Source organism: Lawsonibacter celer, assembly GCF_014281125.1.
Taxonomy (GTDB): Bacteria; Bacillota; Clostridia; order Oscillospirales; family Oscillospiraceae; genus Lawsonibacter_B; species Lawsonibacter_B celer.
Genome location: NZ_JACOEA010000002.1, coordinates 115,344 through 342,389, shown reverse-complemented (window position 1 = coordinate 342,389; position 227,046 = coordinate 115,344). Strand labels below are relative to the sequence as shown.

Sequence of the window (227,046 nt, the reverse complement as noted above, 5' to 3'; positions counted from 1 at the left end):
ACCTCGCTGACAGAACAGGCGATATCTCAGATGGAAGTTACCTTGAGTCGCACTCCGGAGCTAAGTGCTAAGTATGAACTTGAGAGTTTCATGCTTTTGATGAAAACCGGCAGTGTTACTTTGCAGGAGGATTTCAGCCATGCCTGTCAGTTCTTGCAGGAACACGGAATCGCTCTCGCCAACGGGACGTCCTATATGTTCGCGACGCCGGATGAATTGATCATATGGCTTCTGCGCCATGTGATGGAGAAAGACAAATACATCAAGAAATGTGAATTCTGCGGACGTTACTTTGTCCCGAAACGAAACACAAAAAAATACTGCTCCGATGCCTGCGCCAGCAAACAGAGAGAAGAGGACAGTTTTTTGGAGTCCCTGAGTTTCGGACACTGTACAAACGTATCGTTGCAAACCTGACCGACAAGGATGCCCGCATGAAAAAACTGCAGTTGCCTTATGTTAGTACCGCCGATCCCGATACATGGGTTAAACCCAAAGACGTCTTGAAGGAGTTTTACAGCGAGAATGCGGAGTATATGAACACACTGCGTGATGTGTACAGAGAGGTAAATGTAAAAGAACCCGATGGGTTTGCCCTTATTCGTTGGAATACTGCGAAAAACTATTATCTGAACTTTCTACAAAAGCAGTATGACTATGCCACCAGTCTGGAACTTGACCGGGATGCATATTTCAGGCCGGATTAAACACAAAAGTAGAGGCAGGATTCCTATTGCGAATACTGCCCCAGACATAGCAAGAGCACCCTGCATCAACGAAATCGTTCGTTGATGCAGGGTGCTCTTTTTCGTACATATTCAGTTCCGTACTCAGGTTCCACGCCAGACGGAAACCGGCGATAAAACTATACAAGGACAGCTCCTCGGCAATCTGGTCTTTGCAGTCAGTAATCTGCAGGGCCAGTTTTCTCTCTGTCTTATCCAGCTTTTATATGGTACTCCAGCATATTAAAAAATGGAGCAGCCGGCAAGGCTGCTCCATACATAGGGTTATCCGTTCATGATCCAATCGGCGTCGTAGCCGAATTCAAGGGCAATGAGTTTTGCCAGGGAGGGCGAGATCGTCTTGTTCCTGTCGCTGCCCCGTCTGCTGTTACCGGTCAGAATGTAGAGATAGTTTTCAGAAACTCCGATGCGCTTGGCAAACTCCCGCTTGGACAGTTTCTGTTCCTCAATAATCTGATTTAAGCGGTCTGCAAGTGTCATAGCAAGCCTCCTTGTTCCTGTTGCTTCATCAGTGCGGCATAGCGGAGCATTTGCTTTCGTGACGATACGCCCAGCTTGCCCAGAATGTTATGGTTGTGGAATTTCAGAGTGCCTTGCTTGATGCCGGCCAGCTCCAGAATCTCATTTGCCGTTTTCCCTTCCAGATACCATTCAAAGATTTCACGCTCCGCCTTGGTCAGCATCTGTACACCGTCCAGGAACGCCTGATAGTCATCGGGGTCGATCTCGGTCTTTCTGGAATAGGAAAGGCGGTCAAGCTCCTGCTTGGCAGCCGACAAATCTTCCTGTGCCTTGTCGTACTCGGCCTGTGCCTTCTGATATGCCACTTGAGCCTGCTCAAATTTGAACTGTAAGCGAATGTTTTCGCTCTGCACGGTATGCTTTTCCTGCGTCAGTGCATCCAGCGACGCCTCATGCTTTCGATCCTGCTCCGCCAGGAATACAAACAGGTCGTTGATCTCCGGGATGGGAGACTGCGCCTGGGCCCGTTTGTCCGACTTAATCTGTTCCAGGCCTTTCAAAATCGGGGAAAGGTATCTCCGACTGAAAAAGATGCAGCAGCTTACGGCAAAGAACAGCAAAAGCGACCAGAGGACAATGTTTTGCAGGGCTGTTTTCGTGACCTCTCTGTCGTAATCCGACTTGAGCATCATCACCGCTATGGCATAGGGAGCATTGTTGGGCGTGAGCGCAAGACTGCGGGATACGCCCACATAAGAGATACCGTCGCCGGTAAAACAGGTCAGCCCATCGTCTGCGTCTGCTGCGCGCAAGATTCCTGCCGGAGCGCGGTAGTATCCGCTGGATACGCCGCAGCTCAAACCTGCCGCTGCGTCTAACGATGCTTCTTCTCGGGTCAGCAGGCAGGTCAAATGCCTGATCTTGGTAGGCTGGGCGTGGTAGGTCATGAAATAGCTTTCACTGACCTCATAGCCACACACGCCGTAGAAGGTTCCGTCTGTTCCGATGATGGGAACCACCATCAGCATGGCTCTCTCTGAGGTTCCCGGCAGCGTGAAGCAATCCGTCAGATAATAGGCATCCTCCGGCCGAGCAGAACCAAGGGTGCGGATCTCACTGTAATTGGGGAACAGGTCTGTCCGAAACTCCAGCCGCCATTTCCGATGGGGCATGACGCCGTGCCGTTTGCCTGTGTCCGAAAGCCCACGGTAAAGCAGGATGCTTTCGTCGGAGTTTTGATAGCCAGTTTGCTGAAGATACAGACCGGCGCGGGAGCATTCAGCATTGGCTACGGAGCTGTTGACCGTTACATCCAGCATTACAAAAATGCCGGAGCAGTTTTCCTGAAGCATCTTTTGACGCAGGTTCTCGATCAATTCTTCCTGGATACCGGCGATCTCGGCCTCTGCGTCGTTTAATTGGTCAAAGGAAAGACCATGTTCGGCAAGATATTCCTCCAGAAACTCGGTCGTGCTTTCAGAGAGGTGGATACCGGCAGCGGCAAGCATATCAAAATGGGTGGAAACATCCTTTTCAAAGACTTCCAGCTGAATATCCAGCGCTTCATAAGTGTTTTTACCGGCGCTGTCGAAGCGACCGAACAGGAACAGGCCGGTCACCAGCGCCAGCAAAAGCAGCGTTGCCAGAAGGAACATATATCCGAACAGCTTTCGTTTTAATGACCATTCGGAATAGCGAAATGCAGAGAAAATGCCCATGACATCACCTCTGCTTTACTGAATCGAGCAGAAGAAATCCCAGGTTTCTTTTGCCAGCGCATCAACGCTCTCGCCATTGGCGCTGCGCTCCCGCAGCGCAGGCATCATCTGCCGCAGCCCGCCGTACAGTGCGTCAATTTTATCATAGTATCCGCTAAACGTGGGGCGTACCACGGGGGTATAGCCTTCCCGCATGGTCTTGATGGCGTCAAACAGACTGGCGTATCCCGCATCCGGAAAATCATAGTTCTCAATCGCGGCAAAGGCATCGTTGTTCACGGGCATATATCCCGTTTCCGCAACAAAGGCCAGATTGCGCTCACCCTCGGTCAGCCAGCGCACAAAAACAGCGGCGGCTTCGCCCTTCTGCTCGGTGGTCTGATATGCGCAAAGACCCACGCCGGTCATGGGCATAAACTGTTCGCCTTCGCCGGTCCTGGGCAGGGGCAGCACCTTCAGATTCATCGGCTCCGAGGTGTTGTCGGGATAGGTGACGGTATCGTTGTAATAAATGATCGCAGCGGTGGAGCCGATGCCGGACAGGGTTTCACCGGTCATGACCTGGGTGTTGGAATACTGATCCGAAATGGCGATATGCCCCTGCACCAGCGGCTGGGCAAATTTCGTCCAGGAGCGCTGGATGGCCGGACTTTCGGTGTTGTACCAGCCGTTCTCGGTGTACTCCAGATCATCGCCACTGGCCATGACATCAAATTCGATATGGCGGATCAGGTAGTCAAAGGCGCAGAAAGGCTTGCCGTCAGACCAGTCATAATACCTGGCGGCGGCATCAAAGAAGCCTTCCCAGGTGGAAAGGGTGTCATAGGTCACTCCGGTATCGGCGGAAAACCGCTCAAACTGGGAGCCGTTCAAAAACAGTGCGTAAGTGGACTTGGACACAGGAAAGACCATCAGCTTTCCGTCCATCGTTCCGTCATTCAGAAATTCCGGTACATAGCTCGCCAGCTCGTCCTTGCTGAAATATGTATTCCAGTCCAGCAGATTGTCGGCTCCCAGTTCAGCTACGGTGCTGGAGTTGCCGGAGAACAGATCGGGCATTTCCGGTGCGCCGGGTTTTCCGGACATTGCCTCCTGCAGCTGCGCTGTGATCTTGGAGCTGCTGGACACATTGGTGACGGTCACGATGATGCCCTTCTCCTGACCCACCGTGGAATTGAATTCCTCCACCAGCCGGTTCATCGGGGAGTCGGCCTGTTCGCCATAGACATGCCACAGAGTCAGCGTGACCGGTTCCTTCGGGTCAAGCGCCGTCTTTTCAGCGCAGCCGGTCAGACCGCACAGAGTGAGCAGTGCAGCAAGCAAAAGTGTGAGAGATCGTTTCATGGATTTGTTCCTCCTTCGTTGGGTTGCATGGCTCTCTCCCCGAAAACCAATGAAAATCAAGAAAATTTTCAAATTTTTTTGCTCCCATCCCTACCTTTTGGGGGTTTGGGTAGGGGACAAAATCGGGGAAATCCGTATAATGATAGCCGCAAGGGAACATCAAGGAGGGTATAAGCCTTGCCGTTCACAAAAACAAGAATGGGGTACCCCTTTATTTGGGAAACAAAGTTTCCCAAATAAAGTCCTCTGTCGACGCGCCAACGAACACAGAGGCCGCCCTTATTTATTTATATTATAGCGTCTGCTATTGACTTAGTCAATACTGCCTGTCGCAGACAGGGCATCGTTTGAAACCACGATTTGCGAGAAAGGAGGCTAAGCCTTGAAAGGAAAACCCACAGCGAGTTACAAGCTCATTGCAGACGCGGGGGGCAACCGCTTTCAGTTTTTCTGCGATCTGTCCGGCGCGCTTGCCTGCACCACGGAGCCGGTCCGCGCCGATACGCCGGAGGAGGCGCTGATGCTCGCCTGGAAGCGTGAGGGCAGGCAGCACTTCAACCACTGCCACAAATGCGGCAGGTGGGTATCGGATGTGATGTATAACGCCGATGTGATGGAATGTGTGGATTGCGCCCCCTGGGAGAATGTCCCCAAGTTCTGTCCGCAATGCGGCAAGAGGCTTTCTTCACCGGAGCGGTTCTGCTCCAAGTGTGGGGCAAAGCTTCTTTACGAAGGGAGTGAGTTCGATGACTGACAGAATACAGGCGCTCCGTCTGGAGGGAATGAAACGCTTTGGCTTCGGCCCCGATGTGATGAAGCAGACCAAGGTCTGCCGTGTGTGCGGCGGCACAGCGGATGCAGCGCAGCGCTATTGCAGCGACTGCGGCGCAGAGTTGCCCCGCGAAACGCTCTTTGACCTGTATAAATCCCACCACCTTTCCTGCACGAAATGCGGCACGGTGGTAGCCAGCACCTCGGCCTATTGCCCGGAGTGCGGAACGCGGCTGGCACGGCGGACTCCCCGTCCCCTGCGAAGGGAGGTCGGATAGGCCGATGAGAAGAAAGAACTTCCCAACCGGCATAAAAGTGCCTTCTGAACAGAAGTGATTGAAGAAAACTCTATGGAAAACAAGGAGGGAAACATTTATGAAGAAGAAAACCAACAGGCTGCTCAGTATCCTGCTCTGCTGCGTGATGCTGATCGGTCTGCTGCCGACTGTGGCGTTGGCATGGACGGCGCCGACCCTTTCAGGGGATGGTGGCGGCACGTGGAACATCCAGCTCTCTGCTGAAGGTGTGCTGTCGTGGAACGAGCAGCAAAGTGCCACGAGTTACACCATTGAGGTGGACGAAACCGCAATGGGCGTGACCGTGACCAAAATTGAAAATATCAACGGCACCTCGTACAATCTGATCAATCGCTTCAAAGAATTGAAGATTGAAAACGGTACTTACTATTTCCAGATCAAGGCAAACGGTCCGGATACAACTTCGAACACGATCAGCTTTAAGTATGTTTCGCCGCAAGAAAAGTTGTCCGCACCGCAGAATTTGCGTTGGGATGGAACCGTAGCTAAATGGGACAGTGTTGCCAATGCAACCGGATATGAAGTAAAACTTTATAGTGACAGCGGTTCTCTTCAGTTAAGTAAAACGACATCTGAAACACAGTATGATTGGAGTACGAACGTTTACAACGATGGTTTCTGGTTTGAGGTTGTGGCAACAGCTGACAACTACCGTAACAGTAATGCTGCCGAAGGTCCGAAGTACGGCACTTATTCTTGGACAGCACCGACTCTTACTGGCGGTAAAGCAGAGTGGAACGTTACGCTCTCTGACGATGGTATGCTCAGATGGAACGATATGGGCAGCGCGAGTTACGACATTGAGGTGGATGAAACCGCAATGGGTGGTACCGTGACCAATATTTATAGCATCAACACAAACACATATAATTTGATCAATCGCTTCAAAACTCTGAAGCTCGAAAATGGAACTTACTATTTCACTATCAAGGCAAACGATTCGGACACAAATTCGGGAACGATCAGCTTTAGATATGTTTCGCCGGAGTCCAAGCTGTCTGCCCCGCAGAATTTGCGTTGGGAAGGAACCGTAGCCAAGTGGGACAGCGTTGCCAATGCAACCGAATATAAAGTTATACTTTATACTTCCAGCGGATCTGTTCAGTTAAGTAAAACTACAACTGAAACACAGTATGATTGGACTACCGAAGCTGCGGACGGTCGATGGTTTGAGGTTATTGCGACAGCAGCGGATTACCGTGACAGCAACGCTGCCGAAGGTCCGAAATATGTTGTGGTGACCTACAGCATTGGCGCTTATCCTTATGATGCAACCGTTGACGCAACCCAAGCTGGCGGTCAGGTATATCTGACTACTGATGAAGGTACCGATGGTTGGTCAAGCGATGGATATATCAAAACAGCCACCGAAGGTACTACTGTAACATTAAATGCCAATCCGGCAACCGGCTACAAGTTTGTGGAATGGAGACAAGGAACCAGCGGAGCAACGATTTCTACTGAAGCAAACTATCAGTTTACTGCAAGCGAAAACAAGTATTTGTATGCTGTCTTTGAAACAATATCATCGACATCATATAATATTGAGTTAGCAATTTTTGATAGTACATACACAACGACTGACGGAGGAACAGTATCTATTCAAACAAATCAAGGCTCTTCCGTTGCAGGTCAAAGCGCGACAAAGAGTGCAACTGAAAATACTGCTGTAACAATAACTGCGGTGCCGAAACAGGGATATGAGTTTGTTGCATGGAAAGTGTCTTCCCCGTATGTTAGTACTGCATTCTCTACAGAAGCGACTTACACATTTACTGTGACAGAGAGCGTTGTTGATACTAACGAAAATCCCCCGCTTCTGTTTTTGTATGCTGTATTCCAGGAAACACAACCGCAAGCAACAACTTATTTAATCAACTGTGTTGCTCACAATCTTTCGAGTAACGAGATAGGCGGAAAGGTATTTCTCGAAACCGATAAAGGTGGTACCGGTTATGCCGCTTCGCAGCAACAATACGCAACCGAAAACACAACCGTAAGACTCATTGCAGTTGCAGAGCCTGGCTATCAGTTTGTCGCCTGGAGAAAGAGTACTCCGACTGATGCGAATGCCACCGTTTCTACCAACACAGAGTATCAGTTTACCGCTACCGAAGCAGTATGGATGTATGCTGTTTTCGAGTACACCCCTGACTGCACGGTCGAGTGTGTTCCTTTTGATATCACCGGCGGAATAAATAACGGACAAAATAATGTGGGCGGAACGGTTTCCATTCAGACCGACAAAGGTACTGCCAGCGGTACAATTACGCAGTCGCTCAAGGCAACCAGAAATTCTTCCGTAACCGTTAATGCAGTTGCAGCTTCCGGCTATGAATTCCTTGGCTGGAAAAAGGCATCCCCTTACGTTCAGGATTTCGTCGCCACAACAGCGTCTTATACCTTTAATATCAACGAAGAGCTGTATTTGTACGCTGTGTTCCAGAAGATACCCCCTGTGGTGGGCGGCTATATCGACTTTTTGACCACGGACAACAACGTCTGCTTTGCCGAAACCGATGAATCCGGCTTTATGCGCGTGAATCTTTTCGGCAACGGCAAAGCAATGAAGCTGCCTTTGGTATACCGCACCGACAATCTTGATCTTAAGTTTGACGGCTGGTACACCGCGAAAGTGGGCGGTGAAAAGGTCACCGAGGATACCGTATTCAACGGCTATACCATCCTCTATGACCGCTGGACTGCAGCGAATATCGCAAATGAGAAAATTATCACTGCCATTGAAATCCCCAACTCCGCTCTGGTCAACGGATATACGGAAATCGAATACATCAACGCTTCTTCTGCCGTGAATATGGACGGTGTTGTCAACAGCAAGGTTTATGCTGTCTATAATGGCTTGAACGCATACGGCAGTCAGGTCACCGGAGCGGAAACCATCGATACCTCCAAGGACTATTCCGTTGTGACCACGGTCAAGCTGCAGGATGGCTATTACTTCGCTCCCAACATCAGCCTGACTGCACAGCACGGCGTCAGAGCAGGTGTTACATATCGTGCGATCGTTGATGGCGTCGGCGTAACCACGAATACCTGGAATAACCTTGCTACCACCGTGGATATCTGCATCAACTTCCCCGCAGGCGGCAACAATGTCGGTTTTACCACCGAGCCGGTGGGCGGCACTGTGAACGAAAATGAGCCGTACAACTTTACCTGGGGAGTTTCCGGTCAGCCGACTGCTGCGGAACTCCAGGTGAAAAGTGGCAATGACTGGGCAACGGCTGATACCTTGACCGTTGGCAACACAACTGGCACAATTGCTGCACAAACCGGTACGAAGACTTACCGTATCCTCGTGACCTACGGAAACAGCGGATCTATTTACTGTAATGAATTTACCGTGACTTGGCTGGCTGCTGTGCAAAACACTTTCTCGATGTCTCCTGCCAGCGGCACCGTCAAGAATGGCACCGACTATTACTATACTTGGGCGTGTGTTCAGACACCGGCTACTGCCAACCTGGAACGCAAGAACGGTGATAATTGGGATGAATTGGGATCTGCCACAGACAGAAAAATCACATGGAACGACAGCTATGCCAACAGCACTCAGACATTCCGCATTAAGGCAACTATGGCCGGTGGCAGTGCTTTCTACAGCAATGAATTTACCGTGACCTACAAGGCCACCCCGCTGTTTACAGTACAGCCGGCTGACGGCAAAGTGGCGATTAACGCAACCTACACCGTGAACTATGCCTTTGATAAGGGCGATGCACAAAACGATGGCGACAAGGTGCTGCAAAAATACAATGGGAATGATTGGGATAATATCAGCACCTCCGAAGTCTATTTTACTCAGGCTGTAGTTCCCGCACAGGATGCTGAAACAACGGGTACTTATCGCATCGGTATCCAGGAGGACGGAAACTGGACATACAGCGAATCCTTTACCGTTCAGTGGGTCGATGATTACACCTTCGAGATGGACAAGGACAGCCTCGCTTGGGGCAGTGTTGCAAAGACTGATGGCTACAACGAGTACGCCAAGACCATCAAAATCATGTACACCGGCACCAAGACAGGTACACTGAAATATGATACCCCTACAAACTTTTATGTGCAACACTGGCATGGAGCTAACTATGACACCCTTACCTTTACCCCCAAGACTGACATCACTGCCGGTACTCACAATGAATCCGTTAATGTTTGGGTAAGCAGCAATGGCAGCGATGTGCTTGAACAAAAGACCGCCAGCCTCTCCATCACCATTGAGGCTCCGACCTATACCGTGAGCTTCGATAAAAACGGCGGCAGCGGCTCGATGGCTTCTGTTTACAATGTTTCCGGCAGCTATGAACTTCCGACCTGCGCCTTTACCGCCCCCGCCAACAAGGAGTTTAAGGCTTGGCAGGTAAACGGCGGAGCAGAAAGGAACCCCGGTGAAAGTATTACCGTGACCGGCAACATCGTTCTGACCGCTCTTTGGAAAGACCTCCCCGTTGTTTCCGGCTATACCATCACCTTTGCTGCTGGTGAAGGCACAGGTACGATGAATTCCGTCGCAGGCGCCAGCGGTACTTACCATTTGCCTGCTTGTACTTTTACAGCACCTTCCGGCAAGCAGTTTAAGGCTTGGCAGGTAAACGGGCAGGAACTGCAGCCTGGCCAAACCATCACTGTTTCTGCCAATACGACCGTGACTGCCCTTTGGCAGAATATTCCCGCCAGCTACCACACGGTCAATTTCTCTTCTGCGAATGTCTGCGGTGTGTCCGGCAGCTACAGCACAACGCAGTATGTGGCGCAGGGGCAGGCTATGACCGACATCATCGTTACGGCAAATGACGGTTATTATTTCCCCGATCCTCTCCAGGTGTCGGGCGCAGGAAGCGGCGTTACCGTAACGAGAGACAGCTATACCCAGGTAACGATTTCCGGCACACCGACCAGCGGTGTCAGCATCATGTTCGGCCCGAATGCCAAAACAAAAGAAGCTACGCCTAACACCGTTACTTTCGAGGCTACCGGCGCCGATACCGGCAATCTGTGCAACCTGGAAAACGGCGTGACCTATTCCGTTACCGGTGCGGCTACTGCTGAATTTACGGCATCCGGCACAACCCACGAGTTGACCAATGTTGTGCCTGGAACACTGAATATCGTAAAGAAAGCAACCGACACCAACACCAAGCTCGACTCCGATGCACATCCCTACCCCGTGGACAAGAATAACAGCGTTCCCAACCTGTACAGCACGAATTGTTCTGATTCCAACAATAACAACGGCTCTATTTTGAATGTAACTTCCGAGATGGAATGGCAAAAATCCGGAGCTAATAGTTGGACTACTGGCAACGGAAGTAATGTCACCGGCCTGACCCCCGGAACCTATTATGTCCGTTACAAGGCAAGCAGCATCAATCTGGCCGGCATTCCCCAAACCATCAACATTGCTGCTTACGGCGTAGCGCAACTGACCGGCACTGTCGAAATTACCGGCGATGCCAAGTTCGACGCACAGTTGACTGCGGATACCTCCGGCATTACCAACAACACCGGTACCCTGTCCTATCAGTGGAAGCGTGGCAACACTGAGATTGGCACAAACAGCGCGACCTATACAATTGTTGAGGCCGATATTAACAGTACCATCACCGTGACTGTGACCAGCAGCGTCCAGACTGGCAGCGTCACCAGCGCCGCCACTGCGACCATTGAAAAGGCCGACGGCCCCGCTGCTCCCAGCGTGACCCCCGTCGCCTGCACAAACGGCAGCAACAACGATGGTAAGATCACCGGTGTCACGACGGCGATGGAGTATTCCACTACTTCCAACTTTAACTCCAAGACCACCTGCACCGGTACAGAGATCACCAACCTCGCCAATGGCACCTACTATGTCCGTGTGGCTGAAACCGCTACCCAAAAGGCCGGCGCAGCGGCGACCGTGAATGTTCCCGCCTACAGCGCAGTACCTACTTACGGAATTGACCTCGATGTTAACAATACATATAGCTTTGATGCGGTGACTGTTGGTTATGCCGCGATTGCAGCCAAAACTGTGACAGTAAGCAACACCGGCAACAGCGCAACCGGCCCTCTGACCGTGGTGCTCTCCGGCACCGATGCCGCCAGCTTCACGCTGAGCACGGCTAACATTGCCGACATTGCAGTGGGCGGCAACGCTACCTTTACCGTTGTACCCAACACCGGTCTTTCCGCCAAGACCTACACGGCAACCGTGACCGTCAGCGGCGGCAACAGCATCAATGCCAGCTTTGATGTGAGCTTCACCGTCAATCCCGCCGGCGGCGGTTATACCCCTGCCACTTATAGCGTTACCGTAGATAAGACAGATAACGGCTCTATTTCCGTCAGTCCGAAGTCTGCAAGCAAGGGCACGACCGTGACCATTACAGTCAAACCCGATACAGGTTATGAGCTGGATACCCTGAAGGTCGTTGACAAGAACGGCGACAAGGTGAAGCTCACTGAGAAAGATGGAAAGTACACCTTCACCATGCCCGCCTCCAAGGTTACCGTCACCGGCACCTTTGTCGAGATCGAGCAGCCCATGGTCAATCCGTTCATTGATGTGAAGGAAAGCGACTACTTCTACAATGCTGTCATGTGGGCGGTTAAGTCTGGTGTTACCAAGGGAACCAGCGCCACCACGTTCAGCCCGAATGCACCCTGCACCCGTGCGCAGATGGTCACGTTCCTGTGGCGAGCCTCCGGTTCTCCCAAGCCGGTTACAGATGTCTGCCCCTTCACCGATGTGAATATGGACAGCTACTACGGAAAGGCCGTTCTGTGGGCCGTGGAAACGGGCATTACCAACGGCACCTCCGAAACCACGTTCAGCCCCGAAGCGGATTGCACCCGTGCGCAGATGGCTGCGTTCCTCTGCCGCATGGCAGGAGGCAAGGCTGCAAGCAGCGCAATTGGCTTTACTGACGTCAGCGCTGATGCCTATTACGCCAAATCTGTCCAGTGGGCCGTGGAGAACGGTATCACGCTTGGCACCGGCGACGGCACCACCTTCAGCCCCAACGAAATCTGCACTCGTGCGCAGATGGTGACCTTCCTGTACCGCTTCTTTGTAAAGTAACATAGCGTTTTAGTCAGCTGAAATTTAATATCATTAATCTATTTCATCGCTCATTTCATCAATCACCTTGTGTTGATAAATGAGCGATGAAGTGTTATACTGACCATGAGGTGATGGCCATGCGTAACAAAAAACCGCCGTTTGAGGTCACAACGGCAATTCTGGATGAAGTTGCTGAGATTGCCGAGCTGGTCGGTCATGTGAATGCGTCGCTGGGCTTGTCTACAAACCCGACGCTGCGCCGCACCAACCGTATCCGGACGATTTATTCTTCTCTGGCCATTGAGCAGAATACGTTAAGTCTGGAACAAGTCACCGCCGTTCTCAGCGGTAAGCGGGTCATAGCGCCGCCCAAGGATATTGCAGAAGTCAAAAACGCCTATGAGATCTACGAAATGATGGATTCACTGGATCCGTTTTCTGTGGATGATCTGCTGAACGCCCACGGAGTAATGACCAGAGGTCTGGTGGAAGAGTCTGGCTGTTTCCGCTCTCGTTCTGTGGGCGTGGTGGACAAGCAGGGCAATGTTCTGCATTTCGGCACGTTGCCCGATTATGTACCGGGATTGGTTATGGAACTGCTGGACTGGGTACGTGACAGCGAGTTTCATATGCTCATCAAGAGCTGCGTGTTCCACTATGAGCTGGAACTCATTCACCCCTTCGCAGACGGCAACGGACGTATTGGGCGCCTGTGGCATACCCTGTTGCTGACCCAGTGGAAGCCGATGTTCACCTGGCTCCCGGTGGAGTCCATCATTCATGACCGCCAGGACGAATATTACCAGGCCATCAACCGCTCCAACAACGAAGCCGAGTCCACCGCTTTTATCGAGTTTATGCTTTCTGCCATTAAGGAGGCTCTAATTGAGGCTGTGCAGACTGGCAGCGTAGAAAGTATGAGTACAGAGGAACAGCGTTGGTATCAAATCGAGCGCTTCTTGAAAAAGAACGGAACTATCACTAATGCCGATGTACGGGAGATGTTCGGGGTGTCGTCGGCTACCGCAAATCGCATCCTCTCAAAGATGGTAGAAGAAGGAATAATTCGGAAGATTCGCATAGGCAAGTCCTGGGGATATGAGCCCAAGTGACACCCTTCACTGAGGTTACATTACCTTTAGGTTCTCGTGGAGCGATCCGTTGGGGTTCGAGTCCCCATACCCGCACCAGAATGAATGACCCTACCCAATCTGAACAAGTGCTTGTCATTGTTCGGGCTGGGTAGGGTCGTTTTATGCCTGAAACACTTACATTACAAGGATTTTAGGTTCTTTTATATACAACACCTTTTGTCAGATGTCAGATGCAAACAGGTAAAAATTGAAGTAGAAAACGTATAATTGGTAGGTACACACAGGTATATAAATAGATTTCTCCCAGCTTGAAACAAGTGGCATCGTTAACCCAAACTTGATTGGGCCTATCTATCTGGAACTGCTGACGGATGATATTTCGCGGCTACTCTGCACAAAAGCGCATCGTATTCTTTGATGATGAAGGTACTTCAATCTGCTGTTTGTGCTATACAAAATGAACAGATCCTGCATAGCTTTCCCAAATTGCGGAAAACTAACCCCAGCCAAATGGAAGGGGTGATGTGCTTGTTCAAGCACGAAAAGCAACTATTTCATCCAGTAGAAGTGGAGCGGCCCAATCCGCAGTATGCGGCACTGCTGCAGGAGCAGCTCGGCGGCGGCAACGGCGAGCTAAAAGCCGCCATGCAGTATATGTCCCAGAGTTTCCGCATCAAAAACCCCAAAATCAAGGACCTGTTCATGGATATCGCGGCGGAGGAGCTGAGCCACATGGAGATGGTGGCTCAGACCATCAATTTGCTCAACGGTCATGACGTGGAGGCAGACAAGGTCCAGGCAGGCGAGATCGAAACACACGTTCTGCTGGGTTTGAATCCCGGTCTCATCAACGCCTCCGGCTATTCTTGGACGGCAGACTATGTCACTGTCACCGGAGATCTCTGCGCGGATCTGCTGAGCAATATCGCGTCTGAGCAGCGGGCCAAGGTGGTGTATGAATATCTCTACCGCCAGATTGAGGACAAAAAGGTACGGGAGACCATCGACTTCCTGCTCAACCGTGAGGAGGCACACAACCAGATGTTCCGGGATGCTTTTAATGAGGTGCAGGACAGCGGCTCCAATCAAGACTTCGGTACGACCAAGGCGGCAAAGATGTATTTCTCCCTGTCCAGCCCTGGGCCCAATGCATTCGCGGGAAATGAAGTAACCGCACCCAAGTTTGCAAAATAAAAGCGGGCACGAGCTGTCTGGTCAACAGCTCTTCGGCTTTGTCAAATCCCTTTTCCCTAAACCCTTGCGCCGCAGGGCTTTAATGGGTGCATCTTTTTTGTCAGCACAGACCAGCTCGCCGCAAGCGGCATATCGCTTTCGGCGAGTTTTTCTATTTCATAGCAAAACACATTGTGTGCCCATTCTGCCGAGCCCTATTTCCAGATTGAATCTGCTTCGTTGGGCCACTCCATCAACCGCTTATTTTCGTGTTTTTTTGTATGAGAGCGGTGGGAAAAGGTAAAATAAAAGCAACTTTTTAATGGGAGGGCTACAAAATGGAGCGCTTAATGACAGAGGAGCTGCTGTTGGAATTTACCTCATATTTGCTGCAGGAGGAATGCAGCGCCGGGACCATACAGAAATATCGGCGGGATCTGCTGGCGTTTATGGTGTGGCTGGAGGGACACGCGGTCACACGGGAGCGGGTAAAGGAGTGGAAGGATTCCCTGCTGAAGCGGGGGTATGCGGCGGTAACGGTCAACTCCATGCTGGCCGCGGTCCATCGGCTTTTTGCCCTTAGGGGCTGGACAGACTGCAGGGTAAAGTATTTAAAAGTGCAGAGGCGGCTGTTTCGGGACAAGGGCCGGGAGCTGAGCCGGGAGGAATACAACCGTCTGGTTGCTGCCGCGCAGGGCCGTGGACAGGAGCGTTTGGCTCTGCTGATTGAGACCATGGGGGCTACAGGTATCCGGGTGAGCGAAGTTCCGTATATCACGGTGGAAGCGGTCCGGCGGGGCCGAGCGGAAATCGCGTTAAAGGGTAAAATACGCGTCATTCTACTGTCCAGCAAACTCTGCCGTAAGCTGGCCAAATATGCCGGCAAACAAAAAATCGCCTCCGGTGAGATTTTTCTCACGGGAAGCGGAACCGGTTTAAGCCGCCGCCAGATCTGGGCGGAGATGAAACGGCTATGCAAACATGCGGGAGTGGAGGCCAGAAAGGTATTTCCCCATAATCTGCGGCATCTATTTGCCACAACCTATTATCGGGTCTATAAAGACATCGCCCGGCTGGCTGATATATTGGGACACTCCTCCATTGAAACTACCCGAATTTATTTACTGAGCACTGGTGTGGAGCACGCACGCCAACTAGAACAGCTGAGGCTTGTGAGCTGATAGGCAAAATTAACATTTTGACGCAAAAGCCCATCGTACAAGACGGATTTAGCTACATATTTTCAAAAAGCATACCACAAAATTTAACAAAACACAAGAAACTCCCACGTTGAGGGCACAAAAATCCAGGCCGCGAAAAAACACTTTTTTGCGGCTTTCATTTCTGCGCCCTTCATGCTCCAATCCGGCACATAAATAGTGCCCCTCTTCCTATCTTTTGTTCTCTCTATGGCAGGACACGTTTAAGGCTGTATGCGAAATGTTAATTTCGTTTCCAGCCTCCAGGACGGCTGTACCAGGACAGGAAGAGGGTGTTTCTGTGAAAAGGTCCCTATATGACTATTGCAGGGAATGCGGTATGGAACACCTGCTGGAACAGTGGGACGCGGCGCGCAATGCACCTTACACGCCTGAAATGGTGAGCTATGGCTCCCGTCTAAAAGTGTGGTGGCGCTGCGAGCAGGGCCATGAGTGGCAGTCGCTGGTCAAGTCTCGAACGGACGGCTGCAATTGTCCGGTGTGCACAAACCGAATGCTGCTGACCGGGGAAAACGACCTGGCCTCCCGGTTCCCGGAGGTGGCGGTCCAATGGGACACAGAGAAAAACGACGGTTTAACTCCGGAACAGGTGACACTGTTCAGCAATCGGGTGGTTTGGTGGCGGTGCGGAAGGGGACATTCCTATCGGGCGGCCGTGGGGGCCCGCACCAACAGTGGCAGCAGCTGTCCCTACTGCGCTGGAAAAAAGGTGCTGGCCGGCTTTAACGATTTGCGGACACTGGAGCCGCAGGTGGCCGCCCAGTGGCATCCCACCCTCAACGGCGCACTGACCGCCGAGATGGTGACGCCCAACAGCCATAAGCGGGTTTGGTGGCTGTGTGCGCAGGGGCATGCCTGGAAGGCGGTCGTCTATTCCCGTGCCGGAGCCAATAAGTGCGGCTGCCCGGTGTGCGCAGGAAAACATAGAGCGGCCCGCTCAGGCGGCTACATACAGCCCTGAATGGAAGAAATGACGTCCCGCGCCTGAGGCGCACGGTGGAAAAGGCCCCGCCTTCCGGCGGGGCCTTTTCCCTCAATACAGCACCCGTGTGATGGTGCCGCCCCCCAGAAGCGTGTCTCCATGATAGACCGCCGCCGTCTGGCCGGGGGTAACAGCCCGCTGGGGCGCGTCAAATTCCAGACGGACGCCGCCGTCCGGCAGCGGGGTCACGGAGACGGGCTGCTCCACCTGGCGGTAGCGGATCTTCGCATTTGCCCGGGCGACAGCCCCAGGAGGTGCGGCAATCCAGTTCCAGTCCTCCGCCAGCAGGGCGGAGGCGTACAAGTCGCGTTCCGCGCCCACAATAACGGTATTCTCCGCCGGGCAGAGGGCGCATACATAGACCGGCTCCGGCATAGCCAGACCCAGACCCCGCCGCTGGCCAATAGTATAGGCCGCCGTGCCCCTGTGCGCGCCCAGAACACGGCCGGTCCGGTCCAAAATGGGCCCGGGCCGGCAGGGCTGCCCGGTATAGCGCTCCAGAAAGGCCACATAGTCCCCGCCGGGCACAAAGCAGAGGTCCTGACTGTCCCGTTTGCGGGCGTTGCAGAGCCCTTGCTCCGCCGCGATGGCGCGCACCTGGTCCTTGTGCAGGCCGCCCAGGGGAAAGAGCGTGTGGGCCAGTTGGTCCTGTGTCAGGCTGCAGAGCACGTAACTCTGGTCCCGGCTGCCGTCCGACCCCTTGCACAGTGACCAGCGGCCGTCCATCCAGCGGATGCGCGCGTAATGTCCGGTGGCCACCCCGTCACACCCCAGGGCACGGGCACGGCGGAGCAGGCGGTCAAATTTCAGATAGCGGTTGCAGTCAATGCAGGGGTTAGGCGTACCGCCCCGCTGATAGGTGTCCGCAAATTTGCGGATGACCTTTTCCTCAAATTCCTGGGAGAAGTCAAAGACATGGTAGGGGATTCCCAGGCGGTAGGCTACGCTGCGCGCGTCCTCGATGTCTTCCAGGCTGCAGCAGGTGCGGCCCCCGGAGGGAGACACGGCGGACACCGGAAGGAGCTTCATCGTGGCGCCCACGCACTCATAGCCCTGCTGCTGCAGCAGCCAGGCCGCCACGCTAGAATCCACGCCGCCGCTCATGGCCACCAGAATCCGTTTCAAGACAGCACCCCCTCTCCGGCCCCGGCCTGGGCAACGGCAGCTGCGGCCGCATCTGCGATGGCGTCTGCTTCCTCCGGCGTATTGTCCGCGCACAGGGAGAAGCGCAGCGCGCCCCGGGCGAGGGCCTCCGGGATACCCATGCTGCGCAGCACGTGGCTGGGCTCCAGCGCCCCGGCGGAGCAGGCCGCCCCGGCGGAGGCGCAGACTCCCATTCGGTCCAGAAGCAGGAGCAGGGTCTCCCGGTCCGCCGCTTCAAAGCAGACATGGACAATACCGGACACACGGGCCGCGCCGGCGGCGGTGAGGTGCGCCCCCGGAATACGCGCCAGCCCGGCGGCCAGCCGGTCCCGTAGGGACGATACATAGGCGCGGCGGGCCTCCGCGCCAGTGCAGGCCTCCTCCAGGGCGGCGGCCATGCCCATAATGCCGGACACATGCTCCGTCCCGGCCCGGCAGCCACGCTCCTGCCCGCCGCCGCGGATCAGGGGAACCGGAGTCAGGCCGTTGCGGCATACAAGCGCACCCACGCCCTTTGGGCCGTGAAACTTATGGGCGGAAAGGCTGAGCAGATCGGCCTTTACCCGCTCCAGCGGGAGCTCGCCCACGGCCTGTACCGCGTCGGTGTGGAATAGCGCTCCGCGTGCCCGGCACAGTTCGGCCAGCTCCTCCACAGGCTGAAGGGTGCCGACCTCGTTGTTGGCCGCCATGACGCTGACCAGGCCGGTATCTTCCCGTAATGCGGCGGCCGCCTGGTCAATCGAGATGCGCCCCTGCCCGTCCGGAGGCAGGAGGGTGAGTTCGATCTCTCCCAGGCACGCCAGATGCTCCAGCGGCCGAAGCACCGCGGGGTGCTCAAAGGCTGCGGCCAACACATGCCGCCTGCCCCGCGCCGCCCCCCAGGCGGCGCCTGTGAGGACGGCCTGATTGTCCGCCTCGCTGCCGCTGGAGGTAAAGTATACCTCTCTGGGGCTGCAGCCCAGGCGGAAGGCGATCTGATCCCGTGCCCGGGCCACCGCCCGGGCCGCCGTGTCCCCGGCGGTATGGATGCTGCCGGGATTGCCCCAGTGCTGCGTCAGCCAGGGCAGCATGGCCTCCAGCGCCCTGGGGTGAAGCGCCGTGGAGGCGGCGTTGTCCGCGTAGATCATCATGGACTCCTTTCTCGCCTGACGCTCATACGTAAGCGCCCAGGCCGCCGCATCGGAACACGCGGCGGCCTGGGCGCTGTATGCGCGGCATCAATCCGGTCAGTCGGCAAACAGGGGGGTGGAGAGGTAGCGGTCCCCGGTGTCGGGCAGCAGGACCACAATGGTCTTGCCCTTGTTTTCCGGGCGCTTGGCCAGTTCAATGGCGGCCCATACCGCGGCGCCGGAGGAGATGCCCACCAGCACGCCTTCCTTCCGGCCTACCAGCCTGCCGGTGGCAAAGGCGTCGTCGTTTTCCACGGCAATGATCTCATCATACACCTTGGTGTCGAGCACATCCGGGACAAAGCCCGCGCCGATGCCCTGAATCTTGTGGGAACCGGCGGTGCCCTTGCTCAGGACCGGGGAAGCGGCCGGCTCCACCGCGACCACCTTGACCTCGGGATTGCGGGCCTTCAGATACTCACCCACGCCGGTGACTGTGCCGCCGGTACCCACGCCGGCGACGAAAAGGTCCACCTTCCCGTCGGTATCCACCCAGATTTCCGGGCCGGTGGTGGCCTTGTGGGCAGCGGGGTTGGCCGGGTTGACAAACTGGCCGGGGATAAAGCTGTTCGGAATTTCCTTCGCCAGCTCGTCAGCCTTGGCGATGGCCCCCTTCATACCCTTGGCGCCCTCTGTGAGCACCAGCTCCGCACCGTAGGCCTTCATCAGCTGCCGGCGCTCCACGCTCATGGTCTCAGGCATGACAATTATGATGCGGTAGCCACGGGCCGCGGCCACGGAAGCCAGACCAATACCGGTGTTGCCGGAGGTTGGCTCAATGATGACCGAGTCGGGCTTCAGCAAACCCTTGGCCTCGGCGTCGTCGATCATGGCCTTTGCAATGCGGTCCTTGACCGAGCCGGCGGGATTGAAGTACTCCAATTTGCCCAGAATTCTGGCCTCCAGGCCCAGCTCCTTTTCGATGTGGGTCAGCTCCAGCAGGGGGGTCTTGCCGATCAGCTGGTCAGCGGATGTATAAATATTGCTCATGTTCATTACCTCCAAAATAGCATGTGTTTGTAGTGGGAAAGCGGCGTTTATCCTGCCTGGCGACAGTGCCAGCACAAACACAGCCGGCATGGAATGCGGATCCGGCTGACGGCCGGGAAAGCCTTACTCATTTTAATTACCAACTTTCTAAGTAGGTTTATTGGAATTATAGTACGGCTGCCAAGCTTTGTCAATAGGGGGAAGAAAAATTTTTTGCTTCTCCATTGTATTCCTATTTACCTTGTTATATAATGGGTTTAATAAAAATGGAGGACACCGGCTATGATGATTTCAACCAAGGGCCGCTATGCCCTGCGGGTGATGATCGACCTGGCGGAACACCAGTCGGAGGGCTATCTTCCCCTGAAGGAGATTGCTCAGCGGCAGGAGATTTCGGAAAAATATCTGGAGAGCATTCTGAAGACGCTGGTCCGGAGCAAGCTGCTCTCCGGCCTGCGGGGGAAGGGCGGCGGCTACCGCCTGACCCGTGCGCCGGAGCAGTATACCGTAGGGTCCATCCTGCGCCTGACCGAGGGGAGCCTGGCACCGGTAGCCTGTCTGGAGCAGGATCCGGTGGACTGCCCCCGTATGGCCAGCTGCCGCACCCTGCCTATGTGGCGGAAGTTGGACCAGATGATCCGTGAATTTTTTGACGGCATTACCCTGGCGGACCTGATGGCTCCGGACCAGGCGGGGAACGACTATATCATTTGAGGCATGGTCCCCTGCGCAGAATACCCCCACCCGGCTTTCCGGGCGGGGGTGGTTCTCTATTGGGCCCGGCCTGCCAGGGCCAGAAAATAGCGGTGGACGGAAAGATCGGCACTGAGCTCCGGATGGAAAGAGGTCGCCAGGAGGTTTCCCTGCCGGGCGGCCACAATATGGCCGTCCACCTGGGCGAGTACCTGGACCGCCGGCCCGGCGGAGGCAATATAGGGGGCGCGGATGAAGGTCATAGGGAGCGTGCCGATCCCCAGGACGGGGGCCTGGGTATAAAAGCTGCCCAGCTGTCTGCCGTAGGCATTGCGCTTGACCGCGATGTCCATGGCGGCAAAGCAGGGCGTACCGCCCTCCACGGTCCTGGCCAGCAGGATCAGCCCGGCGCAGGTCCCGAATACCGGCAGTCCCTCGGCCATCCGCACCCGCAGGGGTTCAAAAAGGTCCAGATCCCGCAGAAGCTTCCCCATTACGGTGCTTTCTCCGCCGGGAAGAATCAGCGCGTCAAAGGGGCGGTCCAAGTCCTGGGGGCGGCGGATCTCAAAGTGATCTGTGCCCAGCCGGTCCAGTGCGGCGGCGTGTTCGGCGAAGGCCCCCTGGAGGGCCAGAATGGCGACAATCATTTCATTTGCCCCGCTCCGCCATGAGCAGGGCGATCTCATTTTCGTTGATGCCCACCATGGCCTCACCTAAATCAGCGGACAGCTCCGCAATGCGTTTGGCATCGGTGTAGTTGGCAACCGCCTGGACAATGGCTGCGGCCCGCTTCGCGGGATTGCCGGATTTGAAGATGCCTGAGCCTACAAACACGCCCTCGGCCCCCAGCTGCATCATCAACGCCGCGTCTGCCGGGGTGGCCACGCCGCCTGCGGCGAAATTGACCACTGGCAGGCGGCCATGCTCGTGGACACAGCGCAGCAGACTCACCGGGACCTGGAGCTGTTTGGCCGCCTCATACAGCTCATCCTCCCGCAGATTCTGGACCCGGCGGATTTCCGCATTCATGGCCCGCATGTGGCGCACCGCCTGCACCACGTCACCGGTGCCGGGCTCGCCTTTGGTGCGGATCATGGAGGCACCCTCGGCAATCCGGCGCAGGGCTTCCCCCAGGTCCCGGGCGCCGCATACGAAGGGGACCCGGAACTTGGTCTTGTCAATATGGTATATGTCGTCAGCCGGGGAGAGCACCTCGCTCTCGTCGATGTAGTCAATCTCAATGGCCTCCAGAATCTGAGCCTCCACAAAGTGGCCGATGCGGCACTTGGCCATAACGGGGATGGAGACCGCCTCCTGAATGCCCCGGATCATCTTTGGGTCGCTCATGCGCGAAACGCCTCCGGCGGCCCGGATGTCTGCCGGGATCCGCTCCAGCGCCATCACCGCACAGGCGCCTGCCGCCTCGGCGATTTCAGCCTGTTCCGGCGTGGTGACATCCATAATTACACCGCCCTTGAGCATTTGGGCCAACTCCTTGTTGAGCTCATATCTGCTCTTTTCCATTTCCGTTCACTCCCATTCATATTCGGATGATGAAGCCAGTATAGCAAGTTCTGGAATTATTAAAATACCCAGATTTAAAAATTTTGATAGGATCAGAATGGGGCAAAGGGGGCCCGGCGCAGAGGGAACTGCGCCGGGCCCCTGCTTTATAACGGGGCTTATTCCCACGACAGGTTGACCCGCACGTCGTCCAGAGCGGGAGCCTGGTCAATGAGGCCCTGGGAGAGCATCCAGTCGATGTTCTCCTGCCAGCAGTCGTCGGACTGGCTGAGGAAAGCGGCCTCCTCCGTCTCCATCAGGGGGAGAAGCGTGGCCATGCTCTGGCGCTCCACCGTCTCCGAGAGGGGAAAGTTTTCCTCGTTTTGGTTGCTGAGCAGAATGGACAGGGCCTCCTCCGGGTCGGCCTTCATGTCGGCAAAGCCTTTGGCGGACGCCCGCAGGAAGGCGGCGAGGGTGTCGCTGTCCCGTTCAATGGCGTCGTCGCCGGCCAGGAACACCCCCTCGTAATAGGTGGGCACGCCGTAGTCGTCCAGGTCGAACCAGGCCACGTCGAAGCCCTCCTCCTCCATCTGGGGCACCTCGTGGTTGACCAGGCAGCCGATGGTGGCATCCACATTGCCGGTGGTCATGGAGCTCATCAGGTCAAAGCCCACGTCGATCATGGTCACGTCGGAGTAATCAGCCCCCACGTAGGCCATGATGCTGCGGATCAGAGCCTCGGACAGCTCGGTGCCCGCGTAGCCCACGGTCTTGCCCACCAGATCCTCCGGGGAGCGGATCTCCTTCTCCGCCAGAGAGAGGACGATGTTCAGCGGGGCCTGTACCACGGCGCCGATGGATTTCACCGGCACGTTCTGCTGGGCCCTGGCCTGAATCACGTCCTGCTGATAGTAGAGGCCGATGTCCGCCTGCCCGGCGGCCACCAGGGAGATGGCGTCGTTGGCGTTGGACGGGAAGCGGATGTTGACCTTCAGCCCCTCCTCCTCGTAATAGCCCTTTTCCATGGCCACGTACAGGAAGGCGTGGAGGGCGTTGGGGTACCAGTCCAGCACCACGTCCAGCTCCTTGAGGGCGGCGGGAGACGATCCCCCGGCGGGGGCGCCGGAGACCTGGGGCTGACCGGTCCCGCCGCAGCCGGAGAGCAGCAGTACCCCGCACAGCGCAAGGGCAAAAATTCTTTTCATAGCGAAACTCCTTTTTTATTCAGTCTCTCCCCGCCACTTGACCAGGCGGGTCTCCGCCGCGCCCAGAAGGGCTACGGCCAGCATGGCCACGGCGGAGAGCAGGACGATGGGGGCGAACACCCCCGCCCCGTCCAGCTGGGTCATCATGCGGCGGGAAAAGTAGCCCAGGCCGCTCTGGGCCCCCAGCCACTCCCCGATGGCCGCGCCGATGACGCTCATGGGTACCGCCATCTTCACGGCGGAGAAGAAGTAGGGGAGGGCGCAGGGTACCTTTACCAGACGGAACACCTCCCACCGGGTGGCGCCGTAGGTAAAGAGCAGCTCGGCCATCTCGGTCTTGGCCGAGCGCAGTCCGTCGTACACCGTGATGGTGATGGGGAAAAAGGTGATGAGCACGCATACCAGCACCTTGCTCCAGATGCCATAGCCGAACCACAGCACAAACAGGGGCGCGATGGCCGTGGTGGGGATGGTCTGGGAGGCCACTACCACCGGGTATACCGTTTTGCGCAGCAGGGGGCTGGCATCCATCCCGGCCGCCAGGGCCAGGCCCAGGGCGATGGAGATGGCAAGGCCGATGCCGGTGACCGCCATGGTGGCGGGCAGATGGACGGTGAAGAGGGGCCCCCGAAGCTGCCACAGCTTCTGGAGGATCTGCACCGGCGTGGGCAGGATATAGGCGGCGTTCACCTTCATGGCCCCCAGCTGCCACAGCATGAGCAGCCCCAACAGAAAGAGCAGGGCCGGCAGGTTGCCCCGATTGGCCTTCTTCACGGCGTCACCTGCTTTCTCAGAATGGCGATCAGCTGTTCCTTCAGCTCCGCCAGCTCCGGGCGGGCCAGGCATTCCCGGCTGCGGGGATAGGCGGCGGGCACCTCCACGGGGGTAAGGGTGTGGATGGGGGTGGACTCCACTACCAGCACCCGGTCGGAGAGAAACACGGCCTCCTCCACGTCATGGGTGATAAACAAAATGGTCTTTTTATGCCGTTGCCACTGGGCAAGCAGCCACTCCTGCATGGCGATGCGGGTGAGGAAGTCCAGAGCGGAGAAGGGCTCGTCCAGCAGCAGTAGGTCGCTGCCGGTGAGAAGGGTGCGGGCAAAGGCTGCCCGCTGGCGCATGCCGCCGGAGAGCTCCTCCGGCCGCTTGTCCCCGCATCCGGCCAGGCCCACGTCGGACAGGGCGGCCTCCACCTGCTCCCGCACCTGGGCTCGGCTCAGGCCGCCCCGCAGCTCCAGGGGCAGGGCCAGGTTCTGTCCCACCGTGCGCCAGGGGAAGAGCAGGTCCCTCTGGGGCATGTAGCCGCAGTACTGCTTCAGTTGGCCGATGGGCGTTCCGCCCACGGTGATTTCTCCCGCCTTGGGCTGGAGCAGGCCATTGGTCAGGCGGAAAATGGTGCTCTTGCCGCAGCCGCTCACCCCAACGATGCAGTGGAAGGAGCCGGGCTCCACGGAAAAGCTCAGATCGTCGATGATGTCAAAGTCCTCCGAGGGATAGCGGTAGGACACGTGTTCAAAGCGCAGCACCGCTCATTCCTCCCCGGCCCAGGCCATATCCCAGAAGAGCGCCTCATACCGGCTGCACGCCACAAAGATATCCTCCAGCCGGGCGGCCTGCTCCGGCGGACAGCCCTCGGTCAGCGCGTCCAGCCGGTCCATCAGGGCTGCGTTGGTGCGCACATAGTCCTCCGAGGTGTAGCCGGCCACCCACTCCCCGTACAGGGGGTGGTCGATGGCAGCGGGGTTCTGTGCCAGAAGCTGCCCGGCGATTTCCGCGTAGCTCCAGGAGCAGGCCAGGATGGCAGCCAGGATCTCCAGAGGGCCGCCGGCGTGGGCGGCGGCAAGCATATAGCTGGTGTAGGAGCGGTTGGGCAGGGCGGGCCGCGCCGCAGCCACCTGGGCCTCGGTAATACCCAACCGTGCCATGTAGGCGCGGTGGATATCCATCTCCCCGTCCAGGATCTGGGTCACATTGTCCGCAAAGAAGCGCATCAGCTCCGGCGTGTTCGCCTTCACCACCCCCAAGGCGAATACCTGGGCGTACTCCCACAAGTACAGGTAGTCCTGGAGCAGGAAAAAGCGAAACTTCTCCACCGGCAGGGAGCCGTCCCCCAGACCTGTGACAAAGGGGTGGGTGTGGTAGCCCGCCCACACCGGGCGGGCCGCCTCATACAGGCGTGCGGTCAGCTTCATAGGCTCTGACTCCAGTCCTCAACCGTCTCATCGCACAGAGTGGTCAGCTCCGCCCACTGAGCTGCATAGGCCTTTTCATACACGCCCACCGTGTAGAAGCCGGCGGCTTTGGCGGTTTGGGCGGCAAAGAGGGCGTCCTCAAACACGGCACACTGGGTCGGGGCGGCCCCCAGCTGTTTCGCGGCCTGGAGGTACACATCGGGGAATTCCTTGCTTTTGCCGATGCTCTCACAGCTGGAGAAGGCGTCAAAGAGCTCCTCGATACCCAGGCGGCCCAAGCAGGCGCGCACCAGATGCAGGGAGGTGGCGGAGGCCACGGCCAGCCGCACTCCCACGGCTCGCAGGGCGCGCAGGTACTCCGCCACACCCGGCTTAAGGGGAATGTCATTGCGATAGTGGTCTGCCATAATCTGGTTAAACTCGTCTACAATGCGCTCCGCCGGGCCGGGGACGCCGAAGTGCTCCATAAAGTAAAGGGCACTCTCCGCCAGGGTGGCCCCCTTCATCCGCTGGAAGAGCTCCTCCTCCGGCGGCTGGACCCCGTGGGTGCGCAGATAATCCGCCCCCAGGTTGTTCCAGTAGTCCATAGAGTCGGTGAGGGTGCCGTCCATGTCGAAAATGCAGTACTTCTTATCCATAAAGAACCTCCTGTGTTAAGCGCCGCAGCCAGGCCGCGGCAGCGCCGGGATCGCTCTGGGCAAAGAGGGCGGACACAACCGCCACCCCGTCGATTCCGCTGCCCGCCAGCCGGGGCAGGTTGTCCGCGCGGATGCCGCCAATGGCCACCACCGGTATATCCACCGCATCGCAGATGGCCCGCAGCTGGGGCACCGTGATGTTTTGGGCGTCCTTCTTGGTGGAGGTGCCGAACACCGCGCCCACGCCGATGTAGTCGGCTCCGGCGGCCTGGGCGGCCACGGCCTTTTCCACGGTGTTGGCCGAGATGCCCAGAATCTTGTCCGGGCCGATCAGGGCGCGGATGTCCCGGCCCCTGATGTCCGACTGGCCCACGTGGACGCCATCGGCTCCGCAGGCCAGGGCGGCCTCCACGTCGTCGTCCACCACGAAGGGCACGCCGTACCGCCCGGCCAGGGCCTTCAATTCCCTGGCCTCGGCCAGCAGAGCCTCCCCGTGGAGCTCCTTTTCCCGCAGCTGCAGGAAGGTGGCCCCGTTTTTCAGCACATCCTCGCATACCGCCGCCAGGGTGCGCTCCCCCAGCCAGGCGCGGTCGGTGACCGCGTAGAGCAGCAGGGCCTTTTTTACATCAAAGCTCGTCATAGCGCGCCTCTCTTTCCAGTTCCTCCGCCGTGAGCAGGCTCACCGCGTCAATCAGATCGTTGCGGAAGGTGGCGTTCCCGGTACCGTTGGCCATCCGCCGCTCGTCCGCCCGCTCCCCGCACACGCCCATGGCTGCCGTTGCGGCCAGCGCTGCCTCCAGGGGCTGGGCCGGGCTCCCGCCGCAGAAGGCCCCGATAAGGGCGGTGAGCATACAGCCGCTGCCCGTAATGCGGGACATCTCCGGACAGCCGTTTCGCACCACAAAGGTCCGTGCCCCGTCGGTCACCAGGTCCAGGGGACCGGAGACCACCACCGCCGCCCCGGTGCTGCGGGCCAGGCCCCTGGCCAGGTCTGCAGCCTCGTCCAGCCCGGCTTCGGTGACCAGGTCGCCGGCCGCCGCGTCTACCCCGCAGCCCGCGCCCACCCCCAGGGCCAGGGCGCGGATCTCCGAGGCGTTGCCCCGGATGACCGAAAAGCGCACCCCCTCCAGCAGGCGGGCGCTCTCCCGCCGCCGCAGGGCGGAGGCCCCGGCGGCCACCGGGTCCAGCACCGCGGGGACGCCCAAGGCATTGGCCCGCTTTCCGGCCAGGAGCATGGCGTCCACATCCGCCACAGCCCCCATGTTGCACACCAGGGCGGCCGCCGCGCCGGTGATCTCCTCCACCTCCCGCAGGTCGTGGGCCATGGTGGGGGAGCCCCCGGCGGCCAGGATGATGTTGGCGCAGTCGTTCACTGTGACAAAATTCGTGATGGTGTGCACCAGGGGGGCGCGCCGGCGCACCGCGTTCAGACAGGTTCCCAGCATGGGCACTCCCTCAGCGGTCCAGGCCGCTCTGCATCCGATCCAGCACGCCGGAGCGCTTGAGCACGTAGAGCACGCCCACCGCCAGCAGGGCCCCCAGAATGGAGGAGGGCGCGTAGAAGGGGATGTAGTAGAAGGGGGAGTGCTGGGGCAGGCCGTAAAACAGCCGCATCAGGGGGTAGGCCGCCATGGCGCTGATGAAGCCGGTGCCGATGACCTCGCCCACCACGGCGCCCCACAGGCGCTTGTTGGTCTTGCGGTAGAGCAGGCCGGAGAGAAAGGCGCCAAACACGGCCCCCACCACCGCCTGGATGGTTCGGCCTGTGGCCATACGCATCAGGCCGGTGAGCAGGGCTGCGGCAAAGCCGTACCACGGCCCCACAAATACGGCGGCCAGCACGTTGATAAAGTGCTGGAAGGGGGCCATGGACGGAAAGTAGACAAAGGTACTCAGCACAAAGCCTAGACAGGCGAACATGGCGGTGAGCACCAGCTTGCGCACGTTGAGCCGCGTATGGACTGCGGCGGCGGTATGTTCTTGTTTCATACAAATTCCTCCTGTTCCGCAAGACGGTATTTTCCCACCTTGTCCTCCATGCTCCAGGCCCCGTTGGGGTCGTAGCTGATCTTTACATAGCCCATGACGCTGGGCGCGCCCGCTCGGACGCACACCTGGACACAGTTTTTTACAATGTCCATGAGCTGGTCGTAGTCCCCCTCCATCACGGTTTCGAAGGGGCCCACCTCATAGCGCACGCCGCTGGAGCGGATGTAGGCGATCACCGCGTCCACGGCGACGCGCTTCTCCTCCCGGGCGGTGACATTGGGCAGGATCTGGATGGCAACGCTGGCGTTCATCTTACCAGTTCCCCCCTTCCGGGATGGCAAAGCAGTGGTTGAGGGGGCCGCTGCCCCGGCCCAGATCCAGCCAGGCCTCCATGCAGCGGGTGATATAGGCCTTGGCGCCGGCCACCGCCTCCTCCAGGGTGCGGCCCAGGGCCAGATTGCAGGCGATGGCGGAGGACAGGGTGCAGCCGGAGCCGTGGTTGTTGGGGTTGTCGACCCGCTCCGCATGGTACCATCGGCATACGCCGCCCCGCCAGAGCAGGTCGTCGGCGCACCCCTCCAGGTGCCCGCCCTTGATCAGCACGCCGCCCGGCAGGCGGGTGCCGATGGCCGCGGCGGCCCGCTCCATCTCCTCCGGCGTGTCCACCGCAAAGCCGCACAGGGCGGATGCCTCGGACAGGTTGGGGGTGATGACCTCCGCCAGAGGGAAGAGCTCGCAGGCCAGGGCCTCTGCCGCGCTGTCCTGCATCAGGCGGCTGCCGCTGGTGGCCACCATCACTGGGTCTACCACGATATGCTCCGCCCCGCACCGGCGCAGCTTGGCGGCGATGGCGCGGATGATGTCCACGTTGGATACCATGCCGATCTTGACCGCGTCCGGCCGGATGTCCTCAAAGATGCGGTCCAGCTGCTCGGCCACAAAGTCCGGCGGGGCCTCCAGCACGCCGGACACACCGGTGGTGTTCTGGGCCGTCAGGGCGGTGATGGCGCTCATACCGTAGACACCGTGGGCGGTCATGGTCTTTAAATCCGCCTGGATGCCCGCGCCGCCGCTGCAGTCTGAGCCCGCGATGGTCAATACCTTTTTCAACTGGTTTCCTCCTTTTTCCCGTGCGCCTGCCGTCCTTTACCAAAAAGCCGTCCGGTACCCGATCAGGGTACCGGACGGCTGCTTCCTTGGTTCGTTCGGTGACTCCCTACACTGGCATGATCCAACAGGTTCAAAGGGTCAGGGGCGTAAGCCCCAATCTCAGCCGCCAAGCGGCCCCCCTGTCACGGTAATTCAATTGTGTGCCTGCGTTCAGGCTGACCTCACTTTAGCACAGTTCTCCATAAAAGGCAATCCCTTTTTTAGTTTTTCCGGGGTGGCCAGCCGCTTGCCCATGGGCGGATTTTGTGCTAAACTGAAACGACAATGGATGGAAAGGAGGCGTAGGACTTGGCAAGGCCCAAGCTGATCGTGGTGCTGGGCACCACCGCCTGCGGCAAGAGCGGGCTGGGGGTGGAGCTGGCGCGCCGCTTTAATGGGGAGGTTGTCTCCGCCGACTCCCGGCAGGTGTACCAGGGCCTGGACCTGGGCACCGGAAAGGTGACCGAGGAGGAGATGATGGGGATTCCCCACCACCTGCTGGACGTGGCTCAGCCCAACGACATCTACTCCGTGGCTGACTTCCAGAAGGCCGCCTACGCCGCCATTGACGACATCCTTGCCCGGGGGAGGAACCCGTTCCTGGTGGGGGGTACCGGGCTGTATGTGCGCGCAGTGACCGAGGGCTTTGTCTTTTCCAACGCCCGGCCCGACCCAGTGCTGCGCGCCCGGCTGGAGGGGCTGGACACGGCGGCGCTGTATGCCCTCTGGCGGGAAAAGACCGGGGGAGAGCTGACCGGCGGGGAGGAAAACAACCGCCACCGGCTACTGCGCGCCCTGGAAAAGCTGGAGGCGGGCGCGTCGGAGGTCCCGCCCCGGCCCCGGTACGACTGTCTGCTGCTGGGCATGACCTATCCCCGGGAAGAGCTGTGCCGCCGCATTGACGAGCGGCTGGATAGGCGCATTGAGGACGGCATGATCCAGGAGGTGGCCCGCCTGCGGGAGAGCGGGGCCAGCGACGACTTCCTGGAGCGCCTGGGGCTGGAGTACCGCTATATTCTATGGTATCTGACCGGAAAACTGGGGAGCATGGACCAGCTGAAGGACGAGCTGGGCCGTGCCATCAAGCGCTTTGCCAAGCGCCAGATGGTGTGGTTTAAAAAAGACCGGGATGTGCTCTGGCTGGATACGGCCGGGGACCCGCTGGCCCAGGCTGCGGCGGCGGTCACGCAGTTTCTTGGGCCGGAGCAGGGCTGAAATCTTCAGAAAATCTTTACGAAATCCTAATGAAAGCTCCATGGAGTCCAACGGAATGTTCCGGTATACTGGATACCGGAACAAAACGGTAAGGAGCGATTTCATGTGGAATTTCAAATATAAGGATGCCTACCAGTCCTGCGTCTGGGATATTCTGGACGATCCTGCCGTCCAGTCCATGCGCCTGCTGCCCCAGCACGCGGCTGGGGTGAGCTGTTACCACCACAGCGTGCTGGTCAGCTATGTCAGCTTCCGGCTGTGCGCCATGCTGGGACTGGATGCCCGGGCGGCGGCCCGGGGCGGCCTGCTGCACGACCTGTATTTATACAACTGGCGGGACAAGTCCGCCCATCCGGATTTTTTCCACACGTTGCGCCACCCGGCGGTGGCCCTGTGCAACGCCCGCCGGCGTTTTTTTCTCACGAAAAAGGAGGCGGACATTATCGCCTCCCACATGTTTCCCCTGACCATCACACATGTGTACCACAGCCTGGAGGCGGCGGTGGTGAGCACGGTGGACAAGTTCTGTGCTGTGGCTGAGCTGCTGCGACTGATCCCCCTGCTGACCCCGGCGGAGCAGAGCCATATTTTTGTGCTGGCAAAGCCGCTGCGCACCCGGGCCAGAGCCAGCTGAGAAAGGAGCCGCGCCATGCGCCCCGCGGAATTTTTGCAGTTTCTCCACACGGCGGAAAAACTCAAGTGTAATACCCGCCACTCCTGGACCTCCACCGGCCGGCACGAGACGGTGGCCGGGCACGCCTGGCGGCTGAGCCTGATGGCCCTGCTGCTGGGGGAGGAGCTGCCCGGCGTGGACATGGACCGGGTGCTGCGTATGGCCCTGGTCCACGACCTGGGAGAGGCGGTCACCGGCGATGTGCCCTCCTTTGAAAAGACCGCGGAAGACGAGGCGGAGGAGCGGCAGGCCGCGGCCGTGCTGTTCGCCCGGCTGCCGGAGCCCCAGCGGGGCGAGCTGGCCGGACTGATCGCGGAGTTTGAGGCGCAGTCCACGCCGGAGGCCAAGGCCTGCCGGGCACTGGACAAGCTGGAGGCGGTCATTCAGCACAACGAGGCTCCGCTGGACAGCTGGCTGGAGCTGGAGTACGATCTTCAGCGGTCGTACGGCCTGGAGGAGGCCGCGCCCTTCCCGTTTCTGAGAGACCTGCGCGCCCTGGCCCTCCGGGATACGGAGGAAAAAATAAAGACAAAGGACGGCGCATGACAACGCGCCGTCCTTTGTCGCTTTAGACTGTCTCCATCCGCCGGGCCAGCTCCTCAAGCGCGCCGGAGAGCAGCGCGCTCACTGGCTGCTCAGCCACGCCTACCACGATGTTCTCGCAGCGGTTGAGGGGGATAAGAATCCGCTCCGCCCGGGCCTGTCCCACCGCCACTGCCATGGCCGGGGTGATCTCCCCCAGCATGGCGTCGGCAATCACGATGCCGATGGGCCCCAGAATCACGTCCGCCGTGCGGCAGGCCACCAGGACCGGGTTCTCCCCGGTGACGGCGCGGGTAGGGCCTGCCTTGAGCATTTCCGCCGTGGCGGTGCTGTTGGTGCCCACGGCGGTGACGTCCGCTTGCGGGAAGCGTTCCCGGATGGCCTTTACCAGCTGCCGGCCAATCCGGCCGCCCTGTCCGTCGATGACTAAAATGTTCATGTGCGCCGTCCCTCCCTTTTGGCTTTATTTTAGCACAGGGGAGAGGCAACGGCAAACTTTTTCCGCTTATTCGAAAGGGGCCAGCTCCCAGCGGACAAAATAGCCCTGTGGGTGCTTGCAGACCGGGCAGAGGGCGGGGGCCATGGTGGCGTCGATGATCTGCCCGCAGTTGAGGCACATCCACTTGACCTCCACATCCGAGAAAAAGAGTTTGTCCGCCTCCAGCAGATCCGCGAATTTGCCGAAGCGGTCGCCGTGGGTCTTCTCAATATTGGAGATCATGGTGAAGATGTGGGCGACCTCCGCAAAGCCCTCCTCGTGGGCGATTTTGGCAAAGCCCTTGTAATCGTGGTCCCACTCCTGGTACTCGTTATGCTGGGCGGAGCGCAGGTGCTGGAGCACGTCCGGGTACAGCTCCACCGGGTAGGTCCCGTCCACCTTCAGGTTTTGGCCGGACACCTGCTGAAGCAGGCTGTAGAACACCTTGGCATGGGCTTGCTCCTGGTTGGCCGTGAAGGTAAAAACACCCTCGATGACCTGAAGGTTCTTCTTTTTCGCCAGACCGGCGGCAAAGGTATAGCGGTTGCGGGCCTGGCTCTCCCCGGCAAACGCCCGCATCAGGTTGAGCCTGGTCTCGCTGGTTTCAAAGGCTACAGACATGGTTTTCCCCTCCTGTAATCATGGATAAGAAAAGTATGCCCGCAGGGCAGAACTGCCATACGGAAAATTTTGCGGCACAGGACGGGTCTCCCCCCCTCTCAGCGCTGGGGGGGGGGGGGGAGACCCGTATCCCCAAGTCCCGCGTTTTGGACGAGGCGATTGAGAATCTGCTGAAAAAGTATGAAAAAAGACTGGCTGATTGAGCATCAGCCAGTCTTTTGTTCTTCTTTTTAAAACTCCGCGTTGCCCACAGTCCTGGGATGGGGCAGGACATCGCGGATGTTGGAGATGCCGGTGAGGTACATCACCATCCGCTCGAAGCCCAGGCCGTACCCGGCGTGCTTGCACCCGCCGTAGCGCCGCAGGTCGCAGTACCACCAGTAGTCCTCGGGCTTCATGCCCAGCTCGCGGATGCGGCCCTCCAGCACGTCCAGCCGCTCCTCGCGCTGGGAGCCGCCGATGATCTCACCGATGCCGGGCACCAGGCAGTCGGCGGCGGCCACGGTTTTGCCGTCGTCGTTCAGGCGCATGTAGAAGGCCTTGATCTCCTTGGGGTAGTCGGTGACGAACACGGGGCGCTTGAAAATCTGCTCGGTGAGATAGCGCTCGTGCTCGGTCTGCAGGTCACAGCCCCAGTCCACCTTGAAGTCAAACTTGTCGTTGACCTTCCTGAGCAGTTCCACCGCCTCGGTATAGCTCACCCGGCCGAAATCGGAGGAGGCCACATGCTCCAGCCGCTCCCTCAGGCCTTTGTCCACAAAGGAATTGAAGAACGCGATCTCGTCCGGGCATTTTTCCAGCACCGTGGTGATGATGTGCTTAATCATGGCCTCAGCCACGTCCATGTCTCCCTGCAGATCACAAAAGGCCATCTCCGGCTCGATCATCCAGAACTCAGCGGCGTGGCGCTGGGTGTTGGAGTTCTCGGCACGGAAGGTGGGGCCGAAGGTGTATACGTCTCCAAAGGCCATGGCGAAGTTCTCCGCGTTCAGCTGACCGGAGACGGTGAGATTGGCCGGCTTGCCGAAAAAATCCTGGCTGTAGTCCACAGTGCCGTCCTCCAGCCGGGGCGGATTGTCCAGGTCCAGAGTGGTCACCTTGAACATTTCGCCCGCGCCCTCGCAGTCGGAGGCGGTGATGATGGGGGTGTGTACGTAGACAAAGCCCCGCTCCTGGAAGAACTGGTGGATGGCGTAGGCGGCCACGCTGCGCACCCGGAAGGCTGCGGAAAACAGATTAGTGCGGGGACGCAGATGCTGGATGGTGCGCAGGAATTCCACGCTGTGGCGCTTTTTCTGCAGCGGGTAGTCGGGCGTGGAGGGACCCTCTACTGTGATGGAGGCCGCCTTGAGCTCCAGCGGCTGCTTGGCGTCGGGGGTGAGCACCACCGTGCCGGTGACGGTCAGGGCCGCGCCCACATTCTGTCCGGCGATTTCCTTATAGTTGTCCAGGACGTTGGCGTCCATGACCACCTGGAGGTTTTTAAAACAGGAGCCGTCGTTGAGTTCCAGAAAGCCGAAGGTTTTCATATCCCGGATGGTACGCGCCCACCCGCTGACAGCCGCCTCTTTGCCGCCGAAGGCCTCCTGGTCGGCAAAAATCTGCGCGATTTTGGTACGTTTCAAAATGAATCCCCCTTGATTCGATTTGCAGTATCTTTTAGTATATCCGCTTTCGCCTGATTTTGCAACTGTCGGAGCGAAATTAGGGGGAATCGGGAGGGCGTTTGGAGCGCCGCCTGCTCAGTGTACCCACAAGATTTCCTACCAGCGAGGCGCTGAAAACGATTCCACAGTGGAATAATGCGCTGCTGTTATACAAAATGAAAACCATTGGCAGGTAGCAGGCCGCGCACAGCGCAGCATAGAGGGGGCATACCCCCTGCCGCCGCCCCAGGGACAGCCCGGAGAAAAAACCACCCGCGGGCAGCAATAGAAAGGGCAGCAGCACTCCGGTGAGCACGGGCACGTCGGCTGGGTCTAAGACGCGCAGAACGGCGGGCAGGGCGCAGCACAGCAGCAGGGCGAAGGGGAGATAGGGCAGCGTCTCCCTCCACTTCAGTGGCGAGGGGCCGGGGGAGAGGCCCAGGGCCCGGCGGAGCCGGCGCACCTCGCTGTACCAGCCCACCCAGCGGCCCAGCCAGATGAGGGCATAGAGCAGGGCGAAGGGGACAAGAAAGAAGGGTAACTCAGCGGCCCCAAAATTCAGGAGAGCCCAGGCCGACAGGGTGAGGGCCATCAGGGCGCAGTGGAGTGAGGAGCGCCGCAGCAGGGAGGCGCCATCGTCCGCAAAGGGCAGGGTGGCCACGGCGGTCTCCGCCCCAAAGGCAAACCAGAGGACGGCCCCCAGCACGGCCCCCAGGGCCTCGGGCACGCGGCTGCTGTAGCAGAAGGTAAAGGCAAACTCCAAAGAGCCGCCGAAGAGGGCGCCCGGCTGGGTCAGGAAAGATAAAAGCAGGTATCCGGCCACCCCCAGGGATCCTCCGATCAGGATGCGGGAGCGCCGCCCTGTCCCTGAAGTCATGGAAATCTCCCCCCTCCTTTAAAGCCCTAAGGCCTCTTTGATCTTCTTTACATACCGGCGGGAGGCGTAGCACACCGTACCATCCGTCAGTTTCAGCCGGATGGTGCCCGTGAGGGAGAGATCCAGGGCCGCGACCTTCCGCAGGTTGACGATCTCTGAGTTGGAAATGCGCACAAACGTATGGCGGTCCAGCTTGCCCTCCAGCTCGTACAGCCGCTCCTTCAGGTCCAGCACACCGCCGGCGGTCTGAACCCGCACCCCTTTGTTCTCCCCGTAGCAGCGGAGAATGGCCTCCGCCTCCAGGGGGACGGCGGAATTTCCCTGCCAGCCGGTGAGGACGCCGCCTCCCTCCAGCCGGGCGGCCAGAGCCCGCACCTCATCGGTGAGGGCGGGGGCGGTGATCACCGCGGACACCTGCGTGCAGTCCGGGTCAATGCGCACCTCGACCTTCATCCGTTCCCCACCCCCCTTACCCCTACTATAGCGCAAAAAGGGGCCGTCTGTCCACGGCTTTGGAACAGACGGTCCCTATCGCGGGATATTTGGTTTCAGGAAATGGCCTCGGCGCCCACCTCGTAGGTCCAGGTCCCGTCAGAGGCCTGACGGGCAGTACAGTCCAGGAAAAAATAGGCCCCCAGGCCGCTGGCCCATTTTTCCGCCTCAAATCCGTCCTCCGCCGAGCCGGAGATGGTGAAGAGACAGCCGTTTTCCTTCCAGGTCAGCTGCTCTGCGTCGATATAGCCCTCCTCCGCCAACTCCTCCCAGGTGGCCTCCAGGGGAACGATGCCGTGCAGCTCTCCAAAGCGCCAGGCCACGGCGGATTTCTCCGCTTCGCTCAGGTCGGTCACGCCGGATAGGTCCACGCCCAGCTGGGTGAGGCCTGTGTTCAGGCCAGGATCCACCGCCCACAGGTCCTCCAGAACCTGGAGATAGAGGCCGCAGCGGTCGTCCCGCTCCGTATCGGTATGCTCCACCTTGGCCAGCCCGCCGAACTGGGCGGGATAGCTCTCCAGGGTCATCTCAAAGTACACGTTGATCAGATCCCCGTCCAGAATGGGGGCGTCCAGGTCCAAATCCCCGGCACCCAGAGAGTAGACCGCGCCCGGGCCGCCGTCGTTTTCCGCCAGGAGCATACAGCAGCTGTCATAGTGATCCACCACCCGGTAGGTGGCAAACCAGGGCGGCTCATGCACAGGTCCGACGAGAGGCGAGGAGGTAGCCGCGGGGGTCTCCGGCGGCGCGGCCGCTCCATTGGGCTCGGCGCAGCCGGCCAGAAGCAGGGCCAGGGCGGACAGCAGACAGAGTATGCGCAGCTTCATAAAAATCCCTCCTTTGCTCTTTTGGACGCAAAGGAGGGATTTTTGTTCCGCAGGAGGGGAAATTTATCCCGCCAGGGGCAGGGTGATGGTAAAGACGGAGCCCTTGCCTACCTCGCTCTCCAGCTTCAGGCTGCCGCCGTAGAGGCGGACGATGTGCTTGACAATGGCAAGACCCAGGCCTGTGCCGCCATTTTTGCGGGCCCGGCCCTTATCCACCCGGTAGAAGCGCTCGAACACACGGGCCTGGGCCTCCTCCGGGATGCCGATGCCCGTGTCGGCTACGGTAATCACCGCCTGGCCGCCCGCGGGAGAGATGGTTACATCCACCCGGCCGCCGGGCTCGTTGTATTTGATGCCGTTTTCCATCAGATTGAGCAGCAGCTCCTTCAGACGGCTGAGGGGCAGGGGCACCACGGCCTCCTCACCGGTGACGGAGAGGGTGATTCCCGCGTTTTTCGCCGGAATGGCCAGCAGCTCGGCCGTCTCCTTGGCGGCGGACAGGGCGTCGGAGCGGTCACCGCTCTGCTCAATGGCCACGGACTCCAGCTCGGAGATCTTGAGGATGTCATTGATCAGGTCGATCAGCCGGTCCACCTCTACCCCGATCATGGTGATAAAGCGCTTCTGATCCTCCGGGTCGGCCACCATGCCGCTGGAGAGCATGTCGGTAAAGCCCTTGATGCTGGTCAGCGGGGTCTTCAGCTCGTGGGAGACATTGGCGGTAAACTCCGCCCGGATGCCCTCCGCCTTTTTCAGCTCAGTCACGTCGTTGATGAGGATGGAGGTGCCCACCCGCTGACTCTCGTACTGGCGGCCGGTGACCGGGGTGATGAACATGCGTAGGCTATGGGCCTGCTCGGTCAGCGCGTCCACGTCCAGCACCACGGCCGCGTGCTTTTCCTGGGACTCGGCAATGGCGTCCCGCAGGCGGCGGGAGCGGGTGAGCAGCAGCGCGCCGTTTTCCTCCCCCTCCGGGATGCCGAACAGGGAGCGGGCGGCCCGGTTGACGGCCAGCACCTTGCCCTCCTCGTCCAGCAGGAGGAGCCCCTCGTCCATGCAGTCCAGGATCAGCCCCACCTTGTCCCGCTCGGCGGTGATGGAACTGATGTAGCCGCCCAGGCGCTCCATGAGCTTATCAATATAGCGCAGGATGGGGCGCAGCTCGTCGTCCGCCTGGTACTCCTCCAGCGCGGGCTGACGGGTACCGTCCAGAACGCCCTGAAGGGCGTTGCCAACGGCGTTGAGCGGCTCCAGCACCTTGTTGGCCGTCCGGCGGGCCAGCACCAGCGTGAGGAGAACCCCGGCGATGGAGGCCAGCAGAAAGCCCAGGACGCTGTTCAGAGCCAGGGAGTTAATGGAGGACAGGGGCATGGCCGCCCGGCCCACCATGCCGTCGGCAAAGCGCTTGGACACATAGAGCATGTCGGTGTCCAGCGTGTCGGAGTGGCGGGTGGCCTCACCCCAGCCGGCGGCGCGGGCCAGCTCCACCTCGGGACGGCTGCCGTGGTCGTCAAGGGTGGAGGCGTCAGCGTCGGTGTCCGCAAGCACGGTGCCGTCAGTATCCACAATGGTCAGACGCTTTTCCGGAGCCGCCTGGATGAACTGCTCCACCACGCCCTGGGGGTCGGTAATCGCGCTCTGGGCGTCCATGAGGATGAGCAGTTCCTGCAGGGTCTCCCGGGCGGCCTCGATTTCGCGGCCGCGGAACAGCAGAATCCCCACAATGTTGGAGATGAGCAGGGCACACACCACGGTGAGCAGCGTGGCCCCAATAATACGTTTCTTCATAATGACTCTCCTAAACAGAGAAACTTGTAAACCGCGCCGCATTTCCGCCGTAGGCGGCGGCCACAACCCCTCCGGCTGTGCCGGAGAGAGGGGGGTATCGAGTTTAGTGTGCCGCAAAGCGGCGCGCTGAACTCGTATCTAGGGTCGAAGCTGCCGAGGGCAGCTTCGACCAAAAGTAAGCGCAACCACCTCTTACAGCGGAACGAAGTTCACCCTTGGACATTCTCACGGCATCTTATACCCCACACCCCGCACGGTTGAGACCACGTCCTCTCCCAGCTTTTGGCGCAGAGCCTTGACGTGCATATCCACGGTACGGGTTTCACCGGTGTAGTCATAGTCCCATACGGACTGGAGAATCTCGTCACGGGTGAGGGCCACGCCCCGGCGGGTGGCCAGCAGGCGCAGCAGCTCGAACTCCTTGAAGGTCAAATCCACCAGCTGGCCGTCCTTGCGGACCTCCCGGGCCGCCGGGTCGATCTCCAGATGGCCGCAGACAATCGCCTGATCCCCCTGCCGCTTGGTGCGGCGGAGCACTGCCTTTACCCGGGCCTGAAGCTCCATGATGCCGAAGGGCTTGACCACATAGTCGTCGGCGCCGTTTTCCAGACCGGAGACCCGGTCCATCTCAGCGGTGCGGGCGGTCAGCATAATGGCCGGTATGTCCTGCGTATCCGGCCGGCTCCGCAGGGTGCGCAGGATTTCCAATCCATCCATGCCGGGCAGCATGATATCCAGGATGTACAGCGCGGGTCCGGCCAGGCCCTTTTCCTTGTCGAACATGGCCTCGCCGGACTCATAGGCGCGCACCGCGTAGCCCACGGATTGAAAATAATAGCGGAGCATTTCACGGATGCTCTCGTCATCCTCCACCACGACGATGGCTTTGGACATGGAATCACTTCCTTTTTTGGTCGATTCAGCCAACCAGTTCCCCGGTGACGCAGAAGATGGCCCACTGGGCAATATTGACCGCGTGGTCCGCGATGCGCTCCAGATACTTGGCGATGATAATCAGGTCAATGGCGTGGTCCGCCACCTCCCGGTTGGATACGATGAGCTCCACCAGCTCGCCCTTGATGGTGAGGAACAGGTGGTCCACTTCATCGTCCAGGGCGGCCACCGCCTTGGCGGCGTCGGCGTCCCGGTTGACGTAGGCGAAGATGGAGCGCTTCACCATGATCGCGGCCTTCTGGCTCATGGTCCGGATGTCGGCCAGGGTGCGGGTCTTCTGCTGTGGGGTGAGCAGCAGGGAGATTTCCGCGATGTTGGCACATTGGTCGCCGATGCGCTGCAGGTCGGTCACCATTTTCAGCGCGGCGGAGATGGTGCGCAGATCCCGGGCCACCGGCTGCTGCTGCAGAAGCAGGCGCAGACAGCGGTTTTCAATGTCCCGTTCCATCTGGTCCATGCTCTTGGTCATCTCAATGGCGGTCTTGGCCGCTTCGTCGTCGCTGGAGGAGAGGGATTGGGTCACCACGTCGATGGCGTCCTCAGCGGCGGCGGCCATGTTGATCATTTCAAAGTTGAGCTCCTGGAGCTCGCTGTCAAAGGTTTTTCTCATTTCATCAGACCTCCCGTCGTCAGGGCGGGCCGCAGATTGTGCAGCGCGCCGGGGGCGGCACGGCTTACACATTGCCCCGCTCATTTTTACATCAAATTTGCGATCAACCGAACCTTCCGGTGATATAGTCCTCCGTGCGCTTGTCCCTGGGGACGGAGAAGAGCTGGGTGGTGTCGCCGAACTCGATCAGGTCGCCCAGCAGGAAGAAGGCGCATTTGTCGCTGACGCGGGTGGCCTGCTGCATGTTGTGGGTGACGATGACGATGGTGTACTGCTGCTTCAGATCCGCGATCAGGTCCTCGATTTTGGAGGTGGAGATGGGGTCCAGGGCGGAAGTGGCCTCGTCCATGAGCAGAATATCCGGCTCCACCGCCAGGGCGCGGGCGATACAGATGCGCTGCTGCTGGCCGCCGGAGAGAGAGAGGGCGGACTTCTTCAGCCGGTCCTTGACCTCGTCCCAGATGGCGGCGCCCTGCAGGGACTTTTCCACAATATCGTCCAGCTTGCTCTTGCTGCGCACGCCATGGGTGCGGGGGCCGTAGGCCACGTTGTCATAGATGCTCATGGGGAAGGGGTTGGGTTTCTGGAACACCATGCCGATCTGCTTGCGCAGCCAGGTCACATCCACGGAGGAGTCGTAAATCTCCTGCCCCCGGTATTGGATGGAGCCCGTGATCTTTACGTTGGGAATCAGGTCGTTCATGCGGTCCAGAGATTTGAGAAAGGTGGACTTGCCGCAGCCGGAGGGGCCAATCAGGGCGGTCACCTGGCGCTCCGGAATGTCAATATTCACATTTTTCAGAGCGTGATGGGCGCCGTAGTACAGGTTCATATCCCGGGTGGAGAGAATAATGGTATCGTCCATAGGAAAAGCTCCTTTTGTCTTGTCTATATAGGATCGCAACGACCGTCAGCGCTTCTTCAGCCGGCTGCCCACCACCTTGGCGGTCAGGTTGATGATCAGTGTGAGAATCATTAGAATCGCGGCGATGGCAAAGGCTACGTCAAATTCCGCGCGCTCCTTGGCATATACATACAGGGCCACGGTCAGAGAGGCGCCGGAGCTCTGGGTCAAGCCCTGCCCGGTGAGGGCCAGGCTCTCCCCCAGATTTCCGGTCCAGGTAAAAAAGCGGTTGAGGGACATGCCCATGCCGGCGGTGAACAGCAGGGCGGCGGATTCGCCCACGATGCGGCCGATGGACAGGATGCAGCCGGAGACAATACCGTCAATGGAGGAGGGGAGCACCACGGTGCGGATCATCCGCCATTTGCCGGCGCCCAGGCCCAGAGCGGCCTCCCGATAGGACTGGGGCACGGTTTTCAGAGACTCCTGGGTGGTGCGCACGATTGTGGGCAGGGTCATGATTACCAGCGTCAGGGAGCCCGCCAGAAGAGAGGATTTGAGAGAGAGAAACTGACAGAAGAAAAGCATGCCCACCAGGCCGAAGATGATCGAGGGGATACCGGTCAGTGTCTCGGTGGCAAACTCAATGGCGGCTACCAGCCGGCGGTTGCGGGCGTACTCGGTGAGGTACACTGCGGCCCCCACTCCCAGGGGCAGGATGATGATCAGGGTCACCACCACAATATAGACGGTGTTGAGAATATTGGGCAGGATGCCGATGGTGTCCTTAATATAGCTGGACTCCGTGCTGAGAAATGTCCAGGTGATGTGGGGCAGACCCTTGACAAAAATGTAGCCGATGATAAAGACCAGCAGGACGCAGGTCAGCGCGGCACAGAAATAGAGCAGAAAGCGCAGCGTTCGGTCATATACTTTCCGTCTCCCGGACAGCGGTTTCATTTCCATCAGTATATCACCCCTTTTTCTTTTTGAGAAGAGAATTCAAAACCACGTTGATCAGCATGATAAAGAGGAAAAGGACCAGGGCGATGGAGAAGAGCGCTTGGCGCTGCAAGCCGGAGGCATAGGCCATCTCGCTGGCCACCGCGGTGGTGAGAAAGCGGACGGAGGCAAACAGACTGGGCATATTCGCCACGTTTCCTGCCACCATGATGACGGCCATGGCCTCGCCGATGGCCCGGCCGATGCCAAGTACGATGGAGGCGGCAATACCGCTGGAGGCCGCCGGGACGCTCACCCGGAATACGGTCTCAATATGGGTGGCGCCCAGGCCCAGGCTGGCCTCCTCATACTCGGAGGGGACCGCCTTCAGCGCCGTCTCGGAGACGCTGATGATGGAGGGGAGGATCATCACCGCCAGCACAAGGATGGCGCAGAACAGGCTGGCCCCGTCGGGCAGGTGGAACGCCTCGCGCACCGCGGGTACCAGCACCATCATGCCGATCAGGCCGTAGACCACGGAGGGAATGCCGGCCAGCAGGTCCACCGCCGTGCGTACCACGGCCGCCGGCTTGGAGGGGGCGATCTTGGCCAGAAAGACGGCTGTCATAAAGCCCACCGGCACGCCCAGAAGGATGGCCCCGGCGGTGCCGTAGATGGAGGTGAGGATAAAGGGCAGGATACCAAAGGAGGGCTCGGAAGCGGTAGAGGCCCACTTGGTCCCGAACAGGAACTCCACCAGACCAATCTCGCGGATCGCGGGCAGACCGGAAATGATCAGATAGACGGTGATGAACAGGACGAAGACGACCGTGATGAAGCCGCACAGGAAAAAGAGCATGTTCATAAACAGTTCCAACGGTCGGAGCTTTTGTTTCATGGCAGATAACCGGCCTTTCGTAAATGGTATAATCATGCCGAATGCCCCCTCGTGATCGAGGGGGCGCTTCGGAAAGAGAGGGACTTTTTTACTTGGCCACGGGCACCGCGCCGGCGCCAGCGATCAGGTCGGAGGCGTCTGTGGAGGTGGCGAACTCGACGAACGCCTGAGCGGCATCGGAGAGAGGCGTGCCCTCGCTGGTGATGAAGTTGAAGTTACGCTGAACTGCGTAGCTGCCGTCCAGAACGGTCTCCTCAGTGGGAGCCACGCCGCCCACGGTGACGGCCTTCACGGTCTCATCCACAGCGGACAGGGAGGCGTAACCGATGGCGTTGGGGTTGGAGGCCACGGCGGCAATCACCTCGCCGGTGGAGGTATATTCGTTCTGATACTTGCAGGCGTCCTTGGTGCCGGTGATGGACTCGAAGCCGTCGCGGGTGCCGGAGCCACCCTCACGGCCCATAAAGACGACCTGGCCGTCATTGCCGCCAACCTCGGACCAGTTGGTGATCTCACTGGTAGCCAGCTTGGCAATCTGCTCCACGCTCAGGTCGGCCACGGGGTTCTCGGGGTTGATGATAATGGCGATGCCGTCCTTGGCGACGGTAATCTGGGTGACGCCGGTCTCGGTGTCCTTCAGATCACGGCTGGCCAGACCGATGTCGGCGGTGCCGTCCTGGGCGGAGGTGATGCCGGCGCCGGAACCGCTGCCGGTGTACTGGACCTGAATGTTGGGCTGGACTTCCTTAAAAGCCTCGATGAGGGAGCCCATCACCTTCTCCATGGAGGTGGAGCCGTTGGTTACGACCGTGCCGGACAGAGTGGCCGGCTTGCTCTCCTGAACGGGAGCGCTGGAGCCGGGGTTGCTGCTGGGGGAGGGGGTGTCGGCAGTGCCGGAGTTGCTGCTGCCGCAGCCGGCCAGCATGCCCACGCACAGAGCGGCGGAGAGCAGCAAGGTAAGGGTACGTTTCTTCATTCTCTTCAATCTCCATTCATGATTTGTCATAAAAATTGTTCTTTTGGGAACACTAACAAGTATATCTGCCATTTGTAAAGTTGTCCCTCAGAGAAATGTAAAGTGTGTGTAAAGGGACGGACGAAGATAGGTTGCCCAGTTTACAAATAAAAAAGCCGCCTGCAGAACTCTGCAGGCGGCTTTTTTATTTGTAAAGCAGAGACGGCTGTGGGCCGGACGGCTACAGCGCCAGCCAGCGCTTCAAATCCCACAGGTCGGGGGCGATGTGGACAAAGGGGAATGGAGCAAAGTCGGCGGCGGGAGTGGTCCCGTTGAGCACCGCGCAGAAGGGGACGCCGGCCTTTTGGGCGGCTCCGGCGTCCAGTACCGTGTCGCCGCAGTAGAGCGCCTGTCCCGGCGCCAGGTCCAGTGTACGCAGGGCGGCAAGGAGGCCCTCCGGGTCCGGCTTGGGCCGGGCGACCAGGTCGCCGCCGGTCACCAGATCCAGTAGCGGCGCGATGCCGCAGTGCTCCACCACGCCCAACAGAGTGTCGGTGCGCTTGGTGCTCACCACGCCGGTGTGCAGACCGGCGGCCCTCAGGGCGGAGAGCAGCTCCACCGCGCCTGGAAAGAGACGGGTGCCGGTGATCTGACGGGGATTGGCCTGCTGCCGGTACAGTGCGCCGAACTGCGCCCGGCGCCCCAGGTCGGTGTCGCCGGTGAGAAGGGTGTACTCATCCTCCAGCTTGTGACCGATGGTGCGGCGCACCGCCTCCCGGCCGGGACGGGGAAGGCCCAGCTGGTCAAACGCATACCAGAAGCCCTCCACGATCACGTCGGTCGCGTCGCCCAGTGTATAGTCAAAATCAAAAAGCACCGCTTGAAGATCCATATGCTTCGTCCAATCTTCGAATGATTTTCGCGGGGTTTCCGCCTACCACGCAGCGGTCCGGCACATTCCGGGTCACTACCGCGCCGGAGGCCACCACCACGTCGCTGCCGATTACAACGCCTGGATTGATGACCGCGTGCCCTCCGATCCAGACGTCGTGCCCAATGGTGACGGGCCTGCCGTATTCCAGTCCCCGCCGCCGCTCCATGCCGTGGAGGGGGTGGGCGGCGGTATAAATGCCCGCATGAGGGCCGATGAGACAGTGGTCTCCGATGGTGACCGGGCACACGTCCAGAATAACCACCCCTGCGTTGGCGTAAAAATGGTCCCCCACCGAAATGTTGCGGCCATAATCACAGTGAAAACCGGCCTCTGCATAAAAATCCTCCCCTGTGTGGCCGAAGAGCTCCGCCAGCAGGGGAGAGGCCTGGCCGCCCTGCCGATTGAAGGCCAGCAGGGTCTGCCGGGCGTGAGAGGCCAAACGCCGCAGCTCCGGGTCCGACGGGTCATAGGGCTGCCCGGAAATCATCTTTTCCCATTCACTCATACTGTTTTCGGCCCGTGGTGCTGGGAATGTTCAGCTCGTCCCGGTACTTGGCCACCGTCCGGCGGGAGAGGGTGCAGCCCTGGGTGCTCATCAGTTCACACAGCTTCTGGTCGGACAGTGGCTTGCGCTTGTCCTCCTCCGTAATCAGTTTTTTCAGCAGGGCCTTGGCCGCATCCGGCGAGGAGACGTCTCCCGCCTGGCGGTCGGCGCCTAGGCTGCGGGAGAAGAAATAGCTCAGGGGATATACACCCATGGAGCACTGAATATACTTGTCCTTTACTGCGCGGCTTACGGTGGATTCGTGGACGCCCAGCCGGTCGGCCACATCGGCCAGGGAGAGGGGCACCAGATGGCCCGGCCCCTTGCGGAAAAATGCCTCCTGGAACTCTAGAACACATTCGGCGCAGGCCATCAGGGTGGAGCGGCGCTGCTCAATGGAGCGCACCACCCACTTGGCCTGACGCATCTTGCCGGTCAAATAGTCCCGGAGCTGATCGTCCTCCTGCTCCTCCTTCATCAGCTTGGTATAGTAGCCGCTCAGATGGAGTGTGGGAAAGAAATAGTCGTTGGTGAGCAGTTCAAAGTGGTCGGGAAAGCTCACCACAATAATGTCCGGATTGATATAGGTCAGGTTTTCACGGGCGGCAAAGCCGGTGCCGGGACGGGGGTTGAGCGAGCGGATCAGATCGCAGGCGTCCCGCACCTCCTCCGGCGTCACCTTGAGCTCACGGGCGATCAGGCCGTACCTGCTCTTGGAAAGCGGGTCCAGATATCCGTCCACGATCTGCAGGGCAAGGCGGTTGGTGGGGATACGGCGCACCAGCTGCAGGCGCAGGCACTCGCCCAGATTTCGGGCCCCGACGCCCGCGGGCTCCAGCGACTGCACCACGTCCAGCGCCCGCTCCATCAGCGCCTCGGACTCGTCCAGCGCCTTGGCCAGTGTGGGAATGTCCTCGTCCAGCCAGCCGTTCTGGTTCAGACTCTCCACCAGAAAAGCGGCCGCGTCCATCACTTCGGGCTCCAATTCCAATACCCTCAGCTGAGATAGGACATAATAATAGAGGCTTTCCTCCTGGTCCTCCGCCGTTCCATAGTTGCGCAGGGGGTCGTCCTCTTCCTCAGTATCCTGTTGGTGGTAGTAGCGGTTCTGTGGGTCGGTGGACTCCAGCCACTCCAGCTTGCGCTTGAGAGTGGAGAACTCATCCTGCTTGTCATAGCGCTCCGCGGGCTCCAGGACCGGATTTTCCTGTACCACTTCCTCAATGTACTCCAACAGCTCCTGAGAGCCCATCTGCAGAATCTCCATCGACTGCATCATCTGTGGAGACAGCGTCTGGGTCTGCTTTTGCGAAATATTCAGTTCCACGGTAAAAACCTCCTCCCTGCAAAGCCTCAAATTCATCGCAAAAGAGTATACCATGGAACTGCCTTTTGTTCAAGTTTTCATGGGCACTGCGGGTGTAGAAAAACGCCGGGTGTTTTTGACAAAGACGTAAAATGACTGGGGCTCTAAGGCTCCCCGTTTAGAAGAGTGCTGGCTCCATAGCGCAGGCAGCGCCTGAGCCGCCGTTCCCCTCGCTTGATGTTGCGGGAGACCGTGGACTTGTCCACGCCAAGGCGCTCCCCGATCTCCCGCATGTTCAGCCGCTCTCCATAGTAGAGCAGCAGCGCCTGGCGTTGCTTGGGGGTCACGTCCTCCCGCAGGGCCCGGGCCAGATTGCGCTTCACCTGGGCGATCTGGGCGCTGTTGTCCTCGGCCATGGTGCGGGCATAGACCGCCATGGACGCGGCGTACTCCGTCCCTCTTTTATAGCGTGTATTTGACATTACGCCAATATCCCCTCTCATAGTAGTGTTCCGTCAGGGCCGCCAGCTCCCGCGCCTCCCGCTGCATGGCCTGCAGCAGACGGATGCGGTCGGCCAGCTGCAGCCGCTCATTTTCATCCCAGCTGCGCTCCTGCCGGGCGCGCAGCTGGGCGACGCGTTCCCTCAGTGCGGCGGCTTGGGCGTGGTATTGTACCGATAGCTCCAGTAGGGTCATAGTTCCGATCCGATTCCTCCTTGGTTTTTCTCCTCAGCTCCGCCCGGCAGGCGGGACACACTGCACCGTCCTCGCCGGGATAGAGCTCTGCCCGGCACCTGAGGCACCAGGCGGCGGGCGGCAGGCTCTGCATGTCCCGTAGCGCCTGCGTCCAGATGCGCGGGGTCCTCATACCGTCCTCTCGCTGCCTTTCAAAAATGTAATTGCAAATATCAAATTAGCTCTTGACAATGCACCTGCCTTCTGTTAAACTAACATCTGCTGTGGACGAGCTAGTGTGCTGGTGTAGCTCAGTTGGTAGAGCAGCTGATTTGTAATCAGCAGGTCGGGGGTTCGAGTCCGTCCACCAGCTCCATCTGTCCAATCAAACCCGCTTGGCTGGGCTTCGATTTGGTTGGAGAAACTGAATATGGAGGAGTTCCCGAGTGGCCAAAGGGGGCAGACTGTAAATCTGTTGCGATTCGCTTCGGTGGTTCGAATCCACCCTCCTCCACCAAAAATGTCTCGCCTGATGGCGGGGCATTTTTATTTTTGCAACTTCACCGAATGGAGATAAAAATGGACCGATCGCTGCAAAAATAGAACTTATGTTCTGGTTAGAATAATAACACCAATTGGAGATAGAAGTCAACTAAAAATGAAAAATTTATATTGCAGTTGGTGATAAACTGTGATAGAATCGTCCCAAAAACAGGACAGGAGGGGATCAGGGATGAGGCAGGAGAGCACCTTTGGCGCTCGCTTGCGGGGGCTGATGAAGGAGCACGGCTGGAGCTATGAGCAATTGGGCGCGCGGCTGGGGATGAATCCGCAGACCCTCAACCGCTACGTACTGGGGCAGCGGGAGCCCAAGGCGGGCGCGGCCGTGGCCATGGCCCTGGCGCTGAAGGTGGATCCCATGTGGCTGCAGGGCTTTGACGTACCCCGCCGCCCCCTGCCCCGGGAGGCCATGGCGGCCGGTCGGGAGCGGCTGGTACCGATTTTGGGGGAGATCCGGGCGGGCCTGCCCGCCTTGGCGGTGGAGCAGATTGAGGGCTACGCCGCCGCCGATGCGGCGGAAGCGGAAGACTGCTTTTATCTGCGGGTACGGGGGGACAGCATGGTCAACGCGGGTATCCGCAGTGGGGACCTGGTGCTCCTGCGGCGGCAGGAGACGGCGGAAAACGGCCAGATCGTGGCCTGCCTGGTGGACGGAGAGGAGGCCACGCTCAAGCGCTTCCGGGCGCAGAAGGGTATGGTGATCCTTCAGCCGGAGAATCCCAATTACGAGCCCAAGATCGTGCCTATGGAGGACTTTCAGACCGGCGCGGCCCGTATCGTGGGCGTGGCGGTCCGACTGGTGCGGGAGCTGTAAGGCGCAAGAAGGCGGAGAGGCTTTGCCTCTCCGCCTTTCCGTTGTCCAGAACGCGCTTACTTGTCTTTGAATTCAATCTTATAAGTCTCGAGGTCGTACACATTGGCCAAAAAGCCGGTCAGAATGGTCTCTGCGTTGCTGCGGGCGTTGTCCAGCAGGCCGTTGACCACCGCGGAGGTCTCGGCGTCCTCCCGCAGCTGCTTCAGAGCCTCGTTGTTTTCCTCTATGGAGATCTGCCGAAAAATGCTCTCGCTCTCCAGATAAAGCTCGAAGGAATCCAGATCGATCTCGCTGCTCAGGATACGGACCTCCGGCAGCCGGACGGTGACGGTGGCGCCCTCTACGGACCAGTCGATGTCGCTGAAGTCCAGGCCGGCCTTAATGATCACCGCATAGCTGTAGATGTACTTGCTCTGGGTAAAGGGGATGGAGTGGCCAAAGAGCTTACGGTCGCCCTCGATGACGCTTACCTCTTTGCTGTAGGCCGCTTGGGTGGCCAGCTCCCCGATGTCCTCAAAGCCCAGCTTGACGGTATCGCTCTTGGTGAAAAATCCTGTTTTTCAGGTAATTACCGCAGCGATGGCTATTACCGCGACCACAATCAGCGGGAGAAGCCACTTGAGTGGGATCAGCCTCAGGATCGCTGGTTTTTAGCCTCTTTGTTCATAGATATCCTCCGTTCATTTCAATAATCTGACACAGCCAGTGCCATAACAGGGTATGCAAATTTCGCGGACTTTGGAGACAATTGTCCAAAATTATCTAACTATAGTATGGCATGGAGCATACTTTTTGTAAAGTGAGATTGGAAGGAAAGGTAGGGGGCGGCGCAGCCTGCAAGGCTGCGCCGCCCCCGTATCCCGCCCGCTCTACTCATCCCGTTCCGCGCGGTATTCCTCCAGGTCCAGCGTGTCCTGGATCTCCAGTCCCCGTTCCCCGGCCAGACCTTCGATGTGGTGGGTGAACTCATGGGCCAGGGTAGTGTACAGTTCCTCCTCCCAGACCGCGTCCGTCCAGTCCTCCTGCTGGGCCAGGGCGGCGAAGGAGCCGTAGTAGAGGTTGATGTACCGGCCCATCATGTCGTTGCGGTACTCCCCCAGGATGTACATCTCCCTGGGGGGAAAGTCCGGATCGGGCAGGGCCTCCGGCAGCAGGGAGATGCCGCCGTTCAGGTCCCGGTAAAACTCCGGCGGGAACCGCTCCGCCATCTGGTCCAGCAGGTCGCCGGCCTGGTCAAAGGTGAGCATAAGTAAGCCTCATTTCTTTCGTAAGGTGTCCACAATGGCGCACAGGATGCCCCCGATCGGGAAAACCACCCAGGCGATGTGCCACAGGTCCAAGAGAAAGCCGGCCAGCAGGAAGAGGGCGGTGGCGGCGAGCATGATCGCGCCACCCCAGTCCCGCCCTTTGTCCGGCCCGGCCGCCCGGGCGTACTCCTCCAGGTCGTACTTGCTGTGCAGGACACCCAGAAGCACCAGGGTCCCCACGCAGAAGGCCAGGATGACAAAGAACAGGGCTGCGGCCCATACGACCGCCCGGTCGGCCGGGCCAAGCGCCGTCAGCGTGACAAGCAGGGCCGCGTCGGCCAAAAGGCCGGCCACCGCCCCGGCGATTCCGGTGCGGAAAAGCCGCTGAAACTGGGCCCGCTCCTTCGGGTCGCAGCAGTCCGGGATCTCAGGATAGCTGCGCTGAAAATCCCCGTGGGAGATACCGCCGGAGACAAAGAGAAAGACCGCCGCCCCCAGACAGGCGAACAGGGGCAGCGTGATCAGAACGCTCTCCCCGATCAGTTGGTAGCACACGAAAACAAAGGCCACGCCCAGCAGTACCAGGGACACCCCACCGGCCATCATGCAGGCGAAGCGGTTCATGTGCCGGACATAGGCGTCGTAGAGGACCGGCCCCTCCGACTCGGGGCCGCTGGCCACAGTGCCGGGCACGTCAGCTCCGGCGCGGGACTCCCGCGCCGGAGCCTCCCGCATCAGCTGGTCCAGGGTGCAGCCCAGCAGATCGGCCAGGGCCAGCAGCTTGTCTGCCTCGGGCATGGTCTGGCCGCTCTCCCATTTGGAGACCGCCTGGCGGCTGACGTTCAGCGCCTCGGCCAGGGACTCCTGGGTGTACCCCGCCCTCCGGCGGAGCAGGGACAGGTTTTCAGGAAAATAAGACATATCTTCGCCCTCCGTTTCATCTGTCCCCATTGTGCCGTTTCCCAGGCCAAACCGCCACCAACCGGGCGTTTCCAGAGACGTTTTTTGCGCAACCTCAGGTTGCATTGCCTGAATTTACGGCTTTTTCATGGTCAGCGAAATCCGTTTCTTCCTTTCATCCACTTCCAGTACCCAGACGGTGACGACGTCCCCCACGGCGCACACCTCGGAGGGGTGCCTGACCCGGCGCTGGGAGAGCTGGGAGATGTGGACGAGTCCATCCTGGTGCACCCCGATGTCCACAAACACGCCGAAGTCGATGACGTTGCGCACCGTGCCGGTGAGCTCCATGCCGGGCTTTAGATCCTTCATCTCCAGCACGTCGGTGCGCAGGATGGGGCGGGGCAGCTCGTCCCGGGGGTCCCGGCCGGGTTTCATCAGCTCGGCGGCGATGTCCCGCAGGGTGGGCGCGCCCACACCGCAGGCCAGGGCGACTGTTTCCTCGCCCTGAGCGGAGAGCTTGTCCTGCAAACCGGACAGGCCCCCCGAGGTCACATCGGCCAGGGTGTAGCCGGTCAGCTCCAGCAGCTTGGCCGCGGCGTCGTAGCTCTCCGGGTGCACGCCGGTGTTGTCCAGCACACTGCGGCTCTCGGGCACCCGCAGGAAGCCTGCGCACTGCTCAAAGGCCTTGGGACCCAGTTTGGGCACCTTCAGAATCTGCCTGCGGGTGGTGAAGGCTCCGTTCTCCTCTCGGTATTTGACGATATTTTTGGCCGTAGTGCCGTTCAGCCCCGCCACCCGCTGGAGCAGGGGGGCGGAGGCGGTGTTCACGTCTACCCCCACGGCATTGACGCAGTCCTCCACCACGCCGGAGAGGGCCTCGTCCAGCCGGGCCTGGGGCATGTCGTGCTGGTATTGGCCCACGCCGATGGCCTTGGGGTCGATCTTCACCAGCTCGGCCAGCGGGTCCTGCAGCCTTCTGGCGATGGACACGGCGCTTCTCAGGTTCACGTCGTACTCCGGGAATTCCTCGGCGGCCAGCTTGGAGGCCGAATACACGCTGGCCCCCGCCTCGTTGACGATCACATAGCTCACGCCGCCGCCCACCTTTTTAATCAGCTCCACGGTCATCTGCTCGGTCTCCCGGCTGGCGGTGCCGTTGCCGATGGCGATATGGGCCACGGAGTGCTTTCGGATGAGCCGGGCGAGCACGTCGATGGCCTCCTGTTTCTTCCGCTCGTTGAAGGTGGGGTAGACCACCGCCGTGTCCAGCACCTTGCCGGTGGCGTCCACCACCGCCACCTTGCAGCCGTTGCGGTAGCCCGGGTCCAGCCCCATGGTCACGAAGCCCTTCACCGGGGGTTGCATCAGCAGGGGCTTGAGATTGAGGGCAAAATTGCGAATGGCCCCCTCGTCGGCCTCCTCGGTGAGCAGGCTGCGGATCTCCCGCTCCATGCTGGGGGAGATGAGCCGGTCGTAGGCATCCTCCGCCGCAGAACGGACAAAGGCCATGGAGGGCGCGCCGGGGACCAGCACCGCCCGGCGGATGGGGATAAGGGCGGCCTCCCGGTCCATCTCTACCGAGACCTTTAAAATCTCCTCCCGCTCCCCCCGGTTGATGGCCAGCACCTGATGGCCCAGCGCCCGGTTCACCGGGGCGCGGAAGTCGTAATAGAGCCGGTAGACGCTGTCCTCAGGCTCCTTGGCCGCGGCCCTGGAGACCAGTGCCGCCTTCTGGACGTACAGGGCCCGCAGGCGCTTGCGGATATCCGCGTCGTCGCTGATGCGCTCGGCAATGATGTCCGAGGCCCCGGCCAGGGCGTCCGCGGTGGTCTCCACCCCCTTTTCAGGGTCCACGAAGGCCTCCGCGGCCTCCTCCGGGGCAGGGCAGTCCCGCTCCTGGGCGAAGAGCAGGTCGGCCAGGGGCTCCAGCCCCTTCTCCCGGGCGATGGTGGCCCGGGTGCGGCGCTTCTGCCTGTAAGGGCGGTAGAGGTCCTCCACCTCGGCCAGGGTGGCGGCGCCGTCAATGGCGGCGGCGAGCGCCTCGGTCAGCTTGCCCTGGCCCTCGATGGCGGCCTTGACCTCCCCCCGGCGCTGGTCCAGATTGCGCAGGTACTGCAGCCGGTCGGCCAGGGTGCGCAGGGTGCTGTCGTCCATGGCGCCGTGGAGCTCCTTGCGGTAGCGGGCGATAAAGGGGATGGTGTTCCCCTCGTCAATGAGCTGGATGACGTTTTCAATCTGTCCCGCGGGCCGGTTCAGCTCCCGGGCGAGAATCTGTATAATGGGTTCCATGGTGAATCTCCTTGCTTTGTTGTTGTAACTGATATTTTACGTGAAAGGGCCGGGAAAGTCCAGAAAAACGATTGCAGGGCGGTGCGACGTCCGGTAAAATAAAAGGAGAAACGGGCCGAGCGGAGAAAGGAGAAGCGCTATGCCAACCATGGAGGAACTCAACGCCCAGCTGCGCGCGCTGGAGGAGCAGGAGGCACGCCGGTGCAAGGTGGAGTCCATGCTCCGGGATCTTCAGGCTCAGCACCGCGAGCGGGAGGCGCTGGAGCAGGAGACGGCTGCGTTCCTGGAGAAGGAGCAGGCCGATGTGGACGCTCTGGAGGGCTTCAGCCTGAAGGGGCTGCTGCTGAATCTGAGTGGGAAGAAGGAAGATCGGCTGGAGCAGGAGCGGCGGGAGGTCGTGGCCGCCCGGCTCCGCCACGATCAGGCTGTCCGGGACCTGGACTGGCTGAACCGGGAACATCTGCGCCTGACCGGCGAGCGGGAGACGCTGCGGGATATCCCCGCCCAATTGGAACGGGTCCGGGCGGAAAAGCGGGCGCTGCTCATCGCCCAGGGCGGGGAGACCGGCCGCCGGCTGGAGGAGTTGGAGGAGCAGCTGGCCGCCCTGCGCGCCCGGCTGCGGGAGACAGAGGAGGCACTCCGCGCCGGCCGGGAGGCCCGCATTGCCCTGGAGCAGGTGCTGGGCGAGCTGAAGAGCGCCCGGGATATGGGGGTCTGGGACATGGTGGGCGGCGGGCTGTTCGTGACCATGGCAAAGCACGACCACATCAACGCCGCCCGGGACGGCATCAACCATGCCCAGCGCTCCCTCTCCCGCTTTCGGTCCGAGCTGGCCGACGTGGCGCTGCCCGGCTGCCCCCAGGTGGAGATTGGGGAATTCGCCACCTTTGCGGATTATTTTTTTGACGGACTCTTTGCCGACTGGGTGGTGCAGTCGGGCATCCGGGACGCCCAGGACAATGTAGACCAGGTGTACCGGCGGGTGCTGGAAGCCATGGCCCGGCTGGAGGAGATCCGGCGGACCACCGGGGCGCAGATCGGCGCGCTGGAGCAGGAACGGGATGGCTTTGCCGCCCGCAGCTGACGGGCGGCGGGCGTACAGAAGCAGAAAATGACCCACAGGCGTCTGCCTGTGGGTCATTTCGTTTCCGGAGGGAAAAGGGACTCCAGCGGGACGTCCAGAACCGCGGCAAAGGCGCGCAGCTCATAGTCTGTCATCAGGCGGGCCCCGGACTCAATCCGGCTGACCACGTCCTGCTCCATAGTCACGCCTTCTGTCTGCATTTTAATGGCCAGCGTGACCTGGGACATGTGCCTGCACAGGCGGAGCATCCGGATCTGTCCGCCGCAGATGTTTTTCTGTCCATTGAAATCGAATTTCTTCAAAAATTCCGCCGCCTTTTATGCGAATGCACGGTGATTTATTTGGCATTAGCATAAAAACAGGATATGATTATGGTAATAATCCATACCTAAAATTTGTTTAAACAATTGTTGTGGACAAAGCCCCAAATCAATTGTATAATAAAGGAAAAGAAACTGTGCAAATTGCTAAAACAGGAGGAAGCCGTATGAAACGACCAATCGCCATGCTGTTAGCGCTGCTGCTTACCGTCAGCTGTCTGAGCCCGGCCCTGGCCGCCGGGGAGGCGGAGGCGGAGCAGAGTCTGTACGAGCAGTTTGGGCCCTGGTGCGACTGGACCCAGACGCAGACCGACGCCGCGTCGTCCTGGAGCGATGAGGAGTGGGAGGAGTACTGGGGCGAATACCAGTGGGCCGTGAGCCTGCTCTATGACCAGTACTGGAGCGATTATGACACCTGGTATTATGAATACCGCGCCGATGAGGACGAAGATGAGTGGGCGGACTATCTCCGCCAGGAGAAAATCGAGATGGGCATGCCCTATCCGGACGGCATCAACCTCGCGCTCAACGGGGCGTACATGGACCTGGGCACAACCCCGCCCCGGGCGGTCAGCGGCCGCACCATGGTGCCGGTGCGCGCCTTCCTGGAGGGGATGGGCGCCGCCGTGAACTATGATCGGGGAAAAATCACCGCAGTGCTGGAAAACGGGGACAGCCTGATCCTGCACCTGGACAGCACCCAGCTGGAGACGGTGCGCGGGGACAAAATCGAGTACATTGAGATGGATGTGGCCCCCTTTGCGCAGGCGGGGCGCACCTACATTCCCGCTCGTTTTGCCGCGGAGGCACTGGGACTGGATGTATACTGGGATGATACTTATGAAGTGGTACATCTGACGGACTGGGCCGCCCTGGAGGCCGAGCTGGACGGGCAGTTTACCAGCCTGAACGCTATTCTGGCCGCCGGTCAGGCGGCGGTGGACCGCACCAAAACCTATGCCACCACGGAGAAGCTGACCCTCTCCGGGACCCTGTATGGGGAGAAGCAGCACGATACCGCCTCCATTGCGCTGGATGTGCAGGGCCTGCAGAACAGCGGCGGCCTCAGCGCAGACGTAAAGCTGAGGGTGGATCTGGGCGACCTGGAGGAGACGATTTTCTCCGCCCTTCCCCAGGAGGCGCTGGAGTATGTGGATCTGCTGAACGACAGCCGTTACAGCCTGATCTTCCATGCGGAGAGCGGAACGTTCTACGCCAAGGGCGATACCCTGGGACAGGTGCTGGGGACCCAACTGCCGGATGGCGCCTGGGTGGGGCAGACCCTGGATGCGGGCACGGCTCAGGTCCTCCGGCAGGCGCTGAGCGGAGCGCTGGAACTGCCCACCGTGGGCCGGATGATTGTCCAGACGACCCGGAACGGTTACTACTATTACCGACAGAGCCCGTGGGAGGTGGCGATGGACAGCGCCAAGCCTCTCCTGCTGGTATGCTCCGATGAGAACTTTACCAAGACCGGCTCAGGCGACAACGCCACCTATACCGCCAAGCTGGATATGGCCGCCCTGGCCAAGCGGGCGGCAGAGTTGGGGCTGCTGGACGACTTGACGATCGGCGACCTGCTGACCGGAGAGCGCAAGCTCCCCACGGTGGATTTGACCATGACCGCCAGGGTGAGCGCTGGAAAACTGACCAGTATCTCCTGCAAGGGCAGCGTGAAGATTCCCGGTTCCTTCCCGGTAGAGATCACCATGGATGTATCCGGCACGCCCCTGAGCATGAAGGGCTCCTTCGCCTTTAAGGGTGCCTATGTGGGTAAAATTGAGATGAGCATGGGGTCCACCGCCTCCGTGACCACCCGGACGGTCCCCACCGCGCCCCCCGACGGGGCCACGGTGCTGGACTATGAGGTGGCGATGGGCTGGCGTGAGCCCGGTGTGAGCGCCCAGTTCGGCGCGGCGCGCTATGTGCAGTGTGCCATGGACGCCTATTTTAAGGGGGCCTGTGAGCCGGACTATCTGAAGGCCCTAGGTATCACCGAGGCAGAGCTCCAGACCCGCCGCCAGGCCTTCCTGGAGGAACAGGCGGAGTGGCTGGGCTACAGCCTGGAGATCTATGAAATGGACGACGCCCTGCGCCAGGAGCTGGCGGGTCTGCTGCAGGAGACGTATGCCAAGGCCTCCTATCTGGTAGGCCAGGGAGAGGAGGAGAGCGGCGGATTTCTGGTGGATGTGGAGATCGTCCCCACCGACGCGCTGCTGTACGTGGTAGAACAGCTAGATGCCAGGGCGGAGGAGCTCAACGCCGCTTATCCGGATGAGATGACGGATGCGGAATGGGCGGCCTATGAGGCGGAGTGGAACCAGCTGATAGTCAGCCTCTTCCGGGAGGGCCTGGCCCAGGCGCAGCCTGTGGAGCCGGAGAACAGCCAGGTCTTTGTGGCGCGCAACGCGGACGGAACCCTGAGCCTGGACAGTGGCCAGCTGTCTTGGTTGAGCATGTCGATGCTTGCCAATTACTATTGACAAAAAAGAATACCGGGCTTGGGCAGCGTCGTCTTTTTAAGATGGCGCTGCCCTTCGTTTCCATGCCGGCTGTACTAAGAAGGGACTGTGCCGCAAGATACATAAAAATTTTTTTATGTATCTTGTTGACAGGTTTATCGAACACGCGTATAATGATTATATCAAATAATTTTGATATGGAGTAGCCTATGAACAGCGAGCTGAAAAAAGCGGGAAGGATATTTAAAGCTCTGTGTGATCCAAACAGACTGGCCATTCTGGAGTTGCTGCGCAGCGGTGAAAAATGTGCGTGTGTTTTGCTGGAATGCCTGGAGCTGACCCAGCCGGGGCTGTCCTATCATATGAAGATCCTCTGTGAATCGGGTATTGTGGCAAGCCGGCAGGAGGGGAAGTGGACCCACTACCGCTTGGATGCCCGGGGACGGGAGGAGGCCATAGCCCTGCTGAGAAAGCTTACCACACCGGATATGGAGCGGGGCGGCGGGTGTGTCTGCCGTGTACCGGAGGAGGCCATCTGAACGGATGGCTTCTCTTTTGCAAAACACATCAAAATATTTTGATCTTATTTGGCCCGTGAGGTGAGCCTTTCTATGTGGGACTTTATTCAAAAGCAGGTTTTGGGGATGGAATGGCTGAACGGGGCGATTGGCGCTGGCCTGGCCCGGCTGGGGCTGGATACAGCCTCACGATGGGGTGGGAGCGTTCAGTTTTTCCTCTACGACGTGGTCAAAATTACGGTGCTGCTGTGTACCCTTATATTCGGGATCTCCTATATTCAGAGTTACTTTCCGCCGGAACGGAGCAAACGGATTTTGAGTCGTTTCCGTGGCGTCTGGGCGAATATCATCGGCGCTCTGCTGGGAACGGTGACGCCGTTCTGCTCCTGCTCGTCCATCCCACTGTTTATCGGCTTCACGAGCGCCGGGCTGCCGTTGGGCGTGACCTTCTCTTTTCTGATCTCCTCTCCTATGGTGGACTTGGGCAGTTTGATACTGCTGATAAGCATGTTCGGTACAAAGGTGGCTGTGGCATATGTGTTGATGGGCCTTGTTGTCGCCGTATTGGGCGGGGCGCTGATTGAGAAGCTCCATATGGAGCGGTATGTGGAGGACTTTGTCAGGAATGCCAGCGGCGCGGCTGTGGATTCCTCCGGGCAGACGCCCAAAGAGCGGCTCGTCTATGCCAGAGACCAAGTGGCGGCCACCTTCCGAAAGGTCTTTCCCTACATCCTGATCGGTGTGGGGATCGGCGCGATCATTCACAACTGGATTCCAGAGGACTGGGTGCAGATGGTCCTGGGGAGCCGCAACCCTCTTGGCGTAATCTTGGCTGCGCTGATCGGCGCCCCGATGTATGCCGATATTTTTGGGACGATTCCGGTGGCGCAGGCCCTGCTGGCAAAGGGCGCGCTTTTGGGGAGCGTGCTGGCCTTTATGATGGCAGTGACAACCTTGAGCCTGCCCTCTCTCATCATGCTGAAAAAGGTGGTGAGGCCAAAACTGCTGGGGTTGTTCATCGGGATCTGTATGGTCGGTATTATTCTGGTCGGGTATTTCTTTAACGCCATTCAGGATATATTAATTTAAAAATGGGGAGGAAGCTTTTATGGGACTGTTTCAGAGAAAAAAAGAGAGCGTTGGGCCCGCGCCCTGTGCATGCCGGAAGGGGCGGGCCGACTGCGGGACTGAGAGACGGACCGGCGGCACGCTGACGGTCAAAGTGCTTGGGATGGGATGCGCATCGTGCCAGGAGCAGTTCGAACAGGCGAAGAGAGCCGTGAAAGACATGGGGCTTGCAGCGCAGGTGGAATATATTACCGATCTGCAGAAAATCATGGCCTACAGCGCCATGTCCATGCCTGCAATTGTGGTCAACGAAAAGGTGGTCTCCACAGGCAAGGTGCTGAAAGCCCGGGAGGTAGAGCGGCTTTTGGCACAAATGGAGGGATGATCGTGGGTAAGCCGAGCGTAGCCTTTATCTGTGTCCACAACTCCTGCAGGAGTCAGATTGCAGAGGCCTTGGGCAGGAGCCTTGCAGCGGATGCATTTGACAGCTGCTCCGCCGGAACACAGCCCACCCAGCAGATCAATCCGGATGCCGTACGACTGATAAAGGAGCGCTATGGAATTGACATGGAGGCCACCCAGCGCAGTAAGCCTCTAACCGAGCTGCCGCAGGTCGATGTGGTGGTGACGATGGGGTGTAATGTTCAGTGTCCCAGCCTGCCCTGCAAGCGTCGGGAGGATTGGGGGCTGGACGACCCCACAGGCAGGGGAGACGCGGCGTTTCTGCGTGTTATTTCAACCATTGAAGAGAGAATCTTAAGGTTAAAGAAAGAATTTGAACAGAATAAAATGACAGCAGGGACGATTCTTTGAATCGTCCCTGCTGTATGCAGCGCCCGTTCCGGGCGGCTTCTTTGGGCCGGAATTTTCCTGTCATGGAATATTATCTGCGTCCACCAGGACGTTGTCTGTGCCGTGTTCTTCAAATTCGGCGATATAGGCGTCGATACGGGAGGCCAGCTCGTCGTAATTGCTCTCATCAATCGGGACGTCTTCCATGTCCCGACGGGCCAGATCCTCCGCCAGAATGTCAAAAAACACGTTGTTTTCGTATTCCATAATGGCCTCGTGAATTCCGCCCTCGGCAAAGGCGCGGGAGGGCACCACTTCGCCCTGCCAGACCTCCGCCAGCACGCCCATGCCCTCCTGGCGGGCCTTGTCAAACAGCAGACTCTCCACCTCGTCATAGTCCCGAAAGCGGTCGTCGCCCCGGGTGGAGTTCAAGATCCAGTTGCCGATATAGGCCATATCCAGCAGGCGGCGAAATTGCTTGGCCGTCAATTCCAGCTTCATACACGAAACCTCCTCGCTGAAAGACGTTGGGGCAGACACCCCTGCTCCATATTATAATCGACTGCGCCAAAATGTCAAACACAGCGCGCAGGGAAAATATGAAACTGCCTCTTGTGTTCCGCAGGGAATTCGAATATGATAGTAGGGCCAATTGATTATTTGTTTGGGAGGAATCGTCTTGGATCAGCGATCCATCGGCGTCTTTGACTCCGGCCTGGGCGGCCTGACTGCCGTGCGGGAGCTGTGCCGCCTGCTGCCGGAGGAGGATATTGTCTATTTCGGAGACACCGGGCGGGTGCCCTATGGCAGCCGGTCCCGGGAGACCATTATCAAGTATGCCCGGCAGGACGTGGCCTTTCTGCGGCAGTTTGATCTCAAGGCCATTGTGATTGCCTGCGGCACCGTGTCCACCACGGCGCTGGACCTGCTGGCGGCGGAGAACCCCATCCCAGTGCTGGGGGTGGTGGAGCCTGCCGCCCGCGCCGCGGCGGAGGCCACCCGCAGCGGAAGGATCGGGCTCATCGGCACCCAGGCCTCCATCCGCAGCGGCGCGTATGAGCGCCATATTGCCGCCTGCCGCCCGCGGGCGCAGGTGATCGCGCAGCCCTGTCCCCTGTTTGTGCCCCTGGTGGAGAACGGCCGCATCCGGCCGGGGGATGTGGTCATTGAGACGGTGGCGGCGGAGTATCTCTCCCCGCTGAAGCGGGCTGGGGTGGACACCCTGGTGCTGGGGTGCACTCACTACCCGCTGCTGGAGCCGGTCATCGCCAATTACATGGGCCCGGAGGTAAGGCTGGTGAGCGCCGGCGCCGAGGGCGCCCGGGCGGCGGCCCTCCGGCTGGAGGAGGGGGACGCCCTGGCCGGAAGAGCGGCTGGCCGCTGCCATTTTTTTGTCAGCGACCGGGTGGACGACTTCTCACGCCTGGCCTCCCTGTTCCTCCAGCGGGATGTGACCGAAGATGTGGAGCAGGTGGACATCAGCCGTTACTGAAGCGGGGCTTTACATTGCGGAGGGTTGCGGGTATAATAGAGCGGCTTAAACCTGACCGCAGAAAGGGATGCCGGCAAGGCCGCATCCGGCGGGGCCGTAAATTAAAGAGGTTAACCATGGAAAACAATGTGATTATTTCGATTAAAGGGGTACAGTCCTATCCGGATACCCAGAGCGAGACCATCGAACTGGTGACCGAAGGGCGGCTGGAGGCGGACGGCGACGCGGGCTATACCCTCAGCTACCAGGAGAGTGAGCTGACCGGCCTGGAGGGTACGCTGACCACCTTTCAGATCGAGCAGGGGCGGATCACCCTCATGCGGGTGGGGGAGTACAACTCCCAGATGGTATTCGAGGAGGGGCGCCGTCACCTGTCCATGTACAACACGCCCTACGGGGCGCTGTCCATCGGGGTCAACACTCAGAAGATGCGCTCCGCCATCGCCGCCGCCGGGGGAGAGATCGAGATCTCCTACGCGCTGGAGATCGACCACGCCGTGGCGGGGGAAAACCTGTTCCAGATTAAGGTGCGGGAAAAGGGACGGGGACTCAAGCAGTAATTCCAAAGGAAAAGGTGATAGATACATGTCCAATCTGATTCAGGCGGCCAAGGACCAGGTGGCCGAGCTCACCCAGGCCGCCTATGAAAAGGCCGCCGCCTCGGGGGCGCTCCCGGCGGGGGTGGCTGTGACCGGCCGGGTGGAGATCCCGAAAGACACCAGCCATGGGGATTACGCCTCCTCGTTTGCCATGGCGGGGGCCAAGGCCCTGGGCCGAAAGCCCCGGGACGTGGCCCAGGCGATTGTGGATCACCTGGATCTGGCGGGCACCTGGTTTGACAAGGTGGAGATCGCCGGCCCCGGCTTCCTGAACTTCACCATGGGCCCCAAGTGGTATGGGGACGTGCTCTCCGACATTGAGGCCGAGGGCCCCGCCTACGGACAGGGGTGTGAGGGCAGGGGGGAGAAGGTCATGGTGGAGTTCGTCTCCGCCAACCCCACCGGCCCCATGCACATGGGCAACGCCCGGGGCGGTGTGCTGGGGGACTCCCTGGCCAACGTGCTTAAGCGGGACGGCTTTGACACGTGGAAAGAGTTCTACGTCAACGACGCGGGCAATCAGATCCACAAATTTGCCGAGTCCATTCATGCCCGCTACATGCAGATTCTGCTGGGGGAGGAAAATTTCGACTTTCCCGAGAGCGGCTACCATGGGGACGACATCAGGGAGCTGGCCCAGGCCTTCTACGAGGCCCACGGGGATTCCTACAGGGACAGGCCGGAGGCGGACTGGCTGGAGGCCATGAGCCGCTTCGGCCTGGAGCGGAACATCCCCAAGATGCAGGCCGACCTGCGCCGGTATAAAATCGAATATGACCAGTGGTTTTACGAGTCCGCCCTCCATGACAGCGGCTATGTGGCCGAGACCGTGGAGCTGTTGGCCGGAAAGGGCTGGACCTACGAGAAGGACGGGGCCCTGTGGCTGAACACCACACAGCTGCTGAAGAAAAAGTATCTGGCCGAGGGCAAGACCCAGGAGCAGGTGGACAAGCTGGACCTGAAGGACGACGTGCTCCGCCGGGCCAACGGCTTTTACACCTACTTTGCCGCCGACATCGCCTATCACCGCAATAAGCTGGAGGTGCGGGGCTTTGACAAGGCCATCGACGTGTGGGGCGCCGACCACCACGGCCATGTGGCCCGGCTGCAGGCCGCCTTGGACGGCCTGGGGCTGGATGGCTCCCACCGGCTGATTGTGGTGCTCATGCAGCTGGTCAATCTGATGCAGGACGGCAAGCCCGTGCGCATGTCCAAGCGCTCTGGCAAGGCCATCGCCCTGCACGACCTGCTGGACGAGGTGAGCGTGGACGCCGCCCGCTACTTCTTCAACTCCCGCTCCGCCACTAGCCCGGTGGACTTCGACCTGGACCTGGCCGTGCGGCAGGACAGTGAGAACCCGGTGTACTATGTGCAGTACGCCCACGCCCGCATCTGCAGCCTGGTCTCCCGGATGGAGGAGGAGGGCGTGAAGGTGGCGCAGGCGGGGAGCGTTCAGCCGGAGCTGTACACCCAGCCGGAGGAGCTGGCCCTGATCAAGTCCCTGGCTCAGTACCCCGAGGAGATTCACTTGGCCGCCCGGGACTACGACCCATCCCGCATCAACCGCTATCTCACCGACCTGGCCGGGGATTTCCACCGGTTCTACAACACCTGCCGGTGTATGGTGGACGACAGGCAGCTGCAGAGCGCCAGACTTAAGCTGGCGGACACAGTGCGCGCCGTGCTGGCCAACGGGCTGGATCTGATCGGCGTGTCCGCCCCAGAGAAAATGTAAAAAGTTTGTACAAAAACAGGCGGGACCCGGCTTTGCGCTGCGGTCCCGCTTGCTTTTTTTCGCAGAACCGTGATATACTAACCAACGATTCAAAGATTGGGAGGAATACGGTTAAGATGGACGCCATTCCCTTATCCCAGCCTGTGCTGCTGGACGGCGGTACAGGCGCTGAGCTGCTGCGGCGGGGCATGCCCGCCGGGGCGTGTACGGAGCGGTGGATTGTGGAGCACCCGCAGGTGCTGGTGCAGCTGCAGAAGGAATATGTGGCGGCGGGCAGTCAGGTGCTCCTGGCCCCCACCTTTGGGGCGAACCGGGCCCGGCTGGAGCCTTTCGGTCTGGCTGACCGGGTGGAGGAGTACAATGGGCGGCTGGCAGCACTTTCCCGCCAAGCAGCGGGGGAGGGCATTCTGGTGGCCGGCGATCTATCCCCCACGGGGCTGCCGACGGCGCCCTTTGGCGAGGGCGTATTTGAAACGCTTCTGGACGTCTACACTGAACAGGCGGCCGCGCTGGAGCGGGCGGGGGTGGACCTGTTTGTGATTGAGACCATGGTCTCAATGGCGGAGGCGCGGGCCGCGCTTCTGGCGGTGAAGCGTGTCTCCCGCAGCCCGGTGTGGGTGAGCTTTACCTGCGACGAGGAGGGGCGCACGCCCACGGGGACTGATGTGCTGGCCGCCCTGATCGTGATGCAGGGCATGGGGGCGGACGCCTTCGGCCTTAACTGCTCCTATGGGCCGGAGGCTATGCTGGAGCAGCTGGAGCGGCTGACGCCCTACGCCGCCGTGCCCCTGATCGCCAAGCCCAACGCCGGCCTGCCGGGGGAGGGGCTGTGTTCGCCCCAGGCGCTGGCGGCGTATGTGCCGGCCTTTGCCCGGGCGGGGGTGCGCCTGTTCGGCGGCTGCTGCGGCACTACCCCGGCCCATGTGGCCGCCCTGCGGAGCGCCCTGGCGGAGACGGAGATTTCCCCGTTTGTTCCGGCGGAGCACGATCCGGACGTCATCCCCTGCGCCAGCGAGCGGGAGGCCCGCTTTATCACCCCCGATGTGGATGTGGGGGAGACCATTCCATGCACGCCCAATCTGCTGGAGGAGATCCTGGAGGCCGAGGAGGAGCGGCCCCAGGGGGCGCTGAAGATCTCCATCCTGCGGGAGGACGACCTGGATCTGTTTGCCGAGAACCAATATGCGGTGCAGGACGCGCTCTGCCTGTGGACGGACGTGCCCGAGCTTCTGGAGCGGGCGCTGCGCCTCTATCAGGGCCGCGCGTTCTGGGACGGCACCGCGGGGGAGATCGAAGCGGAGTTTTTGGCGGAGATGAGCCGAAGATATGGTTTGATCCTGCTGTAGGAAGGCAGAAGATCGGAACGGGCGGGCGGCGCGTGGGGCGCCGCCCGCTCGTTTTCAACCGCTTTGGTCCGCAGGAACTTGACGGCCCGCCCTGTTTGGCGGTAGAATAAACTTCAGATTTTATCCTGCAATGGGGAGGGAATCGGCTGTGAGTACGGCACAGGCAAAGAGGAGGGTGATACCGCCCGTTCTGGATACGCTTCTGCTGCTGAGCATCGGCGTGTTTTACCTGCTGCGCGCGTTGACGGGCTGGACGCTGCTGTGGCCCCGGGCCATTGTCTCCGGGGTGCTCCTGGTGCTTTTCCTGCCGCGCATCTCCTCTTCCTTCCGCATTCCCGCGTGGATTTTTACCCTCTGCGGCGCCGTCCTGCTGATCTGGAAGCGGGCCCCGGCACAGGTATGGGCCGAGGGGCTGAATTCCATGCTTCAGACAGTGGCCATCATCGTGGTGATGCAGACCCTGTCCATCGCCATCGGCACGGGCAATTACAGCCGGGCGATTTCGGACGCGCTGCGCCGGTACGCCCGGAACCAGGGGGTGCTCTACTTCCTGGTGGAGCTGTTTGCCCACCTGCTGTGCAGCATTCTCAACATCGGCGAGGTCATCGTGCTGCTCAGCTCCTTTGATCAGAAGCTGACCGACCAGATCGACGACTATCCCCATTTTGTCTCCAGCGCCATTTCCCGGGGGCACAGCACGGCGTTTCTGTGGGCCCCCGGCTCCCTGACCGTGTTGATGACGCTGCAGATTTTCGATATGGAGTGGTCCCAATATATGCTGCCGGCCATTGGTCTGGCCGTGCTGGGAATGGCCATCGGCGGCGCGACCCAGTATCCCCGCCTGCGTACATACCCCATGGCCAAAGACAAGCAGGCGCCCGCGCCCGGCTCCTTCCGCAAGATTGCGGTGCTGGCGCTGGTTATCCTGGTGATCGTGTGCAGCGTATCCTTCCTGGAGCCGCTGCTGCCCAACGTGAGCGGAGGAGAGCGGCTCATTCTGGCCGTGGCGGTGGTCTCGGCGGTCTGGCTGCTCAGCCAGTGCCGCATCCCCAATCTGGGGGGAGAGGTAAAGAAATTTGCCGTGGATACCCTGCCGGACTCGGGCAGCCTGAGCGCCTTTTTCATCTCCATGGGGCTTTTTTCCCACGCCCTGCAGTACGTGGGCCTGGACGCCGTGCTGAACAGGGCCGCTGCACCGCTGAACGCCCTGCCGGTCCCCCTGCTGCTGGCGGTAATCCCCCTGATGATTGTGGCCTTTTCCCTCATCGGCGTACACCCCATGGTCTCCTTGGCCGTGCTGGGGCCCCTGCTGATGCAGCTGGTGGGCGGCGCGACGGCGCTGCAGCTCTCTCTGGCCACCGCGCTGGGCTGCTGTCTGTCCTATATGGTCTCCCCCTTTGCGGGGCTGGTCCTGCTACTCTCCCATCTGCTCCATCTCCCGCCCCGGGAGATTGCCCTGCGGCAGAACTTCCGCTTCTCCATGCTCTATTATGCGGTGGCTACCGTGGCCATTTGTCTGTTTTAGGCCGGCACACCCGCACGCAAAGCGCGGGGAAGCCGAGGCATGCAGCCTGGGGTTGAATGGACCGGCCGCTGGGGGTTATACTGAAGAAAAAAGCGGCCCGGCTGGAGGCTGGGCCAAAGGAGAAGAACGCCGCCAATGCTGAGAGTTTCCGATTTTGAGGCCCGCTACCGCGGGCATATTCCGGCTCCACAGGACATTCCCGGCCGCTATGCGGTGCTGGTGCCTCTGGTAGAAAGGGCGGGGGAGCCCCATCTGCTCTTTGAAGTGCGTGCGGACACCATGCGCCGCCAGCCGGGGGAGGTATGCTTTCCGGGCGGGCGTGTGGAGGCCGGGGAGACGGCAGAGCAGTGCGTCCTGCGGGAGACGGAGGAGGAGCTGGCGATCCCGCCCGCCGCGGTAGAGCTGATCGCGCCCCTGGACTATCTGGTCCACCAAGGAAAATTTATTATGCAGCCCATTCTGGGACGGGTGGATCCGGCGGCGGCCGCCGCCCTGAAGCCCGGCCCGGATGAGGTGAAGGAGACCTTCCTGGTCCCGGTGGAGTTTTTCCGGGAACATCCGCCGATGGAGTATACTTATGATATGGTGCCGGAGGTGCCGGAGGATTTTCCCTATGAGCTTATTGGTTTCCCCCAGGGCTACCGCTGGCGCAGGGGGAGGGGCGACGTGCCCATCTACCGGTGGGAGGGACATGCCATCTGGGGCCTGACCGGGCGCATTGTCCGCCACCTGATGCAGGGAATGGAGTGCCTGTGAGGCGGGCGGAGCAGTTGGGGCCCTTCCGCTATGTCCAGTCGGAGGACTGCTTTCCCCTGGGGCAGGACACGCTGCTGCTGGCCGGGTTTGCCTCCCTGCGGCCCTGCTGGCGGGTATGCGATTTGGGCTGCGGCGCGGGGGCGCTGCCCCTGCTGCTGCTGGGACGGGAGCCCTCCCTGCGCGTGACCGGGATAGAGCTGGAGGCGGCGGACGCGGAGCTGGCCCGGAGGAATCTGGCGGAGAACGGGCTGGCGGGAGAGATCATGACCGGCGACCTGCGCCGGGCGAAGGAGTATGTCCCCGCCGGAAGCTTTGACCTGGCAGTATCCAACCCACCCTACTTCCCGGTGGCGGCAGGCGCCTCCGGCGGCAGGGCCCGGGCGGAGGAGTGCTGTACGATGGCGCAGCTGTGCGCGACCGCCGGCTGGATGGTGAAAAACGGCGGCCGCTTCGCCCTGGTGCACCGGCCGGAGCGCCTGGCTGAGCTGTTGGCGGAGCTGCGGGCGCATGGGTTGGAGCCCAAACGGATGCAGCTGGTGCAGCACGGTCCGGAGCGGCCGCCCTCCGCCGTCCTGCTGGAGGCCGTGCGTCTGGGGCGGCCGGGCCTGGCCGTTTTGCCCACAAAAATCATGGGAGGTTCCTGACTATGGCCGGAACACTGTACCTGGTCCCCACGCCCATCGGCAACCTGGGGGACATCTCCCGCCGTATGGCGGATACGCTGGCGGCGGTGGATTTTATTGCCGCGGAGGATACCCGGGTATCGTTAAAGCTGCTCAATTACCTGGGGATCAAAAAGCCCATGCTCTCCTATTACCGCCACAATACCCAAAACGGCGGACAGGCGGTGCTCAGCCGCCTGCTGGCGGGGGAGAGCGGTGCCCTGGTCACGGACGCGGGAACCCCGGCGGTGAGCGACCCGGGGGAGGAGCTGGTTGCCCTGTGCGCCGAAAACGGGGTGGCGGTGGTGGCAATTCCCGGGCCCTGCGCTCTGGTCACGGCATTGTCGGTGTCCGGCCTGCCCACTGGGCGGTTTACCTTTGAGGGATTTCTGGCCATGAATAAGAAAAACCGCCGCGACCACCTGGAGCGGCTGCGCGGGGAAGAGCGGACCATGATCTTCTATGAGGCGCCCCACAAGCTGGCGGCCACCCTGCGGGATCTGGAGGCGGCCTTTGGACCGGAGCGGCGGATCTCCCTGTGCCGGGAGCTGACCAAGCTTCACGAGGAGGTGCGGCGGACCACCATGGGCCAGGCGGCGCAGTGGTACGAAGCCAACCCGCCAAAGGGGGAGTTTGTGCTGGTAGTGGAGGGAACCTGTGCGCAGGAAGCGGACGGAATCAGCCTGGAGCAGGGGCTGGAGCAGGTGGCTGTACTCAGGCAGGCGGGAGCCACCCTCCGGGATGCGGTCCGGCAGGTGGCCAGGGAGAGCGGCCTTCCAAAGAACGAGCTCTATGACCTGGCAGTGGGGAAATAGCTGTTTCCTGATTTTCTATTTTCTGTAAAAATAATATTTTTTCTATTAAAACAAGATTTTTCCTGAAAAAGACGCTTTTGAAGTGCGTAAAGAAAAAAGCCCGCCACCGGATGATCGGTGGCGGGCTTTCCGTTTCGTCGAAAAAGTACTTACTTCAGCTGGAGTTCCTTGATACAGTTGGGACAGACATTCTTGCCCTTAAAGTTGATGACATCCTTGGCATCATCACAGAAAATGCAGGCGGGCTGGTACTTTTTCAGTACAATAGAGGTCCCGTCCACATAAATCTCAAGAGAATCTTTCTCTGCAATGTCTAGGGTGCGGCGTAGCTCGATGGGGAGCACAATGCGGCCCAGCTCGTCCACTTTACGTACGATACCCGTTGATTTCATGAAAATACTTCCTTTCCCCGTGGATTACCATGTTTTTCCGAGTTTATCTAGAAACTGACATTATTATAACATGGAGAATGAGGTTGTCAATAAAGAATTGGAAATTATTTTACAGAAATTGCATATAAAATTGTGAAAATACAGGCAAAAAGTAAAAAAATGGTAAATAAGAGAGAGCGCAAAACAACATAGTTTTCGGCCCTGGTGCGTATATCTGACACAGAGAAAAGGGGGACGTGCATATGGCGATGGCGGTCATCTGGACCGGGATGGTAGTGGTATCAATTGTCTGCGCTCTGGCGACAGGGCGGGGGCCGGACGTTGCCGCGGCGGCGATGGAGGGAGCCGGCGCGGCAGTGGAGCTGTGCCTGTCCATGGCGGGGGTGCTTTGCCTGTGGATGGGGGTCATGGAGATTATGAAGCGCTCCGGTCTGTCCGGCGGCCTGTCTCGGCTGCTGCGGCCGATTCTGCGGCGGCTGTACCCGTCGTTTGCCCGGGACCGGGAGGTCATGGACAGCATTTCCGCCAATGTGTCCGCCAATCTGTTGGGTCTGGGCAATGCAGCCACACCTCTGGGGATTCAGGCTGCAAGGCAGATGAGTCGCCGCACACCGGGAGTTGCCTCCGACGCACTGTGTATGCTGGTGGTGTGCAACACAGCCTCAATTCAACTGATTCCGACAACCGTGGCCAGCGTCCGCCTGGCCGCAGGATGCGCCGCGCCGTTCGATATCCTGCCGGCGGTATGGCTGGCTTCGGCCCTGTCGGTATGCGCCGGAATCGCGGCAGTGAAAGTACTGGGAAGGGTGTGGAGATAGATGGATCTGGCCTTTACCATGCTGGTCCCCGTTCTGATCGCCGGAACGGCGCTTTACGGTATGTTCCGCAGGGTGGATGTGTATGACGCCCTGGTGGCCGGCGCGGGGGAGGGGCTGGGGGTGCTGATTAAGATCGTGCCCGCCCTGGTGGGATTGCTTACCGCCGTGTACATGCTGCGTGCCTCAGGCGCCTTGGATCTGGCGGCACAGGCGCTTGCACCGGTGCTCACCCGGCTGGGAATCCCGCCGGAAACCGTGGGGCTCATGCTGGTGCGCCCCGTCAGCGGCAGCGCCGCGCTGGGGGTGGGAGCGGAGCTGATTTCCACCTATGGGCCGGACTCCCTGATCGGACGCACCGCGGCGGTGATGCTGGGCTCCACCGAGACGACGTTTTATACCATTGCCGTCTATTTCGGCGCGGCGGGCATCGTCAAGACCCGCTATGCCGTGCCGGCCGCCTTATGCGCGGACCTGGCCGGTTTTGTTGCCGCGGCATGGGCGGTACGGGTCATTTTTTATTGAAAAAAGCCGCACGGCTCTTGCCGCGCGGCTTTTAATCGGCTTATTTTTTCGGCACGGCGGGGGGAGTGTCCAGACGGCGGCGGACATCCTGCCGCAGCAGGGTATAGAGTACCGACGCCAGGGGAACGCTGAGGATAACGCCGGGCAGACCCAGCAGCCCGCCGCCCACGGTGACGGCCGCCAGCACCCAGATGCCGGGCAGACCAATGGAGGTCCCTACCACCCGGGGATAAATCACGTTGCCCTCCACCTGCTGCAGGATGACCAGGAAAATGAGAAAGGTCAGCGCCTTGAGCGGGGACACCATCACCAGCAGCAGGGCGGAGACGATTGCCCCCACATAGGCGCCCGCTACGGGGATGAGCGCGGATACGCCCACAATGACGCCGATGAGAGGGGCATAATCGGCCTGGATAAAGAGCATCCCGCCGGTGCACAGACCGCCCAGGATACAGGCCTCAATCAGCTGGCCGGTGACAAAATTGGCAAAGGTATCGGCGGTGAGATGGATGACGTTCAGAAGCGGCCGGGAGAACCGGGCGGGCACATAAGCCCGCAGCAGGCGGCCGCACTGGCGCAGCAGCGTTTCGCTGCCGGAGAGCATGTAGATGGAGAACACCAGGGCCAGAACGCCTGTGACCACAATTGAAATAATGCTCCCGGCCAGCTCCACCAGGTGAGGACCCAGGGTGGAGAGCAGATCCAGCACGCTGTTAAAGAGCTTCTGCAGGCCGCTGTTCAGGCCGGACAGGTCCAGCTCGCTGAGGTTGAGGTATTCCAGCAGCTGGTTGGCCCAGGTCTGCAGATTGCTCACATAGCCGCCCAGGCTGCCTACAAAGGTCTGGATGCTGGCGATCAGCCGGGGCATCACAAAGGAAAAGAGAGCGATGACGGCAAAAATCAGCATCAGATAAGCGGTGAGCACCGCCAACGGCTTGGCCGCGCCGCTGGCCCTGGTATGGGCCAGCCCCCGGGAGTAAAGCCGCTGAAAAAAGCGGCAGGGGCGATGAAGCACAAAGGCCAGGGCAAACCCAATGATGAGAGGCTGGAAAATGTCCAGCAACATGCGCACGCCGCCGCTCACCACGTCCAATCGGGCCAGCACCATCACCAACACCACTGCATAGGTGATGATCAGCAGGATACTCTTGAAGAGCTTTTTATCCATAAATGCCTCCGCAGCGCTGTCAGAATTCCAGAAAAGGGGATTGGGACCACTATAGCATTTTCCGGCCACGGCCGTCAACGGAAACCGGCGCTTTTCACAAAATTTTAATCTTCCCCAGAATTTGCTTGACAGAATGGAAAAGGACTCTTATAATCATAGTAAACATATAGGAATTAAGTATTTTAAAAGGAATTACCGAAAGGAGCCTGAGCGTATGTCTCGATTTGTCTATGCGGACCACGCGGCAACCACCGCCCTGTCCGATACCGCTTTGAACGCCATGCTTCCCTATTTAAAAGAGGAGTATGGAAATCCATCCAGCCTGTATCGCTTTGCCGGACGGGCGAAAGCCGCCCTGGAGCAGGCCCGCGCCGACGTGGCCGCCTGCCTGAATGCAAAGCCGGAGGAGATCTACTTTACCTCCGGCGGCACGGAGTCGGACAACTGGGCCCTGCGGGGCGTGGCCGAGCTGCGGGGGAAGAAGGGGAAGCACATCATTACCTCTGCCATCGAACACCACGCCGTCCTCCATACCGCGCAGTATCTGGAGAAGCAGGGCTTTGAGGTGACCTACCTGCCGGTGGACGCCCAGGGACGGGTCAGTCCGGCGGACGTGGAGGCCGCCCTGCGCCCCGACACCATTCTCGTCAGCATTATGGCGGCCAACAATGAGATCGGCACCATTCAGCCCATTGGGGAAATCGGAGCAATTGCCCGCCGGGCGGGGGTGCTGTTTCACACCGACGCGGTGCAGGCCGTGGGCCATATCCCGGTGGACGTAGAGGCGTGGAATGTGGATCTGCTCTCCCTGTCCGGGCATAAGTTTCACGGCCCAAAGGGCGTGGGTGTGCTCTATATGCGCAAGCCCCTGCGCCTGCCGCCCCTGATTCACGGCGGCGGCCAGGAGAAGGGCCGCCGCTCCGGTACGGAGAATGTGGCGGGAGCGGTGGGGCTGGCCGCCGCGCTGAAGGAGGCGGCTGCCGGACTGGAGACGGAGGCGCCGCGCCTGTGCGCCCTGAGGGACCGGCTCATTGACGGCCTGCTGCAGATCCCAAAGTCCCGCCTGACCGGTCCGCGGGACGGCCGGCTGCCCGGCTCGGCCTCCTTTGTATTTGAATGCATTGAGGGGGAATCCATTCTCCTGCGGCTGGACAATGCGGGCATCTGTTCCTCCTCCGGGTCCGCCTGTTCGTCCGCCTCCCTGGACCCTTCTCATGTGCTGCTGGCCATCGGCCTGCCCCATGAGATCGCCCACGGCTCGGTGCGCCTGACCCTGGGGCGGGAGAATACCGATGCGGACGTGGACTATCTGCTGGAGACCGTCCCCAAAGTGGTGGCGGGGCTGCGGGAGATGTCCCCCCTCTGGGAGGGCTGAAGCACCGGAAGCAACTCTGCGCTGTGCAGACGCTTACTCTAATTTATGGATAAGGATGTGACGATATGTACTCAGAAAAGGTAATGGACCATTTCTCCAATCCGCGCAACATGGGAGAGGTGCCCGATGCCAACGCGGTGGGTCAGGTGGGCAACCCCAAGTGCGGGGATATTATGAAGATGACCATGAAGATTGAAAACGGCGTCATCCAGGATGTGAAATTCAAGACCTTCGGCTGCGGCGCAGCCGTGGCCACCTCCTCCATGGCCACTGAGCTGGTAAAGGGCAAGACCATTGAGGAGGCCCTGCAGCTGACCAATGCGGCCGTAGCCGAGGCGCTGGACGGACTGCCCCCCCAGAAGCTCCACTGCTCCGTGCTGGCCGAGGAGGCGATCAAGGCCGCTCTGTCCGACTACTACACCCGTCAGGGCATTGATCCGGTGCCCATTGTGGGCGCGGGCTGCGACGGCTGCTGTGACAGCTGCTGTAGCCACCATTGAGCCCTGCGCACCCGTGCCCCCTCCTGCCCGGACAGGAGGGGGCATTTTCTGCCCAAAACCGGCCCTATACTTGACAGGAGGCCCGATTCGTCATACAATTTAATGAATCATCAGAGCCTTTTCCCTGCAAAAGTTGTGTGTGGAAGCAAAGGAGAACGGAATTGTGATCGAATTAAAAAACCTGTCTAAGACCTTTCAGACGGCGGACGGGGACTTCCAGGCGCTGGAAAACATCAGTCTGACTGTGCGGGATGGGGACATCTTCGGCATTGTGGGCATGAGCGGCGCGGGTAAATCCACCCTGGTGCGCTGCATCAACCTGCTGGAGCGGCCGACCTCGGGCCAGGTGCTCATCGACGGCCTGGTGGAGGGGGAGGCCGGGCCCATGGATCTGTGCCGGATGACCCCGGCTCAGCTGCGCCAGGCGCGCCGGTCCATCAGCATGATCTTTCAGCAGTTCAACCTGCTGATGCAGCGCACCTGCCTGAAAAACATCTGCTTCCCCATGGAAATTGCCGGTGTGCCGGCGGACCAGGCCAGAAAGCGGGCTCTGGAGCTGCTGGAGCTTGTGGGCCTGCCCGACAAGGCCAGCGCCTATCCGGCCCAGCTCTCCGGCGGGCAGAAGCAGCGCATCGCCATTGCTCGGGCCCTGGCCTCCGACCCCAAGGTACTTCTGTGCGACGAGGCCACCTCCGCCCTGGACCCCACCACCACCCGCTCCATTCTGCGGCTGATCCAGGATATCAACCGGCGCCTGGGCATCACGGTGGTGGTCATTACTCATGAGATGGCCGTGGTGGAGGAGATCTGCTCCCACGTGGCTATTCTGGACCACGGGCGGCTGATGGAGAGCGGCACAGTGCAGGAGGTATTCTCCAATCCCAAGACCGAGGAGGGCCGCAAGCTGGTGAATCCGGACGGGGCGCGTGTGGCCCGGATGTTCCCCAGCAGCCGCATCATCCGGGTGGTGTTCAACGGCGGCTCAGCCTACGAACCGCTGGTGGCCAGCCTGGCCATCGACTGCGGGGTGAAGGCCAATATCCTGGGCGCGGACACCAAGAATATCGACGGCAAGGCCTTCGGCTACATCCTGCTGGGCCTGCCCGAGGACCCGGAGCAGGCGGCCCGGGCCATGAGCTATATCAGAAGCCAAAAGGACGTAATGGTGGAGGAGGGAATGGACGAACATGGATAAATTCTGGACAGACCTGGGAGAGGCACTCTCCAATGAGGCCCTCTGGGCGGAGTTTCGCAGCGGCATCTGGGACACCCTCTACTCCACCGTGCTGGCCACCCTGTTCGCCTGTATTCTGGGCCTGGTGCTGGGCGTGCTGCTGGTGGCGGGGGAGGAGGACGGCGTGCGTCCCCTGCCCGGTCCGGTCATGAGCGTGCTCAATTTTGTGATCAACATCCTGCGCTCAGTGCCCTTCCTGATCCTTATGCTCATGGTGCTTCCCCTGAGCAAACTGCTATTGGGCACCCGCATCGGCACCATCGCCTCCATTCCGCCCCTGATCATCGCCGCCGCCCCCTTTGTGGCCCGGCTGGTGGAGACCTCCCTGCGGGAAGTGGACAAGGGGATCATCGAGGCCGCCCAGTCCATGGGCTGCTCCCCCTTCCAGATCATCTGGAAGGTGATCCTGCCCGAGAGCCTGCCCTCCCTGACGGGCAGCTTTACCACCGCCTTCATCACCATCCTGGGCTACGGCGCCATGGCGGGCGCTATCGGCGGTGGCGGCCTGGGCAAGATCGCCATCAACTACGGCTACAATAAGTACAACTACGCGGTTATGCTCATCGCGGTAATCTTCATCGTCATCCTGGTGCAGATTTTCCAGGCGCTGGGCACCTCCCTGGCCACCCGGTCGGACCACCGCATCACCAACAAGGCCGGCCGCAGGAAGCTCCGCCGGAACGTCAGCCGGCAGATCAACCGGGACAAGCGCAGCCCCGGCGGTATGTGATAGTTTGGAGGGATTGGGAAAGTTTTTTCTTTTCCAGTCCCTCTTTTTTATGCAGAATATGCGGTTGACAGATGTGCGATCCGGTTGTAAACTAAATGCAACCAAAGCGGAACTGAATCACGCCCTACAAACGCGAGGAAGAGAAGAGTAGGCCGGAAGATACGTCACAGAGAGCCCGGTATGGTGGGAACGGGCACGGAAGGTCCGGCGGAACATGGTCTCGGAGCGGCGCACCGACTACGGAAGCGATTTCGTACAGGCTGCGACGGGAGCGCCCGTCAGCGCGCAGGAGTATGGCTGTACTCCATAAGGCCCCTGCTGTGAGGCAGAGGGTGAAGCAAGGTGGTACCACGAAGCCCCAAAGGCTCTCGTCCTTGAAGTGTATTTCAAGGGCGTTTTTTTGTGCTCTGATTTGGGCAACACTACCTCTTTTGAGGAACAATGAAAAGGAGAAATGAACCATGAAGAAGCTTGTATCCCTGCTCCTGTCCGGCGCCCTGGCCTTCGGCCTGCTGGCCGGCTGCGGAAACAGCGGCTCCGGCACGGCGGACACCCCTGCACCTAGCACCCCCTCCGGAAGCGAGACCCCAGCCCCTGCCACCGGCACCCCCTCCGGCGAGACCGTCACCCTGAAGGTAGGCGCCTCCCCCACGCCCCACGCCGAGATCCTGGCCGTGGTGAAGGACCTGCTGGCAGAGCAGGGCATCCAGCTGGAGGTGGTGGAGTTTACCGACTACATCCAGCCCAATCTGGCTGTGGAGGAGGGCGAAATTGACGCCAACTACTTCCAGCACATCACCTATATGAACAACTTCAACGCGGAGAACGGCACCCATCTGGTCAGCGTGGCCGATGTGCACTACGAGCCTTTCGGCATCTATGCCGGCAAGACCGCCAGCCTGGCCGAACTCCAGGACGGCGCCACGATTGGGGTGCCCAACGACCCCACCAACGGCGGCCGCGCCCTGCTGCTCCTCCAGGAGCAGGGCCTCATCACCCTGAAGGAGGACGTGGGGCTGGAGCCCACCAAGCTGGACATTGCGGAGAATCCCCACAACTATGACATCCAGGAGCTGGAGGCCGCTCAGCTGCCCCGCTCCCTGGACAGCCTGGACCTGGCGGTCATCAACGGCAACTACGCCATTCAGGCCGGCCTGAAGGTGTCCGACGCTCTGGCCATCGAATCCGCCGAGGGCACCGCCGGCACCGCCTATGTCAACGTGCTGGCGGTCAAGGAGGGCCGGGAGGACGATCCCGCCATCCAGGCCCTGGCCGCGGCCCTGTGCAGTCAGGAGGTCAAGGAGTTCATCGGCCAGACCTACGGCGGCGCGGTGGTGGCCGTATTCTGAGCACAGCAAAAAGCAAAGGCGCGGTCCATATGGACCGCGCCTTTGCTTTTCCGGAATCGTAAGAAGTGGTTCAGAATATCGTAAGGGTTTGGACGGCTTGTCTTAAAAAACCCCTGCTATGCTTTGTTTATGATAAAACAAAGCAATTTGGGAGGCGTTTTTATGACAAAGCTCACGCTGGCGGTACTGTTCGGCGGCCGCTCCACCGAATACCCGGTTTCCCTTCAGTCTGCTCATGCGGTACTCACCCACCTGGACCCGGAAAAATATCAGGCCGTGCCCCTGGGCATCACCCGGGATGGCCGCTGGCTGCGCTATACCGGCTCCGTGGACGCCCTGCTGGACGACACCTGGCATCTGGATGAGCGGCACACGACGCCTGCCCTGATCTCACCCGACCGGGGGCTCCATGGGCTGATGATGATTGCCCCCGCCGGCGTGACGACCATCCGGCTGGACGCGGCCTTCCCCGTGCTCCACGGCAGGAACGGGGAGGACGGCACGGTACAGGGCCTGCTGGAGCTGGCGGGCATCCCGGTGGTGGGCTGCGGCGTGCTCTCCTCCGCCCTCTGCATGGATAAGGATGTGGCCCACCAGCTGGCCGCCCGCGCCGGGGTGGAGGTGCCGCGCTCCGCCGTATTCCGGGCCGGGGAGGACCTGGCCGTGCTGCCCGAGCGGGCGGGGCGCCTGGGCTGGCCCCTGTTTGTCAAGCCCGCCCGGGCGGGCTCCTCCTTCGGCATCAGCCGGGTGGAGCGGCCGGAGGACCTGGAGGGGGCGGTCATGGCCGCGCTGGAGCACGACGGGAAAGTGGTGCTGGAGGAGGCGGTGCCCGGGTTTGAGGTGGGCTGTGCCGTGCTGGGCACCTGTCCCCCCACCACGGGGCGGGTGGACGAGATCGAGCTGGCGGGGGGCTTTTTCGACTACACGGAGAAATACCACCTGGTCACCTCCGTCATCCACATGCCCGCCCGCATCTCCCCAGAGCAGGAGGCCCGGGTGCAGCACACCGCCCTGCGGGTTTACCAGGCCCTGGAGTGTACCGGCTTTGCCCGGGTGGACCTGTTCCTGACGCCGGAGGGGCGGCTGGTATTCAATGAGGTAAACACCATCCCCGGCTTTACCGCACATAGCCGCTACCCCAGTATGATGGAGGCCGTGGGACTACCCTTTCCCCAGCTGCTGGACACCCTGATTGGACTGGCGGTGGAGCTATGAGGGGGGTCTGGTCCATTCCGGTGAGCACGCTGCTTCTGGTGAATGAGGCACATCCCCTGGCAGAGGAGCCGCCCGCAGAGGAGCTCCTGCCCGTGGACAGCCGCTTTCCGGAGGTGAAGCTCCATGTCCGGGCCAAGGTGATGCTGGACCAGCTGCTCACCGCCGCCGGGGGGCGCGGCGCGGTGCTGCCGGTGAGCGGCTATCGCCCCCGGCGGGAGCAGGAAATGATCTGGGCGGACGCCCTGGCGGAGCACGGCACGGCCTTCACTCAGACCTATGTGGCCCGCCCCGGCTGCAGTGAACATCAGACCGGGCTGGCCGTGGACCTGGGGGAGAATGTGCCGGACGTGGACTTCCTGTGTCCCTCCTTTCCCGAGACCGGCGCATGCGGGCGGCTGCGCCGGCTGGCGGCGGGTTACGGCTTTGTGCTGCGCTATCCCAGGGGAAAGGAGAAGGTGACGGGCATCGGGTATGAGCCATGGCACTTCCGCTATGTGGGCTGGCCCCACGCCCGGCTGATGGAGGAGCGGGGGCTGGTGCTGGAGGAATATCTGGACTGGCTGCGCTCATTTCCGGAGCAGGGCCCTCACCTGAATTACCGGGCGGCCGGGCGGAACTTTGAGGTGTATCATGTTCCCGCCGCTCGCCTGGAGGGGCTGGAGGCCCGTCTGCCCTCCCACATCCCCTGTCAGTGCTCCCAGACCAATGGCGAGGGCGTTGTGCTTACCCTGTGGAGGGACGCCGGATGAGCCCCGCCTGCCGCCGCACCGGCGGGTTTGACTGGTTCCGCCTCCCGGCGGCCCTCCTGGTGGCCGCGGTCCACACAGGGCCGCTGCTCTCCCTGAGCACCGAGGCCAACGACCTGCTCACCGACGTGCTGGCCCGGCTGGCGGTTCCCTTCTTTTTTGCTGTGACCGGCTATTTTCTCCTGCCGCGGCGGACGGAGCGGGGGGTGTTGGCGCGCTTTCTGAAGAAAACAGCGCTGCTCTACGGCCTTTCCACCCTGCTCTACCTGCCCGTGCTGGCCTACAGCGGGTATTTCCAGCCGGAGGGGCTGCCGGGGCGGCTGGCCCGCGATCTGATCTTTGACGGGACGTTTTACCACCTGTGGTACTTTCCCGCCGTGCTCCTGGGCGCTTTGCTGTGCCCCCTCTTCCTGGGGAAGCTGGGCGCGCGGGGGGCGGCGGTGCTCTGCGGGGTCCTCTACGGCCTGGGCCTGCTGGGAGACAGCTACTATGCCCTGACGGCTGCCCTCCCACCACTGAGGGCGGCGTATGACGTGCTGTTCCACTGCTTTACCTATACTCGCAACGGGCTGTTTTTCGCCCCGCTCTTTCTGCTGTTGGGGGGCGCTTTGGCCCGGCGGGAGGAGGGGCGGAGCGCGGGCCGGCTGGGGCTGGCACTGCTGCTGTCCCTGGCCGCGCTGACGGTCGAGGGGCTTGTGATACGGCGCTATGCCCTGGCCCGCTTTGACGCGCTGTACCTCTCCCTGCCCGTGTGCGTCTGGTTTCTGCTGCGCTGGCTGCGGGCGCTGGACCTGCCGGAGCGGCCGAAGCTGCGTCCCTTTACAGGGGCGTTTTATATCCTGCATCCCCTGTGCATCGTGCTGGTGCGCGGCGGGGCGAAGATCCTGGGCCTCACGGGACTCCTGGTGGAGAACAGTCTTATGCACTATGCCGCCGTGGTGCTTCTGGCGGCTCTGCTCTCCCTGCCTTTTGCGGTCCTGCCCCGGCGGCATCGCTCCATGCGTCACCGGGACGGCGCCAGGGCCTGGATCGAGCTGGATACGGCCGCCCTGCGGCACAATCTGGACCAGCTGGGCAGCCTGCTCCCCCAGGGCTGTGCGCTGATGGCGGTGGTCAAGGCCAACGCCTATGGCCACGGCGACCTGGAGGTGGCGCGCATCTGCCGGCAGGCCGGGGTGGAGGACTTCGCCGTGGCCACGGCGGAGGAGGGCGTGCGCCTGCGCCAAAGCGGCGTGAGGGGCCTCATCCTGGTGCTGGGGTACTCAGGGGCGGAGGCCGCCCCGCTGCTGGCCCGCTTTCGGCTGACCCAGACGGTGGTAAGCGGGGAGCACGCCCGCCTGCTGGACCGGACCGGCTTTCCCATCCAGGTCCACTGCAAGGTGGACACGGGCATGCACCGGCTGGGCGTTTCCTGGGCGGACCGGGAGGAGCTGCAGCGGATCTACACGACCCGGAACCTCAGAGTGACCGGCATGTTCACCCACTTGGCGGCGGCGGAGCGGCTGACGCCGGAGGACCAGGCCCGCACACGGGAACAGGTGCGCCGCTTTTATGCCGCGGCCGGAGTGGTGCAGGATATGGGACTCTCTCCCGGCGCGCTGCACATTCAAAGCAGCTACGGCCTGCTCAACTACGGGCAGCTCCCCTGCGCCTATGTGCGGGCCGGGATCGCCCTTTACGGCGTGCTGAGCGCCCCCGGGGAGCATACGGCGCTCACGCCCCGGCTGCACCCGGTGCTCTCCCTGCGGGCACGGGTGGTCCAGGTGCGCACCCTGGAGTCCGGAGTGTGTGCCGGCTATGACGGGAGCTTTACGGCCGAGGGGCCGTCAGTGGTGGCCGTGGTCGGCCTGGGCTACGCCGACGGCTACCCCAGAAGCCTGTCCTGCGGCGCGGGGGGCGCGCTGGTCCGGGGGCGGTACGCCCCGGTGGCCGGACGGATCTGCATGGATCAGCTGCTGCTGGACGTGACCGGCATCCCGGGCGTGGCCCCGGGGGATGTGGCCACCTTTATCGGCCGGGATGGAGATCGGGTGATTGCCGCCGAGGAGGCGGCTCAGGCGGCCGGGACCATCACGAACGAGCTGCTGTCGCGGCTGGGGCCCCGGCTGGAGCGGATCTGAAGCAAAAACGGCGCGGTGCATCAGCGATGCACCGCGCCGCGGCCATATGGGGTCCTATGCCTTCTGGGCTGCGCACTTTTTGTGATAGCGGTCCACCAGGTCGGACAGGGTAATGCGGTCCACCACCCCATCCACGGCGGCCTGAATCTCCCGCCAGACCTCCACAGTCACGCAGCGGTCCGCCCGGCTGCAGCAGTCGGTGCCGTCGGCACAGCTCACCGGGGACAGAGTGCCTTCCAGAACCCGCAGAATTTCCCCCACGGTGTACTGCTCCGGGGCGCGGGTGAGCAGGTAGCCGCCGCCCGCCCCGCGGATGGAACGGACCAGGCCGGCCCGGGAGAGCTGGGTGACAATCTGCTCCAGATATTTGTCGGAAATCTCCTGCCGGGCGGCTACATCCCGCAGGGGTACGGCGCTGCCGCCGCTGTACAGGGCCAGATCCAGCATCAGCCGAAGCGCATAGCGGCCCTTGGTGGAAATTTTCATCAAAACACCTACCTTTTTGTAGGGATATAATACCACAGGACTGCTAGGAATTCAAGCGTGATCTGAGGGCTTTACAGAAAAAGGAACAAAATAATCCTTGACTTCAATAGGTAAAAGTGTTAAAGTACAACACAAGGAGCGTGAAACGCGTGAAAAGACGGCAGGAATACGGATACGGGTATTACCGCTATTACCGGAATAGCGGAGCTTTTGCCTGCCCGTAGCCGGCCTGTCAGGGTGTCAATCCGTCTCGTACAGACGCAATTGTAGCCGCGGCAGCCCAGGTGGGCGGCCGCGGTTTTTGTATGCGGTGAAAGGAGAAGCAGTATGGTAGTCATTATGAAACAGGGGTTCACCCCGGAACAGCTGCAGGAGGCCATTCTGGCCATGAAGGCCGGCGGCGTGAAGGTGAATATCTCCAAGGGCAGCGAAACTACGGTGCTGGGCGCGGAGGGCAACGCGGCCAAGGTCGATCTGGAGATGCTGGAGCAGCTGCCCGGCGTGGAGCGGGTGATGCGGGTGAGCGAGCCTTACAAAAAGGCCAACCGCAAGTACCACCCGGACGACACGGTGATCGACCTGGGCAACGGGACCGCAGTGGGTGGAAAAAAGCTGGCGGTGATCGCCGGCCCCTGCTCGGTGGAGAGCGAGAGCCAGATTGTGGGGGTCGCCCAGGCGGTCAAGGCCGCTGGCGCGTCCGCCCTGCGGGGAGGGGCCTTTAAGCCCCGCACCTCGCCCTACGCCTTCCAGGGCCTGGAGTGCGAGGGGCTCAAGCTCCTTCAGGAGGCCAAGGAGGCCACCAGCCTGCCCATCGTCACCGAGATCATGAGCACCGAGTACATCGAGCTGTTCGAGGAGTGTGTGGACGTGATCCAGGTGGGTGCCCGGAATATGCAGAACTTTGATCTGCTGAAGAAGTTGGGCAAGTGCACCACCAAGCCGATCCTGCTCAAGCGGGGTCTGAGCTCCACCATCGAAGAATGGCTCATGTCTGCGGAGTACATCATGGCCGGCGGCAACCAGAAGGTCATCCTGTGTGAGCGGGGCATCCGCACCTTTGAGACCTTTACCCGCAATACCCTGGACCTGTCCGCCGTGCTGGCGGTGAAGCAGCTCTCCCACCTGCCGGTGGTGGTGGACCCCTCCCACGCCTGCGGCAAGGCCTGGATGGTGGAGCGCATGAGCCTGGCGGCCATTGCCGCCGGGGCGGACGGCCTGATCATCGAGGTCCACAACGACCCCAAGAACGCCCTGTGCGACGGCGCGCAGTCCATCACCCCGGAGCAGTTCTCCCAGCTGATGGGCAAGGTGGGGGACATGGCCCGCTGCGTGGGGCGGGAGGTGTAAGCCGATCCGCCCCGTTCCGGAGGCGGATCGGGCATCCCGGAGGGCGTATGCCCTCCGAATCAAGGAGTGATACCATGAAAAAGACCATCGTCATTGTGGGCCTGGGCCTGATTGGCGGCTCTCTGTCCATTGCGCTGAAGGGTTTTGAGGACTATGAGATCGTGGGCGTGGATGTGTCACAGCCCACTCTGCGCTACGCCGCCGAGCACGGCGTGGCCGACCGGGTAACCGGGGAGGCGGGGCAGGTCATTTCCCAGGCCGACGTGGTGGTGCTGGCCCTTCACCCCAGCGGCATCGTCCGCTTTTTGGAGGAGTACCGGGCGCAATTCAAGCCGGGGGCGCTGGTCACGGATGTCTGCGGCGTCAAGACCGCCATTATGAAGGGGGCGGAGGTGCTGCCCCACACAGTGGATTTTATCGGCTGCCACCCCATGGCGGGGACGGAATTTTCCGGCATTGAACACGCCTTCGGCGAGATGTTCCAGGGCTCCCATCTGATCCTCACCCCCCGGGAGAACAGCACGGCGGAGCATGTGGCCCTGCTGGAGCGCGTCGCGGCCCATATTGGCTGCAGGGACGTGTACAAGACCACCCCTGAGGCCCACGATGCCCTCATCGCCTATACCAGTCAGATGATGCACGTGATCGCCCTCTCGGTCTGTGACGACCCCATGCTCTTTGAATGCAGGGGATTTGAGGGCAGCTCCTTCCGTGGCTGTACCCGGGTGGCGGCGCTGGATGTGGGGCTGTGGACCCAATTGTTCTCCATGAACGCCCCGGCCCTGCTGGAGGTGGTGGACCGGCTGATCGGCAACCTCCAGTCCTACCGGGAGACGCTTGTCTCGGGGGATACGGCGCGCCTGGCGGAAAAGCTGGACTTCTCCGCCTCCCGTAAGCGGCAGATGAACCTGGAAGGGCCGGACCTGCTGCACTGAACGAATAAAACGCTCCCCCGGCACCTGCCGGGGGAGCGTTTTATCATTGATACTGGAAAATATTCATGTCCTCCAGGGTCAGGTCCCGGTCGTAGGGATTGAGGATGGTATTGACTACCTCCAGGGCCTGCTCCGGATAGAGCTGGTAGCACCACTTGCCCCAGCCGGGATAGTAGGTGTTGCCGTCGCCCGCCAGAGTGGCGGTGGTCAGATCGGCGGAGAGATCCACCCCCAGAGCGGGCTCCGCCAGCCAGAGCACGTTGGAGAGGGAGAGATCGGTGTCCACATGCTCCATCAGGGCCCCCACCACCTGCGTGATCCTGTCCGGCCGGGAGAGAACCTTTTTCAGCACCGTGGCGATGATCTGCTGCTGGGTGCGGGTGCGCCCGATGTCCGCGTCGGGATAGGCGTCATATACATTATTGGGATACGTCCCGGAGCCGTCAGAATTTTTGCGGCAGCGGGCCACCAGCAGCGCCTCCTGGCCGGTCAGGTGCTGCATCCCCGGTTCAAAGTGGATGTGCAGGTCCTGGGTGGGATCGTCGTAGGCCATGTGTACCGGCACATTGAAGTCAATCCCGTCCACCGCGTCGATGAGTTTGACAAAGCCCTTGATGTTGACGGTGACATAATGGTCAATAGGGATGCCCAGCATATTGGACACCGTGTCCTTCAAGGTGTCGACGCCCTTATTATAGAGGGCGTTGATTTTGCCGCTCTGTACCAGCGTGTCTCTGGGCACGGAGACCAGGCCCACCTTCTGCTCCACCGTGTCATAGGTGCACACCATGATGGTGTCCGCGCCGCCTCCGGCCTGGTCGCTGGCCGCCAGCAGGAAAGTATAGACGCCCTCGCGGCGTACCGGAACGTCGGCCTGGGCCCCGGTCTGCTCCGGCAGGGGCGGGGCGGTGTCCAGGCCGGGCGCCGCGGGGGTGGAAGCGGGGCCCGCGGCCATGGAGGGCGGGCGGGAGACCAGTTTATAGGCACAAAAGAGCACCACGATCACAGCGGAAAAGGTGACCACTGCCCGATATAGGACCCTGCCCGCTCGATGAAGGGGGGAGCGGGCGGGACGTCTGCGTGTTCTGGCCATGATGGATCGCCTCTCTCTTTGGTGAATGGTCCGGTATTATGTCAACAGTAAACAATCCCTAGTATATCCAATCAGGCGGCGCACCGCAAGAGAAAATGTTCGAAGTTTAGAATATTTTAAGAATTCGAACCGGTGGGCGGAACCAGCGCGGCGGCGGTCAGCGCCTGAACTGCGGTGAGCAGCTCGGAAAGCAGCTCGGTCTGGCGCTCCTGTGCCTCCAGAATACGCTCCAGGCAGACCTGAGCAGAGCAGGAGAGCGGCGGGCAGGACGATGACGGCTGGGGGATGGGGTAGATGTATCGGTTCATGGGTTCCTCCGGTTCTGGCTGGGCTGCGGCCCGCTTTTGGGCGATGATGGCCCGGGCCTGGGCCTCCGCCCGGGCTCGGTTGGGGTCTCCGCCGCGCTGTGAGCGGCAATTGCTGCGATTGGCCATGGTGTGACCTCCTTTTTGGTCCTTTGTTAGCCTATTCTATGAAGGAATGAAAAAAAGGGTCCCGTTTTCTGAAATTCTTTCCTCCGGCAGTTGACTTTTTCCAAAACTCTGCTAAAATAACTGTATCATTTGAGACAGAAATGGGGGATTGTTGTGCTCAGTGAAGCCCATCGATCTCTGGTGGGAGGGACATTTCTGTTTCAACATGCGCCAAGCGAGGCGGTGGAGCTGGCCTTCTCGGACCGGCGCGCCCGTTGCCGCCGGGTCAAGCGGGGCGAGGTCATTTATACCCCGGAGCGCTTTGAGCGGTGTCTCGGGATTCTGCTGGAGGGCGAGGTACAGGTGAGTAAAGGCGCGCTGATTATCAGCGTGCTCCGCCCCGGGGCGCTGTTTGGGGCGGCGGCTTTGTTCAATGACCGGCCGGACTATGCCACCACCCTGACCGCGCGGACGGCCTGCAGCGTGCTTCTGCTGCCGCAGGCGCTTGTGGAGGAGCTGATGGCCCGATTCCCGGAGGTGGGGCGCAGCTATGTCTACTATCTCTCCGGGCGCATCCGCTTTCTCAATGAGAAGATTGAGACCCTTTCCGCCGGCAGCGCGGAGCGCCGGCTTGCCCAATACCTGTTGGAGCGGCAGGCGGGGGAGCGGGTGGAGCCGGAGTGCTCCGCCACCGGACTGGCCCGGCGGCTGAACGTGAGCCGGGCGTCTCTCTACCGCGCCTTTGACGCCCTGGAGGCCCTGCACGCCATCCGGCGGGAGGGGCGGAGCGTGCAAATCCTGGATCAGGAGGCGCTGAGACAGGTATAGTGCGAAAACCCATTGAGATCGGAATCACAGAAAGGAATGGAGAAACCATGAAGCTGAAAAAAGGAATTGCCCTGGCCCTGAGTCTGATCCTGGTGCTGGCTCTGGCTGCGGGATGCGCCCAGAAGGGCGCGGAGGTCACGCCCACGCCCTCCCCCACTGCCGCCAACACCCCGGAGCCCACTGCCGAGCCCACACCGGAAAACACCTCTGCCGCGGAAAAGGCCACGGTGAACCTGGGACTGCTCAAAGGGCCCACCGGCATGGGTGCGGCCAAGCTTCTCTCGGACAACGACGGAGGGGAGACCACGGTGCACTACAGCCTTACCCTGGGCTCCGACCCGACCACGGATATTGTGCCCAAGCTGATTAACGGCGAGCTGGACATTGCCGCTGTGCCCACCAACTTGGCGGCGACCCTGTACAATAAGGACAACGACAGCATCAAGCTCCTGGCCCTGAACACCCTGGGCGTGCTCCACATTCTGGAGAACGGCGACACGGTGCACAGCCTGGCCGATCTGGCGGGCAAGACCCTCTACGCCACTGGGCAGGGCTCCAATCCGGAGTATGTGCTCAACTATCTGCTGGAGAAGAATGGGCTGGTCCCCGGCCAGGATGTGGCCATCGAGTGGAAGGCCAGCGATGAGCTCACCGCCCTGATGGCCTCCGGCGAGATCGACCTGTGCATGCTCCCGGTGCCCGCCGCCACCAGCGTGATGATTCAGAATCAGGACGTGCGGGACGCGGTGGACCTGAACGATGCCTGGACCGAGTCCGGCGCCGCCGGCACCTTTACCATGGGCTGCCTGGTGGCCCGCACCGCCTGGCTAGAGGAAAACAGCGCACTGGTGCCCGGCATTTTGGGGGACTATGCGGCCTCCATTCTCTATGTGAACGACCATGTGGAGGAGGCAGCTGAGCTCATGGCCCAGTACGAAATTGTTCCCAAGGCCGCCATTGCCAAGGCCGCCATTCCCCAGGCCAACCTGTTTTATGTGGACGGGGAGAGTCTGAAGGAGATTTCTGACTACTACGAGGTACTTTTCGCCGCCGACCCCACTTCGATCGGAGGTTCCATCCCCGATGACAACTTCTACTATATCCCGTAATTCCGTCGGGAGAACGCTGCTGCGCGCCGCCATACCCCTGGCCTTTTGGCTGGGGGTATGGCAGCTTGCCGCGCTGGCGGTGGGAAAAGAGCTGCTGCTTCCCGGTCCTCTGGCCGTGGGAGAGCGGCTCTTTGCGCTGGCCGGGGAGAGGGCGTTCTGGCGCAGCGCGGGAATGAGCCTGGGGCGCATCTTCGGCGGCTTTGCCGCAGGGGTCCTGCTGGGCTGCGCCCTGGCCGCCCTCTCCAGCGTGAGCCAATGGGCGGACCGGCTGTTCAGCCCGGCGGTCAAGGTGATTCGAGCCACGCCGGTGGCATCCTTCATCGTGCTGGTGCTCCTCTGGGCGCCCACCGGGCGGGTGCCGGCCATTATTTCCGCGCTGATGGTGCTCCCGGTGCTGTGGGGCAATGTGCGCAGGGGAATCACCCAGACCGACCCGCTGCTGCTGGAGGCCGCCCGGGCCTACCGCTTCAGCCGGGGAAGGACCCTGCGGCTGGTGTATCTCCCCTCTGTGTTTCCCTACTTCGCCAGCGGGTGCAGCACCGGCCTGGGCCTGGCCTGGAAGTCGGGGGTGGCCGCCGAGGTGCTCTGCCAGCCGGCTCTGGCCATCGGCACGGCGCTCTACCGGGCCAAGATCACCCTGGAGACGACCTCTCTTTTTGCGTGGACCATTGTGGTGATCGCACTGAGCTTCCTGCTGGAATCCGTGCTTGGACTCCTGTTCCGGCGGCTGGGAAGGGGGGCACGGGTGTGATCTTCTGCGAAAATATTACTGTACGTTTTGGGGAAAAGCTGGTTTTGGACCGGTTCACCCTGGAGGCGCCGGAGGAGGGCGTCACCGCCCTGTCCGGACCCTCTGGGTGCGGCAAGACCACTCTGCTGCGGGCACTGGCCGGCCTGCAGCCGGTGCAGACCGGGCGTGTGACTCTTCCTGGACCGGCGGCGATCCTCTTTCAGGAGGACCGTCTGTTCCCGTGGCGCACGGCGGAGCAGCACATTGCCGACGTGCTGTCCCGGGACCGGCGAGGGGAGGCCGGCATGTGGCTGGAGCTGGTGGAGTTGGAGGGAGAGGCCCGCAGCCGTCCCGCCGCCCTCTCCGGGGGCATGGAGCGGCGGCTGGCTCTGGCACGCTGTCTGGCCTGCGGCGGAGGCGTGTATCTTCTGGACGAGCCCTTTGCCGGCGTGGACGCCCCGCGGGCGGGGCGGATCCTCTCCCGTATCCGGGGCCTGGGCGTACCCGTGCTGCTCTCCAGCCACGAGGTGGAGACGGTTGCCCGATGTGACCGGATTTTAAGGCTGGAGGGACCGCCCTTGCGTGCGATTCCTGAAAAGATCTAAAGGGTTATGAAGAATTCCTTAAGAAGGTGGAAAACGCATTTGCGTTTTCCACCTTCTGTGGTATAATCCCACTTTGTAAAGAAATTGTTATCGCTGCGTAAGAGGAATGAAATGAGCACAGAGCTTTCCGTTCAGCCTGAACATCCCTCCCGGAGGCGGAGGGGCTATCCCCACCTGGCGCTCAGCCGCCGGCAGTCTTTGGCGATCACCTGGGTACTGCTGATTGTGACCCCGCTGGTGGCCCTGACCCTGGTGGAGGAACTCAACTATAACGACCCGTGGACGGAATTTACCGCCGCGCAGATTGCCCTCAATCTGGTCTGGTATTACCTGGGCGAGGCGTTTTTTTATTTTCTGAGGGGGCGCATGTCCGGGGCCATCAAATTCTGTATCGGCATCTCCTGGGGATGGGGCCTGGCCAACCGCTACCTGCTGAATTTCCGGGGTCGCGCCCTGTTGCCCGCGGATTTTCTCAGCATAGGCACCGCGGCGAATGTGGCGGGCAATTACGACTTTACCCTGGACCGCACCCAGGTGATGACGGGACTGATTGTCCTGGCCTACATCCTGCTGATCTCCCTGTTGCCCAACGAGAAGCGGAAAAAGTTTTCCTGGAAGCTCTTTCTGACCTGGGCGGCGACCGGGGCGGTCTACCTGGGGATCTTCTTCGGCACCGGCTTTGTGGAGCGCTTGGGCATTGAGCCCTCCCTGTGGACCACCCGGGGCAACGGCCTGTTTCTCAATTTTTCCGTCTGCCTGAAATACAGCCGCGTAGATAAGCCGGAGGGATATTCCGCCGGCCGGCTGGAGAGCCTGGCCGGGCAGACCCCCTCGGAGTCTGCCCTTTCCGCCTCCGCCCTCGCGGAGGCGGGGGAGCAGCCGGTCAATGTGATCGTCATTATGAACGAGTCCTATTCCGATCTGAGCGTGCTGCCCGGGGTGGAGACCAATCAGGATGCCATGCCTTTCTACCGCTCCCTGACGGAAAATACCATCAAGGGCTATGCCTATTCCTCTGTCTTTGGGGGCACCACCGCCAATTCGGAGTATGAGTTCCTCTCCGGCAACACAACGGTGTTCCTGCCCCCCAGCACCGTGCCCTACCAGATGTTCGTCTCCGACGGGGACCCCACGCTGACGGCCCAGATGAAGACCCTGGGCTACCGCACCGTGGCCGCTCACCCCTACCGCTCCTCGGGCTGGAACCGGATTCCCGTGTATACGGACTTCGGGTTTGACGAGATGTACTTTGAGCAGGATTTCCAGAACCGTACCTACATGCGCGGGGATGCGAGCACGGGCTACGTCACCGATCAGAGCGACTATGAAAATCTGGTGCGCATGTATGAGGAGAAGAAGCCGGGGGAGCGCCTGTTCCTGTTCAACATCACCATGCAGAACCACAGCGGCTACACCATGTCCTGGAATGGGCTGCCGCGCACCACGTGGCTCACCGGGAAGTTTGAGGGCAAATTCTCCACGGTGAACCAGTATCTGTCCCTGATCTACCAGAGCGATCAGGCCCTGGAGTACCTGGTGGACTACTTCTCTCAGGTGGAGGAGCCCACGCTGATTCTGCTCTTCGGCGACCACCAGCCCCAGGTGGCCACCAATTTCTACGCCGATGTGCTGGGGGAGAATCCGGACCTGGCCACGGCTCAGAAAAAGCAGATGGTGCCCTTCCTGCTGTGGGCCAACTATGACATCCCGGAGGCCGAGGGCGTGGAGCTGTCCCTGAACTACCTGTCGACGCTGCTCATGGATACCGCGAACCTGCCCATGACGGGCTATCAGCAGTTCCTGAAGGGGCTGTACGAGCAGATGCCCGTGGTTAACGCCATGGGGCTGAGGGACGCGGCGGGGGTGTGGTACGCCCTGGAGGATCCCCTGCCGGAGGCGCTCTCTGCCGCGGTAGAGGAGTACAAGACGCTGCAGTACAACAATATTTTTGATAAAAAGAATCGGGTGGGACATTTCTTTACCCTTGACCCGTGAGAGAGGAGTCCGGCTATGGATAAAATTCGACCGGGGCGCTGGCGCCATTTCAAGGGCGGCGAATACCGGGTGCTCTGCACGGCCCGCCACTCAGAGACCCGGGAGCCCATGGTGGTCTACCAGGCCCTCTACGGGGAGCAGGGTATTTGGGTGCGCCCGGCGGCCATGTGGAACGAGCGGGTGGAGCGGGACGGCTATGCCGGCCCCCGCTTTGCCTATGTGGGGGAGTAAAGGGTGAACATTCAGATCTTTGGAACGAGCAAATGCTTTGACACCAAAAAGGCCGAGCGGTGGTTCAAAGAGCGGAGGATCAAATTTCAGGCCGTGGACCTGGTGAAATACGGCATCAGCCCCGGCGAGCTGAAAAGCGTCAAAAACGCCGTGGGGCTGGAGGAACTGATCAGCTGGAAACATCCGGACGCCGCCCTGCTGAAGTACCTGGCCTATGACGAGGATAAGCTGGAAAAGCTGCTGGAAAACCCGAAGCTGCTGAAAACCCCCATTGTCCGCAATGGAAGGCAGGCCACCGTGGGTTACTGCCCCCAGGTATGGGAGCGCTGGGAATAAAAACAGCCCGGCGGAAGGACCTTCCGCCGGGCAGAAAGCCTGTCTGAAAACGGTGATCCCGTTTTCAGACAGGCTTTTGTTCATACATACTGGGCCTGGACCGAGGTCAGATGGGACTGGAAGGCCTCCACCGCCCAGCCTGGGGCGGTGAGCCTTACTCCGTCCCCCAGCCCGAATACCCATCCCAGAAATTGGGGGCTGACCACCGCCGGGACGGTGACGGTGAAGTGCTCCTCCCCGTCGGGGGCCAGGATGCTCTCCTGTCCGAAGCGGTCCAATACCACCCCCACCAGGCGGTTTTGGCACCGGAGGGTGACCTGGCCCTCCCGGCCGCTGAACATACCGAAGTGCTTCTGCGAATAGGATGCAAGGTCAAAGGATTTGCAGGACTCGTCCCCCTGCCGGGGCAGGCAGGTCACCGCCAGCTCAGCCATTTTGTCCACCCGGTAGTGGCGCATTTGGCAGGCGCGGTGGTCATAGCCCGCCAGGTAGTATTTCTCGTCGTCCCAGATCAGTCCATAGGGGGAGACCGCGTAGCGCTTTCCCTCCCGGCGGAACACCCGCTCCTTACGGACGTTGTACTCAAAGTATTTGAAGGTGATGGCCCGGCCGGCCGCGATGGCCGCGTGCAGCTTGTCGATGTTGTAATACACGCTCTCATTCATGGACTTGACCCGGCGGTCCACGTACACCTGCCGCTGGAGCTGGCGGGCCTGGTGGACGCTGGCCAGGGACTCCAGCTTGCGGATCAGGTCGCTGCTCTTGCGCTGGGTGATGAAGCGGGAGGACTGCACCGCGTCCACCAGCAGCTTGAGCTCGGCCAGCTGGAAGGGCCGCTCCCCCACAAACCAGCCGGGCGATTTGCCTTTGCGGCTGAGTACATCCAGGCCAAAGGTGCGCAGGGCCTCCATATCGTCGTAAATGCTTTTTCGCTCGGCGCTGATGTCCTGCTGCTCCAGCGCGTCGATGAGCTCGGGCACGGTGAGCGGATGGTCCTCGTCCGTGCGCTCCAACAGGATCTGGCGCAGGGCCAGGAGCTTGAGCTTTTGATTGGAACTTCTTGCCATAAAACTTCCCCCTTCCACATTCAGTATCCCATGAGAAGGGTCCGAAAGAACGGACTTTTCTTACAGCATACCACAAATTTCCTGAGAAAGCGAGGCCTTTTATGGATGCAGTCATCAATGTCCCCATCTGTGAACTGATGAGCCGGCCGGAGCCCTGCTGTCCCCGGGCAGACGAGGCGCTTCTGGGCTGGCCGGCGGAGGTGCTGGACTTCCCCAATCCGGGCTGGGTGCGCCTGCGCACCCACTACCGCTATGAGGGCTATGTGCGTGCGGAGGAAGTAGCCACCGGCGCGCGGGCCGCCCGCTGGGCGGCGCTGCCCAAGCGCCTGGTGCTGCAGGCGGCGGCCGACGTGCTCAGCGGTCCGGCGGTGGAGTGTTGGCCGGTGACCACGCTGGTGCGGGGCTGCCTGGTGTCCCCGGTGGGGGAGCCGGACGCGGGCGGCTGGCAGCGGGTGCGCCTCCCGGACGGCAGAAGCGGGTATACGAAAAGTGATTATCTGGGGACATATTACGAAAATCCACCTGTGCTGCCCGAGGTGGAGCTGCGCCGCCGCATTGCGGACGGGGCGCTGGGGTACCTGGGGGTGCAGTACCGCTGGGGAGGCAAGACGCCACTGGGGCTGGACTGCTCCGGCCTGACCGCCATGGCCTATCTGCTTCAGGGCATCCTCATCTACCGGGACGCTAGAATTGAGGAGGGCTTTCCCATCCACGCCATTGACCGCGCCCGCATGGATGTGGCCGATCTGCTCTATTTTCCGGGCCATGTGGCCCTCTATCTGGGGGAGGGGCGCTATGTGCACGCCACCGCGCTGAGCGGCAGGGTGGTGATCAACAGTCTGGACCCCTCAGCTCGGGATTACCGGGAGAGCCTGGCCCAAGAGCTGCTGGCGGTGGGGAGCTGGTTCTGAGGAGCCGAGGAGCCGCCCCTCTTGCCTGTCCGGACCGAGCCTGCTATAATGGGACCACAGCAAAGAGAGAGGAGAGGGCGGCATGGAGGAGCCAAAGCGCAGGCTTACGCCCCAGGAGGCGCGGATACTGCGGACCCACTGCGGGGTCTTTTCCCGCATGGGAGGGGCCTTGCTGGCCCAGATGGGCGGCATGCTGGCGGTGCAGACTCTGGCCTTCGCGGCGGCGGCCCTGCTAGCGCCCGGACTGGCCGGTCAGCCGGTCTTCCTCTGGACGATCTCCCTGGTGTCCGCCTACGGGGTCGGGTTTCCGCTGTTCTGCCTGGTGATCCGGACGTTGCCCGCGGCCCCCGCGCCGGAGAGGCGGACCCCTCTGGCTCCGGTGCGCCTGTTCCAGGTGTACCTGATCTCCATGGCCGCCCTTTACCTGTCCAACTACGCCACCCTGGCCCTGATCGGGCTGATCGGGCTGGTGCGCGGCGCGCCGGTGACCAATCCCGTGGAGTCCCTGGGGGATTACCCCATGGTCCTCAATCTGCTGCTGGGCTGTGTGGTGGCGCCGCTGGCGGAAGAGGCGGCCTTCCGGGGGCTGCTGCTGCGCCGCCTGCGCCCCTATGGGGAGAAGTTTGCCATGTTCGCCTCGGCCCTGTGTTTCGGCCTGTTTCATGGGAACCTCAATCAGATGTTTTACGCTTTTGCCCTGGGACTGATTTTCGCCTATGTGGTGCTCAGGACCGGGTGTCTCTGGCAGGCGATGCTGCTTCACGCGCTGGTGAATCTGGCGGGCATCGAACTGCCCGCGCTGGCGGACTGGCCGGGGCGATGGAGCGGCTACCTGCTGGGCGGACTTGTGCTGCTGTTCCTGTTCGGCGGCGTGGGTTGCATGATCGCTCTGGCCCGGGAGGTCTGGTTTCAAAAGGACGGATACCCCATGCCGGAGCGGCAGAAATGGAGGCTGTTTTTCGAAAATCCGGGGATCATCTGCTTTTGCCTGCTGGCCGCCGGCGTAGCGGCGTCCTATTTGCTTTTGTGAGACGCAAAAAGCTTCCGGACCGGCGTCGGTCCGGAAGCTTTTTTATGGCGCGCCGGCCATCCCGGCTTATCTTAGGGATAGGCATTCCAGTATTTTTCCCCTGCCTCCAGCGGAATACCGCGGGCGGCAAAAAGCTCGTCAATGGTGCAGAAGAGATAGCCCTGGGCATGGAGTTGGTCCACGATCTGAAGGGCGGCCTCCACAGACTCGGGGAAAATATCGTGCATCAGAATGATGCCGCCGTCCCTGGCCTCCCGGACGACCTGCTCCACCTCCCGGGCGGCATTGCGGTCCCGCCAATCCTCCGGGTCAATGGACCAGAGGATGATCGGACAGCCGGCCCAGGCCTTTACGCTCCCATCCAGCATTCCGTAGGGCGGGCGCAGTAGAAAATCGTTGTGCTCCAGGGTGGCCTTCAGCACGTCACGGGTCTTATCCACCTGCGCGTCAAAGTCCGCCCGGTTCAGACCGGTGAGCTTCACATGGTCATAGGTGTGGATGCCGATCTGGTGCCCCTCTCCGTCCATGCGGCGCACCACGTCGCGGTTGTCCTCCACCTGGCTGCCGATGAGAAAGAAGGTGGCGTGCACCCCCCGCTCTGCCAGGCCGTCCAGCAGGGCGGTGGTGGTGGAGCGGCGGGGCCCGTCGTCAAAGGTGAGGGCAATGAGCTTTTGGGCGCCTGAATCGGAGGATGGGGCGGGCGCCTCCACCTGGCCCTCAAGGCCTGCGTCCGCCTCCACGGCGGTGGGGGAGACCAGCAGCGCTGCGCCCAGCGCGCCGATGGACAAGAGCAAAAACAGGGCGGGCAGCAGCGCCCGCCCCTTTTTTTGCCAGGAGTGATGAGCCATAGTTCTGCGCCGCCTTTCCAGATCTGTTGCCGTTAGTATGTGCCGTGGGCGGCGGAGCTTGCATTGAAAATTTTGTCAGCTATTGTGACCCGGGGCGGGATCCCCCTCCAGAGACATCAGATAGCGGTAGAAGGGAAGCAGCTGCTCATAGCCCTCCAGGAGGATGTCCGCCAGGTCGTGGGAAAAAATCAGGCTGTCGTGCTTGCGCGCGCAGCTGAGACTGAAGCCGCGCTTGTTATACCAGGGGGAGAGCAGCTTGCCCGGGTCACCCTTGGGACGCTTGTAGTCCTCACCCTCCAAGGTGAACACGTCCTGGCGGTGAAAGGCGCGCACCAGTTTTTCCAGGGGCTTGGGGTCCCGGTCAATGCGCGCGCGCAGCTTGGCCATGGTCACGGGCGGTGCCATCCAGTAGCCCAGACCGTAGGAGTAGCCCTCAGGCTCCAGCTCAAACCAGTACACCGGCTGGGCGATCCACTGGTCCTTCGGCCGCTCCATAGAGAACCATAGACGGTCCTTATAGGGTCCACGGCCGTGGAGCCGCCGCGCGTCCCTATAGATGCGGGAGACCCGGCACATCAGGTCCAGATCCCCGTGGGCGTCCATAAAGCGCTCATAGACCTCGTCGGCCAAGGCCCGCATGGGCTGATAAAAGCAGGCCTTGTATTCCTCCTTGTGGGCCTCAAACCAGGAGCGCTCATTGTTGAAGCGGATCCCCCACATAAAGTCGATGGTCTGCTGGGAAAAACCTTGAAACATGTCGTACTCTCCTTTGTAAAAGCGCCGCCCCGCCGGCTGGCGGGGCGGCGCTTGTCTGTCGTCTATTCGCTTGCTTCGGGGCTGGGCGATGCAGTGGGCTCCGGAGAAGGCTCCATGCCCGGGCCGGTTGTCGGTGTGGGCTCCACGGAGGGAGCGGGCGTGGGCGTAACCTCTGGTGTGGGGACAGGTGTGGGAGCAGGCGTGGGCGTCGGGTCCGGAGAAGGGCTGGGGGACGGGCTGGGCTCCACGGGGGTCAGAGTTTTCAGCCCGGTGGCAGTGTCAATGCCCAGCCGGGCCGCGTCAGCCGGGTTGTAGTAGTACACCGCGTCCGAGGCTTTGTAGGTGTTGCGGTAAAGAAGGGTGGTACTGACGGTGTTGCCGTCCTTGTCCACCAGCTTTTGATAGAGATCGACCGTATAGCCGTTGTAGCGGGAATAGTTGGTGTCCCGCACCGGCTCGCCGCCCACGGGAACCTTGGAGGCGTCCGGCTTATATGTGTTCTTGTAAGGCATGGTGGAAATAATCACGCTGTAGGGTTCCCCGTGAATACCGGTGATGTCTGTGCCGTAGATGGTGACATGGAGCTTGTGGCTCTTATCCTGGTAGGCCCCGATCTTGATGGGATACTCCGTGTCGTTTTTGAAGCGGAAATCCAGCTGATTGCTCCATACGGTGGCATCGGTGCCGATGACGGGCATATAGCCTCCATTGAACGCGTGCTTGTTGCGCTCCACAATCTCCAGATTGGCCTTCAGCGTGGTCCAGTAGAGTGTGGAGGACAGCTGACAGATACCGCCGGCGGTGGCGTCGATGCTCTGGCCGTTCTGGTAGGTGCCCGCGTCCTTGTAGCCGCTGGACTTGGTGTAGGGACCCACGGTGTCATTGTAGGAAAAGGTCTCGCCGGGCAGCAGAATGACGCCGTTGAGCCGACTGGCGGCCAGGTCGATGTTATACCAGCGGTTGGACGGGCCGGCGCAGGAGGTGACGGAGGTGCCCAGCACGTCGGCAAAGAGCTTGGCGCTCAGCTCCTCTGTGGAGAGCTTGGGTTCCTCAAAATCCAGAGGCACGGCACAGCGGCCTCCCTCGGCGGCTTCCTTCAGCGCGGTGCGGGCGGCGGAAATGTCAAAGCTTACCCCGGTGACCGAGGGGACGATCTGCTTGGTGTCCGCGTCCAGATAGGCGTCGGCGGCCTCCACCAGGACCTCCTGGTAGATTTCCTCAAAGTCCGGCTCCACAGGGGGCGCGGTGATCAGCTGCACCTCGATGGGGGAGCCGTCGTCCGAGCCGTCGCCGGAGAGGAGCTGACCGGCGCGCTCAATCAGCGCTCCCTCCAGATGTTCCGTGTCCAGGGTGCGCCCGGTGCGTCCCTTTTGGAACACCAGCTCCGTCTCCTCCTGGGTCCAGGTGGTCTGGGCCTCCCGGTCGCTGCACTCCTGCACGGCCTGTTCAACCGCAGAGGGCGTCTGGTCCAGCGTTACGCCCGCGGAAAAGTCGGTGCCATTCAGCAGGGCGGAGAGATAGCCGGCGCCTCTGGTCAGGAAGCTGCCGGCCTGGGCGGCAATCGCCTGCTGCGCCGCCGCCCCTGTGTCTACCGTGAAATCGCTGAGCGGGACAGAGTATACGTTCCCGCCGCAGGTAAAGTCTACGGTCTGACCGCCCAGCTTCTGGCCGAGCTGTTCGTCGAGCCGGTAGACGGCCTCCACCTGGGTCAGGCCGCTGACATCAACACCGCTGATAGAGGTGTTGGGCAGGTATCTGCCGCTTCTGCCCACATAGGCGCACAGGCCCACATAGCCGGCTGCCAGCGCAAGAATCAGTACAATCACTACGGCCAGAACGATTTTTGGGCCTTTGGTCCCCTGCCGGGCCTTCTGGACCCGCTTTCCTTCCTGATGATCCATTCTCTTCAACTCCAAGATATCCTGCGGATACAAAAATACATGCTACATTATATGGTCTTGTCCCCTAAAAAGCAATTACAGAATGGTTACATCGAACTTTACAGGAGGACGATTTCGGGGTATGATAAGAAGCAAGGTACACTTTTAAAAACTTTAAAGCAAATCCCTATTAAACTTTAACGCTTATATGCTAAACTATACCTGACTTTGAGATTATGTGGCCCGGGCCGCGCAGCACGGGCAGGAGGTTCTCTCACAATGGCGAATTACAACAACAATCAAAACGGGGGAGATCTGGCATCCTGGATCGTAACGGTGATCTTTCTGATGACCCCGCTATGGCCGGTAGGACTGATTATGCTTTTGCGCAAGGTGCTGGGCCTGGGACGGAAGAGCCAGCAGAAGCGGCATCCCTATGACCTGCAGCGAGAGGCGCAGACTGCACCCGGCACCCAGGGCGTCGGCGCCCGCCGGCAGACACCGCCTACCGGGCAGCCGGTCCGGAGCCGGCAGGGCAAGCCGGTCAATCTGGACAAGGGCAAGGGGCTGACCATCGGCGGGGCGGTGATGGCGGGCATTTTCGGCATCGCGCTGGTGGCAGGGCTGCCAGAGGAGCTAATGCACGGCGGCCTGCGGGGCTTGGCTGAGATGTCGCCGGTGATCGGCTTTTTCATCCTGGGGCTGGCGCTGATTTTTATGGGGACCCAGCGCACGAAGAAGGCGCGTCGCTTCCGTAAATATCTGGCCCTGATCGGGAAGCGGGAGAGCATTTCCATCGCCACCCTGGCCCAGGCCATGCCGGTCTCTCTGCACAAGGCCTGCGACGACCTGCAGGAGATGCTGGACGACGGAGTGCTGGAGACAGGCTACTTAGACATGGGCAGTGGCCGTCTGGTCCTCAGCGGAGAGGGCATCGAGGAAGAGCCCGCGCCGGAAGAGGAGGAGAAGGGGGCGGAGGAGACACCGCTGGACATGAGCGACGACAACGCAGTGCTGGAGGAGATCCGTCGGCTGAACGACGCCATTGCCGATGAGGTGATGAGCCGGAAGATTGACCGGATCGGAGCGATCACAGGCAAGATCTTTGCCTACCAGAAGCAGAATCCGGGCAAGGCGGGGCAGTTACGCAGCTTCCTGAACTACTATCTGCCCACCACGCTGAAAATACTCAAGGCCTATGCCCAGATGGAAGCCCAGGGTGTGGAGGGCGAAAACATCCGTCAGGCCAAGGGGCGCATTGAAGGGATGATGGATAAGGTGGTGGAGGGCTTTGAAAAACAGCTGGATAAGCTCTTCCAGGACAACGCCATGGACATCGCCACCGACGTGGCGGTGCTGGAGCGAATGCTGGAGAAGGATGGCCTGTCCGGGGGCGAGGGCATGACTCTGGGCGGTTAAGCGGGACTTCAAAAAACCAGCGGCCGCAGCCTGTCAGGCTGCGGCCGCTGGTTTTGCGCTTATTGCTCAAGGGCCATTACTTTGTCCACCCGGCGCTGGTGGCGGCCGCCCTCAAAATCCGTGGAGAGGAATACCTCCACAATGCGCTCCGCCAGATTGGGACCCACAAAACCGGCGCCCAGGGCAAGCATATTGGCGTCGTTGTGCCGACGGGTCATCTCGGCGGACAGGGGCTCGGAGCACAGGGCGCAGCGGATGCCCCGGACCTTGTTGGCGGTGATGGAAATACCGATACCGGTGGTGCAGACCACGATACCCCGCTCACAGGCGCCGTCCGCCACGGCCTGTGCCGCGGCCCGGCCGAAATCGGGGTAGTCGCAGCTATCCGTGGAGTGACAGCCAAAGTCCTCCACCTGATAGCCCTTGCCCTCCAGATAGGCCTTCAGATGCTCCTTCAGGGCATAGCCGCCGTGATCGGAACCCATTGCAATTTTCATACTGCGTCTCTCCTTTACCATTACCATTTATGGAATTCCGGCCTGCGGCCGGTATAGGTGGCAAAATAGCGAAAGCCCAGGTCTGCGGCCAGGGCGCAGGCCTCCCGGAGCCCGGCGCCCACGTCGCCGGGGGCATGGGCATCGGAGCCCACGGTGATGATCTCGCCCCCGCAGGCCCTGTACAGCTCCAGCACGGGCCGCCACTGGTCTATGGTCCGACCCCGGTAGGTGTTGATCTCGACGCCCTTCCCACGGTCCGCAGCGATGCGGAAAATGTGCTCCATGCGCGCCCAGTAGTCGTCCAGCACGATCCCCTCCGGCATGTAGCGCAGGGGGTAGATGATGTGTCCGAGCACGTCATAATAGTCGGTTTGCGCCAGCTGGGCCATAGAGGAAAAATAGTCGTCCAGCGCCTCATAGCAGACGCCGTGGTCGGAATAGTCCAGACAGTAGAAGTCGCCGCCTCCCCGGGCTCTGCTCTGGTTGTGGATGGAGCCGATGACAAAGTCCAGCTGCGGCAGGGAGAGAACCTGCTCGGCCAGGGCGGGATTGGTGTGGGGCACGCCGAACTCCAGCCCCAGACGCAGCTGCAGCTTGTGGACAAAGCGGGGCGCGGTCTGCTGGAATTGGCGCAGGCTGCCCGCCCAGTCGTAGGTGAGCCGGGGTGCTCCATGCAGGTCGAGCAGGTCCAGGTGGTCCGTAATGCACAGCTCCTGCACGCCCGCGTCCACCGCGGCTTGGGCCATATGCTCCAGAGGCGCGCTGGAGTCCGGGGAAATCTGGGTGTGGGTGTGGTAATCGGTCAGATACAATGGGAAAACCTCGCTTTTGTCTTACAAAATTTCCGCCGCGGAGGCGGGGTGACAGGCCTGGGGGGAACGGTCCCCCGGGAGGTCTTTAGAAGGGCCAGCTGGGCATCCACCTCAGGAATACGGCGGAGTACCACGTGGGCACCGTGACCCCCACCAGCACGGGATAGAACAGGGCGTACAGGGCCACGGCCCCGCCGGTGACGCCGTACACGGCCCCCTTCCAGCGCGGGGGACGGAGCTCAGCCAGATCGTTGAACACATAGGCCAGGGCGATGGTCAGGAAGAGGATCGAGGGAAAGTAGTGGTACTCAAAGGTGATGCGCCCGATGAACATCCAGGGCACCAGCTGGGAGAGATAGCCGATGACGATGAACAGCGCCCGGCCGCAGCGGCGGCGCACCATCTGCACGGCGGCCGAGACCACGGCCAGCAGTCCGGCCCAGCACACCACCGGGTTGGAAAAGGCGCCGAAGGCGGTCTTCATGCCGGGCACGGAGGTGTCCAGATAGTACAGAATGGGACGGATGTTCAAAATCCATTGATACCAGCGGGAGGAGTAGGGGTGGGAGTCGGTAACGCCCTTGTGATAGGTGAACATATATTTTTGGTTGTCCAGCATCACGTCGATCAGGCCGCGCAGGCTGGTGTCGCCATTGGCCTGGGCATAGGGCCAGTAGGACAGGGTGTAGATCACCGCGGGAATCAGGGCGAAGCACAGCACGGAGAAGAGGAGAATCTTGACTGTCCAGGCCCGGCACACCTGCCGCTGCTCCCGCGGCCAGTCCCGCAGCTTCATCCAAAGACCCAGGAAATAGAGCACCACCAGGCCCACGCAGCCGTAGACCACCGTCCACTTGCTGGCCGCCCCAATGCCCCAGAACAGCCCGGAGAAGAAGAGGGGCAGGGCGCATTTGCCGAAGGAGCTCCCGGCGGGGAGGGCCAGATAGCGGTACATGAAATAGTACATCAGCAGGATGAAAAAGACCCCGTAGGTGTCGATGGTGCCGATGCGGGTCTGGGTCAGGTGCATGAAATCCGCGGCAAAGAGGATGGTGCCGCAGGAGGCCACCAGAGTCTTGCCAAACAGATTTTTCAGGAACACATAGAGCAGGGGGAGCATGGCCACACCGAACAGGGTGCCCATAAAGCGCCAGCCGAAGGGGGTCATGCCGAACATGCGGATGCCCACGCTCATGATCAGCTTGCCCAGGGGCGGGTGGGAGATCTCATAGGGCTTGATGTTTCGGATGTGCTCCAGCGCGGTGCGGGGATGGTAGATCTCGTCAAAATAGGCGGAGTCGTAGTAAGTGGAGTGCTCCGGCACAGTGTCCTGCTCGTCAAAGAGCGGGCTGGACGACAGATCCACGGGGATCAGGGCCCCAGTCTCGTCATATAGGGCCAGCTCCCCCAGCTCCAGGGGGGGCTTCCCGGGAAAGCCGGTAAGGCGGAGGCACTTGGCCTGGACGGTTCTGCTGTCCTGAATGTGGATCTGGCGCCACTTGAAGAGCGTGTTATAGCTCTGGCGGATGGAACGCACGGAGCCGGGAGAGGCCCCCTCCGCCACGTCGGTCCAGTAATAGGCCTCCCGGGTCTGGAGCCCCTGGGTATCCTGGCCGGAGCCCTTGGGATACCAGGTAACGCCGCTATCCTCGGACACCTCGTCCACGATCTGCAGCGCCTGCCAGTGCTCCCCGTCGGCGGAGACCTCCAGGGAGTACTCCCCGGTACCGAGGCCGGTGTACCAGCCCACCCCAGAGAGGGTGATCGCCTGATCCAGCTCAAACACAACGGTGGAGGTCTGCGAAAAGGACTGGGCGGACTGGGGGGCGGAAAGGCTGCCCAGGTGGGCAAAGGCGGTGAGCGCGTAGATGGCTGTGATCAGCAGCAGGGGAAGCGCATCCTTCTTCCCCATGGGGTGGCATCTGCCCGCCAGGGAGAAGGGGCGGGATTCCCGCTCCTGATACTGCCGCACCCAGGACAGGGGGTCTCCGGCAGGCAGGGCCCGCTGGGCCTGCCAGTAGTAGAGGAAGAAGTAGAAAATCAGAGCCAGGGCGGCCACCGGCAACAGATAGACAATATATTGAGAAAGGCCGGACACAGGAACACCTCCAGAACGAAATAGGGGGGCGAGTCCAGGACTCGCCCCCCTATTTTATTTCTTTTTCTTCTTCTTGTCAAAAAAACCTTTCAGACCGTCCTCCGGAGGCGCTGAAACTTCGCCCATCGTCTCGCCGAATACCCGCAGGGCCTCCTTTTGCTCATGGGTCAGGCTCCTGGGGACCTGTACGTTGACGGTGACAAACTGGTCGCCCCGGCCCCGGCCGTTGACCGCCGGAATGCCCTTTCCCCGCAGACGGAAGGTGGTGCCCGGCTGAGTGCCCGCGGGCAGGTTCCACTTCACCTTGCCGTCAATGGTGGGAATCTCCAGCTCCGCGCCTAAGGAGGCCTGCAGGAAGGAGACGGGCTGGTCCAGGTAGACCGACGTGCCGTCCCGCCTGAACAGGCTGTGGGGGCGGACCGTGACGCTCACCAGCAGGTCGCCCGCCGGGCCGCCGTTCCGGCCCGCGCCGCCCTGTCCGCGCAGGGAGACCGCCTGGCCGTTGTCAATGCCGGCGGGGATGTTGATGGTGATCTTCCGCTGGCGGCGGGTGCTGCCCGCGCCGCCGCAGGCCTTGCAGGGCTGATGGATGATCTTGCCCGTGCCGCCGCACTTGGGACAGGTGGTGGTGGTGGAGAAGGAGAAGGAGCCGCCGCCCCGCTGAATGCGCACCTGGCCGGCGCCCCGGCAGTCGGGGCAGATCTCCGCCGTGGTGCCCGGCTCACAGCCGGTGCCCTTGCAGGCGTCGCACTGCTCGGTGCGGGTGAGGGTAATCTCCTTTTCACAGCCAAAGGCCGCCTCCTCAAAGGAGATGGTCACCGAGGCGCGCAGGGTCTCGCCCTTCATGGGGCCTGTACGCTGCCGGCCGCCTCCGCCGCCAAAGCCGCCCCCAAAGAAGGAGCCGAAAATGTCGCCCAAGTCGATATCGCCCATGTCGAAGCCGCCGAAGCCGCCCCCAAAGGGGCCGCCCGCACCGGCCCCGAAATTGGGGTCAACCCCCGCGTGGCCGAACTGGTCATAGCGAGCGCGCTTGTCTTTATCGGAGAGGACCTCGTAGGCCTCGTTGACTTCCTTGAATTTGGCCTCGGCCGCCTTGTCGCCGGGATTCAGATCCGGATGGTACTGCTTTGCCAGCTTTCGGTAGGCCTTTTTCAGCTCATCGTCCGAGACGCCCTTTGAGACGCCCAGGACCTCATAGTAATCTCGTTTTTGGTCAGCCATATATGTTCACCTCTTTTGGGAGGAATACGCACGGCCAAAGGCCGCCCCTACACAGACCGTAGGGGCGACCCGCGGCCGCCTGCGGATGGGACGCGGCACCATCCGCGCGTTTTTACTTGTTGTTATCGTCATCCACCACTTCATAGTCGGCGTCCACCACATTGGGGTCGGTGCCGCCGGCCTGCGCGCCGCCCATATCGGGGCCGGGCTGGCCGCCCTGGGGGTTGGCCTGCTGATACATCTTCTCGGCAATGGGGTAGAAGGCCTTGCTGACCTCCTCAGTGGCGGCCTTGATGGCCTCCACATCAGTGCCCTTCACGGCGTCCTTCAGCTTGCTGATGGCACCCTCCACGCTGGATTTATCGGCGGCGGAGATCTTGTCCTTGGCGTCCTCCAGGGCCTTCTCGGTCTGGTAGATCACCTGGTCGGCCTGGTTGCGTACGTCCACCTCTTCCTTGCGCTTGGCATCCTCGGCGGCGAACTGCTCGGCATCCTTGACCGCCTTGTCGATGTCCTCCTTGGACATGTTGGTGGAGGAGGTGATGGTGATGTGCTGCTCCTTGCCGTTGCCCAGGTCCTTGGCGGAGACATTCACAATGCCGTTGGCGTCGATGTCGAAGGTAACCTCGATCTGGGGCACGCCGCGGCGGGCCGGTGCGATGCCGTCCAGGTTGAAGCGGCCCAGGGTCTTGTTGTACTGCGCCATCTCGCGCTCGCCCTGGAGCACGTGGACCTCCACGCTGGTCTGGTTGTCGGCGGCGGTGGTGAACACCTGGCTCTTCTTGGCCGGGATGGTGGTGTTGCGCTCGATGAGCTTGGTCATCACGCCGCCCATGGTCTCAATGCCCAGGGACAGGGGGGTGACGTCCAGCAGCAGCAGGCCCTTCACGTCGCCCACCAGCACGCCGCCCTGGAGCGCGGCGCCCATGGCCACGCACTCGTCGGGGTTGATGCCCTTGAAGCCCTCCTTGCCGGTGAGCTTCTTCACCATGTCCTGCACGGCGGGAATACGGCTGGAGCCGCCCACCATCAGCACCTTTGAAATGTCGCTGCCGGAGAGGCCCGCATCGCTCATGGCCTGCTTTACCGGGCCGGAGGTGGCCTCCACCAGATGGGCGGTCAGCTGGTCGAACTTGGCCCGGGTGAGGGTCAGGTCCAGATGCTTGGGGCCGGTGGCGTCGGCGGTAATATAGGGCAGGTTGATGTTGGAGGAGGTCACGCCGGACAGCTCGATCTTGGCTTTCTCCGCGGCCTCCTTCAGGCGCTGCATGGCCACCTTGTCGCCGGTGAGGTCAATGCCTGTGTCCTTCTTAAACTCAGCGGCCATCCAGTCCATGACGCATTTGTCGAAGTCGTCGCCGCCCAGGCGGTTGTTGCCGGCGGTGGCCAGCACCTCGATGACACCGTCGCCCACCTCCAGGATGGACACGTCGAAGGTGCCGCCGCCCAGGTCGTACACCATGACCTTCTGGTCGGACTCCTTGTCCGCGCCATAGGCCAGGGCGGCCGCGGTGGGCTCGTTGATGATGCGCTTCACGTCCAGACCGGCAATGCGGCCGGCATCCTTGGTGGCCTGGCGCTGGGCGTCGGTAAAGTAGGCGGGCACGGTGATAACCGCCTCAGACACGCTCTGGCCCAGATAGGCCTCGGCATCCGCCTTCAGCTTTTGCAGGATCATGGCGGAGATCTCCTGAGGGGTGTAGGCCTTGCCATCAATGGTCACCTTGTAGTCCGTGCCCATCTCGCGCTTAATGGAAGCAATGGTGCGGTCCGGATTGGTGATGGCCTGGCGCTTGGCCACCTGACCCACCATGCGCTCGCCATCCTTGGAAAAGGCGACCACGGAAGGGGTGGTGCGGTTGCCTTCCGCGTTGGGGATGACGACGGCCTCGCCGCCCTCCATCACGGATACGCAGGAGTTGGTTGTACCAAGATCAATACCAATAATTTTAGACATAGTTCAGTTCCTCCAATATATAGAAATTGTTTTTTATAAAATCAAGCTTGGGTATGTACTTGCATACCCAATGCAGGGCGGCCTGTCTTTCGCTGATGCGGGCCTGCGCGCTTCTGTGTCACGCTGCGGCGGCTGCGCGACGCGGTTCTAAGCCGCTCCAACTACGGGTACAAACATCCGGGCCGTCCCGGCCCTCCTTCGGTTTGTCCCCTGCGCTGCGCGTCTTAGCCCGCTGCTCCGCACGCCTGTGCGCTTCGGGCTAATTGGCCACCTTTACCATGGCGAAGCGGATTACCTTGTCGCCCGTCTTGAAGCCGGCCTGAAAGACCTCTACAATCGTATTATCTCCCACATTTTCATCCTCCACATGCATCACAGCGTTGTGAAAATTGGGATCAAAGGCCTCGCCCAGGGCTGGGATCTCTTCAATGCCCAGCTTGGTCAGGACATCCTTGAGCTGGGTCATGGTCATCTCCACGCCCTTTTTATAGGCCTCGTCCGCGGTCTCCTGCTTAAGGGCCCGCTCCAGATTGTCATACACCGGAAGGAAGGCCAGCGCGGTCTCCGCCTTGGAGTCCGCCCAAGCGGATTCCTTCTCTTTCTGGCTGCGGCGGCGGTAGTTGTCATACTCGGCGGCCAGCCGGAGAAATTTGTCCTCCTGCTCGGCCAGATTGTTTTTCAGGGTCTCCAGCTCCGCCAGAATGGGATCTCCGGTATCCTCGGCTGCAGCCTCGGGCTGGACGCCCTCAGTTTCAGCCGCGCGCGGCTCTTCTTCAGGATTTACGGTCTGCTTTTCTTTCTCTTTACTCATGAGAACGGATTACCTCCTATTGCTTTTCATCATCCTTGCCGGGCAGCTCGCCCTGCCCAAAGAGCTTGCTCAGCCCGTCGGCCAGATAGGACAGACGGGCGGTGATTTTTGCGTAGTCCATACGGGTGGGACCGATCACTCCGATCACGCCCCGCATGCCCTCGCCGATGTCGTAGCTGGCCATGACCACGCTGGTGTCCTGCAGCGCCGCGGCCACATTTTCCGGACCGATGAGGATGCGGGACGCCTCGTCCTTGGGGACGGGGAAACGGGTGGGGTCGCTCTCCTCGGAGAGATAGCTCATCAGGGGCTGCGCCCGGTCCAGGCTGCGGTATTCCGGCAGCTCCAGCAGGTGGGCCAGCCCGGCCGTGTGCACGGTGCGCTGCTCCAGGCTCTCCAGTACTTCAATGGCAAAGGACACCACCAGACTGATGAGACCGTAGGCCTCCCCGGCGGCGTGCTGGGCCACCCGCATCAGCTCGGGGGTGATTTCCTCCAGCGTCAGGCCGGTGAAGGTGGTGTTGAGCAGGGTGTTGAGCATCTGCAGCTGCGCCTCGGTCAGGTCTGAGGGCAGGCGAATGAGCCGGTTGCGCACCATGTTGGTGTCCGTCATCACCACGATGATGAAAGCGTTGCGCTCCACCATCAGCAGGTCGAAGCGGCGGATGGTGGTGCGGCTGGAGCCGGCGGAGAGGGCAAAGGAGGGATAATTGGTCAGCTGAGAGACCACACGCCCGGCCTCGGAGATCACCCGGTCCAGCTCCCGCATTTTCAGGTTGAGTGCCTCATTGATGCGCTGGGTCTCCTGCAGGGAGAGGCGGTGCTCCTCCATCAGCTCGTTGACATACAGCCGGTAGCCCTGGGGAGAGGGGATACGGCCGGCGGAGGTGTGGGGCTTTTCCAGCAGGCCCATGGCCTCCAGGTCCGCCATATCATTGCGGATGGTGGCGGAGGAGACCTCCATGCCGATGGCTGAGGCAATGGCCTTGGAACCAACCGGCTCGGCGGACTGAATATAGCTGTCGATGATGGCACGGAGAATCCGGCGTTTGCGTTCGCTGAGCTCCATGTTCATCGTCCTCCTTAGAATTTAGCACTCAAACTCTCTGAGTGCTAAAGTAAATGTACCACTGTCCGGAAGAAAAGTCAATAGGTGCGGTTGTAAATAAATGATGAACGAAAATAAAGAGACAGACCCGCGCTGTGTTTCACACAGCGCGGGTCTGTCTGCTAATCCGCAGAAGGCTACGAGGCCTCAGTCGGCAGCGCGGGTGATGGTGACGTCGTGGATCCACACGCCGGAGCGGAAGCGCAGCATCCCCAGGAGAAACTTTACAAGGTTTTCCACCACGGTGCACAGATAGACCCACAGGATGTCCAGCCGGAACACCAGCCCGGCGATGGCGGCCAGGGGGAGGGCGGCGGCCCAGAGGGGGAGCACGTCAATGACCGAGGCGGCCCGCACGTCACCGCCGCCCCGGAGCACGCCCACGATGTTGGTGGTGTTGAAGGCACGGATAAACAGGGTGGAAAAGACCACGATCTGCATCATGGTGGCAATCTCGGCCGCCCGGGAAGACAGGCCGAAGAGCGGATAGAGGAAGGGGGCGGCTGCCAGAAGCGTGACAGCGACCATAAGCGCGCCCACCACAAGCCCTGCCAGCAGGGAGAGGGTATTGAGGGCCCGGCCCAGATCGTACACCCGCTCCTTCCGCCCGGCCCCGATCTCACGGCCGATGAGAATGGAGGCGGTGCCCGCCAGGGCAAAGACCACCACGGTGCACACCTTTTCAATATTGCCCGAGATAGCGTAGGCGGCCAGAATGGGCGTGCTCTCCGCCATATAGCCCATAATGGTGGGGTAGAGGGAGGAGCCCAGGCCCCAGAGGGTCTCGTTGAGTACCACAGGGGTGGCGAAGCGGGCGTAGCTTTTCAGCAGGGCCCGTCCGGGGCGCAGCAGCAGGGCGAGCCGAAGGCGGAAGCGGCGGCTGAAGCGCGCGTGGAGGAGCATGACCGCAAATTCAATGATCCGGGAGATCAGGGTGGCCGCCGCGGCCCCCACCACGCCCAGCCGGGGGGCGCCCAGCTTGCCGAAAATGAGCACCCAGTTCAAAAAGGTATTGCTGACCATGGACACGCTGAGGATGCCCAGTCCCAGCTTGGGATTTTCCATGGACCGGTGGGCACCGATATAGACTGAGGTGATGCTGTTGAAGATGTAGGAGAAGCCCACAATCCGGGCATATTCGGCGGCAAGGGCCACAATCTCGGCGTTGTTGGAGAAGAGGCCCATGAACGGCTGGGGGAAAAAGAACATCACCAGGGCAAAGCACACGCTGATGGACCCGGCCACATAGACCCCGATCCCCATAACACGGTTGATGGAGTCGGCATCCCCCTTGCCCCAGAATTGGGCGATGAGCACCGACCCGCCGCTCTGCAGGCCGAAGATCAGCAGGAGAATGACAAATATGGGGATGTTGGCCAGGGTGACTGCCGCCATGGGCAGTTCACCCAGCATGCCCACCATAAAGGTGTCCAGCAGGCCGAGGGAGTTGGTAATCAGATTCTGCAGCACAATGGGGATGGCTAGGACTACTACCTCCCGATAGAAGGCCGGCCCCTGCCTCATATAAGAAAACATAGGTTACCTCATGGCAATTCGGCTTTTCGTGATTTCCACCAGACTCTCCCGCAGGGCGTCGATCTCCCCGGGGGTGGTGGATGGGGCGAAGGAGACCCGCAGCACCCCCATCAGGGTGCGCTTGGGCAGGCCCAGGGCGGCGAACACATGGCTGGGCCTGCCCTTGTGACAGGCCGAGCCGGAGGAGACCCAAACGCCCCGGTCGCTCAGCTCCCGCACCAGCATCTCGCTGGGGTAGCCGGGCAGGGAGATAGCGCAGATGTGGGGGGCGTCCCCGGGGGAGACGATCTCCAGGCCGGGCACGGAGGAGAGGGCCGTCAGAGCGTAATCCCTGATCTGAGCCATGCGCTGGGGAAAGTCGGCCTGCCAGGCCTGACAGGCGGCGGCCAGCGCCGCGATCTGGGCGGTAGCCTCAGTACCGGAGCGCAGGGCATTTTCCTGCCCGCCGCCGTACAGCAGGGGGGAAAGCTTCAGCCCAGCGCGGATGTACTGGGCGCCCACGCCCTTGGGCGCGCCGATCTTGTGGCCGCTGACGGTGAGCAGGTCCACCCCCAGCTGAGCCGGGGTGAAGGGAACCTTCAAAAAGGCCTGCACCGCGTCGGTGTGGAGCAGGGCGGCGGAGCCGGTCCGGCGGAGCAGCTCCCCGGCCTGGCGCACCGGCTGAAGGGTGCCCAGCTCATTGTTCACCAGCATCATGCTCACCAGCACGGTGTCCGGCCGCAGGGCGGCCTCCAGGTCCGCGATGGAGACATGGCCCCTCCGGTCCGGCTTGAGATAGGTGACCTCATACCCCTGGGCGGCCAGGGCCTTGCAGGTCTCCAGCACGGCGGAGTGCTCAATGGCGGTGGTGATGATGTGCCTGCCCACCCGCCTGCCGTGCTGTACCGCCGCGCGGATGGACCAGTTGTCCCCCTCGGTGCCGCAGGAGGTGAAGTACAGCTCCTCCGGGGCGCAGCCCAGGGCGGCGGCCACGGCGGCGCGCCGCTCCCTGAGCCGGCCAGCGGCCTCGCGCCCGGGGGCATATTGGGCGGAGGGGTTGCCGAACTCCTCCGTCATGACCTGAAAGGCGGCCTGGGCCGCCTGAGGGCACACCGGCGTGGTGGCGGCATGGTCCAGATAGGCGGACATAGGGCTCACTCCTTTTTAAAACAGATTAGAAATCATTGTATCGTTCGGGGCGTGGAAAGTCAATAGAAAGCAGCGCCCCCGGAACCAGCCGCCCAAGGGTATATGGGTCCGGAGACGCTGCTTTTTGTACCTTACGCCAGCGTTTGGATGAAGCGCATCAGAATTGCGGCCGCCGCCGCAGGGATGGAGTGGCCCTTCATCCGGCTTGACATGCATCTGAAGAGCGGATTTTTTGCCTTCACCTGTGAGAATTCCGCCACACGGGAGTGGATGGAGGGGCCGGCAAAAAAATCGTGCCGAAGCACGGTTTGGGGATAAAGATCATTCAGCGAATCATAAAGTTCCACGGGGACTTACTGGAAATAGAGGAGCGCTCCGATTCCTGCCGCATTACCCTGGCCATTTTATTGGATCAGCCTCTTAAGTAGGCTAAGAATTTTTCCTTGATCTCGGCCTGGCGGTATTTGCTGATGGGGGGCGTCTGCCCGGGTTCAGCGTCAGCTCGCAGTACCGGATAGACTGGACAAAGGAGAGGTTCACCAGGAACGTCCGGTGGCAGAAGATGAATTGCCTCTCCGGAAGAAGAATTTCCTTTTGCGTCAGCAAGGAAACGCCCTCGGCGCTCAGAATCTCTCTGGTCATAGAGTCGATCTGGGTCCGTGCCTGCGGCTCATCGTCGCAGATGGCGATTTGAATGGGCGATGCGCTCATTCAGACATCGTACAGTCCCCCCGGCAAACGACAGTGCTTTGTGTCATAGTATAGTATATTTCAACGGCTTTTGACACACAGGGTGTGTTTTTGTTCGGAGGGGGTGATATCCGGAACGGGGCAGATGAAACCTTGACATTCGGCAAAAGTGATAATATACTACGAGCCGACAGAACGAGCCAAGTCAAGAGAAAGGAAGCGAAACGGAATGAGTGCGATCCAACTCAGAGAAGGGATCTGGTCCGTGGGAGTGCTCAACCCCTCCCTGCGGGTATTTGACATTGTGATGGAGGCCAAATACGGCACCTCCTATAACGCCTATCTTCTCACCGGGGAGAAGAACGTCCTCATTGAGACGGTACACGCCGATTATTTTGAGGAGTATGAGCAGAATATCCGCCAGGTGCTGCCCCTGGAGCAGGTGGACTATCTGATCATGAACCACAACGAGCCCGACCATTCCGGCAGCGTGGCGCGCCTGCTGGACCAATGCCCCGGGCTGGAAATTTTCTGCACCGCGGCGGGGAAAAAGCACCTGGAGGATATTACCAACCGCACCCTGCCCTGCCGGGTGGTCAAGGCGGGGGACAAGCTGGACCTGGGCGGCAGGACGCTGGAGTTTATCCCGGCCCCGCTGCTCCACTGGGCGGACTCCATGTTCACTTGGGACCCGGCGGACAAGACCCTGTTTACCTGTGATTTCCTGGGCTGCCACTTCTGCGAGCCCACCATGCTGGATGAAAACATCCACGACCAGGCGGCCTACGAGGGGGAGTTTGCCTACTATTACCAGGGCATCTTTGGGCCCTTCAAGCCCTTTGTGCTGGCCGGCCTGGACAAGATGCCCGCCGACGCCCGGCTGGTGTGCCCCAGCCACGGCCCCTGCCTGAGCGGCACGCTGGAGCGGGCAAAGGAGCTGTACCGGACCTGGAGCACGCCCAAGTCCAAGGAGAAAAAATCCGCCTTTGTGGTGTACGCCTCCGCCTACGGCTGCACCGCGGCCCTGGCCGCTGCGGCGGCCAAGGCGCTGGAGGCTGAGGGCTTTTCCGTCACCACGGCGGATGTGACCAAGCAGTCGCTGAGCGCCTGCGCCGACGCCGCAAACGAGGCCGACGTGCTCCTGGTGGGCGCGCCCACCATCAATAAGGACGCGCCCAAGGCGGTATGGGACGTGCTCGCCTGCCTGGACGCAGTCAATACCAAGGGGCGCGCCGCCGGTGCGTTCGGCGCATACGGCTGGAGCGGAGAAGCTCCCGGAATGCTCCATACCCGGCTTCAGCAGCTGCGCTTTGCCGCGCCGGAGACGCCCTTCAAGGTGCTCTTCACCCCCACGACGGAGGACCTGGAGGCCATGGCCGGCTACGCCAGGAGCGTGGCCGACCTGATCAAGTGAAGAAAAAAACAAAACAGAAAGCGGGGCCAGGCGTAAGCCTGGCCCCGCTTTTTCATCGTTCCGGGGAAGCGCGTCAGCGGGAAAGGTCCCGCACCGGCACGTTCCAGATGTCCCGGGCATAGTCCCGGATGGAGCGGTCGGCGGCAAAGATGCCCGAGCGGGCGATGTTCAGGAGAGACATCCGGTTCCAGCGCGCCTGGTCCAGATAGGCCGCGCCGGCCCGTGCCTGGGCGTCCCGGTAGCTCTCAAAGTCGGCCAGCAGCAGGTATTCGTCCGCGGGACCGCCGTCTCCGAAGAGCAGGCGGCGGGCAATGTCGTCATAGGCCACCCCGTCGCCGAAGCCGCCGGACAGAGCGTCCACCACCCGCTTCAGGTCCGGGTTATGGACATAGTACTCATAGGACTTATAGCCCTTCTGCCTGAGCTCGGCCACCTCATTGGACTTCAGGCCGAAGAGGAAGATGTTTTCGTCCCCCAGCACCTGGTGCATCTCTACATTGGCCCCGTCCATCGTGCCGATGGTCAGCGCGCCGTTCATCATGAATTTCATGTTGCCGGTGCCGCTGGCCTCCTTGCCCGCGGTGGAGATCTGCTCGGAGAGCTCGCTGGCGGGCATCAGCCGCTCCGCCAGGCTCACACGGTAGTTTTCCAGGAACACCACCTGCAGCCGGTCCTTGCAAGCCGGATCTTTGGCGATCATGCCGGCCACGGAGTTGATCAGGCGGATGATGCGCTTGGCCACCGCGTACCCAGGGGCTGCCTTGGCACCGAAGAGATAGGTGCGGGGGGTAAAGTCAAAGTGGGGGTCGTCCTTGAGCCGCTGGTAGAGGTAGATGATGTGCAGCACGTTCAGCAGCTGGCGCTTATACTCGTGCAGGCGCTTGACCTGTACGTCGAACATGGCGTCGGTGTTGAGCAGCACACCGCTCTCCCGGGCAACCCAGTCGGCAAAAGCGCGTTTGTTGGCGGCCTTGATCGCTCCCAGCCGGGAGAGCACCCCCGCGTCGTCCTTGTACCGCTCCAGGCCCTGAAGGGCCTCCGGCTGGAGCAGGTAGGCGTCCGAGCCGGTGCACTCCCGGATGAGCACATCCAGCCTGGGGTTGCACTGGGCCAGCCAGCGGCGGTGGTCAATGCCGTTGGTGACGTTGGTAAACTTCTCCGGAGTGCGTACATAGGCGTCGTGAAAGACGTCCTTTTTCAGGATCTCCGAGTGCAGCGCGGACACGCCGTTGACCTTGAAGCAGGCGCACACACACAGATTGGCCATGCGCACCTCGCCGCCCCAGATAATGGCCATGGGGGCCACCTTGGACAAGTCACCGTGGAAATAGCCGGTCAGTTCCCGCTGGTAGCGGTTGGAGATCTCAATCAGGATCTGCCAGATGCGGGGCAGCAGACTCTCAATGAGCTGCTGGGGCCAGCGCTCCAGGGCCTCGGCCATGACGGTGTGGTTGGTGTAGGCCACGGTGTGGGTGGTGATATACCACGCCTCGTCCCAGCCGTAGCCCTCCTCGTCCAGCAAGATCCGCATCAGCTCGGGAATGGCCAGGGTGGGGTGGGTGTCGTTGATTTGAATGACGTGCTTCAGGTGGAAATTGCGCAGGGTGCCGTACTCCGAGCGGTGCTTGCGCACGATGGACTGGATGGTGGCGGAGACGAAGAAGTACTGCTGCTTCAGCCGCAGGGACTTGCCCTCATAGTGGTTGTCCTCGGGGTAGAGCACCTTGGAGATGGCCTCGGCCATGGCCTGCTGCTCCACCGCCTTCAGGTACTGGCCGGAGGAGAACAGGCTCATATCCACCGGCGTGGGGCTCTTGGCGTCCCACAGGCGCAGCAGGTTGCCGTGCTCAGTGGCGTAGCCGGAGATCTCCATGTCCTTGGGCACCGCCAGCACGCTGGTGTACCCGGTGTGCCGGACGCTGTGGCGGCCGCTTTCGTCCCACTGGTCCTCAATTTTGCCGCCGAAGCGCACCTCCTCCGTCTCATCCATCTTGGGAATGAGCCAGGCGTCCCCGAGGCCCAGCCAGTTGTCGGGCAGCTCCACCTGCTGGCCGTCCACAATCTTCTGCTTGAAGATGCCTAGCTCGTAGCAGATGGAATAGCCGGTGGCGGGGATGTCCAGGGTGGTCATAGAATCCAGATAACAGGCGGCCAGGCGGCCCAGGCCGCCATTGCCCAGGCCGGCATCCGGCTCGGCCTCAAACAGGTCGGGGGCGGAGAAGCCCAGCGCCTCAATGGCCTCGGTCAGGGGCTTGAGCACCCCCAGATTATAAGCGTTTTTCATCAGAGAGCGGCCCATGAGGAATTCCAGGGACAGGTAATGTATCTGGCGCTGGTGGTGCTCCGTCACCCGGTCGGCGGTGGTCATCTGACGCTCGGACATAATGTCCCGCAGGACCAGAGCACAGGCCTTGAACATGTGCAGGCCGGTGGCCTCCTCCACATCCCGGCCGAAGTTGCGGCGCAGCTTGCCGGTGATCAGAGCCATGAGCTCCTTCTTGGTATAATCGTGCATGGCGTTGAACGCTCCATTTCCTAGACTTGGTGTCGATTGCGCGAGAAAAGTAATGTCTCCAAGCGCGGGCGGTTCCGCGCTTGGAGACATTACTTTATCACGCTCTTACTTCCCTGTCAACCAGCCGTAGATTTCAAGATACTGACCGGCGGAGGAGGACCAGGAGAAGTCCGCTGTCATGGCATTTTTCATCAGATTTTTCCAGGCTTTTTTGTCTTCATGGTAGAGGCCGATCGCCTCGGTGAGGACCCAGATCATATCCTGGACATTGATGTTGGCAAAGGAGAAGCCGTTGCCCTCTCCGGTAAATTGATTGTAAGGGATCACCGAATCCTTCAGGCCGCCGGTCTCCCGCACCACGGGAATGGTGCCGTAGCGCATGGCGATCATTTGGGACAGGCCGCATGGCTCGGAAATGGAGGGCATCAGGAACAGATCGGCGCCGCCGTAGATGGCGGTGGAGAGGTTGGGCGAATACATCATTTGGGCGGCAAAGCGTCCGGGGTACTGGGCTTGAGCCTGACGGAAGGCCTCCTCAAAATTCCAGTCACCGGTGCCCAGCACCACCATCTGCACATCCATGCTCATAATGTCGTGAAGCGCCGCAGTCACCAGATCAAAGCCCTTGTGCTTGACCAGCCGGGAGACACAGGCGATGATAGGAGTGTCCGGCGCCTCCCGCAGGCCGACCGCGTGCTGGAGGGCGGTCTTGCAGTTTTTCTTTCCCCCGGGCTGCCGGGCGGAGAAGAACTTCACCAGCCCCTTGTCCCGCCAGGGGTCGTATACCTCGGTATCAATTCCATTGAGAATGCCCCGCAGCTTGTGGCGGTTGTCCGCGATGACCCCCTCCAGCCCATGGGCGTAGAAGCTGTACTGCAGCTCCTCGGCGTAGGAGGGGGAGACGGTGGTCACATAGTCGGCGGCGTAAATGGCCCCCTTCATCAGATTCACGTCCCCGTGATAGGCCAGCATATGCTCGTTGAGGTACCCTTCGTTCAGGCCGAACACATCCTTGAGAATATCGCTGCCATAACGGCCCTGGTACTCAATGTTGTGGATGGTGAACACACTCTTGGCCTCGGCGAGCTGGGGGATGCGGTGGCGCTCCTCCAGCAGATAGATGGGCACCAGCGCGGTCTGCCAGTCGTTGCAGTGGATCACATCCGGATTCCAGTTCAGCCAGCCCATGCTCTCCACCACGGCGCGGGAGAAATAGGCGAAGCGCTCAGCGTCGTCATAATGCCCATAAATGTTAGAGCGCTTAAAATAGTACTCGTTGTCCACAAACCAGTAGGTGACGCCGTCCTGCCGCAGCTCGAAGATGCCGCAGTAGGGCGTGCGCCAGGCAAGCTGGACGTGGTAGCACTGAAGAAACACCATGCGGCTGCGCCAATCCTCTCCAATGCCCTCGTAGAGGGGGAGAATGACCCGCACGTCATGGCCCAGCTTGGCCAGCGCCTTGGGAAGCGCACCGGACACATCGGCCAGCCCGCCGGTCTTAATAAAAGGTGCACACTCGGAGGTGGCAAATAAAATGTTCATGCACTTACTCCTTCAAAGGAAGATAGGACAGGGACGGCTGTGCCGTCAAACCGGCGGCGCAGCGGTTCCGATCCGGAGGTCAGCTTTTTCTAGACAATTTCGTCCTTTGCAATGGCCAGCGGATAGGTGCTGTGGCCCATGAGCATCCGGCCGGGATTGACCCGGACATTTTTGTCCGTAATGGCGTATTTGAGCACCGCGCCGCTCTGGACGGTGGTACCCTGGAACAGGACACAATTGGAGATTTTCGCACCCTTCTCCACCCGCACGCCGCGGAAGAGAATGGAGTTTTCCACCTCGCCCTCAATGATGCAGCCGTCGGCGATCAGGGAATTGACCGACCGGACGCCGGGGCCGTAATAGGTGGAGGGGTTGGACTGGTCCTTGGTCTGAACCGGGCGCTCAGCCATGAAGAGCTGCGCACGGGTCTCCGGGTTGAGCAGCTCCATGCTGCGGGCAAAGTAGCCGGCCACCGACTGCAGCCGGGCGGCGTAGCCGTCAAAGAGATAGGGGTTGATTTTCAGCGTGCCCGCCATGGCCTGGAGCACACCGGAACTGAAGGAGGAGATATTGTGGGCGGCACAGTGGTCCACCAGGGAGAGCAGCAGCTCTTTGGAAAGGACATAGACCTCCAGAGACTCGCAACCCTGCGAGAGGGACGGATGAATGGAGACGTCGGCGACCAGGCCGTTGGCGCCCAGCGTAAAATAGATGCTGGACTTGGGGTCGCCCTTGGGGCGCCGTGTGCACACGGCGGTGATGTCCGCGCCGCTTTGCAGATGGGACTGGTAGATATCGGAAAGCGGCAGGTTTACAGCGATATCGCCGCCGGCCAGAACCACATAGTCCTGGCGGATGCGCTGCAGGTAGGAGCGCACACCGGCCAGTGCGTCCATCCGGCCCCGATACACGCCGTCCACATGGCTGCCGTAGCCGAAGGGGGGCAGAATCCGGAGACCGCCGTGCTTCCGGGACAGGTCCCAGTCCTTGCCGGAGCCCACATGGTCCAGGAGGGACTGATAGTTGGCGTGCACAATGAGGCCCACGTCGTCAATGCCCGCATTGACCATGTTGGAGAGCATGAAGTCAATCAGGCGATAGCGCCCGCCGTAGGGGAGGGAGCAGGTGTTGCGGTACTGGGTCAGCTCCCGCAGATCTGGGTTGGAGAGATAAGAGAAAATGATGCCGTGGAGCTTGTTCATCATTTCACCGCACCCCCTTTCACATTGCGGGTAATCATGGCCTTTGCGGGCACAACCGCTTCTGGCCCTACCCGCAGGCCCTGTGCGATTACGGCGATCCCCCAGTCCTCCGTGCCGTCGGGGGAGGTTCCCACGCGGGCGTTTTCGCCGATCACCGTGTCCTCCGCCACGATGGCGTATTCCACCACCGCGCCGGCCTTGACCACAGTGCCGGGCATCAGGATGGAGTAGCGCACCACCGCGCCCTCCTCCACAAGGACGGAGTGAAACAGCACGGAATTTTCCACCCTGCCGTATACCTCACAGCCGCAGGTGACCATGGAGTGATCCACCGAGGCGTTGGGTCCCATCACATGGGGGGGCTTGGTGGGAGTGCGGCAGTAGATCGGCCACTCCTGGTCGTACAGGCTGATGGCACCGTCCGGGGCCAGCATGTCCATGTTGGCGTCCCACAGGGAGTCAATGGTGCCCACGTCCTTCCAATAGCCGGAAAAGCGGTAGGCCACCATCTTTTCTCCGGCGCCCAGCATGGCGGGAATGATGTTTTTGCCAAAGTCGTTGGCGCTCTTCTCATTGGCCTCGTCTGCCATCAGATAGTCCCGCAGCTTGCTCCAGGTGAAGATGTAAATGCCCATGGAGGCGAGATTGCTCTTGGGGTGCTTGGGCTTCTCCTCAAATTCATAGATCTCGTCGTTCTCCCTGACGTTCATAATGCCGAAGCGGCTGGCCTCTTCCATGGAGACCTCCAGCACGGAGATGGTACATGCCGCGCCCGCCTCCTTGTGCCGGCGCAGCATGTCGGCGTAGTCCATCTTGTACACATGGTCGCCTGAGAGAATGAGTACGTAGTCCGGGTCATAGAGCTCAATAAAGCTCATATTCTGATAGATGGCATTGGCTGTGCCCTTATACCAGGTGCCTTTCTCGCCCTCCCGCATATAGGGGGGCAGAATATGAACGCCGCCATAGGAACGGTCCAGGTCCCAAGGCTCGCCGTTGCCGATATAGCTGTTCAGCTCCAGGGGGCGGTACTGGGTGAGCACACCTACGGTGTCGATGCCGGAATTGATGCAGTTGGACAGGGGGAAATCAATAATACGGTACTTGCCCCCAAAGGGGACTGCGGGTTTGGCCACACGGCTGGTCAGTGCGTGCAGGCGGCTGCCCTGCCCGCCCGCCAGCAGCATGGCGACACATTCCTTTTTCATTCCTATCACCTCTATGCGTACTGGGAGTCTGCGTATGCGGGAAAGCTTATGCGTTCGGCCCTTTTTTACAGGGCGGTTTCGCCGTGGGGCCCGCCTTTTTCCGGCGGGGCGGGAATTTTTTGGCACAGCGGTAAAGAACCGCGCTCATGGGCGGCAGATCAATGCGGATCGACTGCTCCTGCCCGTGACAGGGGGTGTAGGAACTCTTCAGCGGCTCGCGGTCCCCCAGGCCGGCGCCGCCGAACTCCTCCGCGTCGGTGTTGAATACACACTCATACCGGCCGGGGAAGGGGACGCCCACCACATAGCCGTCCCGGTGCACGGGGGAGAAATTGCACACGACCAGCAGGGGATTCCCCTTTTGATCCCTGCGCAGGAAGGCCGCACAGTTGCCCTGGCTGTCGTCGGCGCAAATCCACTGAAAGCCCTCCCAGGAGAAATCCAGCTCCCAGAGCTGTCTGTGCTCCAAATAGAATGCGTTGGCCGCCTGGAAAAAGGCCTGCAGACGGCGGTGGCGCTCCCCATCCTCGTTGTCCATGTCCAGCAGATGCCAATCCAGGGAGTGCTCATAGTGCCACTCGTTCCACTGGCCGAACTCGCTGCCCATCATCAGCAGCTTCTTGCCGGGATGGGCGAGCATGTAGGTGTAGAAGGCGCGCACACCGGCGTATTTCTCCTCGTCCGTGCCCGGCATCTTGTTGAGCAGGGAGCCTTTCATATGCACTACCTCGTCATGGGAGAGGGGGAGCACGAAGTTCTCGGAAAAGGCGTACATCAGAGAAAACGTGATGTCCTTGTGGTTGAACTGACGGAAATAGGGGTCCAGTTTAATGTAGTGGAGGATGTCGTTCATCCAGCCCATATTCCATTTTAAGTTGAAGCCCAACCCGCCCTCCAGGCCGCCCTCGCCCACCGGGTGGGACACCCGGGGCCAGGCGGTGGATTCCTCGGCGATCATCAGCACGTCCGGCTGAGCCAGGAAAATGTGCCCATTGAGCTGCTGCAGGAAGTCCACGGCCTCCAGATTCTCATGCCCGCCGAACACATTGGGCGTCCACTGGCCATCCTCCCGCCCGTAGTCCAGGTAGAGCATGGAAGCCACCGCGTCCACCCGCAGGCCGTCAATGTGATACTGCTCCAACCAGAACAGGGCGGAGGAGAAGAGAAAGGAGCGCACCTCCGGCCGACCGTAGTCAAACACCCGGGTCCCCCAGTCCGCGTGCTCCCCCTTGCGGGGGTCGGCGTACTCATAGCAGGGTGTGCCATCAAACTCGTAGAGGCCAAAGGCGTCCTTGGGGAAGTGGGCGGGGACCCAGTCCAGCAACACCCCGACTCCAGCCTGGTGGAGCTGGTCGATGAGATACATCAGGTCGTGGGGGGTGCCGAAGCGGCTGGTGGCCGCGAAATAACCGGTGCACTGATAGCCCCAGGAGGCGTCCAGGGGGTGTTCGGTAATGGGGAGCAGCTCCACATGGGTGAACCCCATCCGCTTCACATAGGGGACCAGATACCGGGCGATGTCCCGGTAGGAGAGGAATTCGTCCTCCCCGGTCCGCCGCCAGGAGCCCAGGTGGACCTCGTAAATATTCAACGGGTTTTGGTAGATGGGATTGGCCTTCCGCCAGGCCATCCAATTCTGGTCGCCCCACTGGTAGCCCGCCAGGTCATAGAGCTTGGAGGCGGTGCCCGGACGGGTTTCCGCGTGAAAGGCGTAAGGATCGGCCTTGGCCAGGGTCCGGCCGTCCCCGGTGTGGATGGCGTATTTATAGGCGTCATATTGGCGCAGGTCCGGGATAAAGGTTTCCCACACTCCGCCGCCCACCGGGGAGAGGGGACAAAGGGACTCATCCCAGCCGTTGAAGTCGCCGATCAGGGAGACTGATGCGGCGTTTGGGGCCCATACCCGGAAACGGTAGCCGTCCTTTCCGCCCACACAGGCCGGGTGGGAGCCGAGATACTCCTGAGCGCGGACGGCCTGTCCGCGCAGGAAATCCTCCAGGGCGCCGGAGCTGAGGGCAGAGGTGCGTGTTTGAGCCATAGGTGTTCTCTCCTTGGTAAAATCATCCAAAAATTGTTTAAGGGAAAGACATAAAAGTAGTTATAGATGATAAAATAGAAGCGCAATAATGCGAGGTGATTTGTATAAAGTATACAACCTCTCCGCCCGTCCGTCAAGGCATGGAGGAAAAGAATCCGTAAAATTCCAGGAAAGAAAGCAATATGGAAAAAACGGACCGAAAACCCGGTCCGTTTTTTCCATATTCGACCAATTAAGGGATAAAATCAGCTCCCCATGAACAGGGTGCGCAGCAGGCGGGAGAAGATGCCGGGAACAGTAAGACGGTCCACCGCGCGGTCGGCCACGATGGGAATGACCTGCTGCTCCTGTCCGTCTACCAGCACGGCCATCTCACCCAGCTTTTGCCCCTGCTCCACCGGCGCTTCCACGTTTTCGCACAGGCGCAGCTGAGTGGTCACCTGGTTCACCTGGGACTTGTCCACCAGGATGCGGCTGGACTGGGCCAGCACCGGCTGCACCTGGGACTGCTCGCCCAGCAGCACGTCAATGGGGGGCAGCGCCTGGTTGGGGTAGACGTCCATCAGGGTGTAGTTGGCAAAGCCGAAGCTGAGCAGGCTCTTGGCGGACTCGTTACGCTCATCCCGGGTAGGGGATTTCAGCACAACGGCGATCAGCTCCATGCCGTCCCGCTCCGCGGTGGCGGACATGCAGTAGCCCGCCTCGCTGGTGAATCCGGTCTTAAGGCCGGTGGCTCCCTCGTAGAAGCGGATGAGCTTGTTGGTGTTGGCCAGCTGGAACTGGCCGTCCCGCAGGGTGTCCATCCAGATGGTGGTATAAGTGCGGATGTCCGGGTGGTTGAGAATGAGCTCCCGGCTCATCAGCGCAATGTCGTGGGCGGAGGTCAGGTGCCCTGCCGCGGGCAGGCCGGTACAGTTGACAAAGCAGGTGTCGTTCATACCCAGCTCGGCAGAACGCTGGTTCATCCGCTCCACAAAGGCCTCCTCGCTGCCCGCCAGATGCTCGGCCAGGGCCACAGAGGCGTCGTTGCCCGAGGCCACTGCCACAGCCTTGAGCATGTCGTTCACCGACATCTGCTCCCCTTCCTTTAAATAGACCTGGGAGCCGCCCATGGAGGCGGCGCGGGCGGAGACGGTTACCGTGTCCTCCAGCTTTAACTGGCCGGAGTCTACTGCCTCCATGGTCAGCAGCAGCGTCATGATCTTGGTGACGCTGGCGGGCTCCAGCTTGTCGTGGGAATGGTGTTCGTACAGAATGGTCCCGGTCTCCTTTTCCATGAGCACGGCGGAGGCCGCCTGAGGGGTAGGCGCGCTCCCTGCCGCCTGGGCGGGGAGGATCAGCAGGGCGGCGGCGAGCAGGACCGCAGTCAATTTTTTCATAGGATCGCGTTCCTCCAAATCACAGAAATTTCTCTGTCCATAAGGATATGGAATGAGAGGGGGTTCTATACAGCAAAAAAATGGTCCAGCCGTTCCGGAAAAAATTTTAGTTACCTCTTTACATTAGCACTTTATCGTAGTAATATATGAAAGTAATAAAAAACGAGGGAGGATACCTCACATGAAAAAGAAACTGCTTGCGCTTACGCTGGTCTTTGGGCTGGCGCTCTCCCTGGCCGCATGCTCCGGCGGCACGCAGCCCGGCACGGCTGACACTCCTGCGCCGGCGACCGATTCCCCCGTGCCCGCCACGGGCAGCCCGGTCGCGGAGAGCGACCTGGCCTACCTCCAGGACAAGGGCAGCCTCATCATCGGCTATACGGTGTACGAGCCTATGAACTATACCGATGAAAACGGTGAGTTCACCGGCTTTGATACCGAGCTGGCCCGGGCCGTCTGTGAAAAGCTGGGGTTGGAGCCTGAGTTTGTCATCATCAACTGGGACACCAAGGAGGTCGCCCTGGAGGCCAAGGACATCGACTGCATTTGGAACGGTCTGACCCTGGATCCGGACCGGGAGGCCAACATGGCCTGCACCGTTCCCTACGTGAAGAACGCCCAGGTGGTGGTGGTCAAGGAGGGCTTTGACTACGCCGACACCGCCTCCCTGGCGGGCAAGACAGTGTGCGCCGAGATTGGCTCCGCCGGCGAGACCATGTGCAGGGGCAATGACGAGAGCGAGCCGGACGCCGGCCTGGCCCAGGCGGAATTCGTGGGCAAGAGCGTGCAGACCGACTGTCTGATGGAGGTCAAATCGGGTACCGCCGACGCTGCGGTGCTGGACATGACCCTGGCCAACGCCATGACGGGGGAGGGCACCAACTACGACGACCTGGTGGTGGTGGACCACCTGGGCGAGGAGAACTACGGCGTGGCCTTCCGCAAGGGGAGCGACACCCGGGACGCTGTGAACGAAATTTTTGCCGAGATGACAGCCGACGGCTCCCTCAAGGCCCTGGCCGACAAGTACGGTCTGGAGCTGGCCGACTGAGCCCGACTCACAGTGCTGAACCGACATAAGCCTGCCCGGGACAGGGGCCGCAGGCCCCTGTCCCGCGGCCTGTTTTCCGAGGTGTTTGTATGCAAGCCGTCTTTCTCCGACTGACCGAGGCCTTCCTGGTCAATAACGTCCGCCTGTTTGTGCTGACCCTGGTGTTCGCAATCCCTCTGGGGCTGCTGATCTCCATGGGCTCCATGAGCCGCGTCAAACCGCTGGCCTGGCTGATTAAAACTTTTGTCTGGATCATTCGCGGCACACCCCTGATGCTTCAGATCCTGATTATCTACTTTGGCCCCGGCCTGATGGAGATGGCCTTCCACTGGCCGCGGGGCAGCGCAGGGCGAATGGTGGCCGCGGTGGTAGCCTTTGCCCTCAACTACGCCTGCTATTTTTCTGAGATATACCGGGGCGGAATCCAAGGGATCCCGCCGGGACAGAAGGAGGCGGGGGAGGTCCTGGGCATGACCCGGGGACAGATCTTTTTCAAGGTCACCCTGCTCCAGCTAGTCAAGCGCATTCTGCCCCCCATGGGAAACGAGATCATTACCTTGGTCAAGGACACCGCCCTGGCCAACTATATCTCGGTGATCGACGTGATTATGACCGCCAAGGAATATACCTCGGCGGGATTAATCTGGCCGCTCTTTGCCACGGCCATCTATTTTCTGGCCTTTGTGGGTATTCTCACCCTGCTCTTTGGCTGGGCGGAGAAAAAGCTGAGCTATTTTAAATAAGGAGGGCGCTGAAATGCCGGTTTTGGAAGTATCTCATATCGAAAAACACTTTGGCGCCACCCGGGTGCTGGAGGACATCAGCTTTACCCTGGAGGAGGGACAGGCCCTGGCTATCATCGGCTCCTCCGGGTCGGGCAAGACCACCCTGCTGCGCTGCCTGAACTTCCTGGAGCGGCCCGACCAGGGGACCATCCGCGTGCGAGGAGAGACCCTCTTTGATGCCGCCGACCCCGCCACCCAGCGGGAGAGCGAGGTGCGCAAAAAGCGGCTGCACTTCGGCATGGTGTTCCAGTCCTTCAACCTCTTTCCACAGTATACCGCCCGGAAAAATATCACTCTGGCCAGCGAGCTGCTGGCCCAGGAGCGGCCCGACTTCAAACGGGACAAGCGCCGAATTCTGGAGGAGATCGGGGATAACGCCTGCCGCCTGCTGGACCAGATGGGCCTGGCGGACCGGGCGGACCACTACCCCCACCAGCTCTCCGGTGGTCAGCAGCAGCGGGTGGCCATCGCCCGGGCCCTGGCCCTAAAGCCGGACATCCTCTGCTTTGATGAGCCCACCTCAGCCCTGGACCCGGAGCTCACCGGCGAGGTGCTCAAGGTCATCCGCACCCTGGCGGAGCAGAACACCACCATGGTCATCGTCACCCATGAGATGGCCTTTGCCAGGGATGTGGCCGACCAGGTGATGTTTATGGACGGCGGGGTCATTGTGGAGCAGGGCGACCCCACGCAGGTCATCGAGCACCCCCGGGAGGAGCGCACCCGGCAGTTCCTGTCCCGCTACGCGGAGAATTGAATTTATGGAAAAGGCGTGCTATAATGCTGAAAAAAGCGCGTCTTTTTTCTTTGGCGCGGAGAGGAGCGGATATGGAGGAGCTGTTTTTGCCGGTGCTCTCCCACTTTCAGAACGGGAATTTCTGGTCGGCCAGCGCCGGCCGTATGAGCTATCGGGTTGTGCCCGACGGGGAGAAGCTCGCTGCCGAGGTGTGGGAGGGGCCCTGGTGCTACCAGCTCAGCCGGGTGGAGGAGCGCAGGGAGTTTCCCATGGATGAGAGCGGGCTGGCGGACCTGGCTGCCTGGGCGGGGCGCTGGGGAGCGGAGATCAATGCCCGCCCGGCCCGGACGCTGGCCGACACCCTGGCCACCCGGGATGCGGTGCGCGCGGAACAGGCCGAGCGTGCGGATGGCGACTAGACAGACGCAAAGACGATTGTTTGGAGGAACGGAATATGACCTGGGGTACTTATTTTATGTTTTATGAATGTCCCAAGTGCGGCAGAAAATACCGCTGGGAGCTGGTGGATCTGTCCGACCCGCAATTCGGCTGCTGCCCCGGCTGCGGGAGCATGGGCACGCTGGTGGGGGAGAGTAAGGACATCAAGCAGGGGGAGCGGAAGTATGAGGAGTTCGAGTATTGCTGAGAAATGCCGCGGGAGAGGAGCCGGGACATGAAGTATGAGACCATCCGCCGGCAGGTGCTGGGGGCCATTCTGGATGCCGCTGGCATGGGGCTGATCCACGGCACCTCAGGCAACATCGCCGTGCGGGATTTTCAGGACAATGTGATCGCCATCACGCCCAGCGGGCGGCCCTATGCGGGCTTGACTGCGGAGGAGATCGCCGTGGTGGACCTGGAGGGCCATTGGCTTGAGGGACCCTATCAGCCCTCGTCTGAGACCCCCATGCACACCGCGGTGTTCCGCGCCCGGCCCGATGTGGGGGCGGCCGTGCACACCCACGGGCTGTACTGCACGGTCATGGCCATGGACGGGGAGGAGTTAAAGCCCTCCACGCCGCCCCAGGCGGAGTTTGCCCCCATCCGGACGGTGCCTTTTGAGCTGCCCGGCAGCGCGGCGCTGGCCCGCCGGGTGGTGGAGACACTGGGGCCCGACCGGGCCGTGCTGCTGCAGAACCACGGCTGCTTCTGCGTGGGGAAAGACATCGGCGCGGCCATGACGGCCGCCGTCTATGTGGAGGAGGCGGCCCAGATCGCCTGCTATGCCCGCCTGCTGGGCACCTTCCGGCCCCTGTCAGAGCAGAATATCGCGGATTTTAAAGCTATTATCGCCTCCAATCAGGCGGTATGAGCATGGTGCTGCGTCCCTATGCCCCTTCAGACTGCCAGGCGCTGGCGGAGCTGTTCCATCACACGGTCCATACGGTGAACGCCGGGGATTACACCCCGGAGCAGCTGGACGCCTGGTCGCCCGGCGCCGTGGACCTGGAGGGGTGGAACCGCTCCTTTCTGGAGCACCATACGCTGGTGGCGGAGGAGAGCGGCCGAATCGTGGGCTTCGGGGACATGGACGGGACCGGATATCTGGACCGGCTGTACGTGCATAAGGACTGTCAGGGCAGGGGGATCGCCTCCGCCATCTGTGAGGCGCTGGAGCGTGCTGCGGATACGGCTGGGCTGACCACCCACGCCTCCATCACTGCCCGCCCTTTCTTTGAAAAGCGGGGCTGGCAGGTGGTGAAGGAGCAGCAGGTGGAGCGCCGGGGCGTGCTTCTGACCAATTACATTATGAAGAAAACAAATTCCGGACCAAGCGCGGAGCGGCCCCCTTAAAGGGGGCCGCTCTTTACTTCCCTGGGGAAACGTGCTACAATACCTCCGACTGGTTTCCACATCCGGTCCAAGCGCGGCTGCGGCCGCGTTCGTTCAGCGGGACTCACCGCTGTTCTCTAAATACCAAAATGGAGGTAAGAAACAACATGCGCAAATTCACTACCAAAGACCTAGCCCTGGCCGCTGTAGTGGCGGCCGCCTATGCCGTGCTGACCATGCTGCTCCCCGGCCCGTCTTATGGCTATGCCCAGCTGCGGGTGGCGGAGGCCCTCACCGTGCTGCCCTTCTTCTTCCCGGCCACCGCCCCCGGCCTGCTGGTGGGCTGTCTGGTGGCCAACCTGCTCTCCCCCTATGGGATTGTAGATGTGGTGTGCGGGACCGCAGCCACAGGGCTGGCCGCGTTTTTGACCATGAAGGCCCCCAACCGGTGGCTGGCCCCCCTGCCCCCAGTGCTGTGCAACGGCGTCATTGTAGGGGGAATGCTGGCCTGGTATGAGGCGGGCTTTGGGCCCAACTTCTGGCCCATGTTCGCCATTGCCGGGCCCGGCGTGGCCTTGGGAGAGCTGTGCGCCTGCTATATCCTGGGCAGCCTGCTGCTGTCCGCCCTGTCCAAAAGCACTTTTTTCCAAAAGCTCATTGCCCCGGGCCGCCTGGCCTGAGGAATAAGGAGGTTGTCCTATGAAAGTCCGCAAGGCCGTGATTCCCGCCGCGGGGCTGGGCACCCGGATGCTGCCCGCCACCAAGACCGTCCCCAAGGAGATGCTCCCCATGGTGGACAAGCCGGTGATCCAGTACATCATCGAGGAGGCCGTGGCCTCCGGCATTGAGGATATCCTCATTGTCACCAACCGGGCCAAATCCGCCATGGACGACTACTTTGATTATTATCCAGAGCTGGAAACCCGCCTGAACCAGGCGGGGAAGGACAAGGAGCTGGCGGAAGTGCGTCAGGCCGCCGACCTGGCCAACATCTTTTACGTGCGCCAGAAGGAGACCAAGGGTCTGGGCCACGCCATCTGGCGGGCCAAGCGCTTTGTGGGGGACGAGCCCTTTGCCGTGCTGCTGGGCGACGATATCATGCGGGCGGAAAAGCCGGTGACAAAGCAGCTGGTGGAGGCTGCGGAGAAATACGACGCCTCCGCCGTGGGGGTGCAGAAGGTGTCCACCCAAGCGATTTCCCGCTATTCCTCGGTGAAGGTGGACGCTCTAGAGGAGCGGATCTACGCAGTCTCCGACATGAATGAAAAGCCCAAGCCGGAAGAGATGTTTTCCAATTTTGCCATCCTGGGCCGTTATGTGCTCACGCCGGAGATATTTGATATTCTGGAACAGGTAAAGCCCGGCTACGGCGGAGAGATTCAGCTGACGGACGGGCTGAAGGAGCTGTGCCAGAAGCGGCGGATGGTGGCGGTAGACTTTGAGGGCCGCCGCTACGACACGGGCAACCTGAACGGGTTTCTGGAGGCCACCATTGATTTCGCCCTGGACCACCCGGGTACCGGCCCCTGGCTGAAGCGCTTTATTCAGGAAAAGGCGGCCCGGATGTAGCGCGGAGAAACGCGGAGGGGGCGCGGCTTATGCCGCGCCCCCTCTTTTTATTACGCAAAGTCAATCGCCGTAGTCCACTTCCCAGTCCAGAATGACCCCGGTGACGGCGTTTACGTCGCACTCATACTCCACGCTGTTCCCACGCAGCTCAATCTCATAGACCAGCCGTCCGTCGTCCCGGTCCAGCTTGCATTTGACCACCGTCACACCGGCGGGCGCCCGATCCAGGGCGATCTGCTTGGCGCGGTCGGCCGTGATCATGGCTTCGGAGCCGGCGCCGGAGGAAGGCAGGTCAAAGTCGTCACAGTCCCGGTCCGAGGATCGGATGGCGCCGGAAAGCGCGTCGATCTCATAGTCATACTCCGTGCTCCCGGCGTAGAATTCCAGGTCATACTCCGCGCGCCCGTCGTCCCAGTCCAGGCGGACCTTGAGAAATACCGCGTCGGCTGCCGCAACGCCCGCGTCGTTCAGGGCAATCTCCTTGGCCCTGTCAGAGGAGAGATAGCCGCTGGTGTCCGGCCGGGCGGCGGCGGCCGCGTCGGCCGTGGTGACCACGGCGGTATAGCTGGCGGAGTCATAGTCTACCTGGAGACCAGCGGCCTCGCAGATGGCCCGCACAGGGGCGTAGGTGGTGCCATTGTAGGAAAAGAGGGGGACGCTTTTTCCGCTGGCGTCCTTGGGAAGGAAGCGGGCGCCGTTGAGGGTGATCCGGATGTCGTCGTCTACGGTAATCGTGCGGCTGGCGGCCAGCGCGCTCACGCCCAGCCCGACGACCAGAGCGGCGGCCAGCACCCCGCTGAAAAAGCCTCGTCCAAATCCATGTTTCATTGTAACATCTCCTTTGTTCAGTTTCGTTGGAACACTTCAGGGATTTCTGTCCCTTTGCCCTATTAACGCGGCAGGGGCGGTTTTTATTTCAGCGGGCGGCAAAATTTTATATAAAAAATATTAGATTAGCGCTTTTAGGCGATAGGATATGAAATGACGCAAAGCCGCATGAACACTATGTTTTTCTGCATGTCAATACTCTGCCACTGGGTTATAGAACGTCTTGATTGGTGCCTAAATGGTGCCCAAATTTCACACCGGGCTATAAAAGGCTGCAAGAAGCAGTAAAGAGATAATGGGGTTAAAGCTCTATTTCATTACTGTTTTTGGAATTTGGGGAGTTGCTTGCTATCTTTTAGTTTTGACAATCGCATAGTGCGCCGCACCGCGTACGCACGTTTTGTTGCGCAGTAGAACGTCATTTCGAGGGGCACGAGTATAAAACCCTTACCGATCCCGGTTCTGTGTCTGCAAAGCCTTGCAGATAGCGGCTTAATCAGTTTCTACTTCGTAACGTTTCTCCATGATATATAAAGGGCGAAAGCACTCTTTGCTTTCGCTCCTTGACTGCCCCACAGCAGAGGCAGACGGGCTTGTCAGTGGCGGCCACAGCCGTTCTATTCACCATTGGCAAGAGCGGCTGGCTCTGCTACCGCTTAGAGGGTTATTTGATTATTATGTTCGTCTAAGTAAATTCAAGACTTCGTTTTCGTTAGATAAATCATAGTCGCCCATAACACCTGATTTATGATATACAATTCCATCTTTTTCGTTTTGCTCTAAGTATCCGATAAACTTTTGAATACCATCTTCTTTAATGCACTGGACAAATGCCCTCATTTTAATTTTGCCAGGTGCAAGCATATCCTTATCACAGGGAGAATCCGAACATTCCCAACAACCTTTAATACCTTTTGATGTGCAACAATTATACTGATAGCACCCCTCTGGGCACAATCTTTTCCCACAATTATTTTCTGATTTGCAACTGCACTTCCCGTCAGGACAACAAAAGCCACAAACCAATCCACAATATGCTATTGAGTTTTCGTTCATTTAAATACCTCCAATTATATAAAAATAACGTTACTGCTTTCTGGAGTTTATTGTATCATATTCTGCTCTATTGTTCCACTTCATTCGCGAAGCCTTACGATAGATAGTCATTTACAAAAATGCAAAGAGGGTTTGGGGGACTTCCCAATAAGTCATTTTTAGGAAGAGGGTACCCTCTTCCTATGCCTGCTCTTCCAAAAATCACTCTGAAATATGGGAACAGAATGGAAAGGAAGAGATTTTTAAGCAATATCCTACACAGGTTCTTGGTGCTAAAATGGTGCCCGGTCTTACAAAACCACTTTGTACGGAGAAACAGCAAGATAAATGACGATACGCAAAAAGCCTTGGTTTTAAGCCATTTTCTCATGGTGTCATAAACATTTATGAGGGCTTGTAAGAAGATTTCCGTCTATCAAATCAATAAAAAAGAAAGTGGTGCGAAATACTTGACAAAATGGCAAAAACCTATATAATAATATGGCTTGTGTATACAGGCGACATCCTTGCTCCCGACAGAGAGCGGGAGCCATATGTCCATAAGGAGGTGCAAGAAAAATGGCAAAACTCAGCGGCAACTATGAGGTGGTCTATATTCTCGATCCGAACCTGGGCGAGGAGGCCACCGCGGCCATGGTGGCCAAGTTCAAGACACTGGTGGAGAGCAACGGCACCCTGGCGGAGATCGACGAGTGGGGCAAGCGCCATCTGGCCTATCCCATCAACGATCTGACCGAGGGCTACTACGTGCTGATGAACTTCAGCTCCAAGCCCGAGTTCCCCCGCGAGCTGGATCGTATCCTGCGGATTACGGACGGCGTGATGCGTTCCATGATCGTCTCCAAGGACGAGTAAGGGGGAGACGCAGGATGCTCAACCGGATCATTCTCATGGGTCGCCTGACCCGCGACCCGGAGCTCCGCCACACCCAGACCGGGACGGCAGTGGCCTCTTTCAGCCTGGCGGTGGATCGGGACTTCAAGGACAAGTCTACCGGCGAGAAGTCCACGGATTTCATTGATATCGTGGCCTGGCGGCAGACGGCGGAGTTTGTCTCCCGCTTCTTTACCAAGGGCCGTATGGCCGTGGTGGAGGGCCGGCTTCAGCTGCGCGACTGGACGGATCGGGACGGCAATAAGCGCCGCTCCGCAGAGGTGATTGCGGACAACGTCTACTTCGGCGACTCCCGGAGGGAGGCCGAGGCGGCCGGGGCCTATGCCCCGCCCGGCGGCGGTTATACGGCGCCGGCCGCGCCTGTGGGCGGTTATGCGGCGCCCTCCGGTGGCTATAATGCCCCGGCAGGCGGCGGAGATCAGTTTGCCGAGCTGTCCGACGACGACGGCGAACTGCCCTTCTGAGCGGTGCGCCCCAGCAATCAGGGCTTTGCGCGCAGAAGTCTGCGCGCGGAATAGAAACAAGCCGGGCTGTCGGCCCGTAAAAAAGGAGGTTTACTGCTATGGCTATGGATAGAGAGCGCCCCCGCGGCCGCAAGCGCCGCAAGGTCTGCACCTTCTGTGTGGACAAGGTGGAGCACATTGATTACAAGGACGCGGTCAAGCTGCGCCGGTTCCTGTCGGAGCGGAGCAAGATCCTGCCCCGCCGCACCACCGGCACCTGCGCCATGCATCAGCGCCAGCTGACGGAGGCCATCAAGCGCGCCCGTCAGATCGCGCTGCTGCCCTTTGTCACGGATTGATGATATGAGAAACGCCGGCTCATTTGAGCCGGCGTTTTAGCTTGTCAAAAAAGGGCTTTGGCTTTTTTGGGCAGAGGGGCGCACAACGGACCGGGCCCGATTCTTGCAGAAAGGTCGCCCAGTCCGTCATGGGAGGGGTCACTTCCGATGTGCATGCCGCCGGAAAGCACGGAACTTCATTTTCTGCCGTCGTCTGCCTGTGCCCGCAGGTGCGTTTCAGAGCGCAACCGCCCAAAGGGGCGGCTCTTAGCGCGAAGATGGACAACTCTGCGAAGCCTTCCCTCCACTTTTTTTTGCCCGCCTCACGGGCCGTCTAATTTGCCCCGCCACTTTTCTGTCCTCCAAGCGACAGGCAGACGGTTGTCTTGCCCACACCCATGGGGCCACCCACCAGATAGAGTTTCTTTTTCATAGGGAACCCCCCTTTATAAAGGGGCAGGCCGGGCACTATGGCGCCCGGCCTGCCTGATGTTCAGGTGCGGTATTTTTTCTGCTTGATATAGGAGCAGTGGAGGAGTGCATGGGCCTTGTGACCGCCAGCTTCGCCCAGGTACGATTGATAGACCTCCTGCACCACCGGATTTTCGTGGCTGCGGCGGAAGGTCATCCCCTCGTCCTGCTGGTACAGGGCCGCGGCGCGCAGGGTCTTAATATCGGTAAAGTTGCGCACGTCCGCATGCTGGATGGGCTGGCCGCCGCCGTTGATGCAGCCGCCTGGGCAGGCCATAAACTCAATGAAGTCGTAGTGCAGGCTGCCATTGCGCACGCCGTCCAGCACCAGCTTGGCGTTGTGCAGGCCGGAGGCCACGCACACCCTTACCGTCCTGCCGGGTAGCTCATAGCTGGCCTCCTTCACCCCGCTCATGCCCCGGACCTCCCGATACTCCAGGGGGGCCATGCCCGCGCCGGTGATCTTCTCCACCACGGTGCGCAGAGCGGCCTCCATGACGCCGCCGGTGGCGCCGAAGATGACGGACGCGCCGGTGGAGACGCCCAGCATCTCGTCAAATTCCCCGTCGGGCAGGTGGTCGAACAGGAAGCCGGATTTGGTGATCATGCGGCCCAGCTCCCGGGTGGTGAGGGACACATCCACGGGCATGCAGCCGTTGGGAAGCCGCTGCTCCTCACGGCGCACCTCGTACTTCTTGGCGGTGCAGGGCATGATGGACACCACAACAATATCCTGGGGATCAATGCCCATTTTTTCGGCATAGTAGGTCTTGACCAGGCTGCCGAACATCTGCTGAGGGGATTTGCAGCTGGACACATTGGGGATCATGTCCTGGGCGTGCTGCTCCAGATAGCGGATCCAGCCGGGGGAGCAGGAGGTGATCAGGGGCAGCGCGCCGCCGTTCTGCAGTCGGTGGAGGAACTCCGTGCCCTCCTCAATAATGGTGAAGTCGGCGGCGGTGTCCACGTCGAACACCTTGTCAAAGCCCAGACGGCGCAGGGCGGTGACCATTTTGCCCTCCACATTGGTGCCGATGGGCATGCCAAAGCACTCGCCCAAGGTGACCCGGATGGAGGGCGCGGGACCCACCACCACGTGCTTGGTGGGGTCGGCCAGGGCGGCCCAGACCTTGTCGGTGTCGTCCTTCTCCGCCAGGGCACCGGTGGGGCAGGCCACGATGCACTGCCCGCAGGATACGCAGTCCACCTCGTTCAAGTCCCGGTCAAAGGCGCTGCCGATGTGGGTGGCGAAGCCCCGGTCGTTGGGGCCGATGACGCCTACCTCCTGGGTTTTGCGGCACACGGCGGTGCAGCGGCGGCAGAGCACGCACTTGGAGTTGTCGCGCACCAGATGGGGCGCGGAGTCCTCAATGCGGGGCATCAGGTTGTCCGGCACATAGCGCACCGCATCGATGCCCAGGTCGCCGGCCAGCTGAAGCAGCTCGCAGTGGGCACTGCGAGAACAGGTGAGGCAGTCCATCCGGTGGTTGGACAGGATCAGCTCCAGGGTAAGGCGGCGGGAGTGCTGCACCTTCTCGGTGTTGGTGTATACCTCCATGCCCTCGCTGACCGGGTATACGCAGGAGGCCACCAGGCTCCTGGCCCCCTTGACCTCCACCACGCAGATGCGGCAGGCGCCGATCTCGTTGATGTCCTTGAGAAAGCATAGGGAGGGGATGTTGAAGCCGGCGGAGCGGGCGGCTTCCAGCACCGTGGTGCCCTCCGGGACCGTGACAGAGATGTCGTTGATTTTCAGTGTTACCATTTTCGTTTCCATGTCCGTCCCTCCGCTTACTCTTTGATAACCGCGCCAAAGCGGCACACATCCATACACACGCCGCACTTGATGCATTTGGAATGGTCAATAACGTGGGGCGACTTGATCGTGCCGGAGATGGCCCCGGTGGGACAGCTGCGGGTGCAGCGGGTGCAGCCCTTGCACTTGGTCGGGTCGACCGTGAACTGAATCAGGGCCTTGCACACGCCGGCGGGACAGCGCTTGTCTACTACATGGGCAATGTACTCGTCGCGGAAATGGTGCAGGGTGGAGAGCACCGGGTTGGGGGCCGTCTGGCCCAGGCCGCACAGGGCGCTGGACTTGATGTGGTTGCACAACTCCTCAATGGTGTCCAGATCCTCCAGGGTGCCGTCTCCCTCGGTGATCTTGGTCAGCAGGTCCAGCAGCCTTTTGGTGCCGATGCGGCAGGGGGTGCACTTGCCGCAAGACTCGTCCACAATAAACTCCAGGAAGAACTTGGCAATGTCCACCATGCAGTTGTCCTCGTCCATGACAATGAGGCCGCCGGAGCCCATCATGGAGCCGATCTCCGCCAGGTGCTCATAGTCGATGGGAGTGTCGATCAGTTCAGCGGGGATGCAGCCGCCGGAGGGACCGCCGGTCTGGGCGGCCTTGAACTTTTTGCCGTTGGGCACGCCGCCGCCAATGTCCTCGATAATGGTGCGCAGGGGGGTGCCCATGGGAATCTCCACCAGGCCGGTGTTGGTGATCTTGCCGCCCAGGGCAAAGACCTTGGTGCCCTTGGACTTCTCGGTGCCGATGGCGGCGAACGCCTCGGGGCCGTGGTTGAGGATCCAGGTGATGTTGGCGTAGGTCTCCACATTGTTGAGCAGGGTGGGCCGCTGGAACAGGCCCTTGTTGGCCGGGAAGGGGGGACGGGGCCGGGGTTCACCCCGCTTGCCCTCAATGGAGATCATCAGAGCGGTCTCCTCGCCGCAGACGAAGGCGCCGGCGCCCAGGCGGAGCTCCAGCTCAAAATCAAAGCCGGACTCAAAGATGTTTTTGCCCAGCAGACCGTACTCCTTGGCCTGTGCAATGGCAATCTCCAGGCGCTTGACCGCGATGGGATACTCGGCACGGACATAGATGTAGCCTTGATGGGCGCCGATGGCATAGCCGGCGATGGTCATAGCCTCGATCACGCTGAAGGGGTCGCCCTCCAGCACGGAGCGGTCCATAAACGCGCCGGGGTCGCCCTCGTCGGCGTTGCAGCAGACGAATTTGACGCCATCCTCGCTGACAGCGTCGGCGGTAAACTGCCACTTCATGCCCGTAGAGAAGCCCGCGCCGCCGCGGCCCCGCAGGCCGGAGGCCTTGATGTCGTCAATGACCTTCTGAGGGGGAACCTGTTCCGTGAGGATTTTCCCCAGGGCGGTATAGCCATCCACAGCGATGTACTCGTCAATGCTCTCGGGATTGATGATGCCGCAGTTGCGCAGGGCAATGCGCTGCTGGTGGCGGTAGAATTGGGTGTCCACCAGGGAGGTGGCAGGGGCTTCCCCCTCGTCCCCCTTGTGGAGCAGGCGCTTGACGATACGGCCCTTGACAATATGCTCAGAGACAATCTCCGCCACGTCGTCCACCATCACATGGGTATAACAGGCGCCCTCGGGATAGACGGTGACAATGGGCCCCATGGCGCACAGACCGAAGCAGCCGGTTTTGATGACCTTGGCCTCTTGATCCATCCCCTGCTCGGCCAGCTGCTTTTCGAATTCCGCAATGATTTTGGGGCTGTCCGAGGAAGAGCAGCCGGTGCCGGTGCAGACCAGGATGTGAGAACGAATATGACTCATTCCGCTGCCCCCCTTATTCCGCCGCGCCGATGGTATATTCGGCGACCACATGCCCGTTGACCAAGTGCTCGCTGACAATCGTGGGCACCTTGTCGGGGGTCATTTTCACGTAAGTAACCTTTTCCTGACCGGGAACATAGACTTCCACAATGGGCTCCAGACGGCACACGCCGATACACCCGGTCTGAGTGATGGAGACATTTTTCAGCTGGCGCTTGTCCACTTCTTCCAAAAAAGCGTTGAGCACAGGACGCGCTCCCGCCGCGATGCCGCAAGTGGCCATGCCGACTACCACGCGGATATGGTCGTCCGAAGTGTCGCGCAGGTTGATCTGCTTTTGCATCCGATCCCGGATGGCCTGAAGATCTGCAAGACTTTTCACGATTTCATCCCCTATCTGTTTCGTTCAAGGGCTCCTCTCCGGCCCTTCCTGTCAAATTGAAGAAGCGCTGAGTGCCTCCTCCTGCTCCCGGATATAATCCTGAATCCAGAGAATCACCTCGGGCTCCGCCAGAGAGACCTCAGCCCCCAATTCCCTGCGCAGCTGGCGGGTATCCAGGCGGAATTCCCTTCCATCCTTTCGGTGGATGTACAGCAGATCCACTTCGGGCGCACCCTGGATGGTCAGGGCCAGCGTGGCGGCCATGTCGCCCAAGGGCAGACAGTCAATGTGATCGCTGCGGAATGCGGCGGTGACTCTGGTGCCAATGCCCTCCCGACTGTCAATGCTCAGGCTCCCACCGGTCATCTCCGCCGACAGGCGCAGCAGCGGAAGGCCCAGACCCATTTTTCGCGTGGTACGGGTCGTGGTAAACGGATCGCCGGCCCGGGCAAGCAGCTCCGGAGACATCCCGCAGCCGTTGTCTGTCAGGGTCAGAGTCAGGATTGGGCCGGATTCCTCCAGCAGCAGATCCAGGCGGGTAGCCTTGGCGGCGATGGAGTTTTGGATGATATCCAGTGCATGGAGAGAGAGCTCTTTCATTTATAGTTGTCCAGGATCGCGCCCACCTGGTCGGGGGTAAGGCGGCCGTATACGTCAGAGTTGATCATCATAACCGGTGCAAGACCGCAGGCGCCTACACAGCGGCAGGAGTCCAGAGAAAATTTCCCGTCCGGCGTAATGGAGCCGGGGACGATACCCAGCTTCTGCTCCACAGCGTTGAGGATGGCGGCCGCGCCCTTGACATAGCAGGCGGTGCCCAGGCAGACGGAAATCTGGTACTTCCCCTTTGGGTTCATAGTAAACTGAGCGTAGAACGAGGCGACTCCATACACCTCGGACAGGGGGATTCCCAGCCCCTCTGCCACAATGATCTGGACCTCCTCGGGCAGGTATCCGAAAATATCCTGCGCGGCCTGGAGGACCGGCATGGTGGCGCCGGGCTGCCCCTTGTGCTCCGCTATGACCTGACGCAGGCGCTCCTCCTGCTCGGGTGTCCCGCGGTAGGGGACTACGGTTTTGCAGTTCGGCATGTTGTTGTTCCTTCCCTTCTGAATAATGAGTTCAAAAAATAAAATAATGAGATTAAAACCGGGAGTTTAGCCCATTGAAAACACATTATAACACCTTTGGGACGAATGTAAAGACTGCCTGAGATTACAAATAAAAAACTTACCAGTTCGCCTAAAAGACCGAGGGAATGTAATTGTTAATTTTTTATCAATACAAATAGTATAACGAAAGTTTCAAGAGATGTCAAGATGTTTGCACAGGCTTACTTAACCAATGCAGCACGGCGGCCGGGGTGCGATCGGGCGGCTCCATCCAATGGGCGGCGTCGGCCACCTGGTCCAGATAGTGGGCGTCCGAGCCGGTAATAAAGCGCAGACCGTGCAGATCGGGACGATGAAGAAAGCCGGGAGGACAATGGCGGGAGAGCTCAGCCAGAGGAAACCCTAGGTCGGGATTCCAAAAACCGAGTGTGGCGATCAGGGAAAAGGAAGGGCGGTCGATATGGGCGGGGTAGGCCAACCCGCCGAAGCTGCTTACCAGCGCGCAGACATGGTCGACGCTGATATCCGCGCAGCCGGCCAGAAGCCTGGATTCCTCGCCCAGTATGCCGTCCATGTCGTCCATATAGATCTGCCGCCCGAACAGGTCGGGGTTATTGGGAATGGGGGAGAGGCGCCGGGACACATAGGCACCGAAACGCTCTGCCGATAGGAGTGAGGGGAAGAGACAGATGACGTGGACCTCCTCGCGGGTGCACAGCTCCATGCCGGGCAGGGCCAGAAGCCCGTTGCGCTCGGCCGCTTTGCAGAACGCCGCGCAGTTGCCGGTGGTATTGTGGTCGGTGAGGGCGACCACATTTAATCCGGCCAGCGCGCACATGGCGGTTAAATTGGCAGGTGTCATATCCTCATCCCCACAGGGCGACAGGCAGGAGTGCAGGTGAAGGTCATAAAAGAGTTTCATCGAGAAAATACCTCCCGTTACACATGGGCGGCCCTGCCCGCCGCCCGGAAGCACAGAGAAGCGCGGAGCAGGCGGTGTGCCGGGACCTTGAGGTCCGACGGGGAGGGTGCTCCCGCCGGAATAAAGCGAGGAAACAGGGTCCCCGCCCGGCAAAAGCCGAGCGGGGAGACGAATCAGGCGATAGATGCAGACCAGAAAACCAGTTATTTCAGCAGGCGGCTCAAGGCTGCGGCAACCGCGAAGGTGCTCTCCGTTGCACCCAGCAGATTGACGCCCTTTTCCCGGGCGCGCTGAAGCAGAGCGGGATCGGGCTCCACCCCTTCGGTCAGAATCACGCAGGCCGTGCCTGCCATCAGCGCAACGGCGGCCACATTTTGGTTGGACATGATGGTGAGCCATGCGTTTCCCTCCCGGGCGCGGCCCATCACCCAGGAGAGGAGATCACCGGCATAGCCGCCCGTCACCTCCGCCGCCGGCGCGGAGAGATGGAAGGGATTCAAAGAAAGGGCGTGGGTGAGTTCCTGTACAGTCATTCGAAATACCTCCAAATCCATGGGAATACTAACTATAAAAAGGGTGAACCTGCGGGTTCACCCTTTATGTACGGTATCGTCGGCGCGGTGCCGGAACGGCGCGGGCAGATAGGAGTCCGGATCCCCTTCAGCCGCAATGGAGCGCATCTTGGCACGCACCTTAAAGATGCAGTCACCCTCTGAGGCGCGGCCCATTACCACGTCCTCGGCGAAGGCGTGGCAGGAGGGAGCTCCGCAGGAGCCGCAGTGAAGCCCCGGCAAGTGGGCCTCCAATTCCTGAATTTTCAGTTGCTTGGCCATAGCCTGCTCCCGGTCCTGATCCAGCAGGAAAGAGGGCAGATACTGCAGTTCCTTGTCGCGCAGCATCAGGGCCTGGTCCCCCTCCCGGCAGCGGTTGCGGGAGACGGGCAGCCCCTTCATCAAATCCTTGATCTGCATGCGGGCGGCATAGGGATTTTCCACATTGAAGCAGCCGCCCAGACACCCCTGGGTACAGGCAAAGAGCTCGACGAAATCCGCCTCGTCCAGACGGCCGTCCTCCAGGGCCTCCAGTACCTGAATCACATTGCTGATTCCATCCACTGAGACGCAGCGTCCCCCCAGCCGGGCGGTGCCCTCCCCGCCGCTGGCGGCGGTGCCGATGCCCAAAATGCCGGCGGTGGACAGCGCCTCCGGGTCGGTGATATCTTTCATAGGAGAGAGCAGGCGCAGATAGATGTCCCGGATCGCAAAGGCGCCGTCCAGGACGGGCTTCTGCAGCCCCTCCGGCGTGGTGGCGGCGGTTACCTTGGAGGAACAGGGCACAATTGCAAAGACCCCGATCTTCTCCGGGGCCAGTCCGGTCTCCGCCACCGCCTCGCGGCGGGCCAGAATCGCGGCCAACTCCATGGGCAGAATCGTAGGCGCCACATGGTCGATCAGCTTGGGAAAGCGCATGCGGATCAGGCGCAGGACCGTGGGGCAGGCGGAGGAAATCTGCGGTCGTGCGCCGTGCCCGCCGTGCTTCATCTCCTGCCGTGCGCGATCGGCCAGCAGCTCGGAGGCCTTGGCCACCTCCCAGACCTTGTCAAAACCGATTTTCAGCAGCGCGTTGAGAATAATATCCACGTCATCCAGCCGGTGAAACTGCCCATAGAGCGCGGGCTCGGGCAATGCGATGCAGTAGGAAAAGTCTTGCAGTCGGCTGAGATTGTCGCCTACAGAACGGATGGCCTTATGGGGGCAGATGTGGATGCAGCGGCCACAGTCGATACACCGGTCAGCCAAAATCGTGGCTTTTCTTCCCCGCACACGGATCGCCTCGGTGGGACAGCTCTTGATACAGGAGGTACAGCCCCGGCAGCGCTGTTCGTCCAATACCACTGAATGCTTCATCATAGGCCATATCCGCTCCTTTCCACACTTATTATGCCCCTGGATGTCTACTGGGGAATACGGATACGTACCGTTACCGTAGTCCCCTTGCCCAATTGCGTCTCCACATGCAGTTCATCGGAGTAGCGCTTCATATTGGGCAGGCCCATGCCGGCGCCGAAGCCCAGCTCGCGGGCGGCGGGTCCGGCGGTGGAGAAGCCCTCCTTCATGGCCTGCTCCACGTCCGGGATGCCGGGGCCGTGGTCGGTCATACGGATCACGATCTGGTCCATATCCACCTCCACCGTGGCCTCGCCGCCGTCGGCATGGATCACCATGTTGATCTCGCCCTCATACATGCAGATCGAAGCCCTGCGGATCACATCCTGAGGCAGTCCCAGCTTTTTGAGCGTCAGCTTCATCTGGCTGGAGGCCTCTCCCGCCTCGATCAGGTCGCCTCCCTCAACGGGGTAGACCAGCTTAATTGTCTCCATCGCAATTCCCTCTCAATCCATTGGTGTAGAGTAGGCCGCACGCCTCGTACATTCTCTTTGGACTGGTCATGACCACAATCCCACGGGTCTGGGCGAGCGCGAGAATATCTGCTCCCGGCACCTTCCCGCGGACAAAGATGATACACTTCATATCCACCATATCGGCGGTGCGCACCACCTGAGGGTTGACCAGCCCGGTCAGCAGCAGGGCCTGGTTTTTGACAAAGGCGAGCACATCGCTCATAAAATCGCTGCCGCAGGCCGAGAGGACCTCCAGGTCCAGATGTTCCTCGCCCCACAGCACCGTGGCATCTAAGATGTCTTTGATTTGGGAAAGACGCATAGGTCGTACCCCTTCCGCCCAATTGAGCTGTGTCCGAATTTTTTCACTGTTTTTATACGACTTACATTGTACCACAAAACTGTCCGCCGTGCCAAGGGATCGTTTCAATATTCACAAAGTTTCTGAAATGATAGGTGTAGTTTTTGGAATTCCCCGCATTGACAGGGTCGGAATGGTTCTTATATAATCGCTTTATCGGGGTAAAGAGGACAGAAGTCCAGCTTTGCCCGGAAATTAGAAGATTGGTAAGGAGGCCAATTATCATGGGTAACGAGCGTGTGTACAACTTCTCCGCCGGTCCGTCCATGCTCCCGCTGGAAGTGCTGGAGCAGGCAGGATCTGAGATCACCAACTATCAGGGCTCAGGAATGTCAGTGATGGAGATGAGTCACCGATCTAAGGTCTTCGATCAAATCTTCCAGGACACCCAGGCAAAATTCCGGAAGCTGTTCCATGTACCCGAAGGCTATAAGGTGCTTTTCCTCCAGGGCGGCGCGTCGGCGCAATTCTCCATGGCGCCCCTGAACCTGATTGGAAAGACCGGCAAGGCCGACTACGCGGTCACCGGCAACTTCTCCAACATCGCCTATAAAGAGGCCAAAAAGTACGGGACCATCCAGCTGGCCGCCTCCAGCGAGGACAAGGGACATACTTATATCCCTTCCCAGGACCAGCTGAAGCTGGACCCAGAGGCCAGCTACTTCTACTACTGTGCGAATAACACCATCTATGGTACCGAGTGGCAGTACGTGCCCGAGACCAGGGGCGTGCCCATCGTGTGCGACATGTCCTCCGATATCCTCTCCCGCCCGGTGGATGTGAGCAAATATGGCATCATCTTTGCCGGTGCCCAGAAGAACATGGCCCCCGCCGGCCTGACCGTGGTGATTATCAAGGAGGAACTGGCCGGGCACGAGCTGCCCTTCACCCCCCTGATGATGAACTACAAGACCATGATCGACAAGGATTCCATGTACAACACCCCGCCTTGCTGGTGCATCTATATCCTGGGCCTGGTGCTGGATTGGCTGGAGAGCAAGGGCGGCGTGGAAGGCATGGAGCGCATCAAGCACGGCAAGGCACAGATGCTCTACGACGTCATCGACTCCTCCCGCCTGTTCCGCTGCGCGGCGGAGCCCGGCTCCCGCTCCGACATGAACGTGGTGTTCCGCACCGGAGACGACGAGCTGGACGCAAAGTTTGTCAAGGAGTCCGTGGCGGCCGGGTTTACCAATCTGAAAGGGCACCGCTCCGTGGGCGGCATGCGTGCTTCCATCTACAACGCCATGCCGGCGGAAGGCGTGGAGAAGCTGTGCGACTTCATCAGGTCCTTTGATAAGAACAACTGACCCCCAAACAGCATGACGTACCCCGGGGCCCCGCGCAAGTGTTTTGGACTGAGACCAAAATCTTGCCGCAGGGCGGATTTACTCCGAGCGAGGAGATGAAATCCGGAGCCCAACGGAAGGGAATCCTTCCGCCGGGAGAAGCTGTGCGACTTCATCAAGGCCTTTGATAAGGCCAATTCAAATAGGGAGGGACAACGATGTTCCGAATCAAAACGCTCAATAAAATTTCCCCGGCGGGGATTTCCGTGCTGGATCAGACCCGCTTTCAGATCAGCGGCGATGTGGAGAACGAGGACGGCGTCCTGGTCCGCTCCGCCGACATGCACGAATATGTATTCCCGGACGCCCTGCGGGCCATCGCCCGCGCCGGCGCGGGCACCAATAACATTCCCATCGACCGCTGCTCCGAGGCCGGAATCGTGGTGTTCAACACGCCGGGCGCCAACGCCAACGCGGTCAAGGAGCTGGCCGTGTGCGCGCTGCTGCTCTCCTCCCGCAGGATCATCCAGGGCAATGCCTGGCTCCGGGAGCAGGACGCCGCGGGCGCGGCGGTGGAGGACGTGGTGGAGAAGGGCAAGGCGCAGTTCGTGGGGCCGGAGCTCTCCGGCAAGATGCTGGGCGTCATCGGCCTGGGCGCCATCGGCGTACAGGTGGCCAATATCGCCACTAAGCTGGGCATGACTGTGTTCGGCTACGACCCCTTCCTGTCCGTGGACGCGGCGCTTTCCCTGTCCCGCCTGGTCCACCGGGCCATGGACCTGGAGACCATCTATAAAAACTGCGACTATATCACCATCCATGTGCCCCAGACTCCTGAGACCAAGGGCATGATCAACACCGACGCCATTCACATGATGAAGGGCGGCGTGCGCATCATCAACCTGGCCCGGGGCGGCCTGGTCAATGAGGACGACATTCTGGAGGCGCTGGAGTCCGGCAAGGTGGCCTCTTATGTCACCGACTTTCCCAACCGCAAGCTCATGGCGGGCAAAAATGTGGTGGCCATCCCCCATCTGGGCGCCTCCACCCCGGAGAGCGAGGAAAACTGCGCCGTCATGGCGGCCCAGGAGCTGCGGGATTACCTGGAGAACGGCAACATTAAAAATTCCGTCAACCTGCCCACCCTGGTGCAGGAGTGGAGCGGCATCTCCCGCCTGTGCGTGATCCACCGCAACCAGCCCGGCATGATCGCCAGCCTCACCGGCGTGCTCTCGAAAGAGGGTGTGAACGTGGAAAATATGACTAACAAGTCAAAGAAGGACTACGCCTATACCATTGTGGACATGGGCTCCCGCATCGGCGACAGTGTGGCAGACGAGATCCGCGCCCTGGACGGCGTGCTTCGGGTGCGCGTGCTCAACCACTGAAAGGACAAAGAAGAGGACCAGGAAACCCCAATGCGGTTCGGTTAGGGTTATCTCAGCAGAATACCCCGCCTATTTTAAAAATAGGCGGGGTTCTTTTTTCAGATCAGCGTTTTTCCTGCTCAGCATCTCCAAATACTCCAATTTTCTTCCATCAGCGCCCTGTCTGCACAGTCTGTTGCAATCTGCGGCTAAAAGGGAAATTTTCCTGTGCCTTTGTGGGGGATAAATGAAAACTGTTACGGATTCAATGCTGCCGTCAAAGGTTGAGACGGATTGTTTACAGTAGGTGTGCAAACCGAACACCCCACAGGGGCAAAAGAGGAAGCGGGCGCAAACAGGATCATTTGCGCCCGCTTCCGAACCGCATTGAGGAAAACCCTGGTTCTCTTTGTTGTCTCCTTTACAGCTCTTTGCGGGCGAAAATACCCTGGGAGACGCGGTGGGATAGGGCGAACAGCGCCGCAGCCACCAGGATCAAGACCAGGGCGGCCAGCAGGACCCCTCCGTCTGAGAGGGCGGGAAGCTGGACCGATTTGGCTAGAAAGCCTAGCCCCACAATGCCCCCGAAGATGGCGGCGAAAAGGATCATGCTGACCAGACGGGCCTTTTCCACGCCGAACTGATAGAGCAGCGGAAGGATAATCGCGTTGACCACCAGACCCATGGCGGCGCAGATAGGCACTGGGAGCAGCAGCTCGGCCAGGGGCTCTTCCACCAGGCCCAGCAGCCTGAACAGCAGCAGCAGAACGGCCACCAGAGCGGCGGAAAGGAGCAACAAAAGCAGGGTGAAGAGATAGCGCCCGGCCACAATGCCCCGGCGGCCGGCGGGGGTGGAGGCGGCAAATTTATCCCAGCGGGCCAGATCATCGTAAGAAAAGGCGGACATGGGCAGCACCATGCCCAATACCATCACCATGCCGGACAGAATCGAGGGGCTGAGGGTTCCGGTGAGCGACAGAACGGAGTATACCACACACAGTACCAAAACGTAGGTCAGCTGCTTGCGCTGCAGCAGAAAATCCTTGTAGACAAAACCGATCATTTGCAATCCCCCCTGACAGTAAAGACCATAATTTCCTCCAGCGTCACCGGGTCTACGGTGAGGGAGGGGTAGCGCCGGGCAAAGTCCCGGCGGTTTTTCACCAGCGCCTCGCAGGAAAACTGGCTGATCCGGGTGCCGTGGAGCAGAGCCGGGTCCACCCGCTCCAGGTCGGAGCGGGAGCACACCAGCCGTCCGTAGGACTCCAGCAGCTCATCCTTTCCCCCCTGAAGGGCCACCCTGCCCCGGTGGAGGTAGACAATATAGTCGGCGCATTTTTCCAAATCGCTGGTGATGTGGCTGGAGAGCAGCACAGAGTGCTCCTCGTCCTGGATAAAGTCCAGAAATTCATCCAGGATCTCCTCCCGGGCCACCGGGTCCAGGCCGCTGGTGGCCTCGTCCAGAATGAGCAGCCTGGGGCGATGGGCCAGGGCGGCGGCGATAGACAGCTTCATCTTCATGCCCTTGGAGAATTCCTTTATGGTCTTTTCATTAGGGAGGGAAAATTTCCCGCAGTACCGGGCAAACAGGGCGCTGTCCCAGCCCTTGTACAGACGGGCCATAATCCGGTCCACATCCCTCGGTCGCAGGGAGTCGTGAAATACGCTCTCATCCAGCACCACGCCCAGATCCTCTTTGATCGCCCGCTCCTGGGCCAGATTGTCCTGCCCCAGCACCCGGATCTCACCGGCGTCCCGATGGATCAGATTGAGAATACATTTGATGGTGGTGGTCTTGCCTGCGCCGTTTTCTCCGATCAGCCCAAGAATGGCCCCGCCGGGCAGCGAGAAGGAGATGTCATCCAGCCGGAAGGAACCGTAGTCCTTGGTGATGTGGGAAAGCTCCAATGCGTTTTTCATAGGTCTTCGTCTCCATACAACAAATTGAGGCTCTCGCTCAGTTCGGCGAGGGTGACGCCTCCTGTTTTTGCGATCTCCACAGCCTGGGATAGGTGCTCTTCCACCCGCCTCAGGGTATCCTCACGCACCAGTTCCAGATTTCGGGGGGCGATAAAGCAGCCCTTTCCGGGGACGGTGGTGATAAAGCCGTCCCGCTCCAGCTCCTCGTAGGCGCGCTTGGTGGTAATGACAGAGATGCGCAGCTCCTTGGCCAGCAGCCGCATGGAGGGTAGGGCTTCGCCCTCCGCCAGGCTGCCCCGCAGAATCAGCGACTTGATCTGCCGGGTAATCTGGTCGTAGATGGGGGTGTCCCCGGAGTTGCTGATGATGATGTCCATGGTGCACCTTCCTGATGTCATACTGTATATATTGGACATATACAGTAATAGCATATAGAGATGAGTTTGTCAACTGCTTTGGAGAAGAAAAAGAAAAAACGTGCGGAAACCGTTTGGCTTCCGCACGTCTGGAATCAGGGGACAATCTTACTTGTGGTCCACACTGGACATATACTGGATCAGGTCGACGACCTTGTTGGAATAGCCCCACTCGTTGTCGTACCAGGAGACAACCTTCACGAAGGTGTCGGTCAGGGCGATACCGGCCTTGGCGTCAAAGATGGAGGTGCGGGGATCGCTGATGAAGTCGCTGGATACCACATCCTCGTCGGTGTAGCCCAGAACACCCTTCAGCTCGCCCTCGGAGGCGGCCTTCATGGCGGCGCAGATCTCGTCATACTTGGCGGGCTTGGCCAGGTTGACGGTCAGGTCCACCACAGACACGTCCAGGGTGGGCACACGCATGGACATACCGGTCAGCTTGCCGTTGAGGGAGGGGATGACCTTGCCCACGGCCTTAGCCGCGCCGGTGGAGGAGGGAATGATGTTGTAGGTGGCCGCACGGCCGCCGCGCCAGTCCTTCTTGGAGGGGCCATCCACGGTCTTCTGGGTAGCGGTGACGGAGTGTACGGTGGTCATCAGGCCGTCGGTGATGCCGAAGTTGTCGTGCAGCACCTTGGCGATGGGGGCCAGGCAGTTGGTGGTGCAGGAGGCGTTGGACACAAAGGTCATGCTGGGATCATAGGAAGTATTGTTCACGCCCATCACGAACATGGGGGTGTCATCCTTGGAAGGAGCGGACATGACGACCTTCTTGGCGCCCGCGTCGATGTGGCCCTGGGCCTTCTCCTTGGTCAGGAACAGACCGGTGGACTCCACCACGTACTCAGCGCCGATCTGGCCCCAGGGAATCTCGGCGGGGTTCATCTTGGCGTAGACCATGACCTTGTGGCCGTTGACAGTGATGCTGTCCTCGTCATAGCTGATCTCGCCCTGGAATTTGCCGTGAATGGTGTCATAGCGCAGCATGTAGGCCATATAGTCGGGGCTCATACCGGGATCGTTGATGCCTACAAATTCGATGTCGGCGCGGTCGATGCCGGCGCGGAACACCAGACGGCCGATTCGGCCAAAGCCGTTAATACCAACTTTGATGCTCATGATGAATCTCTCCTTCATTTTAACGTGATTCTTAATTGTGATTTTTTCGGCATGACCTCATTATAAACGATAAGATTGCAAAAGAAAAGAGGGAAATTGCAAAACTTAATTAAAAAACCATATAAAATTAAAATCAGCTTATGCGGGACGTGAGTCTTTCGACCAAATTCGACAAAATTCCTTGTTGTGCAGGCCAGTTTTTGGTATACTGTCAGCGAACTTCATGTTTAAGGCAGGGATGCACAAGATATCGGAAGCGGGAGGTGCTTGCGTGGAGTCTTTACCGGAAGCAATTGGGGCACAGCTTGCAGAAGAACTGAGAGAACAGGTGAACCACCTCTCGGCGGCGCTGCAACTGCTGACGCCTGTGGTGCAGGAACAGGGGGAGCAGCGGTATGGTCAGTATCTGGCCATTGCCAATCAGAGTATCTACCGTCTGATCCGCACGATTAACCATTTGGAGGATATCCGCCTGCCAGAGAGGGAAGCGGCTGGGATGGGACCGCTGGACCTGGCTGGCCTGTGCAGTCAGACGGCAAAGCAGGTCTGCAGCCTTGCAGAGCGGGCCGGCGTGAGCTTTCGCTATGACAGCGAGCGGGAGTCCCTGCTTTCCTGCGGGGATGGAGCCTTGCTGGAGCGGATGCTGCTGGGCCTGATTTCCAACGCGCTGAAGTGGGCGGGTGAGGACAAGACGGGTGAGCGGGCCGGCGAGGCGGGCCTTCACCTGGCCGCGGACCGGGGCCGGGCGGTCATTACCGTGTGGGACAATGGACCCGGCCTGCACAGCGGCCGGCGGGACGGGGACAACTCCCTTCCGCTGCTGCATACTGCGGAGGGCGCGGGACTGGGCCTGGCGGCGGCCCGGCGGATCGCAGCGGTCCACGGAGGCACACTAGTCCTGGAGCAGAGGGAGAACCGGGGCCTTCGCGCCGTGGTCTCCTTGCCCATCCGTACACCGGAGCGGCCAGAAGAGGTGCGTACGCCGCAGATGGGCTACGACAGAAGCGGCGGATTTTCCCCGGCGCTGGTGGAACTGTCCGATGTGCTGCCCTTTGCGGTTTTTTTGCCGGAGGATATTGAATAAGCTGTGGGGAGGCGTGCGCCCCACGGCAGAGGTATGGGGATCGGCCTTCGGACCGGTCCCCATACCCTGTTTTGCGGCGGCACAGCCTCTTGACGGGAACGGGACGGCGTGGGATAATAATCAGAAGACGCAAGGCGCGCGGCTCCGGTGCGGCGGAGTTATTTTGCCCGGCTGGGGCATCCGAGGTGTACCATGACCGATCTGTTGGTAAAACTGTTTGTCCGGGAGAGCGACAAGGTGCGAGACCCGGCGGTGCGGGAGCGATATGGCATTTTGTCAGGAATGGTCGGAATTATTCTGAATGTCCTGCTCTCGGCGGGAAAATTCTTTGCCGGTTTAGCTACGGGCTCCATCTCGATTACCGCCGATGCGCTGAATAATTTGAGCGACGCCGGCTCCTCCGTAGTGACGCTGGCCGGCTTTAAGCTGGCCGGACAGAAGGCGGACGACGGCCACCCTTTCGGCCATGGGCGGATTGAATACCTGGCGGGCCTGTTGGTGTCCCTGATTATCCTGCTGGTTGGGGTAGAGCTGGGCAAGACCTCCGTTGAAAAGATTATTCACCCGGAGGAGCTGTCATTCTCCCCGGCGTCCATCGTGATTCTGGCTGCCTCAATCGCGGTAAAGCTGTGGATGAGCCTGTTTAACCGGAAGCTGGGCAAGCGCATCGGTTCGGCCGCTATGCTGGCAACAGCCACCGACTCCCTGTCCGACGTGGTGGCCACCTCTGCTGTGCTGGCGGGGATCCTGGCGGGACATTTTGCCCATGTAAATATTGACGGATGGGTGGGCTTGGTTGTGGCGGCCTTTATCCTGCGGGCCGGCTGGGGGGCTGCCAAAGACACCCTGAACCCGCTTCTGGGGAGCAGCCCGGACCCGGCTCTGGTCAAAGCCATCCGGGATACGGTGATGAGTCACCCGCAGATCATCGGGATGCACGACTTGATGATCCATGACTACGGCCCCGGGCGCTCCATGATGTCCTTCCATGCGGAGGTGCCCCTGGGGACGGATATTATGGAGGCTCACGACGCCATTGACCATATTGAGCGGGAGCTGCGCGAGACCTTCGGGATTGAGACCTCCATCCACATGGATCCCATTGATATGGACGACGAGCGCACAGCGAAGGTTCGGGGGCAGGTGACGGAGCTGGTGCGTGCCATTGAGCCGCAGATGAATATCCATGACTTCCGCATGACCAAGGGTCCGGTATGCACCAATCTGATTTTCGATGTGGTGGTGCCCCATAAATGCACCCTCAGCGACGAGGAGGTGCGCCAGCGGATTGAGCGGGCGGTGCGGGCGCTGGACTCCAGTTATTATGTGGTGCTGCAGATTGACCGGGCCTATGTGTCCACTGACTGAATTTTACAAAAAATTCATCCAACCTGCCGGGGAAAGCTTTATCATAATCTTATTTTATTGAATTTGTTGTGAGGTTACTTACAGCAGAGAAAGGACGGCGCGCTATGGCAAAAAAAGTCCTCATTGTGGAAGACGACGGCAATATCGCGGAGCTGCTGCACCTCTATTTGGAAAAGGAAGGCTTTGAGACCGCAGTGGCCGGCGACGGCGGGAAGGGCGTGGAGCTGTTTCGGTCCTTCCATCCGGACCTGGTGCTGCTGGACATCATGCTGCCTGTGATGGACGGCTGGTCCGTGCTCAAAAAGATCCGGGAGAACGATAAGACCCCGGTGATCATGCTCACCGCCAAAGGGGAGCTGAGCGACAAGGTGCAGGGCCTGGAGGGGGGAGCGGACGACTATATTGTCAAGCCCTTTGAGATGAAAGAGGTTCTGGCCCGGATCCATGCGGTGCTCCGCCGGTTCGGCGGGGAGGAGGAGGGGGGCGAGTCCAAAAAGCTTTCCTTTGATAAGCTGGTGATCAATCTGGACTCCTATGAGCTGCTGGTGGACGGAAAGCGGGTGGACGCGCCTCCCAAGGAGCTGGAGCTGCTCTACCACCTGGCGGCCGCGCCCAACCGGGTGTTTACCCGCAATCAGCTGCTGGATGAGGTGTGGGGCTTTGACTACTTCGGGGACTCCCGCACGGTAGACGTGCACATCAAGCGCCTGCGGGAAAAGCTGGAGGGGGTCAGCGATCAGTGGAGCCTCAAGACCGTGTGGGGCGTGGGCTATAAGTTCGAAGTGGTGAATCCGTGAACAGCCTCTATAAACGGCAATTTGTTCTGATGGCCGGCATGATCCTGGTCTCATTTGCACTGCTGGGCGCGGCGTTTATGACTTTGTCCTACCAATATATTGTACAGGAAAAACAGGTGACCATGGAGCGCAATGCCGATGATATTGCCTCCTTTACAGCGGTGATCCGCGCCAATGGTGTGGATATCACCGACAGCGACTATCAGGCCTATATCGCCAATATCGCGCGTATTTCAGATGCCTATATCGTTTTGGCTGAGATGGACGGCGAGGTGGTGCTGGCCGCGGAGGACGGCAGTATCCAGGTGGGGCGTTCCGGTTACATGCTGCCGGAGTACATTGTCCGGCAGGTGGAGCAGGAGGGCGCCTTCTCGGGACTGAGCAATATGGGCGGCCTCTTCCCGGAGCGGCGCTATGTGGCGGGCACACCCATCAATATCAAGGCCGTAAACCTGATGACGGGGCAGACCGAGGTGCAGCGCATGGGCGTGGTCTATGTGGCGGCTGAGGCATCCAGCATCACGGAGCTATGGAGGGCGTTCACCTCCATCTTTTTCTTCACCGCGGTCATTGTGCTGTGCATCGCATTTATCACCAGTTCGGCCACATCCCTTCGACTGACCAACCCGCTGAAGGAGATCGCAAATATGGCGCGGAAATTTGGACATGGGGAGTACGACGCCCGGGTGACCGGCTACGAAAACCGCAGCGACGAGGTGGGCGAGCTGGCCGAGGCCTTCAACTCCATGGCCGATTCCATTGCCCGCAGTGAGGCGAAGCGCTCTGAGTTTGTGGCCAACATCTCCCATGAACTCAAGACGCCCATGACCACCATAGCCGGATTTTCCGACGGGATCCTGGACGGCACGATTCCGCCGGACAAGGAGCGGGCAGCCCTGCAGACCATTTCCTCGGAGACCCGGCGGCTCTCCCGCCTGGTGCGGCGGATGCTGGATACCTCCCGGCTGCAATCAGCGGAGAATGTCACGGCGCAGGAGCAGTTTGACGTATCAGAAGTGATGTTGCGGGTCCTGGTCAGCCTGGAGAACAAAATCAACGACCGGCATTTGGACGTGGACACCAAGCTGCCGGACGGACCGGTGATGGTGTGGGGCGACCCGGACTCCATTACCCAGGTGTGCTATAATCTGCTGGACAATGCAATCAAATTTTCCAAGGAGGGCTCCACCATGGGGCTGTCCATTACAGCCAAGGCGGGCAAGGCCTACGTGTCGGTACGCAATACCGGCCTGCCCATTCCACCGGAGGAGCTGCCCCTGATTTTTGACCGCTTCCATAAGAGCGACAAGTCCCGCAGCGAGGACCGGGAGGGCGTCGGCCTGGGGCTGTACATCGTAAAGACCATCCTAAACGCCCACAAAGAAAATATCACTGTAACCAGTGAGGACGGGGTAACGGAGTTTACGTTTACCCTGACGCTGGCGTAAGCGCCGGGCTTTCCCGGTGATGTTTTCGGGGCCCCGCACAGCGGGGCGGCGCGGCAGCGCCGGAGCCCTGCGGAATTCACTTCCGCAGGGCGATAAATAAAAAGGAAAAGGGGTCCCCGTCCGGCCCGCCGGACGGGGAAACAACATCACCGTGACCAGTGAGGACGGGGTAACGGAGTTTACGTTTACCCTGACGCTGGCGCAGACCATGGATGAAATGAGGGCCAAAATGCAGAATTACTTTTATCATAAGCGGGCTCAGCGGCCGCCGGAGGCCCAGCCGGCCGTCGTCCCGGTTCCGCCCGGCCGAACGTTCCGGCCCAGAGCGGCGGTCGCCTTTTTCTGCATGCTGGCGCTGATGGCGGGCGTGGCGGTGGTTCTTCTGATGGGCTGGTCAGGAACGCCCGCGGCGCTTGACCGGCCCGCGTCTGTGCCGGAGGGGACCGGAGAGCCGTGGCCCCAGTCCGCGAGCGGAAAGACAACAGTGGAGCGGGCGCCGACGGGGGATGGGACTGTCATGGAGATGGCACCGCTGCCGGACTCAGCGGCACATTCTTACCAGGAAATCTACCAGGAGAATATTGACTGTGTGGTGAGCATCCGCGGGATTCAGACGGGGGGGCTGGCCCAGGGGACCGGTGTCATCCTCTCCGCCGACGGCTATATCATCACCAATGCCCATGTGATTGAGGGGTGCAGCGCGGTGACGGTTCTGCTCTCCGATGAGCAGACCTGGAACGCCCGGCTGGTGGGGATGGATTCAGAGACGGATCTGGCTGTGCTGAAAATTGAGGCCAGCAGCCTGAAGCCGGCCGTATTCGGCGACTCAGATCAGCTCCGGGTGGGCGATCCGGCGCTGGCCATCGGAAATCCGCTGGGGGAGAGCTTCAAAGGTACGATGACGGACGGTATTATCTCGGCCATCAATCGGGATGTAATGGTGGACGGCTATACCATGACGCTGATCCAGACCACCGCCGCCCTCAATTCCGGCAACTCCGGCGGGGCGCTGATCAATGCCTACGGCCAGGTGGTGGGAATCACAAACCTGAAAATGCAGTCCTATTACGACACCGTGGAGGGGCTTGGCTTTGCCATCCCCACCACCACGGTGAAAAAAGTGGTGGATGAGCTAATTGCCCAGGGCCATGTGGCCGGACGGCCCACCATCGGCATCACGGTCTCTGACCTGACGGCGGAGGCTGCGGAGCGGGCCGGATGCGTTCCCGGGGCGCAGGTGAAGGAAGTGAAGCGGGGCTCAGACGCATGGGAAAAGGGCCTTCAGGCGGGAGATATTATTGTGGAGGCAAACGGCGTGCCCGTCACAAACACCGCCGACCTGCTGGCGGCAAAGGAGGGCCTGGAGGTTGGCGACACCCTCCGCCTGCGTCTGTGGCGGGACGGAAGCTATCAGCTCGCCGATGTGATGCTGGTGGAGCAGTATCTCTTGGACGAGGCATAAAACTTCATGGCCATTCTGCGGGCTTCCGCACAACAAAAAAGGGGCGTCTCCGCCAGCGGAGACGCCCAAAAGCAATGTGTGCGGGAGAATGGAATCATGAACAGGGAATATTGGTTGAGCTGTGAGCATAAAATACCATAATTTTCTAAATATGTCAAACAGAAGTTTTGTCGAAAGGTGCGAGAGGCGGAAATGATCATTCAAAACGGCGTAGTACACACCATGGACGGCCCTGTGATCGAACGGGGCTTCGTACAGATTGAAGGCGGGACCATCAAGGCGGTAGGCCCCATGTCCGCCCTGCCCCGGGAAGACGGACCGGTGCTGGACGCGGAGGGCGGGCATATCCTTCCGGGCTTTGTGGACGCCCACTGCCACCTGGGCATGTGCGGCAACGCCCTGGGTTTTGAAGGGGATGACGTCAATGAGATGACCGACCCCTGCACACCTCAGCTGCGGGCCATTGACGGCTTTAACCCCTTGGACCGCTGCCTGGAGGAGGCGCGGGAGGGGGGCGTGACCACGGTGCTCACCGGCCCGGGCAGCGCCAACCCCATTGCCGGACAGTTTCTGGCCATTAAAACCAACGGCCGCTGGGTGGATCAGATGGTCTTAAAGGCGCCTGCGGCCATGAAATTTGCCATGGGCGAGAACCCCAAGGGGGTGTATAATGAGCGCAAGGAGAGCCCCATGACCCGGATGGCTACCGCTTCCATCATTCGGGAAAACCTCTCCAAAGCGCTGGAATACCGGGATAAGCAGGAGAAGGCAGGAGAGGACCCAGAGGAGGATATGCCGGACTTCGACGCCAAGCTGGAGGCACTGCTGCCGGTGGTAAACGGACTGTTGCCGGCCCATTTCCATGCCCATCGGGCGGACGACATTGCCACGGCGGTGCGGATTGCCAAGGAGTTTGGGCTCAGGTACGTCATCGTCCACGGCACAGAGGGGCACCTGGTGGCCCGGCAGCTGGCGGAAGAGGGGGCGGCAGTGATTACGGGGCCCAATCTCAGCGACCGGAGCAAGCCGGAACTGGCCAATTTAACCCTGGAGAACACGGCGCTTCTAGCAAAAGCGGGGGTGAAGGTGGCCATCTGCACCGACCATCCGGAGATCCCCATTCAGTACCTGCCCCAGTGCGCCGCCCTGGCGGTGCGGGGCGGCATGGAAGAGGAGACCGCCCTGGCCGCTATTACCCGCAGCGCCGCGGAGATTGCGGGCATTGGGGACCGGGTTGGGACCCTTACTCCGGGCAAGGACGCGGATGTGGTGGTCTCCAAGGGACATCCCTTTGACTGGCGCAGCAGCGTCAGCGCCGTGTTCATCAATGGCGAGCGAGTGAAATAGGAGCCATAAGTAGAACACCCCCGGCGCGGACTAATCCGCACCGGGGGTGTTTTGTCTGTCCTGCGGCCCCGCCGGGGCTGGCCTTACAGTTTTGGGGAGACGGTGCAGGAGGCGACACTTAGGTAATTCGCCATATTTTGCAGCAGCGCGGGGTCGCTCTGTTCGGCGGCCACCAGGCAGATCATATGCATGGTGCTGCTGGAGATATAGGTATAGATCACAGTCTGCAGCTTGATGCCGTCCGCATCGGTAAAGAGACCGGTGGTGCGGTAGGACTTGATCGCGCCAAACGATACGGCCGTAGACACAGCATCGCTCAGAGTGAGACCGGAGGCCTGGAAAGAGCTTGTCAGCAGCTCAGTCATTTCCGCGGCGGAGAGCAGCGTGATAGACATACCGCGGTAAGCTTCGTCCGTGCTGCTGTTGATGATCGCGCCGGAACCGGTTTCCAGGTCGAGGAAAGTGGGGATGCCGGAGGAACTGTCGGCCTGTGCGCCCTGAGGCAGGGCGAGCACGACCTCGCTGCCCAGGGTCTGCTGCTTGAGCAGCGTGAAGGTTTTGCGCTGGGCGGGGATGGCTACGCGGGAGATGATGGCGGCGGCCTCTGCGCGGGTGATGGTGGAGTCTGGCTTGCAGGTGCCGTAGATGTCGCTGCCGGTCAGTACGCCCGCGTCATACAGGGCAAACACCTCTTCGGAATAGAGAGCGGAGGCATCCACATCGGGCAGAGAGAGCACATCGTTGATGGCGGGCAGGGCGCTGGCGGGCAGGGAATGATAGAAGATATAGGCCATCTGGGCGCGGGTTACCTTGGCGGTGTAGTCGGAAAAGTCCTCCGCCTGGATGATGCCCTTCTCCAGGGCGTAGTCCACATAGGGCTGATACCAGGGGGTACCGTTGGTGAGGGTACTCTCGCCGTCGGTGAAAATCCCGTGGACCCGGTCGGCCATGACCAGTGCCTCAGCCACGGAGAGCACACCGTCGGGATTGAAGGCAACGGCGGAGGCTCCCTTCATCAGGCCATACTCGTAGCAGGTCTTGACAGACTGGAGATACCAGGCGTCGGCGGCCACATCCTGGAACTAGTCAGCGTAGACCTCGGTGGCTTTAAAGTGATCCAGGCTTTCACCGGCGGCGAGGGCGGGGGCGCAGAGACTCAGCGTCAGACAGAGTGCCAGGAGAGCAGACAGCAGCTTTTTCATAGATCTCATCCTTCCGTCGATTTGTTTTGGGCAATTTCTACAAAAACAACTATAACATTGCGTCGAAAAAATTGCAAGAATTGTTTGGAATAGAAATGAAGTGTGGGGGCCGTTTTGCGGCCCCCACACTTACTGATACAGGGGAAGACTGGTATTTCAAGAGCGGGCGGCGGCATCCTGACGGCGCAGCCGGTTTTCCAGCTGACGGATGACGTAGAAGGAATCGGTGATGACACGCACCGGAGCAGTGTAGTCCAGGGCCATCAGGCCCAAAAAGGAACGGGCGTCCGCCCGGATGGAGTCGTCCTCATTGCCCAGATAGACGGGCTGGTCGGCGTGGGCAGCCAGCTGCTGGAGTTGTGTAAGCTCCTCCAGAGAATCGAATTTCATTTCGAGTACCATAAATCATACCTCCTTATTAACGCTAGGATTTTAGTACGAAACCCGGAGAAATACAATAGTAAAAGCAGACAAAATGGCACGACGAGGGCGGGAAGGAACTGGAGGGGGAGTCGAAAGCGGTGCAAAATCCCCGGGCCCTCAGGGTCGCAAAAATGAATGAATTGTGAAAACTTCCAAAAACACTGTGACAATCCAGAACATATGTGGTATACTTACAATAAGGAGACAGACCTGGTGTCTCCGCGAATGACATAAGTCCCCCTTGGGGGACGGAAGGAGCTGAAAACTATGAAGTTGGTATTCACAGACAAAAAGGTCAATCTGCCGGACAAGGTGCATGCTTATGCCGAGAAAAAGGTGGGCAAATTAGACCGTTATTTTAAGGCGGACGCCCAGGCCGCCGTTGTTTTCAGCGTAGAAAAGGACCGCAACAACGTGGAGCTGACCATCCGCTCCGGCGGCACAATCATCCGTGTGGCGGAGAGCACCTCCGATATGTTTGCCACCATTGACGCGGCGGTCTCCTCGGTGGAGCGGCAGATCCGCAAGAACAAGGCCCGCCTGGAAAAACGCCTGCGGGAGAATGCCTTTGAGCGCAGTGTGGAAGCGGAGATCTCCTCCTTTGCTCCGGAAGAGGAGGAGGGGGAGTTCCGGATTGTCCGCACCAAGCGCTTCCCCATCAAGCAGATGTCGGTGGAGGAGGCGGTGCTCCAGATGAACCTGCTGGACCACGCCTTTTTCGCGTTCAAAAACGCAGAAGCGGACGGAGCGTTCTCGGTGGTGTATAAGCGCAACGATGGGGGCTACGGCCTCATTGAGGACGACCTGTAAGCACCGGAATATGCGAAAAAGCGCCGCGGGACACACATCCCGCGGCGCTTTTGCCGCCGTGGAGAGGGGTCAGGCGCCGGCGGCTCCCGACTCCCCGCGCCGGGTACAGCGGGCCTCGAGCCAATCCAGCGTATCCTGGAACACCTCGTCACGGTTGAGTTCGTTGAGCATCTCATGTCGGCCGCCGGGGTAGAGTCGGACGGTCACATCTTTGACCCCGGCCCGGCGGAGCATGTCCGCTACTCTCCGTACCCCCGCGCCGCAGGCGCCTACCGGGTCCTGATCTCCGGCAAAGAGGTACACGGGCGTGTCCGGATCCAGACGGCGCAGATGCTCTGGCTTAACTAGAAACTGCAGGCCCAGCATCATGTCGTGGTACATCCCGGCGGAGGGGAGAAAGCGGCACAGGGGGTCGCGCAGATAGGCGTCCACCACCGCTGTGTCCCGGGAGATCCAGTCCGCGCCAGTGCGGTTGGGGGCAAACTGTTTGTTGTAGGCGCCCACGGACAGGGCGCTGATCAGCTTGCTCTGGCTGCGGGCCCCTTTGGAGCGGATGGCCAGGGCGGAAAGAATACGGGCTGTATTGACCCGGAAGGGGGGCTCCTGGCCGGTGCCGGAGAGGATGGCCCCGTCCACGGTGCCGGGATAGACCATCAGATAGCCGCGGACCACAAAGGACCCCATAGAGTGCCCCATGAGGAAATAGGGCAGGCCGGGAAAGCGCTCCCCGGCCAGCTTCCGGCGTGTGCGGGCATCCCGCAGCACGTGCTTCCACCCGTCCTGTTCGGCAAAGAAGCCATATTCCTCCGGTCCGCTGGCTGTGCGGCCATGTCCCAGATGGTCGTGCCCCACTACCGCATAGCCGTGCTCTGTGAGGAAACGGGCAAAGGCGTCGTAGCGGCCGATATGCTCGGAAATGCCGTGGACCAGCTGGACCACCGCCTTCGGGGCGCCGGATTCGGGCAGCCACTCCATCGCGTGGACCTGGTGGAGGCCGTCGCTGGAGGGAAAAGTAAATTCCTGCAGAATAGCCATGGAAAATACGCTCCTTCTATGTTAAAATAAAGCTGGCATAAATCCAGTGTATTCCAACCGGCCCCGGCCGTCAAGGGCAAATCGGGGCTCCAGATGAAAGGAAGCGTGCTTATGAACGCCTTAAATCGCTTTTTGAAGTATGTCAGTTTTGATACCCAGTCCGCCGAGGGGCAGGAGCAGATGCCCTCCACGGACAAACAGAAGGTGCTGGGCGCGGCACTGGCGGAGGAACTGGGCGCCCTTGGGCTGCATAACGCCCATATGGATGAGTTCGGCTATGTGTACGCCTGGCTGCCCGCCACCGCCGGGTGCGAGGGCGTGCCCTGCGTGGGCCTGATCGCCCATATGGATACCTCTCCCGAGGCCTCTGGCGCGGATGTGAAGCCCCGTATCGTGCACTACGACGGAAGCGACGTGGTGCTCAACATGGAGCAAAATATTGTGCTTAGCCCGGCGAAGTTTCCCACCCTGAACCGCTATGTGGGACAGGACCTGGTCGTGACCGACGGCACCACCCTGCTGGGCGCCGACGACAAGGCGGGCATTGCCGAGATCGTCACTGCTGTGGAATACCTGACCCAGCACCCGGAGATTCCTCACGGCCGCATTGCCGTATGCTTTACTCCGGACGAGGAGGTGGGCCGCGGCGCGGACAAATTTGACGTGGCCGGCTTCGGCGCTGCGGTGGCCTACACCGTGGACGGCGGCGCGTTGGGCCAGCTGGAGTATGAAAACTTCAACGCGGCCAGCGCCAAAATCACGATCCACGGCGTGAATATCCACCCCGGAGAGGCAAAGAATAAGATGAAGAACGCCGTGCTCATCGCCAACGAGCTGATCTCCCTGCTGCCTGCAGATGAGACCCCCGGCACCACGGAGGGCTACGAGGGCTTTTACCATGTCAATTCCATTGAGGGCAATGTCACCTGCGTGGATATTGGCTGCATCATCCGGGAGCACGATAAAGAGCTCTTTTTGGCCCGCAAGCAGCGGATGACCGACCTGGTGGGCCAGATGAACGCCAAGTATGGCGCGGGTACGGTGGAGCTGACGCTGAAGGATCAATACTACAACATGAGGGAAATGGTGGAGCCGCATATGTATCTGATCCACCGGGCCCGGGCCGCCATGACGGCGGTGGGGGTGGAGCCGGCGGTGGTGCCGGTCCGCGGCGGCACCGACGGCGCTCGGCTGTCCTACATGGGCCTGCCCTGCCCCAATCTGGGGACTGGCGGCATCAACTTCCACGGCGTGCACGAATACATCCCGGTGAACGCGCTGGAAAAGATGACGGATGTGCTGGTAAACCTGGTAAAATCAGAATAATCACCCGGTCCCTCGGCCAAAGCCGGGGGACTGTTCTATCCTTTGCGGCAAAAAAGCCTTGACCTTCCATTGGGTGAAAGGTGTATGCTGTTCCTACAGGGAGGAGAGGAAATGAAAATCAACGAGGTGGAGCGGCTGGTGGGGGTCACCAAACGCAATATCCGGTTCTATGAAAAGGAGGGGCTGTTGGCCCCGGACAGAAACGCGGAAAACGGATATCGGGACTATGGCGAGGCGGATGTGGAAACCCTGAAGAAGATCAAACTGCTGCGCAAGCTGGACCTGCCCCTGGAGGAGATCCGCAGGATGCAGCGGGGGACGCTCACACTTTCGGACGGTATGCGCCGCCATGTGATCCAGCTGGAGCGGGAGCAGGAGAATCTGGAGACGATGAAGCTGCTGTGCGGACGTCTCCGGGATGCGGAGGTGACGCTGGCCGCGTTGGAGGCGGAGCACTATTTGGAAGAGATGGAGCAGCTGGAACGGGAGGGAACGAATTTTGTGAATATCAAAAAGAACGACACCAGGAAGCGATATGTTGGGCCCATTCTCGCCGCGGCGGTCTTTACCGGGCTGATGGGGGCGGTTATCGCTCTGATGGTTTGGGCGTTTGCCGTGGACCCGGAGGGGGCGCCGCCTCTGCCGGTGCTGATTTTCTTGCTGGCGCTTCCGGTAGTGCCGGTAGTGGGCGTTTTTCTTGCGCTGATTCAGCGCTTCAAACAGATTAAAGGAGGAGAAGAAGATGTTGCTTCTAAATATTGACTATATTCCAGGAAAAAAGATTGAGGCACTGGGTGTGGTCAAAGGCAGTGTGGTTCAGTCTAAGAACTTTGGCAAGGATTTCATGGCCGGCATGAAGACGCTCGTGGGGGGCGAGATTGAGAGCTATACCGACATGCTCAAACAGGCCAGGCAGATCGCAACCAAACGTATGGTGGATGAGGCGGAGGAGATGGGAGCGGATGCGGTGGTCAACCTGCGCTATACCTCCTCCTCGGTCATGCAGGGGGCTGCGGAGGTGACGGCTTACGGCACGGCTGTGCGCATCCTGGGGGAGGACGCCGGATAGGTCACCCAGGATGACATAACACCGGGCCCTGGGACAGGCGGAGGCACAAGCGCAGTGCATTTGCCGGAAGAATGACAAAAAGAAACAAAACGGACGCGGGCATTGTGTCTGCGTCCATTTTGTTGTAAAATATGGGTTACATAATATTAGGAGGATTGTGCCTATGAAACACCGTATTTCCGCCCGCCTGACGGCCGTTGGACTCACTCTTGCGCTTGCGCTTGCGCCGGCTGCCCACGCATTGACTCTGGATCAGGCCAGGGAACTGCTGGTGAAGCACTATATTGATGAGGTGCCGGAAGGAGTGCTGACCCAGCCCACGATTCAGGATATGGTGGAGGCACTGGGCGACCCCTACACCGCCTACTTTACACCAGAGGAGTACGAGCAGTTCAGCAGCACCATGCTGGACACCTCGCTGGTGGGGATCGGGGTGGCCTCGGTACAGGAGGAGGGGGGACTGCGCGTTGAATATGTGTACGACGACTCTCCCGCCCAGGACGGCGGACTGGAAAAGGGCGATCTGATTACCGCTGTGGACGGAAAGGCAACCGCCGGAGAGACGGTGGAGACGGTGGCGGAGTGGATGCGCGGAGAAGAGGGCACCCAGGTATCCATCACCTATATCCGGGGTGGGGGCCGCCACACCGTAACCCTCACCCGCAGGGAGGTGGTCATACCCGCCACCATTACCCAGGTGGAGGACGGGCACATCGGCCTGATTGAATGCGATACCTTTGGCGCGGAGACCTTGGGTCATTTTACCGACGGGATCACCGCAAATGACAGCGCGGTGGATCACTGGATTGTGGACCTGCGTTCCAACGGTGGAGGCGTGATTGACGCAGCCATTCGCTCGGTCGGCCTGTTTACCGGCTCGGGCGCGCTGGCCTATCTCCGGGACAGCAGCGGGGAGTACGGCGCTTATGGCACCAATGAGGACTCCATTACTCTGGACCCGGTCATTGTGCTGACAGACCCCTATACGGCCAGTGCCTCCGAGCTGTTTACCGCCGCAGTGCGGGACAAAAACGCGGGGATCGCGGTGGGGGAACGTACCTATGGAAAGGGCGTGGCCCAGAGCGTGCTGGACAAAGAGGCCCTGCCGGAGTATTTCCCCGACGGCGATGCCATGAAGATTACCTCCTACCGCTTCTTCTCCGCCTCGGGCAATACCACGGACACGGTGGGGGTCATCCCCCATCTGCTGGTGCCCGCCGGGGCTGCGGACGAGGTGGCGAAGCTGCTGTGCACCTCGAACCCCAAGGGGGATACCACCGGGCTGCTGCGGCTGGACATGGGATGGCGCTGGTACATCAACCTGGACACCGCGTTGCAGGAGGAGAACCGTGCAGCTTTTACGCTGCTGCTGGAGGCGATTCCCTCCAATGTGCGCCTGCTGGAGGGGACCGGAGGTTCCACCGGCTGGAAGGATACCTCCCCGGAGGCGGTGGCCCAGGCCCACGGACTGGACTATCGGTCCAGGGACTTCTCGGATACGGCGGGGTCCCCTTACGGACAGCAGATTGATATTCTGGCCACCTACGGCATTGTGGCCGGCGACGGAAGCGGCGCCTTCCACCCGGAGGGAACGCTCACCCGAGCCCAGCTGTGCGCCCTGCTCTATCAGGCACTGGGCTACACCCTGCCGGTAAAGGAGAGTAATTTTACGGACGTGTCGCTGGACATGTGGTATGGGCAGGCCGTCAACGCTCTGGCGAATCTGGGCCTGGTGACCGGCGTGGGCGGCGGAAAGTTCCGCCCGGACGATCCGGTGACCCACGAACAGTTTATCGCCATCATGGGTCGCATGGCGGAGCGGCTGAATCTGTATTTCTATGAGGCTGCTCTGGCCATGCCGGAGGACGCCCTTCAGGCGGCGGAGCTTTCCGGTTATGCCTCCTGGGCACAGGCGGAGACTTGGCTTCTGGCGTGCAGCCAGCAGGGCCTTCTGGGCAACACCATCAACCTGCTGTGGGAGGATTTGGAGGAGATCGTCCCCACGGCTGCCACCACCCGGGAGGAGGCGGCCAGCCTGGTGTACACCCTGTTCTCCTACACCGGGATTCTACCGGTGTAGGAGAATGTGGACGGACGGGCCCTGCCCGGATGAAGACGAAGCGGCGTTCCGGCCATGGCCGGAACGCCGCTTCGTTTCCTTTTAATTCCCTTGGAAGGGTGGCTGTGCCCCGCCCTCAGCCACCCGCCTGAGCGTGTCACCGGCCAGACGGTAGACGGTCCAGTCCTCCATGGGCTCCGCACCAAGGGAGCGGTAGAAGTTGATGCTCGGCTGATTCCAGTCCAGACACGACCATTCCAGTCTTCCGCAGCCGCGTTCCAGGGCAATCTGTGCAAGCTGTGTCAAGATCGCCTTTCCATACCCCTTTCCCCGGTGCTCCGGGGAGACGAAGAGATCCTCCAGATAGAGTCCGGAGCGGCCCAGGAAGGTGGAGAAATTGTGGAAGAACAGGGCAAAGCCCACCTCTTTTCCATCCGCAAGCGCAAAGAGAACCTCCGCCTTTTGCCGTTCAAAAATCCATTCCCGAAGCAGCGATTCGGTGGCGACCACCTGGTCCAGCATTTTTTCATATTCCGCCAGGGCGCGGATAAAGTGCAGGATCAGAGGGACATCCTCTTGGCCTGCAGAGCGAAAAGTCAGACCACTTTTTCTATCCATGGCGGGCATTACGAGAGCAGCAGCTTGTCGTTGGCCTCGTCCGAGCCGCTGACCTGGCCGAATTTTGCCAGTAGGTCCTCCACGGTGAGCTTCCTCTTCTCCTCACCGGACACGTCGATGGCCACGCGGCCCTCGTACATCATAATCAGCCGGTTGCCGTGGGCGATGGCGTCGCGCATGTTGTGGGTAATCATCAGGGTGGTCAGCCGGTCCCGCTGGACAATTTTCTCCGTGGTGTCCAACACCTTGGCCGCAGTCTTGGGGTCGAGGGCGGCGGTGTGCTCGTCCAGCAGCAGAAGCTTGGGCTTTTTCAGCGTGGCCATCAGCAGAGTAAGGGCCTGGCGCTGACCGCCGGAGAGCAGGCCCACTTTGCTGGTCAGGCGGTCCTCCAACCCCAGATCCAGGATCTTCAGCAGCTCGCGGTAGGTTTCACGCTCCGCCTTGGTGATGCCGGCGCGGAGCGTGCGGCTCTCTCCCCGGCGGGCGGCCAGAGCCAAATTCTCCTCAATCTGCATGGAGGCGGCCGTGCCCATCATGGGGTCCTGAAACACCCGGCCGATAAATTTGGCCCGCTTGTGCTCCGGCAGACGGGTCACGTTCTGCCCGTCGATCAGAATCGCACCCCGGTCCACCGGCCACACGCCGGCAATGGCGTTGAGCAGTGTGGATTTGCCCGCGCCGTTGCCGCCGATGACGGTGACAAAGTCTCCGTCGTTCAGCGTGACGGATACCCCGTTCAGGGCACGCTTCTCGTTGACGGTTCCCGGGTTAAAGGTCTTGTAGATGTCCTGGACCTCAAGCATGGCTGCCAGCTCCCTTCTTGAGTGATTTGCCGAAATATTTGCCCTTCCAGTAGGGGACGCTGAGGAAGATGGCCACAATCACCGCGGAGAGCAGCTTGAGATAGTTGGGATTGAGGCCCAGGGCCAGCACCGCCTGGAGGACGATGTAATAGATGATCGCGCCGATGGACACGGCCAGGAGCTTGAGGGAAAAGTTGCGGAATACCTTGCCGAAGAGGACCTCGCCGATGATGACGGCGGCCAGGCCGATGACAATGGCGCCCCGGCCCATATTAATCTCGCTGGCGCTGGTGTACTGGGCCAGCAGAGCGCCGGACAGGGCCACCATGCCGTTGGAGAGCATAAGGCCCAGCACCGTGGTAAAGCTGGTATTGATGCCCTGGGCCCGGGCCATGTTCTGGTTGGAGCCCGTGGCCCGCAGGGAGGCGCCCAGCTCAGTGCCGAAGAACCAGTAGAGGGCGGCAATGACCACCACGGTGAACAGGCCTACCACGAAAATGGGGTGCCGCCAGAAGGGGCGGGTGCCCTTCGCCACATCCTGCACAAAGCGCAGGGAAACCAGCAGCTGATCCAGCAGGTCGGGGTTGGTGACGTTGATGGCCACCGTGGCCTTCATGCCCATGATCGCCATGTTGACCGAGTACAGGCCCAGCTGGGTCAGAATGCCGGCCAGGATGGCGGGGATGCCGCAGAAGGTGTGGAGAAGTCCGGTCACCAGTCCGGCCAGCAGGCCAATACCAAAGGCGGCCAGCATGGCCAGCGGCATCGGCACGCCGCCGGTAAAAAGTACCACAAAAACGGCGCCCCCGGTGCAGATCGAACCGTCCACGGTCAGGTCGGCCACATCCAGAATCTTATAGGTGAGATAGACGCCGATGGCCATAATACCCCAGATCAGGCCCTGGGACACGGCGCCTGGCAATGCATTGATAAAGCCCAACATAATTGCAGTTCCCCTCCGTCTATAGTAAAAGGCAATAACTTTCAATAGTATAATACAAAGCAGCGGAAAAGGGAAGCCTTTTCCGCTGCTTTTGATGAAAACGGGGAGCTTTACTCGGCGGCAATCGCCTCATAGCCGTCGGGAGGCGTCAGGCCCAGAGCGGCACACATAGCCTCGTTATACTTCTTGGTGAACTGAAGGGCGTACTCAATGGGCATCTCGGACACATCGGCCTCGCCGGTGAGGATCTTGACCGCCATCTGGCCGGTGGTTACACCCAGGTCATAATAGCTGATGGACAGGGTGGCCACACCGCAGCCGGCACAGATTCCCTCCTCGCCGGTAAATACCGGCACCTTGCCGTGGCAGATGTTGTCAATAATACCGGTGTTGTTGGCCGCGGTATTGTCCGTGGGGACATAGAGCACGTCGTTGCTGTCAGCAGCGCTCTGGGTGACCGAGGCCATGTCGTTGGTGTCGGAGAAGGGGTACTGGGTGCAGGTGAAGCCCAGCTCCTCCAGGTACTTCTGGACTTCGTCCACCTGATATTGGCTGTTGGGCTCGGCTGAGCAGTAGAGAAGGCCCACGCTCTGGGCGTCGGGGCACCACTCCTTGATCATAGCGGCCTGCTGATCCAGCGGGGCCAGGTCGGAGGTGCCGGAGACATTGGTGCCCACGGTTCCGGTAAAGCCGTCAATGCCCAGGGCCACGCCGTACTCGGTGACGGAGGTGCCCAGCACGGGAATGTCAGAGGTGGCGGTGGCGGCGGCCTGCAGAGCCGGGGTGGCGTTAGCCAGGATCAGGTCCACACTGTTGGAGACAAAGCCGTTGATGATGGTGGAGCAGGTGGGAGTGTCACCGGCGGCGTTCTTTTCATCAAAGGCGACCTGGTCGCCCAGCGCCTCGGTCAGGGCGTCCTTGAAGCCCTGGGTAGCGGCGTCCAGCGCCACATGGGGGGCCAGCTGACAGATGCCTACCACATAGCTCTCGCCGCTGCCGGCGGGGGTCTCAGAGGACTGGGAGCCGGTGGGGGCCGGAGAACCGGTGCCGGGCGCGGGCGTATCGGCGGTGCCGCTGCCGCTGCTGCCGCAGGCGGCCAAGGACAGGGCCAAGATGACCGCCAGAGCAAATGCGGTCAGGCGAGAGAGCTTTTTCATGTTCATTTCCTCCATTGCCGCCTTACTCTGCCACTTTAAAGCTTTTAGCTATTAAAGTAAAGCGGTTTAAAAAATAGCCTTGCGGCTTAGTGCATTTTATTATAGTAGCCTGTGTAGGGATTGTCAACGGGAAAATTGGAAGAAATTTAAGGGAATCTTCATCTTTCGACCGGACCCGCCACGGGTTTCACCGTAGACTTTTCCAAGCTGTTATGGTAGAATACCTTGAACATCTGCACCTGTGCAGTGCGGAAGATCGGAGGCATTGTAGGTTGAAAACAGAAGTGTTGGGCGTGGCCTTTGACAATCTGACGCCGGAAGAGGCGCTGGAGGCGGGAATCGCCCTGGCGCAGGCGGAGGGGTTTCACTACGTGGTCACCCCAAACCCGGAATTCCTGCGCACCGCCAAGGTGGACGAAGCCTTTCGTCAGGCGCTGAACCAGGCGTCCCTAGTGCTTCCGGATGGGATCGGAGTGACCTATGCGGCGAAAATTTTAGGCCGCCCCCTGAAGGGACGGGTCACGGGCATTGACTTTGCCTCCGGACTGATGGGCTGGATGGCGCGCTCCGGAAAGCGCCTGTTCCTGCTGGGGGCCAAGCCCGGTGTAGCGGAACAGGCGGCGGCCAACCTGACCGTGGCCTATCCCGGCCTGACGGTGTGCGGCACCCACGACGGATATTTTAAGGAAAACGAGCCGGTGGCGCAGGCTGTCCGCGCGGCCGGGGCGGACGTGTGCTTTGTCTGCCTGGGCGCGCCCAAGCAGGAGCTGTGGATGCGGCAGTACGGTCCTCAGACCGGTGCGCACCTGATGGTGGGCCTGGGCGGCGCGCTGGACGTATATGCCGGGGTCGTGGACCGGGCCCCGGAATGGTTCCAGAGGGCCGGACTGGAGTGGCTCTACCGCCTGGGGAAGGAGCCCAAACGCATCGGCCGTATGGCCAAACTGCCGCTGGTGCTGTGCGACGCCCTGGGCGAACGGATCAGGGGGAAGTGAGATGGCGGGAAAGCTGATTGTATTCGAGGGGACTGACGGGTCGGGAAAATCCACCCAGTTCGGCCGCTTCTGCCGCCGTCTGGAAGAGGCGGGAAAGCCCTTTCAGCGGCTGGTCTTTCCCCAGTATCAGGAGCCGTCCTCGGCCCTGATCCGGATGTACCTGGGCGGGGAGTTCGGCGCCCATCCAGGGGATGTAAACCCCTACGCCGCTTCGGCGTTTTACGCGGTGGATCGCTATGCCTCCTGGAAAAAGGTGTGGGGGGAGTGGTATCAGTGCGGCGGGCTGGTGCTGGCCGACCGGTATACCACCTCCAACGCGGTGCACCAGGCCTGCAAGCTGCCGGAGGCGCAGTGGGAGGGCTTTTTCCGATGGCTGGAGGATTTCGAGTTTGATAAGCTGGGTCTGCCCCGGCCGGACGCGGTGGTCTATCTGGACATGCCCACGCAGCAGTCGGTGGCCCTCCTGCGCGCGCGGGAAGCCGCCACCCATACTGCGGCGGACATCCACGAGGTGGACTCGGATTACCTGGCGCTCTGCCGCCGCACCGCCCTGCGGGCGGCGGACTGCCTGGGCTGGCACAAGGTGGCCTGTACGCAGCCGGACGGCCGGGTGCGCTCCATTGAAGATATCTCCGACCAGATCGGCGCGATTCTGGAGCCGCTGCTCGAAGCTTGAGCAATTGTTGTAATTGAGGTGTTTGATATGGTAGTCATTTTGTTGGGAACCGGATTTGAAGAGGCCGAGGCCCTGGTCCCCGCAGACCTGCTGCGCCGGGCCGGTATAGAGACGGCTCTGACGGGGGTGGCCGGCGCCCGCGTCACCGGGGCCCACGGCGTCACGGTGGAGGCGGACCTGACTCTGGACGCCGTTGACCCGGCACAGGTGGAACTGATTATGCTTCCCGGAGGCATGGGGGGCGTGGAGTCCATGGAGGCCAGCCCGGCCGCCAAGGCGCTGATCCGCCAGGTGTGGGATCAGGGGCGGTATGTGGCCGCCATCTGCGCCGCCCCCACGCTTCTGGCCCGGCTGGGCATTGTGCAGGGCCGCCGGGCGGTGTGCTATCCGGGTATGGAGGATAAGCTGGGGCAGGCTCAGGCCTGTCCGGGGGAGCAGGTGGTGGTAGACGGCCGGCTGATCACCGGAGAGGCCCCGGGCGCGGCCTTCGTGTTCGGCCTGAAGCTGGTGGAAGTTCTGAGGGGGGCCGGGATGGCCGCCCAGGTGCTCCATGAGACCCACTACCGTCTGTGAGGAAAAGGCCGCTCTGCGCAGGGCGGTGCGCGCCCTGCCGGAGGCGGATTTCGCTCCCCTGCTGGCGGCCTTCGGGGCCCTGCCGGAGGTGCGCGGGGCAAAAACGCTGCTTCTCTTCTCCGGGGTGGGCCGGGAGCCGGATACCGCCGGCCTGATTGACCGGATGCTGGCCGAGGGAAAGACCGTGGCCCTGCCCAGATGCATGCCCGGGCGGCACATGGAGGCCCGGAGGATCGACGGGCGGGCCGGACTTGTGCCGGGGCCCTTCGGAATTCCGGAGCCGGGGGAGTCCTGCCCTGTGGTCCCGCGGGATAGGTTGGACGTGATTCTGGTCCCCAATCTGTGCTGTGACCGGGCGGGGTATCGTCTGGGCCACGGCGGAGGCTATTACGACCGATACCTGGCGGGCTATTCCGGCTTTACCGTGGCCCTGTGCCCGGAGGAATGGCTCCAGGAGCGGGTGCCCCGGGAGGAGTTTGACCGACCGGTCAAGCGGGTGCTTTCCCGCGGGTTTTGATGCGGAAAAGGGCGGAGCCCTCCGGCCCCGCCCGATTCCGCGCATGTAGAGGCTCAGCAGCAGCCGTCGTTGCAGCCGCAGCCGTTGTTGCAGCCGCAGCCGCAGCCGCCCCAGCTGCCGCCGCCGCAGCAGCAGCAAATGAGGATAATAATGAGGATGATCCACAGGCAGCCGCCGCCGCCCCAGCCATTGTTACCACAGCACATCTTGTTTTCACCTCGCTTGTTCTGACTGAGCCATCCTATGCGCAGTGTTACGGGGTGGTTCCAGCCGGACCTGCCAATCGTTAGGAGTTGAACCAATGTCACAGGAATCCAGTTACAATCAGCCGCGCCGCGCCGCCGGACACGGTCAGAACGGGAAAAGAGTGGCGCCCTCGTCTCACAGCCGCCGGGAGGAGGAGCACAGCAGCCGCCCGCCGCAGCGCCGCCGTCGCCGCCGCCGGGCGGGCGCGATGGGCGCCTTGCTGTATGTCATTTTTGTGCTGGGCGTGTCCGCCCTGCTGGCCGGCCTGGGATGGACCTGGGCCAACGATATACTGGCACTGAATAAAGAACCGCTGACCGCTGTGGTCACCCTGCCCGACGACATCTTCACACAGAAGGAGATCACGGTGGAGGTGACCGGCGAGGACGGCAAGAAGGTCAAGGAGAAGCAGACCGTGAAGGAGGCCGACATGGACTATGTGGCCGACCTGCTCAAGGAAAACGGCCTGATCGAATACAAGGCCATCTTTAAAATGTTCAGTTCCATTACCAACGCCAAATATGACCTGTCCGCCGGCACCTATGAGCTGAATACGGAGATGGACTACCGGGCCCTGCTGAGCAATCTGGGCAGCAGCTCGTCCAGCCGCATGGTGACCACGGTGACAATCCCTGAGGGAATGACCCAGGCGCAGATCTTTGCGCTGCTGGAGGAAAAGGGTGTGGCCACGGTGGACGAGCTCAACGAAACGGCTGCCAACTATGACTTCAAATATTCCTTCCTCAAGGGCGTGGTGCCCCTGGGCAGCGCCAATCGCCTGGAGGGCTATCTCTTCCCGGACACCTATGATTTCTATATGGGCGAGGACCCGGTGAGCGTGCTCAACAAGATGATTCTCCGCTTTGACCAGATTTTTACAGATAAAATGCGGCAGACCGTGACGGACAATGGATTGTCCATCCAGGACGCGGTTACCATCGCCTCTCTGATCGAGAAGGAGACGGACGGCACGGACCAGGGGAAGATCGCCTCGGTCATCTACAACCGCCTGCACAATCCAGCGGCCGGCGGAACCTATGGGTATCTGAACATTGACGCGGCCATTCTCTACGCCACCGGCGGCACAGAGGTGGATACCAGCGCCGATACCCCCTATAACACCTATACCCACACCGGCCTGCCCCCAACGGCCATTGCCAGCCCCGGCGCGGACGCGCTGAAGGCGGCGGTAAGTCCGGAGTCCACCAGCTACTACTACTATGCCTTGGGCGACGATGGGGTCCACCATTTCTTCCAGTCCTACAGCGGCATGCAGCAGTGGATGGCCACCCAGGAGCGGTACGGGAATGGATAAGCGCCTGGAGCTGCTTGCTCCCGCCGGGGATATGGAGCGCCTGCGCATGTCCCTGGCCTACGGGGCGGATGCGGTGTATCTGGCCGGGCCGGATTTCGGCATGCGCTCCTTTGCGGGCAACTTTACCTGGACGGAGCTGAAGGAGGCGGTGGAGCTGTGCCGCCGCCGGGGCGCGGCCATCCACGTCACCTGCAACACCATGCCCCGTAACGGGGAGGCCGCCCGCCTGCCGGAGTGGCTGGAGTATCTGGAGGAGCTGGGGGTGGACGCGGCTATCGTGGCCGACGTGGGCGTATTTTCCCTGCTCAAGCGGCACGCCCCCCACGTGAAGGCCCATATCTCCACCCAGGCCAGCGTGTCCAACTACCAGGCCGCCCGGGCCTGGTACGACCTGGGGGCCAGCCGGGTGATCCTGGCCCGGGAGCTCTCCCTGGAGGAAATTGCGGAAATCCGGGCCAAGACGCCCAGGGATCTGGAGATCGAGGCCTTCGTCCACGGGGCCATGTGCGTGAGCTATTCCGGCCGCTGCCTGCTGAGCAACTATATGACCGGCCGGGACGCCAACCGGGGCGCCTGCGCCCAGCCCTGCCGCTATCAGTACGCCCTGGTGGAGGAAAAGCGCCCCGGGGAGTATTTCCCCATCGGGGAGGACGAGGGGGGCGCCTTTATCCTCAATTCCAGGGATATGTGCATGATCGACCACATCCCGGAGCTGATGGCCGCCGGACTGGACAGCCTGAAAATCGAGGGGCGGGCCAAGAGCGCCTATTACGCCGCCATTGTCACCGGGGCCTACCGGCACGCGGTGGACGCGGCCCTGGCGGAGGAGGAGCTGGATCCGGTGTGGCGGATGGAGCTGGACAAGGTGAGCCACCGCCCCTACTCCACCGGGTTTTACTTTGGCGAGCCCGGCCAGCACACCGGGGACTCCCGCTACGTGCGGGACTGGCAGGTGGCCGCAGTGGTCACCTCCTGCGACCCAGCGGGTCGGGCACTATGTGCTCTGAGGAACAAGTTTTCCGCCGGGGACGAGCTGGAGCTGGTGGGCCCGGGCCTGGCTCCGGTCCCCTTCCGGGCGGAGGAGCTCTCCGACGCTGACGGGCAGCCCCTGGAGCAGGTGCGCCGACCCCAGATGCCCTTTACCATCCGCCTGCCCCGGCAGGCGCCGCCCCTGTCCCTCCTGCGCAGAAAGGCGGAGGGGCTGTGAGCCGCCGTCGGGACTATGATCTGCTGCGGGTGTGCTCCATGTTCGCGGTGGTGTTCCTCCACGTGGCGGCGGAGCCCCTGCGCACGGCTTCCGGCCCCCTGTGGCACTTTGCCAACCTGACCACCAGTCTGGCCACTGCGGCGGTGCCGCTTTTCTTCCTGCTCTCAGGGGCCCTGCTTCTCTCCCAGGAGCAGACGGCGGACCTGGGCGCCCTGCTGCGCCGCCGCCTGCCCAAGCTGTTGACGCCGGCGCTGGTGTGGAGCGGTGTGGTGCTCTTCTTCCTCTGGCTGCTCCAGGGGCGGGAGACGGCTCTCTCCCAGCTGCGGCTGATCATCAGCACTCCGGTGGTGACCCCCTATTGGTTTTTGTACGCCCTGGGGTGCATCTATCTGCTCTCACCCCTGCTCAAGCGCATGGCTGACGCCCTGAGCGCAGCCCATTGGAAGTACCTGGTCGCCCTCTGGGTGGTGTTCACCCTGGGGATCAGCACCGGAAAGGCCTTTGCGCCGGCGGCCCTTCAGCCGCTGTTCACCGTAAATACAGTGCTCAATTTGAACTTTGTGGCGGGATATCTGGGCTACTTCCTGCTGGGCGGTTGGCTGGCCCGGCTGACCCGCCTCCCGCCCCGGGGGGTGCTGTGGGGGATCGCCTGCGCCGATGTGGCGGTCATTGCAGCGGGCACCGCCTGGGCCAGCGCCGCCGCCGGGGCCTATGACGAGCGCTTCAAAAGCTATGTAAATGTGTTTGCAGCCCTGCTGGCCGTGGTGATCTTCCTGCTCTTCCGCTCCTATGGGGAGAACAAGACCAGCGGCCGGCTTTTGACACTGCTCTCTGGGCTGTCCTTTGGGGTGTATCTGGCCCATCCTCTGGCCATCGAGCTATGGAAGCTGGTGTGGCAGCGCCTGACCGGCGGCGGTCTGGACAGTGTGCCGGACCTGATTGGGTGCTTCCTGGCGGTGCTGCTCTCCTGCCTGCTGGGGGTGCTGCTGGCCGCGTCGGTGAGGCTTCTGTGCTTTCCCCTGACCGGTCAGCGCTTCCGTACTGCCTGCCGGGAGAGCAATTTGTTTGCCCTGGCGGGGAAGCGAAGGGAGTGACGCGCCCCACGGCCGGGCGGCTGTGATTTTTGCAGAAGGGAGGGCGTACGGCTCTCTTATGACTTTTGACGAACTGAAAGAAAAAGCCCATGCCCTGCCGCTCAAGCCGGGGGTCTACATCATGCAGGACGCCCGGAACCAGGTGATCTACGTGGGCAAGGCCAAGGCCCTGAAGAACCGGGTGAGCCAGTACTTTGCCAACTTGGCCTCCCACACGGAAAAGACCCGGGCCATGGTCAGCCAGATCGACCATTTTGACGTGATCGTGGCGGACAGCGAGTTTGAAGCCCTGGTGCTGGAGAACTCCCTGATCAAGCGCCACCAGCCCCACTACAACATCCTGCTCAAGGACGACAAGGGCTACCCCTATATCCGGCTGAACGTAAAGGATGTCTACCCCCGCTTCTCCCTGGCCAACCGGGCGGCGGAGGACGGGGCACGCTACTTCGGCCCTTACGGCAGCCGGGGGGCCACCCAGGGCATCATTGACGCGCTGCGCACCGCCCTTAAGCTGCCATCCTGCCGCAGGCAGTTCCCCCGGGACATCGGGAAGGAGCGCCCCTGCCTCAACTACCACATGGGCCAGTGCGACGGCTACTGCCGTCCGGAGATGGACCAGACCCGTTACCGGGAGGCCATCGACCAGGCGGTGCGCCTGCTGGAGGGCCAGTTCAAGGAGGTGGGGGAGGAGCTCCAGGCCGAGATGGCCCAGGCCGCCGAGGAGCTGCGCTTCGAGAAGGCGGCGGAATTGCGGGACCGCTACAGGGCCATTGAATTACTGGGCAAACGGCAGAAGGTGGTGGCGGGCAGCCTGGCGGACACCGACGTGGTGGGCTTTTTCCGTGGGGAGGCCACCCGCAGCTGCTTTGTGGTGCTCCACTATGTGGAGGGCGATCTGGCCGCCAAGGACTGGGAGCTGATCGAGACCCCTATGGAGGAGGACACGGCGGACATTGTCTCCGCCCTGGTGCGGGAGTATTACGGCCCCCGGGGCCATCTGCCCAGGCAGATCCTGCTCCCCTGCGAGGTGGAGGACGAGGCACCCCTGACCCGGCTCTTGTCGGAGAACGCCGGATACCGGGTGAATCTGGTCACCCCCCAGCGGGGGGCCAAGGCGGAGCTGATCCGCCTGGCCAACAAGAACGCCGCCGAGGAGGTGGAGCGCTGGACCAGCCGGGAGGAGCGGCAGAGCAAGCTCCTGGAGCTGCTGTCTAAGCTGCTGGGGCTGGACAGGCCGCCCCGGCGCATCGAGTCCTACGACATCTCCAACCAGGGGGCGGACGACATTGTGGCCTCCATGGTGGTCTATGTCAACGCAAAGCCCCTGAAGCGGGATTACCGGCACTTTAAGCTGCGGGACATGGACGGCCCCGACGATTATGCCTCCATGGAGCAGGTGCTCCAGCGGCGCTTCCGGCGCTATCTGGACGGGGACGAGAGATTTGCCGCGCGGCCCGACCTGCTCCTCATCGACGGCGGCGCCAACCACGCCCGGGTGGCGGAGGGCGTGCTGGATACCCTGGGCCTTTCCATCCCGGTGTTCGGCATGGTGAAGGACGACCGCCACCGTACCCGCGCGCTGGTGACCTCAGAGGGGCGGGAGATCGGTATCCAGGGCTATCAGGCGGTATTCTCCCTGGTGGGCCAGATTCAGGAGGAGACCCACCGCTTTGCCATTGAATTTCACCGCCAGCAGCAGAATCAGCGGGTAAAAGGCTCGGTCCTGGACAAAATACCTGGCGTGGGGGAACGCCGACGCGCCCAGCTGCTCAAGCGCTTCAAGAGTGTCAGAAACATCCGGGAGGCATCCCTGGCGGAGCTGGAGGAGGCCGTGCCCAAAAACACCGCCCGGGCGGTCTATGACTTTTTCCGGGAGAGGGCGGGAACGGCGCCATGAGACGGAGTTTATTTCTGTGCCTTGCGCTGGCGCTCCTCTGTGGTTGCTCCGGGGCGGAGTCTCCGCCATCCCTCCCGCCGGAAGTGCAGAGTTGGGGAGCGGAACTCCCGGCGGGGGACAGGACGCTTTGGATCGAGCTGGTAGAGACGGGGCGTCCGGCGGGGGATGGCAGGGTGCTGGATGTCAATATCTATGAGAAGCGGGGGGACTCCAGGCCGGTTCAGCACTTCGAGGATGCCTACTACTGCTCCAACGAAGCGGTTGACTTGACCGTGGAGGATGTGAATTTTGACGGCAATCTGGATTTCCACTTTATCGTGGCCGTCGGGGAGGGGAGCAACCGCTTTTCTTCCTACTATATCTGGTATGCGGAACATCAGGCGTTTCAGCAGGATCCATACGGCCTCAACAATCTGTGCAGCGCGCAGCTGTACCCGGAGGAACGAGTGATTCGTACTTTTATGAGGTACAATATTGGGGCCCATGAAACGTGCTTTTATCGGTTTGAGAATGGCGGGCTGGTCTGTGTGCGCCGCCTGAAAATCGACTACCCGGTCGCCCTGGAGAACGGACGGGAGGGCTTGGAGGCGACGGTGGAGGATCGCCGGGACGGCGAGCTGTCCGAGGTCTACCGGGCGACGGTGGATCCGGCAGAGCAGCCGCCGGGCGGGGAGATCGCCCCCGGCTTTTCCCGCTGGTACGAACTGGATGCCTGCGGCAAGTGAGAGAAATCGGAAAGGAACGATGATATGCGAGTAATTACCGGCATCGCCCGGGGAATGAGGCTCAAGGAGCTGCCCGGGCTGGAGACCCGGCCCACCACCGATAAGGTGAAGGAGTCCATTTTCAATATCATCCAGTTTGATATCGAAGGGCGGCGGGTGCTGGACCTGTTCGGCGGCACCGGACAGCTGGGCATCGAGGCCCTGTCCCGGGGGGCGGACCACTGCACTTTTGTGGATCTGAGGAAGGAGGCGGCCGCAGTCATCCGGGAGAACCTGGCCCACACCAGGTTGGAGGAACACGCCAGGGTGGTGCAGGGGGACTGCATGGCGTTCCTGACCGGTGCCGGAGAACGGTTCGACCTGATCTTTCTGGACCCGCCCTACGCCTCCGACCTGCTGGAGAAGAGCCTGACTCTGATTGCCAAGATTGACATTGTAACAGAAAATGGTATAATAGTCTGCGAAAGTGCCGCACAGGCAGAACTTCCGGACCTGCCGGTGCCCTATGAGAAGGGCCGGGAGTACCGCTACGGCAAGATTAAACTAACTCTGTACCGCCGCGCGGTCTGACCCGGGGCTGTACACAAGGATGTGAGCTATCTGAAGACAGCAATCTATCCGGGCAGCTTTGACCCCATCACCCTGGGACATCTGAACATTATCAAACGGGCGGCCGTGTGCTTTGACCGGCTGATTGTTTGCGTCATGGTCAATTCTGAGAAAAACAAGGGGCTGTTCACCCCGGATGAGCGGGTGGAGCTCATCCGCCGGGTGGTGGCCAAGCTGCCCAATGTGGAGGTGGAGCAGTCCTCCGGACTGCTCTCCGATTACGCCCGGCAGAAGAAGGCCTGCGCCGTGGTCAAGGGCCTGCGGGCCGTGTCCGACTACGAAAAGGAAGTGCAGATGGCCCTGATCAACCGCAAGCTCAATCCGCGGCTGGACACCATGTTTATGCCCTCCAGCGCCAAGTATACATATCTGAGCTCCAGCGTGGTGAAGGAGATGGCCTACTACGGGGCGGACCTGACGGACTTTGTCCCCCGGGAGATTATCAAAGATGTGAATCAGCGTATGGAAGACAGGAGGAATGCCTAATGGCCACCGGTGTGGAAGAATTACTGGACATGCTTTTTGAGATGATTGACGAGGCCAAGGGAGTCCCCCTGTCCAGCGAAAAGTGCGTGATCGAGCGGGACAAGGCCCTGGATCTGCTGGATGAAATCCGCGGACAGTTCCCGGTGGAGCTGGCGGAGGCCAAGAAGCTGATGGCGGCCCGAGCGGAGTATATCGCCTCCGCCAAGCGGGAGGGAGAGCTCATCCGCAAGCAGGCCGAGGAGAAGGCCAAGCAGATGGTGGCGGAGGACGAGCTGCTGGCCCAGGCCAAGCAGAAGGGCAACGAGCTGGTCCGCGTCGCTGAGGAGCGCAGCCGGGAGCTGCGCAAGGCGGCCAACGACTACTGTGACGACGCGCTGCGCCGCACGGAGGAGGCGGTTGCCGAGGCCTATGATGAGATCAAAAAGTCCCGGGCCCGGTTCCGTTCTCTGGCCGGGGGCGCCGCCCCGGCGGGCGGAGGCCGTCAGGTTTACGACGCTGAGGCTGATGAATAACACAATTTGAGAGAAAACGGGGCGGGTCCGCAGCTGCGGACCCGCCTTTTTTCTTTGCTGCGCTTGGTAAAATTTTCAATGCTTTACACACCGAATGTTTTGTCCCCCTTGGCGGAGCATCCGGCATGTCGGCTGCTGAACCACAAGATATAGATGCGGTAGACATAACAACCACTAATCGTTGTGATTGCTTTGCAACCGGTTGTAACCGCTTTGCAATCGAACATTTGTTTTTGTGCTGAAAAAGCGTTTATTTGAGCAAAATAAAGGCATTTTCCTCTGAAAAAAGAGAGAAAAAACTATTGCAATTCTGTAACAAAAAAAGTATACTAGGAATGCTGGTGGAGTAAAATGGAGCAGAAGGGCAGAAAAAAACAGTAAAGTGGAGGAAGGTGAACAGCGTGACCGGCACTTATGAGCACAGCATTGATGCCAAGGGCCGCCTGTTCATTCCCGCCAAGCTCCGGGAGGAGCTGGGCGTCACCTTCTATCTGGCCATGGGCGTGGACGCGTGCCTGGCCATCTATCCCCTGGAGACCTGGGACCGCTTTACTGAAAAATTTGCCAGCCTGCCCATGAGCCAATCGAAAGCGATGCGTCCGCTGTTCGCCAACGCCGCGAAATGCGAGCTGGACAGCCAGGGGCGCATCGTTATCCCTCAGAAGCTGCGGCGATACGCGGCCCTGGAAAAGGACGCGGTGATCATCGGTGTTCACGACCGGGCGGAAATCTGGAGCAAGGGCGCCTGGGAGGCCCAGGAGGAAGAGGAAATGACTCCGGAAAAGATGTCCGCCTGCATGGAAGCACTGGGATTCTGAGATGGACGAGATGAATTTTTCCCACCGACCCGTGCTCCTTGCGGAGTGTATCGAGGCGCTGAGGATCAAGCCGGAGGGCGTCTATGTGGACGGCACGCTGGGCCGGGCCGGGCACTCGTTGGAGATTGCCCGGCGCCTGAGCACGGGGCGGCTGATCTGCATTGACCGGGACCAGGCGGCCCTGGATGCGGCGGCGGACAAGCTCTCCGCCTATGGGGACCGGGTGACTCTGGTCCACGGCAATTTTGACCGGCTGGACAAGCTCCTGACGGATCTGGGCATCTCCGGCGTGGACGGGATGCTCTTTGACCTGGGGGTGTCCTCCCCCCAACTGGACGACCCGTCCCGGGGCTTTTCCTATCGAAACGACGCGCCCCTGGATATGCGCATGGATCAGACCGATACCCTGACGGCCCGAACGGTGGTAAACGAGTGGCCCCAGGAGGAGCTGCGGCGGATCCTCTTTCAGTACGGGGAGGAACGGTATGCCCCCGCCATTGCGGCGGCCATCGTTCGGGCCAGGGACAAGGCTCCCATTGAGACCACCCTGGAGCTGGCGGAGGTGATCCGCTCCGCCATGCCAGCTGCCGCCCTGCGGGAAAAGCAGCACCCGGCCAAGCGCAGCTTTCAGGCCATCCGCATCGCGGTGAATGATGAGCTGGCCGCGGTGGACCGGATGCTCACCGCCGCGGTGCCCAGGCTGAATCCGGGCGGCCGGCTGGCGGTCATCTCCTTCCACTCACTGGAGGACCGCATTGTGAAAAACGCGCTGGCCGCCGCGGCCAAGGGCTGTACCTGCCCGCCGGATTTCCCGGTGTGCGTGTGTGGGAAAACGCCCCAGGTGAAGCTGATCAGCAAAAAGCCAATTGTCTCCGGCGCAAAGGAGCTGGAGGAGAACCCCCGCGCCCGAAGCGCCAAGCTCCGGGTTGCGGAAAAGCGATAGAGAGAACGACACACGAGAGAATGGAGTTGAGCCATTATGGCGACTGCTGCCAAACGCCGTACGGAATACAGAAATTACCGCCGCGTGGGCTTTGACGCCTACGATGGCTCTGCCGCCCGCCAGCTGGAGGGGAGCGAGGTCCTTCAGCCCCGTCCGCAGGTGCGGCCCAGGGAACGCTCCGCTGTTCGTCCCCGTGTTCAGGTGCGGGAGGCGGGTAAGGTCTCCGTGTTTGCGGTAACGGGCTTTCTGGCCGTGGGGCTGTTGGCCGTGCTGCTGCTGTTCAGCTATGTGAAGCTCAACGCCATCTCCGACCAGGTGGTGGACCTGCGCAGCCAGATGACCACGCTGCGCAGCGAGGAGGCGAAGCTGCGGGCACAGTATGAGCTGGCCTATGATCTGAGCAGCATTGAGGAACAGGCGGCGGCCAGTGGAGCCATGGGCAAGCCGCAGAATGGTCAAATTATTTATGTAGACCTCTCCGAGCCGGACAACGTGGAATTTTTTCGGGAGGAGACCGGCAGGACGGGAATTGCCGGCGCGGTGGAGAGCATCCGATCCATCTGCTCCGAGATCCTGGAATATTTTCAGTAAAACGCACCATATACTTCATTTGCAGACCCCAAAAGAAATAATCGGGCTGCCCTGAGGCGGCCTTCCGTGTGAGGGCGTAAGAAAAATTGGTTTTTCTTACGCCCTTGTGCAGTCCAGAAGAGAAGCAGTTCCACCGAAAGAGGCTTTTTTGTGAGGTGAACCCCAATCATGGCGCACGGAAAGAAAAAAACCACACAGCACCCGGACCGGAGGGCAAACCGCACCATCCTGGTGCGGACGCTGTTCCTGATGGGAATTTTCGGCGTGGTGGCGTTTGTGCCCCTTTTCGTCAAGCTCTATCAGATTCAAATTACCGAGCACGACAAATATGAGCAGATGGCGATTGATCAGCAGACCCGTGATTCCACGGTGTCCGCGAACCGGGGTACCATCTATGACAGCAAGGGCACCCCACTTGCCATCAGCGCCACGGTGTACAATGTACAGCTCTCTCCCAAGGATGTGGCCGAGACGCAGGAGAGCTACCGCAAAAAGGTGGAGCAGGCGGAGGAGAGCGGGAAGAAGGGGCCGGATTATCCGGAACCCACCAATGAGTTCATCGCCTCCAACCTGGCGGAGATCCTGGGGCTGGACGAGGCGGACATTCTCAAGCGCCTGGCCAAAACCGGCTCCCAATATGAAATGCTCAAATGGCGGGTGGAGCAGACCGAGTCGGACGCGGTTCGGGAGTTTATTACCGAGAACAATCTCCAGCATGGCATCTACCTCATGCCCACCACCAAGCGCTATTACCCGTACAACAGCCTGGCCGCCCAGGTTATCGGCTGGGTCAACTACAACAACGACGGCAAGGGTGCCTATGGCATGGAGGCCATCTATGAGGAGGACCTGGCCGGAGAGACCGGCCGGGTGGTGACCGCCAAGAACGGCGCGGGCACCGAGATGCTCTACCGCTTTGAGGATTACTATGATGCCACAGACGGAAACAACCTCACCCTGACCATTGATGCCACCATCCAGTATTTCTGCGAGCGGATTCTGGAGAAAGGGGTGGAGACCTTTGAGGTGCAGAACGGGGGTTTTGCCATTGCCATGGACCCCAATACCGGCGCCATTCTGGCCTGGGCCAACTCCCCCACCTATGACCTGAACGACCCCTGGGGGGTGACGGATCCGGTGCTCTCGGCCTACCTGGAGGCGGTGGAGAACGACCCCAATGCCACGGAAGAGGCCTATCTGGAGGCGCTGGGCAAGGTGCAGAACCAGCAGTGGCGCAACAAGGCCATTGTGGACACTTACGAGCCGGGCTCCACCTTCAAGTCCATGGTGCTGGCCGCCGCCCTGGAGGAGGGGGTGGTCAGCGAGAGCGATCACTTCTACTGCTCGGGCAGCGTGACGCTGGCGGGCCATACCATCCGCTGCTCCAAGCGGGAGGGACATGGGGACCAGAATCTGGCCACCGCGGTGGGCAACTCCTGCAACCCGGCCTTTATTGCCATCGGAAAGAAGCTGGGGGCGGAGAAATTTTACGACTACTTAGAGGACTTCGGCATGATCGGCAAGACCGGCATTGACATGCAGGGCGAGGCCGACAACTCCAAGGGCGGCCTGGTGTGGGACCGGGAATATTTCACCGGAATCTACGGCGAGGCGTCCCTGGCCACGGCCTCCTTCGGACAGCGCTTCAAGGTCACGCCCATCCAGCTGATTACCGGTGCCTCTGCGGTCATCAACGGCGGACACCTGATGCAGCCCTATGTGGTGTCCGACATCACGGACGCGGAGGGCAATACCATCAAGCATGTGGAGCCCACGGAGGTGCGCCAGGTCATCAGCGAGGCCACCAGCGAGCGCTGCCGCACCATCCTGGAGGGCGTGGTGGACGGGGGCACGGGCAAAAACGCCCGTGTGGAGGGATACCGCATCGGCGGTAAGACCGGCTCCTCCGAGACCGGAGAGGAGGACCACACCATCGTATCCTTCCTGGGCTTTGCCCCGGCGGACGACCCGCAGGTGGTGATCCTGCTGGCCTACGACAACCCCAAGCCTGCCTCTCCGGGCAGCAACTACACCTCCGGCGGCTGGTATATCAGCGGCGGCAACATGGCGGCCATTATGGCCGGTGAGCTGCTGGAGGATATTCTGGATCATATGGGTGTGGAAAAAAGCTACTCCGCCCAGGCGGATGTGGTCGTACCAAATGTCTCCGGACAGACCCTGGCGACAGCCACGACTCAGCTGAAAAACGCAAATCTGACCGTGCGCACGGTTGGCGACGGAGATACGGTCACCGGGCAGATTCCCGCCTCGGGTGCGTCGATCCCTGGCGGCAGCCAGGTGGTGCTCTATATGGGTACCGACATGCCTACCGACCAGGTGGAGGTGCCCAACGTGGAAGGAAAAACCGCCCAGGCGGCCCGGCAGGCGCTGGAGAGCGTGGGCCTCTACCTGAAAGCGACCGGAACCACCGACTATGGCAGCGATACCGTGGCCCTCAAGCAGGCGGTGGCCGCGGGCACCAGTGTGGACCGGGGCACCGCCATCGAGGTGCAGTTTATTGACAATTCCGGCGGCGGCGCCGGATGGGGCTTTTGAATCCGGGCATTTTCTGCGGAAAATGCATTTGCGCCTTTGGAGCGCCGGATTTGCGGGGGAGCCCTGTTCCCCCGCGTGCCCCCTTCTGCTCTCCGAGGGGAGGGGGAGGGAGAACGAAATACTTCGCCGGCCGGGCCGGGGGAATGTGCGGGGCGCAGCGTGCGCCGGAATGACGGACTTTTGATTCGGGGTGAGAATTTGCGGCTGGAAAGTCTGTTGGACGGGGTGGCGCTGAGCGCCCAATACGTCCACGAAATGGAAATTTCAGGAATATGCTATGACACCCGGGAGATGACCCCCGGCTGCCTCTTTGCGGCTCTGCCGGGGTATAAGACCGACGGACACCGTTTTATCCGGGAGGCCCTAGAGCGCGGCGCGGCGGCGGTGCTCTGTCAAACCCCGCCGGACGGCCCCGGCCCCTGGCTGGTGGCAGAGGATCCGCGGGAGGCCTTGGCGCTGATTTCCGCCAACTGGTTTGGACACCCGGCGGAGGAGATGACCATCTTGGGTGTCACTGGTACCAATGGGAAAACCACCACCACCTATCTGCTCAAGGCCATGCTGGAGGGGGCGGCGGGCGCTCGGGTGGGCCTGATCGGAACCAATCAGAATCTGATCGGGGAGAAGTGCTTTCCCGCGTACCGCACCACCCCTGAGTCCTGGGAGGTGCAGAAGCTTCTGCGGGAGATGGCGGACGCGGGCTGCACCCATGTGGTGATGGAGGTCTCCTCCCACGCCCTGGCGCTGTGCCGGGTGGCGGGCATCTCCTTTGCCGCCGGTATTTTTACGAATCTGACCCAGGATCACCTGGATTTTCACGGCACCATGGAGGCCTACCGGCAGGCCAAGGGGCTTCTGTTTCAACAGAGCAGGACAGCCATATTGAATCTGGACGACGAGGCCGGGTGTTATTTTGCAGGGCAGGTCACCTGCCCTGTGGTGACCTATTCGGAAAATAAGGACGCGGCGGACCTGACGGCCAAAAATATCCGGCTTTTTCCAGGAAAGGTGGAATTTGAGGCGGTGACCCGGGGAGCGATTACCCGGGTGGGCCTGCCCATCCCCGGTGGTTTTACCATCTACAATGCCCTGGGGGTGCTCGCCTGCGGACTGGCGCTGGGCCTGCCGCTGGACGCCATGGCCCGGGCCCTTTCCGGGGCAAAGGGGGTCAAGGGGCGCATTGAGGTGGTTCCTGTTCCGGCGGAGTACACCGTTATCATTGACTATGCCCACACCCCGGACGCGCTGGAAAATATTCTTACTACCGTCCGGGACTTTACCCCGGGCCGGGTGATCTGCCTGTTCGGGTGCGGGGGCGACCGGGACCGCACCAAGCGGCCGGTCATGGGGGCGCTGGCAGGGGCGCTGGCGGATGTGGCGGTGGTCACCTCCGACAATCCGCGCACCGAGCCGCCCCAGACGATTCTGGAGGAGATCTGCTCCGGGATGGAGGGGGCCGAAGCGCAGGTGCTGGTGGAGCCGGACCGGCGCGCCGCCATCCGCCTGGCCCTGAGCCTGGCGAAAGCGGGGGACGTGGTGCTGCTGGCCGGGAAGGGTCATGAGACGTATCAGGAAGTAAACGGAGAAAAGCTGCACATGGACGAGCGGGAAATTGTGGCGGACTATTTCGGCGGAGCATGAGCGGGCCGGACGGGGTTTGAGGTTGCCAATTCCAGGCGGCTATGGTACAATACCTGCTTGTGCAAGTGGAAAATAGCGGATGTTCCGTGAAAAAGCTGGAGGTTCCAAAAGATGATGTTTGTACTGGCAGCGATCAGCACAGCCGTGAGCTTCGCCCTCACCGCCCTGATCGGAACGTTTCTGATTCCCGCGCTCAGGCGGCTGAAGGCCGGGCAGTCCATTAAGGAGATCGGCCCCGCGTGGCACATGTCCAAGCAGGGGACGCCCACCATGGGCGGGCTCATGTTTGTCCTGGCAATTGCCGTCACCGCAGCGGCGCTGGGGTGGCGGGAGATCGCAGCCGGGGACCGGGGTGCGGTGTACGTGTACCTGTTCGCCCTGGTGTTTGGGGTGATCGGCTTTCTGGACGACTATATGAAGGTGGTCCACCATGAAAACACCGGCCTGACCGCGGGGTGGAAGTTCCTGCTGCAGCTGGCGGCGGCCGTCCTTATGACGGTGCTCCTGCGGTACGAGGGGTACCTGTCCCCCAACCTCTACATTCCATTCGCTCAGGTGACCATTCCTCTGCCCTGGCCCGTGTATATGGTGTTTGCAGCCTTCGTCATGGTGGGGACGGTCAACGCGGTGAACATCACCGACGGGGTGGACGGCCTGGCCTCGGGCGTGACCGTGCCGGTAGCGGTGTTTTTTACCGCCGTCACCGCGCTCTGGGGCCTGGATGAGCTGAGTGTTCTCTCCGCGTCCCTGCTGGGCGGTCTGCTGGGCTTCCTGCTCTTTAACCACCACCCCGCCAAGGTCTTTATGGGGGACACGGGCTCTCTCTTCCTGGGCGGCATGGTGTGCGGGCTGGCCTTTGCGGCCGACATGCCCCTGATTCTGATCCTGGTGGGAATTGTCTATATTGCGGAAACTCTGTCCGATATTATCCAGGTGGCCTATTTCAAGGCCACCCATGGCAAGCGGATCTTCAAGATGGCGCCCCTGCACCACCACTTTGAGATGTGCGGCTGGAAGGAAAAGAAGGTTGTGGCGGTGTTTACCCTGGTCTCCGCCCTGGCCTGCCTGCTGGCCTTTGCCGGCGTGTGGGAGCGGTATATTTCCTAAAGGGGCTTTTTTCAGAGGGAGAAAGGCAGAGAAGCGGAGGTGAGCGGACTGTGCCGAAATTAAAGCGCGACCTGACCATGGAGGAGCAGCTGGCCCGGGGGCCGGTGGATATGCCGTTTTTGATGCTGGTGGTACTGCTCACCGGGATCGGTGTGATTATGGTGTTCTCCGCCTCTTACGCTACCGCGTTTTACAGCAAGAGCTCGGGCTACAATCCCACCTACTACTTTGTCCGCCAGGCTTTGTTTGCCGTGGCCGGACTGGCGGTGATGTACATTACGTCCAAGATCAACTACCAGAGCCTGCGCTGGATGTCGGTCTTTGTGCTGGGGATCTCCATTATCTTGCTGGTGCTGGTGCTTCCCTTCGGCTATGGCCGGACGACCGTGGGCGCCCAGAGGTGGATTGCCATTCCCCTGGTGGGAAGCTTCCAGCCCTCGGAGATCGCCAAGCTGGGCGTGATCCTCTATTTCTCTGCCCGGCTCTCCAAACGGAATACGGAAAAGCAGCGAAGGCTCAATCCCCGCTCCTACCTCAGCGGCGTGGCGGGCCTGCTGGACCGCATCGGCCTGCTGGAGCTGGTGCCCTATGTGGTCATTCTGGGAATCATCGCGTTCCTGATGATGAAGGAGCCCCATATGTCGGGCACCATTCTCATTATGGCAGGCGCGGCGGCGGTGCTCTTTGCCGCGGGCATCAAGCTCTACTGGTTTATCGGCGGGGCCGCCGGACTCTGCGGCCTGTTGGTGCTGATGATGAGCGGCTATCAATCCAAGCGTATCCTGGTGTGGAAGGACCCCTGGGCTTATCCCAAGGATGGCGGCTATCAGATCATTCAGTCCCTGTACGCCATCGGCTCCGGCGGCCTGCTGGGCCTGGGGCTGGGAAAGAGCCGCCAGAAATTTCTCTATCTGCCCGAGCCGGAGAACGACTTTATTTTTGCCATTGTCTGCGAGGAGCTGGGCCTGGTGGGCGCGGCGGTGGTGCTGATCCTCTTCGCCCTGCTCATCATCCGGGGATACTGGATCGCCATCCACGCCCGCGACCGCTTCGGCGCGCTGCTGGTGGTGGGTATCACAACCCTGCTGGCGGTGCAGGTGTTCCTGAATATTGCGGTGGTGACCAACCTGCTGCCCACCACCGGCATCTCTCTGCCCTTCTTCAGCTACGGCGGTACGGCGCTGATGATACAGCTGCTGGAAATGGGCATTGTCCTGTCGGTCTCACGGCAGATTCCGGCCCCGAAACAGGGCTGACTGGAGGCTGAAACGATGAAGATCCTCTTTACCTGCGGCGGCACGGCGGGGCATGTAAACCCGGCCGTGGCGCTGGCCCAGATGTTCCAGGCCCGCAACCCCGGCTGTCAGGTGCTCTTTGTGGGGGCCGACGGGGGGATGGAGACCCGGCTGGTACCCAAGGAGGGCTATGAGATTGAGACGGTGACCATAACCAACTTTCAGCGCTCCCTGACGCCGGCGGCCATTGGGCACAATGTCAAAACCCTGCTGAATATGAACCGGTCCGCCAAGCAGGCCGCGGCTATTCTGGACCGCTTTGGGCCCGATCTGGTGGTGGGCACGGGGGGCTACGCCTCCTTCCCGGTGGTGAAGGCCGCCGCACAGCGGGGCATCCCCACGGCAGTGCACGAGTCCAACGCCGTCCCGGGGCTGACTACAAAAGCCCTGTCCAAGGTGGTGGATCGGGTGATGGTAGGCTTTGAGGAGAGCCGCAGCCACTACGACTGCCCGGAAAAAGTGGTGGTGACCGGAACGCCGGTGCGGGAGGACTTTTTCCGCTATACCCGGAAGGAGGCACGGGCAAAGCTGGGCCTGACCGACGAGCGGCCCCTGCTGCTCTCTTTTTTTGGCTCTCTGGGCGCAACAGTCATGAACGATCTGACCGTCAAGCTGATTGCGGAGGAATGCCGCATGGGCGCGCCGTTCCGGCATATCCACGGCGCTGGCCGGGATTACAAGTCTATGCGCAACGCCCTGGAGGGGGAAGGTCTCTCCCTGGAGCGCTGCGGAATCGAGCTGCGGGAGTACATCTACGACATGCCGCTGGTCATGGCGGCCGCCGACTTAGTGCTCTGCCGGGCCGGGGCGTCCACTATTGCGGAGCTGACGGCCATCGCGAAGCCCGCGGTGCTGGTGCCCTCCCCCAATGTGGTGGCCGACCACCAGACCAAAAACGCCCAGGTGCTGGCCCAGCGGGGCGCGGCGGCGCTTCTGCCTGAGGCGGAGTGCGCGGGAAAGCCGGACGTTTTGCTGCGCACGGTCTCTGAGCTGATGAATGGTCCGGCGAAACGGGAGGCCATGGGCCGCGCCCTGCGGGAGGTGTCCGTGCCCGACGCGGCGGAACAGATTTACCGGACGCTGGAGGACCTGCTGCACTGTTAACCCCAAAGTGCGCCTGCGCATAGTATGGTTTGACTAAAATCAACCATAAAAATGCGGAGGACGGACTTTATGAGTGCTTTTTTGGTGGAAGGCGGACGGCGCCTGGATGGGAGCGTCCGGGTACATGGAGCAAAAAACAGCGTGCTGCCCATTTTAGCGGCCGCCTTTCTGGCAGACGGAGAGAGTGTGATCCACAACTGTCCCCGCCTGTCCGATGTGGCCGCCTCGCTGGAGATTTTGCGGCATCTGGGCTGCGGCGTGCGCTGGGAGGGGGACACGGTGAGCGTGGACGCCTCGGCCCCCGCCGGTGTGGACGTGCCGGATGCGCTGATGCGGGAGATGCGCTCTTCCGTCATCTTTCTGGGAGCCATTCTGGGGCGCATGGGCCGGGCACAGCTGTGCGCCCCCGGCGGGTGTGAGTTGGGCCCCCGCCCCATTGACCTGCATCTGGCGGCCATCCGGACCCTGGGGGGGACGGTGGAGGAGGAGGGGGGACGCCTCTCCTGCTCCGGAGCGCTCACCGGCGGCGACGTGGTGCTCTCCATCCCGAGTGTGGGGGCAACTGAGAACGCCATGCTGGCCGCGGTTGCCGCCGCCGGCACCACCACCATCACCAACGCCGCGCGGGAGCCGGAGATTGTGGATCTGCAGGAGTTCCTGCGGACCCTGGGCGCCAAGGTGCGGGGGGCCGGCAGCTCTGTGATCACGGTGGAGGGGGGAAAGCCGCTCCACGGCGGCGAGTTCACAGTGATGGGGGACCGGATTGTGGCCGCCACTTACCTGGCCGCCGCGGCCTGCGCCGGCGGCCAGGTGAAGGTTACGGGCGTGGACTGGAGGCATCTGTCCACCGTCACCGCGGTCCTGACGGAGGCGGGGTGTGCGGTGCGCAGCGGTCGGGACTGTCTTGCCATCCGGTGTGAGGAGCCTCTGCGGGGAGTCCGCCCGGTGCGCACCGCGCCCTATCCGGGGTTTCCCACGGACGCGCAGGCCATTTTGATGGCGGCCATGTCCCGCAGCGAAGGGACCACACTCTTTGTGGAGAATATTTTTGAAAGCCGGTACCGCCATGTGGATGAGCTGACCCGTATGGGGGCGGATATCCGGGTGGAGGGGCGTGTGGCCGTGGTGTGCGGCGTGCCCCGCCTGCATGGCGCGGCAGTACGGGCCGACGATCTGCGCGGCGGCGCGGCCCTGACCCTGGCCGCCCTGGGGGCGGAGGGCCGGAGCACCATCACCGGGCTGCAGCACATTGACCGGGGTTATCAGAACCTGGAGGGCGATTTGCGCAAGCTGGGGGCGGAAATTCGCCGGGAGGAGCTCTAGAGGCAGAGCCGGGCCGCCCTGGGGCAAAAAATTTGTAAGTTTTCCTTAACGATTTTTTTAAAAAGTTGTGGTAGCATAGATCAAACTCAAACAGAGAACAGGAGACCGGGCAATGGCGGCGAGACGGAACAGGCGTGGACGGCGGCGGAACAGGGGACGCTTTGGCTTCCTCTATAAACTGCTGTCCTTCCTGCTCATTTTCGCCGCCATTTTAGTGGGCTGCGTGGTCTTTTTCCGGGTGGATACAGTGGTGGTGTCCGGCCAGTCCCGGTACACGGAGGAGGAAATCATTGCAGCCGCCGGCGTCAAACAGGGGGACAACCTGTTTCGGCTCAATAAAATTCAGATGGGAGCGGATATCGTGCGCTCCCTGCCCTATGTGGATGAGGCGGCCATCAGCCGTAAATTTCCCGATACCCTGCTGATCTGCGTGACGGAGACCAGCGCTGTGGCCGCAATCCAGAGCGGAGGGGAATACTGGCTGCTGGATGCCCGTGGGAAGCTCCTGGAGCGGGGAGACGCGTCTCTGGCGGAGGGGAAGGCCCTGATCCAGGGGCTGACGCCTCTGGCACCCGCGGTGGGAACGCTCCTGGCGGTGGCGGCGGAGGAACAGGACAAGTTGGATCAGCTGACTGCACTGCTCTCCGCCATCCGGGCGGAGGAGATGACGGGCAGCCTGACCGGATTCATCGACCTGACGACGGCCAACAAGATCCGCTTCGGCTACGGCGCGGACCTGACCGTCGTATTCCCCATGAACGCTGATTTTACCAGCAAGACCTATGCCCTCAAGTGCACGCTGCTCAAGATGGACGAGGAGGGGGTGGCCCGCACGGGCACGCTGGACCTGACTTACGGGGAGGACCAGGCCCATCTACTGCCAGAACGCTGGCTGCCGGATCAAACTCTTGTAATACAGCCGGCTGAGCCTGCTCCCGAAGCCTCCCCAGAACAAGGAGATACGAATCAAGAATGAAAATGCGAAAAAGGGGCGAGTTGGCCGTGGTGGTCGTATGTGCGGTGGTGGGCTTCCTGCTGACCGCCCAGCTGCGCACCGTCCGGCAGACCGCGGCTACCGATGACACCAGCGCCGCCCGCCTGGAAACCCTGCAGAAGCTCTATAACGAGTCCCTGGATAAGAACGAGGGACTGGAGCAGCAGCTGACCCAGCTGCAGAACGAATTGGCCGCTTACCGGGAGCAGGCCGGCTCCGCCGGCAGCGCGGAGGAAGCCCTGAAGAATGAGATTGAGGCGCTGGAGGTCAGCGCCGGTCTCACCGATCTGGAGGGGCCGGGGGTCACGGTGGTGATGACCGACTCCACCGCGGTCAACGTCACGGGAGATGAGGCCGACTACATCATTCACGACAGCGATATCATGTCGGTGATTAACGAGCTGCGCTCCGCGGGGGCGGAGGCCATTTCCCTCAATGGAGAGCGCATCATGGCCACCAGTGAGATCCGCTGCACCGGCGCGGTGGTTACGGTCAACGGCAGGCGCCATGCCGCCCCCTATGTGATTATGGCGATTGGAGACTCCGCCACCCTGTACAACGCTCTGACCATGCGCAACGGTGTGGTGGATGTGCTGGGGCAGTGGGGCATCACGGTAAAGGTGACCGCCAATGACCAGCTGTTTCTGCCCAAATATGACGGGGCCATTGACTTCCGGTACGCCCATACCGCGCTGCCGGAGCAGGAAGTGGAAGGAGGGGAGTAAGCCGTGCTGGAATTGATCGGGCTTTTGGTGGGAATGGCCGCGGGACTGCTCTTCCCCTGGTCCATCCCAAGCCAGTGGTCGCTCTATGTGGCCGCAGGGCTGCTGGCCGCCCTGGACTCCGCGCTGGGCGGATTTCGATCCCGGCTCAAGGGAGAATTCAAATTGGAGATCTTTCTCTCCGGCACCCTGGGCAACGCCGGCATTGCCGCATTTCTGACCTGGCTGGGTCAGCGTCTGGGGCTGCCCCTCTATTTGGCCGCCGTAGTGGTCTTTGGAACGAGAATGTTCCAAAACTTTGCGGAAATCCGCCGGGAACTATTGACCTCCAAGCCAAAGAGAGATAAAATAGAACAAGATGTAGTTCTAGGGCAGGACAAGGACACAAAATAAGTCGTTTTATAGAGAGAATATTGATTTCTTTTACATAGGAGGAGCAGTTATGGCGTTTGGACTGGACACCGGGCCGGATAATGTGGTTACCATTAAGGTGATCGGCGTTGGCGGCGGCGGCAACAATGTGGTCAATCGGATGGTAAAATCCGGGACCAAGGGCGTGGACTTTATCGCTGTGAATACGGACAAGCAGGCGCTTGCCGTTTCCAGCGCGACCTTTAAAATCCAGATTGGTGAGAAACTCACCGGCGGCCAGGGCGCGGGGAGCGATCCCGAGGTGGGCCGCAAATCCGCGGAGGAGAGCCGCAGCGCGGTCTCCAAGGCCCTGGAGGACGCGGATATGGTGTTTATTACCGCGGGTATGGGCGGCGGCACCGGCACCGGCGCGGCCCCCATTGTGGCGGATATCGCCAAAGAGATGGGCCTGCTCACGGTCGGCGTGGTCACCAAGCCCTTTAATTTTGAGGGGCGCCGACGGATGCTCCAGGCCGAGAAGGGAATTGAGGAGCTGCGCACCCGGGTGGACAGCCTGGTCATCATCCCCAACGAGCGGCTGAAGTTTGCCACGGACCAGAAGATCACCTTTGCCAACGCCTTTGAGATCGCCGACGATGTGCTGCGCCAAGCGGTGCAGTCCATCTCCGACCTCATCAAGAACACCGGATTCATCAACCTGGACTTTGCCGATGTGACCGCCGTCATGCAGAATGCCGGCATGGCCCACATGGGCGTGGGCCGGGCCGCCGGCAAGAACAAGGCGGAGGAGGCGGCCAAGATGGCCATCTCCAGCCCGCTGCTGGAGACCTCCATCAACGGCGCCAAGGGCGTGCTGGTCAATGTCACCGGCTCCATGGACATCGGGCTGGAGGAGGTGGAGACCGCCGCCAACCTGGTGCAGCAGGCCGCCCACCCCGACGCACTCATCATCTTCGGCGCGGCGTTTGACGACACGCTGGAGGACGAGATCCGGGTCACGGTCATTGCCACTGGTTTTGAGGAGACGGCAGGCGGCATTCCCAACAAGCCCTTCACCGCGGCGGGGGCCAAAACGGAGGCGGGCGCTCAGCCTGCGGCCGAGCAGGAGTCGGAGGGGGAGCGGGAGCCGGACCCCTTTGACGATATTTTCAAGATTTTCAATAAGAACAAATAAGAGAAAACGGGCCCGCCTCAAAAGAGGGGCGGGCCCGTTTTTTACGAATCCTTTTCTTGCAAACCGGACAGGGCTGGCTTATAATGAAAATTGCCGAAAATTGCTGGGGAACTCCTTTGGCCGCGCCCCCTTCTCTCCGCCGTGATAATTTCCCGCCGGACGGCAAACACTAGAGCGCGTGCGGTTTTTGTGACCCTGCCGGGAATCGGGCGGGCGCCCGCACGCCGGAAAGGCGTGGTTTTTTTGCTCTCAATTCACAAGACCATGAATGGGAAAATGAGCCGCCTGGACGCCATTCAGGACGGCTGCTGGGTGAATCTGACCAACCCGAGTGAGGACGAGCTGTCCACTGTGGCGGCGACCCTGAATGTAGAGCCGACCTTCCTTCGGGCCGCCCTGGATGAGGAGGAGACCTCCCGTGTGGATACGGAGGAGGGGCAGACCCTCATTATTATCGACCTGCCGGCCGTGGAGAAGGGGGATGCTGTAGAGTACTCCACCCTGCCGCTGGGCATTATTGTCACAGGCAAGCATATCATCACCGTCTGCCTGAAGGAGTCCTCCATCCTCAAGGACATGCAGGACGGCCTGGTACGCGGGGCGGAGACCCAAAAGCGCACCAGCTTCATCCTCTACATGCTGCTGCAGGTGGCGAAACGCTATCTGCAGTATTTGAAGCAGATCGACAAGATCTACAACTATATGGAGCGCCAGCTCTACAAGTCCCAGCGCAACAAGGAGCTGATCCAGCTGCTGGATCTGGAGAAGTCCCTGGTCTATTTCAATACCTCGCTGAAGGCCAACGAGGTCACCCTGGAGAAGATTCTTCGGGGCCGTATTGTTACACTCTATGAGGAGGATCATGACCTGCTGGAGGACGTGCTCATCGAGGTGCGCCAGGCCATCGAGATGGCCCAGATTTACTCCTCTATTATTTCCGGTATGATGGACGCCTTTGCCTCTGTTATCTCCAACAACCTGAACGTGATTATGAAGGTGCTCACCTCCATCACCATCTTGCTGACCATCCCCAACATCATCTTCGGCTTCTATGGCATGAATATAGTCACCGGACTGCCCCTGGACCGCTTTTGGTGGATTCCGCTTGTGATCGCCGGGGCAGCCATTGCGGTGGTAGCGGTGATTCTGAAGCGTAAGGACCTGTTTTGACAAAATACCATAGGAGGTGCGGGCAAGGGGCCCGCACCTCTTTGCTTTTTATACGAAATTTCCTGTACCAATTCATATTATGGTAACATTTATACGGTAAACTAATAGGTAAACATCGAAAAGGAAGGGGCGGGACTCCGCCCGGAATGTGCCATGTCAAAAAGGAGGTATCTAATGGCAAGTAATCCGAATTATTGTGATATTACCCCTGAGATCGAAGCGCTGGCGGCAATGGCGCTGAAAAACAGCAGCATTGATCCGGAGGACTACGTGCGCTATGATGTGAAGCGCGGCCTGCGGGATCTGAATGGGAAGGGCGTTTTGGCCGGACTGACCGAGGTGTCGGATATTGTAGCCAAGAAGGTCGTAGATGGAAAAGAGATTCCGTGTGAGGGCAAGCTCTACTACCGGGGTGTGGACGTGGAGGAACTGGTGGGCGGCGCCCTGAAGGAAGGGCGCTTTGGGTTTGAGGAGACGGCCTACCTGCTGCTGCTGGGCCGCCTGCCCAACGCCCAGGAGCTGGCCAGCTTCCAGGAGCAGCTGTCCTATTACCGCTCACTGCCCAACAATTTTGTGCGGGATGTGATCCTGAAGGCTCCCAGCCATGACATCATGAACTCTCTGGCCCGCAGCGTGCTCAACTTGGCCTCCTATGACGACCGGGCGGACGACATCTCCCTGCCCAACGTGATGCGCCAGTGCGTGCAGCTCATCGCCCTGTTCCCCATGCTGGCGGTGTACGGCTACCAGGCCTGGAACTATAAGAGCGGCAGCTCCCTGTACATCCACGCGCCCCGGCCGGAGCTGTCTGCGGCGGAGAACATCCTCTCCCTGCTGCGCGCCGACTCTTCTTATTCGTTCTGGGAGGCCCATGTACTGGACATCTGCCTGATTCTCCACGCCGAGCACGGCGGCGGCAACAACTCCACCTTCACCACCCATGTGGTTACTTCCTCGGGAACCGACACCTATTCCTGCATGGCGGCCGCCCTGGCCTCCCTGAAGGGGCCCAAGCACGGCGGCGCCAACATCAAGGTGGTCCGCATGTTTGAGGATTTGAAGGCCCATGTGCGCGACTGGAAGGACGAGGATGAGGTGCGCGCCTATCTCCAGGCCCTGCTGGACAAGCGGGCCTTCGATAGGGCCGGACTGATTTACGGCATGGGACACGCGGTGTACTCCCTGTCCGATCCCCGGGCCAATCTCTTCAAGCACTTTGTGGAGAAGCTCTCCCAGGAGAAGGGCCGTACCGAGGAATATGAGCTCTACTCCCTGGTGGCACGGCTGGGTCCGGAGCTGATCTCCGGGGAGCGCACCATGTACAAGGGGGTGTCCGCTAATGTGGACTTCTACTCCGGCTTTGTCTATCACATGCTGGATCTGCCGCTGGAGCTGTACACACCCCTGTTTGCCATGGCCCGTATTGCGGGGTGGAGTGCCCACCGCATGGAGGAGCTCATCAATATGAGCAAGATCATCCGCCCGGCCTACCGGTATGTGGGCGAACATCAGAACTATGTCCCCATGGAGGGGCGCTGAGCGAAGCAGATGAAGCAGGCCGCCGCACCAAATATGGTGCGGCGGCCTGCTTTTTATGGGAAGGGACTAGGATTCCGCCGCCCGGCGGACCTCCAGATAGTAGTGCTCCTGTTCCGGGTCCAGGGTGACGGAGCTTACCCCGTTTTCCAGGTCGAAGCCGAAGTTCTGCCGGACGATCTCGATCAGCTCTCCCCGCTCCAGCCTGGCACTCTGCCCTGTGAAGTCCAGGCTGCTGCCCAGCCGGGTGACCAGGTCGTAGCCAGATACCCCGCGGTTCTCCGTGTGGGCACAGTAGAAATCATAGCTGGCTTGCTTGGTCATTTGGGCCTCAACGGTGACGCTTCCCCCGGCGGGAACGGTCACCTCTGCCTCCAGATAGAACACCCGGTCCACATTGGCAAGTTCGCTGATGACATCCTCCAGTTGGCCGGTGTCATAGCGCTCCACCCCTCCGCCCTCTGACAGCACACCGTAGGCCAGCAGATGCTCACACAGGGCCTGGTAATAGACCTCAAAATCCACCTGAGCGGCCGCCAGACCGTCAACTGCCCACGCGCTGTCCATCGCCAGGCGGAGGATTTGGCGCAGTTCGGTCCCCAGGTCGCTCTCGTACCGGCGGATCGTCACGCCGGCGTCGATCTCCTCTGCGGTGTCAAAGCCGCCGGTGACATAGCCCTGGGTGGCCAGGTCGGTGATGTCTTCCCCCAGGACAATGAGATAGCACACCTGCTCCTCGTTTCCCCATTCTCCGGGCTGACGGATGGAAAAGCCCCGGCCCATAAAGTGGTTCTCCCGGTCAAAGTGTCCGGAGTGGAACCCATAGGAGAGCACGGTGGTCCGCTCATAGTCCAGGTGGAAGGTGGCCCGGAGGGAGGGGTTGGGGATGCCGGCATCCTCGTCCTGAGGCTCTCCCCAGGGGTCGGTGAACTCATATACCGTCACCGGTACACCGGTCAGGTCCGGGGGCTCCCCCAGGGCGGCGGCCAGATAGCTGCCGTCCGACAGCAGGGCCGCATATTCCTCCCAGCTGTCGAGCTGATCCAGATTGACGCTGCCAGGTTCAGAGCCCTCCTCGCCGAACCAGCCGGTAAACGTACCGGTAAAGCCGCCGGAATAGGCGCCTGTGTAGAGGGCAGTTCCCAGCGCGGCCCCGTCGGCCGAGAGGGTGGGGCTGGTCTCGTCCAGCTCGTCCAGGCTGCTGGCGAAGGGGTAGAGCAGGGTGACGATCTGGTCTGTGTCCGTGGGGTTGGTCAGGGTGTAAGAGTCGGTAACCAGAATATCGCTGGAGGATTGGTAGTAGCCCCCATCCGGGAACCACTCGTTGTACTGGTCCAGCACCTCCTGCTGTTCAGCCTGGGTCAGGTCCGTGCGGGAAGCGGCCTCCTCCTCGTTGGAGATCCAGACCTTTTCCCAGGGAGAGAAGTCTAGGGTGATATCCCGCTGAGCGGAGAGGTCTGGCTCCCCCAGCACAGTCAGGGGAAATACCGGCCCGGCGTAGGACATAAAGGTGCTGCCCTCCTCATGGCCGCCACCCCCCGCGTTCCCGCCCAGGCCGCCGTTGGACCGGATCAGACCGAACAGGCCGGCCCCAGCCACCACAATGGCCAGACAGGCGCACAGGGGCACCCAGCGGCGCAGCTTCGAGGGCCTGCGTCTCCCCTCCGGCAGGGCGGTGATCCGAGCCCGCAGTTCCTCCGGGGCGCGGAGGGAATCCACCTGACGAATATAATCAGATCGTGTCATCGTCAAAGCCTCCAATCATCCGTTCCCGCAGAGCCTGCCTGCCCCGGGCGAGCCAGGTGAGCACCGTGTTGCGGCCCGCCCCCAGAATGCCGCCGATCTCAGCGGCGGTATAGCCCTCGTAATAGTGGAGGTAGAGGGCGTTGCGGTAGGGCGGGGCCAGGGCGCGCACCTGCTCCAGCACATCCTGCTCCGGCGGCTCCGGGGCCGCCAGGGCGGGGTCCAGGGAGGTCTCGCCCCTGCGCTTGGCCCGGTGGAGGTTTTTACAGCGGTTGAGGGCCACACGGATGAGCCAGGCCTTCAGGTGCTCGGCATCGGCAAAGGCCTTGCCGCTGGTGAGCAGGGCCTCAAAGACCTCCTGGGTCACGTCCTCGGCATCGGCCCGGGTGGGGGCGTTGTGGACGGCCACGCGGTAAACGGTGTCCAGATAGTGTTCATAGGCGTAGGAGAATGGGGCGTCCCCCTTCAGCTTGCTGGCCATGGCGCACTCTCCTTTCACCTATAACACACCGGATGGGGCCGTATGATTGCACCCATTGTAGCTTTTTTTACCGGGGAAGACAAGAAGGCTATTTCAGGGCCGCGGCCACCCGGTCCAGAGTGGAGGTGTGGACCTCGTCCAGCAGGTGGGTGTAGATGCGCCCGGTGGTGGCGGGGGTGGAGTGTCCCAGGGCCTTGCCGATGTCAAACAGGGGCACCCCCTGGGCGCTGGCCAGCGTGGCAAAGGTGTGGCGCAGGCCGTGGAGAGTGATTTTGGGAAGGCCGCTGCGGCGGATGAACCGGGTGAAGGCCAAAGAGACCGCGTTGGGGGACAGGGGCTGGCCCTGCCCGTCCACAGCCACCAGACCGGAGTCCGCCCACGCCGCGCCCATGGCCAGCCGGCGCTCCGCCTGGCGGGCCCGCTCCCGGCGCAGCAGACGGTAGATGTCCTCCGTCATGTGCAGCGCCCGGTTGGAGGAGCGGTTCTTGGTCTCCTTCTGCACGATGCTGGCCCCGGCGGCGGTGCGGGCCTCCCGGATATAGAGCTTGTGGAGACTGAAGTTAACGCTCTCCCACCGCAGGCCGCAGATTTCCTCCCGCCGCAGGCCCAGGCTGCCGGCCAGCTTGACCACCAGCTCCAGAGGATGCCCCTCCACCAGGGCGTAGAGCCGTTTCAGGTTTTCCGGAGTATAGTAATGGGCCTCGTGGGGGATGACCCGGGGCGGCTCCACCCGCTCCGTGGGACAGCGGAGGATCATGTCCTGGCGCAGGGCCATGTGTAGCGCGGCGGAGAGCAGATCGTGGTGGCGGCGCACCGTGTTGGCCGACAGGCCCTTGTCCGCCATCAGGGTGGTATAGTACTGCTGGAGATGGCGCGGGGCCAGCTTCTGCAGCGGGATGCTTCCCAGAGCAGGGGAGAGATGGTTGTCGATGATTTTCCGGTAGCCATAGATAGTGGTTTCCGCCCGGTTGGGCTTGATGACAATGTCCATCCAGTAGTCCAGCCACTGGTCCATAGTCATGGTGCTGGGGGTGACGCTCCGCTGACTCTCCCGTTCGGTGTGGAACTCCTTCAGGGCTTTGCGGGCCAGGGGCAGATTAGAGAAGGTCTTATACTTCTTGATCCGCCGGCCGTTTTCGTCCGGCCCATAGTCCATGCACACATAGTAGCACTGGCGCGCCTCGTCATAAGAGATGTTGGTTTCTACCTTTTTTCTGGCCATTTTGACAGACTTCCTCGCTTCCCTACAGTTTTCGACTGCAAAATTTGGAACAATTATTAAATCTATCATACTCAGAGAAAAAGAAACATATTAGGAAGCGAAACAAGGGGATTTTTGGAAAAGAAAATGCGCCCGACTATTAGCCGGACGCATGGTTTGAGGGAAAATATGTGAAGCGGGTCACCCGACGGCCACAGCTTTGGCCACCCGGATACCATCCACGGCGGCGGACACCGCAGCGTTAAGAAAACGTGCCGGCGGCACGTTTGCAGCGCAGGCTCCGTCGGCTATGCCGACGGAGGGGAAGTATCTGGACCGAACCGATTTTAGAGAGCTGAGGCCACGGCCTCTGCGACCTTAATACCGTCCACAGAGGCAGACATAATACCGCCCGCATAGCCCGCCCCCTCGCCGCAGGGGTAGAGACCGCGCAGGGCGGACTGAAAGGTGTCGTCCCGGAGAATCCGCACCGGGGAAGAGGACCGGGTTTCCACCCCGGTGAGGACCGCGTCCGGGGCGGCAAAGCCGCGCACCTTTCGGTCAAAGAGCGGCAGGGCGTCCCGCAGGGTGTCCATGACGTAGCCGGGTAGGCAGGCCTCCAGGTCCGTCCAGGTGACGCCGGGGAGGTAGGTGGGGCGGATGGAGCCCGACGCCTGGGAGGGCCGCCCGGCCAGAAAGTCCCCCACGGTCTGGGCTGGGGCACGGAAATCCCGGCCCCCCAGTTCCCAGGCGGCGTGCTCCCACTCCTCCTGGAAGCGCACCCCGGCCAGAGGATCGTCCCCAGGGAAATCCCCGGGGCCCACGCCTACCAGAAAGCCGCCGTTGATATTCGCCCCGTCCCGGGCGCGCAGGCTCATGCCATTGGTGACCAGCTGTCCCGGGGCGCTGGCGGCGGCCACCACCTGTCCGCCGGGGCAGACGCAGAAGGTGAACGCCGACCGGCCGGAGGGCAGGTGGCAGGAGAGCTTGTAGTCTGCGGGGGGCAGCCGCTGCCAGGCGGGGCCGAATTGGGCGGCGGAGACGGCGGCCTGGCTGTGCTCAATGCGCACGCCGATGGCGAACTGTTTTTGTTCCATGGGCACACCGGCCTCCATAAGCATGGCGAAGGTATCCCGGGCGGAGTGGCCGGGAGCCAGGACCAGCGCGTCACAGGAGAGCGCCAGGGGCGCGTCCGCCGACACCGCCGTGAGACCGGTCAGCCGCCCATGATCCGCGATGAGACCGGTGAGCTGAGTCTCAAACCGCACCTCGCAGCCCAGGCGGATCAACTCAAGCCGGATGTTCTTGACCACCCGGCGGAGGAGATCGGTGCCGATATGCGGCTTGTGGCTCCAGGCCACGTCCTCAGGCGCGCCGAACTCCACCAGCGTCTCCAGGGCTGTGGAAATACGGGGATCGTGGGTACCGGTGGTCAGCTTGCCGTCGGAAAAGGTGCCGGCGCCCCCTTCGCCGAACTGCACGTTGGAGGAGGGGTCCAGCGCTCCGGTGGACCAGAAGCGCTCCACGTCCGCGGTGCGGGCGTCCACGTCCCGGCCCCGCTCCAGCACCACGCAGGGCAGCCCCGCCCGGGCCAGATAAAGGGCGGCGAACAGTCCAGCAGGCCCCATGCCCACCACAACCGGCCGAATAGGGGAGGACCGGCGCACCTGGGGAAAGACATAGGGCTTGGGCGCATAGAGAGTGATGTTGGGCTGATGAGCCCGGCGCACCAGAGCCTCGTCCTCCGCCGTGCCCACATGGACGGTGCAGACATAGCGCACATCGTGCCGGTTCCGGGCGTCAATGGACTGCCGGGCGATAGAGAAATGCTCCAGCGCCTCCAGCCGGACGCCCAGCAGGCGGGCGGCCTTTTTCTTCAGCTGGCGGACATCCCCGTCCAGGGGGAGAGAGAGATTTTGTATGCGTATCATAAAGCGTATTCCTCGCATCTCGATTTGGTCGCTTTTATCATACACGTTCCAGGGTGAAAAAGTCCATAGGGGCGGTGGAAAAATTCTGAAACCGTCCGGAGCCGGGGCGATTTGGTTTTGACGCTGCCGGGAAAAAGTGGTATACTAAAAACGAAACGGAGGTGCGTTTTATGAAGCAAATTGTCATCACCCTGAGCCGGGAATACGGCTCCGGCGGGCGCATCATTGCCCAGAAACTGGCCAGTGATCTGCAGATCAAATTCTACGACAAGGAGCTGATTGCCGACGTAGCCCGGAAGACGGGTTTTTCCGAAAATTTTGTCCGGGACGCGGAGCACAAGCGGCCCACCAACAGCTTTCTCTATGATCTATACTGCGCGGTGCAGACCCCGTCTGTGCCGGATCAGGTGTTCATTGCCCAGGCCCAAGTGATTAAGCAGGCGGCTGAGCGGGAGTCCTGCATCATTGTGGGCCGCTGTGCCGACTATATCCTGCGGGACCAGCCCAACTGCCTGCGGGTGTTCATCTCCGCGCCTCTGGGGGAGCGGGTGCGCCGGGCAAAGGAGGAGTACGGCGTACAGGAGGCCAATCTGGAGGGCTATGTGCTCCGCCAGGACAAGGCCAGGGCCTCCTACTACAACTATTTTGCCACAGGCCGCTGGGGGGACAGCCGCACCTATGATCTGTGCATCAACAGCCGCCTGGGCATTGACACGGCGGTGGAGTGCATCAAAGCCGCAGCGCAGGCCCTGATGAGAGAATAAAAGCGCGCGTGGCCGCGCCCGTCAAGGGTGCGGCCACCGCTGCTTCAAGGAACATTTAAGGAGGAAACACACATGGTGACCATGGCACAGCGCATCGAGGCGCTGCGCAGCGAGGCGGGGCTGAGCCGGCCCGCCCTGGCTGCGGCGCTGGGCTTCCCAAAGGGAGCCTTTGACAAGTTTGAAACGGGGCGGCAGACCCCCAGCAAGGAGCAGCAGGAGAAGCTGGCCGCCTATTTCGGCGTGTCCCTGCTCTATCTCCGGGGCGAGAGCGGCGACCGCACCCGCCAGGAGGACTGGATGAACCTGGCGATGAGCCAGCCGGATGAGACCGGATACACGCCCGTACGGCCGGCGCCGAAAAAGATCAGGCAGGAGCCGGCCGCCCAGGGGACTGTGATGGACGCGCTGCTCACCAGCCGCCAGGTTCAGGAGTCCATGCGCGGGGTGATTTTGGAGACCCTGCGCTCCCCCGAGGGGCAGCAGATCCTGGAGCAGGTGATCCGGCGGGTCATGGGCAGGCCCTGAAAAGAGAGGAGAAAGATGGTATGATACAGCAAGTGAACTGGGGCAGAGAACGGGTGATGGAGATCCTGCCCCACCGGGAGCCCATGCTGCTGGTGGACGGCGTGCGTGGGCTGGAAATGGGCAAGAGCATAGACGCATTTTTTTACGTGCGGCCGGATATGGAGATTCTGAAGGGCCACTTCCCGGGCAATCCCATTCTGCCGGGGGTCTATTCGGTGGAGTCCATGGCCCAGGCGGCGGGTATTATGGTAATACTGCTGGACCGCTATAAGGGCAGGCAGCCCCTGTTCCTTGGGATTGACAAGGCCTCCTTCCGGCGGGTGGTTCGGCCGGGGGATACCCTGGAGCTCCACGGGGAATTGATCCATGAGCGGGAGGACAAGGCCATCGTTACCTGTGCCGTAGAGGGACGGGTGAACGGCGAGCTGGCCGCCTCCGGCCAGGTGGTTCTGGCCATGCGCTGACCCGAGCGCGCCGACCCTTTTCCACAGGCGGAGCAGCCCCACGGATTGCGTGGGGCTGCTTTTGCGTCCATGGCTTTTTTCACAAGATTTCCGGCAGGTTTTTGTGAAAATGGGAAAAGTGCATGAATTCTGTAAAGTTAATCTTGACAAAAATTATCCACATTGCTATGATGGAACCAGAAAGGGTTGGAAAAAGCAGGGAGGACGGAGCGGCGGTGATCATTACACGGGAGACAGACTATGCACTGCGCATCCTGCGGGCACTCTCCCGGGGGACACAGCTTACGGCGGGGGAGATTGCGGAGCAGGAGCTGGTGCCGAAGCAGTTTGCCTATAAGATCATGAAAAAGCTCAGCCGGGCCGATCTGGTGGCCATTACCCGCGGGGTGGACGGCGGCTGCCGCCTGAAGGCGGATTTGGATCAGGTTACCCTATATGACCTTATGGCCGCCATGGAGGAAAGCCGATCCCTCAGCGCCTGTATGGAGCCGGGCTACCGCTGCCCCTGGCGGGAAGCTCATGGAGGCTGCACCATCCACTGTCGGCTCTCACAGGTGCAGAACGCGCTGAATTACGAGCTGCGCGCCCATACGCTCCGGAGTCTGCTCTCTGGAGAAGAAGAGCAGTAATCTTTTTACCCAGAAGTGGACAAAAATTATCAAGTATAGAATAAACCATAAGGAGGTAACGGTATGCACTTCAAAACGACGCAAGCACATGAGGAATTCCGCAGCAAGGTGAGGGCCTTTGCCGAGGCGGAGGTCAAGCCCATCGCGTTCCTGCTGGATCAGCAGAACCAGTTCCCGGATGAGGCCGTGCAGAAAATGGCCCAGCTGGGGCTGATGGGCATTCCGTACCCCAGGGAGTACGGCGGCGCCGGGCTGGACGTGCTCAGCTACGCCATTGCGGTGGAGGAGCTCTCCCGGGTGGACGGCGGCACCGGCGTCATTCTCTCCGCCCACGTGTCCCTGGGCTCCTGGCCCATCTTTGCCTACGGCACCGAAGAGCAGAAGCAGAAATACCTGGTTCCCCTGGCCAGGGGAGAGAAGATCGGCGCCTTCGGCCTGACCGAACCTAACGCAGGCTCCGACGCCGGCGGCACCGAGACCACTGCCGTGCTCAAGGGCGACCACTATGTGCTCAACGGCGGCAAGATTTTCATCACAAACGCCCCCAAGGCGGACACCTATGTGGTCTTCGCGGTCACCACGCCGGACATCGGCACCCGGGGCATCTCCGCCTTCATCGTGGAGAAGGGCTGGAAGGGTTTTGACTTCGGCGACCACTACGACAAGATGGGCATCCGCTCCTCCTCCACCGCGGAGCTGATCTTCAACGACGTGAAGGTGCCCAGGGAGAACCTGCTGGGCAAGGAGGGCGACGGCTTCAAAATCGCCATGGCCACCCTGGACGGCGGACGCATCGGCATCGCCTCCCAGGCCCTGGGCATCGCTCAGGGGGCCTACGAAAACGCCCTGGAGTACGCCAAGGAGCGCATCCAGTTCGGCAAGCCCGTGGGCTTCCAGCAGTCCATCTCCTTCAAACTGGCGGATATGGCCACCAAGCTGCGCTGCGCCCGGATGCTGGTCTACTCCGCCGCTGAGCTGAAGGAGCATCACGAGCCCTATGCCATGGAGGCCGCCATGGCCAAGATGTACGCCTCCGATATTGCCCTGGAGGTCACCAATGACGCCATGCAGATCTACGGCGGCGCGGGCTTTATGAAGGGCATGGAGGTGGAGCGGGCTTACCGGGACGCCAAGATTACCACCATCTATGAGGGCACCAATGAGATCCAGCGGGTGGTTATCTCGGCCAACCTTCTGGGCAAGCCGCCCAAGAGCGAGGGCGGCTCCTCCAGCCGGCCCAAGAAGCCGGCCCCCATCACCGGCGTGCGCAAGAAGCTGATCCTCCGGGACGGCTCTCCCACCGAGCAGGTGGCCGCCCTGGCGGAACACCTGAGGAAGGACGGCCACGACTTCTCCGTGGGCATCCCCCTGGACACGCCGATCTCGCAGGCTGAGCGGGTGGTCTCCGCAGGCAAGGGCATCGGAGACAAGAAGAACATGAAGCTCATCCAGGAGCTGGCCCAGGCGGCGGGCGCGGCGGTTGGCTCCTCCCGCCCGGTGGCGGAGACCCTCAAATACGTTCCCCTGGACCGCTATGTGGGAATGTCCGGCCAGAAGTTTACCGGAAACCTGTACATCGCCTGCGGGATCTCCGGCGCGGTGCAGCACCTGAAGGGCATCAAGGACGCCTCCACCATCGTGGCCATCAACAAGAACGCCGGCGCCCCTATTTTCAAGAACTGTGACTACGGCATTGTGGGCGATGTAAACGAGATCCTGCCCCTGCTGGCCCAGGCGCTGGGGACTGGGGAAAAACAGCCCGCGCCCCCCATGGTGAAGATGAAGCGGCCAACGCCTCCCAAGGCGGAGCCCCTGGGCAAGCGCTATGTGTGCGGCGGCTGCGGTTATGAGTACATCCCGGAGCTGGGCGACGAGGACGCCGAGATCGCCCCCGGTACCCTGTTTGAAAAGCTGCCCGAGGACTGGGTCTGCCCCGAGTGCGCCGAGGGCAAAGATCAGTTCATTGAGGCGTAAGAGCTGGAAGGAGGAAGAACGATGCATTGCGTGCGAACTGTTACCGATAACCTGTACTGGGTGGGGGCCAACGATCACCGCCTGACCCTGTTTGAAAACATCCACCCCATTCCCAGAGGGGTCAGCTACAACGCCTACCTGCTGCTGGACGAGAAGTCCGTCCTGTTTGACACTGTGGACTGGTCCGCCTGCCGCCAGCTGCTGGAGAACATGGAGTACCTGCTGGCCGGCAAGCCCCTCGACTACCTGGTCATCAACCATATGGAACCAGACCACGGGGCCTCCATTGAGGAGATTCTGCTGCGCTGGCCCAAGGTGAAAGTCATCTCCACGGAAAAGTCCTTTATGCTGATGCGCCAGTTTGGCTTCCATGTGGACGGCCACGAGCTCGTTGAGGTGAAGGAGGGGGATACCTATTCCTTCGGCGCCCACAATGTCACCTTTGTAGGCGCGCCCATGGTCCACTGGCCTGAGGCCATGGTGACCTTTGACACCACCAACGGCGTCCTCTTTTCCGCCGACGCCTTCGGCTCCTTCATCGCCCTGGACGGCAAGCTCTTTGCCGACGAGGTGGATTTTGACCGGGACTGGATCGACGAGGCCCGCCGCTACCTGACCAACATCGTGGGCAAGTACGGCCCCCACATCCAGCTGCTGCTGAAAAAGGCCGGGGGCATTCTGGACCAGATCAAGTTCATCTGCCCCCTCCACGGCCCGGTATGGCGCAAGGACCTGATGTACTTTATCGACAAGTACGACAAGTGGAGCCGCTACGAGCCGGAGGAGAAGGGCGTGCTGATTGCCTACGCCTCCATGTACGGCAACACCGAGGCCGCCGCCCAGGCCCTGGCCGCCAAGCTGTGCGAGAAGGGCGTGACCAACGTGGCGGTATACGATGTGTCCAACACCCATGTGTCCTATCTGATTTCCGAAGCGTTTAAGTACAGCCACATTGTCCTGGCCAGCGTTACCTATAACCTGGGCATCTACCCGGTGATGCACAATTTCCTCATGGATATGAAAGCCCTCAATCTGCAGAACCGTACCTTTGCCCTGATTGAGAACGGCTCCTGGGCCTGCAAGTCCGGGGACCTGATGCAGAAGTTTATTGACGAGGAGCTCAAGAACATGACAGTACTCAACGAGCGCCTGAGTCTGGCCTCCTCGCTCAGCGAGAGCAAGGGCGCGGAGCTGGACGCCCTGGCGGATGCCCTGACGGAGTCGGTCCGGGCCTGAACAGAACAGAAAAGAGGAGGCCCGCGTACCGAAACCGGTACGCGGGCCTCTCTGCGGCATTGCGTTAATCTCCGTTGACAAGCTCGCCGGTGAGAACCTGCCTGGCCTCCACGGTCAGCTGGCCATCCACGCAGTCCACCGTGAGGGTGTCGCCGCTCTGGACCTCGTCGCCGATGATCTTGCGGCTGATGAGGGTCTCCACCCCGTGCTGCACGAACCGGCGCAGAGGCCGGGCGCCGAAGGCGGGGTCGTAGGCGCTGTCGATGATATAGCGCTTGGCGGCATCGGTGAGTACCACCTTCAGCTGCTTCTCGCTCAAACGCTGGTTCAGCTCGTTCACCAGCAGGTCGATGATGTGGGTGATGTTGTCCTTGGTCAGGGGCTTGTAGAACACGATCTCGTCCAGACGGTTGAGGAACTCCGGCCGGAAGGAGTGGCGCAGCAGCTCCTGCACCTGGCTCTTGGCCTCCTCAGTGATCTCGCCATTCTGGTCAATGCCGTCCAGCAGGTACTGGGAGCCCAGGTTGGAGGTGAGGATGATGATGGTGTTCTTGAAGTCCACCGTGCGGCCCTGGCTGTCGGTGATCCGGCCGTCGTCCAGCACCTGAAGCAGGATGTTGAACACATCGGGGTGGGCCTTCTCCACCTCGTCGAAGAGCACCACGCAGTAGGGGTGGCGGCGGACGGCCTCGGTGAGCTGGCCGCCTTCCTCATAGCCCACGTATCCCGGAGGCGCGCCGATGAGACGGGACACGGAGAACTTCTCCATATACTCGCTCATGTCGATACGGACCATGTTCTTCTCGCTGTCGAACAGAGCTTCCGCCAGGGTCTTGGCCAGTTCGGTCTTGCCCACGCCGGTGGGGCCCAGGAACAGGAAGGAGCCGATGGGCCGGTCGGGGTCGGCAATACCGGCCCGGCTGCGGAGGATGGCTTCGCTGACCAGGCGCACGGCCTCGTCCTGGCCCACCACCCGCTGGTGGAGAATGTCCTCCAGATGGAGCAGCTTTTCACGCTCGCCCTCCATCAGTTTGGCCACCGGGATGCCGGTCCAGCGCTCAATGATGCGGGCGATCTCCTCCTCGGTGACCTTGTCCCGCAGCAGGGAACGGGCCTTGCCCTCGTTGGCGATGGCCTCCTCGGTCTCCAACTGCTTGCGCAGCTCGGGGATCTTGCCATACTGCAGCTCGGCGGCACGGTTCAGGTCGTACTCCCGCTGGGCCTTCTCCAGCTGGGCATTGGCGGCCTCCAGGTCCTCACGCAGCTTCTGCACCTTGCCGATGGCGTTCTTCTCGTTCTCCCACTGGGCCTTCTTGGCGTTGAACTCGTCCCGCATCTCGGCCAGCTCTTTCTGAATCTCGGCCAGATGCTCCTTGGAGATGGCGTCGTCCTCCTTCTTCAGGGCGGCCTCCTCGATCTCGTGCTGGATGATCTTCCGCTGGATCACGTCCAGCTCGGTGGGCATGGAGTCGATCTCAGTGCGGATCATGGCGCAGGCTTCGTCGATGAGGTCGATGGCCTTGTCGGGCAGGAACCGGTCGGTGATATAGCGGTCGGACAGGGTGGCGGCGGCGATGATGGCGCCGTCCTGGATCTTCACGCCGTGGAACACCTCGTACCGCTCCTTCAGGCCGCGGAGGATGGCGATGGTGTCCTCCACCGTGGGCTCGTTGACCATGACGGGCTGGAACCGCCGCTCCAGAGCGGCGTCCTTCTCGATATACTGGCGGTACTCGTTGAGAGTGGTGGCGCCGATGCAGTGCAGCTCGCCCCGGGCCAGCATGGGCTTGAGCAGGTTGCCCGCGTCCATGGCGCCCTCGGTCTTGCCGGCGCCCACGATGGTGTGCAGCTCGTCGATGAAGAGGATGATGCGGCCCTCGGACTTTTTGACCTCGTTGAGGACGGCCTTCAGCCGCTCCTCAAACTCGCCGCGGTACTTGGCCCCGGCGATCAGGGAACCCATATCCAGGGCGAAAATGGTCTTGTCCTTCAGGCTGGCGGGTACGTCGCCCTTGACGATCCGCTGGGCCAGACCCTCGGCGATGGCGGTCTTGCCTACGCCGGGCTCGCCGATCAAAACGGGGTTGTTCTTGCTCTTGCGGCTCAGGATGCGGATGACGTTGCGGATCTCGTCGTCCCGGCCGATGACCGGGTCCAGCTTGTTGGCCCTGGCCCGCTCCACCAGGTCGGAGCCGTACTTTTTCAGGGCGTTATAGGTCTCCTCCGGGTTGTCGGAGGTCACACGCTGGTTGCCCCGCACGTTGGTCAGGGCCTGGAGCACGCCCTCCTTCTGTACGTTGTAGGTGCGGAACAGCTCCTTCAGCTCCCGGTTGGCCGTGTCCAGCAGGGCCAGCAGCAGGTGCTCCACCGACACATACTCGTCCTTCATGGACGCGGCGATGCTCTCGGCGGTGTTCAGGCACTTGTCCACGTCTTGGGCCACATAGATCTTGCCCTGCTCCCGGCCGGAGCCGGACACACGGGGCAGCTTCTCCACCTCCGCCTTGGCGGCGGCGGTGAAGGAGGGGACGGTGAGGCCCATGTTCCCCAGCAGCTGGGGGATCAGCCCGCCCTCGTCCAGCAGCAGGGCCAGCAGCAGGTGGGGCTGCTCAATCTGCTGGTTGCCGTACTCGGTGGCGATGGACTGGGCGTTCTGCACCGCCTCCAGAGACTTCTGCGTATATTTCTGCGCGTTCATATTGCGTCACGCTCCTTTACAAGGAGAATCAGGCCTTTTCCCGTCCCAACAGATAGTCCACGGAGACCTGATAAAAATCGGCCAGCGTGATCAGATGGTGGGCGGGGATTTCCTGAATCCCTTTTTCGTATTTATAGTATTGCTGCTGCGTGGTGCCAAGCAGCTTTCCAATGGTTTCCTGGGTCAAATCACGGTCTTCCCGCAGGTCTCGCAGTCTGGGATAGCAATACATATCATCACCTCGGGAGAACCATAGCATAAATCTGATTGGATGTATTTACTTTAAACCTTATCAGATGTATGCTCTCTGTGAGGTGATTTTATGTCATTGCCCCGGAAGTACATGGTGGAAAAGCGGGTCTGCGGGACCTGCGTTCATTACCGCCAGCACTACGTCCGCACAGGAAAGGGGGACTATTACCCCCTCTGGTACGGCCATTGCATCCACCCCTGGCGGCGGCACCCGGAGCCGGACTTCGGCTGCGAGCGCTGGGAGGGAACGGAACGGGAGCCGGTCAGCCGCAGCTGACCGGCTCCCGCGGGTTCCGATCACTCAATGGCGATCCTGCGGGCCTCGGGCACCGCGGGGACAGCCTTGGGCAGGTTCAGCTCCAGAATGCCGTTGTTGTAAGCGGCGGTGATGGCGCCCTCGTCAATACCGGAGACGTCAAAGGAGCGGGTAAAGGAGCCGTAACGGCGCTCCCGGCGGACGTAGTTGCCCTTGTCGTCCTTCTCGTCCTTGTTCTCCTTGTGCTCGGCCTTGATGGTGAGGATGCCGTCCTTCACATCCAGGGAGATGTCCTCCTTCTGGAAGCCGGGCAGTTCGGCCTCCAGCACGAACTTGTCGCCTGCGTCCTTAATGTCGGTGCGGAAGGCGGGCAGGTTGGCGTTGTTACTGCCGAAGAAGCTGCGGGTAAAATGATCGAAGGTGTCAAACAGGTTGTCGTTATTGTTTTCAAAAGGAAGCATACCAAACATAAAAATCTCTCCTCATTCTGTCATAGATTGTTTTGATGGGACTGGCAGTCTGCTATATTGACTGCTAAATTTTGCAATGTTCCATGGGAAGGAACCCCTTTCTGCAGGCCGGTCTAATGGCCCTTTTTCTCTTTTTCTGAGTGAAATTATAGAATTAAATTGTGAACAAATCTGCATAATTTTATGACTGAATTGTAAACGTTAGCACTCTATATAGGTGAGTGCTAATATATTTTTCTTTACGGGGAAGGAAGACAAGAGTATAATGCTCTGGATTGTTCCGGTGCATACAGCGCCGGGCGTACAGAGGAGGGGACCTATGAAACGGACGAATGACCTGGGACACGATCCGGTATTTCAGCTTGTCTTGCGGCTGGCCATTCCCACTATGCTGGCCCAGCTGGTCAGCGTACTGTACAGCATCGTGGACCGCATCTATATTGGCAATATTCCCGTGATTGGGGATCTGGCCCTGGCCGGGGTGGGGGTATGCGGCCCTATTGTCACCCTGCTGGCCTCCTTTGCCTCCCTGGTGGGCCTGGGCGGCTCTCCCATCCTGGCCATGCGCATGGGGGAGGGGCACCGGGATGAGGCGGGCCGGGTGCTGTCCAACAGCTTTTTGATGCTGCTGGTGCTCTCCGGCGGGCTGACCGCCGGCTTCCTGCTGTGCAAGGAGCAGCTGCTGCTGTGGTTTGGGGCCAGCCAAGCCACCTTTGCCTATGCGGATACTTATCTGACCATCTACACCGCGGGCACCTTCTTCGCCCTCATGGCCGCGGGCATGAACAGCTTTCTCATTGCCCAGGGGTATTCCGGGCTGGGAATGGCCACGGTGGTGGTGGGCGCGGTGCTGAACATCGTGCTGGACCCGGTGTTTATTTTTACCTTTGATCTGGGGGTGGCCGGGGCAGCTTTGGCCACCGTGCTCTCCCAGGTGGCCTCCTGCGCCCTGGTTCTGGGGCTGCTCCTGCGCAGGCGTATGCCTGTGCCCCTGCGGTGGGGTGGTTTTTCCTGGCGGGTGATGAAGCGCATTCTGGCCTTCGGCCTGTCCCCCTTTCTCATCATCGCCACCGACAGCGTGCTGCTCATCGTGCTCAACACGGTGCTCCAGCGCTACGGCGGGCCCGGACTGGGGGATACCCTGGTGACCTGCGCCACCATCGTGCAGAGCTATCTGCTCATCATCACCATGCCCATGGGGGGCATGACCTTGGGCACCCAGCCGGTGGTCAGCTTTAATTACGGAGCGGCGCGGCCTGACCGCATCAGGGCCGCCATCCGCTCCATTGTGCTGCTGTGCGTGGCCTTCTGCGTGATCATGACCGTGGTGACCCACACCCTCTCGCCCTATTTTGTGCGCCTTTTTACCGGGGATGCGGAGCTGATCGCCCGTTCCGTGCGCTACATCAAGCGGTTTACCGCCATGATCATCCCCCTGGCTATTCAGTATCCCCTGGTGGATGAGACCACCGCCCTGGGGCGGGTGCGGCAGGCCCTGTTCTGCTCCCTGTTCCGCAAGTCGGTGTACCTGGCCTGCCTGCTGTTGCTACCGGCCTTGGCGTCTGCGGAGGCGGCCTTCCTCGCCGAGCCCATTGCCGACGTGGTGGCCGCCACGGTGACCACCTGTCTGTTTTTCAAGATGTTCCCCCGGCTGATGGCCCAGCTGGAACAGGGCCAGCCGTCCGGTATATAAAGAAACGCCGCCCCACCGGGGCGGCGTTTTTGCGGGATGGAATCAGGCCAGCTTCACATGGGCGCGCCGAAGGGCATACCGAAGCGCCAGGCACAGGGGCGGGGCGGCGGCAATGGCCACGGCGGCGTTGAAGAGGGAGGCGGGGATCTTCAGCGGCAGCAGGGCGGCGGCGGCCCCCATAGTCAGACCGCCCACCAGCATGTTGTCGTAGAACAGGGACTTGGAGAAGTAGAGGGCGTAATACACCACACAGCCGACCACCGCGCCGGTCAGGCAGCGGGAATAGACAGGGGACTCCCGTCGGTCCGGGCGCAGCATGACCAGGCCGGCGGCCAGCCCCATGGCGCCTTTGGTGAGGAAGGTAATCCAGCACTCGGGCGCGTAGGCGGGGATGGTCAGGTCATAAAGTGCAGAGCCCAGGCCGGCGGCCAGTCCGCCGATGGGGCCCAGCAGCAGACCGGAGAGGACGCACATGATATTGGCCAGCGTAAACGCGGTCTGCCCGGTGGGCAGCGGAATAATGATGCGGGGATAGTTCACGGCAAAGACCAGCGCGGTCATCATACCCAGAACCGCAAGGGTCAGAGTATTGGAATGACGTTTCAAAGGAACCACTTCCTATCTGTAAGGTGGAGTTAGTATAGCGCCGATCTGAACATAGTTCAAATGCCAGTTTTGAATCTTTTTATAAGTCCAGAATGCAAAAAGCATCCCCCCGGCCTTTGGCCGGGGGGATGCTGCGGAAAGGGGGATTAGTACCGGCCCATATCGCCGGAGCGGCCCTCGGTCACATCGGTGCCGAACACATAGTCCTTGCCGGGCAGAATGGCGTTGAGCACAATGCCCGCAATGGCGGCAATGGCAAGGGAGGTGAGGGTCACATGGGCCTCACCCACGGTGAAGGTCAGGCCGCCGGAGAAGCCCAGGCCGCACACCAGAATAACGGCGGCAATGATCAGGTTACGGGAGTTGGTGAAATCCACCCGGTTCTCCACCACATTGCGCACGCCGATGGCGGAAATCATACCGTACAGAATAAAGGACACGCCGCCGATAATGGCGGTGGGGATGGAGTTGACAATGGCGGCAAAGGCGGGGGAGAAGGACAGAATCACCGCGTAGAGGGCAGCCAGGCGGATAACCCGGGGATCATATACCCGGGAGAGCACCAGCACACCGGTGTTCTCGCCGTAAGTGGTATTGGCCGGGCCGCCGAAGAAGGCGGACAGGGAGGTGGCAATACCGTCTCCGATGAGCGTGCGGTGCAGGCCGGGATCCTCAATGAAATTCCGACCCACAGTGGCCGAAATAGCGGACATATCGCCGATGTGCTCCATCATGGCGGCAATGGCGATGGGGGCCATGACCAGAATGGAATTGACGTCAAACTTGGCGATGGAGAAGGGCTGCAGGCCCACGATCTGGGAGGCGGCCACGGCGGAAAAGTCCATCAGGGGGATCACATTGCCGGCCGCGTCCAGCGCGGTGGCGCCGCAGGCGTTGGCGATGACCGCCACGATGTAGGAGCCCACCACACCCAGCAGGATGGGGATGATTTTAATCATGCCCTTGCCCCAGATGTTGGCCACAATGATAATCGCCATGGCCACGAGGGCCAGCCACCAGCAGGTCTTGGCGTTGTTGACGGCGGAGGGCGCCAGGTTCAGACCGATCAGGATGATGATGGGGCCGGTGACCACCGGGGGCAGAAAGCGCATGACCCGCTTCACTCCGGCCAGCTTGATAATGGCGGCCAGCACCAGGTACAAAAGCCCGGCCACCACTACACCGCCCAGGGCGTAGGCCAGTTTTTCCTCGCCGCTCATGCCGGCATAGGCGGGCAGCTCAGCCACCGCCTGAAAGCCGCCCAGGAAGGCGAAGGAAGAGCCCAAAAAGGCGGGGACCTTCATGCGGGTACACACATGGAAGAACAGGGTGCCGATTCCGGCGAAAAACAGAGTGGTCTGGATGGACAGCGGCAGGCCGTAGCTGGTGACCAAAATGGGGACCAGCACGGTGGCGCCGAACATGGCGAACATATGCTGCAGGCCAAGGATCAGCATCTTGGGGATGCCCAAGGTCCTGGCGTCACGGATGGGCTCATTGCCCGGGGTGGTAGTTTTCTTTCCCATAATACGCTCCTCTCAATCTCTCTCCAGCTTGCAGATGTATCATTTCCAGAAAAAAAGCAATTACTTTTCAGCGAGAAAAGCAATTGCCCTTAATTGCAAATAATATGGCCAGGAGCGCCGAAAACCGAACCGCATCCCGTTTCACCAGCCCCAACCTCCACCTGCTCCGAATTCTGCACTATGGTAACAGAAACCGGCGCTTAATGCAAGAGGAAGCGAAAAACTTTTTCGGATTTCGGCGCTTTTTCCAACATGGTGGAAAAAAAGGCGGAAAGGGGTAGGAATATCTGTGGATTGACAAAATTTTTACTTGGGGATTATAGTAATAGCAGAATCAAACAGCCTCGGCAGCAGAAAAGGTAAGGTGTGCAGTATGAAAAAGCCCTTTGTGACCAAGCGGCAGCTGGAAGAGATCGCCGCCCAGTATCCAACCCCCTTCCACCTCTATGACGAGAAGGGCATCCGCGAGAACGCCCGCCGTCTGAAGGCGGCCTTCGCCTGGAACCCGGACTATAAGGAGTATTTTGCCGTCAAGGCCACCCCCAACCCTGCGATCCTGAAGATTCTGAGGGAAGAGGGCTGCGGCGTGGACTGCTCCTCCCTCACCGAGCTGATGCTCTCCGACCAATGCGGCTTTACCGGGGGCGAGATCATGTTTTCCTCCAACGAGACGCCGGCGGAGGAATTTGAGCTGGCCGCCAAACTGGGGGCCACCATCAATCTGGACGATTTTACCCACATCGACTTCCTTCAGCAGACGATCGGATATATCCCGGAGACCATCTCCTGCCGCTTCAACCCCGGCGGGGTGTTCCAGCTGGGCGCCTCCAAGGAGGGCTTCCAGGTGATGGACACCCCGGGGGACTCCAAGTACGGCTTCACCAGGGAGCAGCTTTTTGAGGGCTTCAAGAAGCTCAAGACCATGGGGGCCAAGCGCTTCGGTATCCATGCCTTCTTGGCCTCCAACACCCTGTCCAACGACTATTACCCCGCCTTGGCCGCCATTCTCTTCAAGCTGGCGGTGGAGCTGCGGGACGAGACGGGGGCGGATGTGAAGTTTATCAACCTCTCCGGCGGCGTGGGCATCCCCTACCGCCCGGATCAGCCCGCCAACGACATTGCCGTCATCGGCGAGGGCGTGCGCCGGGCCTATGAGGAGATCCTGGTTCCCGCCGGGATGGGGGACGTGTCCCTGTGCACCGAGCTGGGGCGCTTTATGCTGGGGCCCTACGGCTGCCTGGTCACCCGCGCCATCCACGAAAAGCACACCTACAAGGAGTATATCGGGGTGGACGCCTGCGCCGCCAACCTGATGCGCCCGGCCATCTATGGGGCCTACCACCACATCACCGTCATGGGCAAGGAGGACGCCCCCTGTGACCACAAGTACGACGTAGTGGGCTCCCTGTGCGAAAACTGCGACAAATTCGCCGTGGACCGCATGCTCCCCAAAATCGACAGGGGCGACCTGCTGGTGATCCATGACACCGGCGCCCACGGCTTCTCCATGGGGTACAATTACAACGGCAAGCTCCGCTCGGCGGAGGTGCTGCTCCGGGAGGACGGCTCCACCAAGCTGATCCGCCGCGCCGAGACGCCGGAGGACTATTTCTCCACCATGATCTTTGACTGAATGTGAAAGGACAGGCCCAGCCGGAGTGCCGGCTGGGCCTGCTTTTGTATCGGAAACCGCTCAGGGACGCTTTGTTCCCTCGTACAGAGCGCACCAGTCTTCAAAGAGTGGATTCTCCCAGACATCGCTTTCAAATGTTTCATAGGAGGCGACCATAGCTGTAAAGTGTGTAATGCCGCAGGCCTCGTCTACTTCAAAGCCGGCGCTCTCACCAAAGGAGTCTCCCGGGACCAGATTGATGTCAGTGTAATTGACCTGCTTGATGTAAGAGCCGTCGGAGAAGTCGATAGAGCCCTTGATCTTGACTGGCAGACCATTTTTGTCCCAGGCGGCGAAGGCCACCACGGCGTTTTTGATATCCGCGTCAGTATCGTTCTGTAAGACGGCCTGGAGCATGTCGGGGTAGAGGGATTTATACTGTTCATCCTGCACCACATATTGGGTGGAGACAACCCGGAGGGGCTGCTCTGCCAGTTGAGCCAGCAGTTCCTCCTCCGGAGCAGAGGACGTGGGAGTAGCAGCGGAACTTCCGCCTGTGGAAGAGCCAGTAAAAGAGGCGTCGGCGGGGGAGACCTCTACGCTGAGGGAATCGCTGTACTTTACGCCCCCGTAGAGCGTGCGCCAGGCATCGTAATAGGGATTTTCCCAGGTATCGCCCCCAAAGGTCTCGAAGCTCACCACGACGGCGGCAAAAGTGGCGATGGCACAGTCTTCGCTGATCTCAAAGCCGGAGTTCTCGCCAAAGGAGTCTCCGGGGACCAGATTGATGTCGGCGTAATTGACCTGCTTAATGTAAGAGCCGTCGGAGAAGTCAATGGAGCCCTTGATCTTGACTGGCAGACCATTTTTGTCCCAGGCGGCGAAGGCTACCACGGCGTTTTTGATATCCGCGTCGGTATCGTTCTGTAAAACGGCCTGGAGCATGTCGGGGTAGAGGGATTTATATTGCTCGTCCTGCACTACATATTGGGTGGAAGAGATAAACAGGGGCAGCTGGGCCAGCAATTCCTCAAATTCTGCGGCAGACAGAAGCACGGGAGTGCTTTTGGATGGTGAAGGAGTCTCCTGGATGGAGGGGGGTTCCACGGCATCAGAGGTCTGAGTCGACAGGGGCGTACCGGTGGAAGCGGTGCTCTGCGTACCATTTCCGCCACAGGCGGCAGCCACTAGGGCAAGCGCTGCGGCAAGGGCCAGCACAGAAAGCTTTTTCATAGATGTGCCTCTCTTTCTTTGTGATGGAGAAAATCTGCTCCAATGTTTGATATTTTACCATAAAACATCAAGTAATACAATATATTAAATATACATTATAAGTTGATGTTAAGAGAAAAAACTATCACTCATACTATTCGTTGAGGTGATCGTTTTGCACACTAGAATCAGAGGGGCGCGGGAGGCGGCCGGATATACAAGGGAGCAATTTGCCGAATTGGTGAATGTCAGCGTCTCTTACATGGCGGAGGTAGAACGAGGGCGGACAGGCGTATCTGTAAAGACACTGACGGCTATCTGCCGGGTGCTGGGGCTGTCCGCCGACTATCTGCTGTTTGGTGCGCCCCGGAGCGCGGATGAGCGGATTCTGGAAAAATGGCGGCGCCTGGACGCAAAGTACCATCCGCTTGTGGAGCATCTGCTCAATGACCTGCTTGCCCTGGAGGCGGGGAAAAGCTGACGCGGGGCGCACAGGACGGTGACCGGAATTTCTTTTATAAAAAATTTATATTTTACCAGGCGTTTCTATGGTATGATAAGAGCATCCTGCTCTTGAGGTGAACAGATTTTGGATTTGATGCAGTGGCTGACCGATACCGGCCTGGGCCGGATGGTCTTTACCATGCTGGTATCCATGGTCCCCGTGGTGGAGCTGCGGGGCGGCGTGCCCTTTGGGGTGGCCCTGGGGCTGCCGCCTTGGGCGGCTCTGATCGCGGGTATCATCGGCAATATGATTCCAATTCCCTTTATTGTGGTCTATATCCGTCGCATCTTCCAGTGGATGCGACGGCGCATACCGCGCCTGGGACAGCTGGTGGACCGGCTGGAGAAGAAGGCCCACCTGAAGGGCCGCAAGGTGACCAAATATAAATATCTGGGCCTGTTTATCTTTGTGGCCATTCCGCTGCCAGGTACCGGCGGCTGGACCGGAGCGCTGGTGGCGGCATTTCTGAATATGCCGCTGCGCAAGGCATTGCCCTCCATTTTTGCCGGGGTCGTCACCGCTGGACTTATCATGACGTTTTTGACCCACACGGTGACGACACTTGTGACGTAACGCCCGCTCCGCGCATAGAATGGCGCGGAGGTGAGCCGGAATATGAAAACTTTGCTGGAAATCATCCTGGCGCTGCTGGCGGCGGCCGGGCTGCTGTGGCTGTGCTGGCTGCTGTTCGGGCGGCTTTGCTCCGGCGGGGAGCACTGGGGCGGCCCGGTGTATGCCGTGGTGCCCGCCGAGGGGGACGGCGAGCGCCTGGAGGGCGAGGTGAAGCGCCTGCTGTGGCTGAAGGGCGGCCAGTACCCCATGACCATCATCATCGCCGACGGAGGGCTGAACCCCGTGGGGCAGGCCGCGGCCACGGCGCTGCTGGCCCAGAACCAGGGGCTTGTGATCTGCCCTATGGACCGGCTTGGCGAGTACATCGGCCACCTGTGAACGTATCGACAAACCCCATGCTTCATGCTAAAATAGATCTGCCTGCTCCGCGTTGTACGCGGAAGAGGCGGATCTTTTTTTGTTGGGAGGCGCGTTTATGCCGGAGGACCGCAATTTGATCCAAGGGACCGTGGAGGCGGTCATCTACCAAAACGCGGAAAACGGCTACACCGTCTTGAAGCTGGACGCCGGCGAGGGGGGCGGCGTCACGGTGGTGGGGTGTCTCCCCGGGGTGGCGCCCGGGGAGGGGCTGAGCGTGTCCGGCGCTTGGGTGCGCCACGCCTCCTATGGAGAACAGTTCAAGGCCGAGACGGTGGAGCGGCGGATGCCCGCCGGGGAGAAGGCCATCTTTGACTACCTGGCCTCGGGCGCGGTGCGGGGCATCGGCGCGGCCACGGCCCGGCGGATGGTGGAGACCTTTGGAGGAGAGGCGCTCACCGTGCTGGAGGAACATCCGGAGCGCCTGACCCGGATTCAGGGCATCACCCGCAAGCGGGCCCTGGCCATGGGGGAGCATTTCCGGCTCCAGATGGGCATGCGCCGCCTGCTGGATTTTTTGGGGGAGCACCAGATGCCCCTGCAGTTGGCCATGCCCCTCTACCGGCGCTACGGGGACCGGGCCCTGGAGATGGTACGGTCCAATCCTTATCTGCTGGTGGACGGGGAGCTGGGGGTGGACTTCGCCGCCGCGGACGAGCTGGCCCTCAGCACCGGCATCGAGGGGGACGACCCCCAGCGCATCGAGGCCGGCCTGCTCTTCGAGCTGCGCCACAATCTGGACAACGGGCACACCTTTCTGCCCAGGAACAAGCTGCTCTGGGCCACCGGGCAGCTTATCGGCGTGGAGGGGGAGGTCCTGGAGGACGGCCTGGAGGCCCTGCTGGAGCGGGGAGAGGCGGTCCAGGAGGAGGCGGCGGGAGAGACCGCCGTCTACCTCCAGGAGCTTTGCGAGGCGGAGCAGTACGTGGCCTGGCGGCTCAAGGAGATGGCGGCGGGGGAGATGGTCCCCCCATCCGACCTGGAGCGGCTCCTCGACCGCATTCAGACCGAGCAGGGCATCACCTACGCGCCCCAGCAGCGGCAGGCGGTGGCCCTGGCGGCCTCCAGCCAGGTGATGCTGCTCACCGGCGGGCCGGGCACGGGCAAGACCACCTCCCTGCGGGGGGTGCTGGCCCTCTTTGATGCCCTGGGCCTGGACACCGCTCTGGCTGCCCCCACCGGCCGGGCGGCCAAGCGCCTGGGGGAGCTGTGCGGGGTGGAGGCGGCCACCATCCACCGCCTGCTGGAGACCCAGTACGACCCCCGCTCCGGCCGCCTGGTGTTCGCCCACGATGAGGACGAGCCCCTGAAGGCCGACGCGGTGATTGTGGACGAGACCTCTATGGTTGACATAACGTTGATGCGCGCTCTCCTCTCCGCCCTGCGGGGGGAGTGCCGCCTGATTCTGGTGGGCGACCCGGACCAGCTGCCCAGCGTGGGGCCGGGCAACCTGTTCGCCGACCTGATCCGCAGCGGGGTCATCCCCATGGTGCGCCTGACGGAAATCTTCCGCCAGGCCGCCGAGAGCGCCATTGTCCGTTCCGCCCATGAGGTCAACCGGGGCCAGGTCCCGGACCTGCACAATAAAGGGGGCGACTTCTTCTTCCTGCGCCGGAGGGAGCCGGCCCGGGCGGCGGAGACCATTGTGGAGCTGGTCCAGACCCGCCTGCCCAGAAATATGGGCATCCCGCCCGAGCAGATCCAGGTGCTCTCTCCCACCCGCAAGCGTCTGGCGGGCACGGCCGCCCTCAACCGGGCCATTCAGGAGGCGGTGAATCCCCCGGCGGAGGGCCGCGCCGAGCGCCGCTTCGGGGAGTTCATCTTCCGGGAGGGGGACCGGGTCATGCAGATCCGCAACAACTACGATGTGATGTGGAAGGAAAAGGGCGGCCTGTCCTCGGGCATGGGGATGTTCAACGGGGACATCGGGCAGGTGGAGCGCATTGACAACCGAAATGAGATCGTGACCGTGGACTTTGACGGGCGGCTGGTGGAATACACCCCGGACATGCTGGGGGAACTGGAGCCGGCCTACGCGGTGACGGTCCATAAGGCCCAGGGCAGCGAGTACCGGGCGGTCATCCTGGCCGCGTGCGGCGCGCCCCCAGCCCTGATGACCCGGGGGATTCTCTATACCGCCATCACCCGGGCCAGAGAGTTGCTCATTCTGGTGGGAGACGACGAGGCGGTGGCGCAGATGGTGGCCAATAACCGGCAGCAGAGACGGTACTCCGGCCTGCGCTGGCGGCTGGCAGAGGGATAGTGACGCCTGTCAGGCGGGGATGTCCCCCTTGGAGGGACGAAGGGGTTTGCGCTCCCGCGCGGGTCCCGGACCGTTTCTTTTTGACAGGCCAAAAAGAAACGGTCCGGGACTCCAAAGAAAAAGCACTACGTTCATCTGAAACCCTTGACTGCTACTGATCGGCGCGCCCGTTAGGGCGGCCACGCGGTTCCTTCGGCGGCTCGGCCGCCTTCCCTGGCAGTGAATCGGTCTGGTGGACCCCGGTAAGTCGCGCCTCGTGGCGCGGCCGCGGGGCTTCACCTCAGGGGGGTACATCCAATAGGGGGGCCGCAGGGGGAGGGAAATCGAAATCCCTCCCTCTGCCGATTCTTTTCCCCCTTTCTCATCGCTGAGAAAGGGGGCCCCGGAGGGAACCCTCTCCAAATTTGCCGCGTGCATTTGCACGCACTTTCTATAAATTAATCAAAAAACTCATACCATGTATGCAAGATGCGTGCTATTGCACGCGGCAAGGCGTGTGGTATGATGAAAAAAGAAGTAAAGCATGTGGGACTGAGGGTCAGTCCGGAGACCCACCAGAAGCTGCGCTATATTGCAGAGTATGAGGGCCGCACCATCAATGGCCAGGCCCACTACCTGATCCAGTCCTGCATCCGGGAGTTTGAGAAGGAGCATGGCCCCATCCCGCCCGAGGAGCTGAAGTGATCCAGGCGCTGGAGGTCCTGCTGGACCTGCTCTTCCCGCCCAAGTGCGTCTTTTGCGGCGCGCTGCTCCAGAAGGGGGAGTCCGGCCTGTGTGCCGGGTGCCAGACCACCCTGCCCTGGCTTACCGGGGAGGCCGCGGAGCAGAAGGGGGAGTTCTTCTCCCTCTGCGTCTCGCCCCTGCGCTATCAGGACAAGGTGCGGGATTCCCTGCGCCGCTATAAGTTCAGCGGCCGCCGAGGCTACGGCAGGGTCTACGGGACGCTGCTGGCCCAGTGCGTGCACGACCACCTGGCGGGGCGGTATGACCTAATTACCTGGGTGCCCCTATCCGCCCGCCGGCGGCGGCAGCGGGGCTATGACCAGGCGTTTCTCCTGGCCTCTGCGGCGGCGGAGGCGCTGGGGGAGAAAGCTGTGGCTACGCTGCGCAAGGCGCGCCACAACCGGGCCCAGTCCGGGCTGGGCGAGGACGCCACCCGCCGGGCCAACGTGATCGCGGCCTATGAGGTGCTCGACCGGGAGGCGGTGCGGGGCAGGCGGGTGCTGCTGATTGACGACATCGTCACCACCGGCGCGACCCTGAGCGAGTGCGCGCGGACCCTGCTCGCCGCGGGCGCAAAAGAGGTGGTCTGCGCCGCCGCGGCCCGGGCGCGGTGAGCCGCCTTGAAAATTAATCGGACTTTATGTAAAATAAAGTTGAAATAGCGCCGGGACATCTGTATAATATAGGGGATTAATCATGGGATTTTGGGCAAAATTAAAACAAATGCTTTTTCGAGGTGCAGGTATGTTCAGCTTCAGTAAAGATATTGGCATTGACCTGGGCACAGCGTCCATTCTGGTCTATGTAAAGGGCAAGGGCGTGGTCCTGCGGGAGCCCTCCGTGGTCGCCATTGACAAAAACACCGGCAAGCTGCTTAAAGTGGGCACCGAAGCCCAGCAGATGCTGGGCCGCACCCCCGGCAACATTGTGGCCATCCGCCCCCTGCGGGAGGGCGTGATCTCCGACTACGACATGACCGAGCGCATGCTCAAGGAATTCATCCGTAAGGTGACCTCCTTCCGGCTGTTCAAGCCCCGCATCGTCATCTGTGTTCCCTCCGGCATTACGGAGGTGGAAGAGCGCGCGGTGATCGACGCGGGCATCCAGGCGGGTGCCCGGCGGGTCTACCTCATTGAGGAGCCCGTGGCCGCCGCCATCGGCGCGGGCATCGACATTGCCAAGCCCGACGGCCACATGATTGTGGATATCGGCGGCGGCACCAGCGACATTGCGGTCATTTCCCTGTCCGGCATTGTGGAGTCCACCTCCATCAAGATCGCCGGCGATCAGTTTGACGAGGCCATCGTGAAGTACATACGGCGCAAGCACAATGTACTGATTGGTGAGCGTACGGCCGAGGAGCTGAAGATGCAGATTGGCTGTGTGTTTCCTCGTCCGGAAGAGCAGACTGTGGAGATCAAGGGGCGCTGCCTGATGACCGGACTGCCCCGGGTGTTCTCCGTGTCCTCCAGCGAGATGATCGAGGCCTTCGAGGAGGTCTCCACCCGCATCCTGGAGGCCATTCACGGCGTGCTGGAGCGCACGCCCCCCGAGCTGGTGGCCGACATCTCCACCAACGGTATTGTCATGACCGGTGGCGGCTCCCTGGTTTGGGGCTTTGACAAGCTCATTGAGTCCCATACCGGCATTGAGACCCACGTGGCGGACGACGCCATCTCCTGTGTGGCCTACGGCACGGGCAAGAGCTTGGACAACGTGGCCGATATGCAGGACGGCACCATCAATCTCTCCCGCCGCAAGCAGATGAACTGAATGCAAAACAAACAGGAGCCCCGGGCAGCTGCCCGGGGCTCCTGCTGTGTTACACGCCGAAGGCGGCGCGGTAGAGGGCGCGCACCTGCTCCGGCCCGAAGGGGAGCACACAGTTGGCCAGATTCTTTGCCCGGGAGGCGGAGGCGGTATACGCCTCCGCCTCCTGCGCGGTGAGGGTCTCACGCCGGCCGAGAAGGACGTCCATAATTTCCCGGAAGGCGGAGACGTCCGCCGCACCCAGGGCGGAGAGCAGCGCCTCCACCCGGCCGGGGTGGACGGGGGCGACCATGGCCAGCAGGTCGGGCAGCAGCAGGCCGTTGGCGCGGCCGTGGGGCACATGCCGGAAATAGGTAAGGGGATAGCCCATGGCGTGGACGGCGGTGGTGCCAGTCTGTGCGATCACCATGCCGCCCAGGGCAGAGGCGTAGAGCAGGCGGGCCCTGTTCCCGCCGGTCAGCTGGTCCGCGCTCAGCCGGGGAAGGATGGAGCCGATGACGCCCACCGCCTGCAGCGCCAGGGCGTCGCTGAGCACGTCGGCCTTGGCGGAGAGATAGCCCTCCATGGAGTGGGAAAGGGAGTCAATGACCGTGTTGACCATAGTGGAATGGGGCAGCCGCTCCAGATACCTGCCGTCCAGCAGGGCCAGGTCGGCAAAGAGGGCTGGGGCGGCCAGAGAGGTCTTGGTCTGCCGGGCATCGTCGGTGAGCACGGCGTACTGGGTCACCTCGCTGCCCGTGCCCGCGGTGGTGGGAATGCAGCACAGGGGCAGCCGTCGACCGTAAAAGCCGCCGAACAGTTTGTCACGGGGGACATCTTCACAGGCCAGCCAGGCGATGGCCTTGGAGGCGTCCATGGGAGAGCCGCCGCCGATGCCGATGACGAAGTCGGCCCCCTCGCTACGGGCCAGGGCCGCACCCTCATAGACGCAGTCGATGGTGGGGTTTTCCATTACCCGGTCAAACACGGTCCAGCTTTGCCCATTGGCGGCCAGGGCGGCCTCCACGTCGGTCAGAGAGCCATTGGCCCGGGCGGAGTGGGCGCCAGTGACGATCAGGGCGTGCCGGCCCAGTCCGGCCAGCTCTCCCCCGTGCCGGCGGACGCAGTCCTCCTCCATGCGCACCTGGGTGGGCATCAAAAAGTGAATATCCATGGATACAACACTCCTTTTTTCAGATTGGTTCCATTTTACAACAGAAGGACGGGTTTGACCAGCCCCATCCGTGTGGGGAGACGATTGGCTGAAAACTGTCGACTTGGGCTTGTACGGCGGCCCGGCCGGTGATATAATATTATGCTACTATTTTTTAGAGAAAGGGCTGCTTGTCATGACCTATCAGGAAGAATTCATTACCTTCATGGTTCGCTCCGGTGTGCTCACCTTTGGGGATTTCACCACCAAATCCGGCCGCAAGACCCCCTATTTCATCAACACGGGCAACTACAAGACCGGCGCCCAGGCCGCCAAGCTGGGGGACTACTATGCCGCCTGCATCCAGGCCAACCTGCCCGACGGGGTGGACTGCCTGTTCGGGCCTGCCTACAAGGGCATCCCCCTGGCCGTCACCGCCGCCGCCTCCCTGTACCGCAGCTATAACCGGGACCTGCCCTATTGCTTCAACCGCAAAGAGGCCAAGGACCACGGCGAGGGCGGCTCCATGGTGGGCTACAAGCCTCAGAACGGGGACCGGGTGGTCATCGTGGAGGATGTGGTCACCGCCGGCACCGCTGTACGTGAGTCCCTGGAGCTGTTCAAGACCCTGGGGGACATGAAGGTGACCGCACTCATTGTGTCCGTGGACCGGATGGAGCGGGGCACCCGGGACTGCTCGACCCTGGACGAGCTGCGGGCCGACCACGGGATCGCCGTCTATCCCATCGTGACGGTGAAGGAGATCATCTCCTTCCTCCATAATCGCCCTATCGACGGCAGGGTGTATATTGACGACGCCATGAAGGCCAGAATGGAGGCCTACCTGGCGGAGCATGGAGCAAAGGCGTAAGCCCATCAGAGCAGGAAAGGGGGGGAGAGGCATGGGGACCCACGATGGACACCGGGCGCGGATGAAAGGGGAATTTCTGGCCCGGCCGGACTCCTTTCCCGACCACAAGGTGCTGGAGATGCTGCTCTTTTATGCCAATCCCCGCGGGGACACCAACCCCATCGCCCACGCGCTGATGGAGCGGTTCGGCTCCCTGGCCGGGGTGCTGGACGCCCCGGTGGAGGAGCTGGTGAAGGTATCCGGCGTGGGGGAGCACGCCGCAGTGCTGCTTAAAACCGCGAAAGAGACTGCGCGCCGCTACTTTGCCGCCCGCACCGACATGACGGAATGCGTCTCCAGGACCGCCGACTGCTACCGGCTGTTCCGCCCCTACTTTCTGGGGGCCACCTCGGAGCTGGTGTACCTGCTGTGCATGGACGGAAAGCAGAAGGTACTGGGCGTGCGCAAAATAGCGGAGGGGGACGTGAACTCGGCCAGTATTGTGACGCGCAAGCTGGTGGAGGCCGCCCTCTCCCTCAATGCCGCCCGGGTGATCCTGGCCCATAACCACGTCTCCGGCCTGGCGCTACCCTCCCGTGCGGATCAGGCCAGCACAGCCCATTTCCAGTCGGTGTTCCGGCAGGTGGGCGTGGTGCTGGCCGACCATGTGATTTTCTCCGACGACGACATGGTATCCATGCTGGAGAGCGGATACTTCCGCCCGGAGGAAATCGGATGAAACGGTGGAATTTGAGGGTTGCATTAGAACGTATGTTTTGATATAATGCGATCGAACACTTTTTCGAATGCCGGAGGTGAGGCACATGCCAAAATTTGAGGTGGTCTCGGAATACCGCCCTGCGGGCGACCAGCCCCAGGCTATCGAGGCCCTGGCCGCCGGGATCGAGAACGGCCTGGACGAGCAGACCCTGCTGGGTGTGACCGGCTCCGGCAAGACCTTCACTATGGCCAAGGTCATTGAGAAGGTCCAGCGGCCCACCCTGGTGCTGGCCCACAACAAGACTCTGGCCGCCCAGCTGTGCGCCGAGTTCAAGGAGTTTTTTCCCCACAACGCGGTGGAGTATTTTGTCTCCTATTACGACTACTACCAGCCGGAGGCTTATATCCCCCACACGGACACCTTTATCGAAAAGGATTCCGCCGTGAATGAGGAGATCGACCGGCTGCGCCTGTCCGCCACCGCCTCTCTGATGGAGCGTCGGGATGTGATCGTGGTGTCCTCCGTGTCCTGTATCTACGGCCTGGGCGAGCCGGAGGACTTTGCCAAGATGATGGTCTCCCTGCGGGTGGGGATGGAGATCAAGATCGACCAGCTGCTCAAGCGGCTGGTGGACATCCGCTACGAGCGCAACGACATCGCCTTTGAGCGCAATATGTTCCGGGTCCGGGGGGATACGGTGGACATCTTTCCCGCCTACTGGAAGGACTCCGCCATACGGGTGGAGTTTTTCGGGGACGAGATCGACCGCATCAGCGAGATCAATGTGGTCACCGGCGCGCCCATCCGGGTGCTCCAGAATATCCCCATCTGGCCTGCCACCCACTATGTTACACCAAAGGAGAAGATGGACGCCGCCGTCCAGGAGATCTACAAAGAACTGGAGGAGCGGGTGGCCTTCTTCGAGGGCAATCAGCAGCTGGTGGAGGCCCAGCGCATCAAGCAGCGCACCATGTACGACATTGAGATGATGCAGGAGCTGGGCTACTGCTCGGGCATCGAGAACTACTCTCGGGTCATCGAGGGCCGGCCGGTGGGCTCGCCCCCCCACACCTTGATGGACTATTTCCCCAAGGACTTTGTGATGTTCATCGATGAGTCCCATGTCACCCTGCCCCAGGTGCGGGCCATGTACAACGGGGACAGGGCCCGCAAGACCAGCCTGGTGGACTACGGCTTCCGCCTGCCCTGCGCCTTTGACAACCGGCCGCTGAGATTCGAGGAGTTCCAGAAGCGGCTCAACCAGGTGGTCTATGTTTCGGCCACCCCCGGCGAGTACGAGCAGACCCGCTCCGGCCAGATCGTGGAGCAGGTCATCCGCCCCACCGGCCTGCTGGACCCGCGCATCGAGGTCCGCCCGGTGGAGGGGCAGATCGACGACCTGATCGGCGAGATCAACGACCGCACCGCCCGCTCCGAGCGGGTGCTGGTCACCACTCTGACCAAGAAGATGGCCGAGGACCTGACGGGCTATCTGAAAAATGCCGGCATCAAGGTGCGCTATATGCACCACGACATTGACACCATTGAGCGGCAGGAGATCATTCGGGACCTGCGCCTGGGGGTGTTTGACGTGCTGGTGGGCATCAATCTGCTGCGGGAGGGTCTGGACCTGCCCGAGGTGAGTCTGGTGGCCATTCTGGATGCGGACAAGGAGGGCTTCCTCCGCTCCGAGACCTCCCTCATCCAGACCATCGGCCGGGCGGCCAGGAACGCCGACGGCCTAGTGGTTATGTATGCCGACCGGGTGACCCCCTCCATGCGCCGGGCCATCGACGAGACCGAGCGCCGCAGAGAAAAGCAGGACGCCTTCAACAAAGCCCACGGCATCGTGCCCAAGACCATTATCAAGAGCGTGCGGGATCTGGTCAACCTGGAGGCGGAGGAGCCCGGGGCGTATGACTTCAATGCCAGGCAGATGACCAAGGCCCAGCGGCTGGAGGCCATCGCAAAGCTGGAGAAAGAGATGAAAGAGGCCAGCAAGATGCTGGAATTCGAATACGCCGCCGTTCTGCGCGACCGCATCATCCAGCTGCGGGGCGAGGGATAGAGGCGCTCAGACAGGAGGACGCTTCCCGTGTATGACTGGTTGGACAGCTATCTGCGCGCCCTGCCCGGGGCGGAGCATGACTACAAGGCGGAGTGGCAGTGGGACCGGTATCAGATCCGGGGCAAGCTCTTTGCCGCGATGTGCGCCCCCGGGCCGGAGCACAAGGTCTATGGCGGCCACCCCCTCGTCAACCTCAAGTGTGACCCGGCCCGGGCTGAACTGCTCCGGGCGGAATTCCCTGAGGTGCTCCCAGGCTTCTACTGCGACAAGTGCAACTGGATCGCCGTTCTGCTGGATGGGGCGGTGCCGGAGGATGTGCTGCGGGACCTGTGCGTTTCCTCCCACCGGCTGGTGGCGGAGAAGCTGCCCAAATACGTCCGGCGGGAGCTGGGCATGCTGGAATAGGAGGGGCCATGCGGGAAAAGTGGAGGAGCCTGGAGCGACTGGCCCAGGTGATGCTGATTATCCAGGCGGTACTGCTGGCGGTGTTTACCGTCATTTACCCCATTGTGCGCAGCCGCACCGGGATCGAGTACCGGGGCAGGTTGCTGGCCCGCTCCGTTCAGGGGGAGAACACCGTGTATGCCGGCCGGGCGGACGGGATGGCCGCTGTGTTTACGGTCTCCCCGGGGGGCGTGGTGGAGTACCGGCACGGGGAGGACCTCTACGGCCCCTATACTGTGACCCTGGACCCTGCCGCAGTGCCCGAGGGGGAGCAGATTCCCATTAACCTCACCGGAGTGGAGGTGCGCCGTGGGGATGAGGTGATCTTCCGGGGCGGCTGCTATGAGGACAGCTTTCTCATGTTATGGGATGAAAACGGAACGATCCACTCGCAATTCTCCGATGGGATCGCGGCATCCAAGTCCGACCCCAGCGAGCCCAAGGTCACCGAACTGCTCCAGCTGGTGCTCGCCCCGGAGGAGACCCGGCAGGGCTTCCTGCCTCTCTACTGGCTGGGGACGTTTGTGGCGGGGCTGAACGCCCTTTCCATCTGTTATGCCGACGCGCTCTTCCGCTGGAATTTGAGATTCCGCATCCGTGACCCGGAGAAGGC

General features: G+C 61.0%; 227 protein-coding genes, 2 tRNA genes and 1 riboswitch (2 of these 230 running past the window's edge). Of the genes, 128 read left to right on the top strand and 101 right to left on the bottom strand.

Annotated features, from left to right (window positions below):
- A protein-coding gene (locus H9Q75_RS06430) for a hypothetical protein (protein WP_186565349.1) crosses the window boundary here: on the top strand, positions 1–417 show its 3' portion. 369 nt of this gene lie to the left of the window's left edge; the window shows 417 of its 786 coding nt (coding positions 370–786); its start codon lies off the left edge, out of view; its stop codon occupies positions 415–417.
- 17 nt (positions 418–434) lie between these two features.
- Entirely contained in the window at positions 435–707 is a 273-nt protein-coding gene (locus tag H9Q75_RS06425) for a hypothetical protein (RefSeq protein ID WP_186565348.1), read from the top strand.
- Between the two features lie 303 nt (positions 708–1,010).
- Here the strand turns inward: H9Q75_RS06425 and H9Q75_RS06420 are convergent, their stop codons facing one another.
- Genes H9Q75_RS06420 through H9Q75_RS06410 form a run of 3 tightly spaced genes read right to left on the bottom strand, consistent with a single transcriptional unit; the run spans position 1,011 to position 4,270 of the window.
- Positions 1,011–1,226, bottom strand: coding sequence for a helix-turn-helix domain-containing protein (locus H9Q75_RS06420; protein ID WP_186565347.1), 216 nt, complete (start codon positions 1,224–1,226; stop codon positions 1,011–1,013).
- Complete coding sequence (locus H9Q75_RS06415; RefSeq protein WP_186565346.1) at positions 1,223–2,926, bottom strand: LuxR C-terminal-related transcriptional regulator; 1,704 nt, start codon at positions 2,924–2,926, stop codon at positions 1,223–1,225. Before H9Q75_RS06415 ends, H9Q75_RS06420 begins: the two co-directional genes overlap by 4 nt.
- A gap of 15 nt (positions 2,927–2,941) precedes the next feature.
- Positions 2,942–4,270, bottom strand: coding sequence for an ABC transporter substrate-binding protein (locus tag H9Q75_RS06410; protein WP_186565345.1), 1,329 nt, complete (start codon positions 4,268–4,270; stop codon positions 2,942–2,944).
- 382 nt (positions 4,271–4,652) lie between these two features.
- On the opposite strand from H9Q75_RS06410, the gene H9Q75_RS06405 reads away from it, so the two are divergent.
- From H9Q75_RS06405 to H9Q75_RS06375, 7 genes are all read left to right on the top strand, one after another.
- Entirely contained in the window at positions 4,653–5,024 is a 372-nt protein-coding gene (locus tag H9Q75_RS06405; protein ID WP_186565344.1) for a zinc-ribbon domain-containing protein, read from the top strand.
- Positions 5,017–5,319 (top strand): double zinc ribbon domain-containing protein, encoded by a 303-nt coding sequence (locus H9Q75_RS06400; RefSeq protein WP_186565343.1) that lies wholly within the window; start codon positions 5,017–5,019, stop codon positions 5,317–5,319. The genes H9Q75_RS06405 and H9Q75_RS06400 overlap by 8 nt, the downstream gene beginning before the upstream one ends.
- A 97-nt stretch (positions 5,320–5,416) precedes the next feature.
- Complete coding sequence (locus tag H9Q75_RS06395) at positions 5,417–12,439, top strand: InlB B-repeat-containing protein (RefSeq protein WP_186565342.1); 7,023 nt, start codon at positions 5,417–5,419, stop codon at positions 12,437–12,439.
- Positions 12,440–12,558: 119 nt separating this feature from the next.
- Positions 12,559–13,533: a Fic family protein gene (locus tag H9Q75_RS06390; RefSeq protein ID WP_186565341.1), complete on the top strand. Its 975-nt coding sequence runs from the start codon at positions 12,559–12,561 to the stop codon at positions 13,531–13,533.
- A 510-nt stretch (positions 13,534–14,043) separates the two neighbouring features.
- Positions 14,044–14,709 carry a manganese catalase family protein gene (locus H9Q75_RS06385; RefSeq protein WP_186565340.1) on the top strand — a complete coding sequence of 222 codons (666 nt, stop codon included), beginning with the start codon at positions 14,044–14,046 and terminating at the stop codon, positions 14,707–14,709.
- 317 nt (positions 14,710–15,026) lie between these two features.
- Positions 15,027–15,869, top strand: a complete 843-nt coding sequence (locus H9Q75_RS06380; protein WP_243200707.1) for a tyrosine-type recombinase/integrase — start codon at positions 15,027–15,029, stop codon at positions 15,867–15,869.
- A 319-nt stretch (positions 15,870–16,188) separates the two neighbouring features.
- Positions 16,189–16,869: a zinc-ribbon domain-containing protein gene (locus tag H9Q75_RS06375; protein WP_341480914.1), complete on the top strand. Its 681-nt coding sequence runs from the start codon at positions 16,189–16,191 to the stop codon at positions 16,867–16,869.
- A 72-nt stretch (positions 16,870–16,941) separates the two neighbouring features.
- Here H9Q75_RS06375 and mnmA read toward each other — a convergent pair whose 3' ends face one another.
- The 3 genes from mnmA to cysK all read right to left on the bottom strand — a co-directional run bounded on the left by mnmA (position 16,942) and on the right by cysK (position 20,192).
- A complete protein-coding gene (mnmA, locus tag H9Q75_RS06370; protein WP_186565338.1) occupies positions 16,942–18,015 on the bottom strand; it encodes a tRNA 2-thiouridine(34) synthase MnmA in 1,074 nt (357 codons plus the stop codon).
- Positions 18,012–19,163 carry a cysteine desulfurase family protein gene (locus tag H9Q75_RS06365; RefSeq protein ID WP_186565337.1) on the bottom strand — a complete coding sequence of 384 codons (1,152 nt, stop codon included), beginning with the start codon at positions 19,161–19,163 and terminating at the stop codon, positions 18,012–18,014. The genes mnmA and H9Q75_RS06365 overlap by 4 nt, the downstream gene beginning before the upstream one ends.
- A 96-nt stretch (positions 19,164–19,259) precedes the next feature.
- A complete protein-coding gene (gene cysK / locus H9Q75_RS06360; protein WP_186565336.1) occupies positions 19,260–20,192 on the bottom strand; it encodes a cysteine synthase A in 933 nt (310 codons plus the stop codon).
- Between the two features lie 282 nt (positions 20,193–20,474).
- On the opposite strand from cysK, the gene H9Q75_RS06355 reads away from it, so the two are divergent.
- A complete protein-coding gene (locus tag H9Q75_RS06355; protein ID WP_186565335.1) occupies positions 20,475–20,906 on the top strand; it encodes an RrF2 family transcriptional regulator in 432 nt (143 codons plus the stop codon).
- A 56-nt stretch (positions 20,907–20,962) separates the two neighbouring features.
- On the opposite strand, the gene pdxT is transcribed toward H9Q75_RS06355, so the two are convergent.
- The 12 genes from pdxT to thiD all read right to left on the bottom strand — a co-directional run bounded on the left by pdxT (position 20,963) and on the right by thiD (position 29,522).
- A complete protein-coding gene (gene pdxT / locus H9Q75_RS06350) occupies positions 20,963–21,532 on the bottom strand; it encodes a pyridoxal 5'-phosphate synthase glutaminase subunit PdxT (RefSeq protein WP_186565334.1) in 570 nt (189 codons plus the stop codon).
- Between the two features lies 1 nt (position 21,533).
- Positions 21,534–22,409, bottom strand: coding sequence for a pyridoxal 5'-phosphate synthase lyase subunit PdxS (gene pdxS / locus H9Q75_RS06345; protein ID WP_186565333.1), 876 nt, complete (start codon positions 22,407–22,409; stop codon positions 21,534–21,536).
- A 158-nt stretch (positions 22,410–22,567) separates the two neighbouring features.
- On the bottom strand, positions 22,568–23,593 hold the full coding sequence (locus H9Q75_RS06340) for an ABC transporter substrate-binding protein (RefSeq protein ID WP_186565332.1): 1,026 nt from the start codon (positions 23,591–23,593) through the stop codon (positions 22,568–22,570).
- A gap of 15 nt (positions 23,594–23,608) precedes the next feature.
- Positions 23,609–24,310, bottom strand: a complete 702-nt coding sequence (locus tag H9Q75_RS06335) for an ABC transporter permease (protein WP_243200729.1) — start codon at positions 24,308–24,310, stop codon at positions 23,609–23,611.
- 53 nt (positions 24,311–24,363) lie between these two features.
- Entirely contained in the window at positions 24,364–25,119 is a 756-nt protein-coding gene (locus tag H9Q75_RS06330; RefSeq protein ID WP_186565330.1) for an ATP-binding cassette domain-containing protein, read from the bottom strand.
- 3 nt (positions 25,120–25,122) lie between these two features.
- The gene (gene tenA, locus H9Q75_RS06325) at positions 25,123–25,785 is read right to left on the bottom strand and encodes a thiaminase II (RefSeq protein ID WP_186565329.1); all 663 of its coding nucleotides are present in this window, start codon (positions 25,783–25,785) and stop codon (positions 25,123–25,125) included.
- On the bottom strand, positions 25,782–26,423 hold the full coding sequence (locus tag H9Q75_RS06320; RefSeq protein ID WP_186565328.1) for an HAD family hydrolase: 642 nt from the start codon (positions 26,421–26,423) through the stop codon (positions 25,782–25,784). Before H9Q75_RS06320 ends, tenA begins: the two co-directional genes overlap by 4 nt.
- Positions 26,416–27,063, bottom strand: coding sequence for a thiamine phosphate synthase (thiE, locus tag H9Q75_RS06315; RefSeq protein ID WP_186565327.1), 648 nt, complete (start codon positions 27,061–27,063; stop codon positions 26,416–26,418). Before thiE ends, H9Q75_RS06320 begins: the two co-directional genes overlap by 8 nt.
- Positions 27,050–27,868 carry a hydroxyethylthiazole kinase gene (gene thiM, locus H9Q75_RS06310; protein WP_186565326.1) on the bottom strand — a complete coding sequence of 273 codons (819 nt, stop codon included), beginning with the start codon at positions 27,866–27,868 and terminating at the stop codon, positions 27,050–27,052. Before thiM ends, thiE begins: the two co-directional genes overlap by 14 nt.
- A gap of 10 nt (positions 27,869–27,878) precedes the next feature.
- Positions 27,879–28,412, bottom strand: coding sequence for an energy coupling factor transporter S component ThiW (gene thiW, locus H9Q75_RS06305; protein WP_186565325.1), 534 nt, complete (start codon positions 28,410–28,412; stop codon positions 27,879–27,881).
- On the bottom strand, positions 28,409–28,723 hold the full coding sequence (locus tag H9Q75_RS06300) for a thiamine-binding protein (protein ID WP_186565324.1): 315 nt from the start codon (positions 28,721–28,723) through the stop codon (positions 28,409–28,411). Before H9Q75_RS06300 ends, thiW begins: the two co-directional genes overlap by 4 nt.
- 1 nt (position 28,724) lies before the next feature.
- Positions 28,725–29,522, bottom strand: a complete 798-nt coding sequence (gene thiD, locus H9Q75_RS06295; RefSeq protein ID WP_186565323.1) for a bifunctional hydroxymethylpyrimidine kinase/phosphomethylpyrimidine kinase — start codon at positions 29,520–29,522, stop codon at positions 28,725–28,727.
- Between the two features lie 86 nt (positions 29,523–29,608).
- Positions 29,609–29,713, bottom strand: a riboswitch (TPP riboswitch).
- Between the two features lie 157 nt (positions 29,714–29,870).
- Here thiD and miaA point away from each other — a divergent pair.
- The 3 genes from miaA (at position 29,871) to H9Q75_RS06280 (ending at position 31,995) form a co-directional block, all read left to right on the top strand.
- Positions 29,871–30,776 (top strand): tRNA (adenosine(37)-N6)-dimethylallyltransferase MiaA, encoded by a 906-nt coding sequence (gene miaA / locus H9Q75_RS06290; RefSeq protein WP_186565322.1) that lies wholly within the window; start codon positions 29,871–29,873, stop codon positions 30,774–30,776.
- A 103-nt stretch (positions 30,777–30,879) separates the two neighbouring features.
- Positions 30,880–31,410, top strand: a complete 531-nt coding sequence (locus H9Q75_RS06285) for an HD domain-containing protein (RefSeq protein ID WP_186565321.1) — start codon at positions 30,880–30,882, stop codon at positions 31,408–31,410.
- A 15-nt stretch (positions 31,411–31,425) separates the two neighbouring features.
- Positions 31,426–31,995, top strand: coding sequence for an HD domain-containing protein (locus H9Q75_RS06280; RefSeq protein ID WP_186565320.1), 570 nt, complete (start codon positions 31,426–31,428; stop codon positions 31,993–31,995).
- A gap of 22 nt (positions 31,996–32,017) precedes the next feature.
- On the opposite strand, the gene H9Q75_RS06275 is transcribed toward H9Q75_RS06280, so the two are convergent.
- Together H9Q75_RS06275 and rbr are read right to left on the bottom strand one after the other, a co-directional pair.
- On the bottom strand, positions 32,018–32,431 hold the full coding sequence (locus H9Q75_RS06275; protein ID WP_186565319.1) for a DUF3842 family protein: 414 nt from the start codon (positions 32,429–32,431) through the stop codon (positions 32,018–32,020).
- A gap of 66 nt (positions 32,432–32,497) precedes the next feature.
- On the bottom strand, positions 32,498–33,091 hold the full coding sequence (gene rbr / locus H9Q75_RS06270; RefSeq protein WP_186565318.1) for a rubrerythrin: 594 nt from the start codon (positions 33,089–33,091) through the stop codon (positions 32,498–32,500).
- 20 nt (positions 33,092–33,111) lie between these two features.
- Here rbr and H9Q75_RS06265 point away from each other — a divergent pair, with 20 nt between their 5' ends.
- Positions 33,112–33,294: a ribbon-helix-helix domain-containing protein gene (locus H9Q75_RS06265; protein ID WP_341480913.1), complete on the top strand. Its 183-nt coding sequence runs from the start codon at positions 33,112–33,114 to the stop codon at positions 33,292–33,294.
- A 27-nt stretch (positions 33,295–33,321) separates the two neighbouring features.
- Here H9Q75_RS06265 and asnS read toward each other — a convergent pair whose 3' ends face one another.
- The 16 genes from asnS to H9Q75_RS06185 all read right to left on the bottom strand — a co-directional run bounded on the left by asnS (position 33,322) and on the right by H9Q75_RS06185 (position 47,404).
- Positions 33,322–34,716 (bottom strand): asparagine--tRNA ligase, encoded by a 1,395-nt coding sequence (gene asnS / locus H9Q75_RS06260; RefSeq protein WP_186565316.1) that lies wholly within the window; start codon positions 34,714–34,716, stop codon positions 33,322–33,324.
- 79 nt (positions 34,717–34,795) lie between these two features.
- Positions 34,796–35,614 (bottom strand): DUF3021 family protein, encoded by an 819-nt coding sequence (locus H9Q75_RS06255; RefSeq protein WP_186565315.1) that lies wholly within the window; start codon positions 35,612–35,614, stop codon positions 34,796–34,798.
- A gap of 18 nt (positions 35,615–35,632) precedes the next feature.
- Complete coding sequence (locus H9Q75_RS06250; RefSeq protein WP_186565314.1) at positions 35,633–36,067, bottom strand: LytTR family DNA-binding domain-containing protein; 435 nt, start codon at positions 36,065–36,067, stop codon at positions 35,633–35,635.
- A gap of 95 nt (positions 36,068–36,162) precedes the next feature.
- Positions 36,163–36,933 carry a hypothetical protein gene (locus H9Q75_RS06245; RefSeq protein ID WP_186565313.1) on the bottom strand — a complete coding sequence of 257 codons (771 nt, stop codon included), beginning with the start codon at positions 36,931–36,933 and terminating at the stop codon, positions 36,163–36,165.
- 63 nt (positions 36,934–36,996) lie between these two features.
- Positions 36,997–38,721, bottom strand: coding sequence for a sensor histidine kinase (locus H9Q75_RS06240; RefSeq protein ID WP_186565312.1), 1,725 nt, complete (start codon positions 38,719–38,721; stop codon positions 36,997–36,999).
- Between the two features lie 225 nt (positions 38,722–38,946).
- A complete protein-coding gene (locus tag H9Q75_RS06235; RefSeq protein ID WP_186565311.1) occupies positions 38,947–39,615 on the bottom strand; it encodes a response regulator transcription factor in 669 nt (222 codons plus the stop codon).
- A gap of 25 nt (positions 39,616–39,640) precedes the next feature.
- A complete protein-coding gene (phoU, locus tag H9Q75_RS06230; protein ID WP_186565310.1) occupies positions 39,641–40,285 on the bottom strand; it encodes a phosphate signaling complex protein PhoU in 645 nt (214 codons plus the stop codon).
- A 103-nt stretch (positions 40,286–40,388) separates the two neighbouring features.
- Positions 40,389–41,150 (bottom strand): phosphate ABC transporter ATP-binding protein PstB, encoded by a 762-nt coding sequence (pstB, locus tag H9Q75_RS06225; RefSeq protein WP_186565309.1) that lies wholly within the window; start codon positions 41,148–41,150, stop codon positions 40,389–40,391.
- Between the two features lie 45 nt (positions 41,151–41,195).
- Positions 41,196–42,095, bottom strand: coding sequence for a phosphate ABC transporter permease PstA (gene pstA, locus H9Q75_RS06220; protein ID WP_186565308.1), 900 nt, complete (start codon positions 42,093–42,095; stop codon positions 41,196–41,198).
- Between the two features lie 7 nt (positions 42,096–42,102).
- Positions 42,103–42,969 (bottom strand): phosphate ABC transporter permease subunit PstC, encoded by an 867-nt coding sequence (gene pstC / locus H9Q75_RS06215; protein ID WP_186565307.1) that lies wholly within the window; start codon positions 42,967–42,969, stop codon positions 42,103–42,105.
- Between the two features lie 88 nt (positions 42,970–43,057).
- Positions 43,058–43,945, bottom strand: a complete 888-nt coding sequence (locus H9Q75_RS06210; protein WP_186565306.1) for a phosphate ABC transporter substrate-binding protein — start codon at positions 43,943–43,945, stop codon at positions 43,058–43,060.
- A 220-nt stretch (positions 43,946–44,165) separates the two neighbouring features.
- A complete protein-coding gene (locus H9Q75_RS06205) occupies positions 44,166–44,816 on the bottom strand; it encodes an HAD family hydrolase (protein WP_186565305.1) in 651 nt (216 codons plus the stop codon).
- Positions 44,791–45,363 (bottom strand): sugar O-acetyltransferase, encoded by a 573-nt coding sequence (locus tag H9Q75_RS06200; RefSeq protein WP_186565304.1) that lies wholly within the window; start codon positions 45,361–45,363, stop codon positions 44,791–44,793. Before H9Q75_RS06200 ends, H9Q75_RS06205 begins: the two co-directional genes overlap by 26 nt.
- The gene (gene rpoN / locus H9Q75_RS06195) at positions 45,356–46,729 is read right to left on the bottom strand and encodes an RNA polymerase factor sigma-54 (RefSeq protein WP_186565303.1); all 1,374 of its coding nucleotides are present in this window, start codon (positions 46,727–46,729) and stop codon (positions 45,356–45,358) included. Before rpoN ends, H9Q75_RS06200 begins: the two co-directional genes overlap by 8 nt.
- 143 nt (positions 46,730–46,872) lie before the next feature.
- On the bottom strand, positions 46,873–47,190 hold the full coding sequence (locus H9Q75_RS06190) for a sigma-70 family RNA polymerase sigma factor (protein ID WP_243200706.1): 318 nt from the start codon (positions 47,188–47,190) through the stop codon (positions 46,873–46,875).
- Entirely contained in the window at positions 47,171–47,404 is a 234-nt protein-coding gene (locus tag H9Q75_RS06185; RefSeq protein WP_186565302.1) for a hypothetical protein, read from the bottom strand. The genes H9Q75_RS06190 and H9Q75_RS06185 overlap by 20 nt, the downstream gene beginning before the upstream one ends.
- A 279-nt stretch (positions 47,405–47,683) precedes the next feature.
- Here H9Q75_RS06185 and H9Q75_RS06180 point away from each other — a divergent pair.
- The 3 genes from H9Q75_RS06180 to H9Q75_RS06170 all read left to right on the top strand — a co-directional run bounded on the left by H9Q75_RS06180 (position 47,684) and on the right by H9Q75_RS06170 (position 48,758).
- Positions 47,684–47,759 (top strand) — tRNA-Thr (locus tag H9Q75_RS06180).
- 56 nt (positions 47,760–47,815) lie between these two features.
- Positions 47,816–47,900, top strand: a tRNA-Tyr gene (locus H9Q75_RS06175).
- Between the two features lie 216 nt (positions 47,901–48,116).
- Positions 48,117–48,758, top strand: coding sequence for a LexA family protein (locus H9Q75_RS06170; protein WP_186565301.1), 642 nt, complete (start codon positions 48,117–48,119; stop codon positions 48,756–48,758).
- Positions 48,759–48,814: 56 nt separating this feature from the next.
- On the opposite strand, the gene H9Q75_RS06165 is transcribed toward H9Q75_RS06170, so the two are convergent.
- The gene (locus H9Q75_RS06165) at positions 48,815–49,219 is read right to left on the bottom strand and encodes a DUF4230 domain-containing protein (RefSeq protein WP_341480917.1); all 405 of its coding nucleotides are present in this window, start codon (positions 49,217–49,219) and stop codon (positions 48,815–48,817) included.
- On the opposite strand from H9Q75_RS06165, the gene H9Q75_RS06160 reads away from it, so the two are divergent.
- On the top strand, positions 49,190–49,450 hold the full coding sequence (locus H9Q75_RS06160; RefSeq protein ID WP_186565300.1) for a hypothetical protein: 261 nt from the start codon (positions 49,190–49,192) through the stop codon (positions 49,448–49,450). The two genes, H9Q75_RS06165 and H9Q75_RS06160, sit on opposite strands and share 30 nt — an antisense overlap.
- A 177-nt stretch (positions 49,451–49,627) precedes the next feature.
- Here H9Q75_RS06160 and H9Q75_RS06155 read toward each other — a convergent pair whose 3' ends face one another.
- The 3 genes from H9Q75_RS06155 to H9Q75_RS06145 form a co-directional block, all read right to left on the bottom strand.
- The gene (locus H9Q75_RS06155; RefSeq protein WP_186565299.1) at positions 49,628–50,005 is read right to left on the bottom strand and encodes a metallopeptidase family protein; all 378 of its coding nucleotides are present in this window, start codon (positions 50,003–50,005) and stop codon (positions 49,628–49,630) included.
- Positions 50,006–50,014: 9 nt separating this feature from the next.
- Positions 50,015–50,926 carry a helix-turn-helix domain-containing protein gene (locus tag H9Q75_RS06150; RefSeq protein ID WP_186565298.1) on the bottom strand — a complete coding sequence of 304 codons (912 nt, stop codon included), beginning with the start codon at positions 50,924–50,926 and terminating at the stop codon, positions 50,015–50,017.
- Positions 50,927–51,040: 114 nt separating this feature from the next.
- Positions 51,041–53,197: a Tex family protein gene (locus H9Q75_RS06145; RefSeq protein ID WP_186565297.1), complete on the bottom strand. Its 2,157-nt coding sequence runs from the start codon at positions 53,195–53,197 to the stop codon at positions 51,041–51,043.
- A 139-nt stretch (positions 53,198–53,336) separates the two neighbouring features.
- On the opposite strand from H9Q75_RS06145, the gene H9Q75_RS06140 reads away from it, so the two are divergent.
- Positions 53,337–54,281, top strand: coding sequence for a hypothetical protein (locus tag H9Q75_RS06140; protein ID WP_186565296.1), 945 nt, complete (start codon positions 53,337–53,339; stop codon positions 54,279–54,281).
- 53 nt (positions 54,282–54,334) lie between these two features.
- On the opposite strand, the gene H9Q75_RS06135 is transcribed toward H9Q75_RS06140, so the two are convergent.
- Positions 54,335–54,583 carry a helix-turn-helix transcriptional regulator gene (locus tag H9Q75_RS06135; protein WP_186565295.1) on the bottom strand — a complete coding sequence of 83 codons (249 nt, stop codon included), beginning with the start codon at positions 54,581–54,583 and terminating at the stop codon, positions 54,335–54,337.
- 185 nt (positions 54,584–54,768) lie between these two features.
- Between H9Q75_RS06135 and H9Q75_RS06130 the strand changes: the two genes are divergently transcribed.
- From H9Q75_RS06130 to H9Q75_RS06110, 5 genes are all read left to right on the top strand, one after another.
- Positions 54,769–57,084, top strand: coding sequence for a copper amine oxidase N-terminal domain-containing protein (locus H9Q75_RS06130; protein ID WP_186565294.1), 2,316 nt, complete (start codon positions 54,769–54,771; stop codon positions 57,082–57,084).
- A 188-nt stretch (positions 57,085–57,272) separates the two neighbouring features.
- Positions 57,273–57,602, top strand: a complete 330-nt coding sequence (locus H9Q75_RS06125) for an ArsR/SmtB family transcription factor (RefSeq protein ID WP_186565293.1) — start codon at positions 57,273–57,275, stop codon at positions 57,600–57,602.
- A gap of 72 nt (positions 57,603–57,674) precedes the next feature.
- Positions 57,675–58,670, top strand: coding sequence for a permease (locus tag H9Q75_RS06120; RefSeq protein ID WP_186565292.1), 996 nt, complete (start codon positions 57,675–57,677; stop codon positions 58,668–58,670).
- A gap of 19 nt (positions 58,671–58,689) precedes the next feature.
- Positions 58,690–59,034 carry a thioredoxin family protein gene (locus H9Q75_RS06115; protein ID WP_186565291.1) on the top strand — a complete coding sequence of 115 codons (345 nt, stop codon included), beginning with the start codon at positions 58,690–58,692 and terminating at the stop codon, positions 59,032–59,034.
- Between the two features lie 2 nt (positions 59,035–59,036).
- On the top strand, positions 59,037–59,462 hold the full coding sequence (locus tag H9Q75_RS06110; RefSeq protein ID WP_186565290.1) for an arsenate reductase/protein-tyrosine-phosphatase family protein: 426 nt from the start codon (positions 59,037–59,039) through the stop codon (positions 59,460–59,462).
- A 60-nt stretch (positions 59,463–59,522) separates the two neighbouring features.
- Here H9Q75_RS06110 and H9Q75_RS06105 read toward each other — a convergent pair whose 3' ends face one another.
- Positions 59,523–59,942 carry a hypothetical protein gene (locus H9Q75_RS06105; protein WP_186565289.1) on the bottom strand — a complete coding sequence of 140 codons (420 nt, stop codon included), beginning with the start codon at positions 59,940–59,942 and terminating at the stop codon, positions 59,523–59,525.
- A 178-nt stretch (positions 59,943–60,120) separates the two neighbouring features.
- Between H9Q75_RS06105 and murI the strand changes: the two genes are divergently transcribed.
- The 8 genes from murI to rsmI all read left to right on the top strand — a co-directional run bounded on the left by murI (position 60,121) and on the right by rsmI (position 68,371).
- On the top strand, positions 60,121–60,933 hold the full coding sequence (gene murI / locus H9Q75_RS06100) for a glutamate racemase (protein WP_186565288.1): 813 nt from the start codon (positions 60,121–60,123) through the stop codon (positions 60,931–60,933).
- A gap of 116 nt (positions 60,934–61,049) precedes the next feature.
- Entirely contained in the window at positions 61,050–61,493 is a 444-nt protein-coding gene (locus H9Q75_RS06095) for a YwiB family protein (RefSeq protein WP_186565287.1), read from the top strand.
- A gap of 25 nt (positions 61,494–61,518) precedes the next feature.
- The gene (gene argS, locus H9Q75_RS06090) at positions 61,519–63,267 is read left to right on the top strand and encodes an arginine--tRNA ligase (protein WP_186565286.1); all 1,749 of its coding nucleotides are present in this window, start codon (positions 61,519–61,521) and stop codon (positions 63,265–63,267) included.
- A gap of 116 nt (positions 63,268–63,383) precedes the next feature.
- On the top strand, positions 63,384–64,613 hold the full coding sequence (locus H9Q75_RS06085) for a homocysteine S-methyltransferase family protein (protein WP_186565285.1): 1,230 nt from the start codon (positions 63,384–63,386) through the stop codon (positions 64,611–64,613).
- Between the two features lie 148 nt (positions 64,614–64,761).
- Positions 64,762–66,138, top strand: a complete 1,377-nt coding sequence (locus H9Q75_RS06080; RefSeq protein ID WP_186565284.1) for a transporter permease — start codon at positions 64,762–64,764, stop codon at positions 66,136–66,138.
- A 135-nt stretch (positions 66,139–66,273) separates the two neighbouring features.
- Positions 66,274–66,894 (top strand): NUDIX hydrolase, encoded by a 621-nt coding sequence (locus H9Q75_RS06075; protein ID WP_243200705.1) that lies wholly within the window; start codon positions 66,274–66,276, stop codon positions 66,892–66,894.
- Entirely contained in the window at positions 66,891–67,538 is a 648-nt protein-coding gene (locus tag H9Q75_RS06070) for a methyltransferase (protein ID WP_186565283.1), read from the top strand. Before H9Q75_RS06075 ends, H9Q75_RS06070 begins: the two co-directional genes overlap by 4 nt.
- A 2-nt stretch (positions 67,539–67,540) precedes the next feature.
- Positions 67,541–68,371, top strand: coding sequence for a 16S rRNA (cytidine(1402)-2'-O)-methyltransferase (rsmI, locus tag H9Q75_RS06065; RefSeq protein ID WP_186565282.1), 831 nt, complete (start codon positions 67,541–67,543; stop codon positions 68,369–68,371).
- Between the two features lie 149 nt (positions 68,372–68,520).
- Here the strand turns inward: rsmI and H9Q75_RS06060 are convergent, their stop codons facing one another.
- On the bottom strand, positions 68,521–68,763 hold the full coding sequence (locus H9Q75_RS06060; protein ID WP_186565281.1) for an AbrB/MazE/SpoVT family DNA-binding domain-containing protein: 243 nt from the start codon (positions 68,761–68,763) through the stop codon (positions 68,521–68,523).
- A gap of 242 nt (positions 68,764–69,005) precedes the next feature.
- Between H9Q75_RS06060 and H9Q75_RS06055 the strand changes: the two genes are divergently transcribed.
- Positions 69,006–69,581, top strand: a complete 576-nt coding sequence (locus H9Q75_RS06055) for a spore maturation protein A (protein WP_186565280.1) — start codon at positions 69,006–69,008, stop codon at positions 69,579–69,581.
- Positions 69,582–70,103 (top strand): spore maturation protein, encoded by a 522-nt coding sequence (locus tag H9Q75_RS06050; protein ID WP_186565279.1) that lies wholly within the window; start codon positions 69,582–69,584, stop codon positions 70,101–70,103. It abuts the gene before it with no gap.
- 40 nt (positions 70,104–70,143) lie between these two features.
- Here H9Q75_RS06050 and H9Q75_RS06045 read toward each other — a convergent pair whose 3' ends face one another.
- Positions 70,144–71,271 carry an AI-2E family transporter gene (locus H9Q75_RS06045; protein ID WP_186565278.1) on the bottom strand — a complete coding sequence of 376 codons (1,128 nt, stop codon included), beginning with the start codon at positions 71,269–71,271 and terminating at the stop codon, positions 70,144–70,146.
- A gap of 214 nt (positions 71,272–71,485) precedes the next feature.
- Between H9Q75_RS06045 and nifS the strand changes: the two genes are divergently transcribed.
- The 8 genes from nifS to vanT all read left to right on the top strand — a co-directional run bounded on the left by nifS (position 71,486) and on the right by vanT (position 80,540).
- Positions 71,486–72,646: a cysteine desulfurase NifS gene (gene nifS, locus H9Q75_RS06040; RefSeq protein ID WP_186565277.1), complete on the top strand. Its 1,161-nt coding sequence runs from the start codon at positions 71,486–71,488 to the stop codon at positions 72,644–72,646.
- A 65-nt stretch (positions 72,647–72,711) separates the two neighbouring features.
- The gene (gene nifU / locus H9Q75_RS06035) at positions 72,712–73,146 is read left to right on the top strand and encodes a Fe-S cluster assembly scaffold protein NifU (RefSeq protein ID WP_186565276.1); all 435 of its coding nucleotides are present in this window, start codon (positions 72,712–72,714) and stop codon (positions 73,144–73,146) included.
- 163 nt (positions 73,147–73,309) lie between these two features.
- Positions 73,310–74,341 (top strand): ATP-binding cassette domain-containing protein, encoded by a 1,032-nt coding sequence (locus H9Q75_RS06030; protein WP_186565275.1) that lies wholly within the window; start codon positions 73,310–73,312, stop codon positions 74,339–74,341.
- On the top strand, positions 74,334–75,110 hold the full coding sequence (locus H9Q75_RS06025) for a methionine ABC transporter permease (protein ID WP_186565274.1): 777 nt from the start codon (positions 74,334–74,336) through the stop codon (positions 75,108–75,110). Before H9Q75_RS06030 ends, H9Q75_RS06025 begins: the two co-directional genes overlap by 8 nt.
- 461 nt (positions 75,111–75,571) lie before the next feature.
- Positions 75,572–76,459 (top strand): MetQ/NlpA family ABC transporter substrate-binding protein, encoded by an 888-nt coding sequence (locus H9Q75_RS06020; RefSeq protein ID WP_186565273.1) that lies wholly within the window; start codon positions 75,572–75,574, stop codon positions 76,457–76,459.
- A gap of 162 nt (positions 76,460–76,621) precedes the next feature.
- Positions 76,622–77,674: a D-alanine--D-serine ligase VanG gene (vanG, locus tag H9Q75_RS06015; RefSeq protein ID WP_186565272.1), complete on the top strand. Its 1,053-nt coding sequence runs from the start codon at positions 76,622–76,624 to the stop codon at positions 77,672–77,674.
- Positions 77,671–78,423: a D-alanyl-D-alanine carboxypeptidase family protein gene (locus tag H9Q75_RS06010; protein WP_186565271.1), complete on the top strand. Its 753-nt coding sequence runs from the start codon at positions 77,671–77,673 to the stop codon at positions 78,421–78,423. The genes vanG and H9Q75_RS06010 overlap by 4 nt, the downstream gene beginning before the upstream one ends.
- Positions 78,420–80,540 (top strand): serine racemase VanT catalytic subunit, encoded by a 2,121-nt coding sequence (gene vanT / locus H9Q75_RS06005; protein WP_186565270.1) that lies wholly within the window; start codon positions 78,420–78,422, stop codon positions 80,538–80,540. Before H9Q75_RS06010 ends, vanT begins: the two co-directional genes overlap by 4 nt.
- Before the next feature lie 54 nt (positions 80,541–80,594).
- On the opposite strand, the gene H9Q75_RS06000 is transcribed toward vanT, so the two are convergent.
- Positions 80,595–81,026, bottom strand: coding sequence for an RrF2 family transcriptional regulator (locus tag H9Q75_RS06000; protein WP_186565269.1), 432 nt, complete (start codon positions 81,024–81,026; stop codon positions 80,595–80,597).
- A gap of 327 nt (positions 81,027–81,353) precedes the next feature.
- Between H9Q75_RS06000 and aroF the strand changes: the two genes are divergently transcribed.
- Together aroF and H9Q75_RS05990 are read left to right on the top strand one after the other, a co-directional pair.
- On the top strand, positions 81,354–82,373 hold the full coding sequence (gene aroF, locus H9Q75_RS05995; protein WP_186565268.1) for a 3-deoxy-7-phosphoheptulonate synthase: 1,020 nt from the start codon (positions 81,354–81,356) through the stop codon (positions 82,371–82,373).
- Between the two features lie 74 nt (positions 82,374–82,447).
- Complete coding sequence (locus H9Q75_RS05990; RefSeq protein ID WP_186565267.1) at positions 82,448–83,308, top strand: prephenate dehydrogenase; 861 nt, start codon at positions 82,448–82,450, stop codon at positions 83,306–83,308.
- A gap of 43 nt (positions 83,309–83,351) precedes the next feature.
- On the opposite strand, the gene H9Q75_RS05985 is transcribed toward H9Q75_RS05990, so the two are convergent.
- Together H9Q75_RS05985 and H9Q75_RS05980 are read right to left on the bottom strand one after the other, a co-directional pair.
- The gene (locus H9Q75_RS05985; RefSeq protein ID WP_186565266.1) at positions 83,352–84,401 is read right to left on the bottom strand and encodes an LCP family protein; all 1,050 of its coding nucleotides are present in this window, start codon (positions 84,399–84,401) and stop codon (positions 83,352–83,354) included.
- 116 nt (positions 84,402–84,517) lie between these two features.
- On the bottom strand, positions 84,518–84,835 hold the full coding sequence (locus H9Q75_RS05980) for a hypothetical protein (protein WP_186565265.1): 318 nt from the start codon (positions 84,833–84,835) through the stop codon (positions 84,518–84,520).
- Between the two features lie 153 nt (positions 84,836–84,988).
- On the opposite strand from H9Q75_RS05980, the gene H9Q75_RS05975 reads away from it, so the two are divergent.
- The 7 genes from H9Q75_RS05975 (at position 84,989) to H9Q75_RS05945 (ending at position 90,648) form a co-directional block, all read left to right on the top strand.
- Complete coding sequence (locus H9Q75_RS05975; protein ID WP_341480912.1) at positions 84,989–85,642, top strand: Crp/Fnr family transcriptional regulator; 654 nt, start codon at positions 84,989–84,991, stop codon at positions 85,640–85,642.
- Between the two features lie 47 nt (positions 85,643–85,689).
- A complete protein-coding gene (locus H9Q75_RS05970) occupies positions 85,690–86,751 on the top strand; it encodes an ABC transporter substrate-binding protein (RefSeq protein WP_186565264.1) in 1,062 nt (353 codons plus the stop codon).
- A complete protein-coding gene (locus H9Q75_RS05965; protein WP_186565263.1) occupies positions 86,726–87,502 on the top strand; it encodes an ABC transporter permease in 777 nt (258 codons plus the stop codon). Before H9Q75_RS05970 ends, H9Q75_RS05965 begins: the two co-directional genes overlap by 26 nt.
- Positions 87,499–88,086 (top strand): ATP-binding cassette domain-containing protein, encoded by a 588-nt coding sequence (locus tag H9Q75_RS05960; RefSeq protein ID WP_186565262.1) that lies wholly within the window; start codon positions 87,499–87,501, stop codon positions 88,084–88,086. Before H9Q75_RS05965 ends, H9Q75_RS05960 begins: the two co-directional genes overlap by 4 nt.
- Positions 88,087–88,197: 111 nt before the next feature.
- Entirely contained in the window at positions 88,198–90,081 is a 1,884-nt protein-coding gene (locus H9Q75_RS05955) for an LTA synthase family protein (protein ID WP_243200704.1), read from the top strand.
- A gap of 15 nt (positions 90,082–90,096) precedes the next feature.
- Entirely contained in the window at positions 90,097–90,312 is a 216-nt protein-coding gene (locus tag H9Q75_RS05950) for a DUF1653 domain-containing protein (protein ID WP_186565261.1), read from the top strand.
- A gap of 3 nt (positions 90,313–90,315) precedes the next feature.
- Positions 90,316–90,648 (top strand): ArsC/Spx/MgsR family protein, encoded by a 333-nt coding sequence (locus H9Q75_RS05945; RefSeq protein WP_186565260.1) that lies wholly within the window; start codon positions 90,316–90,318, stop codon positions 90,646–90,648.
- Positions 90,649–90,728: 80 nt separating this feature from the next.
- Here the strand turns inward: H9Q75_RS05945 and H9Q75_RS05940 are convergent, their stop codons facing one another.
- Complete coding sequence (locus H9Q75_RS05940; RefSeq protein WP_186565259.1) at positions 90,729–91,715, bottom strand: helix-turn-helix transcriptional regulator; 987 nt, start codon at positions 91,713–91,715, stop codon at positions 90,729–90,731.
- A gap of 101 nt (positions 91,716–91,816) precedes the next feature.
- Here H9Q75_RS05940 and H9Q75_RS05935 point away from each other — a divergent pair, with 101 nt between their 5' ends.
- Positions 91,817–92,626, top strand: coding sequence for a C40 family peptidase (locus H9Q75_RS05935; RefSeq protein ID WP_186565258.1), 810 nt, complete (start codon positions 91,817–91,819; stop codon positions 92,624–92,626).
- An 82-nt stretch (positions 92,627–92,708) separates the two neighbouring features.
- Positions 92,709–93,656 carry a CPBP family intramembrane glutamic endopeptidase gene (locus H9Q75_RS05930; protein ID WP_186565257.1) on the top strand — a complete coding sequence of 316 codons (948 nt, stop codon included), beginning with the start codon at positions 92,709–92,711 and terminating at the stop codon, positions 93,654–93,656.
- A 71-nt stretch (positions 93,657–93,727) separates the two neighbouring features.
- On the opposite strand, the gene H9Q75_RS05925 is transcribed toward H9Q75_RS05930, so the two are convergent.
- The 3 genes from H9Q75_RS05925 to H9Q75_RS05915 all read right to left on the bottom strand — a co-directional run bounded on the left by H9Q75_RS05925 (position 93,728) and on the right by H9Q75_RS05915 (position 97,161).
- On the bottom strand, positions 93,728–94,504 hold the full coding sequence (locus tag H9Q75_RS05925; RefSeq protein ID WP_186565256.1) for a polysaccharide deacetylase family protein: 777 nt from the start codon (positions 94,502–94,504) through the stop codon (positions 93,728–93,730).
- A 75-nt stretch (positions 94,505–94,579) separates the two neighbouring features.
- Complete coding sequence (locus H9Q75_RS05920; RefSeq protein ID WP_186565255.1) at positions 94,580–95,260, bottom strand: DUF2461 domain-containing protein; 681 nt, start codon at positions 95,258–95,260, stop codon at positions 94,580–94,582.
- Positions 95,261–95,322: 62 nt separating this feature from the next.
- Complete coding sequence (locus H9Q75_RS05915; protein WP_186565254.1) at positions 95,323–97,161, bottom strand: VanW family protein; 1,839 nt, start codon at positions 97,159–97,161, stop codon at positions 95,323–95,325.
- A gap of 258 nt (positions 97,162–97,419) precedes the next feature.
- On the opposite strand from H9Q75_RS05915, the gene H9Q75_RS05910 reads away from it, so the two are divergent.
- Positions 97,420–98,559: a 5-bromo-4-chloroindolyl phosphate hydrolysis family protein gene (locus tag H9Q75_RS05910; protein ID WP_186565253.1), complete on the top strand. Its 1,140-nt coding sequence runs from the start codon at positions 97,420–97,422 to the stop codon at positions 98,557–98,559.
- Positions 98,560–98,618: 59 nt separating this feature from the next.
- Here H9Q75_RS05910 and rpiB read toward each other — a convergent pair whose 3' ends face one another.
- From rpiB to H9Q75_RS05865, 9 genes are all read right to left on the bottom strand, one after another.
- Positions 98,619–99,056: a ribose 5-phosphate isomerase B gene (gene rpiB, locus H9Q75_RS05905; RefSeq protein ID WP_186565252.1), complete on the bottom strand. Its 438-nt coding sequence runs from the start codon at positions 99,054–99,056 to the stop codon at positions 98,619–98,621.
- A gap of 20 nt (positions 99,057–99,076) precedes the next feature.
- Positions 99,077–99,868, bottom strand: a complete 792-nt coding sequence (locus tag H9Q75_RS05900; protein WP_186565251.1) for a histidinol-phosphatase HisJ family protein — start codon at positions 99,866–99,868, stop codon at positions 99,077–99,079.
- Between the two features lie 85 nt (positions 99,869–99,953).
- Positions 99,954–101,966 carry a phospholipid carrier-dependent glycosyltransferase gene (locus tag H9Q75_RS05895; protein ID WP_186565250.1) on the bottom strand — a complete coding sequence of 671 codons (2,013 nt, stop codon included), beginning with the start codon at positions 101,964–101,966 and terminating at the stop codon, positions 99,954–99,956.
- 54 nt (positions 101,967–102,020) lie between these two features.
- The gene (gene dnaJ, locus H9Q75_RS05890) at positions 102,021–103,187 is read right to left on the bottom strand and encodes a molecular chaperone DnaJ (RefSeq protein ID WP_186565249.1); all 1,167 of its coding nucleotides are present in this window, start codon (positions 103,185–103,187) and stop codon (positions 102,021–102,023) included.
- Positions 103,188–103,299: 112 nt separating this feature from the next.
- Entirely contained in the window at positions 103,300–105,144 is a 1,845-nt protein-coding gene (dnaK, locus tag H9Q75_RS05885; RefSeq protein ID WP_186565248.1) for a molecular chaperone DnaK, read from the bottom strand.
- Between the two features lie 259 nt (positions 105,145–105,403).
- Positions 105,404–105,955, bottom strand: coding sequence for a nucleotide exchange factor GrpE (grpE, locus tag H9Q75_RS05880; protein ID WP_186565247.1), 552 nt, complete (start codon positions 105,953–105,955; stop codon positions 105,404–105,406).
- Positions 105,956–105,971: 16 nt separating this feature from the next.
- Complete coding sequence (gene hrcA, locus H9Q75_RS05875) at positions 105,972–107,024, bottom strand: heat-inducible transcriptional repressor HrcA (protein WP_186565246.1); 1,053 nt, start codon at positions 107,022–107,024, stop codon at positions 105,972–105,974.
- Positions 107,025–107,210: 186 nt separating this feature from the next.
- Positions 107,211–108,599 (bottom strand): MATE family efflux transporter, encoded by a 1,389-nt coding sequence (locus tag H9Q75_RS05870; protein ID WP_186565245.1) that lies wholly within the window; start codon positions 108,597–108,599, stop codon positions 107,211–107,213.
- Between the two features lie 3 nt (positions 108,600–108,602).
- Complete coding sequence (locus H9Q75_RS05865; protein ID WP_186565244.1) at positions 108,603–109,727, bottom strand: cysteine desulfurase family protein; 1,125 nt, start codon at positions 109,725–109,727, stop codon at positions 108,603–108,605.
- A gap of 919 nt (positions 109,728–110,646) precedes the next feature.
- On the opposite strand from H9Q75_RS05865, the gene H9Q75_RS05860 reads away from it, so the two are divergent.
- Positions 110,647–111,831, top strand: coding sequence for an FprA family A-type flavoprotein (locus H9Q75_RS05860; protein WP_186565243.1), 1,185 nt, complete (start codon positions 110,647–110,649; stop codon positions 111,829–111,831).
- 73 nt (positions 111,832–111,904) lie between these two features.
- Here H9Q75_RS05860 and H9Q75_RS05855 read toward each other — a convergent pair whose 3' ends face one another.
- From H9Q75_RS05855 to H9Q75_RS05830, 6 genes are all read right to left on the bottom strand, one after another.
- A complete protein-coding gene (locus H9Q75_RS05855; RefSeq protein ID WP_186565242.1) occupies positions 111,905–114,346 on the bottom strand; it encodes a glycogen/starch/alpha-glucan phosphorylase in 2,442 nt (813 codons plus the stop codon).
- A gap of 105 nt (positions 114,347–114,451) precedes the next feature.
- A complete protein-coding gene (gene glgA / locus H9Q75_RS05850; protein WP_186565241.1) occupies positions 114,452–115,888 on the bottom strand; it encodes a glycogen synthase GlgA in 1,437 nt (478 codons plus the stop codon).
- A gap of 89 nt (positions 115,889–115,977) precedes the next feature.
- The gene (gene glgD, locus H9Q75_RS05845; protein WP_186565240.1) at positions 115,978–117,093 is read right to left on the bottom strand and encodes a glucose-1-phosphate adenylyltransferase subunit GlgD; all 1,116 of its coding nucleotides are present in this window, start codon (positions 117,091–117,093) and stop codon (positions 115,978–115,980) included.
- Positions 117,090–118,298 (bottom strand): glucose-1-phosphate adenylyltransferase, encoded by a 1,209-nt coding sequence (locus tag H9Q75_RS05840; protein ID WP_186565239.1) that lies wholly within the window; start codon positions 118,296–118,298, stop codon positions 117,090–117,092. Before H9Q75_RS05840 ends, glgD begins: the two co-directional genes overlap by 4 nt.
- Positions 118,299–118,344: 46 nt before the next feature.
- The gene (gene glgB, locus H9Q75_RS05835) at positions 118,345–120,336 is read right to left on the bottom strand and encodes a 1,4-alpha-glucan branching protein GlgB (protein WP_186565238.1); all 1,992 of its coding nucleotides are present in this window, start codon (positions 120,334–120,336) and stop codon (positions 118,345–118,347) included.
- A gap of 245 nt (positions 120,337–120,581) precedes the next feature.
- A complete protein-coding gene (locus tag H9Q75_RS05830; protein WP_186565237.1) occupies positions 120,582–121,715 on the bottom strand; it encodes a D-alanyl-D-alanine carboxypeptidase family protein in 1,134 nt (377 codons plus the stop codon).
- A gap of 181 nt (positions 121,716–121,896) precedes the next feature.
- Here H9Q75_RS05830 and H9Q75_RS05825 point away from each other — a divergent pair, with 181 nt between their 5' ends.
- From H9Q75_RS05825 to galU, 9 genes are all read left to right on the top strand, one after another.
- Positions 121,897–122,766 (top strand): transporter substrate-binding domain-containing protein, encoded by an 870-nt coding sequence (locus H9Q75_RS05825; RefSeq protein ID WP_186565236.1) that lies wholly within the window; start codon positions 121,897–121,899, stop codon positions 122,764–122,766.
- Positions 122,767–122,855: 89 nt separating this feature from the next.
- Positions 122,856–123,509, top strand: coding sequence for an amino acid ABC transporter permease (locus H9Q75_RS05820; RefSeq protein ID WP_186565235.1), 654 nt, complete (start codon positions 122,856–122,858; stop codon positions 123,507–123,509).
- A 13-nt stretch (positions 123,510–123,522) separates the two neighbouring features.
- Positions 123,523–124,308, top strand: coding sequence for an amino acid ABC transporter ATP-binding protein (locus tag H9Q75_RS05815; protein ID WP_186565234.1), 786 nt, complete (start codon positions 123,523–123,525; stop codon positions 124,306–124,308).
- Between the two features lie 71 nt (positions 124,309–124,379).
- On the top strand, positions 124,380–124,706 hold the full coding sequence (locus H9Q75_RS05810; protein ID WP_186565233.1) for a hypothetical protein: 327 nt from the start codon (positions 124,380–124,382) through the stop codon (positions 124,704–124,706).
- A 35-nt stretch (positions 124,707–124,741) separates the two neighbouring features.
- Positions 124,742–124,933, top strand: coding sequence for a hypothetical protein (locus H9Q75_RS05805; protein WP_186565232.1), 192 nt, complete (start codon positions 124,742–124,744; stop codon positions 124,931–124,933).
- A gap of 27 nt (positions 124,934–124,960) precedes the next feature.
- Positions 124,961–125,599 (top strand): class II aldolase/adducin family protein, encoded by a 639-nt coding sequence (locus H9Q75_RS05800; protein WP_186565231.1) that lies wholly within the window; start codon positions 124,961–124,963, stop codon positions 125,597–125,599.
- Positions 125,600–125,601: 2 nt separating this feature from the next.
- On the top strand, positions 125,602–126,081 hold the full coding sequence (locus tag H9Q75_RS05795) for a GNAT family N-acetyltransferase (protein WP_186565230.1): 480 nt from the start codon (positions 125,602–125,604) through the stop codon (positions 126,079–126,081).
- Between the two features lie 146 nt (positions 126,082–126,227).
- Positions 126,228–126,740 (top strand): QueT transporter family protein, encoded by a 513-nt coding sequence (locus H9Q75_RS05790; protein WP_186565229.1) that lies wholly within the window; start codon positions 126,228–126,230, stop codon positions 126,738–126,740.
- 19 nt (positions 126,741–126,759) lie between these two features.
- Positions 126,760–127,629, top strand: a complete 870-nt coding sequence (gene galU / locus H9Q75_RS05785; protein WP_186565228.1) for a UTP--glucose-1-phosphate uridylyltransferase GalU — start codon at positions 126,760–126,762, stop codon at positions 127,627–127,629.
- A gap of 60 nt (positions 127,630–127,689) precedes the next feature.
- Here the strand turns inward: galU and H9Q75_RS05780 are convergent, their stop codons facing one another.
- The gene (locus tag H9Q75_RS05780; RefSeq protein ID WP_186565227.1) at positions 127,690–128,457 is read right to left on the bottom strand and encodes a PepSY domain-containing protein; all 768 of its coding nucleotides are present in this window, start codon (positions 128,455–128,457) and stop codon (positions 127,690–127,692) included.
- 675 nt (positions 128,458–129,132) lie between these two features.
- Complete coding sequence (locus tag H9Q75_RS05775) at positions 129,133–129,513, bottom strand: DUF3795 domain-containing protein (protein WP_186565226.1); 381 nt, start codon at positions 129,511–129,513, stop codon at positions 129,133–129,135.
- Between the two features lie 558 nt (positions 129,514–130,071).
- On the opposite strand from H9Q75_RS05775, the gene rpsF reads away from it, so the two are divergent.
- The 3 genes from rpsF to rpsR all read left to right on the top strand — a co-directional run bounded on the left by rpsF (position 130,072) and on the right by rpsR (position 131,209).
- Positions 130,072–130,368 (top strand): 30S ribosomal protein S6, encoded by a 297-nt coding sequence (gene rpsF / locus H9Q75_RS05770; RefSeq protein WP_186565225.1) that lies wholly within the window; start codon positions 130,072–130,074, stop codon positions 130,366–130,368.
- 14 nt (positions 130,369–130,382) lie between these two features.
- Positions 130,383–130,871, top strand: coding sequence for a single-stranded DNA-binding protein (locus tag H9Q75_RS05765; RefSeq protein ID WP_186565224.1), 489 nt, complete (start codon positions 130,383–130,385; stop codon positions 130,869–130,871).
- A 98-nt stretch (positions 130,872–130,969) separates the two neighbouring features.
- Entirely contained in the window at positions 130,970–131,209 is a 240-nt protein-coding gene (gene rpsR / locus H9Q75_RS05760; RefSeq protein ID WP_007490771.1) for a 30S ribosomal protein S18, read from the top strand.
- 472 nt (positions 131,210–131,681) lie between these two features.
- Here rpsR and H9Q75_RS05755 read toward each other — a convergent pair whose 3' ends face one another.
- From H9Q75_RS05755 to H9Q75_RS05710, 10 genes are all read right to left on the bottom strand, one after another.
- Positions 131,682–133,436, bottom strand: a complete 1,755-nt coding sequence (locus H9Q75_RS05755) for an NADH-dependent [FeFe] hydrogenase, group A6 (RefSeq protein ID WP_186565223.1) — start codon at positions 133,434–133,436, stop codon at positions 131,682–131,684.
- 14 nt (positions 133,437–133,450) lie between these two features.
- Entirely contained in the window at positions 133,451–135,253 is a 1,803-nt protein-coding gene (locus H9Q75_RS05750; RefSeq protein WP_186565222.1) for an NADH-quinone oxidoreductase subunit NuoF, read from the bottom strand.
- 13 nt (positions 135,254–135,266) lie between these two features.
- Entirely contained in the window at positions 135,267–135,635 is a 369-nt protein-coding gene (locus H9Q75_RS05745) for a (2Fe-2S) ferredoxin domain-containing protein (RefSeq protein WP_186565221.1), read from the bottom strand.
- A gap of 51 nt (positions 135,636–135,686) precedes the next feature.
- Positions 135,687–136,235, bottom strand: coding sequence for an ATP-binding protein (locus H9Q75_RS05740; RefSeq protein WP_186565220.1), 549 nt, complete (start codon positions 136,233–136,235; stop codon positions 135,687–135,689).
- Positions 136,232–136,726, bottom strand: a complete 495-nt coding sequence (gene nuoE / locus H9Q75_RS05735) for an NADH-quinone oxidoreductase subunit NuoE (RefSeq protein ID WP_186565219.1) — start codon at positions 136,724–136,726, stop codon at positions 136,232–136,234. Before nuoE ends, H9Q75_RS05740 begins: the two co-directional genes overlap by 4 nt.
- Positions 136,727–136,949: 223 nt before the next feature.
- Positions 136,950–137,669 (bottom strand): PHP domain-containing protein, encoded by a 720-nt coding sequence (locus H9Q75_RS05730; RefSeq protein WP_186565218.1) that lies wholly within the window; start codon positions 137,667–137,669, stop codon positions 136,950–136,952.
- A 203-nt stretch (positions 137,670–137,872) separates the two neighbouring features.
- A complete protein-coding gene (locus H9Q75_RS05725) occupies positions 137,873–138,202 on the bottom strand; it encodes a DRTGG domain-containing protein (protein ID WP_186565217.1) in 330 nt (109 codons plus the stop codon).
- Positions 138,203–138,259: 57 nt separating this feature from the next.
- Positions 138,260–139,579: a [Fe-Fe] hydrogenase large subunit C-terminal domain-containing protein gene (locus H9Q75_RS05720; protein ID WP_186565216.1), complete on the bottom strand. Its 1,320-nt coding sequence runs from the start codon at positions 139,577–139,579 to the stop codon at positions 138,260–138,262.
- Between the two features lie 44 nt (positions 139,580–139,623).
- Entirely contained in the window at positions 139,624–140,049 is a 426-nt protein-coding gene (locus H9Q75_RS05715) for an ATP-binding protein (RefSeq protein ID WP_186565215.1), read from the bottom strand.
- On the bottom strand, positions 140,036–140,392 hold the full coding sequence (locus H9Q75_RS05710; RefSeq protein WP_186565214.1) for a hypothetical protein: 357 nt from the start codon (positions 140,390–140,392) through the stop codon (positions 140,036–140,038). Before H9Q75_RS05710 ends, H9Q75_RS05715 begins: the two co-directional genes overlap by 14 nt.
- A 263-nt stretch (positions 140,393–140,655) precedes the next feature.
- On the opposite strand from H9Q75_RS05710, the gene serC reads away from it, so the two are divergent.
- Together serC and H9Q75_RS05700 are read left to right on the top strand one after the other, a co-directional pair.
- Positions 140,656–141,741: a 3-phosphoserine/phosphohydroxythreonine transaminase gene (gene serC, locus H9Q75_RS05705; RefSeq protein WP_186565213.1), complete on the top strand. Its 1,086-nt coding sequence runs from the start codon at positions 140,656–140,658 to the stop codon at positions 141,739–141,741.
- A 197-nt stretch (positions 141,742–141,938) separates the two neighbouring features.
- Positions 141,939–143,108, top strand: coding sequence for a phosphoglycerate dehydrogenase (locus H9Q75_RS05700; protein WP_186565212.1), 1,170 nt, complete (start codon positions 141,939–141,941; stop codon positions 143,106–143,108).
- Positions 143,109–143,508: 400 nt separating this feature from the next.
- On the opposite strand, the gene H9Q75_RS05695 is transcribed toward H9Q75_RS05700, so the two are convergent.
- The 4 genes from H9Q75_RS05695 to gap all read right to left on the bottom strand — a co-directional run bounded on the left by H9Q75_RS05695 (position 143,509) and on the right by gap (position 146,545).
- A complete protein-coding gene (locus H9Q75_RS05695; protein ID WP_186565211.1) occupies positions 143,509–144,150 on the bottom strand; it encodes an ABC-2 transporter permease in 642 nt (213 codons plus the stop codon).
- Positions 144,147–145,007 carry an ABC transporter ATP-binding protein gene (locus H9Q75_RS05690; protein WP_186565210.1) on the bottom strand — a complete coding sequence of 287 codons (861 nt, stop codon included), beginning with the start codon at positions 145,005–145,007 and terminating at the stop codon, positions 144,147–144,149. The genes H9Q75_RS05695 and H9Q75_RS05690 overlap by 4 nt, the downstream gene beginning before the upstream one ends.
- Complete coding sequence (locus H9Q75_RS05685; RefSeq protein WP_186565209.1) at positions 145,004–145,384, bottom strand: GntR family transcriptional regulator; 381 nt, start codon at positions 145,382–145,384, stop codon at positions 145,004–145,006. Before H9Q75_RS05685 ends, H9Q75_RS05690 begins: the two co-directional genes overlap by 4 nt.
- Before the next feature lie 147 nt (positions 145,385–145,531).
- Complete coding sequence (gene gap, locus H9Q75_RS05680; protein WP_186565208.1) at positions 145,532–146,545, bottom strand: type I glyceraldehyde-3-phosphate dehydrogenase; 1,014 nt, start codon at positions 146,543–146,545, stop codon at positions 145,532–145,534.
- Between the two features lie 271 nt (positions 146,546–146,816).
- On the opposite strand from gap, the gene H9Q75_RS12640 reads away from it, so the two are divergent.
- The 6 genes from H9Q75_RS12640 to H9Q75_RS05650 all read left to right on the top strand — a co-directional run bounded on the left by H9Q75_RS12640 (position 146,817) and on the right by H9Q75_RS05650 (position 154,051).
- Positions 146,817–147,629, top strand: a complete 813-nt coding sequence (locus H9Q75_RS12640; RefSeq protein ID WP_186565207.1) for an ATP-binding protein — start codon at positions 146,817–146,819, stop codon at positions 147,627–147,629.
- A gap of 192 nt (positions 147,630–147,821) precedes the next feature.
- A complete protein-coding gene (locus H9Q75_RS05670) occupies positions 147,822–148,997 on the top strand; it encodes a cation diffusion facilitator family transporter (RefSeq protein WP_186565206.1) in 1,176 nt (391 codons plus the stop codon).
- Positions 148,998–149,101: 104 nt separating this feature from the next.
- Positions 149,102–149,794, top strand: a complete 693-nt coding sequence (locus H9Q75_RS05665; RefSeq protein ID WP_186565205.1) for a response regulator transcription factor — start codon at positions 149,102–149,104, stop codon at positions 149,792–149,794.
- The gene (locus tag H9Q75_RS05660; RefSeq protein WP_186565204.1) at positions 149,791–151,242 is read left to right on the top strand and encodes an ATP-binding protein; all 1,452 of its coding nucleotides are present in this window, start codon (positions 149,791–149,793) and stop codon (positions 151,240–151,242) included. Before H9Q75_RS05665 ends, H9Q75_RS05660 begins: the two co-directional genes overlap by 4 nt.
- A 151-nt stretch (positions 151,243–151,393) precedes the next feature.
- Positions 151,394–152,704: a S1C family serine protease gene (locus H9Q75_RS05655; protein WP_341480911.1), complete on the top strand. Its 1,311-nt coding sequence runs from the start codon at positions 151,394–151,396 to the stop codon at positions 152,702–152,704.
- A 192-nt stretch (positions 152,705–152,896) separates the two neighbouring features.
- On the top strand, positions 152,897–154,051 hold the full coding sequence (locus H9Q75_RS05650; RefSeq protein ID WP_186565203.1) for an amidohydrolase: 1,155 nt from the start codon (positions 152,897–152,899) through the stop codon (positions 154,049–154,051).
- 83 nt (positions 154,052–154,134) lie between these two features.
- On the opposite strand, the gene H9Q75_RS05645 is transcribed toward H9Q75_RS05650, so the two are convergent.
- Both H9Q75_RS05645 and H9Q75_RS05640 read right to left on the bottom strand, forming a co-directional pair.
- Positions 154,135–155,124, bottom strand: coding sequence for an S-layer homology domain-containing protein (locus H9Q75_RS05645; protein WP_186565202.1), 990 nt, complete (start codon positions 155,122–155,124; stop codon positions 154,135–154,137).
- Positions 155,125–155,409: 285 nt separating this feature from the next.
- Positions 155,410–155,655, bottom strand: coding sequence for a hypothetical protein (locus H9Q75_RS05640; protein WP_186565201.1), 246 nt, complete (start codon positions 155,653–155,655; stop codon positions 155,410–155,412).
- 288 nt (positions 155,656–155,943) lie between these two features.
- Here H9Q75_RS05640 and hpf point away from each other — a divergent pair, with 288 nt between their 5' ends.
- Positions 155,944–156,486 (top strand): ribosome hibernation-promoting factor, HPF/YfiA family, encoded by a 543-nt coding sequence (hpf, locus tag H9Q75_RS05635; RefSeq protein ID WP_186565200.1) that lies wholly within the window; start codon positions 155,944–155,946, stop codon positions 156,484–156,486.
- A 69-nt stretch (positions 156,487–156,555) separates the two neighbouring features.
- Here the strand turns inward: hpf and H9Q75_RS05630 are convergent, their stop codons facing one another.
- Positions 156,556–157,521, bottom strand: coding sequence for an alpha/beta hydrolase (locus tag H9Q75_RS05630; protein ID WP_186565199.1), 966 nt, complete (start codon positions 157,519–157,521; stop codon positions 156,556–156,558).
- Between the two features lie 111 nt (positions 157,522–157,632).
- Here H9Q75_RS05630 and pepT point away from each other — a divergent pair, with 111 nt between their 5' ends.
- The 4 genes from pepT (at position 157,633) to H9Q75_RS05610 (ending at position 161,996) form a co-directional block, all read left to right on the top strand.
- A complete protein-coding gene (pepT, locus tag H9Q75_RS05625) occupies positions 157,633–158,847 on the top strand; it encodes a peptidase T (RefSeq protein ID WP_186565198.1) in 1,215 nt (404 codons plus the stop codon).
- A gap of 111 nt (positions 158,848–158,958) precedes the next feature.
- The gene (locus H9Q75_RS05620; protein ID WP_186565197.1) at positions 158,959–159,609 is read left to right on the top strand and encodes a MerR family transcriptional regulator; all 651 of its coding nucleotides are present in this window, start codon (positions 158,959–158,961) and stop codon (positions 159,607–159,609) included.
- Positions 159,590–159,916, top strand: a complete 327-nt coding sequence (locus tag H9Q75_RS05615; RefSeq protein ID WP_186565196.1) for a YbjQ family protein — start codon at positions 159,590–159,592, stop codon at positions 159,914–159,916. The genes H9Q75_RS05620 and H9Q75_RS05615 overlap by 20 nt, the downstream gene beginning before the upstream one ends.
- A 163-nt stretch (positions 159,917–160,079) precedes the next feature.
- The gene (locus tag H9Q75_RS05610; RefSeq protein WP_186565195.1) at positions 160,080–161,996 is read left to right on the top strand and encodes a S41 family peptidase; all 1,917 of its coding nucleotides are present in this window, start codon (positions 160,080–160,082) and stop codon (positions 161,994–161,996) included.
- Between the two features lie 81 nt (positions 161,997–162,077).
- On the opposite strand, the gene H9Q75_RS05605 is transcribed toward H9Q75_RS05610, so the two are convergent.
- The 4 genes from H9Q75_RS05605 to H9Q75_RS05590 form a co-directional block, all read right to left on the bottom strand.
- Entirely contained in the window at positions 162,078–162,593 is a 516-nt protein-coding gene (locus tag H9Q75_RS05605) for a GNAT family N-acetyltransferase (RefSeq protein ID WP_186565194.1), read from the bottom strand.
- A gap of 8 nt (positions 162,594–162,601) precedes the next feature.
- Positions 162,602–163,396, bottom strand: a complete 795-nt coding sequence (locus tag H9Q75_RS05600; protein WP_186565193.1) for an ABC transporter ATP-binding protein — start codon at positions 163,394–163,396, stop codon at positions 162,602–162,604.
- Positions 163,389–164,339: an ABC transporter permease gene (locus tag H9Q75_RS05595; protein ID WP_186565192.1), complete on the bottom strand. Its 951-nt coding sequence runs from the start codon at positions 164,337–164,339 to the stop codon at positions 163,389–163,391. Before H9Q75_RS05595 ends, H9Q75_RS05600 begins: the two co-directional genes overlap by 8 nt.
- A 110-nt stretch (positions 164,340–164,449) precedes the next feature.
- Positions 164,450–165,496, bottom strand: coding sequence for an ABC transporter substrate-binding protein (locus H9Q75_RS05590; protein ID WP_186565191.1), 1,047 nt, complete (start codon positions 165,494–165,496; stop codon positions 164,450–164,452).
- Between the two features lie 272 nt (positions 165,497–165,768).
- On the opposite strand from H9Q75_RS05590, the gene H9Q75_RS05585 reads away from it, so the two are divergent.
- The 4 genes from H9Q75_RS05585 to H9Q75_RS05570 are packed head-to-tail and all read left to right on the top strand — an operon-like array spanning position 165,769 to position 168,257.
- On the top strand, positions 165,769–166,491 hold the full coding sequence (locus H9Q75_RS05585; RefSeq protein ID WP_186565190.1) for a WecB/TagA/CpsF family glycosyltransferase: 723 nt from the start codon (positions 165,769–165,771) through the stop codon (positions 166,489–166,491).
- A 1-nt stretch (position 166,492) separates the two neighbouring features.
- Complete coding sequence (locus tag H9Q75_RS05580) at positions 166,493–167,167, top strand: dTMP kinase (RefSeq protein WP_186565189.1); 675 nt, start codon at positions 166,493–166,495, stop codon at positions 167,165–167,167.
- A gap of 27 nt (positions 167,168–167,194) precedes the next feature.
- A complete protein-coding gene (locus H9Q75_RS05575) occupies positions 167,195–167,740 on the top strand; it encodes a DJ-1 family glyoxalase III (RefSeq protein WP_186565188.1) in 546 nt (181 codons plus the stop codon).
- Positions 167,718–168,257 carry a 5-formyltetrahydrofolate cyclo-ligase gene (locus H9Q75_RS05570; RefSeq protein WP_186565187.1) on the top strand — a complete coding sequence of 180 codons (540 nt, stop codon included), beginning with the start codon at positions 167,718–167,720 and terminating at the stop codon, positions 168,255–168,257. Before H9Q75_RS05575 ends, H9Q75_RS05570 begins: the two co-directional genes overlap by 23 nt.
- A 53-nt stretch (positions 168,258–168,310) precedes the next feature.
- Here H9Q75_RS05570 and H9Q75_RS05565 read toward each other — a convergent pair whose 3' ends face one another.
- Positions 168,311–168,463 (bottom strand): hypothetical protein, encoded by a 153-nt coding sequence (locus H9Q75_RS05565; protein WP_186565186.1) that lies wholly within the window; start codon positions 168,461–168,463, stop codon positions 168,311–168,313.
- A gap of 95 nt (positions 168,464–168,558) precedes the next feature.
- Between H9Q75_RS05565 and mltG the strand changes: the two genes are divergently transcribed.
- The 23 genes from mltG (at position 168,559) to H9Q75_RS05450 (ending at position 193,697) form a co-directional block, all read left to right on the top strand.
- On the top strand, positions 168,559–169,818 hold the full coding sequence (gene mltG / locus H9Q75_RS05560; RefSeq protein WP_186565185.1) for an endolytic transglycosylase MltG: 1,260 nt from the start codon (positions 168,559–168,561) through the stop codon (positions 169,816–169,818).
- The gene (locus tag H9Q75_RS05555; RefSeq protein ID WP_186565184.1) at positions 169,811–171,025 is read left to right on the top strand and encodes a peptidase U32 family protein; all 1,215 of its coding nucleotides are present in this window, start codon (positions 169,811–169,813) and stop codon (positions 171,023–171,025) included. The genes mltG and H9Q75_RS05555 overlap by 8 nt, the downstream gene beginning before the upstream one ends.
- Entirely contained in the window at positions 171,022–172,119 is a 1,098-nt protein-coding gene (locus H9Q75_RS05550) for an acyltransferase (RefSeq protein WP_341480910.1), read from the top strand. Before H9Q75_RS05555 ends, H9Q75_RS05550 begins: the two co-directional genes overlap by 4 nt.
- A gap of 58 nt (positions 172,120–172,177) precedes the next feature.
- Positions 172,178–174,016: an excinuclease ABC subunit UvrC gene (gene uvrC, locus H9Q75_RS05545; protein ID WP_186565183.1), complete on the top strand. Its 1,839-nt coding sequence runs from the start codon at positions 172,178–172,180 to the stop codon at positions 174,014–174,016.
- Positions 174,017–174,189: 173 nt separating this feature from the next.
- Positions 174,190–174,741: an XAC2610-related protein gene (locus tag H9Q75_RS05540; protein ID WP_207720774.1), complete on the top strand. Its 552-nt coding sequence runs from the start codon at positions 174,190–174,192 to the stop codon at positions 174,739–174,741.
- A gap of 24 nt (positions 174,742–174,765) precedes the next feature.
- Positions 174,766–175,311: a 16S rRNA (guanine(966)-N(2))-methyltransferase RsmD gene (gene rsmD, locus H9Q75_RS05535; protein WP_186565181.1), complete on the top strand. Its 546-nt coding sequence runs from the start codon at positions 174,766–174,768 to the stop codon at positions 175,309–175,311.
- A 30-nt stretch (positions 175,312–175,341) separates the two neighbouring features.
- Positions 175,342–175,836 (top strand): pantetheine-phosphate adenylyltransferase, encoded by a 495-nt coding sequence (coaD, locus tag H9Q75_RS05530; protein ID WP_186565392.1) that lies wholly within the window; start codon positions 175,342–175,344, stop codon positions 175,834–175,836.
- Positions 175,836–176,348: a type 2 periplasmic-binding domain-containing protein gene (locus tag H9Q75_RS05525; protein ID WP_186565180.1), complete on the top strand. Its 513-nt coding sequence runs from the start codon at positions 175,836–175,838 to the stop codon at positions 176,346–176,348. Before coaD ends, H9Q75_RS05525 begins: the two co-directional genes overlap by 1 nt.
- Before the next feature lie 401 nt (positions 176,349–176,749).
- Entirely contained in the window at positions 176,750–177,166 is a 417-nt protein-coding gene (gene mraZ, locus H9Q75_RS05520) for a division/cell wall cluster transcriptional repressor MraZ (protein ID WP_186565391.1), read from the top strand.
- 10 nt (positions 177,167–177,176) lie between these two features.
- Entirely contained in the window at positions 177,177–178,109 is a 933-nt protein-coding gene (gene rsmH / locus H9Q75_RS05515; protein WP_207720788.1) for a 16S rRNA (cytosine(1402)-N(4))-methyltransferase RsmH, read from the top strand.
- Between the two features lie 36 nt (positions 178,110–178,145).
- Positions 178,146–178,700: a hypothetical protein gene (locus H9Q75_RS05510; RefSeq protein ID WP_186565178.1), complete on the top strand. Its 555-nt coding sequence runs from the start codon at positions 178,146–178,148 to the stop codon at positions 178,698–178,700.
- A gap of 168 nt (positions 178,701–178,868) precedes the next feature.
- On the top strand, positions 178,869–181,256 hold the full coding sequence (locus H9Q75_RS05505) for a penicillin-binding transpeptidase domain-containing protein (protein WP_186565177.1): 2,388 nt from the start codon (positions 178,869–178,871) through the stop codon (positions 181,254–181,256).
- A 198-nt stretch (positions 181,257–181,454) separates the two neighbouring features.
- A complete protein-coding gene (locus H9Q75_RS05500; protein WP_186565176.1) occupies positions 181,455–182,897 on the top strand; it encodes a UDP-N-acetylmuramoyl-L-alanyl-D-glutamate--2,6-diaminopimelate ligase in 1,443 nt (480 codons plus the stop codon).
- Positions 182,898–183,008: 111 nt separating this feature from the next.
- Positions 183,009–184,004: a phospho-N-acetylmuramoyl-pentapeptide-transferase gene (gene mraY, locus H9Q75_RS05495; protein WP_186565175.1), complete on the top strand. Its 996-nt coding sequence runs from the start codon at positions 183,009–183,011 to the stop codon at positions 184,002–184,004.
- Between the two features lie 104 nt (positions 184,005–184,108).
- Positions 184,109–185,260 carry a putative lipid II flippase FtsW gene (gene ftsW / locus H9Q75_RS05490; protein WP_186565390.1) on the top strand — a complete coding sequence of 384 codons (1,152 nt, stop codon included), beginning with the start codon at positions 184,109–184,111 and terminating at the stop codon, positions 185,258–185,260.
- Between the two features lie 15 nt (positions 185,261–185,275).
- Positions 185,276–186,403, top strand: coding sequence for an undecaprenyldiphospho-muramoylpentapeptide beta-N-acetylglucosaminyltransferase (murG, locus tag H9Q75_RS05485; protein ID WP_186565174.1), 1,128 nt, complete (start codon positions 185,276–185,278; stop codon positions 186,401–186,403).
- Between the two features lie 69 nt (positions 186,404–186,472).
- Positions 186,473–187,726 (top strand): UDP-N-acetylglucosamine 1-carboxyvinyltransferase, encoded by a 1,254-nt coding sequence (gene murA / locus H9Q75_RS05480; RefSeq protein WP_186565173.1) that lies wholly within the window; start codon positions 186,473–186,475, stop codon positions 187,724–187,726.
- 112 nt (positions 187,727–187,838) lie between these two features.
- Positions 187,839–188,702, top strand: coding sequence for a cell division protein FtsQ/DivIB (locus tag H9Q75_RS05475; protein ID WP_186565172.1), 864 nt, complete (start codon positions 187,839–187,841; stop codon positions 188,700–188,702).
- The gene (locus H9Q75_RS05470) at positions 188,699–189,445 is read left to right on the top strand and encodes a DUF881 domain-containing protein (protein ID WP_243200703.1); all 747 of its coding nucleotides are present in this window, start codon (positions 188,699–188,701) and stop codon (positions 189,443–189,445) included. The genes H9Q75_RS05475 and H9Q75_RS05470 overlap by 4 nt, the downstream gene beginning before the upstream one ends.
- Before the next feature lie 3 nt (positions 189,446–189,448).
- Positions 189,449–189,835: a DUF1290 domain-containing protein gene (locus H9Q75_RS05465; RefSeq protein ID WP_186565171.1), complete on the top strand. Its 387-nt coding sequence runs from the start codon at positions 189,449–189,451 to the stop codon at positions 189,833–189,835.
- 49 nt (positions 189,836–189,884) lie between these two features.
- The gene (gene ftsZ / locus H9Q75_RS05460; protein WP_186565170.1) at positions 189,885–190,988 is read left to right on the top strand and encodes a cell division protein FtsZ; all 1,104 of its coding nucleotides are present in this window, start codon (positions 189,885–189,887) and stop codon (positions 190,986–190,988) included.
- 243 nt (positions 190,989–191,231) lie between these two features.
- A complete protein-coding gene (locus H9Q75_RS05455) occupies positions 191,232–192,158 on the top strand; it encodes a magnesium transporter CorA family protein (protein WP_243200702.1) in 927 nt (308 codons plus the stop codon).
- Between the two features lie 174 nt (positions 192,159–192,332).
- The gene (locus tag H9Q75_RS05450; protein WP_186565169.1) at positions 192,333–193,697 is read left to right on the top strand and encodes a citrate/2-methylcitrate synthase; all 1,365 of its coding nucleotides are present in this window, start codon (positions 192,333–192,335) and stop codon (positions 193,695–193,697) included.
- Positions 193,698–193,763: 66 nt separating this feature from the next.
- On the opposite strand, the gene H9Q75_RS05445 is transcribed toward H9Q75_RS05450, so the two are convergent.
- The 4 genes from H9Q75_RS05445 to H9Q75_RS05430 form a co-directional block, all read right to left on the bottom strand.
- Positions 193,764–195,440, bottom strand: a complete 1,677-nt coding sequence (locus H9Q75_RS05445; RefSeq protein WP_186565168.1) for a hypothetical protein — start codon at positions 195,438–195,440, stop codon at positions 193,764–193,766.
- Entirely contained in the window at positions 195,427–195,918 is a 492-nt protein-coding gene (locus H9Q75_RS05440) for an RNA polymerase sigma factor (RefSeq protein WP_186565167.1), read from the bottom strand. Before H9Q75_RS05440 ends, H9Q75_RS05445 begins: the two co-directional genes overlap by 14 nt.
- A gap of 88 nt (positions 195,919–196,006) precedes the next feature.
- Positions 196,007–197,140, bottom strand: coding sequence for a site-specific integrase (locus H9Q75_RS05435; protein WP_186565166.1), 1,134 nt, complete (start codon positions 197,138–197,140; stop codon positions 196,007–196,009).
- A 326-nt stretch (positions 197,141–197,466) separates the two neighbouring features.
- Complete coding sequence (locus H9Q75_RS05430; protein WP_186565165.1) at positions 197,467–199,050, bottom strand: NAD(P)/FAD-dependent oxidoreductase; 1,584 nt, start codon at positions 199,048–199,050, stop codon at positions 197,467–197,469.
- Between the two features lie 170 nt (positions 199,051–199,220).
- Here H9Q75_RS05430 and H9Q75_RS05425 point away from each other — a divergent pair, with 170 nt between their 5' ends.
- From H9Q75_RS05425 to H9Q75_RS05400, 6 genes are all read left to right on the top strand, one after another.
- Positions 199,221–199,814: a cytidylate kinase-like family protein gene (locus tag H9Q75_RS05425; RefSeq protein WP_186565164.1), complete on the top strand. Its 594-nt coding sequence runs from the start codon at positions 199,221–199,223 to the stop codon at positions 199,812–199,814.
- A gap of 72 nt (positions 199,815–199,886) precedes the next feature.
- Complete coding sequence (locus H9Q75_RS05420) at positions 199,887–200,339, top strand: helix-turn-helix domain-containing protein (protein WP_186565163.1); 453 nt, start codon at positions 199,887–199,889, stop codon at positions 200,337–200,339.
- A 20-nt stretch (positions 200,340–200,359) separates the two neighbouring features.
- Positions 200,360–200,803 carry a 3-hydroxyacyl-ACP dehydratase FabZ gene (gene fabZ / locus H9Q75_RS05415; RefSeq protein WP_207720773.1) on the top strand — a complete coding sequence of 148 codons (444 nt, stop codon included), beginning with the start codon at positions 200,360–200,362 and terminating at the stop codon, positions 200,801–200,803.
- Between the two features lie 215 nt (positions 200,804–201,018).
- Positions 201,019–201,432 carry an Rrf2 family transcriptional regulator gene (locus tag H9Q75_RS05410; RefSeq protein WP_186565162.1) on the top strand — a complete coding sequence of 138 codons (414 nt, stop codon included), beginning with the start codon at positions 201,019–201,021 and terminating at the stop codon, positions 201,430–201,432.
- Between the two features lie 63 nt (positions 201,433–201,495).
- On the top strand, positions 201,496–203,406 hold the full coding sequence (locus H9Q75_RS05405; protein WP_186565161.1) for an acyl-CoA dehydrogenase family protein: 1,911 nt from the start codon (positions 201,496–201,498) through the stop codon (positions 203,404–203,406).
- Positions 203,407–203,427: 21 nt separating this feature from the next.
- Complete coding sequence (locus H9Q75_RS05400) at positions 203,428–204,642, top strand: FprA family A-type flavoprotein (protein ID WP_186565160.1); 1,215 nt, start codon at positions 203,428–203,430, stop codon at positions 204,640–204,642.
- Positions 204,643–204,706: 64 nt separating this feature from the next.
- Here the strand turns inward: H9Q75_RS05400 and clpB are convergent, their stop codons facing one another.
- Both clpB and H9Q75_RS05390 read right to left on the bottom strand, forming a co-directional pair.
- Positions 204,707–207,340, bottom strand: a complete 2,634-nt coding sequence (clpB, locus tag H9Q75_RS05395; RefSeq protein ID WP_186565159.1) for an ATP-dependent chaperone ClpB — start codon at positions 207,338–207,340, stop codon at positions 204,707–204,709.
- A 28-nt stretch (positions 207,341–207,368) separates the two neighbouring features.
- The gene (locus H9Q75_RS05390) at positions 207,369–207,572 is read right to left on the bottom strand and encodes a helix-turn-helix domain-containing protein (protein ID WP_186565158.1); all 204 of its coding nucleotides are present in this window, start codon (positions 207,570–207,572) and stop codon (positions 207,369–207,371) included.
- 90 nt (positions 207,573–207,662) lie between these two features.
- Between H9Q75_RS05390 and H9Q75_RS05385 the strand changes: the two genes are divergently transcribed.
- Positions 207,663–207,869: a hypothetical protein gene (locus H9Q75_RS05385; RefSeq protein ID WP_186565157.1), complete on the top strand. Its 207-nt coding sequence runs from the start codon at positions 207,663–207,665 to the stop codon at positions 207,867–207,869.
- Between the two features lie 20 nt (positions 207,870–207,889).
- On the opposite strand, the gene H9Q75_RS05380 is transcribed toward H9Q75_RS05385, so the two are convergent.
- Entirely contained in the window at positions 207,890–208,318 is a 429-nt protein-coding gene (locus tag H9Q75_RS05380) for an Hsp20/alpha crystallin family protein (protein WP_186565156.1), read from the bottom strand.
- 319 nt (positions 208,319–208,637) lie between these two features.
- Between H9Q75_RS05380 and H9Q75_RS05375 the strand changes: the two genes are divergently transcribed.
- Positions 208,638–210,011: an MATE family efflux transporter gene (locus tag H9Q75_RS05375; protein ID WP_186565155.1), complete on the top strand. Its 1,374-nt coding sequence runs from the start codon at positions 208,638–208,640 to the stop codon at positions 210,009–210,011.
- Between the two features lie 42 nt (positions 210,012–210,053).
- On the opposite strand, the gene H9Q75_RS05370 is transcribed toward H9Q75_RS05375, so the two are convergent.
- Together H9Q75_RS05370 and H9Q75_RS05365 are read right to left on the bottom strand one after the other, a co-directional pair.
- Positions 210,054–210,617 carry an ECF transporter S component gene (locus H9Q75_RS05370; protein ID WP_186565154.1) on the bottom strand — a complete coding sequence of 188 codons (564 nt, stop codon included), beginning with the start codon at positions 210,615–210,617 and terminating at the stop codon, positions 210,054–210,056.
- Positions 210,618–210,763: 146 nt separating this feature from the next.
- On the bottom strand, positions 210,764–212,143 hold the full coding sequence (locus tag H9Q75_RS05365; RefSeq protein WP_186565153.1) for a uracil-xanthine permease family protein: 1,380 nt from the start codon (positions 212,141–212,143) through the stop codon (positions 210,764–210,766).
- Between the two features lie 373 nt (positions 212,144–212,516).
- Here H9Q75_RS05365 and H9Q75_RS05360 point away from each other — a divergent pair, with 373 nt between their 5' ends.
- On the top strand, positions 212,517–213,776 hold the full coding sequence (locus tag H9Q75_RS05360) for a diaminopimelate decarboxylase (protein WP_186565152.1): 1,260 nt from the start codon (positions 212,517–212,519) through the stop codon (positions 213,774–213,776).
- 60 nt (positions 213,777–213,836) lie between these two features.
- On the opposite strand, the gene H9Q75_RS05355 is transcribed toward H9Q75_RS05360, so the two are convergent.
- Positions 213,837–214,988 (bottom strand): DUF5780 domain-containing protein, encoded by a 1,152-nt coding sequence (locus tag H9Q75_RS05355; protein WP_186565151.1) that lies wholly within the window; start codon positions 214,986–214,988, stop codon positions 213,837–213,839.
- Between the two features lie 145 nt (positions 214,989–215,133).
- Between H9Q75_RS05355 and H9Q75_RS05350 the strand changes: the two genes are divergently transcribed.
- From H9Q75_RS05350 to mreB, 7 genes are all read left to right on the top strand, one after another.
- Positions 215,134–215,448 carry a helix-turn-helix domain-containing protein gene (locus H9Q75_RS05350; protein ID WP_341480908.1) on the top strand — a complete coding sequence of 105 codons (315 nt, stop codon included), beginning with the start codon at positions 215,134–215,136 and terminating at the stop codon, positions 215,446–215,448.
- 117 nt (positions 215,449–215,565) lie between these two features.
- Positions 215,566–216,045 carry a COG2426 family protein gene (locus tag H9Q75_RS05345; protein ID WP_186565386.1) on the top strand — a complete coding sequence of 160 codons (480 nt, stop codon included), beginning with the start codon at positions 215,566–215,568 and terminating at the stop codon, positions 216,043–216,045.
- 42 nt (positions 216,046–216,087) lie between these two features.
- Entirely contained in the window at positions 216,088–216,423 is a 336-nt protein-coding gene (locus tag H9Q75_RS05340; protein ID WP_186565149.1) for a hypothetical protein, read from the top strand.
- A gap of 97 nt (positions 216,424–216,520) precedes the next feature.
- Positions 216,521–218,725, top strand: a complete 2,205-nt coding sequence (recD2, locus tag H9Q75_RS05335; protein ID WP_186565148.1) for an SF1B family DNA helicase RecD2 — start codon at positions 216,521–216,523, stop codon at positions 218,723–218,725.
- Between the two features lie 501 nt (positions 218,726–219,226).
- Positions 219,227–219,409: a type II toxin-antitoxin system antitoxin gene (locus tag H9Q75_RS05330; RefSeq protein WP_243200700.1), complete on the top strand. Its 183-nt coding sequence runs from the start codon at positions 219,227–219,229 to the stop codon at positions 219,407–219,409.
- A complete protein-coding gene (locus H9Q75_RS05325) occupies positions 219,406–220,062 on the top strand; it encodes a phosphoribosyltransferase family protein (protein ID WP_186565147.1) in 657 nt (218 codons plus the stop codon). The genes H9Q75_RS05330 and H9Q75_RS05325 overlap by 4 nt, the downstream gene beginning before the upstream one ends.
- A 130-nt stretch (positions 220,063–220,192) precedes the next feature.
- Positions 220,193–221,221 carry a rod shape-determining protein gene (gene mreB / locus H9Q75_RS05320; protein ID WP_279287642.1) on the top strand — a complete coding sequence of 343 codons (1,029 nt, stop codon included), beginning with the start codon at positions 220,193–220,195 and terminating at the stop codon, positions 221,219–221,221.
- A gap of 49 nt (positions 221,222–221,270) precedes the next feature.
- Here the strand turns inward: mreB and H9Q75_RS05315 are convergent, their stop codons facing one another.
- Positions 221,271–222,371: an iron-containing alcohol dehydrogenase family protein gene (locus H9Q75_RS05315; protein WP_186565145.1), complete on the bottom strand. Its 1,101-nt coding sequence runs from the start codon at positions 222,369–222,371 to the stop codon at positions 221,271–221,273.
- 175 nt (positions 222,372–222,546) lie between these two features.
- On the opposite strand from H9Q75_RS05315, the gene pyrE reads away from it, so the two are divergent.
- From pyrE to H9Q75_RS05290, 5 genes are all read left to right on the top strand, one after another.
- Positions 222,547–223,221: an orotate phosphoribosyltransferase gene (pyrE, locus tag H9Q75_RS05310; RefSeq protein ID WP_186565144.1), complete on the top strand. Its 675-nt coding sequence runs from the start codon at positions 222,547–222,549 to the stop codon at positions 223,219–223,221.
- Between the two features lie 31 nt (positions 223,222–223,252).
- Positions 223,253–223,939, top strand: coding sequence for a JAB domain-containing protein (locus tag H9Q75_RS05305; RefSeq protein WP_186565143.1), 687 nt, complete (start codon positions 223,253–223,255; stop codon positions 223,937–223,939).
- An 85-nt stretch (positions 223,940–224,024) separates the two neighbouring features.
- A complete protein-coding gene (gene uvrB, locus H9Q75_RS05300; protein WP_186565142.1) occupies positions 224,025–225,989 on the top strand; it encodes an excinuclease ABC subunit UvrB in 1,965 nt (654 codons plus the stop codon).
- 27 nt (positions 225,990–226,016) lie between these two features.
- On the top strand, positions 226,017–226,394 hold the full coding sequence (locus H9Q75_RS05295) for an MmcQ/YjbR family DNA-binding protein (protein WP_186565141.1): 378 nt from the start codon (positions 226,017–226,019) through the stop codon (positions 226,392–226,394).
- An 8-nt stretch (positions 226,395–226,402) separates the two neighbouring features.
- Positions 226,403–227,046, top strand: partial view of a hypothetical protein gene (locus tag H9Q75_RS05290; RefSeq protein WP_186565140.1) — the 5' portion only. Its footprint extends 103 nt past the window's final position; 644 of the gene's 747 nt are visible here — the first part of the coding sequence; the start codon lies at positions 226,403–226,405; its stop codon lies beyond the right edge, outside the window.

Coding starts and splice junctions, on each gene's coding strand:
- H9Q75_RS06240 (WP_186565312.1), bottom strand. CDS start 38,721: ATGAAGAAACGTATTATTGGGGCCACGCTGCTCACCGTGGTGTGTGCC.
- H9Q75_RS05435 (WP_186565166.1), bottom strand. CDS start 197,140: ATGGCCAGAAAAAAGGTAGAAACCAACATCTCTTATGACGAGGCGCGC.
- H9Q75_RS05940 (WP_186565259.1), bottom strand. CDS start 91,715: ATGGCAAGAAGTTCCAATCAAAAGCTCAAGCTCCTGGCCCTGCGCCAG.
- H9Q75_RS05305 (WP_186565143.1), top strand. CDS start 223,253: ATGGGGACCCACGATGGACACCGGGCGCGGATGAAAGGGGAATTTCTG.
- H9Q75_RS06250 (WP_186565314.1), bottom strand. CDS start 36,067: ATGAAGGTCGAGGTGCGCATTGACCCGGACTGCACGCAGGTGTCCGCG.
- H9Q75_RS06300 (WP_186565324.1), bottom strand. CDS start 28,723: ATGAACGCCAGCGTTGCCATCCAGATCCTGCCCAATGTCACCGCCCGG.
- H9Q75_RS05965 (WP_186565263.1), top strand. CDS start 86,726: ATGACAACTTCTACTATATCCCGTAATTCCGTCGGGAGAACGCTGCTG.
- rbr (WP_186565318.1), bottom strand. CDS start 33,091: ATGTCTGTAGCCTTTGAAACCAGCGAGACCAGGCTCAACCTGATGCGG.
- dnaJ (WP_186565249.1), bottom strand. CDS start 103,187: ATGGCTGACCAAAAACGAGATTACTATGAGGTCCTGGGCGTCTCAAAG.
- H9Q75_RS05715 (WP_186565215.1), bottom strand. CDS start 140,049: ATGGAGACAATTAAGCTGGTCTACCCCGTTGAGGGAGGCGACCTGATC.
- rsmI (WP_186565282.1), top strand. CDS start 67,541: ATGGCCGGAACACTGTACCTGGTCCCCACGCCCATCGGCAACCTGGGG.
- H9Q75_RS05970 (WP_186565264.1), top strand. CDS start 85,690: ATGAAGCTGAAAAAAGGAATTGCCCTGGCCCTGAGTCTGATCCTGGTG.
- pstA (WP_186565308.1), bottom strand. CDS start 42,095: ATGGAAATGAAACCGCTGTCCGGGAGACGGAAAGTATATGACCGAACG.
- H9Q75_RS06390 (WP_186565341.1), top strand. CDS start 12,559: ATGCGTAACAAAAAACCGCCGTTTGAGGTCACAACGGCAATTCTGGAT.
- mltG (WP_186565185.1), top strand. CDS start 168,559: ATGTCACAGGAATCCAGTTACAATCAGCCGCGCCGCGCCGCCGGACAC.
- phoU (WP_186565310.1), bottom strand. CDS start 40,285: ATGAGAAAAACCTTTGACAGCGAGCTCCAGGAGCTCAACTTTGAAATG.
- ftsZ (WP_186565170.1), top strand. CDS start 189,885: ATGGCGTTTGGACTGGACACCGGGCCGGATAATGTGGTTACCATTAAG.
- H9Q75_RS05440 (WP_186565167.1), bottom strand. CDS start 195,918: ATGGCCAGCAAGCTGAAGGGGGACGCCCCATTCTCCTACGCCTATGAA.
- H9Q75_RS05615 (WP_186565196.1), top strand. CDS start 159,590: ATGTTGCTTCTAAATATTGACTATATTCCAGGAAAAAAGATTGAGGCA.
- H9Q75_RS05665 (WP_186565205.1), top strand. CDS start 149,102: ATGGCAAAAAAAGTCCTCATTGTGGAAGACGACGGCAATATCGCGGAG.
- H9Q75_RS06280 (WP_186565320.1), top strand. CDS start 31,426: ATGCGCCCCGCGGAATTTTTGCAGTTTCTCCACACGGCGGAAAAACTC.
- H9Q75_RS06045 (WP_186565278.1), bottom strand. CDS start 71,271: ATGGATAAAAAGCTCTTCAAGAGTATCCTGCTGATCATCACCTATGCA.
- hrcA (WP_186565246.1), bottom strand. CDS start 107,024: ATGGAGCTCAGCGAACGCAAACGCCGGATTCTCCGTGCCATCATCGAC.
- H9Q75_RS05640 (WP_186565201.1), bottom strand. CDS start 155,655: ATGGTACTCGAAATGAAATTCGATTCTCTGGAGGAGCTTACACAACTC.
- H9Q75_RS06155 (WP_186565299.1), bottom strand. CDS start 50,005: ATGCTCACCTTTGACCAGGCCGGCGACCTGCTGGACCAGATGGCGGAG.
- H9Q75_RS05990 (WP_186565267.1), top strand. CDS start 82,448: ATGAAAAAGACCATCGTCATTGTGGGCCTGGGCCTGATTGGCGGCTCT.
- H9Q75_RS06400 (WP_186565343.1), top strand. CDS start 5,017: ATGACTGACAGAATACAGGCGCTCCGTCTGGAGGGAATGAAACGCTTT.
- thiW (WP_186565325.1), bottom strand. CDS start 28,412: ATGAAACAAGAACATACCGCCGCCGCAGTCCATACGCGGCTCAACGTG.
- gap (WP_186565208.1), bottom strand. CDS start 146,545: ATGAGCATCAAAGTTGGTATTAACGGCTTTGGCCGAATCGGCCGTCTG.
- thiM (WP_186565326.1), bottom strand. CDS start 27,868: ATGCTGGGAACCTGTCTGAACGCGGTGCGCCGGCGCGCCCCCCTGGTG.
- H9Q75_RS05345 (WP_186565386.1), top strand. CDS start 215,566: ATGCAGTGGCTGACCGATACCGGCCTGGGCCGGATGGTCTTTACCATG.
- H9Q75_RS06265 (WP_341480913.1), top strand. CDS start 33,112: ATGGATAAGAAAAGTATGCCCGCAGGGCAGAACTGCCATACGGAAAAT.
- glgA (WP_186565241.1), bottom strand. CDS start 115,888: ATGAACATTTTATTTGCCACCTCCGAGTGTGCACCTTTTATTAAGACC.
- H9Q75_RS05525 (WP_186565180.1), top strand. CDS start 175,836: ATGGCCACCGGTGTGGAAGAATTACTGGACATGCTTTTTGAGATGATT.
- pstB (WP_186565309.1), bottom strand. CDS start 41,150: ATGGACGATACCATTATTCTCTCCACCCGGGATATGAACCTGTACTAC.
- nifS (WP_186565277.1), top strand. CDS start 71,486: ATGTCTCGATTTGTCTATGCGGACCACGCGGCAACCACCGCCCTGTCC.
- H9Q75_RS05825 (WP_186565236.1), top strand. CDS start 121,897: ATGAAAAAGAAACTGCTTGCGCTTACGCTGGTCTTTGGGCTGGCGCTC.
- H9Q75_RS05445 (WP_186565168.1), bottom strand. CDS start 195,440: ATGACACGATCTGATTATATTCGTCAGGTGGATTCCCTCCGCGCCCCG.
- glgB (WP_186565238.1), bottom strand. CDS start 120,336: ATGGCTCAAACACGCACCTCTGCCCTCAGCTCCGGCGCCCTGGAGGAT.
- vanG (WP_186565272.1), top strand. CDS start 76,622: ATGACAAAGCTCACGCTGGCGGTACTGTTCGGCGGCCGCTCCACCGAA.
- H9Q75_RS05740 (WP_186565220.1), bottom strand. CDS start 136,235: ATGAAAGAGCTCTCTCTCCATGCACTGGATATCATCCAAAACTCCATC.
- H9Q75_RS06380 (WP_243200707.1), top strand. CDS start 15,027: ATGGAGCGCTTAATGACAGAGGAGCTGCTGTTGGAATTTACCTCATAT.
- H9Q75_RS05910 (WP_186565253.1), top strand. CDS start 97,420: ATGGCGAATTACAACAACAATCAAAACGGGGGAGATCTGGCATCCTGG.
- clpB (WP_186565159.1), bottom strand. CDS start 207,340: ATGAACGCGCAGAAATATACGCAGAAGTCTCTGGAGGCGGTGCAGAAC.
- H9Q75_RS06115 (WP_186565291.1), top strand. CDS start 58,690: ATGGGACTGTTTCAGAGAAAAAAAGAGAGCGTTGGGCCCGCGCCCTGT.
- H9Q75_RS06190 (WP_243200706.1), bottom strand. CDS start 47,190: ATGTCAAATACACGCTATAAAAGAGGGACGGAGTACGCCGCGTCCATG.
- H9Q75_RS05405 (WP_186565161.1), top strand. CDS start 201,496: ATGCACTTCAAAACGACGCAAGCACATGAGGAATTCCGCAGCAAGGTG.
- H9Q75_RS05725 (WP_186565217.1), bottom strand. CDS start 138,202: ATGACTGTACAGGAACTCACCCACGCCCTTTCTTTGAATCCCTTCCAT.
- fabZ (WP_207720773.1), top strand. CDS start 200,360: ATGATACAGCAAGTGAACTGGGGCAGAGAACGGGTGATGGAGATCCTG.
- H9Q75_RS06120 (WP_186565292.1), top strand. CDS start 57,675: ATGTGGGACTTTATTCAAAAGCAGGTTTTGGGGATGGAATGGCTGAAC.
- H9Q75_RS06210 (WP_186565306.1), bottom strand. CDS start 43,945: ATGAAGAAACGTACCCTTACCTTGCTGCTCTCCGCCGCTCTGTGCGTG.
- H9Q75_RS06415 (WP_186565346.1), bottom strand. CDS start 2,926: ATGGGCATTTTCTCTGCATTTCGCTATTCCGAATGGTCATTAAAACGA.
- H9Q75_RS05555 (WP_186565184.1), top strand. CDS start 169,811: ATGGATAAGCGCCTGGAGCTGCTTGCTCCCGCCGGGGATATGGAGCGC.
- H9Q75_RS05790 (WP_186565229.1), top strand. CDS start 126,228: ATGCGCAAATTCACTACCAAAGACCTAGCCCTGGCCGCTGTAGTGGCG.
- H9Q75_RS05365 (WP_186565153.1), bottom strand. CDS start 212,143: ATGGGAAAGAAAACTACCACCCCGGGCAATGAGCCCATCCGTGACGCC.
- H9Q75_RS05750 (WP_186565222.1), bottom strand. CDS start 135,253: ATGAGTCATATTCGTTCTCACATCCTGGTCTGCACCGGCACCGGCTGC.
- H9Q75_RS05690 (WP_186565210.1), bottom strand. CDS start 145,007: ATGAAAAACGCATTGGAGCTTTCCCACATCACCAAGGACTACGGTTCC.
- H9Q75_RS05650 (WP_186565203.1), top strand. CDS start 152,897: ATGATCATTCAAAACGGCGTAGTACACACCATGGACGGCCCTGTGATC.
- H9Q75_RS06075 (WP_243200705.1), top strand. CDS start 66,274: ATGCTGAGAGTTTCCGATTTTGAGGCCCGCTACCGCGGGCATATTCCG.
- H9Q75_RS05425 (WP_186565164.1), top strand. CDS start 199,221: ATGAAGCAAATTGTCATCACCCTGAGCCGGGAATACGGCTCCGGCGGG.
- H9Q75_RS05925 (WP_186565256.1), bottom strand. CDS start 94,504: ATGGCTCATCACTCCTGGCAAAAAAAGGGGCGGGCGCTGCTGCCCGCC.
- galU (WP_186565228.1), top strand. CDS start 126,760: ATGAAAGTCCGCAAGGCCGTGATTCCCGCCGCGGGGCTGGGCACCCGG.
- H9Q75_RS05755 (WP_186565223.1), bottom strand. CDS start 133,436: ATGGAAACGAAAATGGTAACACTGAAAATCAACGACATCTCTGTCACG.
- H9Q75_RS05565 (WP_186565186.1), bottom strand. CDS start 168,463: ATGTGCTGTGGTAACAATGGCTGGGGCGGCGGCGGCTGCCTGTGGATC.
- H9Q75_RS06055 (WP_186565280.1), top strand. CDS start 69,006: ATGGCGATGGCGGTCATCTGGACCGGGATGGTAGTGGTATCAATTGTC.
- H9Q75_RS05600 (WP_186565193.1), bottom strand. CDS start 163,396: ATGCTTGAGGTCCAGGACATCTACAAGACCTTTAACCCGGGAACCGTC.
- H9Q75_RS05915 (WP_186565254.1), bottom strand. CDS start 97,161: ATGGATCATCAGGAAGGAAAGCGGGTCCAGAAGGCCCGGCAGGGGACC.
- grpE (WP_186565247.1), bottom strand. CDS start 105,955: ATGAGTAAAGAGAAAGAAAAGCAGACCGTAAATCCTGAAGAAGAGCCG.
- H9Q75_RS06010 (WP_186565271.1), top strand. CDS start 77,671: ATGAGGGGGGTCTGGTCCATTCCGGTGAGCACGCTGCTTCTGGTGAAT.
- H9Q75_RS05360 (WP_186565152.1), top strand. CDS start 212,517: ATGAAAAAGCCCTTTGTGACCAAGCGGCAGCTGGAAGAGATCGCCGCC.
- H9Q75_RS05580 (WP_186565189.1), top strand. CDS start 166,493: ATGGCGGGAAAGCTGATTGTATTCGAGGGGACTGACGGGTCGGGAAAA.
- H9Q75_RS05765 (WP_186565224.1), top strand. CDS start 130,383: ATGCTCAACCGGATCATTCTCATGGGTCGCCTGACCCGCGACCCGGAG.
- H9Q75_RS05590 (WP_186565191.1), bottom strand. CDS start 165,496: ATGAAAAAGCTCTCTCGCCTGACCGCATTTGCTCTGGCGGTCATCTTG.
- H9Q75_RS05710 (WP_186565214.1), bottom strand. CDS start 140,392: ATGCGTCTTTCCCAAATCAAAGACATCTTAGATGCCACGGTGCTGTGG.
- H9Q75_RS05605 (WP_186565194.1), bottom strand. CDS start 162,593: ATGGATAGAAAAAGTGGTCTGACTTTTCGCTCTGCAGGCCAAGAGGAT.
- H9Q75_RS05340 (WP_186565149.1), top strand. CDS start 216,088: ATGAAAACTTTGCTGGAAATCATCCTGGCGCTGCTGGCGGCGGCCGGG.
- H9Q75_RS05385 (WP_186565157.1), top strand. CDS start 207,663: ATGTCATTGCCCCGGAAGTACATGGTGGAAAAGCGGGTCTGCGGGACC.
- rpiB (WP_186565252.1), bottom strand. CDS start 99,056: ATGAAAATTGCAATGGGTTCCGATCACGGCGGCTATGCCCTGAAGGAG.
- H9Q75_RS05985 (WP_186565266.1), bottom strand. CDS start 84,401: ATGGCCAGAACACGCAGACGTCCCGCCCGCTCCCCCCTTCATCGAGCG.
- H9Q75_RS05510 (WP_186565178.1), top strand. CDS start 178,146: ATGGCGACTGCTGCCAAACGCCGTACGGAATACAGAAATTACCGCCGC.
- H9Q75_RS05695 (WP_186565211.1), bottom strand. CDS start 144,150: ATGATCGGTTTTGTCTACAAGGATTTTCTGCTGCAGCGCAAGCAGCTG.
- H9Q75_RS05815 (WP_186565234.1), top strand. CDS start 123,523: ATGCCGGTTTTGGAAGTATCTCATATCGAAAAACACTTTGGCGCCACC.
- H9Q75_RS06125 (WP_186565293.1), top strand. CDS start 57,273: ATGAACAGCGAGCTGAAAAAAGCGGGAAGGATATTTAAAGCTCTGTGT.
- H9Q75_RS05505 (WP_186565177.1), top strand. CDS start 178,869: ATGGCGCACGGAAAGAAAAAAACCACACAGCACCCGGACCGGAGGGCA.
- H9Q75_RS06025 (WP_186565274.1), top strand. CDS start 74,334: ATGGATAAATTCTGGACAGACCTGGGAGAGGCACTCTCCAATGAGGCC.
- H9Q75_RS05570 (WP_186565187.1), top strand. CDS start 167,718: ATGAGACCCACTACCGTCTGTGAGGAAAAGGCCGCTCTGCGCAGGGCG.
- H9Q75_RS05575 (WP_186565188.1), top strand. CDS start 167,195: ATGGTAGTCATTTTGTTGGGAACCGGATTTGAAGAGGCCGAGGCCCTG.
- rsmH (WP_207720788.1), top strand. CDS start 177,177: ATGAATTTTTCCCACCGACCCGTGCTCCTTGCGGAGTGTATCGAGGCG.
- rpsF (WP_186565225.1), top strand. CDS start 130,072: ATGGCAAAACTCAGCGGCAACTATGAGGTGGTCTATATTCTCGATCCG.
- recD2 (WP_186565148.1), top strand. CDS start 216,521: ATGCCGGAGGACCGCAATTTGATCCAAGGGACCGTGGAGGCGGTCATC.
- H9Q75_RS06205 (WP_186565305.1), bottom strand. CDS start 44,816: ATGGATCTTCAAGCGGTGCTTTTTGATTTTGACTATACACTGGGCGAC.
- uvrB (WP_186565142.1), top strand. CDS start 224,025: ATGCCAAAATTTGAGGTGGTCTCGGAATACCGCCCTGCGGGCGACCAG.
- H9Q75_RS06285 (WP_186565321.1), top strand. CDS start 30,880: ATGTGGAATTTCAAATATAAGGATGCCTACCAGTCCTGCGTCTGGGAT.
- H9Q75_RS06410 (WP_186565345.1), bottom strand. CDS start 4,270: ATGAAACGATCTCTCACACTTTTGCTTGCTGCACTGCTCACTCTGTGC.
- vanT (WP_186565270.1), top strand. CDS start 78,420: ATGAGCCCCGCCTGCCGCCGCACCGGCGGGTTTGACTGGTTCCGCCTC.
- H9Q75_RS05375 (WP_186565155.1), top strand. CDS start 208,638: ATGAAACGGACGAATGACCTGGGACACGATCCGGTATTTCAGCTTGTC.
- H9Q75_RS06085 (WP_186565285.1), top strand. CDS start 63,384: ATGGACGCCATTCCCTTATCCCAGCCTGTGCTGCTGGACGGCGGTACA.
- mraY (WP_186565175.1), top strand. CDS start 183,009: ATGATGTTTGTACTGGCAGCGATCAGCACAGCCGTGAGCTTCGCCCTC.
- H9Q75_RS05830 (WP_186565237.1), bottom strand. CDS start 121,715: ATGAAAAAATTGACTGCGGTCCTGCTCGCCGCCGCCCTGCTGATCCTC.
- cysK (WP_186565336.1), bottom strand. CDS start 20,192: ATGAGCAATATTTATACATCCGCTGACCAGCTGATCGGCAAGACCCCC.
- H9Q75_RS06420 (WP_186565347.1), bottom strand. CDS start 1,226: ATGACACTTGCAGACCGCTTAAATCAGATTATTGAGGAACAGAAACTG.
- H9Q75_RS05935 (WP_186565258.1), top strand. CDS start 91,817: ATGGATGCAGTCATCAATGTCCCCATCTGTGAACTGATGAGCCGGCCG.
- H9Q75_RS05730 (WP_186565218.1), bottom strand. CDS start 137,669: ATGAAACTCTTTTATGACCTTCACCTGCACTCCTGCCTGTCGCCCTGT.
- H9Q75_RS05955 (WP_243200704.1), top strand. CDS start 88,198: ATGAGCACAGAGCTTTCCGTTCAGCCTGAACATCCCTCCCGGAGGCGG.
- H9Q75_RS05610 (WP_186565195.1), top strand. CDS start 160,080: ATGAAACACCGTATTTCCGCCCGCCTGACGGCCGTTGGACTCACTCTT.
- H9Q75_RS05805 (WP_186565232.1), top strand. CDS start 124,742: ATGACCTGGGGTACTTATTTTATGTTTTATGAATGTCCCAAGTGCGGC.
- dnaK (WP_186565248.1), bottom strand. CDS start 105,144: ATGTCTAAAATTATTGGTATTGATCTTGGTACAACCAACTCCTGCGTA.
- H9Q75_RS05620 (WP_186565197.1), top strand. CDS start 158,959: ATGAAAATCAACGAGGTGGAGCGGCTGGTGGGGGTCACCAAACGCAAT.
- H9Q75_RS05380 (WP_186565156.1), bottom strand. CDS start 208,318: ATGTTTGGTATGCTTCCTTTTGAAAACAATAACGACAACCTGTTTGAC.
- glgD (WP_186565240.1), bottom strand. CDS start 117,093: ATGATGAACAAGCTCCACGGCATCATTTTCTCTTATCTCTCCAACCCA.
- thiE (WP_186565327.1), bottom strand. CDS start 27,063: ATGACGAGCTTTGATGTAAAAAAGGCCCTGCTGCTCTACGCGGTCACC.
- tenA (WP_186565329.1), bottom strand. CDS start 25,785: ATGAAGCTGACCGCACGCCTGTATGAGGCGGCCCGCCCGGTGTGGGCG.
- H9Q75_RS06150 (WP_186565298.1), bottom strand. CDS start 50,926: ATGTCTTATTTTCCTGAAAACCTGTCCCTGCTCCGCCGGAGGGCGGGG.
- H9Q75_RS06145 (WP_186565297.1), bottom strand. CDS start 53,197: ATGGAACCCATTATACAGATTCTCGCCCGGGAGCTGAACCGGCCCGCG.
- H9Q75_RS05840 (WP_186565239.1), bottom strand. CDS start 118,298: ATGAAAAAGGAATGTGTCGCCATGCTGCTGGCGGGCGGGCAGGGCAGC.
- H9Q75_RS05870 (WP_186565245.1), bottom strand. CDS start 108,599: ATGTTTTCTTATATGAGGCAGGGGCCGGCCTTCTATCGGGAGGTAGTA.
- H9Q75_RS06185 (WP_186565302.1), bottom strand. CDS start 47,404: ATGACCCTACTGGAGCTATCGGTACAATACCACGCCCAAGCCGCCGCA.
- H9Q75_RS06255 (WP_186565315.1), bottom strand. CDS start 35,614: ATGACTTCAGGGACAGGGCGGCGCTCCCGCATCCTGATCGGAGGATCC.
- H9Q75_RS05630 (WP_186565199.1), bottom strand. CDS start 157,521: ATGGCTATTCTGCAGGAATTTACTTTTCCCTCCAGCGACGGCCTCCAC.
- H9Q75_RS05800 (WP_186565231.1), top strand. CDS start 124,961: ATGAAGTATGAGACCATCCGCCGGCAGGTGCTGGGGGCCATTCTGGAT.
- H9Q75_RS05795 (WP_186565230.1), top strand. CDS start 125,602: ATGGTGCTGCGTCCCTATGCCCCTTCAGACTGCCAGGCGCTGGCGGAG.
- hpf (WP_186565200.1), top strand. CDS start 155,944: ATGAAGTTGGTATTCACAGACAAAAAGGTCAATCTGCCGGACAAGGTG.
- murG (WP_186565174.1), top strand. CDS start 185,276: ATGAAGATCCTCTTTACCTGCGGCGGCACGGCGGGGCATGTAAACCCG.
- H9Q75_RS05820 (WP_186565235.1), top strand. CDS start 122,856: ATGCAAGCCGTCTTTCTCCGACTGACCGAGGCCTTCCTGGTCAATAAC.
- H9Q75_RS06395 (WP_186565342.1), top strand. CDS start 5,417: ATGAAGAAGAAAACCAACAGGCTGCTCAGTATCCTGCTCTGCTGCGTG.
- H9Q75_RS05775 (WP_186565226.1), bottom strand. CDS start 129,513: ATGAACGAAAACTCAATAGCATATTGTGGATTGGTTTGTGGCTTTTGT.
- nifU (WP_186565276.1), top strand. CDS start 72,712: ATGTACTCAGAAAAGGTAATGGACCATTTCTCCAATCCGCGCAACATG.
- H9Q75_RS06335 (WP_243200729.1), bottom strand. CDS start 24,310: ATGCTGTGGCAGCTGGGGGCCATGAAGGTGAACGCCGCCTATATCCTG.
- H9Q75_RS05330 (WP_243200700.1), top strand. CDS start 219,227: ATGATGAAAAAAGAAGTAAAGCATGTGGGACTGAGGGTCAGTCCGGAG.
- H9Q75_RS05950 (WP_186565261.1), top strand. CDS start 90,097: ATGGATAAAATTCGACCGGGGCGCTGGCGCCATTTCAAGGGCGGCGAA.
- H9Q75_RS05980 (WP_186565265.1), bottom strand. CDS start 84,835: ATGGCCAATCGCAGCAATTGCCGCTCACAGCGCGGCGGAGACCCCAAC.
- rsmD (WP_186565181.1), top strand. CDS start 174,766: ATGCGAGTAATTACCGGCATCGCCCGGGGAATGAGGCTCAAGGAGCTG.
- H9Q75_RS06170 (WP_186565301.1), top strand. CDS start 48,117: ATGAGGCAGGAGAGCACCTTTGGCGCTCGCTTGCGGGGGCTGATGAAG.
- aroF (WP_186565268.1), top strand. CDS start 81,354: ATGGTAGTCATTATGAAACAGGGGTTCACCCCGGAACAGCTGCAGGAG.
- pdxT (WP_186565334.1), bottom strand. CDS start 21,532: ATGATTGTCGCCATTCTGGCCCTCCAGGGGGCCTTCGCCGAACACGCC.
- H9Q75_RS05865 (WP_186565244.1), bottom strand. CDS start 109,727: ATGTCCGCCTATCTGGACCATGCCGCCACCACGCCGGTGTGCCCTCAG.
- H9Q75_RS05670 (WP_186565206.1), top strand. CDS start 147,822: ATGACCGATCTGTTGGTAAAACTGTTTGTCCGGGAGAGCGACAAGGTG.
- H9Q75_RS06140 (WP_186565296.1), top strand. CDS start 53,337: ATGCCAACCATGGAGGAACTCAACGCCCAGCTGCGCGCGCTGGAGGAG.
- H9Q75_RS06060 (WP_186565281.1), bottom strand. CDS start 68,763: ATGAAATCAACGGGTATCGTACGTAAAGTGGACGAGCTGGGCCGCATT.
- H9Q75_RS05720 (WP_186565216.1), bottom strand. CDS start 139,579: ATGATGAAGCATTCAGTGGTATTGGACGAACAGCGCTGCCGGGGCTGT.
- H9Q75_RS06105 (WP_186565289.1), bottom strand. CDS start 59,942: ATGAAGCTGGAATTGACGGCCAAGCAATTTCGCCGCCTGCTGGATATG.
- H9Q75_RS06235 (WP_186565311.1), bottom strand. CDS start 39,615: ATGTCCAAAGCCATCGTCGTGGTGGAGGATGACGAGAGCATCCGTGAA.
- H9Q75_RS06020 (WP_186565273.1), top strand. CDS start 75,572: ATGAAGAAGCTTGTATCCCTGCTCCTGTCCGGCGCCCTGGCCTTCGGC.
- H9Q75_RS06340 (WP_186565332.1), bottom strand. CDS start 23,593: ATGAAAAGAATTTTTGCCCTTGCGCTGTGCGGGGTACTGCTGCTCTCC.
- H9Q75_RS05780 (WP_186565227.1), bottom strand. CDS start 128,457: ATGAAACATGGATTTGGACGAGGCTTTTTCAGCGGGGTGCTGGCCGCC.
- murA (WP_186565173.1), top strand. CDS start 186,473: ATGAGTGCTTTTTTGGTGGAAGGCGGACGGCGCCTGGATGGGAGCGTC.
- H9Q75_RS05855 (WP_186565242.1), bottom strand. CDS start 114,346: ATGCACGATTATACCAAGAAGGAGCTCATGGCTCTGATCACCGGCAAG.
- pyrE (WP_186565144.1), top strand. CDS start 222,547: ATGACCTATCAGGAAGAATTCATTACCTTCATGGTTCGCTCCGGTGTG.
- H9Q75_RS05470 (WP_243200703.1), top strand. CDS start 188,699: ATGAAAATGCGAAAAAGGGGCGAGTTGGCCGTGGTGGTCGTATGTGCG.
- H9Q75_RS06200 (WP_186565304.1), bottom strand. CDS start 45,363: ATGAGTGAATGGGAAAAGATGATTTCCGGGCAGCCCTATGACCCGTCG.
- serC (WP_186565213.1), top strand. CDS start 140,656: ATGGGTAACGAGCGTGTGTACAACTTCTCCGCCGGTCCGTCCATGCTC.
- rpsR (WP_007490771.1), top strand. CDS start 130,970: ATGGCTATGGATAGAGAGCGCCCCCGCGGCCGCAAGCGCCGCAAGGTC.
- H9Q75_RS05920 (WP_186565255.1), bottom strand. CDS start 95,260: ATGTTTCAAGGTTTTTCCCAGCAGACCATCGACTTTATGTGGGGGATC.
- H9Q75_RS06275 (WP_186565319.1), bottom strand. CDS start 32,431: ATGAACATTTTAGTCATCGACGGACAGGGCGGCCGGATTGGCCGGCAG.
- pdxS (WP_186565333.1), bottom strand. CDS start 22,409: ATGGAAAAGAGCAGATATGAGCTCAACAAGGAGTTGGCCCAAATGCTC.
- uvrC (WP_186565183.1), top strand. CDS start 172,178: ATGACTTTTGACGAACTGAAAGAAAAAGCCCATGCCCTGCCGCTCAAG.
- H9Q75_RS05315 (WP_186565145.1), bottom strand. CDS start 222,371: ATGGATATTCACTTTTTGATGCCCACCCAGGTGCGCATGGAGGAGGAC.
- H9Q75_RS06000 (WP_186565269.1), bottom strand. CDS start 81,026: ATGAAAATTTCCACCAAGGGCCGCTATGCGCTTCGGCTGATGCTGGAT.
- H9Q75_RS06355 (WP_186565335.1), top strand. CDS start 20,475: ATGATGATTTCAACCAAGGGCCGCTATGCCCTGCGGGTGATGATCGAC.
- H9Q75_RS06425 (WP_186565348.1), top strand. CDS start 435: ATGAAAAAACTGCAGTTGCCTTATGTTAGTACCGCCGATCCCGATACA.
- argS (WP_186565286.1), top strand. CDS start 61,519: ATGTCCAATCTGATTCAGGCGGCCAAGGACCAGGTGGCCGAGCTCACC.
- H9Q75_RS06130 (WP_186565294.1), top strand. CDS start 54,769: ATGAAACGACCAATCGCCATGCTGTTAGCGCTGCTGCTTACCGTCAGC.
- H9Q75_RS06365 (WP_186565337.1), bottom strand. CDS start 19,163: ATGATGATCTACGCGGACAACGCCGCCTCCACGGCGCTTCACCCCAGG.
- H9Q75_RS05595 (WP_186565192.1), bottom strand. CDS start 164,339: ATGTTGGGCTTTATCAATGCATTGCCAGGCGCCGTGTCCCAGGGCCTG.
- H9Q75_RS05430 (WP_186565165.1), bottom strand. CDS start 199,050: ATGATACGCATACAAAATCTCTCTCTCCCCCTGGACGGGGATGTCCGC.
- H9Q75_RS05355 (WP_186565151.1), bottom strand. CDS start 214,988: ATGAAAAAGCTTTCTGTGCTGGCCCTTGCCGCAGCGCTTGCCCTAGTG.
- H9Q75_RS05860 (WP_186565243.1), top strand. CDS start 110,647: ATGAGTGCGATCCAACTCAGAGAAGGGATCTGGTCCGTGGGAGTGCTC.
- H9Q75_RS05475 (WP_186565172.1), top strand. CDS start 187,839: ATGGCGGCGAGACGGAACAGGCGTGGACGGCGGCGGAACAGGGGACGC.
- H9Q75_RS06050 (WP_186565279.1), top strand. CDS start 69,582: ATGGATCTGGCCTTTACCATGCTGGTCCCCGTTCTGATCGCCGGAACG.
- pstC (WP_186565307.1), bottom strand. CDS start 42,969: ATGAAACAAAAGCTCCGACCGTTGGAACTGTTTATGAACATGCTCTTT.
- H9Q75_RS05420 (WP_186565163.1), top strand. CDS start 199,887: ATGGTGACCATGGCACAGCGCATCGAGGCGCTGCGCAGCGAGGCGGGG.
- H9Q75_RS06095 (WP_186565287.1), top strand. CDS start 61,050: ATGGAAAACAATGTGATTATTTCGATTAAAGGGGTACAGTCCTATCCG.
- H9Q75_RS06245 (WP_186565313.1), bottom strand. CDS start 36,933: ATGAAGCTGCGCATACTCTGTCTGCTGTCCGCCCTGGCCCTGCTTCTG.
- nuoE (WP_186565219.1), bottom strand. CDS start 136,726: ATGCCGAACTGCAAAACCGTAGTCCCCTACCGCGGGACACCCGAGCAG.
- H9Q75_RS05810 (WP_186565233.1), top strand. CDS start 124,380: ATGGAGGAGCTGTTTTTGCCGGTGCTCTCCCACTTTCAGAACGGGAAT.
- H9Q75_RS05450 (WP_186565169.1), top strand. CDS start 192,333: ATGGCAAGTAATCCGAATTATTGTGATATTACCCCTGAGATCGAAGCG.
- H9Q75_RS05685 (WP_186565209.1), bottom strand. CDS start 145,384: ATGGACATCATCATCAGCAACTCCGGGGACACCCCCATCTACGACCAG.
- H9Q75_RS05930 (WP_186565257.1), top strand. CDS start 92,709: ATGGAGGAGCCAAAGCGCAGGCTTACGCCCCAGGAGGCGCGGATACTG.
- H9Q75_RS06320 (WP_186565328.1), bottom strand. CDS start 26,423: ATGGATAAGAAGTACTGCATTTTCGACATGGACGGCACCCTCACCGAC.
- mreB (WP_279287642.1), top strand. CDS start 220,193: ATGTTCAGCTTCAGTAAAGATATTGGCATTGACCTGGGCACAGCGTCC.
- pepT (WP_186565198.1), top strand. CDS start 157,633: ATGAACGCCTTAAATCGCTTTTTGAAGTATGTCAGTTTTGATACCCAG.
- H9Q75_RS05400 (WP_186565160.1), top strand. CDS start 203,428: ATGCATTGCGTGCGAACTGTTACCGATAACCTGTACTGGGTGGGGGCC.
- H9Q75_RS05390 (WP_186565158.1), bottom strand. CDS start 207,572: ATGTATTGCTATCCCAGACTGCGAGACCTGCGGGAAGACCGTGATTTG.
- H9Q75_RS05700 (WP_186565212.1), top strand. CDS start 141,939: ATGTTCCGAATCAAAACGCTCAATAAAATTTCCCCGGCGGGGATTTCC.